This is a genomic window from Paenibacillus tianjinensis (genome assembly GCF_017086365.1).
GTDB lineage: Bacteria > Bacillota > Bacilli > Paenibacillales > Paenibacillaceae > Paenibacillus_AQ > Paenibacillus_AQ tianjinensis.
In genome coordinates this window covers 3,455,218-3,685,903 of the sequence record NZ_CP070969.1, presented here as the reverse complement: position 1 = coordinate 3,685,903, position 230,686 = coordinate 3,455,218, and the positions used below count along the sequence as shown (strand labels likewise).

208 protein-coding genes and 2 pseudogenes (2 of these 210 running past the window's edge) are annotated in these 230,686 nt (G+C 49.3%); 170 read left to right on the top strand and 40 right to left on the bottom strand.

All coding sequences use genetic code 11. The features are described from left to right. The 38 genes from flhF to dut all read left to right on the top strand — a co-directional run. Nucleotides 1-1,189, top strand: the 3' portion of a protein-coding gene (gene flhF / locus JRJ22_RS16625) for a flagellar biosynthesis GTPase FlhF (RefSeq protein WP_206100584.1). Its footprint begins 209 nt before the window's first position; only the last 1,189 of its 1,398 coding nucleotides appear in the window; its start codon lies beyond the left edge, outside the window; it ends in the stop codon at nt 1,187-1,189. Then, on the top strand, nt 1,186-2,067 hold the full coding sequence (locus JRJ22_RS16620) for a MinD/ParA family protein (RefSeq protein WP_206100583.1): 882 nt from the start codon (nt 1,186-1,188) through the stop codon (nt 2,065-2,067). The genes flhF and JRJ22_RS16620 overlap by 4 nt, the downstream gene beginning before the upstream one ends. 35 nt (nt 2,068-2,102) lie before the next feature. Then, nucleotides 2,103-3,494: a protein-glutamate methylesterase/protein-glutamine glutaminase gene (cheB, locus tag JRJ22_RS16615; RefSeq protein ID WP_206100582.1), complete on the top strand. Its 1,392-nt coding sequence runs from the start codon at nt 2,103-2,105 to the stop codon at nt 3,492-3,494. Nucleotides 3,495-3,527: 33 nt separating this feature from the next. After that, complete coding sequence (locus JRJ22_RS16610) at nt 3,528-5,600, top strand: chemotaxis protein CheA (protein WP_206100581.1); 2,073 nt, start codon at nt 3,528-3,530, stop codon at nt 5,598-5,600. Between the two features lie 27 nt (nt 5,601-5,627). Next, entirely contained in the window at nt 5,628-6,089 is a 462-nt protein-coding gene (locus JRJ22_RS16605) for a chemotaxis protein CheW (RefSeq protein ID WP_206100580.1), read from the top strand. Between the two features lie 3 nt (nt 6,090-6,092). Continuing rightward, nucleotides 6,093-6,719 carry a chemotaxis protein CheC gene (locus JRJ22_RS16600; protein ID WP_206100578.1) on the top strand — a complete coding sequence of 209 codons (627 nt, stop codon included), beginning with the start codon at nt 6,093-6,095 and terminating at the stop codon, nt 6,717-6,719. Further along, a complete protein-coding gene (locus JRJ22_RS16595) occupies nt 6,712-7,209 on the top strand; it encodes a chemotaxis protein CheD (RefSeq protein ID WP_054941060.1) in 498 nt (165 codons plus the stop codon). Before JRJ22_RS16600 ends, JRJ22_RS16595 begins: the two co-directional genes overlap by 8 nt. Nucleotides 7,210-7,211: 2 nt before the next feature. Beyond that, nucleotides 7,212-7,622 (top strand): hypothetical protein, encoded by a 411-nt coding sequence (locus JRJ22_RS16590; RefSeq protein ID WP_332461335.1) that lies wholly within the window; start codon nt 7,212-7,214, stop codon nt 7,620-7,622. A 75-nt stretch (nt 7,623-7,697) separates the two neighbouring features. Further along, nucleotides 7,698-8,486 (top strand): FliA/WhiG family RNA polymerase sigma factor, encoded by a 789-nt coding sequence (locus JRJ22_RS16585; protein WP_054941058.1) that lies wholly within the window; start codon nt 7,698-7,700, stop codon nt 8,484-8,486. Between the two features lie 28 nt (nt 8,487-8,514). Then, nucleotides 8,515-9,918 (top strand): flagellar assembly protein A, encoded by a 1,404-nt coding sequence (locus JRJ22_RS16580; RefSeq protein ID WP_206100577.1) that lies wholly within the window; start codon nt 8,515-8,517, stop codon nt 9,916-9,918. Between the two features lie 450 nt (nt 9,919-10,368). After that, entirely contained in the window at nt 10,369-11,760 is a 1,392-nt protein-coding gene (gene ltrA / locus JRJ22_RS16575) for a group II intron reverse transcriptase/maturase (protein WP_206100576.1), read from the top strand. A gap of 85 nt (nt 11,761-11,845) precedes the next feature. Then, complete coding sequence (locus JRJ22_RS16570) at nt 11,846-12,190, top strand: hypothetical protein (protein ID WP_232380866.1); 345 nt, start codon at nt 11,846-11,848, stop codon at nt 12,188-12,190. Between the two features lie 34 nt (nt 12,191-12,224). Beyond that, nucleotides 12,225-12,791 (top strand): hypothetical protein, encoded by a 567-nt coding sequence (locus JRJ22_RS16565; RefSeq protein ID WP_206100574.1) that lies wholly within the window; start codon nt 12,225-12,227, stop codon nt 12,789-12,791. Further along, on the top strand, nt 12,788-13,414 hold the full coding sequence (locus tag JRJ22_RS16560) for an endolytic transglycosylase MltG (protein WP_206100572.1): 627 nt from the start codon (nt 12,788-12,790) through the stop codon (nt 13,412-13,414). The genes JRJ22_RS16565 and JRJ22_RS16560 overlap by 4 nt, the downstream gene beginning before the upstream one ends. Nucleotides 13,415-13,614: 200 nt before the next feature. Beyond that, nucleotides 13,615-14,316, top strand: coding sequence for a 30S ribosomal protein S2 (gene rpsB, locus JRJ22_RS16555; RefSeq protein ID WP_036692565.1), 702 nt, complete (start codon nt 13,615-13,617; stop codon nt 14,314-14,316). 130 nt (nt 14,317-14,446) lie between these two features. Then, nucleotides 14,447-15,097, top strand: a complete 651-nt coding sequence (gene tsf, locus JRJ22_RS16550) for a translation elongation factor Ts (protein ID WP_054941053.1) — start codon at nt 14,447-14,449, stop codon at nt 15,095-15,097. Between the two features lie 108 nt (nt 15,098-15,205). After that, nucleotides 15,206-15,934 (top strand): UMP kinase, encoded by a 729-nt coding sequence (pyrH, locus tag JRJ22_RS16545; RefSeq protein WP_054941052.1) that lies wholly within the window; start codon nt 15,206-15,208, stop codon nt 15,932-15,934. After that, nucleotides 15,934-16,488: a ribosome recycling factor gene (gene frr, locus JRJ22_RS16540; RefSeq protein ID WP_054941051.1), complete on the top strand. Its 555-nt coding sequence runs from the start codon at nt 15,934-15,936 to the stop codon at nt 16,486-16,488. The genes pyrH and frr overlap by 1 nt, the downstream gene beginning before the upstream one ends. Before the next feature lie 79 nt (nt 16,489-16,567). Next, nucleotides 16,568-17,341 carry an undecaprenyl pyrophosphate synthase gene (locus JRJ22_RS16535; RefSeq protein WP_206100571.1) on the top strand — a complete coding sequence of 258 codons (774 nt, stop codon included), beginning with the start codon at nt 16,568-16,570 and terminating at the stop codon, nt 17,339-17,341. A gap of 21 nt (nt 17,342-17,362) precedes the next feature. After that, complete coding sequence (locus tag JRJ22_RS16530) at nt 17,363-18,166, top strand: phosphatidate cytidylyltransferase (protein WP_206100570.1); 804 nt, start codon at nt 17,363-17,365, stop codon at nt 18,164-18,166. A 22-nt stretch (nt 18,167-18,188) separates the two neighbouring features. Beyond that, the gene (locus JRJ22_RS16525) at nt 18,189-19,328 is read left to right on the top strand and encodes a 1-deoxy-D-xylulose-5-phosphate reductoisomerase (RefSeq protein WP_206100569.1); all 1,140 of its coding nucleotides are present in this window, start codon (nt 18,189-18,191) and stop codon (nt 19,326-19,328) included. Between the two features lie 149 nt (nt 19,329-19,477). Continuing rightward, nucleotides 19,478-20,752, top strand: a complete 1,275-nt coding sequence (gene rseP, locus JRJ22_RS16520) for an RIP metalloprotease RseP (RefSeq protein WP_206100568.1) — start codon at nt 19,478-19,480, stop codon at nt 20,750-20,752. Nucleotides 20,753-20,857: 105 nt separating this feature from the next. Beyond that, complete coding sequence (gene proS / locus JRJ22_RS16515; protein ID WP_206100567.1) at nt 20,858-22,306, top strand: proline--tRNA ligase; 1,449 nt, start codon at nt 20,858-20,860, stop codon at nt 22,304-22,306. 134 nt (nt 22,307-22,440) lie between these two features. Then, the gene (locus tag JRJ22_RS16510) at nt 22,441-26,775 is read left to right on the top strand and encodes a PolC-type DNA polymerase III (RefSeq protein WP_206100566.1); all 4,335 of its coding nucleotides are present in this window, start codon (nt 22,441-22,443) and stop codon (nt 26,773-26,775) included. A 164-nt stretch (nt 26,776-26,939) separates the two neighbouring features. After that, on the top strand, nt 26,940-27,407 hold the full coding sequence (gene rimP, locus JRJ22_RS16505; protein ID WP_206100565.1) for a ribosome maturation factor RimP: 468 nt from the start codon (nt 26,940-26,942) through the stop codon (nt 27,405-27,407). Between the two features lie 26 nt (nt 27,408-27,433). Further along, a complete protein-coding gene (gene nusA / locus JRJ22_RS16500) occupies nt 27,434-28,531 on the top strand; it encodes a transcription termination factor NusA (protein WP_206100564.1) in 1,098 nt (365 codons plus the stop codon). A gap of 31 nt (nt 28,532-28,562) precedes the next feature. Further along, on the top strand, nt 28,563-28,871 hold the full coding sequence (gene rnpM / locus JRJ22_RS16495) for an RNase P modulator RnpM (RefSeq protein ID WP_054941045.1): 309 nt from the start codon (nt 28,563-28,565) through the stop codon (nt 28,869-28,871). Next, nucleotides 28,864-29,187, top strand: coding sequence for a YlxQ family RNA-binding protein (locus tag JRJ22_RS16490; RefSeq protein ID WP_036724725.1), 324 nt, complete (start codon nt 28,864-28,866; stop codon nt 29,185-29,187). The genes rnpM and JRJ22_RS16490 overlap by 8 nt, the downstream gene beginning before the upstream one ends. Beyond that, the gene (gene infB, locus JRJ22_RS16485) at nt 29,180-31,855 is read left to right on the top strand and encodes a translation initiation factor IF-2 (protein ID WP_206100563.1); all 2,676 of its coding nucleotides are present in this window, start codon (nt 29,180-29,182) and stop codon (nt 31,853-31,855) included. The genes JRJ22_RS16490 and infB overlap by 8 nt, the downstream gene beginning before the upstream one ends. An 18-nt stretch (nt 31,856-31,873) precedes the next feature. After that, nucleotides 31,874-32,224, top strand: a complete 351-nt coding sequence (rbfA, locus tag JRJ22_RS16480) for a 30S ribosome-binding factor RbfA (RefSeq protein ID WP_054941043.1) — start codon at nt 31,874-31,876, stop codon at nt 32,222-32,224. 21 nt (nt 32,225-32,245) lie between these two features. After that, nucleotides 32,246-33,223, top strand: coding sequence for a DHH family phosphoesterase (locus JRJ22_RS16475; protein WP_206100562.1), 978 nt, complete (start codon nt 32,246-32,248; stop codon nt 33,221-33,223). Continuing rightward, nucleotides 33,220-34,134: a tRNA pseudouridine(55) synthase TruB gene (gene truB, locus JRJ22_RS16470; protein WP_206100561.1), complete on the top strand. Its 915-nt coding sequence runs from the start codon at nt 33,220-33,222 to the stop codon at nt 34,132-34,134. The genes JRJ22_RS16475 and truB overlap by 4 nt, the downstream gene beginning before the upstream one ends. A 39-nt stretch (nt 34,135-34,173) precedes the next feature. Then, entirely contained in the window at nt 34,174-35,121 is a 948-nt protein-coding gene (locus tag JRJ22_RS16465; RefSeq protein WP_206100560.1) for a bifunctional riboflavin kinase/FAD synthetase, read from the top strand. A gap of 149 nt (nt 35,122-35,270) precedes the next feature. Next, nucleotides 35,271-35,540, top strand: coding sequence for a 30S ribosomal protein S15 (gene rpsO / locus JRJ22_RS16460; RefSeq protein ID WP_019910460.1), 270 nt, complete (start codon nt 35,271-35,273; stop codon nt 35,538-35,540). Nucleotides 35,541-35,839: 299 nt separating this feature from the next. Next, the gene (gene pnp / locus JRJ22_RS16455; protein WP_206100559.1) at nt 35,840-37,942 is read left to right on the top strand and encodes a polyribonucleotide nucleotidyltransferase; all 2,103 of its coding nucleotides are present in this window, start codon (nt 35,840-35,842) and stop codon (nt 37,940-37,942) included. Nucleotides 37,943-38,194: 252 nt separating this feature from the next. Continuing rightward, complete coding sequence (locus tag JRJ22_RS16450) at nt 38,195-39,181, top strand: polysaccharide deacetylase family protein (protein WP_206100558.1); 987 nt, start codon at nt 38,195-38,197, stop codon at nt 39,179-39,181. An 81-nt stretch (nt 39,182-39,262) separates the two neighbouring features. Beyond that, the gene (locus JRJ22_RS16445; RefSeq protein ID WP_206100557.1) at nt 39,263-40,528 is read left to right on the top strand and encodes a M16 family metallopeptidase; all 1,266 of its coding nucleotides are present in this window, start codon (nt 39,263-39,265) and stop codon (nt 40,526-40,528) included. Next, complete coding sequence (gene dut, locus JRJ22_RS16440) at nt 40,506-40,952, top strand: dUTP diphosphatase (protein ID WP_206100556.1); 447 nt, start codon at nt 40,506-40,508, stop codon at nt 40,950-40,952. Before JRJ22_RS16445 ends, dut begins: the two co-directional genes overlap by 23 nt. A gap of 148 nt (nt 40,953-41,100) precedes the next feature. Here dut and JRJ22_RS29465 read toward each other — a convergent pair whose 3' ends face one another. After that, entirely contained in the window at nt 41,101-41,223 is a 123-nt protein-coding gene (locus JRJ22_RS29465) for a hypothetical protein (RefSeq protein ID WP_269751852.1), read from the bottom strand. Here JRJ22_RS29465 and dpsA (JRJ22_RS16435) point away from each other — a divergent pair. The 28 genes from dpsA (JRJ22_RS16435) (at nt 41,210) to JRJ22_RS16300 (ending at nt 71,238) form a co-directional block, all read left to right on the top strand. Further along, nucleotides 41,210-42,106, top strand: a complete 897-nt coding sequence (gene dpsA / locus JRJ22_RS16435; RefSeq protein ID WP_206100555.1) for a dipicolinate synthase subunit DpsA — start codon at nt 41,210-41,212, stop codon at nt 42,104-42,106. The genes JRJ22_RS29465 and dpsA (JRJ22_RS16435) overlap by 14 nt on opposite strands. Beyond that, a complete protein-coding gene (locus JRJ22_RS16430) occupies nt 42,106-42,702 on the top strand; it encodes a dipicolinate synthase subunit B (RefSeq protein ID WP_054941035.1) in 597 nt (198 codons plus the stop codon). Before dpsA (JRJ22_RS16435) ends, JRJ22_RS16430 begins: the two co-directional genes overlap by 1 nt. Nucleotides 42,703-42,829: 127 nt before the next feature. Next, a complete protein-coding gene (gene dpsA, locus JRJ22_RS16425) occupies nt 42,830-43,723 on the top strand; it encodes a dipicolinate synthase subunit DpsA (protein WP_206100554.1) in 894 nt (297 codons plus the stop codon). 134 nt (nt 43,724-43,857) lie between these two features. Continuing rightward, the gene (gene dapG, locus JRJ22_RS16420) at nt 43,858-45,078 is read left to right on the top strand and encodes an aspartate kinase (RefSeq protein ID WP_206100553.1); all 1,221 of its coding nucleotides are present in this window, start codon (nt 43,858-43,860) and stop codon (nt 45,076-45,078) included. A gap of 15 nt (nt 45,079-45,093) precedes the next feature. Continuing rightward, on the top strand, nt 45,094-45,969 hold the full coding sequence (gene dapA / locus JRJ22_RS16415; RefSeq protein WP_206100552.1) for a 4-hydroxy-tetrahydrodipicolinate synthase: 876 nt from the start codon (nt 45,094-45,096) through the stop codon (nt 45,967-45,969). Between the two features lie 622 nt (nt 45,970-46,591). Continuing rightward, a complete protein-coding gene (locus tag JRJ22_RS16410) occupies nt 46,592-48,271 on the top strand; it encodes a ribonuclease J (protein ID WP_206100551.1) in 1,680 nt (559 codons plus the stop codon). A gap of 274 nt (nt 48,272-48,545) precedes the next feature. Further along, nucleotides 48,546-49,304, top strand: coding sequence for a ClpP family protease (locus JRJ22_RS16405; protein WP_206100550.1), 759 nt, complete (start codon nt 48,546-48,548; stop codon nt 49,302-49,304). Further along, nucleotides 49,301-49,516 carry a YlzJ-like family protein gene (locus JRJ22_RS16400; RefSeq protein ID WP_206100549.1) on the top strand — a complete coding sequence of 72 codons (216 nt, stop codon included), beginning with the start codon at nt 49,301-49,303 and terminating at the stop codon, nt 49,514-49,516. Before JRJ22_RS16405 ends, JRJ22_RS16400 begins: the two co-directional genes overlap by 4 nt. A gap of 89 nt (nt 49,517-49,605) precedes the next feature. Further along, nucleotides 49,606-52,260 (top strand): FtsK/SpoIIIE family DNA translocase, encoded by a 2,655-nt coding sequence (locus JRJ22_RS16395; RefSeq protein ID WP_206100548.1) that lies wholly within the window; start codon nt 49,606-49,608, stop codon nt 52,258-52,260. Between the two features lie 179 nt (nt 52,261-52,439). Beyond that, nucleotides 52,440-53,294 (top strand): spore cortex-lytic enzyme, encoded by an 855-nt coding sequence (gene sleB / locus JRJ22_RS16390; RefSeq protein WP_206100547.1) that lies wholly within the window; start codon nt 52,440-52,442, stop codon nt 53,292-53,294. 210 nt (nt 53,295-53,504) lie between these two features. Beyond that, nucleotides 53,505-54,743: an EF-P 5-aminopentanol modification-associated protein YfmF gene (gene yfmF / locus JRJ22_RS16385; protein WP_206105170.1), complete on the top strand. Its 1,239-nt coding sequence runs from the start codon at nt 53,505-53,507 to the stop codon at nt 54,741-54,743. Nucleotides 54,744-54,745: 2 nt separating this feature from the next. Beyond that, complete coding sequence (gene yfmH / locus JRJ22_RS16380; RefSeq protein WP_206100546.1) at nt 54,746-56,026, top strand: EF-P 5-aminopentanol modification-associated protein YfmH; 1,281 nt, start codon at nt 54,746-54,748, stop codon at nt 56,024-56,026. Next, nucleotides 56,026-56,793 carry an elongation factor P 5-aminopentanone reductase gene (gene ymfI, locus JRJ22_RS16375; protein ID WP_206100545.1) on the top strand — a complete coding sequence of 256 codons (768 nt, stop codon included), beginning with the start codon at nt 56,026-56,028 and terminating at the stop codon, nt 56,791-56,793. The genes yfmH and ymfI overlap by 1 nt, the downstream gene beginning before the upstream one ends. A 142-nt stretch (nt 56,794-56,935) precedes the next feature. Then, nucleotides 56,936-57,196 carry a DUF3243 domain-containing protein gene (locus tag JRJ22_RS16370; RefSeq protein ID WP_054941027.1) on the top strand — a complete coding sequence of 87 codons (261 nt, stop codon included), beginning with the start codon at nt 56,936-56,938 and terminating at the stop codon, nt 57,194-57,196. A gap of 132 nt (nt 57,197-57,328) precedes the next feature. Then, a complete protein-coding gene (locus JRJ22_RS16365; RefSeq protein ID WP_082451853.1) occupies nt 57,329-58,096 on the top strand; it encodes a DUF3388 domain-containing protein in 768 nt (255 codons plus the stop codon). 82 nt (nt 58,097-58,178) lie between these two features. After that, entirely contained in the window at nt 58,179-59,174 is a 996-nt protein-coding gene (locus tag JRJ22_RS16360; protein WP_206100544.1) for a helix-turn-helix domain-containing protein, read from the top strand. Between the two features lie 82 nt (nt 59,175-59,256). Then, nucleotides 59,257-59,418, top strand: coding sequence for a hypothetical protein (locus JRJ22_RS16355; RefSeq protein WP_167347618.1), 162 nt, complete (start codon nt 59,257-59,259; stop codon nt 59,416-59,418). A gap of 220 nt (nt 59,419-59,638) precedes the next feature. Beyond that, nucleotides 59,639-60,130, top strand: a complete 492-nt coding sequence (locus JRJ22_RS16350; RefSeq protein ID WP_025704683.1) for a YajQ family cyclic di-GMP-binding protein — start codon at nt 59,639-59,641, stop codon at nt 60,128-60,130. A 154-nt stretch (nt 60,131-60,284) separates the two neighbouring features. Next, entirely contained in the window at nt 60,285-60,872 is a 588-nt protein-coding gene (pgsA, locus tag JRJ22_RS16345) for a CDP-diacylglycerol--glycerol-3-phosphate 3-phosphatidyltransferase (RefSeq protein WP_206100543.1), read from the top strand. A 44-nt stretch (nt 60,873-60,916) separates the two neighbouring features. After that, nucleotides 60,917-62,206, top strand: a complete 1,290-nt coding sequence (locus tag JRJ22_RS16340; protein ID WP_206100542.1) for a competence/damage-inducible protein A — start codon at nt 60,917-60,919, stop codon at nt 62,204-62,206. 299 nt (nt 62,207-62,505) lie between these two features. Then, the gene (recA, locus tag JRJ22_RS16335; RefSeq protein WP_206100541.1) at nt 62,506-63,570 is read left to right on the top strand and encodes a recombinase RecA; all 1,065 of its coding nucleotides are present in this window, start codon (nt 62,506-62,508) and stop codon (nt 63,568-63,570) included. A 111-nt stretch (nt 63,571-63,681) separates the two neighbouring features. Then, nucleotides 63,682-64,416, top strand: coding sequence for a regulatory protein RecX (locus JRJ22_RS16330; protein ID WP_206100540.1), 735 nt, complete (start codon nt 63,682-63,684; stop codon nt 64,414-64,416). A 307-nt stretch (nt 64,417-64,723) separates the two neighbouring features. Next, nucleotides 64,724-66,265: a ribonuclease Y gene (rny, locus tag JRJ22_RS16325; RefSeq protein ID WP_054941024.1), complete on the top strand. Its 1,542-nt coding sequence runs from the start codon at nt 64,724-64,726 to the stop codon at nt 66,263-66,265. A 102-nt stretch (nt 66,266-66,367) separates the two neighbouring features. Next, nucleotides 66,368-67,162: a TIGR00282 family metallophosphoesterase gene (locus tag JRJ22_RS16320; RefSeq protein ID WP_206105169.1), complete on the top strand. Its 795-nt coding sequence runs from the start codon at nt 66,368-66,370 to the stop codon at nt 67,160-67,162. 201 nt (nt 67,163-67,363) lie between these two features. Continuing rightward, on the top strand, nt 67,364-67,624 hold the full coding sequence (locus JRJ22_RS16315) for a stage V sporulation protein S (protein ID WP_019910496.1): 261 nt from the start codon (nt 67,364-67,366) through the stop codon (nt 67,622-67,624). Between the two features lie 149 nt (nt 67,625-67,773). After that, entirely contained in the window at nt 67,774-68,733 is a 960-nt protein-coding gene (locus tag JRJ22_RS16310) for a dipeptidase (RefSeq protein WP_206100539.1), read from the top strand. Between the two features lie 186 nt (nt 68,734-68,919). After that, the gene (gene pduL, locus JRJ22_RS16305) at nt 68,920-69,492 is read left to right on the top strand and encodes a phosphate propanoyltransferase (RefSeq protein WP_206100538.1); all 573 of its coding nucleotides are present in this window, start codon (nt 68,920-68,922) and stop codon (nt 69,490-69,492) included. A 231-nt stretch (nt 69,493-69,723) separates the two neighbouring features. Further along, nucleotides 69,724-71,238 (top strand): DEAD/DEAH box helicase, encoded by a 1,515-nt coding sequence (locus tag JRJ22_RS16300; RefSeq protein WP_206100537.1) that lies wholly within the window; start codon nt 69,724-69,726, stop codon nt 71,236-71,238. A 175-nt stretch (nt 71,239-71,413) separates the two neighbouring features. Here the strand turns inward: JRJ22_RS16300 and dapA (JRJ22_RS16295) are convergent, their stop codons facing one another. Further along, entirely contained in the window at nt 71,414-72,289 is an 876-nt protein-coding gene (gene dapA, locus JRJ22_RS16295; protein WP_206100536.1) for a 4-hydroxy-tetrahydrodipicolinate synthase, read from the bottom strand. Between the two features lie 133 nt (nt 72,290-72,422). On the opposite strand from dapA (JRJ22_RS16295), the gene JRJ22_RS16290 reads away from it, so the two are divergent. Beyond that, a complete protein-coding gene (locus tag JRJ22_RS16290; protein WP_206100535.1) occupies nt 72,423-73,319 on the top strand; it encodes a LysR family transcriptional regulator in 897 nt (298 codons plus the stop codon). An 18-nt stretch (nt 73,320-73,337) separates the two neighbouring features. Here JRJ22_RS16290 and JRJ22_RS16285 read toward each other — a convergent pair whose 3' ends face one another. After that, a complete protein-coding gene (locus JRJ22_RS16285; RefSeq protein ID WP_206100534.1) occupies nt 73,338-74,216 on the bottom strand; it encodes a glycosyltransferase family 2 protein in 879 nt (292 codons plus the stop codon). Between the two features lie 159 nt (nt 74,217-74,375). On the opposite strand from JRJ22_RS16285, the gene JRJ22_RS16280 reads away from it, so the two are divergent. Together JRJ22_RS16280 and htpG are read left to right on the top strand one after the other, a co-directional pair. Then, nucleotides 74,376-75,008 (top strand): DUF1796 family putative cysteine peptidase, encoded by a 633-nt coding sequence (locus JRJ22_RS16280; RefSeq protein WP_206100533.1) that lies wholly within the window; start codon nt 74,376-74,378, stop codon nt 75,006-75,008. A gap of 153 nt (nt 75,009-75,161) precedes the next feature. Further along, nucleotides 75,162-77,039 carry a molecular chaperone HtpG gene (gene htpG / locus JRJ22_RS16275; protein WP_206100532.1) on the top strand — a complete coding sequence of 626 codons (1,878 nt, stop codon included), beginning with the start codon at nt 75,162-75,164 and terminating at the stop codon, nt 77,037-77,039. Nucleotides 77,040-77,242: 203 nt separating this feature from the next. On the opposite strand, the gene JRJ22_RS16270 is transcribed toward htpG, so the two are convergent. After that, nucleotides 77,243-78,109, bottom strand: a complete 867-nt coding sequence (locus JRJ22_RS16270; RefSeq protein WP_206100531.1) for a LysR family transcriptional regulator — start codon at nt 78,107-78,109, stop codon at nt 77,243-77,245. Between the two features lie 148 nt (nt 78,110-78,257). Here JRJ22_RS16270 and JRJ22_RS16265 point away from each other — a divergent pair, with 148 nt between their 5' ends. The 5 genes from JRJ22_RS16265 (at nt 78,258) to JRJ22_RS16245 (ending at nt 83,150) form a co-directional block, all read left to right on the top strand. Further along, nucleotides 78,258-79,994, top strand: a complete 1,737-nt coding sequence (locus JRJ22_RS16265) for an ABC transporter ATP-binding protein (protein WP_206105168.1) — start codon at nt 78,258-78,260, stop codon at nt 79,992-79,994. Then, nucleotides 79,991-81,730: an ABC transporter ATP-binding protein gene (locus JRJ22_RS16260; RefSeq protein ID WP_206100530.1), complete on the top strand. Its 1,740-nt coding sequence runs from the start codon at nt 79,991-79,993 to the stop codon at nt 81,728-81,730. The genes JRJ22_RS16265 and JRJ22_RS16260 overlap by 4 nt, the downstream gene beginning before the upstream one ends. A gap of 165 nt (nt 81,731-81,895) precedes the next feature. After that, the gene (locus JRJ22_RS16255) at nt 81,896-82,429 is read left to right on the top strand and encodes a TetR/AcrR family transcriptional regulator (RefSeq protein WP_206100529.1); all 534 of its coding nucleotides are present in this window, start codon (nt 81,896-81,898) and stop codon (nt 82,427-82,429) included. 13 nt (nt 82,430-82,442) lie between these two features. Beyond that, nucleotides 82,443-82,772 carry a DMT family transporter gene (locus JRJ22_RS16250; RefSeq protein WP_269751851.1) on the top strand — a complete coding sequence of 110 codons (330 nt, stop codon included), beginning with the start codon at nt 82,443-82,445 and terminating at the stop codon, nt 82,770-82,772. A 24-nt stretch (nt 82,773-82,796) separates the two neighbouring features. Beyond that, nucleotides 82,797-83,150, top strand: a complete 354-nt coding sequence (locus tag JRJ22_RS16245; protein ID WP_206100528.1) for a DMT family transporter — start codon at nt 82,797-82,799, stop codon at nt 83,148-83,150. A gap of 4 nt (nt 83,151-83,154) precedes the next feature. On the opposite strand, the gene JRJ22_RS16240 is transcribed toward JRJ22_RS16245, so the two are convergent. Continuing rightward, nucleotides 83,155-84,033, bottom strand: a complete 879-nt coding sequence (locus tag JRJ22_RS16240; protein WP_206100527.1) for a helix-turn-helix domain-containing protein — start codon at nt 84,031-84,033, stop codon at nt 83,155-83,157. A gap of 187 nt (nt 84,034-84,220) precedes the next feature. Between JRJ22_RS16240 and JRJ22_RS16235 the strand changes: the two genes are divergently transcribed. After that, the gene (locus JRJ22_RS16235) at nt 84,221-86,293 is read left to right on the top strand and encodes a beta-galactosidase (RefSeq protein WP_206100526.1); all 2,073 of its coding nucleotides are present in this window, start codon (nt 84,221-84,223) and stop codon (nt 86,291-86,293) included. Nucleotides 86,294-86,633: 340 nt separating this feature from the next. Here the strand turns inward: JRJ22_RS16235 and JRJ22_RS16230 are convergent, their stop codons facing one another. After that, entirely contained in the window at nt 86,634-87,101 is a 468-nt protein-coding gene (locus JRJ22_RS16230; protein WP_232380865.1) for a MarR family winged helix-turn-helix transcriptional regulator, read from the bottom strand. 138 nt (nt 87,102-87,239) lie between these two features. Here JRJ22_RS16230 and JRJ22_RS16225 point away from each other — a divergent pair, with 138 nt between their 5' ends. The 6 genes from JRJ22_RS16225 (at nt 87,240) to JRJ22_RS16200 (ending at nt 92,278) form a co-directional block, all read left to right on the top strand. Beyond that, a complete protein-coding gene (locus JRJ22_RS16225; RefSeq protein WP_206100524.1) occupies nt 87,240-88,169 on the top strand; it encodes an ATP-binding cassette domain-containing protein in 930 nt (309 codons plus the stop codon). A gap of 15 nt (nt 88,170-88,184) precedes the next feature. After that, on the top strand, nt 88,185-88,973 hold the full coding sequence (locus tag JRJ22_RS16220; protein ID WP_206100523.1) for an ABC transporter permease: 789 nt from the start codon (nt 88,185-88,187) through the stop codon (nt 88,971-88,973). 98 nt (nt 88,974-89,071) lie between these two features. Further along, nucleotides 89,072-89,368 (top strand): transposase, encoded by a 297-nt coding sequence (locus JRJ22_RS16215; protein ID WP_206100522.1) that lies wholly within the window; start codon nt 89,072-89,074, stop codon nt 89,366-89,368. 8 nt (nt 89,369-89,376) lie between these two features. Continuing rightward, complete coding sequence (locus tag JRJ22_RS16210; protein WP_206100521.1) at nt 89,377-89,997, top strand: IS3 family transposase; 621 nt, start codon at nt 89,377-89,379, stop codon at nt 89,995-89,997. Between the two features lie 49 nt (nt 89,998-90,046). Next, nucleotides 90,047-91,267 carry an IS256 family transposase gene (locus tag JRJ22_RS16205; RefSeq protein ID WP_206100169.1) on the top strand — a complete coding sequence of 407 codons (1,221 nt, stop codon included), beginning with the start codon at nt 90,047-90,049 and terminating at the stop codon, nt 91,265-91,267. Between the two features lie 321 nt (nt 91,268-91,588). Continuing rightward, entirely contained in the window at nt 91,589-92,278 is a 690-nt protein-coding gene (locus tag JRJ22_RS16200) for a hypothetical protein (RefSeq protein ID WP_206100520.1), read from the top strand. 138 nt (nt 92,279-92,416) lie between these two features. Here JRJ22_RS16200 and JRJ22_RS16195 read toward each other — a convergent pair whose 3' ends face one another. Next, complete coding sequence (locus tag JRJ22_RS16195) at nt 92,417-92,821, bottom strand: 23S rRNA (pseudouridine(1915)-N(3))-methyltransferase RlmH (RefSeq protein WP_206100519.1); 405 nt, start codon at nt 92,819-92,821, stop codon at nt 92,417-92,419. A 162-nt stretch (nt 92,822-92,983) separates the two neighbouring features. Between JRJ22_RS16195 and JRJ22_RS16190 the strand changes: the two genes are divergently transcribed. The 10 genes from JRJ22_RS16190 to JRJ22_RS16145 all read left to right on the top strand — a co-directional run bounded on the left by JRJ22_RS16190 (nt 92,984) and on the right by JRJ22_RS16145 (nt 108,603). After that, a complete protein-coding gene (locus JRJ22_RS16190) occupies nt 92,984-96,238 on the top strand; it encodes a helicase-related protein (RefSeq protein ID WP_206100518.1) in 3,255 nt (1,084 codons plus the stop codon). After that, nucleotides 96,235-96,891 carry a DUF4391 domain-containing protein gene (locus JRJ22_RS16185; RefSeq protein WP_232380864.1) on the top strand — a complete coding sequence of 219 codons (657 nt, stop codon included), beginning with the start codon at nt 96,235-96,237 and terminating at the stop codon, nt 96,889-96,891. Before JRJ22_RS16190 ends, JRJ22_RS16185 begins: the two co-directional genes overlap by 4 nt. A 22-nt stretch (nt 96,892-96,913) precedes the next feature. Then, nucleotides 96,914-98,866: a site-specific DNA-methyltransferase gene (locus tag JRJ22_RS16180; protein ID WP_206100517.1), complete on the top strand. Its 1,953-nt coding sequence runs from the start codon at nt 96,914-96,916 to the stop codon at nt 98,864-98,866. 15 nt (nt 98,867-98,881) lie between these two features. Then, on the top strand, nt 98,882-101,935 hold the full coding sequence (locus JRJ22_RS16175) for a type III restriction-modification system endonuclease (RefSeq protein WP_206100516.1): 3,054 nt from the start codon (nt 98,882-98,884) through the stop codon (nt 101,933-101,935). A gap of 115 nt (nt 101,936-102,050) precedes the next feature. Beyond that, nucleotides 102,051-102,470: a hypothetical protein gene (locus JRJ22_RS16170; protein ID WP_206100515.1), complete on the top strand. Its 420-nt coding sequence runs from the start codon at nt 102,051-102,053 to the stop codon at nt 102,468-102,470. After that, nucleotides 102,467-103,702 carry a hypothetical protein gene (locus JRJ22_RS16165; protein ID WP_206100514.1) on the top strand — a complete coding sequence of 412 codons (1,236 nt, stop codon included), beginning with the start codon at nt 102,467-102,469 and terminating at the stop codon, nt 103,700-103,702. The genes JRJ22_RS16170 and JRJ22_RS16165 overlap by 4 nt, the downstream gene beginning before the upstream one ends. A gap of 184 nt (nt 103,703-103,886) precedes the next feature. Next, nucleotides 103,887-104,855 carry an AraC family transcriptional regulator gene (locus tag JRJ22_RS16160; RefSeq protein ID WP_232381196.1) on the top strand — a complete coding sequence of 323 codons (969 nt, stop codon included), beginning with the start codon at nt 103,887-103,889 and terminating at the stop codon, nt 104,853-104,855. Between the two features lie 178 nt (nt 104,856-105,033). Then, the gene (locus JRJ22_RS16155; RefSeq protein WP_206100513.1) at nt 105,034-105,993 is read left to right on the top strand and encodes an SDR family oxidoreductase; all 960 of its coding nucleotides are present in this window, start codon (nt 105,034-105,036) and stop codon (nt 105,991-105,993) included. A gap of 112 nt (nt 105,994-106,105) precedes the next feature. After that, nucleotides 106,106-106,732: a DUF2306 domain-containing protein gene (locus JRJ22_RS16150; RefSeq protein ID WP_206100512.1), complete on the top strand. Its 627-nt coding sequence runs from the start codon at nt 106,106-106,108 to the stop codon at nt 106,730-106,732. A gap of 461 nt (nt 106,733-107,193) precedes the next feature. Then, a complete protein-coding gene (locus tag JRJ22_RS16145; protein ID WP_232380862.1) occupies nt 107,194-108,603 on the top strand; it encodes a peptidase U32 family protein in 1,410 nt (469 codons plus the stop codon). A 32-nt stretch (nt 108,604-108,635) separates the two neighbouring features. Here JRJ22_RS16145 and JRJ22_RS16140 read toward each other — a convergent pair whose 3' ends face one another. Then, nucleotides 108,636-109,856 (bottom strand): IS256 family transposase, encoded by a 1,221-nt coding sequence (locus JRJ22_RS16140; protein WP_068722586.1) that lies wholly within the window; start codon nt 109,854-109,856, stop codon nt 108,636-108,638. 82 nt (nt 109,857-109,938) lie between these two features. Between JRJ22_RS16140 and JRJ22_RS16135 the strand changes: the two genes are divergently transcribed. Then, nucleotides 109,939-110,805, top strand: a complete 867-nt coding sequence (locus JRJ22_RS16135) for a U32 family peptidase (protein ID WP_232380861.1) — start codon at nt 109,939-109,941, stop codon at nt 110,803-110,805. Nucleotides 110,806-110,994: 189 nt separating this feature from the next. Here the strand turns inward: JRJ22_RS16135 and JRJ22_RS16130 are convergent, their stop codons facing one another. Continuing rightward, complete coding sequence (locus JRJ22_RS16130) at nt 110,995-111,378, bottom strand: RidA family protein (RefSeq protein WP_206100511.1); 384 nt, start codon at nt 111,376-111,378, stop codon at nt 110,995-110,997. Nucleotides 111,379-111,483: 105 nt separating this feature from the next. Here JRJ22_RS16130 and JRJ22_RS16125 point away from each other — a divergent pair, with 105 nt between their 5' ends. Beyond that, nucleotides 111,484-111,819, top strand: a complete 336-nt coding sequence (locus tag JRJ22_RS16125; RefSeq protein ID WP_206100510.1) for a winged helix-turn-helix transcriptional regulator — start codon at nt 111,484-111,486, stop codon at nt 111,817-111,819. Nucleotides 111,820-111,963: 144 nt separating this feature from the next. On the opposite strand, the gene JRJ22_RS16120 is transcribed toward JRJ22_RS16125, so the two are convergent. Both JRJ22_RS16120 and JRJ22_RS16115 read right to left on the bottom strand, forming a co-directional pair. Continuing rightward, entirely contained in the window at nt 111,964-112,503 is a 540-nt protein-coding gene (locus JRJ22_RS16120) for a PadR family transcriptional regulator (RefSeq protein WP_206100509.1), read from the bottom strand. Beyond that, nucleotides 112,500-113,342, bottom strand: a complete 843-nt coding sequence (locus tag JRJ22_RS16115; protein ID WP_206100508.1) for a sialate O-acetylesterase — start codon at nt 113,340-113,342, stop codon at nt 112,500-112,502. The genes JRJ22_RS16120 and JRJ22_RS16115 overlap by 4 nt, the downstream gene beginning before the upstream one ends. Nucleotides 113,343-113,701: 359 nt before the next feature. Between JRJ22_RS16115 and JRJ22_RS16110 the strand changes: the two genes are divergently transcribed. Next, nucleotides 113,702-114,232 (top strand): hypothetical protein, encoded by a 531-nt coding sequence (locus JRJ22_RS16110; RefSeq protein WP_206100507.1) that lies wholly within the window; start codon nt 113,702-113,704, stop codon nt 114,230-114,232. 181 nt (nt 114,233-114,413) lie between these two features. Continuing rightward, complete coding sequence (locus JRJ22_RS16105; RefSeq protein WP_206100506.1) at nt 114,414-114,881, top strand: GyrI-like domain-containing protein; 468 nt, start codon at nt 114,414-114,416, stop codon at nt 114,879-114,881. A gap of 171 nt (nt 114,882-115,052) precedes the next feature. Here the strand turns inward: JRJ22_RS16105 and JRJ22_RS16100 are convergent, their stop codons facing one another. Continuing rightward, the gene (locus tag JRJ22_RS16100; protein WP_206100505.1) at nt 115,053-115,877 is read right to left on the bottom strand and encodes an SDR family NAD(P)-dependent oxidoreductase; all 825 of its coding nucleotides are present in this window, start codon (nt 115,875-115,877) and stop codon (nt 115,053-115,055) included. Between the two features lie 115 nt (nt 115,878-115,992). On the opposite strand from JRJ22_RS16100, the gene JRJ22_RS16095 reads away from it, so the two are divergent. Next, entirely contained in the window at nt 115,993-116,661 is a 669-nt protein-coding gene (locus JRJ22_RS16095) for a TetR/AcrR family transcriptional regulator (protein WP_206100504.1), read from the top strand. A gap of 142 nt (nt 116,662-116,803) precedes the next feature. Here the strand turns inward: JRJ22_RS16095 and JRJ22_RS16090 are convergent, their stop codons facing one another. Continuing rightward, nucleotides 116,804-117,382 carry an isochorismatase family protein gene (locus JRJ22_RS16090; RefSeq protein ID WP_206100503.1) on the bottom strand — a complete coding sequence of 193 codons (579 nt, stop codon included), beginning with the start codon at nt 117,380-117,382 and terminating at the stop codon, nt 116,804-116,806. Nucleotides 117,383-117,523: 141 nt separating this feature from the next. Here JRJ22_RS16090 and JRJ22_RS16085 point away from each other — a divergent pair, with 141 nt between their 5' ends. Next, nucleotides 117,524-118,408, top strand: coding sequence for a TetR/AcrR family transcriptional regulator (locus tag JRJ22_RS16085; RefSeq protein ID WP_206100502.1), 885 nt, complete (start codon nt 117,524-117,526; stop codon nt 118,406-118,408). A 173-nt stretch (nt 118,409-118,581) separates the two neighbouring features. Then, nucleotides 118,582-118,986, top strand: coding sequence for a VOC family protein (locus JRJ22_RS16080; RefSeq protein WP_206100501.1), 405 nt, complete (start codon nt 118,582-118,584; stop codon nt 118,984-118,986). A 153-nt stretch (nt 118,987-119,139) separates the two neighbouring features. Here the strand turns inward: JRJ22_RS16080 and JRJ22_RS16075 are convergent, their stop codons facing one another. The 3 genes from JRJ22_RS16075 to JRJ22_RS16065 all read right to left on the bottom strand — a co-directional run bounded on the left by JRJ22_RS16075 (nt 119,140) and on the right by JRJ22_RS16065 (nt 121,815). Continuing rightward, nucleotides 119,140-120,834 carry an ABC1 kinase family protein gene (locus JRJ22_RS16075; protein ID WP_206100500.1) on the bottom strand — a complete coding sequence of 565 codons (1,695 nt, stop codon included), beginning with the start codon at nt 120,832-120,834 and terminating at the stop codon, nt 119,140-119,142. Nucleotides 120,835-120,851: 17 nt separating this feature from the next. Continuing rightward, nucleotides 120,852-121,199, bottom strand: a complete 348-nt coding sequence (locus JRJ22_RS16070; RefSeq protein ID WP_232380860.1) for an AbrB/MazE/SpoVT family DNA-binding domain-containing protein — start codon at nt 121,197-121,199, stop codon at nt 120,852-120,854. 82 nt (nt 121,200-121,281) lie between these two features. Beyond that, nucleotides 121,282-121,815 carry a TetR/AcrR family transcriptional regulator gene (locus tag JRJ22_RS16065; protein ID WP_206100499.1) on the bottom strand — a complete coding sequence of 178 codons (534 nt, stop codon included), beginning with the start codon at nt 121,813-121,815 and terminating at the stop codon, nt 121,282-121,284. 112 nt (nt 121,816-121,927) lie between these two features. Here JRJ22_RS16065 and JRJ22_RS16060 point away from each other — a divergent pair, with 112 nt between their 5' ends. Beyond that, a complete protein-coding gene (locus JRJ22_RS16060; RefSeq protein ID WP_206100498.1) occupies nt 121,928-122,977 on the top strand; it encodes an SDR family oxidoreductase in 1,050 nt (349 codons plus the stop codon). 222 nt (nt 122,978-123,199) lie between these two features. Next, on the top strand, nt 123,200-123,580 hold the full coding sequence (locus tag JRJ22_RS16055) for a hypothetical protein (RefSeq protein ID WP_206100497.1): 381 nt from the start codon (nt 123,200-123,202) through the stop codon (nt 123,578-123,580). Between the two features lie 231 nt (nt 123,581-123,811). On the opposite strand, the gene pyk is transcribed toward JRJ22_RS16055, so the two are convergent. Continuing rightward, a complete protein-coding gene (gene pyk, locus JRJ22_RS16050; RefSeq protein ID WP_206100496.1) occupies nt 123,812-125,242 on the bottom strand; it encodes a pyruvate kinase in 1,431 nt (476 codons plus the stop codon). Nucleotides 125,243-125,710: 468 nt separating this feature from the next. Between pyk and JRJ22_RS16045 the strand changes: the two genes are divergently transcribed. Both JRJ22_RS16045 and JRJ22_RS16040 read left to right on the top strand, forming a co-directional pair. Then, a complete protein-coding gene (locus JRJ22_RS16045; protein ID WP_206100495.1) occupies nt 125,711-126,967 on the top strand; it encodes an acyltransferase family protein in 1,257 nt (418 codons plus the stop codon). 126 nt (nt 126,968-127,093) lie between these two features. Next, nucleotides 127,094-127,480: a collagen-like protein gene (locus tag JRJ22_RS16040; protein ID WP_206100494.1), complete on the top strand. Its 387-nt coding sequence runs from the start codon at nt 127,094-127,096 to the stop codon at nt 127,478-127,480. 55 nt (nt 127,481-127,535) lie between these two features. Here the strand turns inward: JRJ22_RS16040 and JRJ22_RS16035 are convergent, their stop codons facing one another. Beyond that, complete coding sequence (locus JRJ22_RS16035; protein ID WP_206100493.1) at nt 127,536-128,387, bottom strand: alpha/beta hydrolase; 852 nt, start codon at nt 128,385-128,387, stop codon at nt 127,536-127,538. A gap of 282 nt (nt 128,388-128,669) precedes the next feature. Here JRJ22_RS16035 and JRJ22_RS16030 point away from each other — a divergent pair, with 282 nt between their 5' ends. Continuing rightward, entirely contained in the window at nt 128,670-129,047 is a 378-nt protein-coding gene (locus JRJ22_RS16030) for a hypothetical protein (RefSeq protein WP_206100492.1), read from the top strand. Nucleotides 129,048-129,129: 82 nt separating this feature from the next. Here the strand turns inward: JRJ22_RS16030 and JRJ22_RS16025 are convergent, their stop codons facing one another. Together JRJ22_RS16025 and JRJ22_RS16020 are read right to left on the bottom strand one after the other, a co-directional pair. Next, nucleotides 129,130-129,360: a hypothetical protein gene (locus JRJ22_RS16025; RefSeq protein WP_206100491.1), complete on the bottom strand. Its 231-nt coding sequence runs from the start codon at nt 129,358-129,360 to the stop codon at nt 129,130-129,132. A gap of 88 nt (nt 129,361-129,448) precedes the next feature. Beyond that, nucleotides 129,449-130,069, bottom strand: a complete 621-nt coding sequence (locus JRJ22_RS16020; protein ID WP_206100490.1) for an NUDIX hydrolase — start codon at nt 130,067-130,069, stop codon at nt 129,449-129,451. A 70-nt stretch (nt 130,070-130,139) separates the two neighbouring features. Here JRJ22_RS16020 and JRJ22_RS16015 point away from each other — a divergent pair, with 70 nt between their 5' ends. The 3 genes from JRJ22_RS16015 to JRJ22_RS16005 are packed head-to-tail and all read left to right on the top strand — an operon-like array spanning nt 130,140 to nt 131,792. Then, nucleotides 130,140-131,222: a stalk domain-containing protein gene (locus tag JRJ22_RS16015; RefSeq protein ID WP_206100489.1), complete on the top strand. Its 1,083-nt coding sequence runs from the start codon at nt 130,140-130,142 to the stop codon at nt 131,220-131,222. Nucleotides 131,223-131,274: 52 nt separating this feature from the next. Further along, a complete protein-coding gene (locus JRJ22_RS16010) occupies nt 131,275-131,454 on the top strand; it encodes a hypothetical protein (protein ID WP_206100488.1) in 180 nt (59 codons plus the stop codon). After that, nucleotides 131,433-131,792 (top strand): hypothetical protein, encoded by a 360-nt coding sequence (locus tag JRJ22_RS16005; RefSeq protein ID WP_206100487.1) that lies wholly within the window; start codon nt 131,433-131,435, stop codon nt 131,790-131,792. Before JRJ22_RS16010 ends, JRJ22_RS16005 begins: the two co-directional genes overlap by 22 nt. Nucleotides 131,793-132,019: 227 nt before the next feature. On the opposite strand, the gene kduD is transcribed toward JRJ22_RS16005, so the two are convergent. Genes kduD through kduI form a run of 3 tightly spaced genes read right to left on the bottom strand, consistent with a single transcriptional unit; the run spans nt 132,020 to nt 134,429 of the window. Further along, on the bottom strand, nt 132,020-132,775 hold the full coding sequence (gene kduD, locus JRJ22_RS16000; RefSeq protein WP_206100486.1) for a 2-dehydro-3-deoxy-D-gluconate 5-dehydrogenase KduD: 756 nt from the start codon (nt 132,773-132,775) through the stop codon (nt 132,020-132,022). A 30-nt stretch (nt 132,776-132,805) separates the two neighbouring features. Continuing rightward, complete coding sequence (locus JRJ22_RS15995) at nt 132,806-133,561, bottom strand: DeoR/GlpR family DNA-binding transcription regulator (protein WP_206100485.1); 756 nt, start codon at nt 133,559-133,561, stop codon at nt 132,806-132,808. Between the two features lie 34 nt (nt 133,562-133,595). Next, nucleotides 133,596-134,429: a 5-dehydro-4-deoxy-D-glucuronate isomerase gene (kduI, locus tag JRJ22_RS15990; RefSeq protein WP_206100484.1), complete on the bottom strand. Its 834-nt coding sequence runs from the start codon at nt 134,427-134,429 to the stop codon at nt 133,596-133,598. A gap of 197 nt (nt 134,430-134,626) precedes the next feature. On the opposite strand from kduI, the gene JRJ22_RS15985 reads away from it, so the two are divergent. The 3 genes from JRJ22_RS15985 (at nt 134,627) to JRJ22_RS15975 (ending at nt 137,408) form a co-directional block, all read left to right on the top strand. Then, complete coding sequence (locus tag JRJ22_RS15985; protein ID WP_206100483.1) at nt 134,627-134,893, top strand: hypothetical protein; 267 nt, start codon at nt 134,627-134,629, stop codon at nt 134,891-134,893. 175 nt (nt 134,894-135,068) lie between these two features. After that, nucleotides 135,069-135,551 carry an SRPBCC family protein gene (locus JRJ22_RS15980; protein ID WP_206100482.1) on the top strand — a complete coding sequence of 161 codons (483 nt, stop codon included), beginning with the start codon at nt 135,069-135,071 and terminating at the stop codon, nt 135,549-135,551. 195 nt (nt 135,552-135,746) lie between these two features. Beyond that, nucleotides 135,747-137,408 carry a DUF6138 family protein gene (locus tag JRJ22_RS15975; RefSeq protein WP_332461334.1) on the top strand — a complete coding sequence of 554 codons (1,662 nt, stop codon included), beginning with the start codon at nt 135,747-135,749 and terminating at the stop codon, nt 137,406-137,408. Between the two features lie 67 nt (nt 137,409-137,475). Here the strand turns inward: JRJ22_RS15975 and JRJ22_RS15970 are convergent, their stop codons facing one another. Further along, nucleotides 137,476-137,931, bottom strand: a complete 456-nt coding sequence (locus JRJ22_RS15970; RefSeq protein ID WP_232380859.1) for a hypothetical protein — start codon at nt 137,929-137,931, stop codon at nt 137,476-137,478. A 203-nt stretch (nt 137,932-138,134) separates the two neighbouring features. On the opposite strand from JRJ22_RS15970, the gene JRJ22_RS15965 reads away from it, so the two are divergent. From JRJ22_RS15965 to JRJ22_RS15905, 13 genes and pseudogenes are all read left to right on the top strand, one after another. Further along, nucleotides 138,135-138,386 carry a YolD-like family protein gene (locus JRJ22_RS15965; protein ID WP_206100481.1) on the top strand — a complete coding sequence of 84 codons (252 nt, stop codon included), beginning with the start codon at nt 138,135-138,137 and terminating at the stop codon, nt 138,384-138,386. Nucleotides 138,387-138,612: 226 nt separating this feature from the next. Continuing rightward, complete coding sequence (locus tag JRJ22_RS15960; RefSeq protein WP_206100480.1) at nt 138,613-140,871, top strand: WD40/YVTN/BNR-like repeat-containing protein; 2,259 nt, start codon at nt 138,613-138,615, stop codon at nt 140,869-140,871. A 510-nt stretch (nt 140,872-141,381) separates the two neighbouring features. Next, a complete protein-coding gene (locus tag JRJ22_RS15955) occupies nt 141,382-144,381 on the top strand; it encodes a glycosyl hydrolase (RefSeq protein WP_206100479.1) in 3,000 nt (999 codons plus the stop codon). Nucleotides 144,382-144,599: 218 nt separating this feature from the next. Then, nucleotides 144,600-145,463, top strand: coding sequence for an ABC transporter permease (locus JRJ22_RS15950; RefSeq protein ID WP_408637902.1), 864 nt, complete (start codon nt 144,600-144,602; stop codon nt 145,461-145,463). Between the two features lie 31 nt (nt 145,464-145,494). Next, nucleotides 145,495-146,397 (top strand): carbohydrate ABC transporter permease, encoded by a 903-nt coding sequence (locus tag JRJ22_RS15945; RefSeq protein WP_206100477.1) that lies wholly within the window; start codon nt 145,495-145,497, stop codon nt 146,395-146,397. A gap of 69 nt (nt 146,398-146,466) precedes the next feature. After that, nucleotides 146,467-148,107 carry an extracellular solute-binding protein gene (locus JRJ22_RS15940; protein ID WP_206105161.1) on the top strand — a complete coding sequence of 547 codons (1,641 nt, stop codon included), beginning with the start codon at nt 146,467-146,469 and terminating at the stop codon, nt 148,105-148,107. A gap of 151 nt (nt 148,108-148,258) precedes the next feature. Beyond that, nucleotides 148,259-149,824, top strand: a complete 1,566-nt coding sequence (locus JRJ22_RS15935) for a response regulator (RefSeq protein WP_206100476.1) — start codon at nt 148,259-148,261, stop codon at nt 149,822-149,824. Between the two features lies 1 nt (nt 149,825). After that, on the top strand, nt 149,826-151,544 hold the full coding sequence (locus JRJ22_RS15930) for a cache domain-containing sensor histidine kinase (RefSeq protein ID WP_206100475.1): 1,719 nt from the start codon (nt 149,826-149,828) through the stop codon (nt 151,542-151,544). A 44-nt stretch (nt 151,545-151,588) separates the two neighbouring features. Next, nucleotides 151,589-153,370 carry a glycoside hydrolase family 36 protein gene (locus JRJ22_RS15925; protein ID WP_206100474.1) on the top strand — a complete coding sequence of 594 codons (1,782 nt, stop codon included), beginning with the start codon at nt 151,589-151,591 and terminating at the stop codon, nt 153,368-153,370. A 155-nt stretch (nt 153,371-153,525) separates the two neighbouring features. Then, nucleotides 153,526-153,999 (top strand): Cys-tRNA(Pro) deacylase, encoded by a 474-nt coding sequence (gene ybaK / locus JRJ22_RS15920; RefSeq protein ID WP_206100473.1) that lies wholly within the window; start codon nt 153,526-153,528, stop codon nt 153,997-153,999. Nucleotides 154,000-154,268: 269 nt separating this feature from the next. Continuing rightward, nucleotides 154,269-154,565: a transposase gene (locus JRJ22_RS15915; protein WP_206100472.1), complete on the top strand. Its 297-nt coding sequence runs from the start codon at nt 154,269-154,271 to the stop codon at nt 154,563-154,565. Further along, a pseudogene (locus JRJ22_RS15910) lies at nt 154,559-155,434 on the top strand (IS3 family transposase); the annotation flags it as partial. The gene JRJ22_RS15915 and the pseudogene JRJ22_RS15910, both read left to right, overlap by 7 nt. Before the next feature lie 231 nt (nt 155,435-155,665). Further along, on the top strand, nt 155,666-156,856 hold the full coding sequence (locus JRJ22_RS15905) for an IS256 family transposase (RefSeq protein ID WP_206100471.1): 1,191 nt from the start codon (nt 155,666-155,668) through the stop codon (nt 156,854-156,856). Between the two features lie 249 nt (nt 156,857-157,105). Here JRJ22_RS15905 and JRJ22_RS15900 read toward each other — a convergent pair whose 3' ends face one another. Next, a complete protein-coding gene (locus JRJ22_RS15900; protein ID WP_206105160.1) occupies nt 157,106-157,852 on the bottom strand; it encodes a YdcF family protein in 747 nt (248 codons plus the stop codon). Nucleotides 157,853-158,228: 376 nt separating this feature from the next. Between JRJ22_RS15900 and JRJ22_RS15895 the strand changes: the two genes are divergently transcribed. The 3 genes from JRJ22_RS15895 to JRJ22_RS15885 all read left to right on the top strand — a co-directional run bounded on the left by JRJ22_RS15895 (nt 158,229) and on the right by JRJ22_RS15885 (nt 164,820). After that, nucleotides 158,229-159,140 (top strand): PadR family transcriptional regulator, encoded by a 912-nt coding sequence (locus JRJ22_RS15895; protein ID WP_206100470.1) that lies wholly within the window; start codon nt 158,229-158,231, stop codon nt 159,138-159,140. Between the two features lie 27 nt (nt 159,141-159,167). Beyond that, nucleotides 159,168-159,707 carry a GNAT family N-acetyltransferase gene (locus JRJ22_RS15890; RefSeq protein ID WP_206100469.1) on the top strand — a complete coding sequence of 180 codons (540 nt, stop codon included), beginning with the start codon at nt 159,168-159,170 and terminating at the stop codon, nt 159,705-159,707. A gap of 337 nt (nt 159,708-160,044) precedes the next feature. Beyond that, nucleotides 160,045-164,820, top strand: coding sequence for a LamG-like jellyroll fold domain-containing protein (locus tag JRJ22_RS15885; RefSeq protein WP_206100468.1), 4,776 nt, complete (start codon nt 160,045-160,047; stop codon nt 164,818-164,820). Between the two features lie 80 nt (nt 164,821-164,900). Here the strand turns inward: JRJ22_RS15885 and JRJ22_RS15880 are convergent, their stop codons facing one another. Beyond that, nucleotides 164,901-165,215 carry a winged helix-turn-helix transcriptional regulator gene (locus JRJ22_RS15880; RefSeq protein WP_206100467.1) on the bottom strand — a complete coding sequence of 105 codons (315 nt, stop codon included), beginning with the start codon at nt 165,213-165,215 and terminating at the stop codon, nt 164,901-164,903. A gap of 199 nt (nt 165,216-165,414) precedes the next feature. Between JRJ22_RS15880 and zwf the strand changes: the two genes are divergently transcribed. The 3 genes from zwf (at nt 165,415) to JRJ22_RS15865 (ending at nt 169,531) form a co-directional block, all read left to right on the top strand. Next, a complete protein-coding gene (zwf, locus tag JRJ22_RS15875) occupies nt 165,415-166,953 on the top strand; it encodes a glucose-6-phosphate dehydrogenase (RefSeq protein WP_206100466.1) in 1,539 nt (512 codons plus the stop codon). Between the two features lie 59 nt (nt 166,954-167,012). After that, nucleotides 167,013-167,906 (top strand): phosphogluconate dehydrogenase (NAD(+)-dependent, decarboxylating), encoded by an 894-nt coding sequence (gene gnd / locus JRJ22_RS15870; protein ID WP_206100465.1) that lies wholly within the window; start codon nt 167,013-167,015, stop codon nt 167,904-167,906. Between the two features lie 344 nt (nt 167,907-168,250). After that, nucleotides 168,251-169,531 carry an L-cysteine desulfidase family protein gene (locus tag JRJ22_RS15865; RefSeq protein ID WP_206100464.1) on the top strand — a complete coding sequence of 427 codons (1,281 nt, stop codon included), beginning with the start codon at nt 168,251-168,253 and terminating at the stop codon, nt 169,529-169,531. Nucleotides 169,532-169,613: 82 nt separating this feature from the next. Here the strand turns inward: JRJ22_RS15865 and JRJ22_RS15860 are convergent, their stop codons facing one another. Continuing rightward, nucleotides 169,614-170,369: a DeoR/GlpR family DNA-binding transcription regulator gene (locus JRJ22_RS15860; protein ID WP_206105159.1), complete on the bottom strand. Its 756-nt coding sequence runs from the start codon at nt 170,367-170,369 to the stop codon at nt 169,614-169,616. A 366-nt stretch (nt 170,370-170,735) separates the two neighbouring features. On the opposite strand from JRJ22_RS15860, the gene JRJ22_RS15855 reads away from it, so the two are divergent. The 6 genes from JRJ22_RS15855 to JRJ22_RS15830 all read left to right on the top strand — a co-directional run bounded on the left by JRJ22_RS15855 (nt 170,736) and on the right by JRJ22_RS15830 (nt 178,679). After that, a complete protein-coding gene (locus JRJ22_RS15855; RefSeq protein ID WP_206100463.1) occupies nt 170,736-171,887 on the top strand; it encodes an iron-containing alcohol dehydrogenase in 1,152 nt (383 codons plus the stop codon). A 33-nt stretch (nt 171,888-171,920) separates the two neighbouring features. After that, the gene (rhaB, locus tag JRJ22_RS15850; protein ID WP_206100462.1) at nt 171,921-173,393 is read left to right on the top strand and encodes a rhamnulokinase; all 1,473 of its coding nucleotides are present in this window, start codon (nt 171,921-171,923) and stop codon (nt 173,391-173,393) included. A gap of 328 nt (nt 173,394-173,721) precedes the next feature. After that, nucleotides 173,722-174,978: an L-rhamnose isomerase gene (rhaA, locus tag JRJ22_RS15845; protein ID WP_206100461.1), complete on the top strand. Its 1,257-nt coding sequence runs from the start codon at nt 173,722-173,724 to the stop codon at nt 174,976-174,978. A gap of 235 nt (nt 174,979-175,213) precedes the next feature. After that, entirely contained in the window at nt 175,214-176,059 is an 846-nt protein-coding gene (rhaD, locus tag JRJ22_RS15840) for a rhamnulose-1-phosphate aldolase (protein ID WP_206100460.1), read from the top strand. A gap of 184 nt (nt 176,060-176,243) precedes the next feature. Beyond that, a complete protein-coding gene (locus tag JRJ22_RS15835) occupies nt 176,244-177,338 on the top strand; it encodes an NADH:flavin oxidoreductase (RefSeq protein ID WP_206100459.1) in 1,095 nt (364 codons plus the stop codon). A 150-nt stretch (nt 177,339-177,488) separates the two neighbouring features. Then, nucleotides 177,489-178,679: a beta-ketoacyl synthase N-terminal-like domain-containing protein gene (locus tag JRJ22_RS15830; protein WP_206100458.1), complete on the top strand. Its 1,191-nt coding sequence runs from the start codon at nt 177,489-177,491 to the stop codon at nt 178,677-178,679. A gap of 15 nt (nt 178,680-178,694) precedes the next feature. On the opposite strand, the gene JRJ22_RS15825 is transcribed toward JRJ22_RS15830, so the two are convergent. Further along, complete coding sequence (locus JRJ22_RS15825) at nt 178,695-180,281, bottom strand: alpha/beta hydrolase (protein WP_206100457.1); 1,587 nt, start codon at nt 180,279-180,281, stop codon at nt 178,695-178,697. Between the two features lie 454 nt (nt 180,282-180,735). Between JRJ22_RS15825 and miaB the strand changes: the two genes are divergently transcribed. From miaB to JRJ22_RS15765, 12 genes are all read left to right on the top strand, one after another. After that, entirely contained in the window at nt 180,736-182,346 is a 1,611-nt protein-coding gene (miaB, locus tag JRJ22_RS15820) for a tRNA (N6-isopentenyl adenosine(37)-C2)-methylthiotransferase MiaB (RefSeq protein ID WP_206100456.1), read from the top strand. A gap of 61 nt (nt 182,347-182,407) precedes the next feature. After that, on the top strand, nt 182,408-182,824 hold the full coding sequence (locus tag JRJ22_RS15815) for a YlbF/YmcA family competence regulator (protein WP_408637901.1): 417 nt from the start codon (nt 182,408-182,410) through the stop codon (nt 182,822-182,824). 140 nt (nt 182,825-182,964) lie between these two features. Continuing rightward, complete coding sequence (locus JRJ22_RS15810) at nt 182,965-183,735, top strand: NUDIX domain-containing protein (protein ID WP_206100454.1); 771 nt, start codon at nt 182,965-182,967, stop codon at nt 183,733-183,735. 55 nt (nt 183,736-183,790) lie between these two features. After that, complete coding sequence (locus JRJ22_RS15805) at nt 183,791-184,333, top strand: cysteine hydrolase family protein (protein ID WP_206100453.1); 543 nt, start codon at nt 183,791-183,793, stop codon at nt 184,331-184,333. Nucleotides 184,334-184,355: 22 nt separating this feature from the next. Continuing rightward, nucleotides 184,356-185,807, top strand: a complete 1,452-nt coding sequence (locus JRJ22_RS15800; RefSeq protein ID WP_206100452.1) for a nicotinate phosphoribosyltransferase — start codon at nt 184,356-184,358, stop codon at nt 185,805-185,807. Between the two features lie 352 nt (nt 185,808-186,159). Continuing rightward, complete coding sequence (locus tag JRJ22_RS15795) at nt 186,160-187,389, top strand: family 8 glycosyl hydrolase (RefSeq protein ID WP_206100451.1); 1,230 nt, start codon at nt 186,160-186,162, stop codon at nt 187,387-187,389. Nucleotides 187,390-187,831: 442 nt separating this feature from the next. Next, on the top strand, nt 187,832-188,842 hold the full coding sequence (locus tag JRJ22_RS15790; RefSeq protein WP_206100450.1) for a 2-oxoacid:acceptor oxidoreductase family protein: 1,011 nt from the start codon (nt 187,832-187,834) through the stop codon (nt 188,840-188,842). A gap of 25 nt (nt 188,843-188,867) precedes the next feature. Continuing rightward, complete coding sequence (locus tag JRJ22_RS15785; RefSeq protein ID WP_206100449.1) at nt 188,868-191,174, top strand: thiamine pyrophosphate-dependent enzyme; 2,307 nt, start codon at nt 188,868-188,870, stop codon at nt 191,172-191,174. A gap of 148 nt (nt 191,175-191,322) precedes the next feature. After that, nucleotides 191,323-192,351, top strand: a complete 1,029-nt coding sequence (locus JRJ22_RS15780; RefSeq protein ID WP_206100448.1) for an ROK family transcriptional regulator — start codon at nt 191,323-191,325, stop codon at nt 192,349-192,351. Nucleotides 192,352-192,364: 13 nt separating this feature from the next. Beyond that, a complete protein-coding gene (locus tag JRJ22_RS15775; RefSeq protein WP_206100447.1) occupies nt 192,365-193,552 on the top strand; it encodes an MFS transporter in 1,188 nt (395 codons plus the stop codon). Between the two features lie 57 nt (nt 193,553-193,609). Continuing rightward, nucleotides 193,610-194,212: a DUF1349 domain-containing protein gene (locus tag JRJ22_RS15770; RefSeq protein ID WP_206100446.1), complete on the top strand. Its 603-nt coding sequence runs from the start codon at nt 193,610-193,612 to the stop codon at nt 194,210-194,212. Between the two features lie 125 nt (nt 194,213-194,337). Further along, a complete protein-coding gene (locus JRJ22_RS15765; protein WP_206100445.1) occupies nt 194,338-194,556 on the top strand; it encodes a hypothetical protein in 219 nt (72 codons plus the stop codon). Here the strand turns inward: JRJ22_RS15765 and JRJ22_RS15760 are convergent. Further along, the gene (locus JRJ22_RS15760) at nt 194,553-195,068 is read right to left on the bottom strand and encodes a MogA/MoaB family molybdenum cofactor biosynthesis protein (RefSeq protein ID WP_206100444.1); all 516 of its coding nucleotides are present in this window, start codon (nt 195,066-195,068) and stop codon (nt 194,553-194,555) included. The genes JRJ22_RS15765 and JRJ22_RS15760 overlap by 4 nt on opposite strands. A gap of 171 nt (nt 195,069-195,239) precedes the next feature. On the opposite strand from JRJ22_RS15760, the gene JRJ22_RS15755 reads away from it, so the two are divergent. The 5 genes from JRJ22_RS15755 (at nt 195,240) to JRJ22_RS15735 (ending at nt 199,161) form a co-directional block, all read left to right on the top strand. Further along, nucleotides 195,240-196,274: a CobW family GTP-binding protein gene (locus JRJ22_RS15755; RefSeq protein WP_206100443.1), complete on the top strand. Its 1,035-nt coding sequence runs from the start codon at nt 195,240-195,242 to the stop codon at nt 196,272-196,274. A gap of 173 nt (nt 196,275-196,447) precedes the next feature. Beyond that, nucleotides 196,448-196,795 (top strand): four-helix bundle copper-binding protein, encoded by a 348-nt coding sequence (locus JRJ22_RS15750; protein ID WP_206100442.1) that lies wholly within the window; start codon nt 196,448-196,450, stop codon nt 196,793-196,795. A 226-nt stretch (nt 196,796-197,021) separates the two neighbouring features. Beyond that, entirely contained in the window at nt 197,022-197,948 is a 927-nt protein-coding gene (locus JRJ22_RS15745) for an ATP-binding cassette domain-containing protein (protein ID WP_206100441.1), read from the top strand. Further along, the gene (locus tag JRJ22_RS15740; protein WP_206100440.1) at nt 197,945-198,658 is read left to right on the top strand and encodes a hypothetical protein; all 714 of its coding nucleotides are present in this window, start codon (nt 197,945-197,947) and stop codon (nt 198,656-198,658) included. Before JRJ22_RS15745 ends, JRJ22_RS15740 begins: the two co-directional genes overlap by 4 nt. A gap of 35 nt (nt 198,659-198,693) precedes the next feature. Then, a complete protein-coding gene (locus tag JRJ22_RS15735) occupies nt 198,694-199,161 on the top strand; it encodes a hypothetical protein (protein WP_206100439.1) in 468 nt (155 codons plus the stop codon). A 551-nt stretch (nt 199,162-199,712) separates the two neighbouring features. Here JRJ22_RS15735 and JRJ22_RS15730 read toward each other — a convergent pair. Continuing rightward, the gene (locus JRJ22_RS15730; protein ID WP_206100438.1) at nt 199,713-200,828 is read right to left on the bottom strand and encodes an IS110 family RNA-guided transposase; all 1,116 of its coding nucleotides are present in this window, start codon (nt 200,826-200,828) and stop codon (nt 199,713-199,715) included. 333 nt (nt 200,829-201,161) lie between these two features. Here JRJ22_RS15730 and JRJ22_RS15725 point away from each other — a divergent pair. After that, nucleotides 201,162-201,314, top strand: a pseudogene (locus tag JRJ22_RS15725) (transposase); the annotation flags it as partial. Between the two features lie 138 nt (nt 201,315-201,452). Here the strand turns inward: JRJ22_RS15725 and JRJ22_RS15720 are convergent. The 3 genes from JRJ22_RS15720 to JRJ22_RS15710 form a co-directional block, all read right to left on the bottom strand. Next, the gene (locus tag JRJ22_RS15720; RefSeq protein WP_206100437.1) at nt 201,453-202,730 is read right to left on the bottom strand and encodes a winged helix-turn-helix domain-containing protein; all 1,278 of its coding nucleotides are present in this window, start codon (nt 202,728-202,730) and stop codon (nt 201,453-201,455) included. A 191-nt stretch (nt 202,731-202,921) separates the two neighbouring features. Then, the gene (locus tag JRJ22_RS15715; protein ID WP_206100436.1) at nt 202,922-205,012 is read right to left on the bottom strand and encodes an ABC transporter ATP-binding protein; all 2,091 of its coding nucleotides are present in this window, start codon (nt 205,010-205,012) and stop codon (nt 202,922-202,924) included. Between the two features lie 32 nt (nt 205,013-205,044). Further along, complete coding sequence (locus JRJ22_RS15710; protein ID WP_206100435.1) at nt 205,045-206,787, bottom strand: ABC transporter ATP-binding protein; 1,743 nt, start codon at nt 206,785-206,787, stop codon at nt 205,045-205,047. A 523-nt stretch (nt 206,788-207,310) separates the two neighbouring features. On the opposite strand from JRJ22_RS15710, the gene JRJ22_RS15705 reads away from it, so the two are divergent. Then, entirely contained in the window at nt 207,311-207,631 is a 321-nt protein-coding gene (locus tag JRJ22_RS15705; protein ID WP_054940927.1) for a HesB/YadR/YfhF family protein, read from the top strand. A gap of 101 nt (nt 207,632-207,732) precedes the next feature. On the opposite strand, the gene JRJ22_RS15700 is transcribed toward JRJ22_RS15705, so the two are convergent. Further along, the gene (locus JRJ22_RS15700) at nt 207,733-208,248 is read right to left on the bottom strand and encodes an ADP-heptose synthase (protein ID WP_206105158.1); all 516 of its coding nucleotides are present in this window, start codon (nt 208,246-208,248) and stop codon (nt 207,733-207,735) included. A gap of 124 nt (nt 208,249-208,372) precedes the next feature. On the opposite strand from JRJ22_RS15700, the gene JRJ22_RS15695 reads away from it, so the two are divergent. The 3 genes from JRJ22_RS15695 (at nt 208,373) to JRJ22_RS15685 (ending at nt 211,254) form a co-directional block, all read left to right on the top strand. After that, entirely contained in the window at nt 208,373-210,121 is a 1,749-nt protein-coding gene (locus JRJ22_RS15695; RefSeq protein WP_269751850.1) for an ABC transporter ATP-binding protein, read from the top strand. A gap of 169 nt (nt 210,122-210,290) precedes the next feature. Continuing rightward, on the top strand, nt 210,291-210,704 hold the full coding sequence (locus tag JRJ22_RS15690; RefSeq protein ID WP_206100433.1) for a MerR family transcriptional regulator: 414 nt from the start codon (nt 210,291-210,293) through the stop codon (nt 210,702-210,704). Between the two features lies 1 nt (nt 210,705). Beyond that, nucleotides 210,706-211,254, top strand: a complete 549-nt coding sequence (locus tag JRJ22_RS15685) for a hypothetical protein (protein ID WP_206100432.1) — start codon at nt 210,706-210,708, stop codon at nt 211,252-211,254. 92 nt (nt 211,255-211,346) lie between these two features. Here the strand turns inward: JRJ22_RS15685 and JRJ22_RS15680 are convergent, their stop codons facing one another. Further along, entirely contained in the window at nt 211,347-211,790 is a 444-nt protein-coding gene (locus tag JRJ22_RS15680) for a DUF441 domain-containing protein (protein WP_054940923.1), read from the bottom strand. A 20-nt stretch (nt 211,791-211,810) separates the two neighbouring features. Continuing rightward, a complete protein-coding gene (locus JRJ22_RS15675) occupies nt 211,811-212,794 on the bottom strand; it encodes a YpdA family putative bacillithiol disulfide reductase (protein ID WP_206100431.1) in 984 nt (327 codons plus the stop codon). A 192-nt stretch (nt 212,795-212,986) separates the two neighbouring features. On the opposite strand from JRJ22_RS15675, the gene JRJ22_RS15670 reads away from it, so the two are divergent. From JRJ22_RS15670 to rsgA, 4 genes are all read left to right on the top strand, one after another. Next, complete coding sequence (locus JRJ22_RS15670; protein WP_054940921.1) at nt 212,987-213,586, top strand: DUF2087 domain-containing protein; 600 nt, start codon at nt 212,987-212,989, stop codon at nt 213,584-213,586. A gap of 154 nt (nt 213,587-213,740) precedes the next feature. Continuing rightward, nucleotides 213,741-214,196, top strand: a complete 456-nt coding sequence (locus JRJ22_RS15665; protein WP_206100430.1) for a DUF3939 domain-containing protein — start codon at nt 213,741-213,743, stop codon at nt 214,194-214,196. A gap of 132 nt (nt 214,197-214,328) precedes the next feature. After that, nucleotides 214,329-215,000, top strand: a complete 672-nt coding sequence (locus tag JRJ22_RS15660; RefSeq protein ID WP_206100429.1) for an HAD family hydrolase — start codon at nt 214,329-214,331, stop codon at nt 214,998-215,000. Nucleotides 215,001-215,466: 466 nt separating this feature from the next. Further along, entirely contained in the window at nt 215,467-216,555 is a 1,089-nt protein-coding gene (gene rsgA, locus JRJ22_RS15655; RefSeq protein ID WP_206100428.1) for a ribosome small subunit-dependent GTPase A, read from the top strand. 264 nt (nt 216,556-216,819) lie between these two features. Here rsgA and JRJ22_RS15650 read toward each other — a convergent pair whose 3' ends face one another. Then, the gene (locus tag JRJ22_RS15650) at nt 216,820-217,446 is read right to left on the bottom strand and encodes an FMN-dependent NADH-azoreductase (protein WP_054940917.1); all 627 of its coding nucleotides are present in this window, start codon (nt 217,444-217,446) and stop codon (nt 216,820-216,822) included. A gap of 327 nt (nt 217,447-217,773) precedes the next feature. Between JRJ22_RS15650 and JRJ22_RS15645 the strand changes: the two genes are divergently transcribed. Further along, complete coding sequence (locus JRJ22_RS15645; protein ID WP_167347616.1) at nt 217,774-217,911, top strand: hypothetical protein; 138 nt, start codon at nt 217,774-217,776, stop codon at nt 217,909-217,911. Nucleotides 217,912-218,017: 106 nt separating this feature from the next. Here JRJ22_RS15645 and JRJ22_RS15640 read toward each other — a convergent pair whose 3' ends face one another. Further along, nucleotides 218,018-218,257, bottom strand: coding sequence for a hypothetical protein (locus JRJ22_RS15640; RefSeq protein ID WP_036687997.1), 240 nt, complete (start codon nt 218,255-218,257; stop codon nt 218,018-218,020). Nucleotides 218,258-218,426: 169 nt separating this feature from the next. On the opposite strand from JRJ22_RS15640, the gene JRJ22_RS15635 reads away from it, so the two are divergent. Further along, the gene (locus JRJ22_RS15635) at nt 218,427-219,095 is read left to right on the top strand and encodes a hypothetical protein (protein ID WP_206100427.1); all 669 of its coding nucleotides are present in this window, start codon (nt 218,427-218,429) and stop codon (nt 219,093-219,095) included. On the opposite strand, the gene JRJ22_RS15630 is transcribed toward JRJ22_RS15635, so the two are convergent. Further along, nucleotides 219,082-220,809 carry an alpha-amylase family glycosyl hydrolase gene (locus tag JRJ22_RS15630; RefSeq protein ID WP_206100426.1) on the bottom strand — a complete coding sequence of 576 codons (1,728 nt, stop codon included), beginning with the start codon at nt 220,807-220,809 and terminating at the stop codon, nt 219,082-219,084. The genes JRJ22_RS15635 and JRJ22_RS15630 overlap by 14 nt on opposite strands. Before the next feature lie 381 nt (nt 220,810-221,190). On the opposite strand from JRJ22_RS15630, the gene JRJ22_RS15625 reads away from it, so the two are divergent. The 7 genes from JRJ22_RS15625 (at nt 221,191) to JRJ22_RS15595 (ending at nt 229,063) form a co-directional block, all read left to right on the top strand. After that, entirely contained in the window at nt 221,191-222,204 is a 1,014-nt protein-coding gene (locus tag JRJ22_RS15625) for an ABC transporter substrate-binding protein (protein WP_206100425.1), read from the top strand. A 173-nt stretch (nt 222,205-222,377) separates the two neighbouring features. Further along, nucleotides 222,378-223,157 carry an ABC transporter ATP-binding protein gene (locus JRJ22_RS15620; protein WP_206100424.1) on the top strand — a complete coding sequence of 260 codons (780 nt, stop codon included), beginning with the start codon at nt 222,378-222,380 and terminating at the stop codon, nt 223,155-223,157. A gap of 11 nt (nt 223,158-223,168) precedes the next feature. Continuing rightward, a complete protein-coding gene (locus JRJ22_RS15615; protein ID WP_206105157.1) occupies nt 223,169-223,990 on the top strand; it encodes an ABC transporter permease in 822 nt (273 codons plus the stop codon). Between the two features lie 95 nt (nt 223,991-224,085). Further along, complete coding sequence (locus JRJ22_RS15610) at nt 224,086-225,075, top strand: aromatic acid exporter family protein (protein WP_206100423.1); 990 nt, start codon at nt 224,086-224,088, stop codon at nt 225,073-225,075. 209 nt (nt 225,076-225,284) lie between these two features. Further along, on the top strand, nt 225,285-226,319 hold the full coding sequence (locus tag JRJ22_RS15605) for an HD-GYP domain-containing protein (protein ID WP_232380858.1): 1,035 nt from the start codon (nt 225,285-225,287) through the stop codon (nt 226,317-226,319). Nucleotides 226,320-226,696: 377 nt separating this feature from the next. Next, nucleotides 226,697-227,254 carry an outer spore coat protein CotE gene (locus tag JRJ22_RS15600; protein ID WP_054940911.1) on the top strand — a complete coding sequence of 186 codons (558 nt, stop codon included), beginning with the start codon at nt 226,697-226,699 and terminating at the stop codon, nt 227,252-227,254. Between the two features lie 384 nt (nt 227,255-227,638). After that, on the top strand, nt 227,639-229,063 hold the full coding sequence (locus JRJ22_RS15595) for a putative amidoligase domain-containing protein (RefSeq protein ID WP_206100422.1): 1,425 nt from the start codon (nt 227,639-227,641) through the stop codon (nt 229,061-229,063). A gap of 104 nt (nt 229,064-229,167) precedes the next feature. Here JRJ22_RS15595 and JRJ22_RS15590 read toward each other — a convergent pair whose 3' ends face one another. Next, on the bottom strand, nt 229,168-229,977 hold the full coding sequence (locus JRJ22_RS15590) for a GNAT family N-acetyltransferase (RefSeq protein WP_206100421.1): 810 nt from the start codon (nt 229,975-229,977) through the stop codon (nt 229,168-229,170). A 198-nt stretch (nt 229,978-230,175) separates the two neighbouring features. On the opposite strand from JRJ22_RS15590, the gene mutS reads away from it, so the two are divergent. Then, on the top strand, nt 230,176-230,686 hold the beginning of the coding sequence (gene mutS / locus JRJ22_RS15585) for a DNA mismatch repair protein MutS (RefSeq protein ID WP_206100420.1). Its footprint extends 2,327 nt past the window's final position; 511 of the gene's 2,838 nt are visible here — the first part of the coding sequence; it begins with the start codon at nt 230,176-230,178; its stop codon lies beyond the right edge, outside the window.

Sequence of the window (230,686 nt, the reverse complement as noted above, 5' to 3'; positions counted from 1 at the left end):
ACCGGTAAATATTCCTAGGAGCGCAGTACCGCAGGCTTATCAAAAAGCAGCCTCTGCGTCACAGATGCCGCTTAAAGAACGGGCTGCCGAGTCCTTTGCAGAGATTGCTGCTGCATTAACTGAAGCGCAGGAGGGCAGGGGGGCTGTAGCTGTTCTTCCGCCTCTTGATCAGGATGAGGAGCCAACCGGGCTAACAGAGATCAAGCCGGCTGATACCCGGCCGGCTGCACCTCTAAAGGAAGAAAGCGCCTCACTATCGGCCCTCTACGATAAACTTAATACGGATCTGGAACAGCCGGTTCCCGGAATGCTGGAAAGCGATGTGCTGCGGGAGATCAGGGATATGAAGCATTGGATGGAGCGGATTGCCCGCTTCTCCTCAAGCGGAGTTGAATTGCCTGAGATTCTCGATGAGTTTAAGCGCAGGTTAATCGAACAGGACACGGATGCTGTGCTCATTGATGAATGGATCGGTAATGTTTTTGACCGCTGGAATGACGAAGGACGGACTTGGACGTCGGAACACTTTGATGAAATGTTAAAAGAACAGGTGAACGGATTCCTTGCCGGAAGGATTTCTACCGGAATTGCACCGGATACGCGAATTGTTTACATCGCTGGCCCTACCGGCGTTGGTAAGACGACCACAATCGCCAAACTGGCCGCAGAGCAATTGTTCAAGCAAGGCAGGAAGGTGGGGTTAATCACCTCTGACACCTATCGGATCTCAGCGGTTGAGCAGCTTCGGACCTATGCCGCCATTTTGAATATTCCTCTCGAGGTTGTACAGTCGCCTGGAGATTTACAGAGAGCGCTATTTCGCTTAGAAAGCTGCGATCTGGTGTTAATGGATACGGCAGGCCGCAATTACCGTAATGAAATGCTGGTCGCCGAACTGCAAAGTCTGCTGGCTAAAGAGCTGAAAAGTGAGACCTTCCTGGTATTAAGCATGACTTCAAAAAGCCGTGATATGAAAATGATTGTAGAGCATTTTGGACGTTATCAGCTCGACAAAGTTATTTTCACCAAGCTGGATGAAACCGGAAGCTACGGCCCATTGTTTAATGTTTTAAATGATTTTCCGCTTAAGCTGTCATATATGACTAATGGACAAAATGTTCCCGATGATCTGCTAATGGCTACCAAAGAACAGCTCAGTGGAGTGCTGCTGGGAACAGGAGGGTCTTGATGGATCAGGCGCAATCTTTGAGACAGCTGGTATCAAGCCAGGACTCCAAACGCGTGTCCGGTGGCGGAGCCTCCGCCCGGATCATTACCGTCTGCAGCGGGAAAGGCGGTGTCGGAAAATCGAATTTCACGCTTAACTTTGCTTTAGCTCTAAAAGCGATGGGTAAGCGGGTGCTATTGTTCGATGCCGATATCGGGATGGCCAACATCGACGTGCTTATGGGAGTATCTGCTAAATACAATCTGTACCATCTGTTAAAAAGAGAAGCGGATATCGGACAGATTATCCAGCTTGGACCTGGCGATCTGCCGTTTATTGCAGGCGGTTCGGGTATGGATGAGCTTTTTTCCCTCTCTGAAACCGACCTGAATTACTTCACAACCCAAATTGCACAAATCGCCGACACGATGGATTTCATCCTGTTCGATACGGGGGCGGGGCTTTCCAAGGAGACGCTAAAATTTATAACCTCAGCAGATGATTGTCTGGTGGTGACGACACCGGAGCCAACCGCAATAACGGATGCATACGCACTGATGAAGGTTGTGCACAATTCTTATCCTAATGTCTCCTTCAAGCTGATCGTTAATCAGGCGGGGGATGAGAGGGAAGCAAGAGGCACCAGCGATAAAATACGCATGGCGGCCAGCCGCTTTTTGCAATTGGACATTCCTTTCTTAGGATTTATCAGCAGTGATGCGCATGTGGTTCAGGCAGTCAAAAAACAAGTTCCATTCTCAGTGGCTTTTCCGAACAGTGCAGCAGCCAAAGACGTGCAACGGCTTGCCCTCAATTACCTGGCCGCCGATTCGGCGGATACAACGAAGGTGCAGGGCATCAAGGGATTTATCAACAAGTGGTTGAAGCGAAAACAGTAATTGTTCAGAATTAGATGGACAGAGGTGGAAATGCTATGAGGCCATATAAAGTATTGGTTGTAGATGATTCTGCATTTATGCGTAAGATCATTTCCGATTTAATTGAAAACGAACCTAACTTCCAAGTAACCGCGACTGCTGCCAACGGGCGGGAAGCGGTTGAGAAAGTAAATGAGTTTCATCCGGATCTGGTGACCATGGATGTGGAGATGCCGGAGATGAACGGCCTGGAGGCACTAAAAGTAATCATGGCCGAGCATCCATTGCCGGTAATTATGCTGTCAGGCATTAATGAAGAAGGCATGAGGGAAACCATCATTGCACTTGAATCGGGTGCTTTCGATTTTATCCGTAAGCCATCGATTTCAAATTCACAGGATATTACAGCAGTTGGGATAGCACTAAGAGAGCAGATGAAGGGAGCTATGCTGGCCCGTGAGCAGCGTGAAGCGAGAATTTCTTCCCTCAACGCTGATGTTATGGTGTCAGACACCGCCTCACCGCCGGCCGCAAGCCCATCAGTTGTTCCAGAGCCTACTGTACGTAAGCCTGTTCAGCCAAAGAAAGCTACAGAAGCTCCTGTTAAGCCTGCTGTAGACCAAGCGAAACCGGCTGAGAGGCAGATTAACAAAATACCTGACAAGACTTCTGCCGGCAACGGGACAACCCGGAATTTGTCCCAGCCTTTGGCTGTCCCTCCAAAGCCTGCTGCTCCCGAGAAACTGCAGACCCGGGGTAAGAAAGAATCCGCTCCCGCTTTGCCGGAAATCCGTTCGATACCTGAATCGCCTTCCGTTTCTCTTAATGAGCCGCCAGTTTCAGGTAATGACCGCAAACTGGTAACAAAAGGGCTGCGTAAGCTGGTTGCAGTAGGCTGCTCCACAGGCGGCCCTAGGGCACTCAAAACATTTTTGGAGAATATTCCGGCAGATTTCCCGGCGCCGATTGTTATCGTGCAGCATATGCCGCCCAATTTCACTAAATCGCTGGCACAGCGGCTGAACACCTTTAGTCCGCTTGAGGTATCGGAAGCTGAACATGGCATGATTTTGCGTCCTGGAGCGGCATATATCGCCCCTGGCGGGTTTCACCTCAAGGTGGTTCCGGCATCTGGAGGACAATATGCTATCGAGCTTACGAATGAAGAATCACGCAACGGCCACCGTCCTTCCGTAGATACATTGTTCGAATCACTGCTGCCGCTGACAGCGCTGGAGCGCCATGCGGTTATCATGACAGGGATGGGCAGCGATGGAGCAAAAATGATGAAGGCCCTTTACGATAAAGGGGTCACCTCAACGTTTGCCGAGAGTGAAGAGACCTGCGTTGTTTACGGAATGCCGCGTTCGGCAGTGGAATTAAAGTGTGTTAAATATGTCCTGCCGTTGCAAGAAATCGCACCACGGCTGGTACAAAATGTAAAATAAAGGAAAAGCGAATCGAAGGGGAGGTGCTCGTTAGTGGACATGAACCAATATTTATCCATGTTTATTGATGAGTCAAATGATCATCTGCAGTCATTGAATGAGAGCATGATGGGGCTGGAAGCAAATCCTGAAGATATTAGTATTGTGCAGGTGATTTTCCGTTCGGCGCACACCCTAAAGGGTATGGCGGCTACAATGGGGTTTGAGGATTTGGCTTCCCTAACCCACCAGATGGAAAATGTACTTGATCTGGTTCGCAATAATAAACTGCGGATGCAGGATTTCATTTTTGACACATTGTTCAAAAGCTTGGATGCCCTGGAATCCATGGTAGAGGATATTACGGGCGGAGGAGAAGGTAAAGCTGATGTTTCAGCTATCGTATCTTCGCTTCAGGCTATTGTTCGGGGTGAAGTTCCAGCTGCGGCCGGTGCTGCTGCTGAAGTAACAGCTGCGGCTGCAACCACTGGCGATGCCCAAATATCTCTGGATGAGTTCCAGTACTCCGTTCTGGAACAATCGCTGCAGGAAGGACATCAGGTGCTGTATGTCGACGTGGCAATCCGTAAGGACTGTCAGTTGAAGGCGGTGCGGGCTTATATGGTTTTTGATCTCCTGGAGCGTTCAGGAGAAGTGGTCAAATCCTTCCCTTCGGTTCAGGACATAGAGCAGGAGAAATTCGACTATGGATTCTCTCTCTATTACATAACCCAAAAGGACGCTAGTGAGATTCAAAGAATGATTTTGAACTTGTCCGAGATCGACAAGGTTACTGCAGTGGCACTTGATCAAGAGTCCTTATCACAGATGGCTCAGGAGATGTCTGCTGCTACAGCTGAAGCTTCTCCTGCTGCCCCTGTACAAGAATCTCCGGCATCAGCTCCAGCAGCTCCAGCAGCTTCTGCAGCGAAAGAGGAGAACGGCAAATCAGCGCCGGTACGGACTGGCGGAGCACCTTCAAGAACGATCCGTGTAGATATCGAACGATTGGATGTGCTGATGAATCTGTTCAGCGAGCTGCTGATCGACCGTGTCCGCCTGGAACAGCTTGCTTCTGAAGTGCAGAACGGTGACCTTACTGAGACTGTTGAGCATATGGGACGGGTCAGTGGCGATTTGCAGAACATTGTTATGAAATTGCGGATGGTACCAGTAGATACCGTATTTAACAGGTTCCCCCGCATGGTTCGGGACCTTGCCAAATCCCTGGACAAAAAAATTGATCTTGTGGTTACAGGTGCGGAAACGGAACTGGACCGCACGGTCATTGATGAAATCGGAGATCCGCTGGTGCATTTGCTGCGCAACGCTGTTGACCATGGTGTAGAGTCGATTCAAGACCGGCTTGCCTCAGGAAAGTCGGATACCGGCACAGTTAATCTGCGGGCTTTCCATAGCGGCAATCACGTATTTATTGAGATTGAGGACGATGGTGCCGGAATCAAGCCGCAGAAGATCCTGCAGTCTGCAATCAAAAAAGGAATTATTACTCAAGAACAAGCAGCCGCCTATTCAGATGACGAGGCGATTCAACTTCTCTTTGCACCGGGCTTCAGCACGGCGGAAGTCATCTCCGATGTCTCAGGACGCGGCGTAGGCTTGGACGTTGTAAAATCCAAGATCACTTCGCTTGGCGGAAATGTGGTTGTCTATTCGACCCCGGGCAAGGGCACCAACTTCTCTGTTCAACTGCCACTGACCCTGTCTATCATTGCTGCCATGCTAGTAAAGATTGGTTCTGAAAAATATGCAATTCCGCTTTCATCCATTGTAGAGACCGGAATTGTGAAGAATACCCAGATCCGCACAATCCATGGTAACAGAATGATCGAGTTCCGCAACAGCCATATTCCGCTGCTTTCGCTAAGCAAATTCTATGCAGTACCTGATTTTGATGAAAGCACAGAAGAAGAAACAGAAATCGTCGTCGTCCGCAAGGGCGAACGTCTAGTTGCACTGGCTGTGCAGGACTTCATCGGACAAAACGATATTGTAATTAAGAATCTGGGTAAATATTTGCCTGAGGTTCAAGGCATTTCCGGTGCGACCATTCTTGGTGACGGGCAGGTTGCACTTATTATTGATCCGAATGCATTCATAAAATAATTAGGATAGAACAGGGAGGTTCATTCCATGGCTGAAGATATCAAAGTAATAGTATTCAAGCTTGGCTCTGAAGAATACGGTATTGAAGTGGAAAAAGTCCAAACCATTGAACGTATGATGCCGATTACCCGTGTGCCGAAGACCTACTCCTTTATTAAAGGAGTCATTAATTTACGAGGTGTAGTCATTCCGGTAATTGATCTGCGCGGCCGTTTCGGAATTCAAGAAGCAGAACATACGGATCAGACCCGAATTATTATCGTTAATGTGAATGAGATGGAAGTAGGATTTATTGTGGATTCTGCTAATGATGTTATTGATTTAAACCGAGATTCCATCGATACACCACCGGATGTAGTGGGCGGTATCAAAGCGAAATATCTGGATGGGGTGGCCAAAATCGGGGAAGATCGGCTGCTGATTATGCTCAACTTAACTGAAGTGCTGAATAAGAGTGAAATCGTGCAATTGGAAAGCCTAGAGGGCTAGGTTATGGAGCTGTTCAAAAACTTCAAGGACTTCAAAATGGATGTTTTAAAGGAAGTCGGTAATATTGGAGCAGGTAACGCTGCCACCGCTTTATCCCAGCTCCTGAATAAGCCGATTGATATGGCTGTACCTAAAGTGCAGCTTCTGAGCTTTGAAGAAATTACTGACAAGGTCGGCGGAGCCGAAGAACTGGTTTACGCAGTGTTTCTGCGGGTTGAAGGTGAGGCCCCCGGCAATCTCTTTTTCATTCTAACACCGGAAGCGGCCATGAACCTTCTTAACCGCGTTGCGGGTATTGAAATTTCTCCTGATGAGGAACTGGGTGAAATGGAGCTTTCAGCTTTGAGTGAAATCGGCAATATTCTGGCAGGCTCTTACCTTTCATCTCTTGCAGACTTCACGTCACTATCCATGTATCCGACTGTGCCAGCTCTCGCGATGGATATGGCCGGGGCGATCCTGGGCTATGGACTCTTACAGTTCGGCCAAATGGGGGATGACGCACTGCTCATCGATACGACGTTCCTGGAAGGCCAGAATGAAATAGAAGGACAATTTTTCCTTATTCCTGATCCCGAATCATTCCCGAAAATTTTCAAATCATTAGGAGTACCGTTTGATAATGATTGAAGAACAAAGCATTATTAAGGTTGGAATGGCAGATCTTAATGTAGGCAGCCAAGAGAGTCTTATCCGCACCACTGGGCTTGGCTCCTGCGTTGGTCTTACAATGTTTGATCCCGGGAAGAAGCTGGCGGGGATGGCGCATGTGATGCTGCCTTCGTCGGAGATCGCCCGCGAGGGTCAAATGAACATCGCCAAGTTTGCGGATACCGCAGTGCCGGAGCTGTTGTCCCGCTTACTGGCGCTTGGAGCGGTTCGCAGCCGGATCGTAGCCAAGATGGCCGGTGGCTCTCAAATGTTTGCCTTTGCCGGGGGGAATGACACCATGAGGATCGGGCCTCGTAACGTGGAATCCTGCAAGCTTGCTCTTGAGGCTTTGAACATCCCTTTAATTGCCGAAGACACAGGCGGAAATTTTGGGCGTACGATAGAAATTGCCTGCAGCACAGGAGTGCTTTACATCCGCAGTGTGCAAAAAGGCGCTAAGGAAATATAACAATGGGAAAAATATTACTAAGCATTTTATCCGGAGTGATTGGTTTTTTATTTACCTTTCTTACGAATTACGGGCATAATTTACTTGGGACGAGTCTAATTCGGGGGATTTATGGATTTATTATCTGGTTTGTGCTTGCATTCCTCCTGAGATGGGTATTGGGTTTTATTGTTAAACAGTCCCAGGTGCCAGATATGACCGGAGACAATGCCGCGGAAGATGATATGCTTGGTACTAAGCTTGATCTCAGTACTCCGGATGGGGATGAGGAATTAATCAACCTTCTCAAACCAAAGCCGGCAGAAGGGAGCGGAGGCAGTGAAGGCTTTACACCGCTGCAGCCGCCCAAGCTGGTCTCCATGAAAGATCCTGAAGAATTGGCCAAGGCCGTTCGTCACCTGAAAGAAGAATAAGCGAGTGCTTGCGGCCAAACGACTATCATTCCCGCATAATGCCCGCTGACTAAACTTTGGGAAGGGTGAAAGCCATTGAACGAGCATAAAGCTTCTCTATCGGTAACAGACGTGCTTTGGGAACGGTGGAAAGAACACGGTGATCCTGAAGCCAAAAAAAAGCTGATTGAGAATTACCTCCATATTGTAGATTACGTGTCCAGCCGGTTGGCTGTCGGACTGCCCAAAAATGTATCAAAAGACGATTTAGCCAGTAATGGTGTAATGGGTCTTATTGATGCAATTGAGAAATTCGACTACAAACGCGGATTGCAATTTCAAACCTATGCCTCTTGGCGTGTACGCGGTGCTATTCTGGATTCGTTACGCCAAAGTGATTGGGTTCCCAGATCTGTTCGTGAAAAAGCCAAGAAAATCGAGGATGCCTACCAGCAGCTGGAGCAGAAATATTTAAGATCAGTCAGTGACGAGGAAATGAGCCAATATCTAAATATTTCTGAGCCTGAGTTTCAAAACATGCTGCAGGATGTTGCGGTCATGTCGCTCTGCTCATTGGAAGACCCTATTCGTGAAGAAGAGTCGGAGACACGGATGTCCATCCTGGTGGACGATAAAGCTAAGAATCCAGACCGTAAAGTGAATGAATTTTACTTGCGCGATACACTCACCAAAGGCATCGAAAAATTAACGGTGAAAGAACGGACCGTAGTGTCCCTTTTATATTATGAGGATTTATCTTTGAGCGAGATCGCAGAGGTGATGTCGTTATCTCCTTCTCGAATTTCGCAGCTTCATTCAAAGGCGATTTTGCGCCTGAGGGGAACGCTTGAGAAAAATCGCGACCTTCTCATGCAGAATGATTAACCGGAGACGGTGACAAGGGGGAGCAATATTGATCGGTCATTATGCTTTGGATCAATACGTAAGTATTACGTTTTCTGAGGATAAAGGGATTGCCTACCTACAGTTCTCCAAGAAGGATGAGAATTTCACCTGTTCCTTCGAAGATTTGGAGAGCTTCCTGCACAGTCATGAGGTTCGTTACGGTATACAGCGGGATATTGTGAAGCGGATTAGCAGCAACCCTGAAGAGTATTTTTTCAGCAGAGTACCCATTGCAATTGGTGATGAGCCGGTGCATGGCGTTGACGGAAAGGTTGTTCTTACCGTAGATCTTGAAGAAGACCGCAAACCGCTGGAAAAGGAAGACGGTAAGGTCGACTACAAAGATTTGGTACGTCTGCATAATGTTTTGAAGGGACAAATCATCGGGAGAACAATTCCGCCGGTACCCGGACAGAAGGGGAAAACAGTCACCGGAGAGGAGATTCCTTTCAGAGCAGGGAAAGAAGCTCACTTCAAAGTTGGTAAGAACGTACTGGTCGACCAGAGTGAGACTGCGATGTACGCGGCCATTGACGGCTTAGTTACACTTACAGACAAAGGGAAAATCAATGTATTTCCTGTATACGAAGTCAATGGCGATGTGGACTACAGCACGGGCAATATTGATTTTGTAGGCACAGTAGTTATCCGCGGTAACGTGTTGACCGGGTTTACTGTGAAATCTGCTGGGGACATTCGTGTTGTCGGAGGCGTGGAAGGCGCGGAGTTGATTTCCGGAGGTTCGATAGAAATTACCGGGGGAATTATTGGCTACAATAAAGGCCTGGTCAGTGCCGGCAAAAATGTTAAGGTATCCTTTATTCAGGATGGGAATGTAGTTGCTGGAGAAGATGTGATTGTATCCCAGAGTATAATGCATTCAAATATACGCGCAGGGCGTGATGTTTTGTGCAACGGAGCAAAAGGCCTCATCGTAGGCGGAATTGTGCAGGCTGGGGAAAAAGTTGTAGCCCGGACAATCGGGAATACGATGTCAACCGCCACGGCTATCGAAGTGGGAGTAGTTCCAGAGCTGCGTAATGAGATTAATGAGCTTCGTCAGGAACTCAAACAGCTGATGGAAAATGAGGACAAAACCAATAAGGCGCTTTATCTGTTAAACCAGCTTGCGAACAACGGCCAGCTGTCACCTGATAAAGTAGCGCTTCGTGTGAAATTGAACGCTACCAAACAGTCCCACATGCGTGATGAAAAGCGGATTAAAGAACGTGTGCTGGAAATTGAGAAAATGCTAGAAGATACGACTAGAGCTAAAGTGGAAGTGATCAAAACGATCTATGGCGGTTCTAAAATTGTAATCGGCAGATATACCAGATTCGTCAAAGATCCGACGGAACGGGTTGTATTTCGTTATACGGAAGGCGATATTTCGTTGACCCCGTATATTTAACAAGGCGGGCAGCGTAAGGCAGCCGGCCATTGTTTTATGGTACGCCCAGCATGGGCGTCATCTCTAGGGTGAAAGTCCCGAGCGGGGGCTGGCAAGCGCCTACCGTTAGCCAAGGGCAAGGGTGTCCACCGTGAGGCGGAATCTGAAGGAAGCCGGAGGCAAAAGCACGACCTGAGGTACACGAATCCAATTTGAGGCGGTTGCAGCCGGATGAGTCACCCATACATGACAAAATCCAAAGCTGCCAAGGGCTGCAGCCGTAAACTTGGGCAGGTGCGGGCGGAAAGATGACGTTCTTATCTGGGGAGGCCTGCCGGAGGGGCAAGGAAAAAAAAACTTGTAACCGTAGCCGAGAGGCTGCGCTGAACCGGCAGGAGTCAGCAGAGGCCATAGTACGTAAACTGCTGCAGCGTTTACGGAAGGGCTGAACCGAAAGGAGAGAGGAAACCGATGCGTTCGCATGAAGTGCAAAGACAGCAGAATATCTCGCAAGAGAGCTTACGGCAAAGAGAAGCGGTGAAGCCGCCAGGGTATGCCGGAGCGCCGAGTTCTTCGTCGGCACAAATCGCCCCTTCCTCTCGCGAAGCAGAGAGCAACTTGCTGGAGCGAATGCTCGAAGGAGACAACCTTCGGCTCGCGTATAAACGAGTGGTACAAAACGGAAGAGCGCCCGGTGTGGACAATGTAACGGTAGCGAATCTACAAGCTTATTTGAAAACACATTGGGAATCGGTGAAAGCCGAACTTCTAGCGGGGGCTTACAGACCTGCGTCAGTCAAACGGGTGGAAATCCCCAAACCCGGAGGCGGTGTAAGGCTACTAGGCATCCCAACCGTTATGGACCGTTTTCTCCAGCAGGCGCTTCTACAAGTCATGAACCCGATCTTTGACGCAGAGTTCTCCTGGTATAGCTATGGCTTTCGACCGGGGAAAAGTGCACATGACGCCGTGAAACAAGCGCAAAGATATATCCAAAGTGGCCTCCGGTGGGTCATAGACCTCGATCTGGAGAAATTCTTTGACCGGATAAACCACGACATGCTGATGGCAAGAGTGGCGCGGAAAGTGACAGACAAAAGAGTACTGATCCTGATTCGTGCGTATCTGAACGCCGGAGTTATGGTGAACGGAAAGCTGGAACGTAGCCGGGAAGGAACGCCCCAAGGCGGTCCGCTCAGTCCGCTTTTGGCAAACATTCTACTGGACGATCTGGATAAGGAATTGGCCGGACGCGGGCTGCGTTTTGTACGCTATGCGGACGACTGTAATATCTTTGTGGCGAGTAAACGAGCGGGCGAACGGGTCATGGAATCGGTTAGCCGATTTGTAGAAGGAAAGCTGAAACTGAAAGTGAACCGGGATAAAAGTGCGGTAGCAAGACCGTGGCACCGAAAGTTCTTAGGTTTCAGTTTCCTGAGTCAGAAGCAGGCAACGATTCGATTAGCTCCGAAAACAATCTCGCGATTCAAGGAAAGAATCCGTGAACTAACGAATCGAACGTGGTCTATTTCCATGGAAGAGCGAATTCGCCAAGTGAACCGGTATGTGATGGGATGGCTTGGCTATTTCCATCTGGCGTCGGCGAAGAAACACCTCCAAACGCTGGACCAGTGGATTCGGAGAAGGCTGCGAATGTGCCTGTGGAAACAATGGAAACGAGTGCGCACACGGATCCGCGAACTCCGGGCGCTTGGGGTGCCTGAGTGGGCCTGTTTCACGATGGCAAACTCACGGCGAGGCGCATGGGAAATGTCCCGGAACACAAATAATGCCCTTCCCACTTCCTACTGGGAAGGGAAAGGGCTGAAAAGTTTGCTTTCACGTTATTTGGAGCTTTGTTAACCTTTTGGAACCGCCGTATGCGGACCCGCATGTACGGTGGTGTGAGAGGACGGGGGCTCGCCGCCCCCTCCTACTCGATTTATGAATGAACAACTTGTCTTTCGGGAAGGGGATTACCATGAGCCTGAAACCGGTTGAATTACAAATTGCCTTGCCTCGGACAACGGATGCAGGGAAGGTTCAGAATGAGCACCTTCATCGTCCTGTACTTAATCAGCAGCAGCTGGCTGCACAGAATGTGAAGCACAGCGCTGAGCTTGCTCAGCGGGCAACAGAGGTTGATGAATCAGCGGAGGCGAAGCTTCGTAATGACAGCAGCCGGGGGAATGGCCGGGGTAATCAGTCATCTGACCAAAGGGAACGCAAGCAGGACGCCGTACATGATGCAGAACATCCCTATAAAGGCCGCCGCATTGATCTCAGTCTCTGAGAGGCTCAAATGATATAAAAAGGAGATAAAGCATTTGCAACCATGGGTATACATCGTGCTGGTAGGTGCTGTTGCTATTGTCTATGCTCTTAGGCTTCCGGCGCGCGGACCATCAGACCCAGCCGAGAAGCAAAGCCTGAAGGATACGGAAGCAGCACTTGAACTCTATATGGCCGACATCGAGCGTGAGAATAATGAAATGATACAGCTCGTCGGCAGCATTAAGCAGCAGTCCCAGAACACCAAAGCGGCTCTGCAGGAAGAGATTGGCGGACTCCGGGAGCAGGTCGCCGAATTGCAAAAAAATATGCTGTTGCTTGATTCCAGGCTAACGGCAGAAGAAAAGGGATTACTTCAGCTGACGGCTGTTGTTAAAAACAATGGAGGTAAGATTACTGCAGAGGCTCCTCCGGGAAGTGCCGAGACTGTGACTTCTGAGCCAAAGGCAAAGCCTATTAGTTCAATCAAGCTCCGTTATCCGCGGTTGTTTGAATTGCATGAGCAGGGCAAGTCTATTGACTCCATTGCTAAAACAGCCGGACTTCAGCGCGGTGAAGTCCAGCTCATTCTGCAGCTGGCGAAGCAGGAGGAGTCGGTATGATCAAGAACCGCTCGTTTATGTTCGGTCTGGGAACAGGGCTGATATCAGGCGCTCTTCTCCTTCAGCTGATGATCTCCGGCGGGGCAGCTCCTTCGTTAACAAAGGAGGAGCTTGTCCAGCAGGCAGCTAAACTGAATCTGATTGTAACAGATCCTGCGGCTGATCCCCAAGCGAGTCCGGAGCCAGCGGCGCAAGTTACTGAACCTGCCGGTCAGACGGATAATAAGGACAAACCGGAGGCAAGTGATGCCACCAGCACTTCATCTCCAATCCCATCCGCAGCAGCGTCACCGGAAGCTGCTGTGCAGCCTAGTGCTGCTGCTGCGCCTACAGAGCCGGCAGTCCCTTCCAAGCCCGTACAAAGCGCAGGAACAGCCCCAGAGGCACCGGCAACTCCACAGGCCGCAGTAAGCGGAGTTGTTGCTGTCCGCATTCCGCCTGGCAGCACACTTACAGAAACTGCTCAGCTTTTGGCAAAGGCCGGAGTCATTAAGGAGCAGAGCGAGTTTCTTAAAACTGCCATGAGCCGCAAAATTAATGCAAAAATTCAATATGGCAGCTACAATTTCACCAAAGGGGAAAGTGTAAACTCCATAATTGAGAAGCTGATTACAGTGAAATGAAGTTACATTAAGGCAGAAAATCATAAAACATTTCATGAATCGTTGCATACATTATTTTATTATGGTATAGTAATTGACGGTGTTAAAACACACGCCGGTTGATTTCGACAAGGGGTGCTTTCTTCAGAAGAAAGTCTTGTAGAAAAATGACGCGCGGCGGAGGAGACACACAATAAACCAAAATTAGGAGGTGTGTGAAGATGGCAGTAATCTCCATGAAACAGCTTCTCGAAGCTGGGGTACACTTCGGTCACCAGACTCGTCGTTGGAACCCAAAGATGGATCGTTATATCTTCACTGAAAGAAACGGAATTTACATTATTGACCTGCAAAAAACGGTTAAAAAGGTAGAGGAAGCTTACAACTTTGTAAAAAGCGTCGCTGGCGACAACGGCACAATCCTGTTCGTAGGAACAAAGAAACAAGCTCAAGATTCCGTGAAAGAAGAAGCTGAGCGTTCGGGAATGTTCTTCATCAACCAACGTTGGCTGGGCGGTACCCTGACTAACTTCCAGACTATTCAGAAACGTATTGACCGTCTGAAGAAATTGGAAGCTTGGGAAGAAGACGGTACCTTCGCAGTTCTGCCTAAGAAAGAAGTTATCCTTCTCCGCAAAGAGAAAGATCGTCTTGAAAAATTCCTGGGCGGTATCAAGAACATGAAAGGTCTGCCAAGCGCGCTGTTCATCATTGACCCGCGTAAAGAGCGTATCGCTGTTGCGGAAGCTCGCAAATTGGGTATTCCTATCGTAGCTATTGTTGATACTAACTGTGATCCGGACGAAATCGACTACGTAATCCCAGGTAACGATGACGCTATCCGCGCCGTTAAATTGTTGACTGGTAAAATGGCAGACGCTGTTGTTGAAGCTCACCAGGGCGAAGACACAACTACTGCTTAAGTAGCAGCCGGAACTTAAACTAGAACTTAAATGAAAAGGGTGGTTGGCAGGTGGATAACCTCTCACTGCCCTTTTTTTAGGATAATGGCCTTAAATGGAATTAAACGACAATTATCTGGAGGGAATAACAATGGCAGTAGACGCAAAATCCGTAAAAGAACTTCGTGAAAGAACAGGCGCAGGTATGCTTGACTGTAAGAAAGCACTTGAAGAAGCAAACGGCGATATCACTAAAGCCGCTGAACTGCTCCGCGAAAAAGGTCTTTCCGCAGCAGCAAACAAAGCAGGACGTATCGCTACTGAAGGTACGGTTGAATCCTACATCCACGCTGGCGGACGTATCGGCGTACTGGTGGAAATCAACTGCGAAACTGACTTCGTAGGTAAAACGGATTCCTTCAGAGAATTCGCGCGCGATATCGCAATGCAGATCGCTGCAGCTAGCCCGCAGTATGTTCGTCGTGAAGAAGTTCCTGCTGAAGCTGTAGAGAAAGAAAAAGAAATTCTGAAAGCCCAGGCACTGAACGAAGGCAAGCCTGAGAAAATCGTTGAAAAAATGGTTGAAGGCCGCATCAGCAAGTTCTACGAAGAATACTGCCTGCTTGAACAGCCTTTCGTTAAAGACCCTGACAAAACGATCTCCCAATTGCTGAACGAAAAAATCAGCACGATCGGTGAAAACATCTCGATCCGTCGTTTTGTTCGTTATGAGCTTGGCGAAGGTCTGGAAAAGAAAGTTGACAATTTTGTTGAAGAAGTAATGGCACAAGTTAATCAATAATAGATAAACTTAATTACAGCTTCATTGAACTGAATAATGGCAAGCATCAAAAGAGCGGAACACATACACGTAGTGTTCCGTCTTTTGTAAGAAAGAGAGGGTATACATTTGGAACAGCCAGTATTTAAGAGAGTCGTCCTTAAGGTAAGTGGGGAATCACTGTCAGGACAAAACGGATATGGTATTGATGCTGAGACGATTATTTCCATCGCGGAGCAAGTGAAAGAAGTGGTCGAACTTGGCGTTCAGGTTGCCATTGTATGCGGTGGCGGAAATATCTGGCGCGGGATCGCCGGCAGTGCAAGCGGCATTGACCGTGCAACAGCCGATTACATGGGGATGCTCGCCACAGTTATGAACTCGCTTGCTCTGCAAGATGCATTGGAGCAAATTGATGTTCCAACGCGGGTGCAGACCTCCATTTCCATGCAACAGATTGCCGAACCGTACATCCGCCGCCGGGCGATCCGTCACTTGGAGAAGGGACGCGTGGTTATTTTTGCCGCAGGTACAGGAAACCCGTTCTTCTCAACGGATACAACCGCAGCGCTTAGAGCAGCTGAGATTGAAGCAGAAGTCATTCTAATGGCGAAGAACAAAGTAGACGGTGTCTACTCTGCGGATCCTTTTAAGGACCCTACAGCCGAGAAGTTTGAGCAACTGACCTACATGGAAGTCCTGAACAAAAACCTTGGAGTTATGGATTCTACCGCTTCCTCGCTGTGCATGGATAATAATATACCGCTCATTGTGTTTGCTATTACAGAGCAAGGCAATATTAAACGTGTCGTTCTCGGTGAGAAAATCGGGACGATTGTTAAAGGGAGTGTAGATTAATGCCACAGGCAGTTAAGAAAAATGCCGAGGAGCGTATGGAAAAAGCGATTTCTTCCCTAAAACGCGATTTGGCTACTTTGCGGGCAGGACGCGCATCGACAGCGCTGCTGGACCGCATTCAAGTTGATTATTACGGCGCGCCTACGCCGGTTAACCAGCTGGCCAATATCAGTACACCGGATTCCCGGACACTGCTTATCCAGCCTTGGGACCGATCGTCGGTAGCCGACATCGAACGGGCGATTATGAAGTCTGATCTTGGACTAACACCTGCCAATGACGGTACGATCATCCGCCTATCCATTCCACCGCTGACTGAGGAACGCCGTACTGAACTAGTGAAATTCACCAAGAAGTTCGGTGAAGAGGCGAAGGTAGCCATCCGCAATATCCGCCGCGATGCTAACGATGACATCAAGAAGATGGAGAAGAACGGCATTTCGGAAGATGAGTCGCGCGGACATCAGGAAGATATTCAGAAATCAACGGATAAGTTCATAGCTGAAGTCGATAAGGTGCTCTTGTCCAAAGAAAAAGAGATTATGGAAGTATAATGATAATCAAGAGACCTCAAGGCCCCTCCTTATATGGTGGGGTTTGTCTCTTTCTGATATGAGCTTGGAGGAAACGGAAATGATCAAACGGGTTCAAGCATGGCTTAGCCGTAAAGACAGGCAGGAAGAACAGCCAGTCGAGATTTCACCGGACAACATTCCCCGGCACGTGGCGGTAATCATGGACGGTAATGGTCGCTGGGCTAAACGCCGCGGCCTTCCGCGCATTGTCGGTCATCAAAACGGGATGAAAGCAGTAAAACGTGCAACCATAGCCGCAAATGATCTGGGAGTAGAATTCCTCACGATGTACGCTTTTTCTACGGAAAATTGGAAGCGGCCTAAAGATGAAGTGGATTTCCTGATGCGTCTGCCTGTGGAATTTCTTGCGCTTGAACTGGATGAACTGATAGAGAAAAATGTACAGGTACGCGTAATGGGTGATAGTAATGCGCTGCCTAATCATACCCGTAAGGCTATGGAAGAGGCAGTTGAACGGACGAAGCACAATACTGGACTAATCTTAAATTTTGCGCTGAACTACGGCAGCCGTAAAGAGATAGAAGATTGTATGCGCGAACTGGGTAATGACATAAAAGCAGGACGGCTCTCTCCAGAGGAGATTACATCTGAACTGATTGACAGCAGATTATTGTCCGGAGGTCTGCCTGACCCTGATCTGCTGATCCGCACCAGCGGAGAAATGCGGCTGAGCAATTTCATGCTCTGGCAGATCGCATACAGTGAGCTGTGGTTTACGGATGTGTACTGGCCTGAGTTTGACAAAACGCACTTATTGCAGGCAGTTGCCGAGTATCAGCGCCGTACACGCCGCTATGGCGGATTGAAGTAGCCTGATGGGAGATGGAAACCTTTGAAGCAACGATTGATTACCGGAATTGTTGCCGGAGCAGTTTTTTTGGGGCTGTGTGCTTTAGGGGGCTGGTCCTATCAGCTCCTGCTGACTGGCATGGCGCTCATCGGGATGTTTGAATTTGTGAAAATGACGGGTCTCTCTCCATTCAGTAGCACTTCCCTGCTTGGATATGCCTCGATCGTTTGTTTCATGATCCCCTGGGGATTGCTTGGTGTCTCGCCTTGGCTGTCCTGGGAACAGGGCTTATGGCTGATGCTGTTATTGTTCCTGCTCGTGACAGTATTCACTAAAAATAAACAGGATATTAAGATCACTGCACTTCTGTTTACCGGGATTGTTTACATAGGAATGGGTTTCTCCTATATGGGTACGGCCCGTGCTGCGGGTGATGAACATGGCCTTTTCTGGACCCTGCTGCTGCTGTGTTGCATTTGGGGCAGCGATGCAGGCGCATATTTCGTTGGCAGAAGCTTCGGGAAGAATAAGCTTTGGCCGGCGATCAGTCCCAATAAGACGGTTGAAGGCGCCCTTGGCGGGGTTCTCATTTCCGTTGTGATTTCGGTTATTTTTGCTCTATTTGTTCCTGATCTGCTGACTATCGGACGAGCACTGCTAATCGGTATTTCGTGTGCTGTTCTCGGTCAGCTTGGAGATCTTGTACAGTCTGCCTACAAACGGGTGTACGGTATTAAGGATTCAGGCTCTCTGCTGCCTGGTCATGGTGGCATACTTGACCGCTGCGACAGCTGGATTATCGTATTTCCTTTCGTACATATCGTAATGCTGATGCCTTACTATTAAACGACGGGGAGAAGGTACAACGGTGAAAAAAATTAGTATTCTCGGCTCGACCGGATCCATTGGCACGCAGACACTGGATGTCGTTGCGATGCATCCGGAAGCCTTTGAAGTAGATGGGCTGGCTGCTGGCAGCAATACCGCCCTATTGTTAGAACAGGTGCGACGGTTCCAGCCGCGGCGTGTGTCTGTATCCACCAAGCAGCTTGCGGATGACATCAGATCAAGCCTGCCGTCCGGTGTTGAACTCTTCTACGGCAACGAGGGATTGGTTGAAATCGCTGCCGGAGGAGCTGCGGATACGGTTGTGACAGCTGTGGTAGGTAGTGTGGGACTGAAGTCAACGCTTGCTGCTATCGAAGCCGGGCGGCATATCGGACTAGCCAATAAAGAAACCCTTGTAACAGCAGGACATCTGGTAACAGAGCTGGCTGAACGAAAAGGGGTTAAACTGCTGCCGGTAGACAGTGAGCACTCGGCAATATTTCAATGTCTGAACGGTGAAAACCGCGCCGATGTTGCGAGTATTACTGTTACCGCCTCAGGCGGCTCTTTCCGCGATTATACCCGCGATCAGCTCAAGGATGTTACCGTGGAGGACGCGCTGCGTCATCCGAACTGGAGTATGGGTGCTAAAATTACCATAGACTCGGCGACAATGGTTAATAAGGGACTTGAGGTGATTGAAGCCCACCATTTGTTTGGCCTGCCCTATGAGCAGGTGAATGTGCTGCTGCACCCGGAGAGCATTATTCACTCCTACGTGGAATTCCGTGACAGCAGTATCATTGCACAGCTCGGTACTCCTGATATGCGCGTGCCGATCCAGTATGCGCTGACCTATCCGGACCGCTGGTCTTCACCAGCAGCCCGTTTGTCACTGGCTGAGATCGGACGCCTGACCTTCCGCGAAATGGATTATGTCCGTTATCCGGCCCTGCGGCTTGCGATCGAATGCGGGAAAACGGGGGGGACGGCAACCACTGCTTTTAATGCAGCCAATGAAATCGCCGTTGCCCGCTTCCTGCGTCATGAGATTTCATTCCTGCGTATTGAGGAAATTATTGAAGAAGTATTGCAGCAGCATGATAATGTTGTTAAACCCGATTTAGAGCAGATCGAACTCTGTGATGCGGCTGCCCGGGAGCTTGCATCCAAGCTGTAAATATAAGAGATTTGTGCTGCTTAAGCTGGAAAATTTGCGTTACCCTGAAAAATAGGCTGAGACTGTTGATTCTCTTGTGCCGGGCCTTGGAATAATGATAAATTAAGAGGACATACTTCGGTCTTACACCTAAAGGGGGAATGTTACGGATGGAAATGGTAAGAGTCGTCTTTTTAACGGTGCTTATGTTTTTTGTTCTGGTGACCGTCCATGAATGGGGACATTATTATTTCGCCAAACGCGCCGGTATTCTTGTACGTGAATTCGCTATCGGTTTCGGCCCGAAACTGTTTTCCTATAAACGCGGTGAAACGCAGTTCACACTCCGTCTGCTGCCTTTCGGCGGATATGCGCGGATGGCCGGGGAAGATCCCGAAATCATTGAAATCGGCCAGGGGCAGATGATCGCCGTCAGGCTGGGACAAGACAATAAAGTCAAAAATATTTATCTCGATTCGCTAGACACCCGCAGAAATGTGATCCGTGGCGAGGCGCAGTATACCGATCTGGAGAATGAATTGATAATCCGGCTTGATGTCGATGGTGAAGTCACTACCTATGATGTACATCCGCAGGCGATGATGATCAAAGGCGGCCAGCAGACGCAGATTGCTCCGAAAGACCGTCAATTTGGCAGCAAAACCGTCGGACAGCGTGCTTTAGCCATTGTTGCCGGACCGGTAATGAACTTTATTCTTGCTTTTGTCCTGTTTGCGATTCATTTGCAGATGGCAGGAATCCCGGTGGAGAATCCTACCATTGTGAAGGTTGGGGACATCAGCGAGGGAATGCCGGCGCAAGAGGCTGGGCTCCAGAAGGGTGATATAGTAGTCTCTGTTAATGGAGAGAAGATTGGCGGGGATTATCTGAAGATGATTGAGCTAACCTCTGAATCCAAGGGCAAAGAGATGAACTGGGTCCTTCAGCGTGGCGATCAAACCTATGAGGTGACTATGATCCCCCGCAGTATGGAAGGTGAAGAAGGCGGCAAGGTAGGGATCACTCCTGACCTTCAGACACGCCGAGCCGGTTTTGGGGAGACGATTACCAAGTCGAGTACGGCCATGGTAGATACAACTAAACTGATCTTTACCGGGTTCAAACAATTGATCAACAATTTCAATATGGATGATATCTCAGGACCGGTAGGAACGGCGAAGATGACCGGCCAGATTGCCCAGCAGGGGATTCAGTATCTGACGTATTGGGCTGCCATTCTTAGCCTGTACTTGGGGATATTCAATCTGCTGCCGGTACCGGCATTAGACGGAAGCCGTCTTGTATTCCTCGGTGTAGAAGCGCTGCGCGGCAAACCTGTAGATCCGGGCCGCGAGGGCATGGTTCATTTTGTCGGATTTGCCTTGCTGTTCCTGGTGATGATCGCTGTAACCTATAATGATATACTGCGCCTGATCACAGGCTGATTTTCTATTCAAGCAATCAGATTTATGGCGGACCCCGCAAAAGACAGACCCAATGGCGCGTAGCCGGGCTACATTTTGCAGGGCAATTTAGGAGGATTTCATTACATGGCTAAAGATAAGCAGTTCGTAACGGAAATTACGCCTCAGAGCGAGGATTTCTCGCGCTGGTATATCGATGTAATCAAAAAGGCGGATCTGATGGATTATTCACCGGTCCGCGGCTGTATCGTCTTCAAACCGGAAGGCTACGAAATCTGGGAGCACATCCAGGAGGAAATGAACCGCCGCCTTAAGGCTACCGGCCACCGTAATGCCTATTTCCCGGTGTTCATTCCAGAGAGCTTTTTCCAGAAAGAAAAGGATCATATCGAGGGCTTTAATCCTGAGCTTCCTTGGGTAACCGAGGCAGGGGGCGATGTGCTGGAAGAACGTCTGGCAATCCGTCCGACTTCGGAGACCATGTTCGGCCATATGTACTCCAAATGGATTCAATCCTACCGCGACCTTCCGGTGCTGATCAACCAATGGGCCAATGTGGTCCGCTGGGAAAAACGCACATTGCCGTTTATCCGGACGACGGAATTCCTCTGGCAGGAAGGCCACACGGCGCATGAGACCGAAACTGAGGCCCGTGAAGAGACTATGCGAATGCTGGAGAACTATCGTGATTTTGTTGAGAGCTATTTGGCGATTCCGGTTGTTACCGGCCAGAAGACACCTTCTGAGCGTTTTGCCGGAGCTGTTGATACTTACTCTATTGAAGCAATGATGAAGGATGGACGGGCTGTACAAGCAGCGACCTCTCATTATTTGGGAACGAAGTTTGCGACCGCTTTTGACATTCAATATTTGAGCCGTGAGAACTCCCTGGAGTATGTGCATACGACTTCCTGGGGATCTACGACACGCCTGATTGGTTCACTGATTATGGTTCACGGGGATGACCGCGGATTGGCGCTGCCGCCTAAGGTTGCTCCGACACAGGTTATTATGATTCCAATCGGACCGCCTAAGACCCGTGAAGCGGTAATTGGCCGGACGGACGAGCTGTTCAAGCAACTGAAGGATGCTGGAGTGCGTGTGCGTGTAGACGACCGTGCTGATCTGACCCCGGGCTGGAAGTTCAATGAATACGAAATGCGTGGTGTGCCCGTACGTCTGGAGCTGGGCCCGCGTGATATGGAGAACGGCGTCTGCGTACTCGTTTCCCGTATTACCGGTGAGAAGAAGGTCATCCAGCAGGACAACCTGGTGGAAGAAGTGCAGGCCATGCTGGAGCAGGTGCATAACGAGATGTTTGAGCGTGCGCTGAAGTTCCGCGAAGATCACTTCTATTCCGTGGATACCCTGGAAGAGATGAAGGCCTCGATGGAGGAGAAGCGCGGCTTTGCCCTGGCAGGCTGGTGCGGAACCGAAGAGTGCGAAGATAAAGTCAAAGAAGAGACGGGAGCGGGCAGCCGCAATATTCCGTTTAATCCGGCTGAGCAGAAGACGACCTGTATCTGCTGCGGCAAGCCTGCCCAGCATACGGTTGTTTTTGCCAAGGCGTACTAAGCCGGGACCTATTATAATAGTGAGTATGTGAATGCAGCTTCTGGCGAGAGGAGTCGGCGGGCCGAAAGAACCCAATGCTTTTTCGACCCGGAAGCTTTTTACAATTTATCTTTGTGTAAGTGGGTGGGGGAAGCATGGAACAGAACACGGAGAGAAGAAGAAGGTTCGAGCTTCTGATGAAACAGGGCGAGATACCGCCTGCGCTGATTGATTCTTATTTTATGGACGGACAGATTGAGCGGGTAGAGATCAGCCGGGGCAACAAGGACTGGCATATTGTCATCGCAAAGGAAAGTCTTGTGCCGGCACAGGCGTACCGGACATTTTGTTTGAGAATGCGTGAGAAGCTGCAGCATATTGCCAAGGTCAGCTTCCTGTTCTTATATGATGAACAAACCGTCGGCAGGCAGGAGCTTGTACAGGAATATTGGGGATTGTTTCTGGAATGGGCACAGCGGGAGATTCCTTCCGTAAACGGTTGGCTTACACGCTCTACCCAAGAGCTTCAGGACAATACACTTGTGCTTAGCCTGAATGACACGATGTCCCTGGAACTGGCCCGCAAAAAAGGTATCGAAGGCGCCATTATTAAATTTTATGATAAATATTTTGGGCTTTCACTGAAGGTCAAACTGCAGATTGCTCAGGACGAGAGCACCAAAGCAGATGCCTTTGAAGAGTTCCAGCAAAAACTGCAGCAGGAGCAGCGTGAGCTCGTGGAAATGATGATGATGGCCAGCAGTGAACCGGAGGAGCCGGAGGAGGAAACCGATCCGAGTGAAGTGATCAAGCTTCAGGTTGGCTATGAAATCAAGGAGCAGGCTACACCGATTCTGCAGATACAGGATGAAGAGAAGAAAATTACGATTCAGGGTACGATTTTTGGATTGGAGAGCAAGGAGCTGCGCAACGGTAATACGCTGTTCAACTTCTTCATAACAGATTTTACAGATTCACTGCAGATGAAGATGTTCGCCAAGACCAAAGAAGATCTGAAAATTATGAGCCAGCTGGCCAACGGCAAGTGGGTTAGAGCACGCGGTAAGGTCGAGTACGACCGTTTCATGCAGATTCCTGAGCTTGTAATGATTCCTTCGGACCTGACCGAGGTAAACGCGCCGCCGGCACGCAAAGATAATGCCAAGCAAAAACGGGTTGAATTCCACCTGCACACGACCATGAGCACGATGGATGCCGTTACGCCGATTGGTGAATACATTAAAACTGCCGCCAAATGGGGCCATCCGGCCATTGCAGTAACCGATCACGGTAACGTGCAGAGTTTTCCGGAAGCCAACCATGCTGTCCATAAGCATAAAATTAAAATGCTCTACGGTGTGGAAGCCAATGTTGTCAACGATGCGGTTAATATAGTGGAAAATCCACAGCCGATGGATCTCAAAACAGCTACCTATGTCGTATTCGATATCGAGACCACTGGTCTGTCCATCACACGCAATAATATTACCGAGCTTGCTGCCATCAAAATGTGTGAAGGCAAGGAGATCGGCCGTTATACTACATTCGTTAATCCGCACGAAAAAATTCCGTACCATATCCAGCAGCTGACTAACATTACTGACGAAATGGTTAAGGATGCCCCGGATTTGGAACCGGTACTGAAGGAATTTGTCGAGTTCATAGGCGATGCTGTTCTGGTTGCCCATAATGCGCGGTTTGATATGGGCTTCATTCAGGCCTCTCTGCAGAAGCTGGGCCAGCCGGAGCTGCCGAATCCGTCACTGGATACGCTGGAGCTAGCGCGGCTGCTGTTTCCAAGCATGAAGAACCACCGTTTGAACACACTTGCGGATAAATATAAAGTGCTGCTGGAAAGCCATCACCGGGCGGTTGATGATACCATTGCGCTCGGCGGCATTTTGACCGGCCTTCTGAACGATGCCGAGAAGCTGAAGAATCTGACCCGGCTGGAGCGGCTGAACGACTATGTAGGTAATGATCTGTCCAATGTACGGCCATTCCACTGCGGAATCTATGCTCTTAATCCTACCGGCAAAAAGAACCTGTATAAGCTGATTTCCTTGAGCCATACGGAGTACTTCAAGCGTGTGCCGTGCATCCCGAAATCGAAGCTTGAGCAGTACCGCGACGGGCTGATCGTGATTTCCGGCTGTGAACGCGGGGAATTTTTTGAGACCGTGCTCAACAAGACGGTTGAGGAAGCGATGGAGGTTGCCCAGTTCTATGATGTTCTGGAAATTCAGCCGCTGACGATGTATATGCATCTTGTAGATAAAGGGTTTGTGGCAACGGCTGAGGATTTAAGGGATGTTGTGCGCAAAATCTGCGAAATCGGCGAACAGATGAACAAGCCGGTCATTGCCACGGGCAATGTTCATTATCTGGAGCCGCGCCAAAAGCTGTTCCGTGACATCACAATCCACGGAATTACCGGGTTCAGTCCGCTGAAGGATCAGGTCAAGCCGGATGCACATTTCCGGACAACGGATGAAATGCTGGCGGAGTTCGAATTCCTGGGCGCCGAAAAAGCGATGGAGGTTGTTGTCACCAACACCGTAGCGCTTGCCGAGCGGTTCGAGGAATATGATCTGTTCCCGAGCGAACTCTTTACACCGAATATTGAGGGGGCGGACGAAGAAATCCGCAGCACCTGCTATAACACGGCCAAGTCCATCTACGGTGAGGATCTCCCGGAAGTCGTGGTGGCCCGCCTGGAAAAAGAGCTTGCGCCGATTATCAAATACGGCTTCTCAGCCAACTATTTGATTTCTGAGCGGCTTGTTAAAAAGTCGAATCAGGACGGATACCTCGTAGGTTCCCGCGGCTCAGTCGGCTCGTCTGTAGTTGCAACGTTCCTCGGCATCTCTGAGGTTAACCCGCTGCCGGCGCATTACATTTGCCTGAATCCCGAATGCAAGCACAGCGAATGGTTCCTGGACGGCAGCGTGCCGAGCGGTTTTGACCTTCCGGATAAAGCCTGCCCGGACTGCGGCGGCAGGCTGAAGGGAGAGGGGCAGGATATTCCGTTTGAGACCTTCCTTGGCTTCAAAGGGGACAAGGTTCCCGATATCGACCTTAACTTCTCCGGGGAGTACCAGCCCAATGCCCATAACTTTACCAAAACGATGTTCGGCCCGGATAACGTATTCCGTGCAGGAACGATTGGTACGGTTGCGGAGAAGACAGCCTTCGGTTTCACCAAGAAATATGAGGAGCATCACCAGAAGCGCTGGCGGGGGGCCGAGCTTAACCGTCTGGCTGCCGGCTGTACAGGCGTTAAGCGCAGTACCGGCCAGCATCCCGGCGGTATTGTAGTTCTGCCGGATTATATGGAGATTGAGGATATTACACCGGTCCAGTTCCCTGCGGATGATGTATCGGCCGAATGGAAGACAACCCACTTCGACTATCACGCCTTTGATGCCAACCTGCTCAAGCTCGATATTCTGGGCCATGATGATCCGACCATGATGCGTATGCTGCAGGATCTGACCGGCGTCGATCCGACGACCATTCCGATGAATGACCCGAAGGTTATGAGCATGTTTAACTCCACAGAGGCGTTAGGTGTGCGGCCCGAACAGATCCGTACCCCTGTGGCCACTTACGGTGTACCGGAAATGGGGACCAAATTCGTCCGGCAGATGCTGATCGAATCGAAGCCGTCCAGCTTTGCCGACTTATTGCAGATATCAGGACTGTCACACGGTACCGGCGTATGGCTGGGCAATGCACAGGAACTGATCAAAAACAACACCTGCAATATTAAGACCGTAATCGGCTGTCGTGACGATATCATGCTCTATCTGATTTATAAGGCAGGTATGGATGCCAGTCTGGCCTTTAAAATTACGGAAAGCGTGCGTAAAGGAAAAGGGCTGCCGCCCGAATGGATCGAAGAGATGAAGAAATGCAAGGTACCGCAATGGTACATTGATTCCTGTCTGAAGATCCAGTACATGTTCCCTAAGGCGCATGCTGCTGCGTATGTAATCTCTGCAGTGCGGACCGCCTACTTCAAGCTGTATCATCCGATTGAATATTATGCGACCTACTTCTCGGTACGTGCTGCTGACTTTGACATCGAGCTCTGCTGCCAGGGCTATGAAGCAATCAACCGCCAGATCGGCGAGATCGAAGCCAAGGGCTTCCAGGCGCTGCCTAAGGAAAAAGCAATGCTGCCTGTGCTCGAGATGGCACTGGAGATGACGGCGCGCGGGTTCACCTTCAAGAACATCGATCTGTACCGTTCCGATGCGAACCGCTTTACGGTTGACGGCACCAGCCTGATTCCGCCGTTCTCCGCGCTTGCGGGAATCGGTGAGAATGCGGCCATCAATATTGCTGCCGCCAAGGATGCGGGAGAGTTCCTGTCGATTGAGGATTTCCAGCAGAAATCCAAAGCGAGTAAGACTGTGATTGAGCTGCTGACCGGCATGGGCTGCTTCCGGGGACTTCCGGAGAGCAACCAGCTGTCCCTGTTTTAACAGGCTCCAAATAGGGAGTCAAGGGCCAGCACTTGTCAGTGCAGATGCACTATGGTATAATTTTTTTGGTAATAATGAGATAAGTCCGTTGTGTAAAGAGTGGGGAAACCCACTCTTTATCTTTGGTATATAGCAAAAGACAAGTTCGTGGAGGTAATTTTCTTTTGAGCACACCCAAATCCAAAATTAAACAAACGGTAGAGCAGATGCTCGGGTCCTATCTCGAGGACAATGGTTTCGAACTGGTGGACGTTGAATACGTGAAGGAAGGCTCCAACTGGTTTTTGCGCATATTCGTAGACAAAGAAGGCGGCATTGATATTGATGACTGTGGTGCCATTAGCGAATATTTCAGTTCAAAACTGGATGAGAATGATCCTATCTCTGAAGCCTATTTCCTGGAGGTTTCTTCTCCTGGCGCAGAACGCCCGCTCAAGAAAGCTGCAGATGTCGCCAAAGCGGTAGGCAAGGACGTATATGTAACGGTTTATGAGCCGATTCAAGGCCTCAAAGAATTCGAAGGCCGTTTGCTCTCGTTCGAGAACGAGGAACTGCTCATCTCCGCGGGCAAAAAAGAACATGTAGTGCCGTATGCCAAAGTCGCCAGCGCGAGATTGGCCATTATTTTTTAACGTCTTGAAAGGGGGACCGGAATTTCATGAGTATGGATTTTATCGAAGCTATGAATGAACTGGAAAGGGAGAAAGGCATCAGCAAGGATGTGCTGTTTGAAGCCATCGAAGCTGCGCTGATTTCCAGCTATAAACGCAACTTCAATGCGGCGCAGAACGTGCGTGTGGACATGAACCGCAACACAGGCGTAATCAAAGTATTCGCCCGTAAGCTGGTTGTCGAGGAGGTTCTGGATACCCGGACCGAAATTTCCCTGCCGGCAGCCAGAGAGATCAACCCTCATTTCCAGCTGGAGGATGTTGCAGAGCTTGAAGTAACACCGCGCGATTTCGGCCGGATTGCGGCGCAAACCGCCAAGCAGGTTGTAACTCAGCGTATTCGTGAAGCGGAGCGCGGACTTATCTATAACGCTTTTATTGACAAGGAAGATGATATTGTTACCGGCCTTGTACAGCGTCAGGATATGCGGAATATTTATGTCGATCTTGGCAAAATCGAAGCGGTTCTGCCGCTGAGCGAGCTGATGCCGGGTGAGAAGTTCAAGCAGAGCGAGCGGATCAAGGCCTATATCACCAAAGTGGAGAATACGACCAAAGGACCGCAAATTATGCTGTCCCGCAGTCATCCGGGTCTGCTGAAGCGTCTGTTCGAGCTGGAGGTTCCTGAGATTTTTGACGGCGTTGTTGAGATTCGTTCTGTGGCCCGTGAAGCAGGCTTCCGTTCTAAGATCGCTGTATTCTCGCGTAATGAAGAGGTGGATCCGGTCGGCTCCTGCGTTGGCCCAAGAGGGACACGCGTGCAGACCATCGTTACAGAGCTTCGCGGCGAGAAGATTGATATTGTGCGTTATTCAGATGCGGTGCAGGAATATGTGGCTAATGCACTCAGCCCGTCCAAAGTGCTTGAGGTTCAAGTCTTTGAAGCTGAGAAAATGGCCCGTGTCATCGTTCCTGACTATCAATTGTCGCTGGCTATCGGCATCAAAGGGCAAAATGCCCGCCTTGCGGCCAAACTGACCGGCTGGAAAATTGATATCAAGAGCGAAACTCAAGCGGAGCAGGAATACGGCAGACCGAAAACAATTAGCGATGAAATGCATCAGGATTCCGTCTCCATTGATTAATTAAGCTGCTGACTGACGGGAGGCGATTAGAATGAAGCAAAAAAAGGTACCGCTGCGCAAATGTGTTGCCAGCCAGGAGATGATGCCCAAAAAAGAGCTGATTCGCGTGGTTCGCACACCTGAGGGCGAAGTGCTGATCGATCTGACAGGCAAGAAGTCAGGCCGGGGGGCTTACATCTGCGGTAAACTGGAATGCTTTAAACTGGCACAAAAGAACAAAGCACTTGACCGTGCGTTAAAATGTCAAGTGAGTCCTGAAATCTATGCTCAGCTAGCCAGGGATTTTGCATCCGTGGAAGAAGAGTTTTTAGCAGCAAAGGATAGTGAGGACAATGAGTAAGACACTTTCTTATTTAGGGCTTGCCATGAGAGCAGGCAAGATTGTCACCGGCGACGAGGCTGTACTTAAGGCAGTACGGTCATCGGAGGCGAAGCTGGTCGTCCTAGCAGGTGACGCTTCAGATAATACCCAAAAAAAGTTCCGTGATAAATGCGGGACCTACGATATTCCACTAGTAATCGCATTTCACCGGGATGAACTCGGTGCAAGTATTGGTAAAGACCAGCGCGTAGTGCTGGCCGTTACGGATAAAGGATTCGCGGAAATGATCTCCAGAACGCTTGGAGATACTGTCGGAGGTGGAGTTATTGACTAAAGAAGACAATAAGGATAAACTGCGCGTGTATGAATACGCGAAATCTCTGAACATGAGCAGTAAAGAAATTATTACAATTCTGAAGCGTTTGAATGTTCCTGTGAATAATCATATGAGTGTGATGGAGAATAGCTCGGTAACAAAAGTGGAGCAATTCTTTAAGGATATTAAATCAAACGCTGCAGCCAAGCGTGACACCGGCACCAGCAGCCGTCCGGCAACTACCGGAACGGTAACAGCCGAACCGCAGAGTGCTCAGAATGCCAACAAAAATCAACCGGAAAAGCAGGTAGGTATGAACAGTAACCAAAACAACAACCAATCGACGACGTCCCCAAGGCCCCAAAGCGGACAAGATTCCCGCAGAAGTACATCAGGATCAACACAGAATTCCCGCCCGCAAGGCAGCTCCACCAGCGGCAACCGTCCGCAAGGAAGCTCCACCAGCGGCAACCGCCCGCAGGGCAGCTCCACCGGCGGCAACCGCCCGCAAGGTAGCTCCACCAGCGGCAATCGTCCGCAGGGCAGCTCCACCGGCAGCAACCGTCCACAGGGCAGTTCCACCGGCGGCAACCGCCCGCAGGGTAGCTCCACCGGCGGCAGCCGTCCGCAAGGCAGCTCCACCGGCGGCAACCGTTCGCAAGGTCAAGGCAGTGCACCACGTACTGGTGACCGTCCGCAGAGCAGCGCTCCGCGCACAGACAGCCGTCCGCAAGGACAAGGCGGCGGTGATTTCTCCCGCGGCGGAGACAGAGGTCCAAAGAAGAACACTTCCGGCGGCAGACCGAACAACAACGGCAGCCAGAAGCGCTTTGAAGACGGTAAAGGCGGCGGCAATTTCCGCAACAACCGCGGCGGCAAGAATAGCCGCGGCGGCAGAAACCAGCCGGTCGTACACCGTGAGAAGATTGACAATACACCGAAGAAGATTATTGTCCGCGGTAATATGACGGTCGGTGAAACAGCCAAGCTGCTGCATAAGGATGCTTCTGAAGTGATCAAGAAGCTGATTCTGATGGGCGTTATGGCGACCATTAACCAGGAGCTTGATATCGACACCATCCTGCTTCTGTCGGGTGAATTCGGCGTAGAAGTAGAAGTGAAGATCCCTGTGGACGAAGACAGCTTCGAAACCGTGGAAGAGAACGATTCCGAAGAGGATCTGCAGACCCGTCCTCCGGTTGTTACGATCATGGGTCATGTTGACCATGGTAAAACAACATTGCTGGATGCGATCCGTTCAACGAACGTAACCGGCGGCGAAGCCGGCGGGATTACGCAGCACATCGGTGCGTACCAGGTCGAAATCAACCACAAGAAAATTACGTTCCTGGATACTCCGGGTCACGAAGCGTTTACCGCCATGCGTGCCCGCGGTGCACAGGTCACGGATATGACCATTATCGTTGTAGCTGCTGATGACGGTGTTATGCCGCAGACGGTAGAAGCGATTAACCACGCCAAGGCTGCTGGACTTCCGATCATTGTTGCAGTTAACAAGATCGACAAGCCGGGTGCTGATCCGGACCGTGTTAAGCAGGAGCTTACCAATTATGAGCTGGTACCGGAAGAGTGGGGCGGAGACACCATCTTCGTCAACCTGTCCGCCAAACAGCGCATTAACCTGGAAGAGCTGCTGGAAATGATCTTGCTCGTAGCGGAAGTTAACGAGTACAAAGCGAACCCGGACAAACGGGCACGCGGTACAGTAATAGAAGCCGAGCTTGATAAGAACCGCGGACCGGTTGCCCGTATTCTCGTTCAGAACGGTACACTGAAGGTCGGAGACGCTTTTGTAGCGGGTAACTGCTTCGGCCGTGTCCGCGCCATGGTGAATGACAAGGGACGCAAAATCAAGGAAGCGGGCCCTTCCACTCCGGTGGAAATTACCGGTCTGACTGAAGTGCCGCAGGCGGGCGATCCGTTCATGGCCTTCGAAGACGAGCGCAAAGCCCGTGCAATCGCCGACAGACGCTCCACAACCCAGCGCCAGTCCGAGCTGAACACCAATACCCGTGTTACACTGGATGACCTGTTCAAGCACATCAAGGATGGCGAGATCAAAGACCTGAACGTAATCATCAAAGGTGACGTACAAGGTTCGGTAGAGGCGCTCAAGAGCTCCCTGGCGAAGATCGAGGTTGAAGGCGTTCGCGTGAAGATTATTCACAGCGGTGCAGGTGCGATTACGGAATCCGATATTACACTCGCGGCAGCATCAAATGCGATCGTAATCGGCTTTAACGTTCGTCCGGACGCTCAGACCAAAGCTGCTGCAGAGCAGGAGAAGGTTGATGTGCGTCTGCACAACATCATTTACAACGTAATTGAAGAAATCGAAAGTGCCATGAAGGGCATGCTCGATCCGGTCTTCAAAGAAAATATCATCGGTCATGCCGAAGTGCGCAACGTCTTCAAAATCAGCAAAGTGGGCAGTGTTGCAGGTTGTATGGTTACAGACGGCAAAATTACCCGCAATGCCGAGCTGCGCCTGATCCGCAGCGGAATCGTTGTCTTCGAAGGCAAGATCGATACCTTGAAGCGCTTCAAGGATGATGCAAAAGAAGTGGCGCAGGGTTATGAATGCGGCATAACTTTGGAACGCTATAATGACCTCCAAGAGGGGGACATTATCGAAGCGTTCATCATGGAAAAGGTAGAGCGCTAAGCGAAGAGGTGAATACAGATGTCTAAAATCAGAGCCGGACGGGTTGGCGAGCAGATCAAGAAAGAGCTGAGCCAGCTCATCCAGAGCGGATTGAAAGACCCGCGCATTGGTTTCGTTACCGTAACCGGGGTAGACGTAACGAACGATCTATCTCAGGCCAAAGTATACCTGAGCGTGTTCGGGGATGCGGAGCAGCAGTCAGGGTCACTCAAAGCGATTGAGAAAGCCAACGGCTTTCTCCGTTCTGAGCTTGGCAAGGCGATCCGCCTGCGTCATACGCCTGAGCTGATCTTCAAAATTGATGAATCCGTTGCATACGGAAGTCATATTGAGAAGCTGCTGGGCGAGATCAAGCACGAAGAAAGCTAGGAAACATAAAGGAGACGGCGAATGCAGAGCTATGAACAAAGTCTCCAGCAGACCCGTAAGTTTCTGCTGGAACACGACGATTATCTTGTAGTGTCGCATGTTCAGCCGGACGGAGATGCAGTCAGCTCCACCCTCGCGGTGGGCTGGCTTCTCTCATGTCTGGGCAAAAAATATACTATGCTGAATGAAGGTCCAATTCCGCAGCGGATGGAATACTTATGGCATGCCGGTGAAATTATCAATTTGGCGGAACGTGAGCTGCAGCGCCAATACAGCAATGTAATTTGCGTCGATTGTGCTGATTTTCAGCGTGTGGGGCTAACCCAGCGATATTTTGCCAGTGATGCGCTCATCGTGAATATTGACCATCATCCTACCAATAACGGTTATGGTTTCGTGACGCTCATTAAGCCGGATGCTGCTGCGACTGCGGAAATTTTGTTCGACCTGCTGAAGACGTTTCAGGTGGAATGGAGCCTCGATATTGCCACGGCGCTTTATACGGGACTGCTGACGGATACCGGCGGATTCCGCTATTCCAATACCTCACCCAAAGTGATGGCGGCGGTCTCTGAACTGCTGGCAATGGGCGTTAACGGTCCGGAACTGGCGGAGAACCTGCTGGAGGAAATGACCCTGCCTCAGGTGAAAGTGCTGAACCGTGCATTGAATACACTACAGCTGTCCCCCGAAGGTGACATTGCCTGGGTGCATGTAACGCCGCAGGATATGCTTGACTGTGGCGCAGCCAATGAAGATTTGGAAGGTATAGTGAATTATCCCCGCAATATCCGCGGGGTTGAGGTTGGTCTTCTTTTCAAGGTGATCAATGAGCATGCTGTGAAAGTAAGCTTACGCTCAGCCGGCAAAGTTGATGTCGCAGCACTTGCGCAAGTATTCGGTGGCGGGGGTCATACCCGTGCTGCTGGTGCCCGTCTTGAGGCAACACTGGAACAGGCTATTCCGCTGGTGCTTGAGGAGGTCAGACGTCATTTATGAGTGAACTCACAGGTGTTTTGGCGGTCTATAAGCCTGCAGGATACACTTCACATGACGTTGTAGCCAAAGCCCGGAGAATTCTCGGTATGAAACGGATTGGTCATACGGGTACACTTGATCCTCAGGTGACCGGAGTGCTTCCGCTTTGTCTTGGACGGGCTACCCGGGTGGTGGAATATATCCAGGAGCTGCCCAAGGAATATGTTGCGACCCTCAGACTCGGCTTATCCAGTGATACAGAAGATATGACTGGTACGATTACGGAGACGGTGGATGAAGTTCATGTTACCGAAGCCGAAGTGCTTGAGGTGCTGAACTCGTTCAAAGGAGTGATCTCCCAGGTTCCACCAATGTATTCGGCGGTCAAGGTTGACGGTAAGCGTCTTTATGAGCTGGCCCGAGAAGGCAAAACAGTCGAACGCAAAAGCCGTGAAGTGGAGATCTATGAAATTGAAATGACGGATATGGTCTGGAACGGCAATCATCCTGATATTACTTTCCGTGTATTGTGTTCGAAGGGCACTTATATCCGTACACTATGTGTGGATATTGGCCGTGCGCTTGGACTTCCCGGTGTAATGGTCGAGCTTACGCGTACGATGTCTGCCGGGATTTCTGCCAGCCATTGCCTGACCCTCGAGCAGATTGCTGAACATAAGGAAGCAGGCACACTTGAGCAGCATTTGATTGCGGCAGACGAGGCCATATCCCATTTGCCGCGGCACTCCGTGATCGATGAGAAGAAGAAGGCTGCCATGCAGGGTCAACGTCTTTCGATCCGGTATGTGGCACCCGAAGTGAAGCAGGGCGGTGACTTCCGGCTTTACGATCTTCAGGGAGAATTCCTGGGTATTTACAAGCTGGAAGATACGGGGGCTATTGCACCTGTTAAAGTCTTCGCACAAGGTTAATTTATTTATTTCATTTGTGAATTGTAGGTGAGAAACAGCGTGAGAACCGTAACCTTAAGCTATCCAATGCCGCCGGAGACAGCAGCCGAGTGGGCACAGCCCCAAGTAGCTGCACTGGGCCAGTTTGACGGACTGCACCGCGGACATGCCAGCGTCATTACATCCGCTGTAGCTCTGGCCCGGAGACAAGGTGTACCGGCTGCAGTGATGACCTTTCATCCTCATCCCAAGGATGTCATGGGCAAAGGCGACTATGATGGATATTTGACCCCGCCGAAGGATAAGCAGGAGCTTCTGTCTGGTATGGGTGTCGATATTTTGTATATAATTGATTTTAATGAGCAGCTTTCCCGGGTCAGCCCGCAGGATTTTGTCTCCATTATGCTGCTGCCCCTGCAGATTATAACTGCAGTAGTCGGGTTTGATTTCCGCTTCGGTTACCTGGGCGAAGGCGATTCGGACATGCTCCGTGAGCTGGGGCTTGGGGCAATGAGTGTGGAGACGGTTCCTCCGTTCCTTCTTGATGGAGAGAAGGTAAGCAGCTCCGGAATCCGTAAGAGCTTGCAAAGCGGTGATCTGGCCCTTGCGAATAGCTGGTTTGGACGCTGTTATCATCTGCGCGGAATCGTCGGACATGGTGAGAAGCGCGGGCGCACCATCGGGTTCCCCACCGCCAATCTTCAACTGGAAGACCGGTATGTCATCCCGGCCAAGGGAGTCTATGCAGTGAAGGTCTTCTTTAAGGAAGAAGTTTTGTATGGGGTAATGAACGTTGGGGTTAAGCCCACATTCCATGATGGGATGGTGGCACCGAGTTTTGAAGTGCACCTGTTTGATTTTGCCGCAGATATCTATGGACAGGAGCTTAAAGTAGAACTTGAGGGCTTTATCCGTCCTGAACGGAAATTCGAGTCCATTGATGCCCTGATCTCGCAAATCTCCAAGGATGCTGAGACAGCCAAAGCGCTGCTGGGATATCCTTCATAATCTTCTTTGGACATGCGTTTACTTTTGTCTTCGAAGATGCTATACTGATTAACGTTGCTGGAATGACAGCATCATAACCTTAGCTTGGTTGCACGTTCTCACCGACGGCGACGAGGCTACTGGCGATTATAATGAAGGAGGTGAACAGGATGGCATTGACTCAAGAACGTAAACACCAATTGATCGACGAGCACAAAACTCATGAATCCGATACCGGATCCCCTGAGGTGCAAGTTGCTATCCTTACGGAGAACATCGTTAATTTGACTGACCACTTGCGTACGCACAAGAAAGATCATCATTCCCGTCGCGGACTGCTCAAGATGGTTGGACAACGTCGTAAACTGCTGGCGTATTTGAAGAACAAAGACATCAGACGTTACAGCGCCCTGATCGAGAAACTGGGATTGCGTCGTTAATTTCCCATAAGAGTAACCTTAAAGCAGCCTGGTTGTATACCGTATGTCCTTCTTACGATCGACAGCGGGACAGCCGGGTTGCTTTTTGAAAATTTAGGGAAAACTTTTACAGAGGCAAATGGATATGATTCGCACAAACGGCTATTTCACCTCTTTTGAGAGGACAAGCCGTTTTTGCTTGTAGAACATACAGAACCGGACCGTGATCTGATAACCTCGGGCAGGCTTTCGGTTCATGAAGAGCTACGCTACAGCCTGCGGTTCGATAGCGGGCTTACTACTATTCAAGGAGGGGTTTTATGGAACAACGTGTAGAAATGCAGCTTGGCGGAAGACGCCTGGTGCTGGAGACCGGCCGCCTTGCCAAACAGGCAAATGCCGCTGTTATGGTACGCTACGGAGATACTGCAGTATTGTGTACGGTTACAGCTTCCAGTGAACCTAAAGATCTGGATTTTTTCCCGCTTACGGTTAACTATGAAGAAAGATTATATGCAGTAGGTAAAATCCCTGGCGGATTTATCAAGCGGGAAGGCAGACCGAGTGAGAAAGCAATTCTGTCCAGCCGCCTGACCGACCGTCCAATTCGTCCATTGTTTCCGGAAGGCTTCCGTAACGATGTTCAGGTACTGAACATGGTCATGAGTGTGGACCAGGATTGTGCCCCGGATATCGCGGCTATGATTGGTACGTCTGCTGCCCTGAGCATCTCCGATGTGCCGTTTGACGGGCCGATCGGCGGAGTGGCGGTTGGACGAGTCAACGGCGAATTCGTCATCAATCCGGACGTTGCCCAGCAGGAAGCCAGCGACATTTATGTCGTGGTTGCCGGAACGAAAGATGCCATCATGATGGTTGAAGCGGAAGCGAACGAAGTGCCGGAGGACGTGATGCTGGAAGCAATCATGTTCGGACACGAAGAAATCCGCAAGATCGTAGCAGTGATTGAAGAGCTGGTAGCCGTTGCCGGTAAAGAAAAAATGGCTGTAAAGCTGCACGCGGTAAATGCTGACGTGAACACAGAGGTTCGTGCTTATGCGCAGAGTCGTCTGGTAGAAGCTGTCAAGATTGCCGAGAAGCATGCACGCCAGGATGCTATCGATCTGATCAACAGTGAAACGGTGGAGTATTTCGTTGAGAAATACATAGAGACACCAGAGCTTCTGAAAGACGTGAAGGAAGTACTGCATGACATCGTTAAGGATGAAGTGCGCCGCCTGATTACGCATGACAAGGTGCGTCCGGATGGCCGTAAGCTGGATGAAATCCGTCCGATTGAATGTGATACCGCACTCCTGCCGCGTACGCACGGCTCCGGACTATTTACCCGCGGGCAAACACAAATTCTCAGCGTTTGTACACTTGGTGCGCTTGGTGATGTGCAAATTCTGGACGGTATCGATCCGACTGAAACCAAACGTTTCATGCATCATTACAACTTTCCGCCGTTCAGCGTAGGGGAAGCCCGCCCGCTTAGAGCACCGGGACGCCGCGAAATCGGCCACGGGGCACTGGGTGAACGCGCTCTTTCCAAAGTTATTCCTAGTGAAACTGAATTCCCGTACACGATCCGTCTGGTCTCGGAAGCGATTGAATCTAACGGTTCGACTTCCCAGGCAAGTATCTGCGCCAGTATCCTGGCAATGATGGATGCAGGGGTACCTATCAAGGCACCTGTAGCCGGCGTAGCTATGGGTCTGATCAAAGACGGAGAGCATGTCTCCATTCTGACAGACATCCAGGGTATGGAAGATCATCTGGGTGATATGGACTTTAAGGTAGCGGGAACTGCAGAAGGTGTAACCGCAATTCAGATGGATATCAAGATTGCCGGGATTGACCGCAAGATTCTGAAGGAAGCGTTGGAGCAAGCCAGAGAAGGACGTTTGTTCATCCTCGGCAAAATGATGGAAGCTATCTCTGAGCCAAGACCTAGCCTGTCCCAATATGCGCCTAAGATCATTATTATCAACATCAATCCGGACAAAATCCGTGATGTTATTGGTGCCGGCGGTAAGATCATCAACAAGATCATTGAGGAAACCGGCGTAAAGATCGACATCGAGCAGGATGGACGCGTATTTATCGGCTCTTCCGACGAAGCCATGATCCAAAAAGCCCGTGGCATCATCGAAGGCATTGTGAAGGAAGTCCAAGTTGGTGAAATCTATGTAGGTACGGTTCGCCGCATCGAGAAGTTCGGTGCTTTCGTTGAACTGATTCCCGGCAAAGACGGGCTGGTACACATCTCCCAGCTGTCCACAGAGCGCGTAGCGAAAGTAGAAGATGTTGTGGCCATCGGCGATACGATTACTGTAAAAGTAACCGAAATTGACCAGCAGGGCCGCGTCAACTTGTCGCGCAAAGCGGTATTGACTTCGGAAGCCGGAGCGAAAGCGTAAGTTACGCATTGCTTTTTGCAGCAGGCTTTGTGGATATTTTTAAGAAGAGACAGAAGCAATTGCGTCTGGCTCTTTTTTTAAATAGGTTATATTCTCAGATTATTTGCAGAAACGGATTTTCTTCCCGGTCAGGGCGGTAATTCCGTTTCTTTTTGGCGTGCTTAAGCCGGGTAAGAAGCATATTTTACTCCTGTCATTCATAGTCTGGGACAAAGAGTCCTGTACGAACTGTGCGCGGGGAGGAAAATCGTCATGAAGACGGACAAAGCGGCACTTGTACTGGCCTGTATTGCTGTTGTAATCGGTATTGGCAGTACATACAGACCCGTGAAGGAAATGCTGGCCCAGCTTAAGCCTGAGGATGGACTGGCAGTAATGGCTAATCATCCCAAGGAACAAAATGAGGAGCTGCGTTTACTGGTTCAGAGCGAGGCAGCCAAGTTGAATGCAGCCCCTGTAGATGCCACTGTAGACCGTATTTGGAAGGCCATTCCGGGTTATAACGGGCTCGAGGTAGATGAAGAAGCAACGTATCGAAATGCACTGCTGACAGGTCCTGGTGACGGCCTTAAGCTGGTTTACCGCCAAATCCGGCCTAAGGTCTCCTTAAATGATCTCGGGGCGTATCCGATCTACCGGGGCAATCCGGCCAAACCCATGGTCTCGCTGATGATTAATGTGGCCTGGGGCAATCAGTATATTGAACCGATGCTGGACATTCTGGATGAGGAGAAGGTGAAGGTGACCTTTTTTCTCGATGGAAGCTGGCTCAGTAAAAATAAAGAACTGGCTGCAGAGATGCTGAAGCGTGGTCATGAAATGGAGAATCATGCGTACACTCATCCGAATATGAGTACATTAAGCCGGGCGCGGGCGACTGCGGAAATCCAGAAGACTCAAATCCTCCTCAAGGAGAGCCTGGGAGTGACGAATCAGTGGTTCGCTCCCCCTTCAGGCGATTTTGATCAGGAAACGGTGGACATAGCTGCATCCTTGGGGCTGAAAACAGTGCTGTGGACGCTGGATACAGTCGATTGGAGGAATCCTTCCCCGGAATCTGTAATTGCTAAGATAAGTGCCAAGACTGAGCCAGGAACGCTGATACTGATGCATCCGACGGCATCTTCCTCCAAGGCACTGAAGGGCATGATACGGGCGATCAGAGCAAAAGATCTGCAGCTTGGAACAGTCAGCCAGACGTTGTCGGCGGAGCGGCTGATGCCCACCGAAGTTGAGTGAGTCGTTAATTTCTGGTAGGATTAGAGTCGCGCTTAATAAATCTACAGGACAGAAACAAGGCTGTGCCAGGAGGACTTAGAATTGGAAAAAATCGTATTATCAAACGGCCTGCGAGTGGTGACAGAGAAAATTCCCACCGGCCGATCCGTCTCCTTTGGAATCTGGGTCAAAACGGGCTCCCGCAATGAGAACCCCTTGAATAACGGGATTTCTCATTTTATTGAACATATGCTGTTTAAGGGCACTGACCGCTTCAGCGCCAAGGATATTGCCGAGCAGTTTGATGCGATTGGCGGCAACGTCAATGCATTCACCTCGAAGGAATATACATGCTATTACGCAAAAGTGCTCGATGAGCATCTCCCGATTGCAGTGGATGTGCTCTCCGATATGTTCTTCCGTTCACGCATGGACGCCGAAGAATTGGCGAAGGAGAAGAATGTTATCCTCGAGGAGATCTCCATGTGCGAGGATACGCCGGATGATCTGGTCCATGACCTGATGTGCGCAGCCGCTTACGGGGAACACCCGCTGGCTTATTCGATTCTTGGCCTTAAGGAACGCCTGCTGGCAATGACCCCTGATGATCTGCGTGCCTATATGAAGGCTCAGTATACTATTGAAAATACGGTGATCAGCGTAGCGGGCAACATTGATGATAATCTTACCGGACTATTGGAGCGCCATTTTGGTTCTTTTGACAATCACGGTGAGGCTGCTGCGCTGACAGCACCTGAATTCCATGGCGAGCTGCTGTTCCACCGTAAAAAAACGGAGCAGAACCACATCTGCATTTCCCTGCCAGGTGTTCAGAGCGGCGGACCGCTGCAATATCCGATGGTGCTCTTAAACAACGCTATTGGCGGTGGCATGAGCTCACGCCTGTTCCAGGAGATCCGGGAGAAGCGCGGACTGGCCTACTCCGTGTATTCTTATCATAGCTCCCAGGTGGACAGCGGCCTGTTCACCGTATATGCGGGGACAGCGCCGAAGCAGACCAAAGAGGTTACGGTGCTGATTAAGGAAATGATGCATGAGCTTGCTGTAAAGGGCATCAGTGAAGATGAGCTGAGAAAAGGCAAGGAGCAGCTCAAAGGCAGTCTGATCCTAAGCCTGGAGAGTACCAGCAGCCGGATGAACCGGATCGGTAAAAACGAGCTGATGCTGGGAAGACATGATACACTGGATGACATGATTGATAAAATCGGGCGTGTAACGATGGATGATGTGAACCAGCTGCTGGACCAAATGTTTGCTGAACCTCTCGCACTGGCGATGGTCGGCTCCACAGATAAAGCGATTGCCAATGTTAGGAGAGATGATCTTGTCTTATTACGTTCAAATTAACAAGCTTCCGGGAAATGAGGATGTGCTGCTGCCGCGCAAAATGTCGGAGCAGGCCTCCGGATACGATTTGTATGCCTCTGTAGCCGAGCAGGTGGTGCTTGCTCCGGGTGAGCGTGCGCTGATCCCTACAGGAATCGCCCTGGCGATGCCGGACGGGCTGGAGGCGCAAATCCGCCCGCGCAGCGGCCTGGCCTTTAAGCATGGCATTACCTGCCTGAACACACCAGGCACCATTGATGCTGATTACCGCGGTGAAATCAAGGTGCTGCTGATTAACCTGGGTCAGGAGCCCTTTGCGATTGCCCGCAATGAGCGGATTGCCCAGATGGTCTTCCAGGCTGTTCCCGCTGTGACACTGGTCGAAGTTGAAGAGCTGTCTGAAACCGAACGCGGTGCCGGCGGCTTTGGTCATACAGGGAAGTAAAGTATTCTAAATTTCTATACTAAAAGCTTGCGGATAATCCGCCCCTTGCCGGGCGCAATCCGCAAGCTTTTTTTATTTTCGGACGGTGGTTTTTTCATATACATCTGCCCCGGCACTCCGCCGCTTCAAGGGTTTGCCCTCCCGCACGTTACCCGAGATATTCGCCCAGGAATTCTTCTCCGCTCATCACCCATCCGGCGGCCCCGGCATAAGATGCTCTATAGTCGATAGTGTATGTGGAAAGGAGCGTCATCCCTATGCTTACTGGCATCAGGATCGTGTTCCTGGGCGGGGACGCGAGACAGCTTGAAGTGATTCGAAAATGCGTGGAAATGGATGCGACGGTAAGCGCCGCCGGGTTCGAAAAATGGGAAGCCCCTAGCCCGGGGGTGAACCTGGCACAACTGTCGCCGGAGCTGCTCGGCAGTGCGGATGTACTGGTGCTGCCTACGGTAGGATGTGACGAGGAAGGGAATATCAACGCGTTGTTCTCCACCGGACGCCTGCAGCTGCTGGATGAGCATGCTGCAGCACTCCCGCAAGGCGCAACCGTATATACCGGTATGGCCAAAAGTTATTTGCGCAGTCTGTGCGCTAAGTATTCCTTGAAGCTCGTAGAGCTGCTGAACAGGGATGATGTAGCGATTTATAATTCCATTCCGACAGCGGAAGGCGCACTTGTCATGGCCATTCAGAATACCGATTTTACGATCCACGGTTCCGTCTCGATGGTGCTGGGCATGGGCCGGACCGGTTTTACGATGGCAAGGGCATTGCAGGGATTAGGCTCTACTGTAAAAGTGGGTGTCCGGAAGCAGGACCACTATGCCCGTGCGGAAGAGATGGGCTGGAAGCCCTTTATGACCGGTGAGCTGCTGCAGCAGGTGACAGATACCGACCTGATCTTTAATACTATACCGAGCATGATTATCACGGCGCAGGTGCTCTCCAGAATACCTAGGCATTGCGTCATTATCGATTTGGCCTCAGCTCCGGGCGGCTGTGATTTCCGTTATGCGGAGAAGCGGGGAATCAAGGCTATGCTTGCACCCGGATTGCCAGGGATTGTAGCCCCGAAAAGTGCCGGGATGATTATGGGAAGTGCGCTGGTACAGTCGATCTCGGAGGAGACTTTAAACAAGGGGGACCAATAATGGATTGGCATGGAAAAACAGTAGGTTATGCCATCACTGGCTCACATTGCACGTTTGCTGAGGTGATGCCGCAGATTCAACGGTTTATGGACGGAGGGGCCAATGTGGTGCCGATTGTTTCGGCATCTGTGCTGAACACGGACACACGCTTCGGCACATCGGAAAATTGGCTAAAACAGTTGAAAGATATAACGGGGAATGATATCATTTCTACAATTGTTGAAGCGGAACCGCTGGGACCATCCAAGCTGCTCGATGTGCTCACCATTGCTCCTTGCACAGGGAATACAACGAGCAAACTGGCAAACGCGATGACTGACAGCCCTGTACTGATGGCAGCCAAATCGCAGATGCGTAATGGCCGTCCGCTTGTGCTGGCGATCTCCACTAATGATGGTCTAGGCCTGAACGCAGCGAATATTGCGAAGCTACTGGTAGCCAAACATATTTATTTTGTACCGTTCGGCCAGGATAACCCTGAAGGCAAGCCTAATTCGCTTGTAGCGCGCATGGAACTCATTCCCGAGGCCTGCTACGCGGCCCTGCAGGGCAAACAGCTGCAGCCGATGATTATCGAACGGTTTCATTCAGCATAGCATGAAAGTCTGCCGGAGCAGACCTGATCATAGGCTTCAAATCTGCCGTCCTCATTCTGAGGGCGGTTCAACACTTTTTTCAGCAATCCCGGAATTGGAATTGTAATTTGAGAGGAGCGTCATCCCTATGCTGACTGGCATCAGGACCGTGTTCCTGGGCGGGGACGCAAGACAGCTGGAAGTGATCCGCAAATGTGTCGAAATGGATGCTACCGTCTATGCAGCCGGGTTTGAAAAGTGGGAAACCCCTATTCCAGATGTGAAGCTGGAGCCGCTCTCTTCGGAACTGCTGGGCTGCGCGGATGTACTCGTGCTGCCGGCGGCGGGCTGTGACGAAGAGGGAAACCTGGCCGCGGCGTATTCTTCCGGACCCATGCGGCTGCTGGAGGAACATTTTGCAGCGCTGCCAACAGGCTGTACGGTGTATACTGGTATAGCCAAAAACTATTTGCGAAGCCTGTGCGCCAGCCATTCGCTTAGACTGGTTGAGTTGATGAGCCGGGATGATGTGGCTATCTACAATTCTATTCCGACTGCAGAAGGCGCGCTGGTTGTGGCCATTCAGAATACCGATTTTACCATTCATGGTTCGTGCTCGGTGGTGCTTGGAATGGGCAGAATCGGGTTTACGATGGCCAGATCGCTGCAAGGTCTGGGTGCCCGTGTCAAGATGGGTGTCAGGAAGCTGGAGCATTACGCGCGCGCAGAGGAGATGGGCTGGAAGCCCTTTATAACTGATTCACTGATGGAGCAGGTGAAGGAAGCCGATCTCATCTTTAATACCATACCGAGCATGATCCTTACAGCTGAGGTGCTATCGAGAATCCCCAAACATTGCGTCATTATTGATTTGGCCTCTGCCCCCGGGGGATGTGATTTCCGGTATGCGGAGCAGCATGGGATCAAGGCCATTCCTGCACTGGGACTTCCGGGTATTGTTGCTCCGAGAACAGCGGGAATGATTATAGGGAGTGCTCTGGTACAGTCAATATCGGACGAGGCTTTGCATAACCGGCTGTAAATAGTAAGGATGGCAGTTTATTCTGTGTATCAAAGTATAGACCTGGCGTAATAAGAGCCGTTTCTTTGGATTTCGACAGTTCTTCTGCGCATCATCAGTGTGCTTGCTTAGAGAAGTAATGGAGGAATTATATAATGGGTATTTTAGTGCAAAAATTCGGCGGTACCTCACTTTCCACTCCGATGGCCAGAGAGCATGTTATCCGCCATGTCAAACGGGAACTTGCCAGCGGATTCAGCCTTGTTGTTGTAGTGTCAGCCATGGGGCGCAAAGGCGAGCCCTATGCTACGGACACCTTGCTGGACTGGGCCGTGCAGAACGGCAATTCGCTGCCGGACCGCGAGAAGGACCTTTTGATGTGCTGCGGAGAGATCATCTCTGCAACTACGCTATGCGGATTGCTGGAGCAGGAAGGCATCCGTTCCACCGTGCTGACAGGGGCTCAGGCGGGCTTTTTGACTGACAGCAGCTACGGCAATGCAAGAATTCTGGATGTGCGTACAGAACGGATTCTACGGGAACTGCGTGAGCATAAAGTAGTAATAGTAACCGGGTTTCAGGGTCAGACCGAAGCCGGGGATTTCACAACTCTGGGAAGAGGCGGCAGCGATACCTCAGCCACGGCGCTGGGAGCTGCACTTCGTGCGGATATGGTCGATATATATACCGATGTGGATGGAATTCTTACTGCTGATCCGCGGATTGTGGAAGATGCGAAGCCGCTGACCTATGTTAGTTATACAGAAATCTGTAATATGGCATACCAGGGGGCTAAGGTCATTCATCCGCGTGCCGTGGAGATTGCTATGCAGGCCCAAATTCCGGTGCGTGTGCGTTCTACGTTCTCTGAAGCAGAAGGAACATTGGTCACCCATCCTGAAGGGTTCAGTGACGTTTCCCACGGCATTGTAGACCGTTTTGTGACGGGTATCGCGTATGTAAGCAATATTACGCAAATATCCGTGGAGTGTCCTGACGGGAACGGCACGGGAGTGCAGCTGCAGATATTCAAGAGTATGGCCGACAGCGGCATCAGTGTAGATTTTATCAATGTAACACCGTCGGAAGCACTTTATACTGTGAATGACGACAAATCAGAGCAGGCGATCGCTGCGCTCCAGGAGCTTGGACTCCGGCCCAAAAGCCTGTCCGGCTGCGCCAAAGTATCGGTCATCGGCGGCGGTATTAACGGTGTGCCTGGAATCATGGCCCGGATCGTTGAAGCACTGAGCTCGCAAAATATCCAGATTCTGCAGTCGGCAGATTCGAATACCACTATTTGGGTTCTTGTGAAGAAAGAAGATATGGTGCAGTCGCTGCGTGCGCTGCATGCCAAATTTGAATTGCACCGCTGACAGGAGGAATTCAAAGTGGATTTCGGTAGATTAATCACTGCGATGGTAACACCCTTTGACGGGGATGGAGAAATCAACTGGGAAGCAACTTCCCGGTTAGTGGATTATTTGATTGAAGAGCAGAAATCCGAAGCACTGGTGGTTTGCGGAACGACCGGGGAATCCCCCACCTTAACCGACGAGGAGAAGCTGCAGTTGTTCTCTTATGTTCTGAAAAAAGCAGACGGACGCTGTAAGATCATCGCCGGAACAGGCAGCAATAGCACCAGACATTCCATACATCTTACGAAGGAAGCAGAGAAACTCGGCGTAGACGGGGTGCTTCTTGTCGTTCCTTACTACAACAAACCGAATCAGGAGGGGCTGTATCAGCACTTCTCGGCAATTGCTGCGGATACTTCGCTGCCCTGTATTCTTTATAATGTTCCCAGCCGTACAACTGTTAGCATGAGCGCTGCCACAACGCTCCGGCTGGCAGAGATACCGAATATCGTTGCCACGAAGGAATGTGTATCCGTGGATCAGATTACACTGATCGCAACGTCTTGTCCTGATGATTTTCATGTGTATTCCGGTGATGATTCTGCAGGTCTGGCTACACTTGCCGTCGGCGGGCATGGTATTATCAGCGTGGCCAGCCATGTGATCGGTGCGCAAATGTCTGAGATGATTAATGCTTTTCTCTCCGGTGATGTGCAGCGCGCAGGCGCGAAGCACCGTCAGCTGTTTCCGGTGTTCAAGGGGCTTTTTGAATGTCCTCAGCCGCTGCCCAACCCTGCTGCTGTTAAATACGCCCTCGGACTGCGCGGAATTGATGTAGGCTCTGTGCGGCTACCCCTGGTGGGGCCGAATGAAGCAGAGGCCGCATTTATTCAGGCCCTGCTGAAATAGGCTTCATGCGTATAGCAAGAACTTCTGTATTAAACCGGCATCCGGTAGGGATTGCCGGTTTTTTGTATGAATAATTTATTTTAGTCTCCTTTTCACATATTACATTTCTGAAAATCTGTGTTCCTAGAGGGCAGTCCCAAAATGCTTTCAAAGCCTCTTTTTCTTCGTTCCCCGATCAAACTTTTCCTCAAATAATGCTTGTATTTTAAGGAAAGAATAACGTTACGAAGCCGATGACTTGTCTTTTGCCAAAAAAATCATGTATAATGTTCTTAAGTGACTGGGTGCGGTTAATTAAATATGCGGTAATCTTCCGTCAATGTTTTTTTACATTGTGAGACAGGATAGGTCCTTGTATAAGTCTGTGCTATTGCTGCCGATTTTTCGCGCGAGGGGCGCGGCAGTGAAGGTTGACGGGTGATATCCGTTTCAAGAAGCTACTCACTGTTCGGGTTTCGGGATTTTTCGCATTGCGCAATTTTTCAGACTTAGGCGGAATATCTCTGTGGATTTGGAAGCTATCGGCAATTTGAACGATGTGTTCAGCGCCGCTGAAATATGGAGCTTAATTATTTGTGAAATAAAAGTATGACGTCCAACATCATAGGAGGGTTAGATTCATTTGTCCAAAAAAAATAACAACGATAAATTGATGATTTTCGCTTTAGGCGGAGTCGGAGAAATCGGGAAAAACATGTATGTAGTTCAATACGGAAACGACATTGTGGTCGTGGATGCGGGATTGAAGTTCCCGGAAGAGGACATGCTCGGTATTGATATTGTTATCCCCGATATCTCGTACTTGACGGAGAACCGAGACAAAGTAAGAGGTATTGTACTCACTCATGGACACGAAGATCACATTGGCGGTCTGTCGTATGTGCTGAAGAATTTGAATGTTCCGGTGTACGGGACAAGACTTACATTGGGCCTTGTTGAGAACAAGCTCAAGGAAGCCAATCTGCTTGGCGAAACCAAGCGGATTCTGATCAATGAAGATTCTGAGATTGAACTGGGGACTTCCCTGCGGGTGACGTTCTTCAGAACCAACCACAGTATTCCTGACTCAGTCGGCGTATGCATCGAGACTCCGGAAGGCAATGTCGTTCATACAGGTGACTTCAAATTTGACCATACACCAGTCAACGGTCAATTTGCTAACCTGCACCGGATGGCTGAAATTGGGCAAAAAGGTGTACTTGCACTCATGTCCGACAGTACCAATGCCGAGAAACCGGGCTTCACACCATCAGAGAAAAATGTCGGCATCGTACTGGAGGATATTTTCCGCAAAGCCGATCAGCGCGTTGTAGTTGCTACTTTTGCATCGAACGTACACCGTATTCAGCAGGTGGTGAACGCCGCTGAATCCACCGGACGCAAGATTACGGTTATCGGACGCAGTATGGTGAATGTTGTCGCAATTGCTTCCGAGCTGGGATATTTGCACGTGCCGGACGGCATGCTGATTGAACCGGAAGAAATGAACAGAATGGCTGGCAACCGCGTGGTGGTGCTTTGCACAGGCAGCCAGGGCGAACCGATGTCGGCTCTTACCCGCATGGCACGCTCCAGTCACCGCAAGGTGGACATTCTGCCGGGCGATACTGTTATCATTGCGGCAACTCCGGTTCCGGGCAATGAGAAATATGTCGGCCGTACAATTGACGAACTGTTCCGCCTAGGCGCCAACGTCATTTATAGCGGATCCAATTCCGGTGTTCACGTATCCGGACACGGTAGCCAGGAAGAGCTCAAGCTGATGCTCAACCTGATGAAGCCGAAATACTTCATTCCGATCCACGGTGAATACCGGATGCAGCGCAGACATGCACTGCTGGCAGAATCCGTAGGGGTGGAATCGAGCAATATTTTCATAACAGAAATTGGTGAAATTGTTGAAATTCAGGGCGGAGCAGCGCGCAGAGCCGGTAAGGTTACAGCAGGCAACGTGCTGATCGACGGTCTGGGTGTAGGCGATGTAGGTAATATCGTACTGCGTGACCGTAAGCTGCTGTCTCAGGACGGTATCCTCGTGGTTGTTGTAACGCTGAGCAAGCAGAACGGAGCCATTGTCTCCGGACCGGATATCATCTCCCGCGGCTTTGTATATGTCCGTGAGTCCGAAGGGCTCCTGGATGAAGCTAACCGGATTGTTTCCGGCACGCTTCAGCGCCTGATGAGCGAGAAGGTCAATGAATGGGCTTCGCTCAAAACAAGCGTAAAAGATTCGCTCGGCCGTTTCCTGTATGAACAGACACGCCGCAGACCGATGATTTTGCCAATTATCATGGAAGTGTAAGAAGCTTGCTTCTTCTCAAAACATAAATAAGCAGGGCCTAAAAGCCCCTCTCCCCGGAAATATTGGACGGTTTCCTGGGGTGGAGGGGCTTTTTAGTATATTGCTGAAATCTGGTAATTCAAGACGGCGTTCAGGCGGACATTTTATTGGGGGTGTCTGCATAAGGGGGTCCCTCAGAATGTCATACTAAGAAAAGTTAGTATGGCTGGCTGCAGCGGCTAGAAGCTGCAAGCGGAAAGGGTGAGCTGCATTGGAATACACGTATGGATCAAATATGAGCAATAACGAGGGAATTCAGCCGGAGGAGGTAAAACCTGCCTCTCAAGAACCAATTCTTCCCGGAACGGTCGGGGTACTGAAAGAATTGGGGCAGACGGTGGTCCCGAGCGGGGAACCGGATATTTTCTGCATGACAATTATCGGCCAGATCGAAGGGCATTTCGTGCTGCCGCCACATAATAAGACAACCAAATATGAGCACATCATTCCTCAGCTCGTTGCGGCGGAGCAGAACAAGAATATCAAAGGCCTTCTGATCATTCTCAATACCGTCGGGGGCGATGTGGAGGCAGGGCTGGCAATTGCCGAGATGATAGCTTCTTTATCCAAGCCAACTGTTACTGTGGTCATCGGCGGCGGTCATAGCATCGGTGTGCCTATCGCTGTAGCCTCAAGCTATTCAATCATTGCGGAAAGCGCGACGATGACAATTCATCCGATCCGCATGAACGGGCTGGTGATCGGTGTACCGCAGACGTTTGAATATATGGAGCGCATGCAGGAGCGGATGGTCCGGTTTGTCACCTCTCATTCCCGGATCAGTGAACAGCAATTTAAGGATCTGATGTTCAAAACAGGTGAGCTTAACCGCGATATCGGTACAGCAGTTGGAGGTTATGATGCCGTTAAATATGGCCTAATGGATGAGGTAGGCGGGATAGGGGCTGCCCTGGCCCATCTTAATACTATGATTGCCGGCATGTCTGCTTCGAATGTATCCGGTGATCCGATGCAGGGAGGGCTGACTCAATGACCTTTTATACAGTGCTGCCGCTGGAGCAGATTTTCGAGGGGGCTATCAGCACTGCTCAGCCGACGATGGAAGTGAACATTCAGGGAATGTTAATGCAAGTTGAGCAGCTTGAGAGCGGACAGGCACGGATTGTAAGACTGCTTGGGTGTCCCTTGGACAAGTATCTTGATCCGGCTTTTGCTCCTGGAACAGTCATAGATTTTAGTAAATAACGGATAACCAAAAAGATGTATTTTTTGACAAAAGAGAACATAGGTACGCCACGCCATTATATGGTATAATGTTGCCGGGGGTGGCTGGCGTGGCTAAACGAAAGAAGAAAAAGAAAAAAGCGCTGCTTGGCAGCGTTTTAAAATATGAGATTTACGGTATTATGCTTATTACGATTTCCGTAATTGCCTTATCCGGCGAAGCGGCTGTAGGGCGTTCTCTGTCCAGTATGGCAGGATATCTGCTGGGCAGATTTTATTTTGTGCTGCCGCTGTTTGGCATTATTTATGGTCTGATGGTTATGATCCACCGAAAATGGCCGTCCGGCTGGAACAGCCGCTATACTGGGGCAGTGCTGCTTGTGCTGTCGTTATGCCTTATGAGCTCGATTTCAGCCATGCAGCAGAAGCTTGGACCCATATCGATGCTGCATCCCGGCAATGTACTGTCGCAAATACATAATGATCTTTCCGGGGCACTGAAGCCCGGATCCAGCGACAGCGGCGTTTATATGCTGGGCAAGGATATTAGCGGGGGCTACATCGGGGCACTGGAGTTCGCGGCGCTGCTGTGGCTCTTCGGGACATTGGGTGCCAAGCTGATTATGATCGTGATGCTGGCAATCAGCTTCATGCTTGTAACGAATCTTTCCTATGTCGAGCTGTTTGCGTTACTGCGGATCCGTTCGGTGAAGCTGGTGGAAGGCATAAGGCTAAAGGCCGCTAACCGTCCGGCTGCGGTTCCGATTCCGCCCCGTTCTTCCAGAACCGGCAGAGCACCGGTACCGCCGCCTGCGGCGGATGATGACGAGGATGAAGAGGACGAGCCGTCATTGCCAAGAAGGAGCCAGCCGCTGTTCTTCCGGAGAATCGGAGGCTGGCTTAGCGGGACTTCCCAGGCGGACAATCGCGGGGAAGAGGATCAGGAGGACGAGTCATCCGGAATTCTTTTGTCCGGTTCAGGTTCACCTGGTCTTCCAATTATTACAGGAATGGAAGCGGACAGAAGACAAGCTCATTCCGATGATCTCGGGCCCGAATTTCCGGAGGATGATTTGGAGCCGGTTACCCCTATTATCCGTGACTTCTTCGAACATATCCGTTCAGAAGGCTTAAGCGAAGAGGAACGGGATGAGTGGGGCGAATTCTCTCCGGCCGCCCGCAGCGGCAGCCGGAGTCCCGGGATGCAGGGAAGTCCGGCAACAGCTCAGCCTGCTTCCGGTGAGGTTCCGGAGGAGGATGTAACTGTTGAGCTTGACGGGCTTCTTGCAACGGCTGAGAGTGGCGAACCGGTTCCGGCACCGCCGCTTCCGCCGCCGCCCAAGCCCTATAAGCTTCCGCCTTTCCGGCTGCTTGCCAAACCGAACAGCGGAGGTAAAGCGGGTGACCAGAACGATTATATGCAGACTGCCCGCAAGCTTGAAGCCACACTGGAAAGTTTCGGTGTCCGGGCCAAGGTGCTTGAAGTGGTGCGCGGACCGGCTGTTACGCGGTACGAGATTCAGCCTGACATTGGTGTGAAGGTCAGCAGGATCGTCAACCTGACCGATGATATTGCTCTTGCGCTTGCTGCCAAGGATATCCGTATGGAAGCGCCGATTCCCGGCAAGTCGGCGATCGGCATCGAGGTGCCTAACCCTGAAGTCTCCATTGTCACGATGCGTGAGGTGATGGAGACCCAAATTTTCCAAGATGCCGAATCACGCTTGTCGATTGCCTTCGGTCGTGATATTTCCGGCCAGACGATCGTCGGCAATCTTGCTAAGATGCCTCACCTTCTGGTTGCGGGTGCGACAGGATCCGGTAAATCCGTCTGTATTAACGGAATTATCACCAGTATTTTGTATAAAGCCAAACCTGACGAGGTTAAGTTCCTCATGGTTGACCCGAAGATGGTTGAGCTTAATGTCTATAACGGTATTCCGCATCTGCTGGCCCCGGTTGTCACGGATCCCAAGCGGGCAAGTCTGGCCTTGAAGAAGATTGTAGTGGAGATGGAGAAACGTTATGAGCTCTTCTCCAAATCGGGGACGCGTAATGTCGAAGGCTATAACAATCTGATGAAGGACAACCCGGCTGCCATTCTTCCATATATCGTCGTTATTGTGGACGAGCTTGCCGATTTAATGATGGTTGCAGCGAACGATGTAGAGGATGCCATCTGCCGGCTGGCGCAGATGGCGCGCGCCGCAGGGATTCATCTGATCATTGCTACTCAGCGGCCGTCAGTTGATGTTATCACAGGTCTGATCAAAGCCAACATTCCATCGCGGATTGCCTTCGGGGTATCTTCGAACGTCGATTCACGGACAATTCTTGATATGCCGGGTGCCGAGAAGCTGCTGGGACGCGGCGATATGCTCTTCCTGCCGATGGGCGCTTCCAAGCCGGTCCGGGTACAGGGTGCCTTCATGAGCGATCAGGAAGTTGAAGCGATTGTGCAATTCGTCAGTAGCCAGGGAGAAGCCGAATACGATGAATCCCTTGTTCCGGAGGTGGATGAAATGATCTCCGAAGATCAGGAGCCGCAGGATGAACTGTATGAACAGGCGGTTCAGATCGTACTGGAAGCGAAGCAAGCCTCTGTATCATTGCTTCAGCGCCGTATGCGTGTAGGCTACACCCGTGCTGCCCGTCTTATTGATGCCATGGAAGCCCGGTCGGTTATCGGTCCTTACGAGGGAAGCAAGCCTCGTGAAGTGCTGATGTCACTTGAACAGTATCAGCATAACCGGATCAGCTCATAACAGTTTTTTAGACTAAGCATCCTTTCTTTGCGGAAAGGGTGCTTTTTTGCTGCGAGTCGAGGATTGTTCACCCGCAAAATTACTGTTCCGGCCAGTTCATGCATAGGATGTCCTCCCGGTCCTCATAATAACTTTAGCCATCCATGTTGAACTTACAAGAGAAAGGTAGAGCGACCCCAATGAGAAAACATAATCAGTGGATTTTTGTCTTACTGACCCTGGCACTGGCAGCCGCACCGTTTGCGGGGTTATTCTTTAAGGATCACGGCGTATATGCCAATCCCCGGCAAGCTGCATCTGTTATGACTGTTTCTGAGGAAGAGGTGCTGCCAGCCTTTGGAACTACCCCGCTGAAGGTAGGCTCATCAGGCCAAGATGTTTATGAACTGCAAGGAAGACTGAAGCACCTGGGATATTACGCAGGCAAGATAGACAGCCAGTTTGGTACAAAAACGAAAAATGCGGTTACCTGGTTCCAGTGGAAATTTGGAATTAAAGCTGATGGTGTAGTAGGGGCAAAAACAAAGCTGAAGCTGTACAATGCCACCAAAGCCTGGAAGCCGACAGAGCCTTCAACCACTACTGCTAAAAAGAATACTGCCAACAGTAACACTGCTACAGCCGATTCCGGTAAAAAGAATACTACAGCAGAGCTGTCTTCAGGCAATACGATGGGCTTATCCGAAAATGACCTGAAGATTATGGCTAATGCTGTATATGGTGAATCACGGGGTGAGCCGTTTGAAGGCCAGGTGGCGGTTGCTGCGGTTATTCTGAACCGTGTGAAATCTCCTAGCTTTCCGAATACGCCTTCCGGCGTAATCTTCCAGCCTGGAGCCTTTACGGCCGTAGCTGACGGTCAAATTTATCTGGAGCCAAATGAGCAGGCCCGTAAAGCAGTTCAGCAGGCGCTTAACGGCTGGGACCCTTCTGGCGGATGCCTGTATTATTTTAATCCTAAAACGGCTACCTCCAAATGGATATGGTCCCGTCCGCAGGTCAAAACAATCGGAGAGCATATTTTCTGCATGTAAGAACTGGAGCAGATACAGGCACACCCTTAGCTGTTCACAATGCATAAACCGACCAAGAGCAACCGGTACGCTTTCTTCCGGTTGCTTCCTTACTTTGGAATGGTTTAGAATGGATAATACTTCATAAACTTGTTGTAAAGCATCTATCCACGCCGTAAAGGAGTTTTGGACTTGACAAATAATGGATTTCAACATGGCAACGCTGCCGGTATGCGTATCCACGTATTACCGACAAAGGCGTTTAAAACATTCGCCATCTCTCTCTATGCCGGTGTACCGCTTGATGAAAGCACGGTGACATCAACGGCACTCGCGCCTTTTGTCCTTCGCAGAGGTACGGCTACATATCCGGAAACGACACAATTCCGTGAGCGGCTGGAGGAGCTGTATGGGGCCGGATTTGGTTTCGACATCTACAAACGGGGGGACTATCAGATTGTCCAGTTCCGGATGGATACGATCAATGATTCGTTTGTGCAGAGCAAGGAGAGTCTGCTTGGCGAGTCGTTTGCTTTTCTCGGCGAGGTGCTGACCCGCCCGCTCCTGGAGAATGGAAGCTTCCGTGCCTCCTATGTTGCAACAGAGCGGGAAACGGTACGCAAGAAGCTGGAAGCGATCGTAAACGACAAAATACGTTATGCCGCCGAGCGCTGCATTGAGGAAATGTGCCGCCAGGAGCCTTACCGTCTGCATCCGCTTGGACAGAGAGCCGATCTTGACGGAATCACCCCTGAGAACCTGTATGAGTCATATACTGCATGGTTAAACGGTGCGATTCTTGATTTATATGTGGTCGGGGACACGACACCGGAAGAAGTCGAGAAACTGGTCATCTGCCATTTCGGCCGTGCACACAAGCAGAGTGAATCCTATACCTCCAACTTCAAACCGGTTACTGTACAGGAAGTTCGTACGGTGGAAGAGAAGCTGGACGTTAATCAAGGCAAGCTGAACATGGGACTTCGCACCTCAATTACCTACAAAGACGACAGATATGCTTCTGCACTGATGTACAACGGGATCCTGGGCGGTTATCCGCACTCCAAACTCTTCGTCAATGTGCGTGAGAAAGAGAGTCTGGCCTATTACGCTTCGTCCCGGTATGACGGGCATAAGGGCATTGGTACCATCCAGTCGGGTATTGAAACCCAAAACTACGGCAAGGCCGTTGATATTATCCGCAAGCAGCTCGATGAGCTGAAATCCGGAAATATCAGTGACCTTGAGCTGAGTCAGACCAAGGCGATGATCCGTAATCTGCTGTCTGAAATTCAAGACTCGGCTTTTGAACTGATTTCGTTCGATTTCAACCGCCAGTTGTCCGGAAAAGACCGTTCTGCCCAGGAGCTGCTTGCAGAGGTGGACGGCATCGGCGCGGAGGAAGTGAAGGCGGCTGCCGACACCTTCCAGCTTGATACGATTTATTTCCTGACAGGGAAGGGGGAATAGCAGTGAAACAGATCCATTACGACAAACTGCAAGAAACGCTTTATCACGAGGTTATGGATAACGGTCTGCAGGTCTATGTGCTTCCGAAGCCAGCCTTCAAAAAAACCTACGCCACCTTTGCAACGAAATATGGCTCGGTAGACAATCATTTCAAGGTGGCTGGCGGGGAAGAGACAACAGTTCCTGACGGTATAGCCCACTTCCTGGAGCATAAGATGTTTGAGGAGCCGGAAGGCGACATTTTTGCCACATTTGCTTCTAACGGTGCATCGGCAAATGCTTTTACCAGCTTTGATCAGACCGTATACCTATTCTCGGCTACCGAAAATATTGAAACCAATCTTACTACGCTGGTTGATTTCGTGCAGCGCCCTTATTTCACGGATGAAAATGTAGAGAAGGAAAAGGGGATCATTGGGCAGGAAATCAATATGTATGCAGATAATCCGGACTGGCGCGTATACTTCGGTCTGATCGAAGCGATGTATGCTAAACATCCGGTCCATATTGATATTGCAGGTACAATCGATTCTATAGCTACAATCACCAAAGAAACGCTGTATACATGCTACAACTCCTTCTATCATCCCAGCAATATGCTGCTCTTCGTTGTTGGCGGTGTAGATCCTGAGCAGGTGTTTGAGCTGATCCGCAATAACCAGGCAGCCAAGTCTTACGATAAGCAGGGCGAAATCACCCGTATATTCGAAGAAGAACCCGTCCAGGTTGCGGAGAAGCATCAAGAAAGCCGACTGGCCGTGTCTATGCCGAAATGCCTGTTCGGATTTAAGGAAAAGGTGGAAGGCCTGACCGGGGAAGCGGCAGTACGGCGTGACCTGATAACCAAATTGATGCTCGATCTGCTGCTTGGAAGCAGCACAGCGCTATATCAGAGGCTATACGATGAAGAACTGATCTCTGACAGCTTCGGGCATGAATTTAACAGTTCCCCGCAGTATGCTTTCTCAGCGATTGGCGGAGATACCAAAGACCCGGGTATGCTCCTAGAGCGGATCAAAGAAGAAATCAATGCGGTTCTTGAATCAGGGTTTGCGGAGAAGGACTTTGAACGGGCACGCAAAAAGAAAATCGGCGGATATCTGCGGATGCTGAATTCACCGGAGAGTATTGCCCACGAATTCACACGTTACCAGTTCCGCGGCGGAGACCTGTTCGAAGTGCTTCCAATTTATGAATCAATTACACTGGATGAGGTCAATACCCGCCTGCATGAACATGTGGACTGGGAACAGCTTGCGGTGTCGCTTGTGGTGAGTCCTTAATGGCCTTACCGGGAGAGAGCAGTAAACCAATAGGGGAAATGACAGTGCTCATTACAGGGGGCAGCGGGGGGATTGGCGGAGCCATCGCTGAACGCTTTGCTTCTGTCGGGATGAACATTGTCATTCATTATATGCATTCGCATGAAGCGGCAAATGATGTAGCCCGGCGCTGCCTGGCGCTGGGAGCCAAGGTAATGACAGTGGCTGCGGACATGAAAGACCGCAGCCAGCTTTTACGTATGGCTGAAAGGCTGGAAAGCAGCGGTATGCTTCCTGATATTCTGGTCAACAATGCCGGAAAGGCGCATTATGGCATGCTTGCTGATGTGACGGAGGAAGAATGGGATGAGGTTATGGCGGTCAATTTAAAGGGGACTTTTTTGTGCAGCCAGATCTTCATGCCCTACATGATCTCCCAGCGGTACGGCCGGATCATTAATGTATCCTCCGTCTGGGGGATTTCCGGCGCTTCCTGTGAGGTGGCTTATTCCGCCAGCAAGGGCGGTGTGAATGCTTTTACAAAGGCGCTGGCCAAGGAGCTGGCTCCTTCAGGAGTAACGGTGAATGCTGTGGCTCCCGGAGCAGTCAACACAGCCATGCTGAACAATCTGCAGGAAGATGAGCTGCGGATGCTGGAGGACGAAATCCCTGCGGGCCGTCTGGCTACACCGGAGGAAGTGGCTTCGCTTGTTTATTTTCTTGCCCTTCCGGAATCCGGCTATATCACGGGTCAGGTAATCAGTCCGAACGGCGGCTGGATTACATAATACCCGGCCCGGTTTGGAGAAATGCTCCAGCATAAGAAGAATACGTACGAGACATATTAATACTGTTGCTTTTAAATCATCACGTAAGGCGGCTGTCACCTGAATCAGGCGGGCGGACCGTAAACATGAAGGAGGATTTAAGATGTCAACAGAAACCGTAGTGAAGAACTTTGATACATGGAAGAGCTTTTTGGGTGAACGGGTCATTCAGGCTGAAAAAATGGGGATGAGCGATGAAACCATCACCAAGCTGGCTTTTGAAATCGGGGAATTCCTCGACAAAAAAGTCGATCCGGGCAACTACTCTAACCGTGCGATCAAAGAGCTGTGGGATGTCGGTACGGACGATGAGAAGCACACCATTGCTGGGCTCATGGTCAAGCTGGCGAAGAAAAACGCATAGGCATGCGGAACAAGCTCCCCTCGCGGGAGCTTTTCTGCAATTATTACAGCAGTGACCTTGCCTTTCATTTTCATTTTATATATCATTAACATGACCCGTGACGGGAAAAGGAATCAATGAGGTGCAAAATCAGTGGAATATAAACAGTGGTATATGGAGTACAAGATACATAAGAACAGACCCGGTCTGCTTGGAGATATCGCTTCGATGCTCGGAATGCTGGAAGTCAATATCCTGACCATTAACGGTGTGGAAGGCAAAACCCGCGGAATGCTGCTTGAAACAAGCGATGACGAAAAGATTATGCTGATGGGTGAAATGCTCAAAAAAGTGGATAATATTACGGTTACGGCACTGCGTTCTCCACGTCTTGTGGATAAGCTGGCCGTCCGTCATGGACGATATATTGACCGGGATTCGGATGACCGCAAGACATTCCGCTTTACCCGGGATGAGCTGGGGCTGCTCGTGGACTTCCTCGGTGAATTGTTTAAAAGGGAAGGCAATCAGGTTATAGGACTAAGGGGCATGCCGCGTGTAGGCAAAACGGAATCTATTATCGCCGGCAGTGTCTGCGCTCAGAAGCGCTGGACGTTTGTATCATCAACACTTTTGCGGCAAACCGTGCGCAGCCAGCTGGCTGAGGATGAAATGAACCCGCATAATGTCTTCATTATTGACGGAATTGTAAGCACAATCCGCTCTAACGAGAAGCATTATAATCTGCTGCAGCAAGTTATGGGTATGCCGAGCACGAAGGTGATTGAGCATCCGGATATTTTTGTACGGGAATCCGAGTATACCTTTGACGACTTCGATATTATTATCGAGCTGCGCAATAACCCTGCAGAAGAGATATTGTACGACTCGTTTACGACGAGCTACAGTGATGATCTATAACTTCAAAAACTAAGCATGTGCTTCCCGAAAGAGTCTTGAACGAAGCTCATCAAGGAAGAACAAACATTCAGGAGGTGATGGTATGTCGGAACTGGGTCGGCATTTGAAGGAGGCACGTCTGCAAAAAGGGATGAGTCTTGACGATGTCCAGGAAGTAACGAAAATCCGTAAGAAATATTTAGAAGCCATCGAAGCGGGGGATTACAAGGTGCTCCCGGGAAGTTTTTATGTCCGGGCCTTTATCAAAACCTATGCAGAAGCGGTCGGAGTTAATCCGGACGAGCTGATGGAGGAGCACGGCAATGTGCCTGCGGCTCCCGTGGATACAACGCTGGAGACAGTTATTCAGAAACGCAGCCGCAGACCTGAAACCGAACGGAACGCGAAGTGGCTGCCGACAGTCCTGATGTGGACTTTCCCCGTGTTGATTATCGTAGTGATTTATTTGTACGCCTCATCGAACATGGACAAGGCTGATCCTGAGAAGGTGGATTCGGCCAATCTGACGAATGAGCAGCAGGATCCCTCCAAGATTCAGCCGTCGCCAACGGCGGTGGGCGGCGGAATTGTCGGGGGCGAACCTACAGCTTCAGAGGGTGCCGGGGCGGGTGAAGCGACAGCCACAGCTACTGTAGCTCCTACAGCTACACCAATTCCTTCACCGTCTGATATGCCGGTTACGGTTACGGAGGACCGTAAATCGGGTAAAACGACGATTTTTAAAGTGACTGCTCCTACAGGCAGTGCTGTACAGGTAGAGATTGCTGCTACCGGTGTAAGCTGGCTTGAAGTATACAAAGGCGAAAATTCCAAAGGTGAGAAACTCAGCTTCGGGAATACCGCTGCAGGCGACACAAAGAGCTTTACACTTGGTGCCGAAGGAATGTATATCAAATCAGGATATTCTCCTGCGACAACTATTACGGTGAATGGACAGGCAATTACAGACGGCAAGACCTCATCACGGCTGCTGCTAGAACTGGATGACGGCACCTCCGCTCCTACTAATAATGCAGAGACTACAAACGCAGGTACCGATGGCGCTACTGAAGGTGACAGTAGCAATTCAGGTGAATAAGGCAGCAGAGTATAGATTTTGGTAATCTGGAGAACCTAAGAGTGAATTACAGTTCTTACGCCAAAGTGAGGTGTATTCACTAATGACCGTTAGCTGGATCGTAACAGGGCTGGGCATTATCGTCAGTCTCCTCGGGTATTATCTGACACCGAGCGCCTGGGGCTATGGAATTCTGGGCTTTGGACTGGCGCATATTGTGCTGGGGATTCTGGATATGTTCCGGGCTCCCGCACGCAGCAGATAAAAGTGCCTGTTCAGCGTCTCCCGGAAGAGAGTTCGCCGGGGGACGTGTTTGTGCCTGCGGAGCCTTGAACAAACAGTTATTTTTCACAGAAACGGGTGCTCTCTTTATAAGAGAAGCACAGCCGTTTCTTCTTGCGTGCCGGGCAGCTTCCATAAATAGACTTCATCTGCCCTTTCTCATATAATAGGAAAAGAATAATTGTAGCAAAGGACGTGGAATAATGAGTTCGGAAAGTTCATTTGACATTGTATCCAAGATGGATATGCAGGAATTAACGAATGCTGTTCACCAGACTGAGAAGGAGATCGATAACCGGTTTGACTTCAAGAACAGCAAGAGTAGTCTTAAGCTGGAGAAGGACGCGCTTATTATTGCCTCTGAGGATGAATATAAGCTGAATGCTGTCATTGATATTTTACAATCCAAGATGGTTAAACGCGGGATTACACTCAAAAATTTGGATTTCGGCAAAGTGGAGCCGGCTTCACTAGGAACGGTCCGTCAGCGTCTGGGTCTTAAACAGGGAATTGATCAGGAAAATGCCAAAAAGATCAATATCCTCATCAGGGATTCTAAGCTGAAGGTGAAAAGCCAGATTCAAGGAGATCAAATCCGCGTAACCGGCAAAAGCCGGGATGATCTGCAGCAGATTATCCAAATTCTACGAAAAGCCGATTTGCCGCTTGATTTGCAGTTTAACAATTTAAAGTAAGCTGATGAGGTACCCCGCAGTGCTTACGCACTTATCCTTGCGGGGTGCTTTCAGTTTTTTTGACACCTACATATGGCTATAATATACTAGCCTAAGCAGTTTTGAAGAAATTTGTGGAATCTCGTAATTTGTAAGGATCAGGGGAGGAACTTCAGTGAATTTGCCCAACCGCATTACGCTCGCACGTATTTGTCTTATCCCGATTATGATGTTTTTTTTGCTGGTGAATTTTAAGTTTTATCCGGAGCCCATCCATTGGGGGTCATTTCAGCTGTCGGTTAATCATCTGATTGCAGCTGTGATCTTCCTTCTTGCCGCCAGCACGGACGGTATAGACGGCTACATTGCCCGCAAATATAACATGGTCACCAATCTTGGCAAGCTGCTCGATCCGCTCGCGGACAAGCTGCTGGTCTCCGCAGTACTGATTTCGCTTGTGGAGCTGGGAAGATGCGATTCATGGATTGCGATCGTAATCATCAGCCGCGAGTTTGCGGTTACCGGTCTGCGCCAGGTGGCACTGCTTGAAGGCAAGGTAGTAGCTGCCAGCAAATGGGGCAAGATTAAGACGGTAACACAGATTGTCGCTATTTCACTACTACTGCTCAACAACTTCCCGTTTCAGTTCGTCAGCATCCCTCTGGATGATATCGCCATTTGGGCTGCAGCTATCATCACGATCTACTCCGGGGTTGATTACTTCGTGAAAAACAAGGAATTGCTGGAGCTGCATAACGCTTAGATTAAAATACTCATCCACCCTATAGCCAGGAGGAGAAACCAGCTATGAAAGCAGAAATTATTGCCGTGGGCACAGAGCTATTACTTGGACAAATCGTAAACAGCAACGGGCAGTTTTTATCGGTAGAGCTGGCCGCGATGGGAATAGACGTCTATTTTCAAACGGTGGTTGGGGACAACAGCAGCCGTATCCAGCAAGCGATAGAAATTGCCAAGAGCCGAGCGGATATTATCCTGTTCACCGGCGGAATCGGCCCGACCGAAGATGATCTTACCAAGGAAGCGCTGGCGGCAGCATTGGGCCGTACGGTTCATATCGACCAGCTTGCGATGGACCATGTGCAGAGGTTTTTCGATGACCGCAAAATTGTAATGACGGAGAACAACCGCAAGCAGGCACTCATTATCGAAGGAGCAACACCGCTGCCGAATGAAATCGGTCTGGCAGTGGGTCTTGCTTTTGCTCATGAGGATAAATACTACATCGTGCTTCCCGGCCCGCCGCGGGAGATGAAGCCGATGTTCATTGACAAGGCCAAGCCATGGCTGCTGCAGCATGCGCTCACGAATGAAATGCCGATTTACTCCAAGATGCTTAAATTTGCCGGTATCGGTGAATCACTGCTTGAGGACAAGCTGATTGATCTGATTCGGGGTCAGAGTGATCCGACGATAGCCCCTTATGCCAAGGAAGGCGAAGTGACGGTACGGATATCAACTAAAGCGCCTTCTGAACGTGAAGCAATGGAAAAGCTGGATGTACTGGAGCAGACAATCAAAGAGATTCTTCCTGAGCATATGTATGCCAATATTGATGTTCCGCTGGAACAGCTTCTGGTGGATTGGATGGCAGACGCCGGATTGACACTTAGTGCGGCGGAGAGTTGTACCGGCGGTTTATTGATGGAGAGTATTACGAACATACCAGGAAGCGCGTCTATGTTTAAAGGAGGCGTTGTCTGTTACTCCAATGAGCTGAAGAAGAAGCTGCTGAATGTACCTGCCTCTTATTTGGAAGGTGCTGATGCAGTCGGTGCTGTAAGCCGTGAGGTGGCAGAGGTGCTTGCCGATCAGGTAAGGATGCTGGCTGACAGCGACTTCGGCTTATCCGTTACCGGGGTAGCGGGACCGGGATATTCGGAACGCAAGCCTGTTGGACTTGTATTCGTTGGTTTGGCGGAACGTGGACAGAAGACCGAGGTCTTTGAGCTTAATCTTAAAGGCACACGTGAGAATATCCGCCTGCGTTCTGTCAAAGCGCTGCTGTACCGTCTCTGGCGCAGGCTGGAGGAACGCAAGGTGGAGACGCCTTTAGAAGGTTCGGCCTTGCAATAACAGGTATTAACGTTATATAATTCTCTATACGGAAGAACCGTGGCATTGTGAACCATTTGCTGCGGTTTTTTGTTTTTATAACTGCGGCGTTTTCCTGCCGGCAGCTCCTTTGTGTGTGAGTCTTGTTCTCCGGCTGGTTAATGATTGTGTAGAAAGCATCAAACCGGAAGGAGGCTTACAATAAAAGGGAGTATCCCTGAGGGAAACAAAAAAAACGAATGTATGTTCGAAAAAAAGCTTGGCAAGACCTCCAAAACACGTTATTATATTACTATAAACAAGTGAAGGAAGTGGTCTGATTGTCAGATCGTCGTGCAGCGCTTGATATGGCGCTTCGTCAAATAGAAAAACAATTCGGTAAAGGTTCGATCATGAAACTGGGTGAATCCACTCATATGAAAGTGGAAGTTGTCCCTAGTGGAGCCTTAGCACTTGATATTGCACTGGGTATTGGCGGACTTCCCAAAGGCCGCATCATTGAAGTATACGGACCGGAATCTTCCGGTAAGACAACGGTTGCTCTTCATGCCATCGCAGAAGTACAGAAGCTTGGAGGACAAGCTGCTTTCATCGATGCTGAGCATGCGCTCGATCCTAAATATGCCAATGCCCTTGGCGTAAACATTGATGAGCTTCTGCTGTCTCAGCCGGATACAGGTGAACAGGCGCTGGAAATCGCTGAGGCCCTGGTTCGCAGCGGTGCCGTAGACATTATCGTTGTGGACTCTGTAGCAGCGCTGGTACCGAAGGCGGAAATCGAAGGCGATATGGGGGATTCCCACGTCGGCTTGCAGGCTCGTTTGATGTCCCAGGCTTTGCGTAAGCTGTCAGGTGCAATCAACAAGTCGAATACAATCGCTATCTTCATCAATCAGCTTCGTGAGAAGATTGGTGTGATGTTCGGTAACCCGGAAACAACCCCTGGCGGCCGGGCCTTGAAATTCTACTCTTCGGTACGGCTTGATGTACGCCGTGTAGAGAGCATCAAGATGGGCAATGATGTAGTGGGTAACCGTACGAAGATCAAGGTCGTTAAGAACAAAGTAGCACCTCCATTTAAACAGGCAGATGTTGATATTATGTACGGTGAAGGCATCTCCAAGGAAGGAAGCCTTGTAGATATCGGAACGGAAATGGATATCGTCAACAAGAGCGGTGCCTGGTATTCCTATGAAGGTGAACGTCTGGGTCAAGGACGCGAGAACGCCAAGCAATTCCTGAAGGAACATCAGGACATTGCCTTGCTGATTGAGAATAAGATCCGTGAAGCAAGCAATTTAACTACGATTGTAGCTGCGCCATCAGAGTCAGAGATTGCGGCAGAACAAGAGGAAGAAGAAAACTTGCTGCTCGAAATCGAATAGTATATTTAGCTAAGGGCGCCCTGTGAATATTGTAGCAGGGCGTTTTTCTGTAAAAAATAATCTTTAGGTTCAATCTATATATAAGAAAATAGCATGAGGTGATAGGGCACGATGGTAATTCAACTGAATCCTGAACCTGAAGAACAGGAAGCACAGGCACTGTCCGATTTTCCGGAAGGTGAACTGCTTGTTATAACGAAAGTAGAGCGGCAAAAGAAATCGGATCACCGCTATATCATACATTTTGGCGAGTACAACATGACAGTGCATGAGGATGTCATGATTAAATACCGGATGATTTCCGGCAGTTCGTTCATGAAGGATGATTTAGAGGAGATCGTGGTGGCCGACGAACGCCAGCGGGCGTACGTTGAGGGACTGCGATATTTGGAACGCAAACCGCGGACGGCGCAGGAAATGGCCCGCCGTTTAAGGGAGAAAGAAATAGGGGAGACTATTATTGCCGAAGTGCTGCAGCGCTTGCAGCAGGAGCGTCTCATTGATGATCCATTATATGCTAAGCAATGGGCAGAACAGCGCATTATGAATCAGCGTAAGGGCAAACTGTGGATTCGCCAGGAACTGCGTGAGAAAGGGATCGATAAATCGCTGATCTCGGAAGCGCTTGAGAATATTTCGCCCGAAGAGGAGCTTGAGAGCGCTCTGCAGACGGGAAGGAAGAAATGGAATATGATCCGCGGGGATGTTAACGACAAACGCAGAAAGACAGGAGCTTTCCTGATGCGGCGCGGCTTTTCCGGTGATTTGGTCCGGCAGGTTATGAATATTTTACGTGAGGAAGAGGATTTTGCAGGTGAAGATGAAGAGTTTTACGATCCTGACTGATTCTCTTGACTTTAATGGCGTTATCGACTCTCTTGACAATGTCTTTTTATAAATAATAAAATATAACATGAATCGGCATAAACTAAGAATCCTTTTTCCTTCCCAAAAAGCTGACTCTTAGGAACCGGTTCGCGTACAACTCATATGAAATGTAATCGCCGGATAAGGCGGGCAGTGTGCATGTGCAGCATGTGCAGTATGGCAATCGGTGTATTACCGGTTTTTTGTATGGTGATGAACGGATAGTTTAACAACTGCACAATTCCCAAGGCTTGTTCCTTGGAGGAACCAACGAGGAGGTGAACAGATGCATCCTGCAATCTGGGTCATAATCGTTCTCGTTGTAGCTGCAATATTCTTTGGATTCGGTTATTTTATTCGTAAATCCCTTGCAGAAGCTAAGATTTCAAGTGCTGAGAAAGAAGCCGTCGTCATCGTGGAGAACGCGAAGAAAGAGGCTGAGGCGCTGAAGAAGGAAACGGTACTCGAAGCTAAGGACGAAGTCCACAGAATCCGTACTGAGGCTGAGAAAGAAACTCGTGAACGTCGGAATGAAATCCAACGGCAAGAGAGACGTTTGCTGCAAAAGGAAGAATCTCTGGATAAAAAAATGGAATCGCTTGAACGAAAAGAAGAACAAGTAGCTAACAAAGAGAAACGAATTGACGAAACGCAACAGCAAATTGATGTTATTTACAAGAATCAGGTTACCGAGTTGGAGCGCATCTCCAATTTGAGCATCGATGATGCCAGAAGTATCATTCTAAGCAATGTAGAGCAGGAAGTTCGCCACGAGACTGCGCAGATGATCAAAGAAATTGAACAGCAGGCCAAGGAAGAAGCGGACAAGAAGGCCCGCGAAATTATTACCCTGGCTATCCAGCGCTGTGCAGCTGATCATGTTGCCGAAACAACCGTGTCTGTGGTCACACTGCCGAATGAAGAGATGAAAGGCCGGATTATCGGCCGTGAAGGCCGTAATATTCGTGCACTGGAAACTCTTACTGGTATTGATCTCATTATCGATGATACGCCGGAAGCCGTTATTTTGTCGGGATTTGATCCGATTCGCCGCGAAGTGGCCCGTACGGCACTTGAGAAGCTGGTTGCTGATGGACGTATCCATCCGGCGCGGATTGAAGAAATGGTGGAGAAATCCCGCAAAGAAGTGGATGAGCGGATTCGCGAATACGGTGAACAAGCAACCTTCGAGGTTGGCGTTCACGGTCTGCACCCGGATCTGATCAAAATTCTCGGCCGTCTGAAATTCCGCACGAGCTACGGTCAAAATGTACTCAAGCACTCCATGGAGGTTGCTTATTTGACTGGACTTATGGCCGGTGAGCTTGGGGAAGACATCGTGCTTGCTAAACGTGCCGGGCTGCTCCATGATATCGGTAAAGCGCTGGATCATGAAGTGGAAGGTTCACACGTTGAGATTGGCGTTGAACTGGCGAAGAAATACAAGGAACATCCGGTTGTTATCAACAGTATTGCGTCCCACCATGGAGACTGCGAAGCTACTTCGGTTATTGCGATGCTGGTTGGAGCGGCTGACGCCTTGTCAGCAGCACGCCCTGGCGCACGCCGTGAGACACTGGAAACCTACATCAAGCGTCTGGAGAAGCTCGAAGAGATTTCCGAAAGCTTCGAAGGCGTCGAGAAGTCTTATGCTATCCAAGCGGGCCGCGAGGTTCGCGTGATGGTACAGCCTGAGAAGATCGATGATGCAGAAAGCTTCCGTCTGGCACGCGACATTACGAAGATGATCGAAAGTGAGCTGGATTATCCGGGTCACATTAAGGTTACCGTTATCCGCGAGACTCGCGCTGTTGAATACGCTAAATAAGCAAGGAAATCGGCCCCCGTGCGGGGCCTTTTTTCTTTCACACAGATCAGGTAAATGTAAGCGAAGTATAGCTTTACAGACCGCTTTTAGGAGGAGAACGATATTAAAGTTTTATTTATAGGTGACATTGTAGGCAATACCGGCAGAAAAGCATTGCGTGAAATGCTGCCTTCACTGAAGAGTAAATATCAGCCGCATATCATTATCGTCAACGGCGAGAATGCTGCAGCCGGCAGAGGGATTACATCTGCGATTGCTAATGAGTTTTTTAACTGGGGGGTTCACGGCATTACGCTGGGCAACCATACCTGGGACAACAAGGATATATTTGAATTTATCGACGACGAGCCGCGGATGATCCGTCCGGCTAATTTTCCGCCGGGAACCCCAGGCAGAGGGTACACGGTCGTTAAGGGCAACGGTAAACAGCTGGCGATTGTGAATTTGCAGGGCCGCACCTTTTTACCGGCAATCGATGATCCGTTTCGCATAGGTGAAGAGATTGTGGAGGAGCTTCGCCGGAATCACAAATGCATCCTCGTTGATTTTCATGCTGAAGCAACTTCCGAAAAGATCGCCATGGGTTATTTTATGGATGGACTGGCTTCGATCGTAGTTGGTACCCATACCCATGTGCAGAGTAATGATGATGTGATCCTGCCTGGCGGTACCGCCTACTTAACTGATGCCGGGATGGTTGGTTCAAGAGAAGGAATTCTGGGTATGGAAAAGGATGCGGTCCTTTATAAATTCACTACCCAGCTTCCGGCCCGGTTTGTGGTGGATGAAGGCAAATGGCAGTTACACGGGTTATTCGCGGAGATTGACGAGGCTACGGGAAAAGCCACACGTCTGGAGAAAATTCGCTTGCGTGAAGATGAATGGGTCATGAGCTAAATCTGGACATCAGGGTGTAGGTAATTCGGGAAAAATCGCTGATTTCGGGTAAAGTGTGATATTTTTTATATCGAAAAAGAGTATCTTTTGTACTATTTTCTCCAGAGTAGTCCGCAAAAAGAAGGAATTATTTCTTCTCCCGCGAATAACATCTACAGTAGTGGAAGAACACCATCATTTTTCCCAGGGGAGGTACTTACTATGGATGTATTAAAAGTATCAGCTAAATCCAATCCAAATTCCGTTGCCGGCGCATTAGCGGGTGTTCTTCGTGAACGTGGATCGGCCGAGCTGCAAGCTATTGGAGCAGGAGCGCTGAACCAAGCAGTCAAAGCTGTTGCCATCGCCCGGGGATTTGTCGCGCCAAGCGGTGTCGACTTGATCTGCATTCCAGCCTTCACTGACATCGTGATTGATGGAGAGGATCGGACGGCGATTAAACTGATTGTTGAACCCAGATAATTAATAGACTTATTCTGATGGGCCTGTTTACTTCGAGTAAACAGGTTTTTTGCTGTACAGGAAAAAGCGGATCATAATAGGCATAGACTATGATTATAATGTGGCCAGAGGCAGAATTTCAGCAAACGATGTTGAAAGCGGGGGGACAGATGAAGGCAGCGGGTGGGTTTAAAGTAGCGGATTTTCATTGTGACGTACTGAGTAAGCTGCAGGCAAGTCAGGAGATCAGCTTTAAAAATGACGGCCGGCTGGATGTTACTATGGAGCGGCTTGCTGCGGGAAATGTAGGACTGCAGGTTTTCGCGATTTACTTGTCTGAGGCTAGAGGAAGACCAAGCTTTGAAAGTGTGCTCGGCCAGCTCGATCTGTTCCGGGAGAAGATCATTGGCTCAGAGCAATTGCAGTGGCTGCGCTGGAAGGAGGAGACAATAGAAGTTACTGCGGCGGCAACGGCCGGGGGGGTGCTCTCTCTGGAGGGGGTTGACGGCCTGGAGGGCAATTTGTTCTATGCGCAGCTGTGTTTTGAGCTGGGAGTGCGATTGTTCGGAATAACGTGGAATTATGCCAACTGGGCGGCTGACGGCGTGCTGGAATCAAGAAATAGCGGGTTTACGGAAAAAGGCCGGCAGCTGATCGAATGGTGTAATAAAAGCGGAATGCTCCTGGATGTGTCGCATTTGGCGCCAGCAGGATTTTGGGAGCTGACCGAGCGCAGTAAACGTCCGTTTATAGCCTCGCATTCCAATGCAGTGGCCATTTGCGGCCATCCCCGCAACCTGAGCGACGACCAGATCAAGGCGCTGATCGCAATGGACGGGCGGATGGGCCTCACCTTTGTCCCCTGGTTTGTCCGTGATGGAGGCGGAGCGAACCGTGATGATGTGCGGAGACATATTGAACATGTCTGCAGCTTGGGGGGGACAAGACAGCTGATGTTCGGCTCTGATTTTGACGGAATTGATGCGTGGGTAGAGGGGTTAGAGCATCCGGGGAAATATGCGGAGTTTGCCGAACTGCTGGTAAAATATTACCCTGAGGAAGAGGTGCGGGGCTGGTTGTATGACAATGCATTGCGCTTTTTGAGCGAGCATTTACCACCAAGGCCTTAAAGTCATATCATTTCTGAACAAGGTAGATTAAATGGCGAAACCGTGACACATTAAGGTTCAAATGCGGTGGAATACCGAAAAAAAGACGCTCATTGTGAAGAGGGCCTTTTTATTTTTGGGTAAGAAGAGGTATAATGTTCAGTGGCTTGTACAGATACTAGAGAAAATACAAGGAGTGACTTTACAATGAGCAAGACTGTACCCGTAGGTGTGTCGGCCCGACATATTCACCTTACGCAGGAGCATGTGGAAGCGTTGTTTGGCCCAGGCTATCAATTGACTGAGTTCAAACCGCTCTCCCAACCAGGACAATTCGCAGCAAACGAGCAAGTAGCGGTAATCGGCAGCAAAGGCAAGTTCGACAAAGTAAGAATTCTCGGACCTGTCCGTCCGGCATCGCAACTCGAAATTTCCCGCACCGATTCTTTCAGCCTCGGCGTGAAAGCCCCTGTCCGTGAATCCGGACATATTGAGGGCACACCAGGCATTACTCTTAAAGGACCAGCCGGTGAAGTTGAACTGGAAACAGGCGTTATTATTGCAGCCCGTCACATTCACTTCCATACTTCCGAAGCAGAAGCTTGGGGCATTGCCGACAAGCAAATGCTCAAAGTCCGCCTTGGCGGTGAACGCGGTCTGGTGCTTGAAAACGTGCTTGCACGTGTATCCGACAGCTTTAAACTCGATATGCATATCGACACCGACGAAGCCAATGCTGCAGGTGCCAACAACGGCGACACAGCTGAAATTGTAGATTAGTCTTATTTTTATAAAGCAAGGAGTGGGGGATTAGTCCTCCGCTCCTTTTTTTGTGGCGTTTTCTGAGTCCGATACCGGGATTCTATTTTACGGGGTTATTTTATATCCGGATCTGTGGTATCATTATTTGTTATGACTTAGCTCTGCGCTATGTGGAAACGCAGGAATAAACGTAATCCCGCAAAGCCGGGTGATCTGAAAATATATGTATTAGAAACTAAGGAGACATACATGACTTTTAATGAGCTCGATTTAAACCCAGCGATTCTCAAGGCGTTAAGCCTGGAAAACTATACATCCCCAACACCGATTCAGGAAGAAGCGATACCTGCAGCTCTGGCCGGTAGAGACGTACTGGGCTGCGCACAGACCGGAACAGGCAAAACCGCTGCTTTTTCTTTGCCCATCATCCAGCTGTTAAGCAAGCAGCCGGCTATTACCAGCGGGAAACGCCGCATTCGTTCGCTGATTCTTACCCCTACCCGGGAGCTGGCGCTGCAAATCTATGAAAATATCCAGGCCTACAGCAAATTCACCGGTATCCGTTCTACAGCCATTGTCGGCGGTGTATCGCAAAAGGCGCAGGAGCGGGCGTTAAGCCAGGGAGCGGACATACTAATCGCTACACCGGGCCGGCTGATTGATCTGATTGCCCAGAAGCATGTGGACCTGCAATATGTGCAGATTCTGGTGCTGGATGAAGCCGACCGGATGCTGGATATGGGCTTTATTCATGACGTTAAACGGATTATTGCCAAAATGCCAAGCAAAAAGCAAACCTTGTTCTTCTCCGCGACGATGCCGTCGGAGATTTCACAGCTGATCAAGACGCTGCTCGTGAATCCGGTGAAAATTGAGATTACCCCGGTATCTTCCACGGTAGACCGTATCGAACAGTCTGTGTATTTGCTGCAAAACGGCAATAAGCAGAATCAGCTGAACCGACTGCTGCAGGACAAATCGATTGTGTCGGCACTGGTCTTTACCCGCACTAAACGCGGCGCTGACCGGGTAACCCGTGATTTGGCCAAAATCAATATTACAGCACAAGCGATTCATGGGAACAAGTCGCAGAATGACCGCCAGAATGCGCTGCGCAATTTCAAGAGCGGTGCAACCCGCGTGCTCGTGGCAACTGACATCGCTGCCCGGGGGATTGATATTGATGAGCTGTCCCATGTCATCAACTTCAACCTGCCGAACATTCCGGAAACCTATGTCCACCGTATTGGCCGTACCGGCCGTGCAGGAATGAGCGGAGTTGCCATTTCATTATGTGAAGAGGAAGAGATTCCTTACCTGAAGGATATCCAGAAGCTGATCGGCAAGACGATTCCGGAAGTCAAGGAACATGACTATCCGATGTCCAAAAGCACACCGGCCCTGCTGAATGACCGTCCGGCTAAAGCACCGGCTAAACCGGCTGCAAAATCCAAAGCGAATCCGCCGCGCAAGCCGAAATCGGAATGGTTCACGCAAGGGAACAAGCCGAAGAGTGGAACTAACGGTCAAGCCAGTCCGGACTCGGGCAGCAGAAGTGGCGGCCGGGTTAGCGGAAGCGCAAACGACAGACCAGCCGGAGCAAGAAGCGCAGGAGCAGGCAAAGCCGGCGCGGGTGCTAAAGGTTCTCAAGGGAACAGATCTGGCGGATATGCCAAAGGATCGCAGGGTAATAGACCGGGCAGCCAGTCAAGCCCGAACCGCAACGGTAATAAAGCTCCGGTAAATGCCGGCAGAACGCAATAATCAGCTACTGTATCAATGAAGCAGCGTCCTTTCCTTTTAGGGGAGGACGCTGTTTTTTTGTGTACATATAATGTAATTTGGCAGACCAATGAATACAAAAAAACCGTATTGCACGCTCTCTAAAGAGTGAACAATACGGCTTATTGCGTCTAAGATCATCATTTAGACGAGGGACTTAACCGGCGAGATAAGCACCCAGTTCTTCACGCAGCGCTTCGCTGATCGAGGTCATCGGGAGGCGAAGGGTATCTGAAGCAATCTCACCCTGTACGCTGAGCAGCCATTTGATCGGGGCGGGGTTGGATTCCTTGAAGAGCAGCTTCATGAGCGGCACCAGCCGGTCGTATTCAGCTCTAGCAGCATCAACCTGGCCGGTTTTGTATTGTTCGAAGATGCTCAGGAACTTCGCAGTATGCACGTTGGCGGAAGCCAGCATGCCTCCGGCGGCTCCGCAGCCCAGCATGTCGAAGAAACTTAGGTCGTCTCCGCAGAGGACTGGCTTAGAGCCGAGGCGGGACAACTCAGAGACGAGCAGCGGCGAACCGGAGCAGTCTTTCAGGCCGACAACGTTGTCCATTTCCAGGATGGTGCGGGCGGTATCGACGGTCATGCCGACTCCGGCGCGGCCGGGAATGTCATAGGCGATGATCGGAATGCCGACTTCAGCTGCCTTGCGGAAATGGGCAATGATTCCCGCTTGAGAAGGACGGCTGTAGTAAGGCACGACAACGAGCGCAGCATCGGCTCCCAGGCTCGCAGCAAGCTCTGTACGGGCAACGGTAGACATTGTATCATTGGTACCTGTACCGATGACCAGCGGAATATCGCTGCCTTGCAGCAGCTGCTGTGAGGCAGTAATCAGTGTCTGTAATTCTTGTATGTTGACTGTCGGCGATTCTCCAGTGGTTCCATTTACGACCAGACCATGAATTTTGTTCTTGATGATGTTGTTCACATAACGCTGATACGAAGGTAGATCAATCTCGCCGGCGGCATTGAACGGTGTTACCACGGGAACATAGATTCCATAAATCTGTTCTTCTGTTAACATGAATATCGTCCTCCAAATATTTAAATCCTTTTATACTACTTTAGCATGGAACATTCCATCGGCGTTAGCTATAATAAATGATATGGGTCATCAATATTATTGATGTTATATTACGGTCAAGAGGGTGAGAGGAATGGATTTAACCTATATGCGGACCTTCCGCGAGGTGGCGAAGCGACAGAGCTTCACGCGTGCAGCAGAGGAACTGGGGTACGCCCAGTCCAGTGTAACCATGCAGATACAGAAGATTGAAAAAGAATACGGGGTCACGCTAATGGAACGTCATGGACGTATCCTGCGTCTGACCCCGCCTGGAGAAGAGCTGCTTAAGCTATTCGTGGAAATTCTTGATCTATATGACCGCTCCAAAGAAACCATTGCCCAGCAGATCGGCGGGACGCTGACTATCGGAACAATTGATTCATTGGCCGCTTTTTACCTCCCGCCTTTTCTGCAGCAGCTGCGGACGACATTTCCCGGACTGAATATTCATCTGCAAACAGAGCAGGAAGCGAATCTGGTGTCCAAGATCAGGGAAGGAGAGGTGGATATTGGCCTGATGCTGGACCGGAGTACGACCGATTCGCTGCTGGAGCGGACGATTATCCGGGATGAGCCGCTGGTCCTGGTGGCACCCGCCGATCATCCGCTGGCGAAGCTTACAAATATTACCCTGCAGGATCTGAACAACTGTGAGCTAATTGTCTCCGAAGAGAGCTGTATCTACCGCAGCCTGTTTGAGAATCTGCTCCGTGAGCACGGAATCGTGTTCCGGATCGGTTTTGAGCTGTCCAACCTGGAAGCCATCAAACGCTGTGTGCGGAACGGTCTGGGTATTGCTCTTCTGCCAAGAATTGTGGCTGAGGAAGAGATTGAACGCGGGAATCTGGCCGAGCTGCCTTTTACCCATCCGGAGATTCATTTTGATCTGCAGCTGCTCATTCATCCGAAGAAGTGGAAGTCACTGCCGCTGCAATCCCTGATTCAGATGCTGCAGGCGGATGCTGAGGCGAAGTCAGTGGCGCTTTAAAGTTGAAATAAGAAGTCCCTAATATCTGGATAAACTGAAGCATTGCGATAATACCAAGTTTAAGGTCTGGTGATCATATACTTGCTGCCGTAAATTACCCTCCAGGATTTTGTGGGCCCATGCCAAGCACCGATTATAAGGTTCGGGTTCACCTGTCCGTATTCTAAAGTGGCAAAAATCCAAGTGGGTCTGATACTCCTCAGCAGTGGGATCGATACCGAGCAGACGCAGCTGATCTCTGCGGATACATTCAGATTGGACCTCTTGTATTCCTTGGTGGATACTAGAGATCTGATTTGGATGTTGTCTGTACATAAGCAGTACCTCAGGCAGATTAACCATTTGGGTAACTGCGCTTAACCGGTTCCATATTTCATAATCCTCCGCATGCGTGTAGTAGAGATATCTGATGCCATGCTGCTCCAGTACGGATTTGCGGATCATAACCGTTGGGTGCACGATGGTGCAATGGAATAACTGCCAGCATCTGATTGCATCATGACTCATAGGTTTCGTGGTGACGCCGCCTTTACCGAGCAAATAAACCTGAGAACCGCAAACGCCGCAGTGCTGGTGGGCATCCATGAAGTTCACTTGACGTTCAAACCGGTTGGGCAGAGCAATATCATCACCATCCATCCGCGCAATATACTCCCCCGTACATAAATCAATGCCTTGATTTAAGGTCTCAATTAATCCCAAGTTCACTGTATGCGCTATAGCTCTAATTCGCTTGTCATCAAATTTTTTAATAATGTCTAAGGTTCCGTCTGTGGATCCGTCATCTATAATCAGCAATTCGAAATCTGAATAGGTTTGCGTTAATATACTGCAGATCGCTTCTTCAATATACGGAGCCATATTATAAACCGGCATGAGCACTGATATTTTTACCAATATATTCACCATCCTATACTTTTCTGAATTTATAGTACGCAAGAATCAGGGAGGCTGACCTGCATACTAGACCAGATGGCCGGATATCGTCCGGATAGTCCAAACCCTTTATCTATGGAATTAATTAAATATAGATAAATGGATGAGGGGGAATGCGATATGGATTTCAATGGGATCAAAGGAACTTACGATGTCATTTTCAGCTTGGGACAAAATTGTCTGGTTGCAGACCAACTGTCGCGTCATATGCTCAGAAAAATCGGAGGCGTCCTTGACTGGGTGGCGTCACCTGCTTTGCCGGGGGTCAGCCAGCTTTTGCGGAATCAGTTCAAGAATTTTATGGAGTTCCCTAATCTGGCGATTACCGGCATTAATGAACATGCAGGCTGCTATATTGTGAGGGATGCCGCCTACCATATCTTCTCCCACCACGACTTTCCGCTTCATGAGAATACTCCAACCCAGCTGCTGAGCTACCCGGAGCTTAGGGAGAAAATCACCCGGCGTGTCCCGCGGTTTCTGGAAACGCTCAGAAGCTCTAACCGGATTCTGTTTATCCGCACCGAAGGGACAATCCATGAAACGGCGGAGCTGCTGGACGTGCTAAACACGCTGGTGGCCGGTGAATTCAATTTACTCGTGATTAATCATGCGCCGGTAAGCGGAATTGTGGAAACCCCGTGGCCATTTCATAATGTATGTGCCCTGCAAATCCCCTTGGTGCCCGATGAGTTTCACGATAATGATTATTTGTGGAAAACTCTTCTGGAAGGATTCCATGTACGTTACTGATCATCCGGCAAAAATGAATCTCTATGCAGCAAGATATTGACATCAAAAACGTGAATATGGTATATAAAAGGAAGTGTTAGCACTCATCATTGTGGAGTGCTAATCATCCGGAAGTAATCCGAAGGATATTTTTGAAAGGAGATTACTATATTCATGTCTAAAAAAGAGTTCAAAGCCGAATCCAAAAGACTGCTGGAGATGATGATTAACTCCATCTATACACAGCGGGAGATTTTCCTGCGGGAGCTGATCTCGAATGCAAGCGATGCCATCGACAAAATCTATTACAAAGCACTGGCCGATGAGGGTCTGGTGTTCAATAAAGAGGATTATTACATTAAAGTAACTGCTGATAAAGCTAGCCGGACATTGACGATTTCAGATACCGGGATCGGGATGACGCAGGAAGAGCTGGAGAACAACCTGGGGATTATTGCGAACAGCGGCTCTTTTGCGTTCAAGAAGGATAATGAAGCCAAGGACGGCCACAACATCATCGGACAGTTCGGGGTGGGCTTCTACTCCGCCTTTATGGTTGCTGAAGATGTTACCGTGATCAGTAAGGCACTGGGCAGTGACCAGGCGTACAAATGGGAATCGCAAGGTGCGGACGGTTATACGATTGAGCCTGCTGAGAAGGAGACTGTCGGTACCGACATTATTTTGAAGATCAAAGAGAGCACCGAAGAAGACAACTATGACGAGTTTCTGGAAGAATACCGCCTGAAATCAATCATTAAGAAATATTCCGACTTCATCCGTTTCCCGATCAAGATGGATATCACCGGAAGTAAGCCGAAGGAAGGCAGTGAAGGAGAGTTCGAGGAAACCAGGGAAGAGCAAACCGTCAACAGCATGGTGCCGATCTGGCGCAAGAATAAGAATGAGCTGACCGACGAGGACTACAATAACTTTTACTCGGAGAAACGTTATGGCTTCGACAAGCCGCTTAAGCATATCCATATCAGTGCCGATGGTGCTGTGGTCTATAACGCGATCCTGTTCATTCCGGAGAATACGCCGTTTGATTATTACACCAAAGAGTATGAAAAAGGCCTGGAGTTGTACTCCAATGGCGTGCTGATCATGAACAAATGCGGCGACCTGCTGCCGGACTACTTCAGTTTTGTTAAAGGGATGGTGGATTCCGAGGACCTCTCGCTTAACATCTCCCGCGAGCTGCTGCAGCATGACCGCCAGCTGACGCTGATCGCCAAGAACATCAAGAGCAAGATCAAGAGCCAGCTTCTGAGCCTGCTGAAGGACGAGCGTGAGAAATACGAGACATTCTATAAATCTTTTGGCAGACAGCTGAAGTTCGGCGTATACAATGACTACGGCATGGAAAAAGAAACCCTCCAGGACCTGCTGATGTTCTACTCCTCCAAGGAGAAGAAACAGGTTACGCTGGCTGAATACATCGAGAGAATGCCGGAAGACCAGAAGTATATCTATTACGCTTCCGGAGAATCGGTGGAACGGATCGAGAAGCTGCCGCAGACGGAAATGGTTTCGGATAAAGGCTATGAAATCCTCTATTTCACTGACGATATCGATGAATTTGCGATCAAGATGATCATGTCCTACAAGGAAAAAGAATTCAAAAACGTTTCCAGCGGGGACCTTGGGATCGAGGATGCAGCGGACAAACCGTCGGAAGAGGAAGAAAATGAGAACAAGGGCTTGTTCGAAGCGATGCAAGGCATCCTGTCAGGTAAAGTGAAGGCAGTCAAAGCCTCCAAGCGGCTGAAATCCCATCCGGTCTGCCTGTCCACTGAAGGTGAGCTGACGATCGAGATGGAGAAAATCCTCAAAGCAATGCCGAACGGCCAAGAGGTGCAGGCGGACAAGGTGCTCGAAATTAACGTGAATCATGACGTCTTCAAATCCTTGAAGGCTGCTGCCGAAGGGGACAAAGAGAAGCTGAGCCTATACACGAATCTGCTGTACAACCAGGCGCTGCTGATCGAAGGCTTGCAGATCAATGATCCGGTGGAGTTCACGAACGATATTTGCAAAATCATGGTGTAAGCTGCACGTTATTCCTGTAACGGAGCGCAGCTGAAATAACCCGCTTCCGGCGCTGGCCGGGGCGGGTTTTGTTTGATTAGGAAATTAACAGTCCCTGTATGAAATTCAAACTTATGGACATGCGGATCAGTAAAATAAATCAACTGCTTATCTTTGGCGTCTCACTTCCAACACCTCCAAATATTTAGTTTCTAATATTGTTGTTATTTCTGAAAGTTTTCAATAAACTTCGCGGCCAGGGAGGAGAGGTATTTGTCTTTCATCCAGACAGCAGCTACCCGTGTGTTCAATGAATCACTGCGGATTTCCTTACGGACCAGGTTGCTGTTGTCGGCAAGCGAAAAGGCGGATCTCGGGATAATTCCGACACCAAGCCCGGCATTGGCCCAGAGAAGGGTCGTTCGGGCATCGTCGTTCATGCAGAACACATCAGGATTGAAGCCATGCTCCAGGCAGGTTTCGCGGATCAGCTGCTCAAAGCGGCGGTAAATGATCAGCGGCCTGTTTTTCAGTTCGCCGATGTCGATGGAGCCTTCTCCGCCGGTCCAGTCATAATCAGCGGTCATCACGGCAATCATAGGTTCAGCTGCTGTATACACGCATTCTAGGCTGGTGCTGTTGAACGGGGTGCGGACAATACCTACTTCAATGATTCCTTTATTCAGCAGGTCAATAATCGTATACGTATTGCCTTCATGGATCTCGAATTTGACTCCGGAATAAATTTTGTGGAATTCAAAGAGCCGGTCCTGCAGCAGGGTGGCGGCAGAAGAGGAGACGGTTCCAACCGAGAGCGTTCCCTGCAGCCCATTCACGAAATCATTGATTTCCCGGGTGGTCGAGTCTGCCAGCTCCAGGATCTGCTGTGCCCGGCCGCGCAGGATCACCCCGGCATCAGTGAGCTGTACACTGCGCGGACCGCGCTCGACGAGCTTCACGCCGAGCTCTTCCTCCAGCAGCCTCAGCTGCTGGCTGAGCGGCGGCTGGGCCATTTGCAGCTTCCTTGCCGCCGAAGTGATTTGTCCTTCTTCGGCAATAGTCAAAAAGTATTTGAGCTGTCTGATATCCATATGAAAACCTCCGGGTTTGATATATGCAATTCATATCGCATTGATACGAAACCAATATTATTAATATGCAAACGGATATGACATAATCATAACGGGTCTTTTCACGATTTCATAGGGGTTACATATTGTATAGGCTGGTGAGGTAATGATGTTTAAAATGGCTGTTTTTCTAAAACCGTACAAAAAAGAGGTTATTCTCGGGCCGATCTTCAAGCTGCTTGAGGCGATACTGGAGCTGCTGCTGCCGACGATTGTCGCGCTGATCGTTAATAACGGGATCGGTAAGAATGACAGTACCTATGTGTACAAGATGGGCGGACTGATGCTGTTAATGACGCTGCTTGGCTTCGGTTGTTCGATGGTGTGCCAATATTATGCGGCCCGCGCATCCCAGGGCTTCGGCACATCACTCCGCAACAAGATGTTCAAGCATATCTCGTCGTTGTCTTATGCAGAGCTGGACCTCTTCGGTACACCTTCGCTGATCAACCGGATCACGAATGATGTGAACCAGCTGCAGCTGGCAGTAGCCATGCTGATCAGACTGGTTGTCCGGGCGCCGTTTATCTGTATCGGAGCGATCATTATGTCGATGATTCTGGATTTCCGGCTGTCGCTTATTCTGCTAGCGGCAACGCCGGTGTTTGGAGTGATCCTGTATTTCATCATCACCCGTAGCTCCCCGCTATACCGCAAATATCAGCAGAAGCTGGATCATCTGGCGCTGGTGCTCAGCGAGAACCTGTCCGGCATCCGTGTCATCCGCGCTTTTGCCGAGTCACGCCGGGAGAAGCAGCGTTTTGATGCTGCATCGGATGATCTGACCGCGACCGCGATCCGGGTCGGACGGATCTCCGCCTGGCTCGGTCCGATGACGACTCTGGTCGTGAACGCGGCCATTATCGCCATCCTCTGGTCAGGCGGCAGACATATCGATGCCGGACGGCTATCTCAGGGTGAGATTATCGCTTTTATCAACTATGTGACCCAGATTCTGCTGGCGCTGATTGTTGTCTCGAATCTGGTTATCCTGTTCACCAAGGCTTCCTCTTCAGCGAACCGGGTAAGTGAAGTTCTGGCGTCAGCCACTTCGGTTTCGGATGAAGGGAATACCGCTGCTGTATCAGGAGAATATGATGCCCCGGCGATCTCCTTCGAGCATGTTTCCTTCGGCTATAACAGCACTGGAGAGCTTGCACTCCAGGATGTGTCGGTCTCCATCAAGCGCGGTCAGACGGTCGGTCTGATCGGCAGCACAGGCTCGGGAAAATCGACCTTTGTCAATCTGATTCCACGTTTTTATGATGCGGTAGAGGGTGAGATCAAAGTCGGGGGAGTGAATGTCAAAGACTACCCGCTGGAGCAGCTGCGGAGCCGGATCGGCATCGTACCGCAGAAGGCGCTGCTGTTCACAGGCACGATCGCCGAGAATATCCGCTGGGGCAAGCAGGAGGCTTCACGGGAGGAGCTTATGCAGGCTGCTGCCGTAGCCCAGGCGGATGAATTTATCCGCAAACTGCCGGAAGGGCTGGATACACCGGTGGCCCGCGGCGGTTTGAATCTATCAGGAGGGCAGAAGCAGCGTCTGACGATCGCCCGTGCGGTTGTCGGCCGGCCGCCGATCCTGATTCTCGATGATTCCTCCAGTGCGCTCGACTTCGCCACTGACGCCGCCTTACGTAAGGCGCTTAAGATTCACAGCCGGGAAATGACGGTGCTGCTGGTATCCCAGCGGGTCAGCACCGTGCAGCAGGCGGATATGATCATCGTCTTCGATGAAGGCCGGATTGCCGGAACTGGCACTCACCGGGAGCTGCTGGCGAACTGCGGCGTCTACCGGGAAATCTGTGAATCGCAGCTGTCCAGCAGGGAGGTGGCACAATGAACACTACGGATACGTGGAAGAGACTGTTGAATTATACGAGACATTACCGGGGAATCGCCATTTCCGCAGGATTCTGCGCCATTTTGAGTGTGATTGCCAGCCTGATCGGTCCGCTCCTGATCGGCCGGGCGGTCGATCAGATGATCGGACCGGACCATGTGGATTTTCCGGCCATCCTCCGCCTGCTGCTGCTATTGGCCGCGGTTTATATTGCCGGCAGCTTCTTCGGCTGGCTGCTCACCTATTACACAAACAAAATAGCGTATAAAACGGTTTATGATTTGCGCCGCGACTTATTCGATAAGCTGGATACTCTCCCGCTGAAATTCCATGACAATCATCCGCAGGGGGACAGCATCAGCCGTTTTGTTAATGATATGGATGCCGTTTCTGATGGCCTGCTGCAGGGCTTCTCCACGCTGCTGACGGGCATTGTCACCATCGCCGGAGCAATTGGGCTAATGCTTTATATCAGTCCGGTCATGACGGTGGTGGTGCTGCTGTCAGCACCCGCGACTTATTTTGTCGCCCGCTTCATCACTACACGCTCTCAGCGTCTGTTCCGTGAGCAGGCCAAAATCCTCGGCGGGCTGAACGGCTACGTTGAGGAAATCATCGGCGGGCAAAAAGTGGTGCAAGCTTACCATTATGAGGACCGCTCGTTCGCGCGGTTCTCGGAACGCAACAACGAACTGTACCAGACCGGTGTGAAATCCCAGTTCTATGGTTCGCTGGCCAACCCGACAACCCGGCTGGTCAATAATATTACTTTTTCAGTCATTGCCATGATCGGCAGTGCGCTGGTTATCGGCGGGCATTTTACAGTGGGGGATCTGTCGAGCTTTCTGATCTACTCGAGCCTGTTCGCGAAGCCGTTCAATGAGATTACCGGCGTGATTACCCAGCTGCAGTCGGCTACGGCCTCAGCACAGCGGATCTTCAGGATTCTGGACCTGGCGCCGGAAACTCCGGATGCTGCAGACGCTCATGTCCTTGGCATCAGCCAAGGGACGATCACCTTCGATAAGGTCAGCTTTGCGTATATACCGGAACGCCCGCTGATCCGCAGCTTCAGCCTCGAAGTGAAGCCGGGAACGCGGGTGGCGATCGTCGGGCAGACGGGGGCAGGGAAGACAACGCTCGTCAACCTGCTGATGCGCTTCTATGATGTGGATAGCGGAAGCATCCGGATTGACGGCGTAGATATCCGAACGATCACCCGCGACAGCCTGCGGCAGAACTTCGGGATGGTGCTGCAGGATACATGGCTGTTCGGCGGTTCGATCCGTGATAATATCGCTTACGGCAAGCCGGAGGCGACAGAGGACGAAGTGATCGCTGCCGCCAAGGCAGCGAATGCGCACAGCTTCATTAAGCGTCTGCCTGACGGCTACGATACGAAGATCAGCGGCTCCGGCGACAATCTGTCGCAGGGGCAGAAGCAGCTGCTCACCATCGCCCGCGTCATGCTGGTTGACCCGCCGATGCTGATTCTGGATGAAGCGACCAGCAGCATTGATACGCTGACCGAAATCCGCATCCAGAAGGCTTTTCTTAAGATGATCTCCGGCCGGACCAGCTTCGTAATTGCCCACCGGCTGTCCACGATCCGCGAGTCGGATATTATCCTTTATATGAAGGATGGGGACATTGTCGAGAGTGGAACGCATGAAGGGCTGCTCGCCAGCGGCGGACACTACGCCAAGCTGTACAACAGCCAGTTTGCGGCGGTGTAGCACGTTAAGAAGCCGTAGCATGATATACCAATATAAGTCGGCTGTCCGCCGGACCTTGGAAGCTTAAGGCCCGGAAGGCAGCCGACTTTTTTTCATGTACTCAGCAGTGATTTATTTTGACTTCAAAACCGTCCGGACGGTATACTAAATACAGAGGTGATGCAGATGAACAGCAATTCGAAACGGTCTGTTATTTTGACAGCCGCTTCATCCGTCATTAGGAGCCAGGGGGTAGAGAAGCTTACCCTCGAAGCGGTGGCTAAGGAAGCGGGCGTGAGCAAAGGCGGACTGCTTCATCATTTTCCGAATAAAAATGCTTTAATTCAAGGGTTAGTCGAAGAACTGACGGATTGTTTTGTCGCCGATGTTCAGGATCGAGCCGCAAATGCTTTTGAAGATAAGGGAAAGTGGAGCAGGGCGTACACGGAATCGGTAGCTTTTGATATTCAGGAGGAGAGCGGGATCAGCACCGCGCTTACCGCGTCACTTTTCAGCAAGCCGGAGCTGCTCGGAAAACTGCAGGAACAGTATGCGCTGTGGCAAAAAGATATCGAGAATGACGGGATCGACCCTGTGCGGTCCACCATTGTAAGATTGGCTGCTGACGGCCTCTGGTTCTCCGAAATGTTCTCCTTGGGGAATCTGGACGCAGAGCTGCGCGAAAAAGTCATTCAGGAGCTGCTGAAAATGACGAATTAGGAGGAAAAGGATTGTGAACCCTTTTGTATGGTTGGCTATTGCCATTGTCTCTGAGGTCTGCGGCAGTTCGCTGCTCAAATTATCCAACGGATTCAAAAGGCTGTTTCCCTCCCTGGGTGTACTGGCGGGTCTGGGGTCAGCCTTCTATTTCTTATCCCTGGCACTCCAGTCGATTTCTCTCGGCACCGCCTATGCCATCTGGTCCGGGGTCGGTACGGCGTTAACGGCAATGGTGGGGGTATTCGTCTACAAAGAGCGGATGAATATCAAAAAAATACTCGGATTGCTGCTGATTATCGGCGGTGTGATTACTTTGAAGCTTGCTTCCGGCGGCACTCATTAACGGCAGGGGAGGGGGAAGTACCGTATGAAAAGTTATATCTACCTGGCGCTGGCCATTTGCTGCGAAATATTCGGTACAACGATGCTTAAATTATCGGATGGCTTTACCAATCTGCTGCCTGGCATAGGCGTGATTATGGGGATGGGTTTATCTTTTTATTTCTTATCGATGAGTCTAAAAGTCATTCCGTTAAGCTTCGCATATGCGGTATGGTCAGGCGTTGGCACCGCAGTCACTGCACTGATCGGGGTGCTCATCTGGGGCGATCCTTTTACGGTCGTATCCTTTATCGGGATTGCCGCAATTATCGGCGGTGTGGTGCTGCTGAATGCGTCTAAACACCCTGATAAAGCCAGTGGCGATACATTAATTTCCTGATAAACTACGTTAAAGGAATATCCCGCTCACCACTAAGCCTGCTGCGCATGACACCCGGTGTACAACCGTAAGTCTTACGGAAAACACGGATAAAATAATTGGTCTCCATGCCGACGTTCAGTGCGAGATCCTGTACCGGCCGCTGCGGGCTTTCGGTAATCATCTGCAGCGCGCGCTGCAGCCGCAGGTTCTGCAGATATTTATGCGGAGTGACACCGTATTCCTGCAGGAACAGGCGCTGGAAATGCTGCACGGAATACCCTACGGCGGCAGCAAGATTGGCAATCAGCAGCGGTTCGGTAAAATGCTCGTTGATCAGGCGGACGGCCTTTTGCAGTGCCTCGTTACGGACCGTTTCGGCCTCCGGACGGTTAGCATGATTGTCGCCCGGCTCACTGCGCCGCAGCATCAGCACTAGCCTGTACAGCGTGACAGACAGCTCCTGCATGGTCTGCTCATCCAGACGTGCGGCATTATGCTTGTCCACGGTATGCCAGATTTCCGCGATGGCCTCCCAGCATTCTTCGAAACGTCCGGTAAGAAAGGGCTCGGAGGGCAGCAGGCGCAGCCCCTCAAGCACAGATCCCGACTGGCTGCCCAGTAAGCCGATAAACCCGACAATCCAAGGCTCGTGGGACAGAGGATAATATTCATGCCCCCGGTCTGGCGGATAGGCAAAGACCATGCCGGGGGTCAGCAGTGTCTCGGTGCCGTCAGTAAGGTCGCGGAACAGCCCGCTGCCGCTGCGGATCAGGAAAATCTGATGCACAGGGAACCCGGAAGGACGGACGTGATGGTACTGGATGTGGCGGCCGACCGAGTAGGGATAGAGCGGGAATTCATCAGAATTGCGGGGCAGCTCCACCAGGGAGAAGGGCAGCATAATATTCACCTCATATTCATTTTGTACTATGTAATCGCGAGATTATTCCTACAGCTAGGAAACCTTTATCCTATATTATAAATAGTATAAATGAATATCCGTGAAATGGACAGGACCTCTGAATGATATCTATCAGAGAAAATTCCCATCCTAACATGGAAGATAATGAGAGGATGAATAACCAATTATGAGTCTCAAATCCCCTGCATTCAGCAGCAAGGTTCCCGTGATGCTGCACGGAGCCGACTATAATCCTGAGCAATGGCTAAGATACCCGGAAGTTCTCCGCGAGGACATCCGGCTAATGAAGCTGGCAGGCTGTAATGTGATGTCTGTTGGTATTTTCTCCTGGGTGTCACTGGAGCCCGAAGAAGGCGTGTTCACGTTCGAGTGGCTGGATAATGTACTGAATTCCTTTGCAGAGAACGGCATCTATGCCTTCCTGGCGACTCCAAGCGGTGCACGTCCGGCCTGGATGTCGGAGAAATATCCTGAGGTACTGCGTGTCGAACGGAACCGTGTCCGCAATCTGCATGGCTTCCGTCATAACCACTGCTACACTTCACCGGTCTACCGGGAAAAGACAGCGTTGATCAACGCCAAGCTGGCCGAGCGTTATGCGAATCATCCGGCGGTCATCGGCTGGCATATTTCCAATGAGTTCGGCGGCGAATGCCACTGTGATCTCTGCCAGAATGCGTTCAGGGAATGGCTGAAGGTCAAATATAAAGGCAGCCTCGATGAGCTTAACCATGCCTGGTGGGCAACCTTCTGGAGCCATACGTACACTTCATGGGAGCAGATTGATTCCCCGGCTCCGCACGGTGAGACTCAGGTACACGGCCTGAACCTTGACTGGCGCCGGTTTGTCAGCGAGCGGACGATTGATTTCTGCCGGCATGAAATTGACTCCGTACGGGACTACAACCCGGATCTGCCGGTTACAACCAATATGCACATGATCGACGGAATTGATTACCGTGAACTGGCCAAAATTCTGGATGTGGTCTCCTGGGATGCCTATCCGGACTGGGGCTACACCGAGGACGGCGACGATGCCCGCCTGGCCGCCTGGACAGCGATGCATCATGATCTGTTCCGCAGCTTCAAACATAAGCCGTTCCTGCTCATGGAGAGCACGCCATCACTGACGAACTGGCAGTCGGTGAGCAAGCTGAAGCGGCCGGGTATGCACAAGCTGTCATCCCTGCAGGCGGTTGCGCATGGTTCAGATTCCGTGCAGTACTTCCAGTGGCGCAAAAGCCGCGGCTCCAGTGAGAAGTTCCACGGTGCCGTACTCGATCACAGCGGTCATGGCGAGACCCGGGTGTTCAAGGATGTGGCCGAAGTGGGTCAGATTCTGGCCGGTTTAACTGAAGTAGTCGGTACTTCGACACCTGCCGAGACGGCCATCCTGTATGACTGGGATAACCGCTGGGCGGTCAAGGATGCCCAGGGTATCCGCAATTCGGGCCTGAAATATGAAGAGACTGTACTGCAGCATTATCGTGCGCTGTGGGAGCAGGGTATTGCGGTCGATTTGATCGGCTCGGGGGATGATCTATCCCGCTATAAGCTGGTAATCGCACCGATGCTCTATCTGATCAGTGAAGAGAACGGGCAGCGGATTGAACAATATGTAGAGCAGGGCGGTACATTCCTGGCTACCTACTGGTCAGGAGTTGTCGGTGAGACCGATCTTTGTCATCTCGGAGGCTTCCCAGGCCCGCTGCGCAAGACACTGGGGATCTGGGCTGAAGAGACCGAAGGGCTGCATAGCCGCGATCTCAATGGTCTGGTGCTGGAAAGCGGGAATGTTCTGAATCTGTCCGGTGACTACGATGCACATGAAATTGCGGAGCTGATTCATCTGGAAGGTGCAGAGGCGCTAGGCCATTACCGCAGCGACTTCTATGCCGGTCGTCCGGCGCTCACGGTGAACAAGCTTGGCGCAGGTGAGGCGTATCATCTGGCTACGCGCGTAAAGGATCTGTCGTTCTACGTGGAGCTATATGCAGCGATTACAGCAAAAGCGGGTATTACCCGTACCCTGGAGTCTGATCTGCCTGTGGGAGTAACTGCACAGCTGCGCACAGACGGCGAGCATGAGTATATTTTCGTGCAGAATTTCAGCGGTGATGTACAGACAGTCCAGCTGGACGGACGCGGTTATACCGATCTGGAATCCGGCGCAGAGGCACCCGCTGAGCTGGAACTGCCGGTCAATGGCCTGGCCATGCTGAAACGCAAAGCGAAGTAAGATATGAGGGACCCGAGAAGCCGGTGGCTGATCGGGTTCTTTTTTTGTGGGAGACTAGAGAGAGATATCAGATGTTGGAGTTACTGGTGAAACGGACTTTTTCGCAGTGGAGATTGATTGCGGTGAACCGTATCATTAGTAGGGCGAAATTCACTCGCTGCAATACGTTGGATTGTCCCAAAAAAAATTAATAGCAAGCGAAAAGTGAGGTAAACAGTAAAGGGAGCCGTCCCCAAATCATCGACTTAGGGACGGCTCCCCTTTGATTTTCGCAACCTACCTTCTCCGGAAATTCAGGCGTGCAGCTAGTAACCACCTTCGGCATCTATAGATGACGCCCCTATTGCTTGCTTCGAAATTTCGCGACTTCGGGTTCAATTTCGGATACAAGTTTTTCGAGAATTCGATTAAATTGTTGTTTTTCATCCATCGTTAGAACATTTAAAAATACAGGCTGAAAATCTCCGGTTTGATTTAAAACTACTTTGCCGGCTTTAGTTAGCGTAATCATCATCACGCGTTGATCCTCTTCAGATTTATAACGCTCGATAAATCCCTTTTTCTCTAGCTTTTTAATCATTTCAGAAGCAGATTGCGGGCGCATATCCAATTGATTGACTAATTCCTTTTGGGAAATACTTGGTGTCTGCTGAAGGATACTCAATATTTTCCCTTGCCCTCGATTTAAAGAGGTAAACATGCTGCCGCCTTTAAGTATATTTTCTTTTAAGAACGCCGTAAGTAAATCATTATATTTCATAAAATTCGTGGTTATATCGACGTTTAATTGTTTTTCGTCCACAATCATTTCCCCTTATTTGTTCTCTGTACCCTTCTATTTTATCAGGTCACCGAAGTAATTCAAATCATGCTGTTGACAATTTAATCAGGGTACCTTATATTATTAATCAGGTAACCTTACTAAATGTGCAAAGGGGAAAACAAAATGACAGATCTGGCCGTTTCAACTAAAGAGATCGTTAAAGAATTTCCTAACAAGCGAGCAGTCGATGGTATTTCTTTGGATATTAAGAAAGGAGAGATCTTCGGTATTCTGGGTCCGAATGGTGCAGGAAAAACAACTTTCTTACGAATGCTTGCAACGATTACTAAAGTGTCAAAAGGCAAAGGAATGATTTTTGGCAAAGACGTCACCAAAGATGCTCGAAAGGTTCGAAGCTTGATTGGCTTGACGGGCCAATATGCAACTGTTGATGAGGAATTGACCGCGATGGAAAACTTGAAGCTCTTTGGGCAATTGAATGGTTTATCAGCGAGTCAATCCAAAGCGAGGGCTCTTGAACTTCTCAACCAGTTTTCATTAACCGAGGCAAAGGATCGACCGATTCGTGAATTTTCGGGCGGGATGCGTAGACGGTTGGATTTATCGGTGAGTTTAATCGTGAAGCCCCCACTCATTTTTCTTGATGAACCGACAACGGGCTTAGACCCACGCACACGAGGAGAGATGTGGGAGGTGATCCGCAACTTGGCAAGCGATGGGGCAACAATCTTGCTGACAACTCAGTATTTGGAGGAAGCGGATCAACTAGCAGATCGACTAGCGATAATTAATCATGGAAGAATCATTTCTCAGGGAACGCCGAATGAATTGAAGTCTTTGTTAAGCGATACCCATTTTGAAATTATTCTGGAGCATATGAGGGATGCCGAAAGAGCCAAAGGACTAATCAAGGCTGAAATCGCTCAGGAGGCCATGATTTCACCCGAAGGAACCAAATTGACCGTTAAGCTGGCAGACACGAAAGTGATGACGAGGTTACTATTAGATTTAACTCAGCAAGATATAGAAATCAAAGAGTTTTCAGTTAGAAAACCGACGCTTGATGAGGTGTTTTTGGAACTAACTAAATAATTAGGGGGGATAACCATGGAATCCATGGTAAGTAAACAAAACAACTTAAAGAGCGCTCTGTATGATATTGTTGTAATGGCAAAAAGAAATATCCTGAAAATCAAACATAATCCCGATAAATTGATCGATGTAACTGTAATACCTATTTTCTTCATGATCGTCTTTTCTTATCTGTTCGGAGGTGCGATTGCTGGAGGTGTACAAGGATACTTGCCAATCATCGTGCCGGGAATTCTAATTCAAACACTGGTCATGTCGTCAGCGGCAACGGGCACGCAATTAAGGGAAGATTTGGATACTGGCGTTTTTGATCGGTTTAAATCATTACCCGTTGTCCGGATTGCTCCACTGGCTGGTTTAGTTGCATCAGATATTTTACGATATGTCGCGGCGGCTTTTTTCTCGATCGGTACGGGCTTCATTCTTGGATGGCGTCCGGAAGCCGGGTTTGGGTGGTTGATCGTCGCTTCGCTTTTGGCCATATTCGGCGCATGCGCAATCAGTTGGGTGTTTGCATTGATTGGTCTGCTATCCAAATCCGCAGCAACGATCTCTAGTATTTCGACAATGGTCACCATGATGATGTCGTTCCTATCCAACGCCTTCGTGCCTATTGATACGTTGCCCCATTTTTTGCAGAGCGTAGCTGAACATAATCCTATTACTTATTTGGTCACGGCCTTTAAAGATTTAGCTAATCATGGAGAGTTCACTTCAAGCGCATCAATGACCATCTTTATCGGCATACTCCTTATTATGATTGTCGCTCCAATTACAGTTAGAATATATAATAGAAAAATTTAGTTAAAGTAAAGAAGGACAGGGCGATCTGATATGATCCCCTTATAGTAGACAGAAAAAAGCAAGCCGATTAATCTGTCTACTATGGAGGGGATTTTTTTATGGGCGAAATGAGAAAAACATACGATGAGAAGTTTAAGAAAAAAACAGTTGACCTTTATCTCAAAAAGGGCCTTGGATATAAAAATGTAGCACGAGAAATGGGAATAAACGAGTCCTTAGTTCGGCGATGGGTGAGGCATTTTGAGGCGGAGGGATTGAAGGGACTTGAAGAAAAACGGGGTAAAGCGAAAGGACTAGGCATGGGCAGACCCCGAACACGTCCCGAAGACCCAGAGGTCAAGCTTAAGCGCCTTGAAGCGGAAAATGAAATGCTAAAAAAGCTCTTACAGATGTGAAAGGAGGAATGGAGGCAGTACCGAGCAGCAAAAAATTCGAGGTGATTAAGGAGCTGCTGCAGAAGAAATATAGCCTCATCCTATTATGTAAGTTAGCTGGGGTATCTAGAAGTGGATTTTACAAATGGATGAACCGGCAAACATTTGTTTCACCAAAGCAACGCGAAGATGAAGCCATGAAACTTAAAATAGTCGAATGTTATGAGAAACTCAAAGGCATTTACGGATACCGCAGAGTGAAGATTTGGCTGAAGCGGAGCTATGCCATCCACATGAACCACAAGCGTGTGCAGCGGCTTATGGGTGAGCTGGGGATTCAGGCAGTCATTCGGAGGAAAAGACCTTACTACGGCAAGAAAGAGGCTTACGTCATCTCTGAGAATCACTTGAACAGAGAGTTTAACGCAGACCTGCCGAACCAAAAGTGGGTCACGGATATTACCTATCTGATCTTTAAGGGGCAAAGACTCTACCTCTCAGCGATTAAAGATCTCTTTAATAATGAAATTGTAGCGTACCAAATTAGCCCTAAGAACGATTTAAAGCTGGTGTTAGATACGGTCAAAAAGGCGAGGAGACGGCGGGAAACCCAAGACGTTCTATTGGAGTCTGTAAAATATATTGTGTAAACTCTCAAACCCATTAAAATGGAAGTAAGAGAAAGGTTGGGGAGAACACATGGGACTTTGGACAAAACAACAGTTACGGGAATTTATTAAGGAAAACAACTTGGTAAGCGCACAGGATGCGCAGAATGCTCTAAAAGAGCTATTTGCGGAGACGATTCAGGAGATGCTGGAAGCCGAAATGGACACTCATTTAGGCTACGGAAAGCATGAAGTGAAGGCGAAGCTCACGCCAAACAGCCGTAACGGAAAGAGCCGTAAAACGGTTGTCAGTGAGTACGGGGAACAGGAAATCGCTATCCCTCGTGACCGTCTGGGTGAGTTTGAGCCACTTGTCGTCAAGAAGCATCAGTCGAACGTAACCGGCATCGAAGAGCAAATCATCGCTCTGTACGCCAAAGGGATTAGTACCCGAGAAATTCAGGATCACCTGGGGCAGATGTATGGCATTGAGGTGTCGCCTACGCTCATTTCCAATGTCACAAATAAGATTGTTCCTCTCATTAAAGAATGGCAGAATCGGCCTCTGCAAGGCGTTTACGCTGTTGTCTATCTGGATGCGATCCACTTCAAAGTCAAGCAAGACGGGGCCATTATCAACAAGGCTGCCTACATGGTCATTGGCATTGATCTGGACGGAAACAAAGACGTGCTGGGCATGTGGATTGGTGAGAACGAGTCCTCCAAGTTCTGGCTCAGCGTGCTGAATGAACTCAAGAATCGTGGAGTGGGGGACATTCTCATTATCTGCGTGGATAACCTGTCCGGGTTCTCTCAAGCGATTGCGGCCTGCTATCCCCAAACTGAAATCCAGAAGTGTATTATTCACCAAATCCGCAGCTCTACACGGTACGTGTCTTACAAGGATATTAAGAAGGTGACCGCCGACTTAAAGCCTATATACAAGGCAGCTACCGAGGAAGGTGCCTTGCTTGAACTCGACCGTTTTGAGGAAGTCTGGGGGGCGAAATATCCCCTCATTATCCGTTCGTGGCGGACGAATTGGGACGAACTTGCTACTTTTTTCAAGTACCCGCCTGAGATACGTAAACTGATTTACACCACCAATATGATTGAGAGTTACCACCGTCAGCTTCGTAAAGTAACCAAAGGAAAGAGCATCTTTCCTACCGATGAAGCTCTGCTAAAAATGCTCTATCTGGCCACCGTCGATGTCACTCGAAAATGGACTGGACGTGTCCAAAACTGGGGCCAAATGCTGCTCCAGCTTTCGGTATTTTTCCCAGACCGGGTCGGTCAACACTTGCGTTAGATTCGCGACTTCCCCCTCGGGGGAATCTGTGCTTAAAAGAGTTTACACAAAATTATTGACAGACCCCCAAAATCTTAAGCTTGTAGAGGGAATTCAGACTTTTTGCCAATGCTACGTAACAAATGATTTATTTTGACGATATATAGAATATTGATCTACCGTCAATAAAGCCTATTATTGATTGAAAGCGTGGGTAACAGGATACTTTATCAAGAATTATTCCTTGTTGGACGGTAGAGAGTTGAAGGTTATCGTTTTACTGCTTCAACGCCCAATGAATTTTATAACAGGAAATACAGATAGCTTGTTAGGAGGGTACCGATGCACAGTGAGATTGTACCAGAGCATGTATTAACGCACCTGAATCAAGATCAAACTTTGAAACGAATCATTCAAACAAGTTATGATGTGCTATTAGGTCAGGTTGGAAAAGGGAGAATTGTTATTGAAAATGAGGCATCATTCCAACTTCACTTTGCGTACATTCTAAAAACTATTGGCGAACTCATGCAGTTTTCTCCCGAAGACACATTTGCAATCAAGCTGGAAACACCGTATTTGTCGGTTGTAACACTCAATAAAAGTGGTTCAAAAAAGGCCAAAATTGATATCGTGCTGGAAATGAAAAATCTTTCTACTACTACCCGGTGTGCGATTGAGCTGAAGTTCTTTCAGAAAGTCAATATGCGTGAGCCTAACAATCGCTATGATGTCTACAGGGACTTGCAGAACCTTGAGGACTATGTGTATTCAAAGCAGTATAATTTTGGATTGTTATTTATAGCTACTGATCACATTCATTACGTTAGTAAGGAACAGTACTCCATGGATACTGCAGATTTCGACTTTCGGCATGGTGCTATGTACAAAACAGGTCACTTGTTGGAATATCGTACGACAAAGCCATACGGTGATCCAATTGCTTTGCTAAATGATTATAATTTCGCATGGGAAAATGCAGGCGGTGCGTACTTCTTGAAACACCTCGTGGAGCTAAATGATAAGCCTTGAAGTCAAATTAGCAGATCGTCCAGCAGAGGTAATGCTTACTAAGTTCATGTCTTCACCTTAAATATCAATCATTATCATGGGGGCAGACTGGTGTAAACCGCTGCTCTCTTTTTTAAAGCAAAAATAATTACGCTGTTTTTATTTATGGTAAGGATGGTTGTTTATGATGCGAAATGCCCGATAGAGCTGCTCGAATAGAATCGTAGTTTTAAGCCCTGAGTCCATATCCATTGGACTCAGTGTCAGAGTACTATCGCATGGAGCAGTTACTGATCCTATAATAATAGAGATATCTGATATTCCAGACACCCCCAAGCCATTGATTTTTGACGCAAGTTCCTCGGATGATATAGAATGCTCGGTGTTATTTATTAAATGTAGTCTGTAACTGTTGTTGTTTAATTTCTTTTCAAGCTGATCTTCTCTTTTAAGATGAACCAGCTTGACTGTGCAGTATCGACTCAGCCTCTTTTCATACTCCTTTATGGCTTCAAGGTAGAATTTATCTATCTTCTCGCTGATAGTGTATATTGTAAATTTCATAATAAGCTCCTCTTTTCAAGGATAGATGATTGCGGTAGATTTTCTGCTGAAATCAAGACACTTTCATTATAAATTAGGTTAATAGACCCACTCCCACAGGAATTTAGGAGTATAATGTTAAATTAATATAGGTGTAGTAGCTGCAAGGAAGAGAGGTTGATTATGGAGGTAATAAATAATATCGATAAACTCCTTGGAGACGATCTCAAACACTCCATTAAAAAAGGATCAAAGCTGTCCATAGCAGCATTATGTTTTTCAATATATGCATACGAAGCCTTAATGAAAGAATTGAATCAAGTTGATGAAGTACGCTTCATCTTCACTTCTCCTGCATTTGTTGCTGATAGCTTTAATAAGGAAAAACGCGAGTTCTACATACCTAAGCGGAGCCGCGAGAAGAGTTTATACGGAACAGAGTTTGAACTACGGCTCAGGAACGAAATGACATTGAAATCAATTGCAAAAGAATGCGGCGACTGGATACGTCAGAAGGTTACTTTCAAGTCTAACTGCACTTCTGGTGCCATGCAAGGAATGTTGAACTTGAAAGCATCCGATAGTACAACCACGTACATGCCGATGGATGGCTTTACGACTGTTGATCTTGGTTATGAGAAAGGCAATGCTCTGTCCAAGATGGTCAACAAATTTACGGAAGCTCCATTCACCAAAATGTATTTCGACTTGTTCAATCAGTTATGGAACGACAAAAGTAAGCTTGAAGATGTGACGGATCAAGTAGCTGAACACATCTCATCTGTCTATAAAGAAAACTCCCCTGAGTTTATATACTACGTCATTCTTTACAACATCTTTATTGAATTCTTGTCAGATATCACTGAAGATATACTGCCAAACGAAGCAACTGGATTTAAAGATACAGAAATTTGGAAACGTCTTTACCACTTCCAAAAGGATGCCGTACTAGGTGCCATTAATAAGCTTGAAAAATATAATGGCTGTATTCTTGCAGATAGTGTCGGTCTCGGTAAAACATTTTCTGCCCTCGGGATAATCAAATACTACGAACTTCGCAACAAGTCGGTCTTGTTGCTATGTCCCAAGAAGCTTGGCGATAACTGGCTCACATACAAACAGAACGTGACCAACAACATCTTGTACGCCGACCGCCTGCGATACGACGTGCTCTACCATACGGACATTTCTCGTGAGAGAGGTAAGTCTAATGATATTCCGCTCGACAGATTGAACTGGGGCAACTATGACCTGCTCGTCATCGACGAATCACACAACTTCCGCAATAACGAAGCGAAGAAGGACAAAGAGACCCGATATCAGAAGCTGATGCGGAAAGTGCTAAAGAGCGGCGTCAAGACGAAGGTACTGATGCTGTCGGCAACCCCGGTGAACAACAAGTTTATGGATCTTCGCAACCAGCTTGCTCTGGCTTACGAAGGAAATCCTGAAGAAATCAACAACAAGCTGGGTACTGACAGAGGCATCAATGATATTTTCAAACGGGCTCAGTCTGCTTTTAATCAGTGGTCTAAGCTGGATGCCGCTGATCGAACAACCGAGACGCTCCTTGGAATGCTCGACTTTGACTTTTTTGAACTCTTGGATAGCCTGACTATCGCTCGTTCACGCAAGCACATTCAGAAGTATTACAATGCGGAGGAAATTGGCGAATTTCCTAAGCGTCTTCCGCCTTTATCCAAGTTCTGTGATTTAACAGACAGAACGGATGTTATCGGGTACAATGATATATTCACGGAGTTGTCCAGAATCAACCTCGGTATCTATGCTCCTTTCAAGTACATTCAACCGAGCCGCTTGAGGTTGTATGAGGAGATGTACGATACGAGCGTAAAGGGCGGAAGCGGGAGCTTTAAGCAATTAGATCGAGAAGGCAGCTTGCAGCTCTTAATGAGGATTAACTTGCTTAAACGATTGGAGAGTTCCGTGGAATCTTTCCGGTTGACGCTCTCCAAGATTATATCCAAACTGGGTCAGACATTGGAGAGAATTGAAGCTTTTGAACAAAGCGGAAGGTCAGATACAGTTGGATACACCGAGATCGAAGATGCCAGTCTCGATGATGATGACTGGCTGGATGATGACTTTACTATTGGGAATACGATAAAAATTAACCTTTCTGATATGGACATACTGAGATGGAAAGAAGATTTAATGAACGACCACAATATTCTATCTTCCCTGCATGAGGAAATGCAGAAAGTAACACCTGGGCACGATGAGAAGCTGAACGCCTTGAAACAGGCTATCGATACCAAAATCGGGCAGCCAATTAATCCGGGCAATCGTAAAGTGATTATCTTTAGTGCATTTACGGATACCGCGGCATACTTGTATACTCATTTATCAGAATACATGAAGGCAAAATACAACATTGATACAGCTAAGGTTGTCGGCAGCGATGAGAATAAGAACACCGCTGGTCTGAGGAACGATATCAGCACATTGCTCACCTGTTTCTCACCGCGATCCAAGGAGAAGAAGCTGACTATGCCAGATGTAGATGGCCAAATTGATTTGCTCATCGCGTCCGATTGCATCTCCGAGGGGCAAAACTTGCAGGATTGCGATTTTCTCATCAATTATGATATTCACTGGAATCCGGTACGAATCATCCAGCGGTTTGGACGAGTTGATCGGATCGGCTCCCAAAACAAATCCATTCAGCTTGTGAATTTCTGGCCCAACATGACGCTGGACGAGTACATTCAATTGAAAGAACGGGTCGAGAATCGCATGGTCATCATGGATATGACAGCAACTGGCGACGACAATGTTCTGTTTAATCAGTCCAGCGATCTGGAATACCGGAAGCAGCAGCTTAATCGCTTGCAGAAGGAAGTTGTCGATCTGGATGACATGAATACCGGAGTATCCATAACGGATTTAGGTCTTAATGATTTCCGCATGGATTTGGTGAACTACGTCAAAGAGAATGGCGAACTGGATACCGTTCCTAGCGGACTGCATGCTGTTGTTTCTGCTGATGAAGATAATGGAGTACAGCCCGGCGTCATATTCGTTCTTCGCAATGTGAATGAAGAACTGAACCCGGACAAGCAGAATCGCTTGCATCCTTTCTACCTAGTTTACTTGAGTGACGATGGTGAAGTCGTCACCAATCATATGGATGTCAAGAAGACACTCGATGTTCTGCGTGCCCTGTGCAGAGGAAAATCTGAACCTGTCTTGGAAGCATGTCGCAGCTTCAATCAAGCGACGAAAGACGGTAGGAAGATGGATGCCTATTCCATGCTGCTTGAGGAAGCGATCCGCTCCATTGTTCAGGTGAAGGAAGAAGGCGATCTGGATAGCTTGTTCAGTTCGGGAGGCACAACGGCTTTAGTCGATTCCGTCAAAGGTCTTGAAGATTTTGAACTCATTACTTTTGTTGTCATCCGGCAGGTGAGTGCATGATGTTCAAGCTACCATCAAGCACACTTGTGAATCGCAAAATACCGAAGAACAAATTTTATGAGAAGCTTCACGCCAATCAACATCTAAAGGAACTGTTTACTGAGCAAGTCGAGTCGATCATCTGGAAGCACAAACTATCCAAAGAGACGATTCGTCTCGAACCGAAAGATGACATTGAGGAAGTTCAGGTGTTTGAAGTTCACTTGAAAGAGCGAACCTACTCACTTGATTTGTTGCGGAGCATCGACAAGGCGATTCCTTACCCTATTCTGCACGTCATTATTTACGAAGATCAGGTAAAGCTTGCTATCGCCTACAAGGAGCGAAATCAGACCGATGATAACCGCTCCATTGTACGTTCCTATCACGAATCGGAATGGCAGCCTGTAGAAGAATTGAAGTTGGACATCATTCAAGGACTTGATCTAAAGGCTGTCTACGAGAACATCATTCGTCAACTTCTACCGATCAATTCGAACCCGGAAATCGAGCTTACAGCCATTCTGGAGCGACAAGCTCGCATAGATAAGCTGACGCTTGAATGCCAGCGATTAGAAGCTAAAATTCGTATCGAAAAACAATTCAATCGCAAGGTTGCGTTGAATATGGACTTGCAACAGAAACGCAAAGAACTCAATCAACTTTTTAACTAAGTAACGGAGGTTCAATTGTAAAATGAATAAGCTAACAATGAGGTCTGCTGATTTGACTCAAGACAATATTGATAAAATTGCGGAATTGTTCCCAAGTGTAATTACAGAGTCAAGAGATAATCAAGGGGGAATCAGACGAGCGATCGACTTTGAATTATTGAAGCAGGAGTTGTCTCATTTCCTTGTTGAAGGAGAAAAAGAGAGGTACCAAGTAACTTGGCCAGGGAAAAAAGAGGCAATTGTTAATGCAAATAGTTCTATTGAGAAGACATTAAGACCAGTGGTACAAGATAGTATTGACTGGGAAAATACTAAAAACCTCTATATCGAAGGCGATAATCTCGAAGTACTAAAACTATTACAAGAATCATATCTGAATAAAATAAAAATGATATATATTGATCCCCCGTATAATACAGGCAAAGACTTTATATATAACGATAACTTTAGAGAACCAACCGAAGAGTATTTGGAGCAATCTGGTCAGGTTGATGAGGAAGGAAATAGACTTTTTCAGAATACAGAATCAAACGGACGATTTCATAGTGATTGGATGACTATGATTTATACAAGATTAAGAATTGCTAGGAATTTATTAAGTGATGACGGAGTTATTTTTGTTAGTATCGATGAGCATGAAGAAAATAATTTAACAGCTTTAATGAATTCAGTCTTTTATGAAGAGAACAGGATATCAAAAATTACTTGGGAAAAAGGTAGAAAGAATGATTCAACATTTTATTCTGAAAGTGTAGAGTACGTGCTGGTTTATGCAAAGGATAAAAGTTTAGCATCAAAGTTCGGAAAATGGAGAGCTAAGAAACCTGGGTATGATGAGGTAATGAACAAGTTTAACTCTCTTAGAAAAAAAAATAACGATAACAGTCAAATTGAAGAGGGTATGAAGGAATTCTATAAAAACTTACCTGATAATCATCCTGCTAAGGAAATTAGCCATTTCTTTAGAGTCGATAATAGAGGTCTTTATTTTGGGGGAGATATCTCTTCTGCGAGTACGAGCATTCCTGATTACGAGGTAATCCATCCAGTAACTCAAAAATCCGTTAAGAAGCCTTCTAGAGGTTGGGGATGTATTGAAACTGAAATGAAAAGAAGGATAGCAGAGGACCGAGTGCATTTTGGAATTGATGAGACTACAATACCGCTCAGAAAAATATACTTGCATGAAGCACAAGACTACGTATTGACACCAGTTATATATAAGGATGGAAGAGCGGCAAGCATGACTCTTAAAGAATTACTAGGTGGAAATTATTTTGAGAACCCAAAAGATGTAACGGTACTAAAGAGTTTTATTGAATATGTCGGATGTGAGAATGGGATTTTACTTGACTTTTTTTCGGGTTCAGCAAGTTTTGCACAAGCTGTCATACAATTAAATGCTGAGGATAAGGGTAATCGTAAATTTATTATGGTACAACTTCCACAAAAAACTAAAGAGGATTCTGAGGCATTTAAAGCAGGATACAAGAACATCTGTGAAATTGGAAAAGAGAGAATTCGCAGAGCATCAAAGAAGATCAAGGAGGAAACAGGAGCAGATATTGATTACGGTTTTCGTGTGTACCGAGTGGATTCAAGTAACATGAAGGACGTATACTACACACCTGACAAGCTTGGCCAGTTGAACCTGGATGATGTGGCATCAAACATTAAAGAAGATCGCAGTGGCGAGGACTTACTGATTCAAGTGATGCTGGAACTTGGGTTGGAACTGTCTTTACCAATGGAGTCAAAAGAAATAGAAGGCAAAACCGTTCATTATATTGCTGGAAACTCCTTGATCGCTTGTTTTGACAGTGAAATAACAGAGACAGTCATCAAGAAGGTTGCAGAGGATCAACCACTTCGCGTTGTATTCCGCGACAGTTCCTTCAGAGATGATTCTGCAAGAATCAATGTCGAAGAGCTGTTCAAGCTACTCTCCCCTAGTACTGATATTCAAGTGCTTTAAGGAAGGTGAGCAACGATGAAAATTAAATTCAAACACCAACAATTTCAATTGGATGCGGTGAATAGCATTGTTGACGTATTTCAAGGTCAACCTAACGAATCTTCCCATTTTACGCTCGATAAAGGTCGGCGGCAGAAAAGTGTAGAAATAGGTGATCTATTTCAACAAACGGAAGGTAGTGAGTCCGAGTATGGTTTCAAGAACAATCCTATCAAGTTGATTGATCAGGAGGTCTTGAATAACATTCAATCGACACAACGTAAAAATGGATTGAAATTGTCTGAACGACTTGAGGGCAAATATAATGTGACGGTCGAAATGGAGACCGGTACGGGTAAGACCTATACGTATATTAGGACGATGTTCGAAATATACAAAAAGTATGGTTGGAGCAAATTCATTATCGTCGTCCCTTCAATCGCTATTCGTGAAGGTGTGCTCAAGACGTTTCAGATTACCGAAGACCATTTTATGGCGGAGTATGGCTCAAAGGCTCGATACTTCGTATACAACTCGAAGCAGTTGCATCACATCGAGAAGTTCGCCAGCGATGCTGGGATCAATGTCATGATCATTAACTCTCAAGCATTCGCCGCGAGAGGGCAGGATGCAAGAAGAATTTACATGGAGTTAGATGACTTTAGCTCCCGTCGTCCAATCGATGTCATTGCCAGCACGAATCCGATTCTGATAATCGACGAGCCCCAATCTGTAGAAGGTCAGAAAACTAAGGAATCACTCAAGTTGTTCAAACCGTTGTTTACGTTGCGATACTCAGCAACTCATCGGGAGGACTACAACAAAGTATATCGCCTAGATGCTTTGGATGCGTACAACATGAAGCTGGTCAAGAAGATTAGCGTTAAAGGTATTTCGGTTAAAGGTACAAGCGGGACAAACAGTTATGTGTACCTCGAAGGCATTGATGTCAGCGACAAGCATGCTCCAGTAGCACGGCTTGAGTATGAAAAACGCACCAAAACGGGGTTAACAAAAGTATCCAGGAAGGTTTTAATAGGTGATGATCTCTATCAATTGTCTGAGAACCTAGAGCAGTATAAAGGTTGCAAAATATCCGAAATCAACGGGCAAAATAACAGCATCAGCTTTATTAATGGTGTCACTTTGTATGCTGGAGAAGTGCAAGGTGATGTCAGCGAGCTTCACTTCCGACGAATCCAGATCAGGGAAACGCTTAAGTCTCACTTCGAGAAGGAGCGGGTGTTGTTCGATAAAGGGATTAAAGTTCTCTCACTCTTTTTTATCGACGAAGTTGCCAAGTACCGGCAGTATGATAAAGAAGGCAATGGAAAAAATGGCGATTATGCAGATATCTTTGAAGAAGAATACAATGAACTCCTGAACGAGCAACTATCACTGTTTGTGGATGATCCATATGTTCAATATTTGAATGCAATCCATGTGAAGGATACTCATAAAGGGTACTTTTCCATTGATAAAAAGAGCAGCCGGTTCGTTGATTCCAAGGTGTCTGCCAAAGAAACGGACTCCGATGATGCGGATGCATACGATCTGATTATGCGGGACAAGGAACGTCTGCTCGGCCTTGAGGAACCGACACGGTTTATTTTCTCTCACTCTGCGTTGAAGGAAGGCTGGGATAACCCCAATGTATTCCAGATTTGCACGCTCAAGCACAGCGACTCCACAATCAAAAAGCGTCAAGAAGTTGGACGCGGTCTACGACTATGTGTGAATCAGAACGGCGATCGAATCGACTCCAGTATTCCAGGTATTGATGTCCATGAGATCAATGCACTGACTGTTGTCGCCAGTGAATCCTATGAGCAATTTGCGAAGCAGCTTCAAAGCGAAATCGCCGCTACGCTGTCTGATCGCCCACGCAAGGCGGACAGTGGATTTTTCTTGGAAAAAGTCCTTGTTAATGCCCGCAGCGAGCAATTGAAGATCGATGAGAGACTCGCAAACAAGCTGCAAAACGCGTTCATTCGAAATGGCTATACCGATGATGACTATATCCTGACGGATATTTACTTTGCTGCCTTAGAGGAACAAACCATCAAACTACCTGATGAGCTAAACGCACATCAAGAGCAACTTATTGAACTGGTTAAAACGATTTACGTTGAAGGCAAGTCGGATATGACGAACGATGACCGGAAGAATACAGTTCCGAATATCACGGTGAACAGCAACTTCCATAAGAAAGAATTCAAGGAGTTGTGGAGCCGAATCAATAAGAGATCGGTTTACACGGTTCAGTTCGATTCGGAAGAATTGGTGCGGAAAAGCATCATGGCGATTGATATGAGCTTGGACGTGCCTTCTATTCGTTATTCCATCAAGCATGGGGAAATGAATGAGATCGAATCCCGTGAACAATTGAAGCAGGGAGAAGCGTTCGTAATTCGAGAGACGGACGCGAATTATGTTCATCAATCTGCGGCCTCGAAGATCAAATACGATTTGATCGGCAAACTGATGGATGAAACGAAGCTCACCAGAAAAACGATTGTGGCCATCTTGAAAGGCATCAAACAAGCGAAGTTCATGCTGTTCCAGAAGAATCCTGAGGAGTTTATACTTCGGGCGTCCAGACTGATCAATGAGCAGAAGGCGACGACGATCATTGAATCCATTACGTATGATGTGATCAATGATACGTTCGATACCGATGTGTTCACGAAGAACACGTTGAAAGGACAGCTTGGACAAAACGCGATAGCGGTTGAGAAGCACATTTACGACTATGTGGTGACGGATTCCAAGATCGAGCGGGCTTTCGCAAAAGAGCTGGATACGAGCAATGAAGTACACATTTATGCCAAGTTGCCGCGGGGCTTTTACATCCCGACGCCTGTCGGCGATTACAACCCCGACTGGGCGATTGTATTCAAAGAAAGCGGCGTGAAGCACATTTACTTTATTGCAGAGACGAAAGGTTCCTTGGATTCGATGGAACTACGTGAAGTTGAGAAAGCGAAGATTGAATGTGCACGGCGGCATTTCGCTAAGTTGAACTCCGATCAACTGAAGTACGATGTGGTTAACAGCTATGAGAAGTTGATGGAGATTGTGAAGGGATAATAATCTATTATGGCCCTCATCGATTTAGTCGGTGGGGGTTTCTTTATGAAATGCGTGGATTAATATGGGAGAAAGGGTTAAAATGATTCTATTAATTAGTGCTGGAGGATTATTCGTGATTAATAGAACGGATAGACTTTTTAGTTATTTCGAATATAAACATCCAGAAGTAAATATTAATATATGTAGGAGCTCTATAGATCCTGAAGTAGGCCGAATTCTCAACCATTTCAATGCAGAAGGATCTTGCTCATTAAATTTAGATACAGGAAAAGTCGACATACAATTAAACGATGACATCTTTAGAAAGTCTGCTATTTATGAAGAGCTAGCCCATGTCCTTCAATTTCATCGTGACAGTTACGTAGAGGTAAATTCTCTTGATTACTACCAACGGGAAGTTGAAGTGGCCGAGTGTATGCTCAAAAGGGTCGCAGAAGGTCGACTAAGATTAAGTGATGAAGAAATTGCCCAAACTAATAGTAATTTGTTGGTATACCAAGAGGCAGTAGTGAATTTGGGGGGATCAGTATGAATGATAACCGAATAGTAGGTTACATTGAAACACCACTGAGATTATCCCCTGGTGAATATATTGTAACAGGAGACTGGGCAGCCTCAAAATTGAGTTATGGTAATAATTATGTAATACAGCACTTTAGAAATGAGATGCCCGTAGGTAACTGGATAATAAGTTCTGTCATCAATTTTACAACAAAAACAGGCCCTAAAATTGGTCTCAAAGTTTCGTCCGATAATAAGTTTGCGTATTTTCAAGTTGGAGATATCATAGCTGACCGGAATTACAATGTTGATTTCTACAATGTAAATATTGAGAATAGGTCAGATGACAATGAGGTAGTGGTTGGCAGTTTTCTCAATGATCAGTCAGCTAAAGCTATAATATATTCAGGTATGAGTGGACTCACAATGGCGACGATGTCTTATGGGAATATGTATCTACCTCATACCGTTCAAATTAAAACGGTGAAAGGAACAAAAGTAGCTAGAGTGATCGGCAGGCAGGGAGTAGTGGATCAAGAAAACCCGCTTGAGGTGCGGGTGGATGCGAAACCTAAAATCCTGCTAACCGAATTATTAAACACAATGAATCCACTGAGATCATTCATTGTTGGTGTTACAAAAGAATACACTAATAACTACAACACCAAAACGAAGGCGTTACCATCCATACATGAACCAGCAGTTGAACTCAAGACCGGCAGTATTAGAATATTACTAGCTCCTAATAACGAAGGTCAATTAAGCATGTATGATCAACCCTCAGGCTTACCATATGAATTGTTGTACAAAATTCTATCTTCCGCAAATAAAGAGGAAACAGATGCAGTTATTCAAATTATGAGTGGCAACTTCATAAATGCACGGAAGCATTTACACAACCTTCTTAATTTGGTGAGACCGTTCTACAAAAAGGGTTTATTAGAAGTATCGTTAAGTGGGTATGAGAAGATAAGAGCTAATGAGGCTACTTACAGAACAATAAAAACCGCTTTGAACTTAATAGCTTCGAGAGAAATTGAAGTCACTGGTCAAGTCTATGCTATAGACACAATACGTAAATGGTTTAGAGTTATTGACGTTGAAACCGAAGTAGATTGGAAGATAGTATATACTCAGAAAGACAATACGGAGTTTGACTTAAATATTTTAACAAAGGGGAAAATAAAGGTCTTTGCTACAACATTTTCACCGAGAGAAGCTAAACGAGGTATTGCTGAGTATGTAGGTCATGAGTTTATCTAGCTTAGAGGTAAGAGAGGAGCACTGTGGCCCCTCTCTTTTTCAGTTTATCTTAGTTTACCTTATCAATAGATACGGTGAACCGTACCACAAGTAATTAACTTTAATACTTAAGCTTTTTGGATGCCCCTGTGGTATCATGAACATGCCTATCATCCCGTTACATCTGAGGGGGAAGAAGTTGCTTGTGAACATGGCCAAATACCATAAATATGAGGAAGTATCTGAATTAGATGAGACCAAGTCAGCGCTAAATGGTGAAGCAGCCCGGCTGGCAAGTTTGATTTACACGCATACTTCGCAGGATGGGACCTATGCTTCACCGATCCATGGTCTGTATGTGAACCGATATTCGCAAGTAGAAGCTGCGGATGATGTTCACACCATGTTATCGCCGGTAATCTGCATTGCAGCACAAGGTAAAAAGCGAATTACCGTAGGCAAGGATGCTTATGAGTATAGTGCTTCGCGAATGTATATTGCCCCTGTTGCCTTGCCTGTTACGATGAAAATCATGCAGGCCAGCCCCCAAGTACCGTTCCTCGGGATAGGTTTATACCTCGATCCGCAAAGGATTGCTGCGTTGCTGCCGATGGTATTCCCGAATGGTTTGCCGGAGGTTCGCAATCGCAGTGCGGGCTACGTCATCGAAGCTGATTTGGCCATGATGAACGCCGCAGCAAGATTGATGGTTTGTCTGTCCTCTCCCGATGATGCTCAAATGCTGGCTCCGTTGGTGAAGGACGAAATTTATATCCGCCTCCTCCGTAGCCCAATCGGTGTTTATGTTGCCGAGACCGTTCTGGCGGAATCGGGTATGCAGCAGGTAGCTAAAGCGATTGATTGGCTGCAAAATAACTTTTCCCAGCCGTGGAAGGTAGCGGATTTGGCGGAGTTGGTCCATATGAGCGAATCGTCGTTTCGCGAGTATTTCAGATCGGCTACTGCGATGAGCCCTCTGCAATATCAAAAGGTGCTGCGCCTGCAAGAGGCGAGGCGTCTAATGTTATCCAGCTCCATTGACGCAACTACAGCGAGCCGGCTTGTGGGCTATTTGAGCGATTCCCAATTTAGCCGCGATTACAGCCGATTTTTTGGGTGCCCTCCAACTAGAGATATCACAAGGTGGCGTCAGGAACAGCAACAGTTGAAGTGAAGCGCACACGTAAACGGCTTTTCAATTTCCGCGGGCATAGCGCCTAGCGGATTTTTCCTTTTTTAAGCGGCGGAATCTGTTGAATCAGGCAAAAACTCCGACGAAAAAGGCAAAGACCGCAGTAGTCAATCCCCTATACTAAGAATAAACATACCGATAGGAAAGGGGATTTCTGAAAATGCGTGTATTGGTTACAGGGGCGACAGGCTTCATCGGAGGGGCGGTCGTTCGCGAACTGCTGGATGCCGGTCACCAAGTGATTGGTCTTGCCCGTTCTGAAAAAGCCGGCAAACGGCTTATAACATTGGGTGCCCAGGTTCAAATCGGTTCGATTGAGGATTTAGCTGGTTTGCGCAAAGGGGCTGCTGTAGTAGACGGGGTCATTCATTTGGCCTTCTTCCACAAGTTCTCGCATGCGGGCCTTCCAACCCGGCTTAGGGTTTTATTCGGCGGGAATCCTCGTCATGTGGGGATGCGATTTATGCAGGCTGCAATTGAGACCGACAGGCGAGCCATCGAGACACTTGGCACCGCCTTACCCGCCGGTGACCAGGCGCTTGTCGTCGCGCTTCCTACGATGACGCTTACTCCCGGCCGTCTCGGAACGGAGGACAGCGCTGGGGATCCTCAATCCCCAGGTGGATTACGCGTCATTTCTGAACATACTACCTTAGACTTGGCGAATCGGGGGGTACGTTCCTCGATTGTACGCCTCCCACCGATCGTACACGGTGAAGGCGATAAGACAGGCTTGTTCCCTAATCTGGTGAACATCGCTCGCAAGAAGGGGTTCTCCGCCTATACAGGCTCCGGAACCAACCGTTGGCCATCCGTGCATCTGCTGGATGCGGCACGTCTTTTTAGACTCGCTTTAGAACAAGCTCCGGCAGGGTCCCGGTTTCATGCGGTGAGCGAAGAGGGCATTCCGTTTCAAGAGATCGCCACGGCTTTGGGCCTCCATCTGAACTTGCCGGCCCAAGGCATTGGAGTTGAAGAAGCAGGTAAACATTTCGGATGGCTTGCACCCTTCACGACAACAGATAATCCGGCGTCCAGTGCGTTGACGCAGGAGCGTTTGGGATGGAATCCAGTACATCCTACCCTTTTAGATGATATTCGGAAGGGGTATTATTTCTAACTGTAAATCAAAAATGAATGGTTCGTGGAAGGGGCGATTTCGTTGTTGATTTCAAGCGGTGAATTTGTGTGTCAACAGCTTCACGGTGCATCAACAGAGGAGGATCATTCATATGGGAAATAAGATGATTCGGGCACTCGTTCTCATTCTCGCATTTTCAATTGCCGGATACGCATTTGTTCAGTATGGCGTGCTTAAAGCTAGTGATGCAGGACTTGTCTCTTTTAAATTGCAAAAGCCGAATTTTGAACTCAAACCATGGATATATATACTATACATCCATATTTTTACCGCTATATTTGCCTTGATCATAGGACCCTTTCAACTATTTATGAAGCCAACAAATGCTAGGAAACGTTGGCATCGCCTATTGGGGTATGGATATGTTCTTTCGATTACAGTTAGTGGGATCGTGAGTGTGTATTTATCCCTTTTTGCGACAGGAGGTTGGATTGCCGGGCTTGGGTTCATGTCGCTCGATGTGTTGTGGGTTGCGACGACGCTTACTGCCACGAGAAAAATTATGGCCAAAGACATCCAAGCTCATAAAGCATGGATGCTTCGCAGTTATGCCCTTACTTTTGCAGCTGTCACGCTTCGAATCTGGTTAGCGCCACTGGCTCTTTTGTTTGGCGATTTCGAGGCGGGGTTTCGGGTTGTCGCTTGGGTTTGTTGGATTCCTAATCTGCTCGTCATAGAAGCCGTGATTTTCAGAAAGAGGTTGCGGCAGCGGCAATAATTCACAACTGCCACGCCAAAACGACCCGTAAAACCGCGCATCCATGGCGCGGTTTTATTTTGCGTACAGTGGAATGTGGTTTGTGCCGCGTCTCTAATGACGCAGGTTTTTACGATGAAAAGCGAGTATGGAAGGAAAATCGTCTCGACTGAACGAGAGGAAAGGGAGAGGAGTGCTCAAACGGAGGATACGGAAGTGGACTTAGAAGGAAGTATGGCTAGCGACCAAACCTATACGATAGGGCACGTCTTGCGGATCTGCGGACTTTCCATCCAAACGCTGAATAAACTATGTTAAAACTTCATATTCAAGCGATAGAAGATCAGTTAAAATCTATAGAGAGTTTTTATTACAGGATGCTTTATTAGCGTCCTCTTTATTTTCACTGTTAGAGTATTACGGAGAACGTATCACAAGTAACTACATATTTATTATTATTTATGGGTCATCAGGAGGAGACAATGACTGAATTATTAGCTCCAGCAGGAAGTATGGAAGCTTTAAAAGCTGCCATTTCGAATGGTTGTGATGCAGTATACTTAGGAATGCAAAAATTTGGTGCACGTGCATACTCATCTAATTTTGATTTAGAGTCGTTACAAGAGGCTGTTACGTATGCGCACCTGAGGGACGTTAAAATCTATGTTGCAATGAATACCATCGTTTTCGAGAACGAAGTGGAAGAGATGAAAGAGCAGATCCGCCAATTAAATGAAATCGGTGTGGATGGTATTATTGTCCAGGACCTGGCTGCTTTCGATTATATCGTTGAAAACTTTGTTGATATGGAAGCACATTGTTCAACGCAAATGGGAATCGACGATGTAGACGGAACTTTATTATTTAAAGAGCTTGGTGCTAAAAGAGTGGTTCTGTCCCGTGAGGTTGAAATGGCAAATGTAAAAGAGATCAAAAGAATAGCGGAAATCCCTTTAGAAATTTTCGTTCACGGTGCTTTATGTGTATCTTACTCGGGAAACTGTCTAATGTCAGGATTAATGGGCAATCGAAGCGCAAACCGCGGAAGATGTGTGGGGTCATGCCGTAAGGAGTATGAACTCGTGGATAAGACAACAGGTACCTCTTTAGGGAAATACCATATTCTATCTACCAAGGACTTAAACACAATCGACTACATCGAGGATTTAAAAGAAATCGATTCTTTAAAAATCGAAGGCCGAATGAAAGATCCTACATATGTGGCTAATGTTGTATCCAAATATCGTATGGCCTTGGAGCATAAAATAACCGAAGAAGATAAAGAAAATCTAAAAAAAACCTTCAATCGAACATTTACGAAAGGATATTTATTTCGAGAGGATAAGAGAAATATTACAAACATTGTAAGACCGAATAACTTTGGTTATGAAATTGGAACCATTAGCAAGGTTATTAAAGACATGTATGAAATAACACTTACACGTCCTCTAAATCAAAACGATAACATCCGTATAAGTCACAACAAGGAAGATGTTAATTTAACGGTTGCAAAACTGTACGATAAAGATGGCGAATTAATCAACAAAGCAGATCGTGTCTGCTACATCAAAATCAAAGAAAAGTTGTCTACAGGAGATTTAGTATATAAAACGAAGGATTATTTCTATACCAAAGAATTAGAAGCATCACTGGAAAAAGAATTTAAGCGGTTTAACCTAGATATTAGAGTATATGCAAGTCCGGGTTCAAAGCTTTTCATAGATGCGGAGGGCTTAGGCTTTCATTATTTTTATGAGAGTGAAGAAATACTCGGTGAAGCCATTAATAATCCAACAACAAAAGAGCAGGTAATCAAGCAATTTTCCAGATTAAATGATACGATATTCGAGCTTAATCAGGGTCTGTCAATAATTTTGTGTAAACTCTTTTAAGCACAGATTCCCCCGAGGGGGAAGTCGCGAATCTAACGCAAGTGTTGACCGACCCTGTCTGGGAAAAAGACCGAAAGCTGGAGCAGCATTTGGCCCCAGTTTTGGACACGGCCTGTCCATTTGCGAGTGACGTCCACGGTGGCGAGATATAGCATTTTAAGCAGGGCCTCATCCGTGGGGAAAATACTTTTTCCCTTTGTCACTTTACGAAGTTGGCGGTGGTAGCTTTCAATCATATTGGTCGTGTAGATCAGTTTGCGGATCTCAGGCGGGTACTTAAAAAAGGTCGCGAGTTCGTCCCAATTTGTCCGCCAAGAACGGATAATGAGTGGGTATTTTGCTCCCCATACCTCCTCAAAACGGTCGAGCTCAAGCAAGGCACTTTCCTCGGTAGCTGCCTTGTAAATCGGCTTTAAGTCGGCGGTTACCTTCTTAATATCCTTGTACGATACGTACCGTGTGGAGCTGCGTATTTGGTGAATAATGCACTTCTGGATCTCCGTTTGGGGATAGCAGGCAGCAATCGCTTGAGAGAACCCGGAGAGGTTATCCACGCAGATAATGAGAATGTCCTGAACCCCGCGATTCTTCAGTTCATTCAGCACACTCAGCCAGAACTTGGAGGACTCATTCTCCCCAATCCACATACCCAGCACGTCTTTGTTTCCGTCCAGATCAATGCCAATGACCATGTAGGCGGCCTTGTTGATAATGGCCCCGTCCTGCTTCACTTTGAAGTGGATCGCATCCAGATAGACAACGGCGTAAACGCCTTGCAGAGGCCGATTCTGCCACTCTTTAATGAGAGGTACGATCTTGTTCGTGACATTAGAAATAAGTGTAGGAGAGACCTCAATGCCATACATTTGTCCCAGATGATCCTGGATTTCCCGGGTGCTAATTCCTTTGGCGTATAAGGCGATGATTTGCTCTTCGATGCCGGTTACATTGGATTGATGCTTCTTGACGACCAAGGGCTCAAACTCACCCAGCCGGTCCCGAGGAATGGTGATTTCCTGTTCGCCGTACTCACTGACTACCGTTTTACGGCTCTTCCCATTCCGACTGTTTGGAGTGAGCTTTGCCTTCACCTCATGTTTTCCATAGCCCAAATGGGTATCCATTTCGGCTTCCAGCATCTCCTGAATCGTCTCTGCAAACAGGTCTTTCAAGGCATTTTGTGCATCTTGTGCAGTGACAAGATTGTTCTCCTTAATGAACTCCCGAAGTTGCTGTTTTGACCAAAGTCCCATGTGTTCTCCCCAACCTTTCTCTTACTTTCATTTTAATGGGTTTGAGAGTTTACACAATATATTTTACAGACTCCTTAATCATGTGGATTACGAGGAATGCAATGCGTTTATTCCAGCTAAACTGTTAAATGCAGCTAGAAGAGATATTGTCCTGGGCTTGTATGACTTAAAGCTTAACAGCCAAGAGAATAGAACCAAGGCTGTGGACGTAAAAGAAAAAATAAGCTTTGCCCCTGTAAAACCGTACCTTACGGCCTCTGTAACAACGAAGGAACAGTATGACGCTTGCGTGAGCAGTGGAATTAAGGAAATCTATTTTGAAAACGTGGTTAGAAGAAATCAGAATCATTATAAGGACAAAGAAGGGCAGCTGCTAATCGGAGGATATGGCGGGATTTATCACTACAGAGCAACGAATCCGTTTGTTACGGACTATTCTCTGAATGTTGTTAATGCTGCTAGCTGCTATGAATTATATAAATTAGGTGCAAAACGCGTCACTTTATCTTATGAATTGAATAAGAGCCAAATGGATGATTTAATGAATGCCTATTATAATGATAATGACGGCTATCCCTCACTGGAAATGATTGTATATGGTAAGGCTCCTTTGATGTTTACCAAATATTGTCCAATGAAAAAAATCGACCAATGCAGAATTTGCAAAACGAAGAGCTATGAGTTAAAAGATGAGCACGGAACGTTCCCAATCATATCCCATAATGATTGTACAACGACGCTCCTTAATGGGAAGACGCTTAATCTTCTGGATGAGCTGCCAAACCTCAAAGGAATCGAGGCGTTCCGATTAAACTTCACCGTTGAATCCAAAGAGCAGGTTGTGAAAATCATTCATATGGCCTCGGACAAATTAAGTGGATCAATGAATCATACTGTCTTTAATCAGGAGACAGACACAAGAGGACATTTTAATAAAGAGATTGTGTAGGTAGCCAAAGGGATGGTTTCTTGCGATATGATGGCAATTTTGCATGTTGGTTAATCGTGGAAATGATATTCGTATTGCTGACCAGTACATCACTGTCTTCCTTGCTAATCGTTCAGCTTAACATAAAAGAACAAGAAAGAGCCGCCCAGTACTGGGCGGCTCTAAAACTTGCCGCTTCAGAAGAGCACCCTAATCGATATGCGCCACAGCCCGAACCTCTACCCACTGTTCCGGAAATGCCAGGTAAGTCACTCCGATCATGCTACCCGCCGGCCGATGCTCTCCGACATACTCTTTGAATAGTCCGATCGCGGTTTCCCCGTGCTCCAGCGCATTCGTCAGATACAGCTCCACGTAAGCCAGGTTATGCTTCGTCGCTCCGAACTGTTGTAACACGGCATCCAAATTTTCCAGCGTCTGCGTCATCTGTGCCCGAATATCGCCTGCTCCGACGAACTTGCCCTCCGCGTTATGGGAGAACTGTCCCGAGATATACAGTGTGTTGTCGACAAGGTACCCCTGCGAAATCCCGTGATCCCAGAGAGTATGGTTGTACGTTTGAATGATCGTCATTGCTTATGCCCCTTTACTTTAAAGTAAGACTAGTATAGACTGGGCGAAAATAAAGGGATAGTACGCACAAAGAAGTGGGCTACTATCCGAAAGGATAGTGTGAACATGGGTATTTCCGATTTGAAGGGCAAGGAAACAGTGATCCAGGACACACCGTTCGGTTATACGATGTCCGTGATCGGCGGGAAGTGGAAGATGGCGATTCTGTATCTGCTGTCCGCCAAGCAGTCGATTCGTTTCAACGAAATGCAGAGACAGCTCGGAGCGGTGACGTACAAAGTTCTGAGCGCGCAGCTTAAGGAATTGGAGGCCGACGGGCTAGTGAAGCGCGTGGAGTATCCGCAGATTCCGCCCAAAGTGGAGTATTCGCTGACACCGAGAGGGCAGACGCTGCTGCCTGTGTTGGAGCAGCTGTGCGAGTGGGGAGCACAGAATCGGTGAGGTTCACAGGACGCGGTTTAACACAATAATGATTCCTGGCTATATTTGAATGCCATTAGCAGAATACAAAAAGGCTCCCATAGCATAACCCTTTTTTTCAAAGTGTCTATTCTATGGAAGCAGTTTATTTAGCTCCTTTTTGTATTATGCAAGAGGTCCCGCTAATTCTGTTTTCAATTGTTCAAACCACTCTAAGTTAATCAAGTGATGGGAACGGGAATTTTCGTTCATGCGGCGGTAGTAATCGATTGTGCCGGGAAGTTCTTGTGTATTGGACAGATATTCATCAAGGAGTGCGATTCGGGTTTTAGTCTGGTCGATTTGCGATTGGATCAGTTCCAGCAATTTGCTTTTGTCGTATTGATCGGCAAAGAGCAGCGCACCATAAAATTGCAGGTTCACATATTCCGATTTGGTGCCGTATTTGACCATTAATTTCTCGAATTCAGCCATTCCCGATCCGGTGATTTTATAGTTCCGAATCTCGCGTCCAAGGGTTGGAGGTTTCTTCTGGATTTGTTCAATCCAACCTTTTTCTTCAAGCTGCTGCAGATTGTAATAAAACGAGCCTTTGGTGAAGTTTACAATGTATTTGTAATGGCGTTTCTCCATTAAAGCCAGTAGTTCATAGCCGTGAGCACCAGGGGTTTGGATGAGCAAGCCAAGGATGAGTAAGGGAATCACGGCTTCATCACCTTTACCATCTGTGCCTCGAATTCTGCGTACGTGATTTTACCCGAAGATAAGTCCAGGCTATGAAGAAAAATCTGTTCTGTTTTCGAATAGTCGAGATCCACTTTCAGCGACTGATCCTCTCCAGGGATTGGCTCCATGACATTACACTTTTTCGAAAAAGCCTCGAAATAGCGGTAGCCGAATTTACGTTGTGAAACCGCGTCTAAATGAATGCCATCAGGATTCGCCGTCAAATCTACGGCTGTTACAAAATAACAATTAGGCTGTTCGTTAGCGAAGTGCTGCAATTGTTCATTGACCTGTCGATACTCTGTCGCATGCTGTCCGAAACCGGTCTTCCCAAGGAAATCACCAAGTCCGCCGATGATCAACGGTACCTCATCAAGATCCAATTCGTCTCTCAGGCCCTTGATGATAAAGTTTAGTTTCTCGTAATAAGATTCATGCAGCGAACGATAACTGTCGCTCTCACCTTGATGCCACAGGATTCCGCAGATCTGACTGGACCGCAGGGCGAAGCGGGCTTCAGATAAAGCATGCTGATAAAGAATGCCTTCCGGATGCCAATCATTCAAGGAACTGCCGCCTTCCGCACAAGGAATCAAACCGATTTCTTCGTCGGGATTGGCTTTCGACCAGGCATCTGCAAAAGAGGCCGCCAGGCTTACGCCGGAAACCGGACGGTCGTAATTAATCGGTTCTGTCATCATCTGCCACTGTCCATTGCGCAGCATTTTTATTTTTTCATTAAAAATAGGATCGACATCATGCAAGAATCCACGGCCTGCCATATTAGACTGCCCCAACATTAAGAATGACTTTATCATTTAATCTTCACTCCTGTATATTACCATTATGGTCTAATTAGACTAAAACGTATTATATAGTCTAATTAGACTATAGTCAATTCACTCAAAAAAGGACAAGAAGAACCAATGCAGTCATTGAGGCAGTTAAAAGCTTAATTTATTTAAGGGTATACAATAATTAACTAACATCAAAGAAGGGCCATCCCACATGGGATGGCCTTTAACCATACTGTTCTTAGAGGTGTGGAAGTGTGGACTGATTTTTATCATTATGCTGAAACATTACTGAAGTGCCCTGCGTTTAAAATGGTGTAAGGCGTGCCACGGAAGACTAAAAGAATGCGGCAGTGCCATTATTAAAGACAAGGGAGTGCAAAATGGTGAAATTATCAAAATGGCCGGGTATGCTCTTGCTGATTGCAGCTTTGATGATTACTGGTTGTTCCAGTAAAATAGATTCCGGGCCGGTGAATACGTCTACAGACCCCAAGGCAATCAAGCCTTTAAACAAAGAGGAAGCCATCACGCTAATCTCACAAGCGATCGGGATGAGCAACAAGCTGTTCGCGAAGAAGCCGATGCTAACTACAGAAGAAATTTATGAGCACTTTGACCCGCTGTTCACCCGCAATTATGTGGATCAGATCGAGCTAAAGGGTGGCAACCTCAAGGAAACAGACGGAACGTGGGCGTATGCTTACGAGGGTGGTGAGCTGTTGGAGGGGACGTTCATCAACAGTCTTACCGAAGACAGTGTGAGCATCGAAAATACAAAGGACGGTAAGACGATCACAGTAACTAATGTGGTCGGTGATGGCCTGTATGCCCCGCACAATGAAATCATCACTTTGGTTTACACGAATGCGGGCTGGAAAATTGATAATCTGGTATGGGAAAAAGTGAAATAACGCGTAAAACCGTCAGGGTGCATGAAAGTGTCAACCTTGACGGTTTTCTTTGTTGGAATTATGATTCCGATTTAAAAGATAGGGTATGTTGGAAACTTGTGATTCATATCATTTCCTAATCCATCCAGTTCACCTAATCTCTTGGGTAAGAAACTACATTTATCCTAGGAGGTAAGTGGAATTGGAGAGAATCCGTGTAATCGATATTCCACCGTTAAAAGTTGTTAATTCGGGAAACCTATCGGCTATGGAGGATTTCGAAGCGTTCGACCAATGGTGGTCATCCATCAATGTCAAGCATTACATAACACCCCGTGACTTTATGTGGTATAACGTCAAGCAACAGTATATGGAATGGTTTTTTGCGCTGCCGGAAGGACATGAGGATACAGGTGGATACGAGGTTATTGATTTTCCTGGGGGATTGTATGCGGTTTCTGCTTCAAAGGACGCAGAGGAAGAAGCAATTGAGGAAACGAAAGCGTCTATTCGTTCATGGGTAGAGGCAAGCGGTTGCTTCGAACTATCAACAAGCGAGAATGATCCAGCAGAGCGATACGTTATGACTCATGTCACTACACCCAAGATATTCAAAGAGAGAATGGGCTATCATCTATCAGATATATTCGTACCGATTATTGCTAAGTAAGCCTCGGAAATACGAACCGTATCACAAGTAGGACAATATTCATGCTTATAACAAGGAACCTCTTCGATAAAGTCGGAGAGGTTCCTTCTTAAATTGAAAAGCCGGTTGGTTATCTGATATATACTCTGCTAAGTGATGTTGACGTCCGCTCCAGTCCATTTGCAAGGCTTATTACGTAGGATTACCTTGCGCTGCATTCGATACAGTCTCCCAGGCTTCCCAGGTAGCTAGACGGTCAGCATAGATGCCGCATGCCATAGGCAAGACTTCCGAACCGAGCGCAAATCGTAGTGGGGGTTCTGCTGCGTCCACGATCTTGAGCACGGCATCTGCAGTCGCTTGAGGATTGCCGCGTTTTTCGTTTGATAGACGCGTGAACACCTGCTTCCGCACATCGGCATAGACGTCCATTTCCGGTACTCGCTTACCTGAAGCGCCAAACTCGGTCGCATAGGCACCGGGTTCGAGCAGCGTCACCTTAATCCCAAAGTCCTTGACCTCTTGCACCAGGCTTTCGTGGAGTCCTTCGACCGCCCATTTGGAGGAGCAATAGAAGCCTATGAGCGGCCTTGCCTCGATCCCAAGGGAGCTTGAAACGCTGAGCAAATGCCCGCTGCCCTGCTTCCTCAGCAATGGCAAAGCGGCTTGGATGACTCGAAGATAACCAAAGTAGTTTGCGTCAAACAGAGCGCGAACATCGGCTTCGCTTGCCTCCTCGACCATACCGATCAAGGTATAACCGGCATTATTGAGGACAACGTCCAGCTTGCCGAAATGGGAATAAGCCTGCTGAACAACCTGGCGAACCTGCTCAGCATCCGTTACGTCGAGTGCCAAGGGAAGAACGAGATCTCCGAAGCGTTCCTTCAGATCAGAAACGTCTTCCAATTTGCGGGCGGTAGCCGCAACCTCATCTCCACGAGCGAGCGCAGCTTCTGCCCATATGCGTCCTAAACCGCGAGAGGCTCCCGTGATGAACCAGGCTTTTTTGTCCATGGTATACTCCTCCTTTAAATTCCCTGTTCTGTGTGGGATACTTAAATTAAAGCAGCACAATACGGAACTGTCAAGTTTCGGAACTATTAAGTATCAAAAAAGGGAGTTAAATTTTATGAATAAGATTAATAATGAAGAGTCGGTCAGATCCAAATTAGCTAACAAAGTAACGGAAAAACCGGCGAAAACATTAGGCCGTAAACGAGATCATACGCGGGATGCTAAAATCCTGGAAGCGACAATCGACATCCTCGCCGATGCCGGTTTTGATGGAATGACCATGGATATGGTCACAGCTAGAGCGAAGGCCGGAAAGGCAACGGTGTATCGCCGCTGGTCCTCCAAGGCAGAGCTAGTCCGGGATGCCTTGACCTGGATGAATCGAAATCATCTTGAGCTTGAGCTCTTGCCCGATACGGGAACTTTGCAGAGTGATCTGCTTGCGCTATTGAAGCCGCAATCGCTCGAAGAAGGTGAACGCAAACTTCGAGTACTCGCAGGCCTGGGCTCCTTTTTTTCGCAGAATCCGGAATCAATTAACGGAGAAATTTTCGAACCGTGGGCTGTAGTGAATCGTGAGCTCATGCACCGGGCCGTCTGCCGCGGTGAAATCTCCACCCGCGCGGACATTGAAATGGCTTGCCAGGTTATTACTTCAATGGCTTCTTATCGCGGACTCGTACAGCGCAAAACATTCGACAAGCATTTCTATACTTCACTAATTGACGGCGTTCTACTGCCTGCCCTCAAAAATCCGTTAACATCTCCAAATGAGAGGGAATAAGGAAGGCTGTCTTTTGCTGTGGAAGGAACATCCTCCACGAATGGGTCATGAGGGAACGGTCGTGATGAAGAGCAGAAAAGCTGCGCGGACGGGGAGAGAGGGCAGTGACAGGTGAGGAGCAAGTTGCCTGTCACAGCCTTTCTTAAGATTGAAGGGCGGCGCAAGCAAGAATGTCCTCGGCCCTGCGGATTCTGCCAATGCGCGGGAAGATGACCTTAATTACGTGTTCATGTTCCTCCTCGCTGAAGCCGGTCATGGCATCTGCCGCAAAAATAACCTGATACCCATGGGCGAAGGCTTCACGCGCAGTGGTATCTACGCCGATTCCAGAAGCAATGCCGCAAAGCACGATCGTCGTGATGCCCCGCCGGCGCAACTGCAGATCCAAATCTGTTCCGTAAAATGCTCCCCATTGGCGCTTTGTAATTAAATGATCGGTGTCAGTGACTCCGATCTCGGGCACAATTTCATCCCATCCAGGCACCAGATTGAAGGTAGGGGGGGCCTGATCCAGCATTGGACGAGGCATATCTTTGAAGTCTTTCGAGGATACGCGAACAAGCCCAACGAATGCTCCTGCCTCACGGAATGCTTGAACCATAGTGGCAGCGCGGGTGACGACTTGCTCTGCCGAGTGAGGGGCATACTCGGTTCCAAGCCATTTTTGCAAGTCGATTACGATTAATGCCGTCTTAGGGAAATGAAACAAAAGTTCTTCCAAGATCAATCACACTCCAACTAAGAAATCGAGTCTGTCCTCAGCGTGACCTAAAGTTTAATATTTTGAATAATGGGTCAATTGACTCTATGTTCATAATTTTGTACTATGAGTTTAATGTTGTCAAGTGGGGGATACGTGAGGATGAGTGTAACCAAACAGGATATTATTCGTTCGGCTTCTAGGATGTTTAAAGAAAAAGGTTTTTTGGCGACCTCCATTCAGGAAATTGCTCAGGATTGTTCCATTGCAAAGGGCTCGGTGTACAAATATTTTCCGTCCAAAGAGGACTTAATGTGCGCGGTTTTCGACGAGTGCCAGACGGTTTATTTTGAGCGGGCGGAGCACCTGAAACAAACCGGGACGGGCACTCCCAAGGAGCAGCTCGTCAATCAAATTGTATTTCGCTTTCAGTATTTTATTGAATACAGTCACATTATGGTTGATTTCATAGAGCTTCCTATTACGCAGTACGCAACGTTCCGTTCACTAAGGAATCATGTTCGCGCCCGTATGATGGAGTGGCATAGATACTGGCTGCTTGAAGTATATGGTGAGAGAATCGAATCGTTTCTCTGGGATCTGATTTTTATATACCGCGCGATCCTGAAGGACTATCTGCAGCGCATCATCTTCGAGGTGAAGCAGCTGTCGATAGAGGATACAGCTTGGTTCATCGTCGATAAAATGGATGCGCTAGTCGAACATATGTCTAGGTCAGGTTCGAAGGGGCTACTTGGACAAATCGCTTTCACAAAGTTTATTCATGCAGATTCAAAGGACTGGAATAACGAAAAAGAAAGAATAATCGGAGAATTGTTCGGCAGAGTGACCGCGCTGCTTGAGGCTTGGCCCAGCGGGCTCGCCCGGCGGAGGGAGCTGCAAGAGATTGTTCAATTGCTGGGGACGGAGATCTCTCAGACTCAGCCCAAGAGATCGCTCATTCAGGCGCTTTGCGCCTACTTGGAACAAGAACAGGAGCTGAGAAGTCCGGTCATTCAATTAAAGCAACTTGTCCTGGAAGAGTGAGAAAGCCTTGTGTTATATCCGTTTTACATTAGAAATCAGATTCGTGGGGAAGTTCCAAAAATTCTAAAACGCTACTGACATAACGTTGTCAGTAGCGTTTTTATATCATTGGACATGTAAATGTAAAGGAGATAAATAACCAAATCTATTATTATCAGGAAGGATGAACTCTTGTGAATTTTGCTTCTGTACGTATCATTACTGACGATGTGGATCGTCTCGTTGCGTTCTATGAGAAAATATTAGGGGTTTCCGCGGAGCGGCCTGCGCCTGTATTTGCCGAATTCGTTGTGCCATCATGCTCCCTTGCCATCGGCCACACCCAGACAGCGCAGCTATTCGGGGCCGATTCCGTGGTGGGGGCCAATAATCGTACAGTCATTATTGAGTTCCTCGTCGACGATGTGGAAGCCGAATATGTGCGCTTGAAGCCTTTTGTCGAACATTGGGTAAAGGAACCGACCACGATGCCATGGGGGAACCGTTCGATGTTGTTCCGCGATCCCGATGGAAACCTTGTTAACCTCTTCGAGCCGGTGACCGAGGATGCGATTAAACGGTTTAAAGGTAGACAATAACGGGCAGTTAAGGAGGACCTTCAAACTCGCCGTTACAGCTTGCGCGCCCGATCCTTCCTCATTCTTCATTAATTTTCAGACCCTAAGGAGAACGGCGCGCAATCATGTGTGGCTCGGACCTGGATCGGACGCTAGTTCGCTGTTATTTGACCGTTATTTATGGGAATTAAACTTCGACTTTTCAAACCGGTTATGCTCCCGCATCGCTCTCATCTGCCTTGCATGTCTTACATCACGGCGGCGTTCTCTCACTTTGAGCTGACTAAGCATAATAATCAGCCCCAAAGTACCGAGAATATAAGATACCATATGATTCACTTCATTCCACATGTTTGTAGCAGTCAGAAGGGATACCGCTCCTATTATGGTTGCAATAATCCGTCCTGTATTCCTATTTTGCGTATCTATTAATTTTTTCTCAAAGGAACTTGATAGCTTTACTCTTAAATTTCCGCTATCCATTTTATCTACTGCCGAAATGAACTTCTTGGTCGTAGGAAGGATTCCTTTTAGAAGATTCTTGCCTTCGTCCACAACGTTGGAAAAGACACTTCCCCGCAGATCGCTGCGCACAACCTCTTCAACATAAGGCTTAACGGTCCCAATCAAATCAAGCTCAGGGTCCAGTCCAGTACAAAGCCCATACACCGTACCTACGGCTTTTCCCAAAAATGTTGTATTTGCAGGTAACTGAAAGGGCTGAGAGTAGAGGAAATCCCGTAACTCTTCTGTATTATCACCTGACGTTACAAAGCTCAAGTCAAACGTATCCCCGTTGATTTGTTCAAATAATAACGTAAGATTTCTTGAGAATACCTCTAAATCCCCATTACGTCTCAAAAATTTCAAACGGGTAAGGGCATCGATGGCGCCGTGAGCATCTTTTAAATACACGGCCATTAGAAGGGCTACCATTTGCGCCTTCATATCATCGGCAATTCGTCCGACCATTCCAAAATCGATTAATGCTATGGTACCGTCAGGCTGCACGAGAACATTTCCCGGGTGCGGATCTGCGTGAAAAAAGCCTTCTAATAGAATTTGTTCTACGAAAATTTCGATCAGTGACGTCGCTAATTTCGTCCGGTCCACACCCCAAGCATCAAGCTGGGCAAAATTGTTGATTTTTACACCTTCCAGAAACTCCATGGTTAAAACCTTTGAAGTTGTATAGGACCACTGAATGGCTGGAACGACAACATCATCCCGATGGATAAACTGCAGCTGAAAATCCTCTGCATTTCGCCCCTCTTTTTGATAATCGAGCTCTTCCAGAACCGTTTCGTGAAACTCATCGTACACAGCATCAAGGTCCATGAAGTCTCTGATCTTGGTCCAGCGTTTTAATAACCGGATAGCGATTTGTATGGATTTCGAATCAATGGCGATAATATCCTCGACCCCGGGACGCATTACTTTTACAGCAACTTCTTCACCTGTCCGTAACGTCGCCCGATGTACCTGTCCTAAGGACGCCGCTGCGATAGGGGCTGTACTAAACTCAGCAAAAATCTCGCTAATGGACGCTCCGAGTTCACTCTCTACCTTTTGCTGTATCTTGGAGAAATCTACGGAATCTACGGAATCCTGCAGCTTAGACAATTCATCAATAATTTCCTTCGGCAAAATATCCACTTGCGCACTCACATGCTGCCCAAGCTTGATAATTAATCCGCCCATATCCATTGCGGTCTTCGTAAAATAGGTGGCAAGTTTTCGGTATAAGGCTTTGGTTTTCGCTTCAAAGCGCCGTCCCGAAAGAAAATGCTTTTGCCTGCCCAGCCACCAGAAATCCCAGGCGAACTTAACAATCATCCGCATGGTTCTTCTGAACCGGAGATTCTTCATCAATGTAAAGAATTCGCTCATCCTTTTTCGTCGGCCTCAGGTTTTTTTTCATCGACCTCGGGTTCATTATCCTCATCTTCAGGAATAGAAGTGTTTTTATCGAAGATCGCTTGGGCCATACTTTCAAACTTTTTCGAGGCACTCATGAAGAAATCCGCAAATTTGTTGAACATTTCTGCTTTGACCAGAATTACGGCTCCCTTACGTTTATTTCCGAAAACGATGAATTTCTCACCCGGCTTGAGTTCAAGTTCTTCCCTTGCTTCTCTAGGAATAACAATTTGTCCTCTCTCACCCATAGAAGTTGTTCCCAGCACTTTGCCATGCCCGAGTCCGTGACTATTTTCTTTTTTTTGATACATCATTAATCTCTCCTTCGATAATCAATCTGCATAAGAGTATGATATTTCATACAAATCATATTTTCAATGATTGTGTTGCCCTTTTTTATTTATGAAACAGCCGAATGAGGGACGAGATTTCTTCCAAGGTTTCTTTCTGACCATTTTTGATCCACATCACCCAAATTTCAAACACACCGGCACTCATAAAATCTATCCAATAGCTTCGTTTCGCGCCTGTCCAGTCCGGAAAGGGAATCATCTCGTCATAGAACTGAGTAATATGGTGCTTGAAGATTTGATACAGCAGCTCTTTGTAATCACTGTCAATCGCTGTTTTAAAATCACTAGAAAGTGCAAGGAAAAAATTCGTTAAATCTGTTATTTTCTGCTCGTGGCTAGTCTGAAAGGCGATTTTATTAAATATATCTGCATATTTAGGTTCGTAATACTCTACCAATACTTGTTCAAGACTTTCGTAATTTCTATAAAAGGCCATCCGGCTGACGCCAGCTTTTTTGACGACTTCTGAAATGGTTAACTTTGATAATTGTTTGGTCTGTAAAAGCTCCAGTAATGCAATAGTAATCCATTCTTTTGTGTCTTTCTTAATGTTTTGGGCGTGCTCCGTTGCTGCCATAACACTTCCTCCATTTTGTCACAGATGTTTGTTGTCCACTTGTTTTAGATTTTGTTCAGTTCTAAAATAGTGTACATCCGTTACAGTTGTAACGTCAATGGAAGGAGCATACATGATGCCGGAAAATAATCATTCCCTGGTGCTTGTGACCGGAGGTTCGGGATTTATCGCTGTTCATATTATTTTGCAATTACTAAAGAAAGAGTATCGTGTGCGGGCAACACTTCGTACCATGAGCAGACAAGATGAAGTGAAAGCCATGTTACGTTCAGTCGGGGTGACTAATTTTGCAGGATTGTCATTCATTGAGGCAGATTTATCCTCTGATATGAACTGGGACGAGGCCGTTAAAGGGGCGGAATATGTCATCCATGTGGCTTCTCCAACACCCAATAAAATTTATAAAGATGAAAATGAAATGATTCAGCCCGCCCGTGAAGGTGTTCTGAGGGTGCTCAGAGCATCGCGTGATGCTGGGGTCAAACGTGTCGTACTAACTTCTGCCTTCGGAGCGGTTGGTGTGGGGCACAAGCATCATCAAGGACCCTATACCGAAAAAGATTGGTCTAATACAGATGCAAACATCCATCCCTATCAAAAATCGAAAACACTCGCAGAAAGAGCTGCTTGGGACTTTATCCGCCAAGAAGGAAATGGATTAGAACTGGCAACTGTCAATCCTGTGGGTGTGATGGGGCCCATTCTAGGCAATGATTATTCCCATTCCAATGAGACTGTCCGTCAAATGATAGAAGGCAAGCTAAAATCTGTCCCTAAAATTTATTCAGATTATGTAGATGTCCGGGATGTTGCGGATTTGCATATTTTGGCCATGGTTCGCCCCGAAGCAAACGGAGAACGTTTCATAGCTTCCAGTGCAGAAAATCTTTCGATGCTGGATATTGCAAAGATGTTGAGGAAGCATTTAGGGGAGGAGGCTAAAAACGTACCCAACAGCGAACTTCCAAACATTGCAGTGCGTATTCTAGCGGTGTTTAATCCGAAATTAAGAATGATTGCATCACTCCTGGGAAATGAGATGTCCACGAGTAATCAAAAAGCCAAACAACTACTGGGATGGGCACCACGTTCGGCAGAAGAAGCCATTATAGCAACGGGTAGCAGTATGGTAAAAATCATTAAAGAGCAGATGATTTCATAGGGATTGACTGGCGTTTATTCTTTCTTGAAGGGACTTTCGCCAGTCTTCGATAGGTCTTTGGTATGGTCGAACAAAGCTTCTGGCTGAGACTATACGACGATTATTGCGGATATGCAGCCTGGAATGTTGTCATTGCGGGGTCGGCTGGGTAATAGAGATGATTAGAACTTTTACGAATTGGCTGGATTTGGCGTGGGAGCCAAGGAAACGGAGGGATCAATCATGTCGGTACATACACTATCAGGTATCAGCCCAGCCCAAGCCATTGCAGCTTACGGCAGCACACAAAGCGATGTCAGTTCCCTGGAGAAGCAGCGAAACCGGCTGATGATGGAGCTGGACAAGGTGAATGCGGCGCAGGGTAGCGAGATGCAGACTCCTTATCGACGGGAGCAGCTGCAGCGGAAAATCCGGCTTCTGGAGGCCCAACTGGTGCAGAAAAGCGGGAGCAGCACCCCGGTCAATTTTGTACCGGCTTCTCCGCTTCAAGACCTTCCCCCGCTCAGGCGAACTGAAGGAAAGGGAGGCCTTGTAGGCATCAGTCTAACCGATCCCCGGACGGCAACGGTGAACTCTGAGGGCCATTTCGACGCGTTAATTTAGACAAGAGAGCGAAGGTGGGGAAAGTGTCCGGTGAAGACCAGACGATTTTCCCACCTTCTTTTTTTGATTAACGGTCGTTGATCCTAGGGCAGCAGAATTCAAAGGTCAGCCAATCTGGTTGTTATAAGCCTTCTAATGTAACGTGGATCTAAGACGGCTGTGACGGTGGACGAGGGGCAAAAACAATCCGTAGCAGATGCGATAGGCTCCTGCTACGGATTGTTTTACTTTTTAGAGCGCTTCGCCTACTTTGTGAACCCGCAGCAGGTTGGTAGTACCGGTGCGCCCTGCAGGGACACCTGCGGTGATGACCACCAGATCGCCGTCTTGCAGGTAACTGGCTAACTTGGCCAGTTCAACGGCTGCTGCTACTGCTGCATCAGTACTGGAAGCAGACTCGCTGCGGAGCAGCGGGGTTACACCCCAGGTCAAGGACAGGGCATACAGTACGCTCTCCTTGGTGGATACGGCGATGACCGGTGCAGCCGGTTTGTGCTTGGCGATGGAGCGGGCGGTAAACCCGCTTTCGGTCATTGCGAGAATGGCCTTGGCGGAGAGCATGTGGGCGGTGCGGGCAACGGCTTCGCCGATAGCACCGGTTACGTCGGTGGCAGCCGCGTCACCATTGCAGCTGCAGCGGCCGTAGTCTCCCAGTACGGACTCGGCGCGGACGGCAATGCGTGCCATGGTCTCAACGGACTCCAGCGGGTACTTGCCTGCGGCGGATTCGCCGGACAGCATGACGGAATCCGTGCCGTCGAAGATGGCGTTGGCGACATCACCCGCTTCCGCGCGGGTCGGACGCGGATTCATCTGCATGGACTCCAGCATATGGGTTGCGGTAATGACCGGTTTACCGGCCAGGTTGGACTTCTTGATCATATCTTTCTGAACCAGCGGGACGTCCTCCACCGGCAGGTCAACACCCAGGTCACCTCGGGCTACCATCAGGCCGTCAGCTACGGTCAGGATGGCATCCAGATTCTCCACGCCCTCGTCATTTTCGATCTTGGCGATCACTTGGATATGGCCGGCGTTGTGCTTACTCAGGATCTGTTTAATCTCGAGAATGTCTTCAGCTTTGCGGACGAAGGATTGGGCGATGATGTCGATATTCTGCTCAATACCGAATTTGATGTGCCGGATGTCCTTCTCAGTTACGCCTGGAAGGCTGGTTTTGATGCCGGGAACGTTGACGCCCTTACGCTGCTTCAGCTTGCCGCCGTTCGTGATGAGGCAGGTGATCTCAGTACCTTCGGCCTTTACGACCTCCAAACGAACCAGACCGTCATCGATCAGGATAATGCTGCCGGGCTTCACATCTTGGGGCAGCTGCTTGTAGGTGACTTGAATGCGGTCCTTGGTGCCGAGCACTTCCTCTGTAGTCAGAACCACATCTTCACCCGGTACCAGGTCCACGTAGTCCGAGGCCATTTTGCCGATGCGGATTTCCGGCCCTTTGATGTCGAGCAGGACGGCAACATATTGGTTCAGCTCCTTGGCTGCCTCCCGGATGCGGCGAATGCGCTCCGCATGCTCATCCAGCTCTCCGTGGGCGAAGTTCAGGCGGGCGACGTTCATACCAGCTCGGATCAGCTTCCGTAGCATTTCAGGGCTTTCGCTGGAGGGACCAATAGTGCAGACAATTTTAGTTTTGCGCATGGCTTTTTCTCTCCCTTATATTTCAAGTTGAAATCTTGTGAAAGTTTTCCCTAACTCATACTATAACGTATAACGATTCATCCGAAAAATAACTTCACGAGAAAGAGAACGAGGAGAAAAGCTAACCATCTTTTCTCTATCATGGTAATACCTTCTTCGACAGAGTTATTTTACTCTTGTTGGCTTAGGAATATCCAAAATCATTTAGCATGCACCACGAAAAGGATTTTTTTCGCTGGGGTATATCTTTTACGGAATAGCAAAATCCTTGAAGGATTTTCCAATGATTTATGGAAAGATAGGAGTACCTGAAATTGATGTACAAAGCCATTGTAAGTGGGGGGAGTAGCGGGCATGCAGATAGGGTGTTCTAGCTTCGGTTATCCTGTCCGGTTCCACGGCCATTTCGTTTTCTATGCGGGCGGATCATCTGTCGGGGAAGTCAAATTCGGAAAAGAGGTATAGCTGATGTCGAAGTTTAGGTTAGGCAGTACCCAATTAACAGGAGCGGATGGCGTTCGTGCCATCGCCTGCTTGTCAGTCATCCTGCATCATGTGTCACAACGTCTGGCGATGCCCGCTCAAAAACATTGGCTCCAAGAAGCGCAGTCGGTTGTCCTGCTTGGGAACAGCGGGGTCAGCCTGTTTTTCGTGTTAAGCGGATTTTTGTTGTCGTTCCCCTTTTGGAACGCGTATTTGGATAATGAGGTGTATCCTAGTATCCGAAAATATGCAGTCCGCCGCGCTGCAAGAATTATGCCCGGCTTTTATGTTTCGTTTTTGGTTTGTCTTTTGCTTGTATGGAGGCTGGACATTCCTACGGAGTTCTTGTGGCGGCGGATTTTAACGGGTTTTACATTTACGTCGGGCTTCCACTATACCACTTTTTTTCCGTCTGACCTGAATGGGCCATTCTGGTCGATTAGCTTCGAGGTATTCTGTTACATGCTTATGCCTTTATTTATGGCTTTGTTGTTTATGCTCAGCAAGCGTCGTTCCTTCGGAAAGGCGATATTGTTCTGGGTCGCCGCCTTTGGAGTGACGCTGGCCGCCAACTCATTTGTACACCGTTGGTTTACGCCTGGCGGGAATGGGAGGGGGTGGGATTATGGCCAGCTCGGCGGTGCGAAATACTGGATGCCAAATTACAATCCTATCGGTTTCTTCGGGCACTTTACCATCGGAATTCTTGCTGCGGGCGTAACAGTCGCGATTCTGCAGCGCGGCTCTGCAATTGAGCGACTTCGCAAGCACGGGCTGTTTGACGTAGTCGGCGCAGCCGCCTTAGTGCTTGCAGGCTTGCTAATCTGGCGTATGCGCCATCAGGGCGAATTTGACTTCAGCCTCCAGCATCAACCATACTACTTTCCCGCTTATGCCATTTTGTTCGGGGTCGTGCTATTGTCAGCACCGTTCAGCTTGATCCTAGGGCGCCTACTGGATAACCGCTTTTTCCGATATACTGCGAAAGTTTCGTTCGGCCTGTATATCTGGCATTATTTGTTCATTACGCTAATCGAAAAGTACGGTATTAAGGATTATCGCTATTTCGGGATCGCTGATGTGTGGCGATGGCTGGGCATCAGTATATCCGTTGTTGCAATCTCGTATGCGGCGGCGACGATCTCTTATTATGTCATAGAGCAGCCGTTCATCAACTGGTCGAAGGGCAAACCGTTCTTTCGGCGTAAGCGGAAGGATACACACTTGGTTGAAGCTACATAAGTTATTTCTTCTCAAAAGAGGAGTTAGCAGCTCAAGAAAATTTACATTTCCATGGAATCCGCCCAAGCGCCTACTCCGCGAATACATATGATGATTATGCCTACTCAATGAAAGGAGCGATCACATATGGGATTTTTTCCAACACCGGGACCCGGCGGAGGATTTCCGGGATTTCCGGGCGGACCAGGTGGACCCGGAGGACCAGGAGGACCGGGAGGGCCAGGCGGATTTCCCGGAACTCCGGGAGGTGCACCGGGGGGCGTTCAAGCGCCGACGGCTCCGCCGCCGCAATTCGTACCGCAAATGTCAGTCACCACATATGCCGTTGACCCCGGCGGTATCAGACCCTGCCTGTTCCGCAACACCTATATTTGGCTGAACAACGGCGAGCAATTCTGGTTCTTCCCGGTATTTGTCGGGCGCAATTCTGTTGCAGGGTTCAGATGGTTTGGGTTTTTCTGGGGTTACTTTGGCATTGATTTGAACCGGATCCGCTCGTTCACCTGCTTCTAGGGCAGCGTAAGAGAACAGCCAGCAGGCTGTTCTTTTTGTTATGCACAGAAAAGCATTAAATGTCCTCGAGAATCCACTGGCGCAGTTCTTTCTCAAAGGTTTGGGGTTCCTCAAACATCGGATTATGACCACTATGCTCAAAAATAACTTTTTTCACGTGCGCATAGGTTGCATCTACGGAACTCCAAAGTGAAACAGGGCCTACCGAATAATCATACCTGCCTAACCCGACAAATACGGGTTTGTTGAAGCTGGCGAGTGATTGGATTAGATCCAATTCTCCGAAGGCTTCCCCCCACAGATGATCGATAATTGGCATATTCGTGTATACATCCTTCCACAGATAGGCTGCGTCAAATTTATAGTCATAAAAGCTCTGGGCTCCCATCCGGATACACATGTGCACGAATCGCCGTTCAGGATCGTTCTGAATGTCACTTTCTAACAGAGAAATGTCCATCTCAAACTGCCTTTTTCTCTCAGGACTTGCCGTTTCATTAAAAAAGTCAAAACTTTGATGTTGTCTTTCCTTGCTGTTTGTTGGTGCCGAATTTAATAAGACCACTTTATGGACATGGGAGGGATACTTCTTGGCATATTCCAAGGCCATGAACGCATGTCCTGAGTGCCCTAGCAGGATAAAATGGGTTAAGTTAAGCGCCTGTCTTGCTGTCTCTATATCATCTAATACTTTGTCCAATCTATAATCTTCGGGTTGCAGCATACGGGGCGGCTTCACAAATCCTCTATGATCAAGAAAAATAAACTGGAAGGTATTATATAAATTTTCCGGGAATAGTTGAGGATAATAAACACTGCTGCCTATCACCAAAACCGGCTTTCCAATTCCTTTAACACAATAATTCAGTTCAAATCCATCGCTTTTAATCGTATGGGTTGTATTCATTATCATCGTCCTCATTTCTTTTTTGTTTTACACATCACTCCTTCCCTTCACAGATTCCATTACATTCTCCATGGAACGTTCTAACATTCCGATCACCTCAAATATTGTGGCTTGTTATAAATGTTATGGTAGCATAATTTTCGGTGCGGTTCATGCATCTTATGAACGGGGAAAACGATATTTTATGTGAGGATTATCGCCGGGAAACGGCTGGGATGTTGTCATGGCGGGCATAGCCGGGTAATAGGGATTAATAGAAGTCATGGAAATGGAGGGGAGATTATGATATCACAAGCATTATCCGGAATCAGCTCGGTGCAGGCCATTGCCGCCTATGGCGGTACTCAGAGTGATGTCAGTTCCCTGGAGAAGCAACGCGACCGGCTGATGATGGAGCTGGACAAGGTGAATGCGGCGCAGAGCGATGAGGTACAGACAATTAACCGCCGGGAGCAGCTTCAGCGGCAAATCCGGCTGTTAGAGGCCCAGCTCACGAGAAAAATTGGGAGCAGCACATCAGTTGATGTGGTATCCGCTTCCCTGCAGGATCAGCCCCCAATCTGGAAGACTTTAGGTAAGGGGGGCTTTAAGGGCATCGGTCTATCCGATCCCCGGACGGCTACAGTGGACTCGGAGGGCCATTTCAACGCACTGATTTAACTTCATCCATAAAAAGGGCCATTGCTTCAGATAGCAATAGCCCTTTTTGTCATTTGGAGCGGATGATTCTCCTGAAGCCCGATTAATGAGTCTGTTCATTTCTGGAGGAACTCTCTTCGACGTTCCGCAGAGATTTAGCATATATAATCCCGACGACAACGGCCGAGCAGGTCAGGCAGGCGGCAAAGACATACAGCTTCACAATGCCGAAGGTTTCCGCCGCCCAGGCCATGCCAAGCAGCGAGATGGAGAAGAACAGATGGAGGGTTGCCGCCTGTGCGGATAATACTTTTGGCAGCTGCTTGCTGTTCACGCTGTGCTGGAAGAGCGGGACCAATGTGGCCGAGATCAGGCGTTTTGGTCATTGAAATCTCCATCATCCAGTACGTAATTTGGTATAATTAAGCAAAAGTGGCGGAAATACCTGCAATGATCTGCAAATAGTAGCTTGCCTCATGGGGGACAAAGCGGCTGATATCGGCCAGCTCGTCGATAGGGTTCCGTGTGTGCCCGTCCATCCGATAGCCGCGAATACGGATGGACGCCGCTTCGCCTCCCCAGAGCTTGCAGAAGTCTGCAAAGCTGGCGATCACGATTCCGGCTACTTCCTCTTGCTGCAGGCTGAAGGCTTCCAAAGGCAGAGTGTTCTTGTGCAAGAACACATGGGCCCGTTCACGGTCGAGGAAACCTTCCTTATCCATCGTATATGGAATGATCCCGAGCGGAATCAGCTCCAGATAAGTCACCAGAATACCCAGCTCTTCCTGTACTTCGCGTATACCGTCCTCCGGAACCTCATGGGCCAGCAAATGTCCGGCTGCGGTAATATCCAGCAGCCCCGCATAGTCCCGCTTCTGCTCACTGCGCAGCTGTAGGTAAACGGATAAGCCCTCAGGACCCTGGCCGACAAACCAGCAGTGAAAGGTCTCATGCCACAGCCCCAGACGGTGCACCTCATCGCGGGAGGCAGCACCGGTAACATTGCCATGATCATCAAAGGTAGTTAGAATTTCTTCACTCATGCTTAAACCCCCTTTATAAAAGCACATCTTTGTACCACGTCAGCTAAATATAGCATAAGGAGGAATGTATATGAACACACTGTTGAACTCCCGTCTTAGCAAACTGGTCATCGCGGTATCATTGATCATGTCAGGCCTGTTTCTGGGAAAGGGGACTCCGCTTGTTCACGCGGATTCTCCCGTTACATCAACTGCCATTTATAAGGCCTATCTGGATGTGGATATCGTAGCCGGCGCCCAGAAAAACGGGTTAAGCCGCACTGTAGCAGAGTTTTTGGCATCCCCTAACCATCCGCTGGATGAGAAAGCAGCTGTAATGAATGCTCTGTATGCCGATATTAGCTGGTCGGATAAAGAGCATGCGGAGGAATATGCGCAGCTGGTATACGGCAAATCAACCGCGGCATTAGACAAGTCTAAGCTTAGTGCGCCAGAGATATTTGTTATCGGCTACCTTAAGGTGCTGGACCATTATCTGGACCCGGATATCACCTGGATTACCGCAGCGCAGAAGGCATTGCCGGACAGCCTGACGGTTGCCTTGATCCAAGCCTTGGCGGAATCGCAGCAGAATATGGACTGCAGCTGGGTCATAACGGAGCAGGTGCTTAACGATACGAAGCTGACCAAGGATATGCGACAAGAAGCGATAGATATCATTACCGACTATATGGTCCTTTATAAGGGAAGTTCGTGCCAGAGTATCGGGCAGCCGGCCGTGAATGACTTAGTGGATGATATTCTGCAGGATGCTGTAGTACTGGAGATCGGACATTCTGTTGTGCTGGTTAAAGGCAATAAGTCTGCGATTGATCCTGCTAATTCGAGTGTGGTGCCCTACCTCAGGGAAGGTACAACGATGGTTCCCCTGAAATTTATTGCCGCAAAGTTCGGTGCTTCAATTAGCGTCAATGCCAAGAAGCTGGAAGCCACCGTGCAATATCATAATCAGAAGACCTTCATTCCGAAGGTTGAGATCCGAAATGGGCGGACCTTTGTACCGCTCAGAGCCGTGATGAATATATTCCAGAAACAAATTTACTATTATCAAGGGCTGATCATTATTACCGGCAATATTTCACTGGACCCGCTGGATCAACAGAATAAACGGGCGGCAGAGCAGATTCGAACAGTGCTGCTGTATATGGACTGATGAGCACGCATCACATTAGATTCTGTAGGTAAATGAATATAGGAGCGGTGATATGCATCGGGCCAAGATGGATTCTGTTACGTTTCAGACTTTAAGTGATGAGCGGCTGGGGTGGTACTGTATGGAACCGGCGTTTGGGCTTATCCGCGGCAAATCGCCTGAAGTCAAAGCAGAGCCGATTGCTCAGCTCAGCAAGGGGCAGAAGGCGCTTTGTACGTTCCGGGTATTCTAGATCACGCCCATAAATCCGCAGCGGAGTATTATGCCTGGATTTCCTATATGCTGGATACCCCCGGCTATTGGAGCGGAGTTCAGGAAGGGTTATTGTTCTTTGAGGATACTGGAATGATTCGGCTGCTGGAGGAGACCAGAGGGATGCTGGAACTGCGGAACGACAGGCTGGGGCTGCAGTGGAGTGAGGCTGCATTCAATGATATGGAGCAGGATCAAGAGCTGGCCGGACAGATCGGAGGGTTATACGAACGCTTCGGGCAGCTGTCCGGGCTGAGCTTAAAAGCCATCGCGGTTTATATCCGTGCTCACCCGGGTGAATTTGTGGAACTGGCGTGAAAATGCTTGAGAGCCGTGTGCTTAGAAACCGTTAATCAGGAAGATGGGCAAGAGTGCACATTGGCTGAGGAACGGTTTCTTTGTGCTGATTATATTAACTTTAGTTGTAGACTAACTTAGATTGAAACGACGCATGGCAGGTAAGCTTATGTACAAAAAAACACCCGGATACCTGAGGCGCCCGGGTGAAGTGAATTCATTTGTATTTAACGGAGGAAAAGAAAATCTTATCTAGCCAGCCATCCGCCGTCTACAGCCAGTACGTGACCATTCAGGTAATCGGAAGCCGCGGAAGCCAGGAATACAGCAGGGCCTTTAACGTCTTCGGCAGTTCCCCAGCGACCTGCAGGGATACGGTCGAGGATGGAGTCGGAGCGGCTCTGGTCAGCACGGATCGGTGCTGTATTTTCCGTTGCCATATAGCCTGGAGCAATAGCGTTAACGTTCAGGCCGTATTGTGCCCATTCATTAGCGAAGGCTTTGGTCAGACCGGCAACAGCATGTTTACTTGCTGTGTAGCCAGGAACGTTGATCCCGCCCTGGTAGGACAGCATAGAGCAGATGTTGATGATTTTACCCGTTCCTCTTTCCAGGAAGTGGCGGCCGGCGATTTGCGACAGCAGGAACACGGTGTTCTGGTTGAGGTTGATGACATCGAACCAGTCTTTTTCACTGTGGTCTTTGGCGGGAGTACGGCGGATCATACCGGCGCAGTTAACGAGAATATCAACTTGGCCGTTCAATTCCAGCGCTTGGTCAAACACTTCTTGCAGTTTGCTGTGATCACTTAGGTCAGCTTCGATGCCAAGCGCTTTTACGCCGTAAGCTTCAGCCGCTTTTACGGATTCTTCACTGCTGTTCAGGGAAATGGAGACCACGTCGGCACCTGCTTCCGCAAAGGCCAGCAGAATGCCTTGACCCAAACCTTGTCCTGCTCCGGTTACGATTGCTGTTTTGCCTGCCAAACTGAATAATGATGACATAAAAATCGCTCCTTTTAATTCCAGTAATGTTTAACCGACTTCAATGTTGATGCCTGCACTGCGGAACTGTTCTACCGTTTCGGGTATAAGACCGCTGTCTGTAAGCAGCACATCGACTTCCTGTAATGAAGCGAAGGTGCGCAGCGCGGTATGCCCGAATTTGTGGTGGTCGCAAACGGCGAACACCTTGCGGGCAGTGGTAACAAGTGCCTGCTTGAAATCAATTAAGTCTCCGGTGTAAATTGACAGTCCATGCTCGATATGCACGGCTGTAGCCGACAAAAATGCTTTTTCTATATTTAACTTTCGCACGTAGGTAACGGCTTCGGGACCGGCCAGCATATTGCGGACACGGTACCCCCCTGGAACGACCAGACGGATGTTATCTTTGGGAACCAGTTCGCTGATGATATATACATCATTAGTAACAACCGTTAGAGGCATATTATCCAGCCGCCGGGCTATTTCCAGCGTAGTGCTTCCGCCGTCCAGGGCAATGATGTCATCCTCTTCGATATGGGTGATGGCGCGCAGAGCAATCTCCGTTTTCTCGTCGGAGTATTTATCCAACGGGTTCTTTACGGGCAGAATGCCAAACTGATCGCTTTGTGCCAGCACCGCACCGCCATGCACACGCATAATAAGTCCCTGCTCCTCCAGCTTGCTTAAGTCCTCGCGGATGGTTTTACCGCTTACCTGGAGTTTCTCGCTCAGCTCGTTCACCGTTACATCTTTCTGGTTCAGCATTACTTCCATAATCATCTCGTGTCGCCGTATCGGGTTCATCCGCCTGCCTCGTCTTTCCGTAGTGGTTTTTAATCTATTTTAATTCTTTCATCCCTACGGGGTCCATATCATCATAACGTTTGTTGTCTCCGGCCATGCTCCATATGAAGGTATAGTTGTGTGTACCTACACCGCTGTGAATCGACCAGCTTGGAGAAATGACCGCCTGTTCGTTGTGCATCACGATGTGGCGGGTTTCCGTAGGCTCACCCATCAGGTGGAGCACAATGGAATCGTCCGGAAGATCGAAATAGAAGTAAGCTTCCATCCGGCGCGGGTGAGTATGGGAAGGCATTGTATTCCACATGCTGCCCGGTTTCAGCTGGGTCATCCCCATTACGAGCTGTGCGCTTTGTACGCCGTTCGTATGGATAAAGCGGTGGATGGTACGTTCGTTGGAGTTCTCCAGGCCGCCAAGTGCACCGGATTCGGATTCAGCCAGCGTTGTTTTGGTAGTAGGGTAGGACTGGTGTGCAGGAGCCGAGTTCAGGTAGAATTTTGCCGGCTTTGCGCTGTCGGCGCTTTTGAAAACGACATCTTTGGATCCCTGTCCGACATATAGACATTCTTTGAAATCTATTTCATATTCAGTTCCGTCGACAACTACCGAACCTTTGCCTCCGACATTGATAATCCCGAGTTCGCGGCGTTCCAGGAAGTAAGTTACTCCAAGCTCTTTCAGGTCAGTGGTCAGTACGACATCTTCATTCACCGGATTAGCACCGCCAACGATCATACGATCTTCATGGGTCAGGACAAGCTTCAGTTCATCCGGAGCAAAAATGACAGGAATGTGGAACTCCTTGCGCAGACGCTCGGTGTCAAACTGCTTAACTTCATTCGGGTATGATGAAAAACGTCTTTCCATTGCGGATTCAATCCCTTCGCAAACGTATTTTCGTTCGTATAGGTACAATTTAATCCATATATGTTCATTTTGCAAGTCATAATCTTTTTTAGTACGTTTATTTTAGTTTATTTCTTAGGTTCTCTGATTGCCATATGAACTGAATGTGTGCACAATATAGTAAAAAGGAAGGCGATCCGCGTCACCAGAGTCCTTATATGGAGGTTCTTTATCACAAAGGTACGGTAATATCTTTGTTTCCGGTACCCGGGGGCACGGACAGCACAGTCATCGGAGTTTTGCCGAAGGGCGAGTGGCTGGAGCAGTCGCAGGCGATGTTCGGGCATGTTGATAATGTTTATTTTGCCGTCTATTTATCCCACCAGTATGAGCTGATTGAACGGAGATGTCGGATAAAGCGCCTGTTTTTGACACGGAGATTGTACTTACGGTGGAATATATCGCCTCCGGCGGAGATCAGCTGAGGCTGGAAGTTTCAGCGGGTGAAGGAGCAGCAGCCCTGCATAATGGTAAGCGGATAAGCTTGGATGATTACACAGTGTAAGCAGATTTGCGGTTAGGGATTGAATCCGTTACTGTTAGGAATAACAGGTTCAGCAGCTTGCAGCTGCAGATTACATGACACAGGAGGAACGCCTGATGATCGCCAAACTAGAGAGTGTACCGGACGGAACTACAGCCACGTTTGAACGACATTTCAAGCATTCCGTCACCAGCGTCTGGGCTTATCTGACGGACAATGACCTGCTGCCGGAGTGGTTTTCCGAGCTTCGCGTGAAAGAGCTACGGAACGGTGGCAGTATGGTGTTTGATATGCGGGACGGCAACCTTATCGAGATGAGAATTACCGCGTGTAAGCCGGCTTCGGTGCTGGAATATAGCTGGGGCGAAGATAAGGTCCGTTTCGAGCTGGATGCGGAGCCGGAGGGCTGCCGCCTGCTGCTGATTGAAACCATAGGCACACTCACGGACCATACTCCCAAAGACCTCGCCGGCTGGCATGTGTGTCTGGATGTGATTGCAGCTTTATTGGATGGCGGGGTATTTCAGGACCGCAAAAGGGCATGGGAACAACAATACGAAACGTATGTTGCACTGGTTGAGGAATACCGCCTGAGCTGAATGCTGAGTGTGAAGAGCTGCCCTTGTGGCAGCTTTTTTAAATAAAAGAAGAAAAGCATTATCAGCGGAAGAAAGCCGCCAAGGGAATTATACGAAATAATACTTACGTCTAATTGTTCCGGCTGCACGGACAGGCTATGCTAGAGTTAGCATGAATAATTTTACTGCCGATACTGCTGTGTAAAGGAGTATGTAATGGACATGAATCATACGATGGAAACAATTCTTGATAAAATGAAAAAGGAAATAGACCAATGGATGGCCTATATCAACGATAAGGACGCAGAAAAAATTGTGAAACGCACTCCGCTCCAGGTGGGCATTCACGGCTATGCACTCCTTGAATATGCGGATGGCAGAGTGGATGTGACAGATCATGTGCTCGATCTATCACTGCCGGGTAACCGTAAACAGAATACCAGTGAGCAGCTGTCAGAGGATCAAGTGCGGGAGCTGATTCCTGAGCTGGCTGCGTATATGCAGCACCATATAAATACACTACCGCGGGCAGTGATTGACTACCGGTTTACGTTTGACGGGAAGTTCCGGGTCCGCGGCGGAGAGGTCAATGAACGTATTCTCGATTATGTAGATGAGGAGAAGAAAGAGCAGCTGCTGGAACGGATCAGCCTTTATATTTCGGGCAAGCTAGAAGCCGGGAAATACCCGACTAAGCCGTTAGAAACGTTTTTTCTTTCCCGGCATCTGCTGGATGAGGGGCTGTATGGGGAATTGGATTCCGGCAAAATCATCGCTGCGTTTGAGAGAATTCAGGAGCTGAACAAAGGGAACAAGCATCTTGCGGAGCACCGCCATACTCTAACTGCGGCGCTTAGGAATTGGGTAGAGGACCAGTGGCTGCCCCGTTATTTCGAGAACACAGGAACAGAGTGGCAGAGGGAATATAAGAAGAAAAGCGGAGCAATGCTGGACGTGACCGGGCAAAGCTCCGTCGAGCTTGTAATTTATGCCGCCATTTGTATCCTCAAATATGAGCCTTCCTTCAGCAGAAGTGTGGGGCTTACTTTTTTGAATTGTGCGATTGAACTCGGCAGTACCCGGGCTGAACAACTGATGAAGCAGGGCAGCGGAGCCTTTGCTGAAGATGATGTGAGATTGCGCGGTGAACGGGTGGAATGCAGCGCTAATGATGTGTTTGCCGAGGTGAGCGTCCATGTTAAACAGGAGTCAGGGGAGAGCTACGCCCAGGCGCTCCGGTTCCTGATTCATCTGCTTAAGCTGGGCTTTCCGAAAAGCTATCAGATAAAGCTGAAATCCGCAGTTAAGTGCTGGCTGCCGATGAAAGGACTGGCCAAGTCGGGCACGCACCGTTTTTTTGCGAACGCGCTTGAATATCCGGAGGTACACCCATTGCTGGAAGAGTACGCCAAGGCGGCAATGGAAACCTTCGAATGGTATACGGATATGGAAGGGGAGAAGAGCTGCATGCCGGGCAGCTATGCGGTCTTCGGCCTGGGTCTGACAGATCCGGTATATTTCCCGCTGGCAGGACAATACATGGAGAAGGTAGACGTTGAACATCAGTCGGTTCAGAACAGCTTCACAGCAGCTTTAGTTGAACAATACGGCTTTAACGGAGAGACTCTTCCCTTGCTGGTAACATGTATGCTATACAGCACGGAAACCTTGAAGCTGAAGATTAGGGATGAATTGCAGGAGGGGGAGCTGCTTAGACTGCTGCTCGAACAAGTCCACAGTCTCAAGTACTACCAGGTGGAACATCTTGTGTATCTGATCTGGGGCGGGACGGACAAGCTGAAGAAGCTTGCTGACAAAGCTGAAGGGGATAAGAAGCAATACCTTACCGGCCTGATTCAAGCAGCCAAACGCGGTTAAGGTGACTAATCCGGTTACTATCCGCATATGAAGTGAAATTAACTGGAATATGGAGGTGCTAAATAATTCATTTCCTTTTCTTTATCACAATAAAAGTAACAACGACGAGCATAAATAGCCCCGCAATAGACCATAGAATATTTGCCCATTCAAATGAGGCTCCGCCAGGATACTCACCTTGATAGACTGCTTTAATATACGATCCATCACTCAACTTAATCGCAATCGCCTCACTGATGTTTACGCCTTTGATATTGTAATACTTAGTCCCTTTCGGAAAGTGGTTCGAAAAATTACCTGAGTATGTGCCTTCATGATCTGAATATTTTGTAACCTTACCAATAATTGAATCAACCTGTTCGGGTTCTACTCGGTTGTCCGAAATGATATAAGCCTTTCTTTCATAAACAACAAAGCTGTACGCCCAATCCGCATGAACAGATCTTATTGCAAAAAAAGTGCCTGCAAGGCAGAGCGCTATCAGCAGAAATAATAATTTTTTCAATGTATCTCTCCATTTCATCCTTCTCACCTCGATTAACGACAGATTAAAGAATTAACTATATTTTACATGAAATTGAGTTAGAAACCTCCCTAAATTAAACAGCTGTGGATGAAAATATCTAAGTTACGCGGGTATGCAGGGGAAGTCCATGTTATAATCTATAGGAGCATTCATATGACGGCATAATCGTAATCCGAGTAATGGCTTATTGGAGGAATAGCGTGGCAAAAGCGAAAGTGGCCAAACGGCCGACAAGAGATGAATTTGTGCTGGAGGAGATTGGCAACCAGCTGACGGAAGCAATGCAAGAGGAGTCGGTCATTTTGCTGACCGTGTGGGGTAAGGAAGAAGAGTTGCGGGGGCAGATCGTCGGCATGGACCCGCGGACCGGAAAGGTGCATCTCAGCTTGAACGAGGAGATCACCAAGGTTCCTTTTATGGATATTATGGCTATCAATTATCCCAGAGATTAGATAAGTGAAGATCGAAGCCGCTGGAAGTTCAGACCCCCTGCGATGGCAGGAGACTGACGCAGCAGACTTTGGCAGATAGCAGCGATGAGACCCTTGGGCAACCAAGGGTCTTTTGGTTTAGGATTAGCAAATTCATTGCAGAGCGGCATAATCCGTTGCCGGAGGGGATGCCTCTAGGCGCAGCCTGAAGGTAGACTTAAGGTGATGAAACAGAGGAGGGACGAACGTGCTGAATCATTCACTTAAGACGGCAAAAGAATGGTCACCGGCTGCGCTTGGCGGAGGCGGCTATATTACCGGCCTGCTCCAGCACCCGGCGGAAAGCGGAGTTCTCTATGCGCGCTGTGATGTGGCGGGCGTCTTTCGCAGCCTGGACGGCGGGCTGAGCTGGGAGACGCTGAACAGCGGCTTAACCCAGAGCTATCATCATCAGGTGCAGAGCTTTGCCATCAGCAGCCATCACCCGGAGGTGATGTTCCGCTGCTCGGGTGAAGTGAGAAGCCGGAGATTTTACGGCGCGGTACACAAATCGGCCGATGGCGGCAAGAGCTGGAAAGAAGTCTGCACCGGCATGGGATTCTACGGGAATGGGCCGACCCGGATGTACGGTGAGGTCATTGCGGTCGACCCGTATCATCCGGAGATCGTGGCTGCCGGGGGGTACACCGGCGGATTGTGGATCAGCCGTGATGAGGGCGAGACCTGGCAGCAAACGCTGCTGCCGGAGGAGAGATTCGGCTGTGTGGTTTTTCATCCGGCCATACCGGATGTGCTGTTTGCAGGCACAATTAGCGATGATGACCTGAACATGGACTATGTGGAGACGGGCGAAGGCGGGGTACTGGGTCTGCTCCAGGATCTGCCCAGAGGCAAGCAAAGGCGGCTGTATACCAGCCCGGATCTGGGGGAATCCTGGCAGCTGCTGTATGAAGGCGCGAGCTTTGCCGAGCTGGGCTTTGACAGCCGAGATCCGCAGCGCCTGATGGCTGCCTGCATCTGGGGTGGTATCTGCAGCAGCAGGGACGGCGGACGGACCTGGGAATCCGCCGGAGCAGGACTCCTGCCCGGCGGACACCGGTACGGCACGGTGGTTCAGGATACCCACAACCCGCAGCGCTGGTATACAGCACCTGATGTGCGGCCGCATATGAAGGATATTCCGCCCATTCCCATATATTATTCCGGGGACGGCGGGGAAGAGTGGCAGCTTCTCCGGAAGCACCTTGATGAGGATTTGAGCGGGTTTCCGGCTTATATGGACAGTTTCAACGGGGGATCGCGCGCAGCAGCAACGGGCTGGGCAATTTCGAAGCTGATCGTGGACCGTTTGAACAAAGACCGGCTATATTTATGCAACTGGTACGGAGTTGCGTTTAGCGAGGATGGCGGGAACACCTGGCGTGCAGGTCATTTCCGCGGGCTGGAGACGACCTGCATGGAAGCGGTCGCTGCAGCTCCCGGTCAGCCCGGCAAGTTCTGTGTCACCATGGCGGACCATTCCCCCAAGGTGACCGAAGATGGCGGGGTGACCTTCCGCAATCTGCCCGGACTGGCAGGTTACTCGGGGAGTACCGCAGTTGCCGTCTCCAGGACGAATACTGAACACTATTTATACGGGCTTGTAGGCCATGGACGTACAGCCTGTATCGCCTTAAGCAGAGACGGAGGGCAGACGGCGGAGGCAGTGCTTACCCTTGGGAAAGGTCTGTTCGTGCAGTCCTTGCGGGAGGATGGCATTCGGTCCGGTACGTTCTACGCCTACATAGATGGCGAAATTTCCTCAGGGGCCGGAGTTTACCGTTCTGCAGACGGGGGGCAGACGTGGAGTCTGACTTCTTTTTGCCTGCCGGCCCATGTGTCAACCCTTCCTCACCTTAAAAACTGGATTGAAGCAGAGCTGCTGTCCGTGGTCGTCTATCAGGTCAAGAATGCCTGCGGCGCCGATCAGCTAATGGCTGCAGATCCCTTCCGGGCGGGGCATGTACTGGCGGGGGAATGGAGTGAAGGCATCTGGCATTCCGCCGATGGCGGAGACACCTGGGAATCCATCGGAGCGGGGCTCCCCTTTCAGCACAGGGGTACAGCCTCGATACTGAATGCGGTAGCCTATTCTGCCACTCGCAGCGGGACGCTGTATGCCGGGTTTATTTCGGAAGGATTATGGAGCAGCACCGATGATGGTCAGCACTGGAGTAAGTTGTTTCCGGCGGATGCGGCTGAGCAGTTCAATGTTTCGGCACTTGCAGTGGGCAAAGGCGACGGTGGGAAGGATTTGCTGATTCTTGCCAGCGAGCCGATGGTTCGTACCAAGACTGAATCCAAGGTGGTGTGCAGCCGGGACGGTGGAATCACCTGGGAGATATGGGTGGATGATTATCTTGGTGCAGTTCGCTGGAAAGGCGTCGCTCTGGATTGTGACAGCAGGCAGGTGCTCGCTGTTACGTGCGGGAACGGGGCGTACCGGACAGAAATTAGCCGTAAATAAAATACTAATGGGAAAAATTCCGTCTATATAATTTGAACTTAAAAATAAGCATTTTGGAAAGTGGCGGAAGGGAATTTTGGAACTGTAGGAGCGATAGCGTCCGCCTTTGTCTGCGGATTTCAACCGTTACAACGGTATAAATCAAGAAATCTGCAGAAGGGCAGCGGCCGGAAGTCCAAATATTCTCTGGAGTCACGGTCAATCCCAAAATATAAAAATTACTAGTTCAATTTATGTATTGGATCCTATTTCGCCTGTTTGATGGAGTAAATCCTACTACTAAACCTTGTCCCATCTTAAGCAAATATTCTCGATCTCTCCCTCGTTCTGAACGCTTCCTGCTCCTGCCCGGCAGAATTCGGATTTAGCATGAATTAGTCGTTGCTCAAACACAGTTTTCGTTGCTGGAAATCCTTGTTGATCACATTAGAAAACGCTTACATTTGATAAGCCGGACGATCGAAACGTCGTAAACCAACCGGTAGAAATTCAAATGGAGGCTTGATCCAAGTGTTTGCACGAACGGGCAAAAAATGGTTGTATGGCTGGCTGGCGGCCGCTCTGTTTGTTGCATCGATCATTGTTCCAGCGGCACCTTCCCGGGCGGCTGGGGAGAATCTGCTGAGCAATCCGGGTTTTGAATCAGGGGATACAGGATGGGAGAAGTGGGGCAGTCCGGTTGTGGTGACAACGGAGCACCATGGGGGAGAAAAAAGTCTGCAGGTGAAACGGAGTACGGGCGGAGCATCTGCGTCAGTGGCAGTACAGCCAGGCAAAACCTATCGTGTCGGATTATGGGTGAAATTCGCAGCGACAGGGGTAACCAGCGCATCGGTGGATATGGATATCTTCGGCACGCAGCAAGGCAAACAGGTATTGCAATTCTCGGGCTCCACCAGCTGGGAATACCGGCAGCTGCTCTATACGCCGGCACCGGGTGTGCAGTATATCCGCCTGTCCTTCTGGAACAGTACGAGCAAAGACTACTTCATTGATGACGCGCTTATCCGGGAGAATGTCGATATCGAACGTCCGACTACACCCGGCGCTTGGCAGACCGAGCGGGAGCCGGATTCACTGATGCTGACCTGGTCCGGGTCGAGCGATGATATGGCGGTAGATTCCTACCAGCTGTCTTACAAAAAAACAGATGACCCTGCCTGGACTGTAGTGTCCGTACCGCATCTGGCGACTGTATCTGAGTACACCTATACACTGGGCAGTCTGGATCCGTTTTCCGTCTATGCCATTATGCTGCGTGCCAGGGATACGGCGGGTAACTTCTCCGATTCACGCATGGGGCTTGAAGCAACCCCGGGACCCAATCTTGTGGCGAATGGAGACTTTGAGAGTGGGCAGATTTCCCCGTGGAAACAAAAAGGAACGGTTTCGACCGTAACTTATGACACCTATTCGGGACAATACGCGGCCCAGCTCAATCCGGAATCTTTGCTTCAGACAGCCAAAATAACCGCTGACAGCAGCGATTATCTGGTGTCGTACTGGAGCAAGTCTGCGGCCTCGCCTCCTGGCAGCCTTACGGTAAATCTTGCTGTCTATCAGGATGACGGGAAGACTCTGCTTCCGGTCACTGCCAGCGCCGCTTCAGGCTGGACGCGTACTGTGCAGCAGCTGCACACCGGAAGCAGCGCCTCGTTCATGCGTCTGATGACTGCGAATGTTACAGGTGCAAATATCCTGCTGGATCAGGTCTTTGTTGGCGCCATGCCGCAGCTTCCGGCAGATCTTTCGCCCGGTGCTCCGGCAGGCTTTGCAGCCGGTAACATCGACGGCGTATCCGCGGAACTGGAATGGGCAGCTTCTACAGGCCCTTTTGGCGTAAAATCTTACGAAATTTCGTACAAAAAAGCCGCTTCCGGCACATGGTCCAGCCTCTCTATTCCGGCTGTTAACGGGAATCCGTTATACACGTACAAACTGGAAGGCTTATCGCCTGAAACCTTGTACGATATTGCAGTTAAAGCTGTGAGTGAAGGGACTGCTGTTTCCGCGGCAAGTACGCTTCAGCTGACTACGCTGAAGATGCATCCGGTCAATCCGGGGGCTTCCGAGGCCACCTATGCGCTGCTGGACCGCTTGTATGCGACGGTAGGAAACGCTGTTTATACGGGCCAGCATAACTATTACGAGGAGCCAACGAAGTGGTATGACATCGCTGCGGAGCTGACCGGCTACTATCCGGCTCTGTGGGGCTCGGATTTTGCTTACTACACCGGCGGAGACCTTGGTGAATTGCGCCAGGCCATGATTGACGAGGCGGTCCTTAAAGGGCAGGGCGGATCGATGGTCACACTGACTTACCACGAGCCGCGGCCGATGGATCCCGCAACCGCCGGCTGGGAAAGTGTTACAGGAGATGTGACGCTGGCCGAGATGACGGACATTGTCACCCCCGGTACGGCACTGTATGACCAATGGGCGGCACAGGTAGACGAGGTAGCCGGATATCTGGAGCAGCTTAGGGATGAGAATATTCCAGTCCTGTGGCGGCCTTACCACGAGATGAATGCCGAGTTTTTCTGGTGGGGGGCACGGCCGGAGCTGTTCAAGCAGCTGTGGAACAATATGTACGACCGGTTCACCAATCTGCATGGTCTGAATAATCTGATTTGGGTCTGGAGCCCGAATGCGGAAAGCTCCTGGGCATATGATTCGGCTCCTTATTATCCCGGCCATGACAGGGTTGACGTTCTGGCCATGGATATTTACAACAATGATTACCGTGATACGTATTACAGCAAACTGGTGCAGCTCAGCGGCGGCAGACCGATTGCCATTGGCGAGAACGGGGAGCTGCCGGACATGGAAATGCTGCAGAGCAAGCAATCCCGTTATGTGTATTTCATGACGTGGTCACAGTATTTGACCGATAAAAATTCGCTTAGCAGCATCCAGTCCCTCTACAGCCATCCCCGCGCCTTGAACAATGGGGAGACGGGCAACGGGCCGTACGTTCCTCCGCCTGCGGACAGCTATCTGATCGATGATTTTGAGGGCTACGGCGGATCTAACGGGAATCTGCGTAACAAATGGCAGCGCAATGTCTCCGGCAATGCGGCAACGGTTACGCTGGATACGTACCATATGAGCGGAGGCAGCTACGGTCTGAAGCTGGATTACACCGTGGGTAATCCCGGCTATGCAGGCGTATACCGCAGCATGGGCAAGGAATGGCCAGGGATGGAGGCGATTTCGTTCTGGCTGCAGCCCGACGGATCAAACCGGCAGCTGGCCGTGCAGTTCCATGAGACGAACGGGGAAGTATGGGAGGCCAGCCTGAAGCTTCAGGGTACTGCACCGGTGTTGGTGACGCTTCCGTTTACAGTGTTTGCCCGGCCGGGCTGGTCTACCGGAGGCAACGGAGTGATTGACCTCGGATCGATTAAGGAGTTTGCTTTCTATATCGCGCAGGGCAGCGGCACAGCCGGCAGCGGAACGCTGTATATCGATGACATTAACGCTGTCAAACTCCCGGAAGAAGCAGAATAAGCAGCGGTTTTCCGGGATTTTAGGGATCATTGCTGGACCACATTTTTCGTTGGCGGCGCTACTGGTACGTCCTTCCTGCTGGGCATAAGATAAAAGTGTAAAGCAAAGACACAGGAAGGATGACAATCGTGCAAATCGAACGAAGGGTGCTTAATTCGCAGAAAGGGAGTTCTGTTTCCTGGTGGTCCAGGTGGATCAGGCAGTGGGATTTACAGCTGATGGTGGTGCCGGCGCTGATCTTCATCCTCATCTTCAGTTATCTGCCTATGTATGGGGTACTGATGGCTTTTCAGGATTATCAGCTGTTTGGCGGATTTTTTAGCAGTCCATGGGTCGGGCTTAAGCACTTTGAAGCGTTTTTTAATTCACCTGATTTCTGGACGGTTATGCGCAACACGATTGTCATCAGCCTGCTCAAGCTGCTGTTTGGTTTTCCGGCCCCGATCCTGCTGGCGCTCATGCTGAATGAGGTGCGGCAGATGATGTTCAAGCGGATCATTCAGACGGTCAGCTATCTGCCGCATTTTCTCTCCTGGGTGATCGTGGGCGGGTTCGTCGGATCGATGCTTTCGACCGATAATGGAAGCGTTAACATGTTGCTGATGAGCCTTAATTTAACCACTGAGCCGATCAGTTTTCTGTCCGTGCCGGAATACTTCTGGGGGATTCTGGTCGCTACGGGAGTATGGAAGGAGATCGGATTTGCGGCGATTGTCTATCTGGCAGCGATTGCCGGCATTGATCCGCATCTGTATGAAGCCGCTTCCATTGACGGGGCGAGCCGGTTCAAGCAGATTCAGCTGATTACGCTGCCCTGCATCCGGCCGGTGATCATCATCTTCATGATTCTGGCTGTGGGCAATATTCTGAATGCCGGATTCGAGGATATCCTGATTCTGGCAACGAACCCGATTCTGCGGGATGTGTCCGATGTAATCGACACCTATGTCTACCGGATGGGGATATTGAACAGCAGGTTTTCTTATGCGGCAGCGGCAGGATTATTCAAGGCGGTCATTAGCGTCAGCCTGCTGGCAATAGCCAACAAGGCGGCCAGAAAAATGGGCTCAAGCTTATGGTAAGTTCAGTCTATGGGGAAGCGGGGAACAGGTTATGATGAAGCTGACGCGGGGCGATAAGATGCTGCAAGTATTGATTTATATCCTGCTGCTGCTGCTCGGCTTCGTCACCCTGTACCCTTTTTGGAACTCGCTGGTTATATCCTTCAATACGGGGGCGGACACGGCCTTCGGCGGAATTACGTTCTGGCCGCGCAGTCCGACACTCGACAACTATGAAGTGGTCTTCCATGACAGCCGGATCGGCCAGGCATTTCTGGTCTCTGTGCTGCGGACGGTAGTGGGGACGGTGCTGTCCGTGTTGTTCACGGCCATTCTGGCTTACGGGCTGTCGAGGCAGGAGCTCATGGGCCGGAAATATTATATGGTATTTTGCGTCATTACGATGTATTTCAGCGGCGGGCTCATTCCAACCTTCCTGCTGCTGCGCGAATTTGGCATGATGGACACCTTCTGGGTGCTGGTGATTCCGGGGCTGATCAGTGTCTATAACATGATTATATTCCGGACTTTTTTTCTGGGGCTGCCCGCAGGGCTGGCCGAGTCGGCGCGGATTGACGGCTGCAATCATATCGGTGTGCTGCTCCGCATTGTACTGCCAATTTCAGGGCCTGTTGTTGCCACCTTAGCACTGTTCACGGCAGTCTGGCACTGGAATGACTGGTTCTCAGCCAGCATTTATATCAATGATCCGAAGCTGATTCCCATTCAGACGCTGCTGAAGCAGATCCTCAATTCCAATATAGTCACGGATCAGCTGCAGTCCATCGGCATGAATGCGGCGGCGCAGGACCGGCAGGCGATGATGAAGTCTGTCACGACCAAATCGCTGATTATGGCCACGACGATGGTGGCGACGCTGCCGATTATAATGGTTTATCCGTTTTTGCAAAAATATTTTGTTAAAGGTGTGCTGATTGGCTCACTCAAGGAATAGCCGCATTACTGTGTATAGTAAGTATAAGAGGGGGTTACTCATTTGGAGCGTAAGAAAAGCTTGCCGCTGATGTCGGCTGTATTAGGTTTCGTGCTGCTTCTGTCCGGGTGCGGGGGAGGCAATAGTAATGCCGGTGTGCAAAGTACCGTGGAGCCAACCAAAGAACCGGCGGCTGCTACAGAGACGGCTGCTCCCGCAGAGACGGCAAAAGCCACAGCTGCTGCTGCAGGAAGTACGGTGAAACCGGTCACCTTCAGTTATTACAGTAATTATGACTGGGATACGACGGAGCCGTGGGGGAAGGATTCCACCACCGCATGGATCCGGGATAATCTTAAGGTCAATATGACAGCCGTACAATCAAGCGGGGCGGCCGAAACCAAGTTCAGCACGATGATCGCCTCAGGCAGTCTGCCGGATGTCATCATGATGGACCGCGGGGCTAATGTGGAGAGATTGCGTCAGGCAGGTCTGCTGGTAGCGCTGGATGAATACCTTGATAAATACCCTAATCTGAAAAATAACGCCGGAGAAGCGACACTCGGCATGCTCCGCTCGGACGACGGCAAGCTGTACCAGTTCCCGAACTGGTATACGTCAAGCCCGAACGGGAACGGCGGCTGGATCGTTAACCAGAAAATCTATAAAGAGCTCGGCTCGCCGAAGCTGGAAACCTATGATGATCTTTATGCTTACCTGAAGCTGGTAAAAGAGAAATATAGCGATGTTATCCCGCTTGAGATTGGTGCCAAGGGACGCGGGCTCGAAACGATGTATGGCGGCTTTGCCGAGAACAAACCTTACCTGGCTAAAATAAATCCGGTAGGCAATGAGCTGAAATCGATTTTTGAGGATCCTGTGTTCATTGAGAGCATGCAGTATGCCAGCAAGCTGTTCCGCGAGAAGCTGATTACCCAGGATGCCTTCACGCAGACGGGCAATCAGGTGACTGAGAAGCTGGTGACCGGCCGGGTGGCGGTCTATGCGGACGGCGATGTGGTCAATCCGGGCCGGGATGCCAACAATGCCTTGCGTACGGTGGATCCTGAGGGCGGCTACGACATTATCTGGCCGATTCATAAGGCGGGACTCGATCCTGCGAAGATTACACCGAACAATTACAATTCCCTCGGCTGGAATGTACTCGTCATTACCAAGAAGGCTAAAGACCCGGAAGCGATTTTCTCCTATCTGGACTGGTTAACCGGTGAAGAGGGGCAACGCATCATTAACTTCGGACGCCAGGGCCTGTACTGGGATGAGACCGATGCCGACGGTGTACCGATTCTGAATGAGGTTGGGCTGAACACACCGCAGAGCGATAAGGACAAAGAAAGAATCGGCCGGTTCAACTGGGTTGGCAACACGACCTTTATTGATCAGACCAAAGCCAAGATGGATGCCCAGCTGCCCGCAGAGAAGCAGAACTGGACGACACTCGCCCAGCAGAAGGTGACCTGGAAAACCTCCAGAAATTTCACGGAGTTTGTGAATCTCGATCCGCTGCCTGATTCCGAGGAGGGTACAATTGCCTCTGCCGTGAACGATATTTTCCAAGAGGTTTATGCCAAAGCACTCTATGCAAAAAGCGATGAGGAAGTGCTTGCCCTGTTGAACAAAGCTAACGAGGATGCCAATAAAGCCGGTTATGCGAAGCTGCTGCAGTTCCAGACCGAAAGATGGCAGAACAATCTTAGCAAGATGAAATAACGCTAGAGTCTGATGGAGCCGTGGGGTATACTGAAGCCAAGTGTACCCCTTTTAACTAATAAATGTAAATTTAGTCTGAGTCTGAACAGCATAAGCATCAATGGGGCAGAATCTTTGGTTTCATCTAAACGAATTATAAGGATGGGATGAAATGTACAAGGTGCTGCTGGTGGACGATGAGCTGCTTGATCTGGAGGGACTGAGGCGTTTCATAAACTGGGAAGCGCTCGGAATGTCTGTATGCGCTACGGCAAGCAGCGGATTTGAAGCAATGGAAGTGCTGGAGAACAACGCTGTTGATATAGTTGTCACCGACATCAAAATGCCGATTATGTCAGGAATGGAGCTTGCCCGCAGAGCGCTGGAGCTGAATCCGAAGCTGAAAATCGTGTTTGTCAGCGGCTATGAGGATTTCCAGTATGCCAAACAGGCGATCTCCATGAGTGCGTCCGGTTATGTGCTAAAGCCGGTGGACGACGAAGATATGCGCAGAACGCTGGAAGAAGTCAAGCTCTCCCTGGACCGGGAGCAGGCAAATACCCATCTCCGGCAGTACATTTCCGAGTCGGAGCCGCTGCTTAAGCGTGAACTTTTCAAGCAGCTGCTGGACGGAAGGCCGGATGAAGACAAGGTGCTGCAGATGCTGCAGCGGATCGGAATATCCTGGCATGCTGCCAGCCTATATACAGCGGTGCTGGAACCGGATGATTTGAACTGGAAGCTGAACGGCTACGGGGATGCCGTGAAGACGGGTATCGAGCAGAAGCTTGACACGGCAGTTGCGCAGTTTTGCGCCGGGGAGCGGATTCAGGCCTGCAGGCTGGATCGGTTCCATTTTGCATTCATTCTGGATAAGAGTTACGACAGCAGAAGGCTGCAAGGGCTGATTCATCAGGCGGTCAGCGGCACTCTGCTTACGGTCACCATCGGAATTGGCCCGGTTGTAAACCGGCTGAGCGAGCTGCATGAGTCGTTTCAACGGGCAAAGGAAGCGCTGGGGCTGAAGCTGTTCCTGGGCAAAGGCAGGCTGATCCACCCTACGGATGCCAAGGAGCCGATTTCAGCAAATGCTCGGGATCTGGACGGCATTCTGCAGTCCCTGTTTCAGGCGATGTCCTCTTACCGGCTGGTTGATATTGACGACTGTAATGAAGAGCTGTTCGTCTGGGTGGGCAAGATGGAGACAAAGCTGGAGATCTATCAGCTGATCCTGCATATTGTCTCGCAGCTGGACGCTTATCTGCATACGATTAACGAGGATTTCTACCTGCTGCTGGGGCTGGACCGGAAGCAGCTGGGTATTCTGTATCACCTGGAGACGACTCAGGACATGAAGTCCTGGCTCCGCCGCCGGATGTTCGAGCTATCCGAACGGCTTCAGCGCAAACGCCAGGGCAAGAAACGCAAGCTTGTTGAGGAAATCGAAGCCTATATTGAAGAGCATCTGGAGCATAATGTGATGCTGCGGGATGCCGCCAATCATTTTTCCTTCTCACCCAACCATCTGGGGCAGATTTTTTTTGAGGAGACCGGCATTTATTTCTCGGATTATGTCTCCTTGAGACGTCTGGAGCGGGCCAAACAGCTGCTCGGCGATCCCAAGCTGAAGGTCTATGAGGCTGCGAATAAGGTCGGCTACAAGAACCTGTCGCATTTCAGCAAGCAATTCAAGGATCATTATGGTGTCAGTCCGGGCGATTACCGGAGACATCTGTAACATGCGGCGCATGCTGAATATGCCCTTTGGCTATAAACTGATCCTGCCTTATGTGCTGTGTCTGCTGCTCGCTGTAGGTACGGTAGGGGGGTTCGCCTATACGCATTCCGTAAACTCGCTAAAAGAGAAGACGCGGGAGAATATTCAAGGCACACTGCAGCAGATGCGCGACAATATCCGTTATCGCACGGATAATATCGAACGGATATCCAATATGCTGTATTACAATTACAGTCTGCAAAGTGCACTTCGCCGCTACGATCAAGGCTGGTACAGCTATGAGACGATGACCAAGACACTGATGCCGGCGCTTGAGAATCTTCTAAACTATACGGGCAGTAATATAGGCTTGTCCGTCTATCTGCAGAACGACAGCCTGTCTGAGGTCTTCTATTATGACAATGGCCAGAATCCGCTGCTCTCGACCAAGCGGTATGAAATTTTTCATCTAAAGCGGATTGAAGCGGAGCCCTGGTACCGGGAGCTGAGGCTTTCTGAAACGATGGCGGGGCAAAGATTCTGGCGGCAGATTCTGCACGATGAGGCGAATGGCAATATCTCGCTGCTGGAGCGGATGGATGATGTACAGCGCGGCAAGAGCATTGGCCTGATCCGGATTGCGGTGCAGATCAGCGATCTGCTGGATTCTGTGGATTACCGGAAAATTGGCGGCTACAGTACACTGCGTGTGGTTGATGGAACCGGCAGGGTAGTCATAGAATCCTCACCGGAAAATGCAGATGGAAAGAGCGGCAATATAGAGCTGAACCGGCTGCTGCTCAGTGAGCCGCTGGATGGACTGGGCTGGGAGCTGCAGGCCTATGTTCCGAACAGTCTGTTCGATGAAAGTGCGGATAAGGTGCGCAGGATGACTTTGCTTGTCTGTCTGGTCAGCGCGATTGTACTGGCAGGACTCGGGATCGGGGTGTCGAGTTATTTTTCACGGCGGATTCAGAAGATTGTGGGCTCGCTGAATGATTTCCGGGACGGGGATTTTCAGAAGCGGATCAACTATAAAGGTAACGACGAGCTGGGACAGATCGCCGCAGCCTTCAACCGGATGGGTAGCAACATCGAAGAGCTGATTCACCGCAATTATGCTGTAAGCCTCCAGAAAAAAGAAGCGGAGCTTGAATCACTGCAGGCACAGATCAACCCCCATTTCCTCTACAATACCCTCTCCTCCATCAGCCGGCTGGCCCAGTTCGGCGATGTTCAGAAGCTGCAATTGCTGGTCCAGGAGCTGGCCAAATTCTACAGGCTCTCTTTGAACCGGGGTGAGATACTCACAACGGTGGGCAAGGAAATTGAACATGCGAAAGCATATATTGCCATTCAGTGTATCAAATATGGTGACCGGATGAATGTCTATTACGATATTGATCCTGAAGTGCTGGAATATATGACCGTCAAACTGATCCTGCAGCCGATGCTGGAAAATGCGCTGGAGCATGCCTGGTTTGGAAGCACCATCGGCATCCGGCTGGTGGTGGAGCAGCGCGATTCGGATATCGTATTCAAAGTCATCGATACCGGTGTCGGTATGAAAGCCGAGACGATTCAGCAGATTCTGGACCCTGACGGTCCCCGGATCGGTTACGGCATCCGTAACGTCGATTCACGGATTAAGCTGCATGGCGGCAGCCGCTACGGCGTCGTCATTGGCAGCCGCACCGGGATCGGTACCTGTATCCAGATCACTATTCCCCGCCGGATGTAGCGGCTTCGCTGCCTACTTTCGCGCCAAAAGGAGTTTCGGGCCTATTGAAAAAGTTCATCGCTACGGACAATTATGAAATTACATTGGAAGGCGGTTCCGCAGACTTTGAATCCGTGCTTTCACTGGAACATATAGAGAGCGGCGTACAAATTGTCACGCTTAGGCTTACAGCAGCTGCTCCGGCGTTGCCACCTAAGCTGTCCTTTACTTGGAGCTGTAAGGCAATAGATGTCCAAGGTTTGTGGCATCCCGCAGCGGAGCGGAGCCGGGGGCTGATTCCGGACTGGTGGGAAGGTTTCACCTCCAGATCGGCTTCATCAGCGCCTGTCGTCTGTCTTTACGGCATCCGTGGCAACAATGTGCTGAGCTTTGCCTGCTCGGATGTCATGAACCCGCTGAAGCTGCATGCAGGGTTGAATGAAGAGACGGCCAGCTTTCACTGCTCTGTGACACTGTTCACTGAACCGGGTGCGCCGCTGGCGTTTTATGAAGCCCTTCTGCGGCTGGATTCCCGCAGCATTCCGTACTTTCAGGCGCTGGCAGGCGTAGCAGACTGGTGGGCCGGCATCCCCGGCCATGAGCCTGCCCCGGTACCGGACACAGCCCGGGAGCCGATGTATTCCACCTGGTATAGCTTCCACCAGCAGCTGACACCTGAAGCGGTGGAAGCAGAATGCAGACTGGCCGCAGAAATGGGCTGTAAGGCGGTTATTGTGGACGACGGCTGGCAGACCTCGGATGCCGCCCGCGGCTATGCCTATTGCGGAGACTGGAAGGCAAGCGCCGGCAAAATATCCGATATGAAGGCTCATGTCGCAGCAGTGCAGGAGTCGGGGCTGAAATATATGCTGTGGTATGCAGTTCCGTTCATTGGCAGGCACAGCAGAGTATGGGAGCGCTTCAAGGACAAACTGCTCTATTTCCATGAAGGCTTCGGTGCAGGGGTAGCCGATCCGCGTTATCCCGAGGTGCGGGAATATTTGACCGGTATCTATGAGCAGGCGCTGCTGGAGTGGAATCTGGACGGGTTTAAGCTGGATTTCGTTGACAGCTTCTATGCAATTGCGGAGGATGCAGGGAGGACGGACGGCGGACGTGACACGGCCTCTGTTCCGGTGGCTGTTGATTTGCTGCTGGGCGGAATTATCAACCGGCTGCGCCGCTTGAAGCCGGACATACTGATCGAATTCCGCCAGAGTTATACCGGTCCCTTGATGCGCAAATACGGCAATATGTTCCGGGCGGGAGACTGTCCGAATGATGCGGTCCAGAACCGGATCAAGACGATAGACATCCGGCTCATCTGCGGCAATACAGCGGCTCATTCCGACATGCTGATGTGGAATTTGGAGGAGTCTGCCGCGGGTGCTGCGCTGCAGATTATCAACGTCCTGTTCGCTGTGCCGCAGATTTCCGTCCGGCTGGCAGAGCTGCCACAGTCACATATAGAGATGCTGACCTTTTGGCTTGGGTTCTGGCGCGGGCACCGGGATGTGCTGCTGGAAGGCAATCTTGAGCCCTGGCATCCGGAGCTGCTGTACCCGCTGGTCATGGCCCGGAATTCCCGGAAGCTGATCGCCGCCGCCTATCTGGACATAGTAATTCCCTTATCCGGTGAGCTTCCGGAAGAAGTGCTGGTGGTGAACGGTACGCTGCTTACCCGGCTGGTCCTGGAGCTGGACAGGGACGCCGGGCAGCGGCGGGTCATGATCCGAGATTGCCAAGGAAGTACCGTTTCACAGGTTTTGGCGGCCATGGGTAAGGGGATTCATGTATTGGAGGTTCCGGCAGCCGGAATGATTGCGATTCAGGCGGTGGTGACCTGATTTCATCCCGGCTTCGGCTTAAGCTGCTCCGTGGCTGGGTGGATGAAGAGGGACGCTGCCTTTAAGGAGACTGCCCATGTTATAATACTTCTAATATATAAATATGGCAGCGGACCTTCGAGAATGGATCGTAAGGCCGGAAAGGTTGAGGAAAGATGCAAATAAGCAAAACGAATGCCCTGCGGATGCTGGACGCCAAGGGTATCAGCTATGAAATCCATCTATATGACAATGAGGATGGAGCTGTCCACGGGACAGCGGTTGCCGAGAAAATCGGCAAGGCGCCGGAGACGGTCTTCAAGACATTGGTCTCACACAGCGGGCCGAACCTTTATGTGTTTGTCATTCCTGTAGCCGAAGAGCTCGATCTCAAGAAAGCCGCCAAGGCCGCCGGGGAGAAAAAAGTCGAGATGCTGCCGCTGAAGGATCTGCTGAAGTGGACAGGTTATGTCCGGGGCGGCTGTTCTCCTGTCGGGATGAAGAAGCTGTATCCGACATTTATCGAGCACAGCGCAGAAATTCTCGACACGATGGCCGTGAGCGCGGGTAAGATCGGCATGCAGATGGAGCTGGCTCCGCAGGAGCTTGCCGGCATGACCGGAGCCGTATTTTGCGAGCTAATCAAATAACACCGGCATAGAGAAAGCAGTGGCCCGAAGATTCTCCGGGCCACTGCTTTTTTGCTGCCTACTTTGCTGTTTTGTTGGCTCAATACTAACATCAGTGCTTGACCGGCGATGGAAATAATTAAAGTAATATCCCTATTAAAGGGATTCTCCCCCTCTATTTCTATGTCCGACGCGCCATTCAGGAAATTAGTGGGAATTATGCTGTTAGTCTTAAAAGTGGACACCCGTTAAAAGCCCAGAGATAATGAGATTAACGAGGAGGTGTCCACATGAGTGGAACACGAAAAAGCTATAACGACGAGTTTAAAAAGCAGACGGTAAAGTATATCCAAGAGCAGACCAAGACGGTGGCGGAACTGGCCCAGGAGCTCGATATCCCTGCAAAAACCCTACATCAATGGCTAGGAAAATACCGGCAGTTTCAGAGTGAGCCTGTGTCCAGTCCGGAAAAGGTTAAAGAGCTCGAGCGCCAGCTGAAAGAACGAGATCGGCAACTGGCCGACTTGGCCGAGGAAATGGAAATTTTAAAAAAAGCAGTGCACATCTTCAGCAATCCAAAGAACTGAGATTTCAGTTTATCGAAGATCACCGCTCCCGGTATTCTGTGGAGAAGATGTGCAGCACCCTCGAGGTATCAAGGAGCGGGTATTACAAGTGGAGAACCGCAAAGCCAAGTCTACAAGCAGCCCGGAAAGCGCTGCTGTGCCAGCGGATTACCTATTATTTTCACGATACAAAGGGCCGCTATGGCAGTCCCAAAATCACGATTCTCCTGCAGCGTGAAGGCCATGTAGTCAGCGAGCGCACCGTAGGGAAGTACATGAGAGAGCTGGGTTTCCGGTCCTGTGTAGCAAAGAAATTCCGCGTGAATACGACCGACTCCAACCACGATTTGCCTGTTGCACCTAATTTACTGAACCAGCAATTTTTCACCGAAAAACCGAATCAGACTTGGGTCGCAGACATCACCTATATCCCCTGCCGGGAAGGGCGGATGTATCTCGCCAGCGTGCTTGACCTCTGCACCCGGGAAATCGTAGGTTGGAGGCTGGGCGACCGTATGACCACCGATCTTGTTTTAGGTGCCCTGGACGATGCTTACAAGGCTAAACGCCCCAAGAAAGACCTCATCCACCATTCGGACCGCGGATCACAATATGCCTCTGCCGACTACCGAAAACAGTTGAAGAAATACCGCATGAAGGCAAGTATGAGCCGCAAAGGCAACTGTTACGACAATGCCTGTATTGAATCTTTTCATAGCCTGTTGAAAAAAGAGTTTGTGTACTGTACTCGATTTAAAACAAAGAAACAGGCCTATGAAGAAATCTACCAGTACATTGAATTTTTCTATAACCGCAAACGAATCCACGGCGCTCTGGGCTACATATCTCCGGTCCAGTTCGCCGCGAAATTCAAGCGAAAAGCAGCTTAATTTTGTCTTTTGGTGTCCACTTTCTTGACGGAGGTCCATTATGCCCTCTAATGTTGGAGATTTCCCTTTTGGAGCGGGTAGAGTGAAGATTATAGGGACAATTTCCCTTTAATCTCAAAATAAAGGATGGCGTAAAGTAAGTTGTGTACCAAGATTTGGAGCCTAGTCAGGCAACAAAAAAGTAGGGTATTCTCGGGATTGCGAAGTCCACCAAGAAAGGAACCCTACTCGATGACTATTCTACCCGAAAACATGTTAAATAATCTATTTGAAAATCTTGTCACCCAGTTTGTAAAAGATAATCTGGAGTCCATTATGAAAGCGGAAATCCAGCAATTCATGACCAGTGATGAGGCAGGGAATCACAACAGCCGTAACGGATACTACACCCGGGATCTGCACACGAAATACGGTAATGTTGAGGATCTGGCCGTTCCTAGGGACCGTCAGGGAGCTTTCCAAACGCAGTTGTTCGAGCCCTACCAGCGGCGGGACGGATGGCTGGAGGAGGCCGTCATCCAGATGTACAAAAGTGGCATGGGAACGCGAGATGTGGCCCGGTTCATTGAAAGTATGTTCGGCAGCCACTACTCACCCACCACCGTCAGCAACATTACAGCTACGGTACTTGACGACATTCATCAGTGGCAGAAACGCCCGTTAAACAAACGCTACTCCGTGATCTACCTGGACGGCCTATATGTGAAGCTCAAGCGCAGCACCGTGAGCGGAGAAGTCGTTTATTTCGCCATGGGTATCGACGAAGAGGGTCACCGGCAGATCCTTGGCTTTTACGTAGGCGGCCAGGAGAGCGCAAACGGCTGGCGTGAGGTGCTGAAAGACCTTTACAACCGTGGTGTCCAGGAAGTCTTGCTGGGCGTATTTGATGGGCTGCCGGGACTCGATGCAGCGTTTCGTGAAACCTATCCGAAGGCGGATGTGCAGCATTGTATCGTCCACAAAGTGCGTTCGACCTTTCCGAAAATTCGAGTTCAGCACAAAACGGAAGTCATTGAAGATCTGAAGACCATCTACACGGCTGCAGACCATGATCTGGCCCGGGCTGCGTTTGACACGGTGAAGGCCAAATGGGGCAAGCTCTACCCGAAAGAAATGCGGTCCTGGGAAGAACAGTTACCGACGCTGCTGACCTTTTACAAGTATCCCGTGCTCATAAAAGAAGCCATCTACACATCCAATCCGATTGAACGAATGAACAAGGAAATTCGAAAACGCCTGAAGCCGATGAACAGCCTCACGAATATGGATGCGGCAGAGAAAATTGTCTACCTGGACGTCATCGATTACAACGAACGTTTTAGCGAACGGGTCATTCGCGGCTTCGGCGATCTGGAAGTAAAGAAGAAACTAAATGAGATGTTTGAAGAGCGATATCCAGCGCAGGCAGAGCCAGAGAAGTAACTCGAAATCCCTTGTTCTTTGGGGCGGGGTCTCCCCCGCCCCAAAGAACATCTGCACTTACCAACGAACACCCGAGAAGTTACATTCTGCTCTCTTACACAAACTTCTTGACGCTACCAAATAAAGGCGTTCCATTCGGAATTAGCAGGCATTTTTCCCTCTAAATTCTCAAAAAAGCGGTGAGCGAATAAAAGTCAAATACGGATTTCGTGGAAGAGCCGCTTTCTTTGCTATTTTCTTATAACCGATTTAAAACCGGGCCGCTAAAAGTCCCAAGTATTCTTTCAGTGCCAGTCCGGTACTTTGGAGCGCACTCCCTGAAGGGGCGAACTTCCCGGGATACAGTGCCGTACCCCGGCTGGCAGTATAGTCTGTCGGATACGCCAGCGGATCCAGTCCGGCCTCATGGAACTGTGCCATCGCCCGGGACATATGAAAGGCGGATGTCACCAGAATAGGCTGGCGGAGCCCCAGTTCCTTCATGAGTACAGCGGTATTCACGGCATTCTGTTCCGTGTTAAGCGACTGGTTCTCCGGTATAATGTCTTCTTCCGGAATCCCGAGGCCAAGCAATTGCCGTTTTGCGGTATCAGCCTCGTTGCCGCTGTCGCTGAACACCTGTCCGCCGGAGTATAGGACCGGAAGCCCGTTTAAGCGGTACAGCCGAACTCCGGTGAGCAGACGGTTAGCTGCTGAACCCAGCAGATTGCCTTCACCGTCAATATCGGGAGTGCCGGAGGTTGCGCCTCCGCCCAGCACTACAATAACATCGCCGGTAATTCGGGCTGGCTGCTCGTAATTATTCTCCAGGCTGCGGATCAGTGCGTCGCCTACCCAAGGAGTCATCGAGAGATAGAGCAGCAGCGTAACGGCTGACAACACCATGGCCTGACGTCGGCTGCTGCGCCACAGCCAAATGGCCAGTGCAGCCAACAGTACGACGAATAGCCCCGGCGGCAGAATGAAGCTGTACGCAAATTTAATAAGATAAATCAGCAGGATCAACCGCCCTTCCCTTAGATGTATTAATCTCTAGCCGTATTGTACCATGAAGTAATTAGCAGGTGCTTCTGGATCTGGCGGGGCGGGAATCCGGTACGGCTGTTTATTTACAACTTATTGAGCGGGTCTCTGCTAGTGGATTGAACTGCTTTGCGGTATTGCCGGGGAGTGACTCATGTTATTTTTTTAACGACTGTGTTAAAGGGATCCATGTCGCGGTAGCCGACAGACTCGGTAATCAGCGGGACCTTTTGTGCTGTTACAGTAAATCGCAACAGATTCCGGACTGTGCGTACGGAAATATGATTTGTAATTTCTGTATAACATATGTTACTGTTAACATATGATAAAACAATCGGAGTGAATGCAGATGTCGATTAACAATGCCATATTAGGCCTCCTGAGCAGCAGGCCGTTAAGCGGCTATGACTTGAAGAAACTTATCCAGGAATCCACGTTCATGTACTGGTCGGGCAACAATAACCAGATTTACAAAGCGCTGGTAGAGCTGTTGAACGAGGGGTATGTAACGAATGAAGTCAAGCATCAGGAGAGCTCGCCTTCTAAGAAGATCTATACAATTACCGCTGCAGGGCAGCAGGAGCTCAGACGCTGGGTGCTGTCCTCCCCGGAGCAGCCGGAAGTCCGGAAGACCTTTCTTATCCAGCTGGCCTGGTGTAACGGGCTGGAGACAGACGAAATCCTGCGGTTGCTTGACGGCTACGAGCAGGAAATCCGCTCACTGATTCAATTGGAGCAGGGGAAGGCGGCAAAGGGGGGGGTTGCACCGGACAGAAGCCCGCGGGAAGCACTGATCTGGAGGATGATCGATGCCAATATCCTCTCGACCTACACCAGCGAGCTGCAATGGATTCGCGAGGTACGTGAGGCCATTATTCATGAGGAGGAAGCGGATGTTATGAATATTCAAGTGATTACCAAAGAAGACGAGCAGTACATCGCCTTCAGGTCATCAGACCTTATGCTCAGCACGGAACAGGATATTCTGGATCTGGTTGGCGTCTGCATGGAGCACAATATTTATAAGGTGCTGCTTCATGAAGAGGTGCTGTCGGATGACTTTTACAATCTGCGGACGGGTCTGGCCGGAACGGCACTGCAAAAATTTATCAACTATCGGATCACAGCAGCTGCTATTATTAACAGGGATCAGGCGGGCAAGGGGAGGTTCAAAGAGCTGCTGGCAGAGTTGAGCCAAGGTAATACCTTCAGAGTGTTCGCGCTGGAAGCTGATGCGGAAGCATGGCTGCTGCAAGTGTGAAATCGAAATTGTTGATGGAGTGAGCCTATGGACATTCAGATCAGGGAACTGAGCCACTTGGAGCAAGCACGGAGCATAGAAATCGACAGCAGTTTTACCATTGATTCCATGCTGAACTTAACTATTAACGGTGGGCAGATTGGATATACAATTACTGAGCTGGCCGGTTACCGGAAAAGTTATGAAGAAATATCTGCCGGCGATTACGCGGAATATATCGGAAACCCAAAGAAGAAGTGTTTTTTGGCTTATGCGGGGGAAGTCATCGTAGGGCAGATTTTGTTAAAAGAGAACTGGAACAAATACGGCTTTGTAGATTGTCTGAAAGTAGACAACGAATATAGGGGATTCGGCATCGGCCGGCAGCTGATCAGGCAGGCCAGGCTCTGGGCGGAGGCGGGCGGCATGCCGGGCCTCATGTTAGAAACGCAAAACAATAACGTCAGGGCATGCCAATTCTATGAAAGCTGCGGTTTTGTGATCGGCGGATTTGATTATCTTCTCTACAAGGGTTTGCATCCCCAGACGAAGGAAGCCGCAATTTACTGGTATCTGATATTTGAATAGCAGGGTTAATAATTAGCATGGAACAGATCTCGATGATCAGTTCATGCTTTTTTTGGTTGCAATCGATTATTATCAACAAAAATATAAAAAGATTTAGTTTAATAAAAAATTCTAATTGACTAATTGCTGATTATGCCATTAAAATAAAACCGTTCAAGTTGTTCTCACGATATTTGGTTCGAATTTATATAAAATAAACCATAACTCGCTGGAGAACATTTTTTCATTTATTTCATGAAAGCGTTTTATATCTGAGCTGAAAAGGAGGTTGCTGCGTACCAGAACTACCGCTTAGTTTCTTCTTAAACAACTCTTTAGAATCGGAGGATCTTACATCTTGAACAAAACAACTGGCAAGCTAACCGCTTCGCTCCTTGCGCTGCTGCTGCTCGTACCTTCTCAGGTGATGGGGGCTTCCGGGACGGTGAACGAACCCGGCAAGACGGGACAGCTTACCCAAACCACGGTGTCTGACTATAAGGGACACTGGGCAGAGGCTGATTTTCAGTCATGGGTAGAGAACGGGCTAATCACGGGTTATGGGAAAGGCGTGTATAAACCGGATCAGAATATCACCCGCGCAGAGTGGGTTTCACTGGTCAACAGAGTGTTCAATCTGCAGTCCCTAAGCGGGAGCAGTTTTAGTGATGTTGCTGAAGGCAGTGCTTATTATACGGAGATTATGAAAGCGGTCTCTGCCGGATATGTGTCGGGATACAGCGACGGTACATTTCGTCCGGCCCAGAGCGTAAGCCGCCAGGAAGCAGCTGTAATGCTGTACCGGCTGTTTCAGTTAGATGCTTCTTCGGCTGCTGCCGCACCTAAAGATGCTGCGGAGCTTCCGGAGTGGAGCAGGGAAGCTGTGCTTTCCTTGCTTGGCGACGGCTTCCTCAGCGGTTACGAAGATGGCAGCTTTAAAGGCTTGCGTTCAGTAACCAGAGCAGAAGCACTGCGAATGATCAGTAAGCTGTCCGGACAAATCATTCTAAAAAGCGGCAGCTATAACGCTCTAAATACCTCTAACGTGGTTATCGGGGCTGCCGGAGTAGAGCTCAAGAACACCAGCATTACGGGCAATCTGTATCTCACTGAGGGTATTGCTGAAGGTGATATTACACTTGATAATGTTAAGGTTGCGGGCAAAATCGTGGTGACCGGCGGCGGGGAAAACAGCGTCGTCCTGAACAATTCAACGGCTGCTGTCTTAGTGGCAGCTAAGAAGAATGGAAAGCTGCGTATTGCGGCAAAAGGCAGCAGTGCTGTAGCAGATGTAAAGGTTCAGTCGGGTGTGAAGCTTGAAGAGGATGCTGTGGCAACCGGGGCAGGCTTCGGTAAAGTCACAGTGGAACAGACACTGCCTAAGGCTGCAGTCGTTCAACTGAGCGGCAGCTTCGACTCGGTAATCATGAACGCACTCGGCGAGCCAACATTGTACTTAAGCAAAGGCAGAATCTCTGAAATGACGCTGAACCTCAAAGCGGGGCTCCGCTTGGAAGCCGGAACAGAAATCATCAATCTGATTCCAAATGTGAGCGAAGCTGTTAATATTCAAGGCAGCGGAAAGGTGACATTTGACCAGAAGTACAGCTCCCTGATTAAGCTGGAGACACCGGCACCAACGGCAACAGCTACAGCTACAGTAAGCAGCGGCGGCGGAACTACAGCATCACCGGAACCGACATCAACAGCCACACCGACAGCTACGGCTACGCCGGTACCGACATCAACGGCCACACCGGCACCGACGGCTACGGCTACGCCGGCCCCTTCACCGGTGGCGACTGCGCCGGCGTTCAGCAACGTATCCGTGCATGACCCGTCGGTTGTAAAGAACGGCGATACCTATTATGTCTTTGGTTCACATATTGAGGCAGCCAAAACTAAGGATCTGATGAACTGGAGCACCTTCACCAACGGCTATACGACGCCGGACAACATGCTCTTCGGTGATCTGTCCGCGAATCTGGCAGAATCCTTCGCCTGGGCCGGGGAGAATGATTCGGACAGCAAAGGCGGCTTCTCCGTCTGGGCACCTGATGTGTTCTGGAATGCGGATTATGTGAACAAGGATGGAAGCAAAGGCGCTTATATGATGTATTACTGCACCTCTTCCACCTACATCCGCTCTGCTATTGGCTATGCCGTTTCGCAGACTATTGAAGGTCCTTACGTCTACGGCGGAACTGTAATATATTCCGGATTCACCGCAGGTGAAGCCTATGATGCCAACAGTAAGGTCAACAAGAAGTGGACCAATACGAACATTCAGGCGCTGATTGACAACGGGACGCTGGATGGCATGAATCCGGCCTGGTTCAATACGAACGGAACGTACAACAATAAAATGTACACCAATGCGATTGATCCAACCCTGTTCTATGACGAGGACGGCAAGCTGTGGATGACCTATGGATCTTGGTCAGGCGGGATTTTTGTGCTGGAAGTAGATCCTGCGACCGGCGAACCGAAGTATCCGGGAAAAGACGGCACGACGGCAGACGGCAGAATCATTGACCGTTATTTTGGAACGAAAATTTCCGGCGGTAATTTCAAATCAGGCGAAGGCCCGTATATAGTCTATGATAAAAATACTGACTATTACTATCTGTATGTGACTTACGGCGGACTTGCATCGGACGGCGGTTACAATATGCGGCTGTTCCGTTCCGCGAATCCGGACGGTCCATATAAGGATGCTACAGGCCAAAATGCTGTACTGGAGACCGATGAAGATCATTCAGCCATTGGCAATAAACTGCTGGGGAACTTCATGTTCAGCAATCTGAACGGAGTGGCTGATTTCCCTACGTACGGCTATGTATCCTCAGGCCATAATTCAGTCTATTATAACGAGGAAGAGGGCAAGCTCTTTAATTTCTTCCATACGAGATTCCCGCTGCGCGGCGAAACCCATGAGGTGCGGGTGCACCAGATGTTCATGAATGAAGATGCCTGGCCGGTTGTCGCACCTCACCGTTATTCCGGCGAGACGCTGTCTAAGGTTGGGCGTGCCGATGTGGTCGGTGCGTATCAGTTTGTCAATCACGGCGAGGATACCTCAGCTAAGATTAAATCCACAGTTGACGTTGAACTGCTTGAAGACGGTACCCTTGGCGGAGCGGTTAGCGGAACTTGGGAACTTACAGGTGATTATTACGCCCATCTGCTGATCAACGAAACGGACAATGGCAGCACTGTACAGAGACTTTACAAAGGTGTATTTGTGAAGCAATGGGATTCTACCCGGAAAGACAATGTTATGGTCTTTACGGCAATGTCCGACCAGGACGTAGCGGTCTGGGGCAGTGCCATAGAGCTGCTCAGCGATGAAGAACTGGTTGTTAATGTGGCGAATAGCCTAACTCTGGGCGATACAAGCAAGGTCTACCGGGATCTGAAACTGCCGGTTTCCGGTGTACATGGAGCGGTTATCACTTGGGCTTCTTCCAATGAAGCTGTAGTTGCAGCAGACGGGAAAGTAACACGCCCTGCAGCAGGCAGCGGAAAAGCATCGGTGCAGCTTACAGCCACTATCAAGCTTGGTGAAGCGGCGGTAACCAAGACCTTTACAGTGGTTGTAGTGCAGCTAAGCGGCACTCAGCTCGAAGACGGTTTGGTTGCAGCATATGATTTTGAAGGCAATCTGGCAGAGAACGGTGACCGCCTGGCTGCAGCTACTGTCACAGGCAAGCTGATTAACACCACTGATGGAAAAGTAAGCTATGTGGAGGGGGAAAACGGCCAGGCCGTTAAGCTGGATGGCAGCTCCGGTGTCCGCCTGCCGGACGGACTGATCAGCAGCAACGCGTATACAATCAGCCTATGGCTGAATCCAGAACAGCTTACAGCCTATACACCGGCATTTTTCGGTGCCCAATCTTCAAGCAACTGGATAAGCCTTCTGCCATACGGTAATGGTGCAGCCACCACGCGGATGTGGTTCGGTAGTGATACCTGGCTTGACGCGGATGCCGGTCTGCAGATTCCAGCCGGTAAGTGGTCACATATCACGTTCACTTATGATGCCGGAGCAGTCAAGCTGTATGTGAACGGAGTGCTTAAATATTCGGGCACATCCTTTACAGATGTCTTCAAAGGAACGGATGGTGTGTTTGCACTTGGCGTCAATTATTGGGATATCCCTTATAAAGGTCTGATCGATCAGTTCCGGGTATATGAGAAAGCGCTGACTCCGGAAGCCGTCGGATGGCTTGTGAACGGTGAACCTGATGCGAATGTTAAGGTGACTTCCATTTCATTTGCCGATACCGAGAAAAGTGTAGCCACAGGCAATACCTTTACTTCGCAGCCTGCGATCCTTCCGGGGAATGCCGGAAATCAAGCTCTGGCATGGACCTCAAGTGCACCTGAATTTGCAGAAGTTGATCCAGTAACAGGCGTGGTGACCGCTAAGGCAGTCGGTGAAGCGGTAATCACCGCAGCTTCCACAGATGGAAGTAATGTAACTGGCAGCTATACAGTAAAGGTAACGGACGGGCTTGTCGCCGTATTCTCTTTTGACGGGGACTTGAAGGAATCCCATCAGCTCACCGGTGAAGGCAGAGTAACGGGTTCGCTTATCGACAGTACTACTGTTGGAAGTATCACCTACGGCACTGGTATTTCGGGTCAAGCCGCATTATTGGACGGCATGTCCGGAATCCGCCTGCCTGACGGCTTGATCAACAGCAATAGCTATTCCGTTTCCATGTGGCTAAATCCCGAGCAGCTGACCAACTTTACGACAGCCTTCTTTGGGGCAAGCTCGAATAGCAGCTGGATCAGTCTTGTTCCGCAGCTCGCCGACAAAGAAACAGTGCTATGGGCGAATGCGGCCTACCGGGCAACAGCCGGAATCAAAATTGCTGAAAATCAATGGACGCATGTAGTTTTTACAGTCTATAACGGAGCGGTCAAGCTGTATATCAACGGCGAAGAAAAGTTTTCAGGCACCGACTTCCCAAATATTTTCAAGAATAATAATGGGATCTTCACGTTGGGTGTGAATTACTGGGATACTCCTTATAAAGGTTTGATCGACGAGTTGAAGATCTATAACAATGTACTAACGCCGGAAAAAGTGAAGGCGGAATATCAGCAGTATGGTAAGTAGGATGAACTGGATTTTCGATGCAGCACAATGAATGACCTAAAGCGGAGCCGCAGGCTCCGCTTTTTTTACGATTAACGTCCTCACAGCCACTTCACAGCCCAATCCTCAACATGGCAGAGCGCAGCTCCAAGCTCCTGCCCTTTTTGCGTTAGCGAATATTCTGTCCGGACCGGCCTGTCCGGGATTACTGCCCGGCTGAGCAGACCGCAGTCTTCAAGCTCCTTCAGGCGTTCATTCAGCATGCGTTTGCTTAGATCCGGGATGATGGTATGCAGCTCACTGAACCGCCTTGGCCCTTCCATTAGCACATGGATGATCAGATTTACCCATTTTTTTCCGACAATATGATAGGCATGCTCCACTTTGGCAAGTAACGGCCTAATCTCCTGCTTCACTCAGCATCAGCCCTTAGTAGTTATTATTAATAGCCAACTAACTATAACATAGTTAAAACTTCGTGAAAATAAGTACTTTTCGTAAATGTCAAAATGAGGTTGACGAATGAATTTTACAGTCGTATGATGTGTTATATTAAAGTTTGCGAGTGATTAAAAGTAACCTAATAAACATTGGATAATAACGGGAGGAATGAAAGTGGAATCATCAACATTTGTGCTTTTTGGTGCTACCGGGGATTTGGCTAAACGCAAAATTTATCCGGCTTTATATAATCTGTTCGCAGATGGCAAGCTTTCCGGTCCTCTCTCTGTGATTGGACTCGGCAGACGGGAGCTTAGCAATGAAACGTTCCAGGCGCAGGTGCTGGATTCGCTGTGTACCTTTTCCCGCCATCCGGTAAAAGATTCAGCCGAGCTGCAGAAGTTTCTGCTGGCTTTTGAATATAGTGTGCTGGACGTGGGACGTCCGGAGGATTATACGAAGCTGCTGGGTCATGTGCGCCGCCGTGAAGAAGAGCTGAACATTCCCGGTAACCGGATGTTTTATTTGTCTGTCGGCCCTGAATTCTTCGGTCCAATTGCCGGTAATATCGAGGCCAGCGGCCTTGGAGACACAAACGGCTGGAAACGCCTGATTATCGAGAAGCCCTTCGGCAGAGATTTGCAGTCTGCGCGGGAGCTGAATAACAGTCTGAATGCGGCCTTTAAGGAAGAAGAAATTTTCCGGATTGATCACTTCCTCGGTAAGCCAATGGTGCAGAACCTGGAAGTTTTGAAGTATTCGAACCCTGTGCTCCGGGCATTATGGCAAAACCGTTATATCGCGAATGTCCAGATTACGGCTGCTGAGACTGTCGGTGTGGAAGAGCGGGCAGGCTATTATGACAAGGCGGGTGCGCTGCGCGACATGTTCCAGAATCATATGCTGCAGCTCCTGATGATGATGGCCATGCAGCTTCCTAAGGGCAGCACCCCCGAGGATGTCCGCAGCAAGAAGCGGCATGTGATCCAGTCCTTACGTCCGCTGCTGAAGGAGGAGGTCACTCAGCATGTGGTGCGCGGACAATACGGCGCTGGGGAGATTAAAGGCAAAGAGGTCCCTGCCTATACTGCCGAACCGGGCATTGATGCTTCCTCGCAGAATGAGACTTACATCGCCGCCCGCCTGTGGATTGATGATCCGATGTGGAGTGAAGTGCCTTTCTATATCCGCACCGGCAAACGTATGAAGGAGAAATCGACCCGGATCGTTATAGAATTCAAGGAACCGTTTAATGACTTTCATAACAAAAACAGAGGGAATACCCAGCTTGACCCGAACCTGCTGGTGATCGAAATCGGCCCCGGCGAAGGTATCTCACTGCAGCTGAACACCAAAAACCCGCGCCAGCACGGACAGCTTGAACCGGTCAGTATCAAACATGATTCGGCCAATCCGGACCTGCCGGAAGCCTATGAGAATCTGATCTATGATGCGCTGCTCGGGGATGCTACTTTCTTCGCCCATTGGGATGAAGTGGAGTTGTCCTGGCAGTGGGTACAGCCGATTATCGAAGCTACAGAGGAAGGATCGCTTCCGCTTCACACGTATGCTTCGGGCTCTTTTGGTCCGGATGCGGCTGCTGAATTGCTTGGGGAAGATCACTGGTGGCTGGATGAGGAAGCACCTGTGGGGCTGCGTCAGCGGAATACCGTACACAGTCTTGATGGAGAAGTTATCCGGCCCGGGGCATAAACCGTTCTCTTTGTACTATTAACAGTTACCTATACAAATACTATTCGGAGGGATATGTAATGAAAGTCGGATTGATCGGATTAGGAAAAATGGGCTTCAATCTGGGCCAGAACCTGTTGGAGCATGGACATGAGGTGGTGGCGTATGACGTAAGCGCTGCTGCCGTTGAAGAGATTGGAGCGAAGGGGGCCTCAGGAGCGGCTAATCTGGCCGAACTCGTGAGCAAGCTGGATACTCCGCGGATTGCCTGGATTATGGTGCCGCATCAGTTTGTCGATTCTGTAATTACTGAGCTGACTCCGCTGCTGTCCAAAGGTGACATTATTATCGAGGCCGGGAACTCGCACTACAAGGAATCCATCCGGCGCCATGATGAACTTGAACAATCAGGGATATACTTCCTGGATGCCGGCACCTCTGGCGGGATGGAAGGGGCACGCAATGGTGCCTGCTACATGATCGGAGGAGACGAGGAAGCCTGGAAGATTGCCGAGCCGCTGTTCCGTGATACCTCTGTGGACAACGGCTATCTGTATGCCGGCAAGTCCGGCAGCGGCCACTTCCTGAAGATGGTGCATAACGGGATTGAATACGGCATGATGGCTGCAATCGGGGAAGGCTTTGAAGTGCTGGAGAAAAGCGGCTTTGACTTTAACTTCGAGCAGGTAGCCCGTGTGTGGAACAACGGCTCTGTTATCCGCTCGTGGTTAATGGAGCTAGTGGAGCGCGCCTTCTCGAAGGATGCGAAGCTGGACGAGATCAAAGGGATTATGCACTCCTCCGGAGAGGGCAGATGGACACTTGAAACGGCGTTTGATCTGCAGGCGGCTACACCGGTTATCGCAATGGCGCTGCTGATGCGCTACCGTTCGCTGGAGACCGACACCTTCACCGGTAAAGTGGTTGCCGCACTACGCAACGAGTTCGGCGGACACGCCGTTGAGACCAAATAATCTGCACATCTATATAGATATAAGAGCGGCAAATCTCAATGTCCTTACAGGACACTGGGTTTGCCGCTTCTTTGTGCTCTGCAGTATCCAGTCACGGATGTTTATATGAATCGCAGGTCTGTATATTATAATGATCACTTTAAGATAAGCTTAGACAAGGAAAAGAGGAACATTATTTACACCACACGAGATCGAAGGAAATTACTGAGAACCTCAGGGTGTTTATGAATGAAGCAGGTACAAAGTAAATCTAACCAATTACAATATACAGTTCCCCAGAACCTGCACTCTGTTGTACTATAAATGGATAAACTCCGGCAACTAGAGGAATGGTGATCTAATCTATGGTAAATCTATTGGAAGTACTCAAAAAGGAAATCGTTCCGGCAGAAGGCTGTACAGAGCCGATCGCTGTGGCCTATGCCGTCTCCTTAGCTGCGGAGCTGCTGCAGGAGGAAATTACGTCCATCCGGCTGCTTCTTAGCGGAAACATAATTAAGAATGCTATGGGAGTCGGGATTCCCGGGACTGGCCAGACTGGACTGCCGATTGCCGCCGCACTTGGCGCAGTAATCCACCGGTCACACAGGAAGCTGGAGATTCTCTCTGGACTGACTGCAGAAGAATTAGAGCAGGCTAACAGAATCATCGGGCGCAAGCTGTTGGAAGTGGAACTGAAAGATACGCCGGAGAAACTGTATATTGAAGCCCGGGTCAGTAGTGCTAACCACCAGGCAACAGCAATTATTTCCGGAGAGCATACCAATATTGTCTTACTGGAGAAGGATGGGATGCCGGTCGGGATCCAGAAGGACAAGGGGGACTGCGGGGAAGATGATCTGCTGAGTCCAGAGGCATATGCGGTTTCTTTGGAAGGAATCTTTGAATTTGTCTGCACTACGGATTATTCAGAGCTGGAGTTTCTCTTGGAAGGTGCCAGAATGAATAAGGCGATTTCGGACGAGGGATTGCGGGGAGATTATGGCCTTCAAGTCGGTAAAAAGATGAGCCAGCGCTCCGCTGTCAATCTGTTCGGCAATGATGTGGCGAATTCGGTCATCGCTGCTACGGCCGCGGCCTCTGATGCACGGATGGACGGCAGTGCAATGCCTGTGATGACCACTGCCGGAAGCGGAAATCAGGGGATAGCCTGCACACTGCCCGTGATTAAGCTGGCGGAGCTTCTGGGCAAAGATGATGAAATGCTGGCCCGGGCCATCGCCCTCAGCAATCTGGTTACCGTGCATGTCAAACATTATATCGGACGCCTCTCACCGCTGTGCGGGTCAGGCATTGCCGGCGGAGTGGGAGCTAACAGCGGCATCATCTATCTCATGGGCGGCAGTCTGGAGCAAATCAAGCATGGAATCCAGAATACGATTGCTTCCTTGTCCGGCATGATCTGCGATGGTGCGAAATCCACCTGTGCGCTCAAAATCTCCACCTCCACCAATGCCGCGATTCAGGCGGCAACGCTGGCGATGAATAATATCTCACCGTCCGACAATGACGGCGTGATTTTTGAAAAGGTCGAGGATACGATCCGCAACATGGAACGGCTGGTCCAGGAAGGGCTTGCCGCAACAGATGAGACGATTTTGAATATTATGCTGTCCAAAGGTTAACTACAGCGTTGCAGCACAAAAAAGGGCATTTCCCCAGACAGGAGTAGGGGAGATGTCCTTTTTGTATATCGCACCAACTCTATTAATAGAGAACTTCAATATTCTCCTCAGCCAGCCGCTTAAGCCACGGCTCCGGGGGTCTGCAGTCTGTAATCAGGATATCGATTCTGCCAAGCTCCACCAGCTGCGTAAAGGCGGTCTTATTAAACTTGGTATGGTCAGCGAGCAGCACGACCTTCTCGGCCTGGCGCAGCATATATTTCTTAAGCTCGCATTCCGGTTCATTAGAGTCCGTAATTCCCCGTTCCAAATCCACTCCCTTGCAGCTGATCACGGCAGTATCGACATTGTAGCGCTGAATTGTATCATGGGCGACCGGACCAACCAGTGACAGTGAGCGGTGGCGCAGGGAACCGCCGGTAGAGATGATGTTCATGCCGGAATTCGCGAACTCCTGCAAAATGTTGATTGAATTGGTGATAACCGTCAGATTATTTTTGTTACCCAGCAGCTTGAGGAACTCAAAAGAGGTTGAACTGGGGTCTACCATCAGCGTATCCCCGTCATTGATCAGATCAAGCGCCTTCAGCGCTATGTTGCGTTTAATATCCGTGTTAATCGCGTTGCGGGTTACGAACGGAAGATCCTCATTGGTATGCCTGTTCAGCATAGCCCCGCCATATGTGCGGCTGACAATACCGTCCTTCTCCAGCTTCTCCAGATCCCTGCGGATCGTTTCTTCCGTCACCTCGAACATGCGGCTCAGATCGGAGACAAGCACACGCTTGTCCTGATGGACAAGATCTATTATTTTATTGCGTCTTTCAGCAGCCAGCATCGTAATCACCTTTCTGCAGCTATTTAAATTCTGTTATATAAATATAGACCTGCATATCTGTGTTTTGCAATAAAATAACTGAAAACAACATACTTTATATTGTAATCCCTACACAACAAACATTAAACAAATAAAAACAACATAAATAATATATTATTTGTTGACAACACAGATTTACAACGCTACGATAAAGATGTTCATTTTCTCTTTGAAAGCGCATGCTTCATAAGACTAGCGCCTGAGCACGGTCCGCTGCGATGACTCCAGAGACCAGCCTGAGGTGCCGCAGCCAGGATAAACCTTGCAGAGAAGAAGATAACTTAAGGGATTATAGTTACACAAAATTGCTGGGAGGCTGGTCAATCAATGAGTACTCATGTCTATTATGTTCCTTCAATCAACATTATGGGAAAAGGTTGTCTTAAAGAAATCGCTCCCTACATTCAAGAACTGAACCTGCGGAAAGCGCTGGTAGTAACCGACAAGTTCCTGATGAAGAGCGGGATCGCCGGTAAGCTGCTGGCCGTGCTGGATGAGGCGGGGATTGAGTATGTTGTATTTGATGAAGTAAAACCAAATCCGACCTGTAAAAATGTTCACGACGGCGTGGATTTCTTGAAATCGCATCATTGTGATTATCTGATCTCCATCGGCGGCGGTTCTCCGCAGGATACAGCCAAAGCCATCGGTATCGTTGCTACTAATGGCGGACATATTGCTGAATATGAGGGAGTACACAAGTCTAAAGTTAAATCGCTGCCGATCGTTGCCGTAAATACCACTGCCGGAACCTCAAGCGAAGTTACGATTAACTATGTCATTACTGATGAAGAACGCAAGGTTAAAATGGTTATGGTCGATAAGAACAGTATCGCGACCATTTCCGTGAACGACCCCGAGCTTATGGTGGATAAGCCGGCTGCACTTACAGCGGCAACGGGAATGGATGCGCTGACCCATGCCATTGAAGCCCTCGTTACACCAGGCGCTTATCCGGTTACGGATGCTACTGCACTTGCGGCTGTTGAGCTGATTTTTGCCAATCTGGCCCGTACTGTAAAGAACGGTCATGACATCGAAGCGCGGGAACAGATGGTGTACGCGATCTTCCTTGGCGGGCTGGCGTTCAACAATGCCGGACTCGGCTATGTACATGCCATGGCGCATCAGCTTGGCGGCGTATATGATCTGCCGCACGGCGTATGCAATGCGATGCTGCTGCCTTATGTAGAAGAAGAGAATGCCAAATATGTACCTGAGAAATTCCGGGCCATCGCCAAGGCCATCGGCCTTCAGGTAGACGGCAAAACCGATAAGGAATGTGCGGACTTCGTGATTGAGTCCATCAAGGCCTTGTCGAAGGAAGTCGGCATTCCGGCTAAATTATCCGAACTGGGTGTTGAAGAGGTAGATCTTGATCTTCTCTCCGAGAACGCAATGAAGGATGCCTGCGCTCCGGGCAATCCGTTCATTCCGACGAAGGAAGAAGTCATCGCCCTGTTCCGTAAAATTCTCTAACCGCCCCATTACTCTGAAGGAAGGAGCTTCCCTATGAACTATCATATTGCCGTCGATATCGGTGCCTCCAGCGGGCGGCTTGTGCTCGGAACACTAGCGGACGGAAGTCTCTCGCTGGAGGAAATTCACCGTTTCGGCAACGGCTTTACCGAACGAGACGGCTCCTGCTACTGGGATATCGATTATTTATTCGGGGAAATTCTGCTCGGCCTGCAAAAGGCAAAAGCTGCCGGCATCACCAAATGTACACTCGGTATCGATACCTGGGCCGTAGATTATGTGCTGCTGGATGCGGAGGGAAACCGGATGCAGGAGGTGTATGCTTACCGAGACCGCCGTACGGACGGTGTAGTGGAGGAAGTGGCGAAGCTGATTTCTCCTGAAACGGTGTATGCCAAAACCGGAATCCAGCAATTAACCTTTAATACGTTATATCAGCTGTATGCCCATAGCCGTGAGGAGCTGGCTGCAGCCGACCAGATTCTGCTTGTGCCGGATTATCTCTACTATAGATTATGCGGGCGCAAAATTATCGAAGTAACCAATGCTTCTACGACACAACTGCTCAATCTGGATGAACGTGAATTTGATGCGGACCTGCTGGCTCTGCTTCATTTAAAAAGAGAACAGTTCGCAGCTCTTACCGAACCGGGTGAGGTTCTAGGCACAATTAGCGATACACTTATGGAGCAGTACGATCTGCCGGAATGTGAACTGATCTGTGCAGCAACACATGACACAGCCTCTGCAGTACTGGGTGTCCCTGTGCCAAATGGACGTTCCTCCGCCTACATCAGCAGTGGCACCTGGTCACTGCTTGGTGTAGAGCTGGAGCGGCCGATCAATACTCCGGCTGCGAAGGAAGCTAACTACACCAATGAGTGGGGCGCTTATGGAACGTACCGTTTCCTGAAGAACATTATGGGACTGTGGCTGATTCAGGAAGTCCGCAGACTGGACGGGGAGCGGTATAGCTTCGGCGAACTGGCTGAGCTTGCCGGAGCAGCAGAAGGCTTCCGCAGCCTGATTCCGTGCAATGATCCGCGGTTCCTGAACCCGGACAACATGATTGAAGAGATCCGCCAGGCATGTGCCGGGAGCGGCCAGCCTGTTCCGCAGACTCCGGGCGAGCTTGCCCGCTGTATTTTTGACAGTCTGGCGCTTTCTTACCGTAGTTATCTGGAGGAGCTGGAGCAACTGACCGGCAGACCGGTCGAGGTGCTGCAAATCGTCGGGGGTGGAGCGAACAATATCTTGTTGTGCCAGCTGACTGCTGACATCATCGGCAGAGAGGTGCTGGCCGGTCCGGTTGAATCCACTGCGCTCGGCAATCTTGCGGTGCAGATGATTCAAACAGGTTCTGTTGCAGACATTCATGAAGCCCGGGGCATTATAGGACAGTCATTCGAGATTAAGTCATACACCCCGCGCCCGCTCCCGGAACTGGATGAACTGCTCGTCCGTTGGGAAAAGCTGCACGCAGACGCTGTTAAGGGCGGTAAATAGTTTCTTATCTAATTAACTTGATAAATGAGAAGTAGGAAAGTCGTAACGGAGGGGATTTTGGAACTGGAGGTGCGGTAGCGTCCGCCTGAAAGCTTTTCGTAGGAAAGCTCACTTCGGAAGTATAAGCAGTCTACAGATTTCAACCGCTAACGGCGGTATAGATCAAGAAATCTGTAGACAACAGCGGCCGGAAGTCCAAACATTCACCGCAGTTGTGACTGGATTGGAGCAGATGCTCACAAAACGAAGCATATGCTTTCGAAGCCAGTTTTGTACGAAGTAACTCAGATGGAGCAGATGCTCACAAAACTTTTAGGAGGACCCCATCATGGATCAGAGCATCATTAACAGTTATAACGAAGCGAAGAAGCTTTATGCCGCGCACGGTATTAACGTAGACGAGGTATTGGAAAAGCTCGCGCAAATTAAGATTTCCCTACACTGCTGGCAGGGCGATGATGTCCGCGGGTTTCTGTTCAAAGACAAGGAACTGAGCGGCGGTATCGCCGTAACCGGCAGTTACCCCGGCCGCGCCGGCACGCCGGATGAGCTGCGCCAGGATTTAGAAAAGGCCTTGTCGCTGATCCCGGGCAAACACAAAGTGAACCTGCATGCAATCTATGCGGACACCGACGAGAAGGTGGATCTGGATGAGCTGGAGCCGCGTCACTTTGCACCATGGGTGGACTGGGCAAAGGGACAGGGACTGGGGCTTGATTTTAACCCGACCTGCTTCTCCCATCCCAAAGCTGCTGACGGTTTCACCTTAAGCCATGCGGACGAAGAAATCCGCAGCTTCTGGATCAAGCACTGCAAAGCTTCCCGCAAAATCGCCGAATACTTCGGCCGTGAGCTGGGACAGCCTTGTGTGACTAACTTTTGGGTACCGGACGGTTATAAGGATACGCCGGTCGACCGTCTGGCGCCGCGCGCACGCCTCAAGGATTCGCTGGATGAAGTGTTCAGCGAAGTCATTGACCCGCAGTACAATATCGATGCAGTGGAAAGCAAGCTGTTCGGCATCGGCTCTGAGAGCTATGTTGTCGGATCGCATGAATTTTATATGGGCTACGGGCTGACCCGCGGAAAAGCGATCTGTCTCGATGCCGGGCATTTCCATCCGACCGAAGTGATCTCTAACAAGCTATCTTCGATCCTGATGTTCAGCGAACAATTGCTCCTGCATGTCAGCAGACCGGTCCGCTGGGACAGCGACCATGTTGTTACGATGGATGATGAGCTGCTGGAAATCGCCCGTGAGCTGGTCCGCGGAGACCTGCTGCCGCGCACGAATATCGGACTGGACTTCTTCGACGGCAGCATCAATCATATCGCAGCCTGGGTAATCGGCACACGTAACACCATCAAGGCGCTGCTGCGTGCCATGCTGGAGCCAATTGCTGAACTTAAAGCGATTGAACTGGCCGGAGACTATACTTCACGCCTTGCACTTGTCGAGGAATTCAAATCCTATCCGTTTGGAGCGGTCTGGGATTACTATTGTGCTTCACAGAACACACCGGTACGCGAAGGCTGGCTGGCTGATGTGAAGGCTTATGAGCAGGAAGTACTGTCGGCAAGATAAGGTGTTCTTTTAACGTAATAGAAGTTGAACTAAAAATAATCATAAAGGGAAGAGTTGCAAAGGGGAATTTCGGAACTGTAGGAGCGAATGCGTCTGCCTTTAGGTTTGGATTTCTACCGCGAACAGCGGTTAAATCGGGAAATCCAAACCTAACAGCGGCCGGAAGTCCAAACATTCTCTGTAGTCACGGCTAAACCCAATATGAAAAATCATGCTTCTAAAGGAGAGAAAACATATGAGCACGTCTGTGATTGAATCCAAAGGCTATATTGCCGGTACCGAAGCCCCTTTTATTCAGGAGATGTCGGAAATTACCCACCATATGTGGTCTCTGGGCTGGGATGAGTTGAACGGCGGCAACATCAGCTATCTGCTGGACGAAGAGGAAGTTGCCAAATATATCAATATCCGCGAGTCACTGCGTACGATTCAGCTTACCTTCCCGGTTACTGAGCTGGCCGGCAAATACTTTATCGTTACTGGCTCCGGTAAATATTTCCGCAATGTGATTAAAGATCCGGAAGCGAACCTTGGGGTACTGCGTGTATCGGAGAGCGGAGAGAGCGTTGAAGTACTGTGGGGACTGCGCAACGGTGCTGTGCCGACAAGTGAGCTGGCTTCCCATTTCATGAGCCACATCGAACGTTTGAAGGTTGATCCGACGCACCGCATTGTGCTGCATACCCATGCAACCAATGTAATCGCCATGACGTTTACCCATGATCTGGATGAATTGAAATTCACCAAAACCCTTTGGGAAATGTGTACGGAATGCCTGGTTGTATTCCCTGACGGGATTGGCGTTATTCCTTGGATTGTTCCGGGAAGCAGTGAAATCGGCCGTGCCACAGCCGACAAGATGAAGGACTACCGCGTGGTTGTCTGGCCGCAGCACGGAATCTTCGTTACGGGTGCCACTATGGATGCCACCTTTGGCCTTGTAGAAACGATTGAAAAAGCGGCGATTGTCTACAATTTAATTGGCGGCAGAGAGATCAAACAGAAGATTACCGACCGTCAGCTGGCCGATCTGGCTGCTGCGTTCCGTGTAACACCAAAAGCGGGCATCCTCGATTTGTAGAATTTTTTCTTCAATTATATAGCTTTGGAATGAGAACCGGACGTCGGCAGTTCAACTGCGTTGTCCGGTTTTCGAGGTTATTGAACTGCGTTGGAACCTGCGGTACCTCCAATTTGCTTTTGTTCCTGATAAGCGTCATAATATGCTTACTTAAAGTAATTATATTATTTAATGGAGGTGCGACATGAATACAGATTTATTGTTTACTCCCTTTCAGGCAGGCTCACTTTCGCTCGCCAATAGAATTGTTATGGCCCCGATGACCCGCGTCTTTTCACCGGATGGGGTACCGGGTAGTGATGTAGCCGCTTATTACCGCAGACGTGCGGAGGGTGGGGTGGGACTGATCATCACCGAAGGGACAGCTATCAACCATCCTTCGGCAGTCAGCCATCAGAACATTCCGAATTTTCATGGTGAAGCTGCTCTTGCAGGTTGGGCGAATGTGGTGGCAGAAGTACATGCAGCCGGCGGCAAAATCATTCCGCAGCTCTGGCATGTCGGCATGGCCCGCTCCATTGGGGAGCTCCCGAACGCTGAAGCGCTGCCGATTGGCCCATCCGGGCTGAACCTGGCCGGTGAACAGGTGACAGAGCCGATGACACAGCAGGAAATTGACGGGATTGTTGCTGCGTTTGCCCAGGCTGCGGCGGATGCCAAAAGGATTGGCTTCGATGGAATTGAGCTGCATGGTGCCCATGGTTATCTAATCGACCAGTTCTTCTGGGAGAAAACCAATAAGCGTACCGATGAGTACGGCGGTGATCTGGAAGCCCGGACTACCTTTGCCGTCGAGGTCATTGACGCCTGCCGCCGAGCAGTCGGCCCCGATTTCCCGATTGTGCTGCGCTTCTCGCAGTGGAAGAGCGGAGATTATTCGGCCAAGCTGGCCCAGACTCCTGAAGAGCTGGCCCGGTTCCTTACGCCGCTCAGCAATGCCGGCGTTGATATTTTCCACTGCTCTACCCGCCGCTTCTGGCTGCCGGAATTTGAAGGCTCCGAGCTGAATCTGGCCGGCTGGACCAAGAAAATTACCGGCAAGCCAACAATTACTGTAGGGTCAGTGGGACTGAACAGTGAATTTACGGGTAGAGTGACCGAACAGAATGAGGAAGATAACATTGACCGTCTGCTAGAAAGACTGGAAAAGGCGGAATTCGATCTGGTTGCTGTGGGCAGAGCACTGATCAGCGATCCTGCCTGGCCGGCCAAAGTGCAGAGCGGACGGACAGATGAGATTATTCCGTTTACCTCAGAGGCAACCCGGACGTTGAGCTAAGTCAAATTTCATCTAAAGCTAATAACTATACTTTCTTACAAAGAGGGCTTTCACCAAGTGGTGAGTTTTGGCAAGCTGAAGCCAAAACACGCATGCAGGGGGAAGCCTCTTTGTGTCATCTAAATAATTAAAACGAAAAGGATGATAATGATGAGCAAGCGTATAGTGATTACCGGTTTCGGAGTGAAGGTTCCGAATGGCGAGAATAACGAAGAATTGCTTCATCATCTGATCAGCGGAGAGTATAAGTTTTCATTAAGAAACGAAATTACCCCAAACCGGGAGGATTTACTGATCGGCGAGATTGTAAAGGGACTTGGAGAACTGGAGGGCAGGGACTACAGGGCATTACCCAGGATCGCCAAACTGGCTATCAGTACAACCTCGGAAGCACTTGAGATGGCAGATCTGGATTTGGAGGACAACGGGACTTCAACTGGTATATTTATGGGGACAACAATGGGAGGAACCACGCCGCTGGAAGAAATGGTCCGGATTTCATCGGCAGATCATTTCAGAGATATGCCGGTCTATTGCTGCGGACTGGTGCATTATCATAGTCTCGCTGCTTCGGTCTCCAGTTTTTTTCACTTGAAGGGGATAACCAAAACGGTGACCACGGGCTGCACCGCCGGAGTGGAGGCTGTGGAGGATGCAATGATGTATTTGCAGAACGGCAAGATCAATACCGCTATAGTCGGTGCGGCGGACAGCAGCAATAACAAAGTAACCGTATTTGGATTCGGCAAGATCAGAGCTCTGCCGTTTAATCAGCAGACAGAATATGCAGGTTCTCCCTTTAGCAAAAGAAGCAAAGGCTTCCTGTTATCGGAAGGAGCGGCAAGCCTGATTCTGGAGACGGAAGAACATGCATTGGCCCGTAAGGCAACTATTTACGGATATATAGATGCCGTAGTAACGAATAATGACACTGAATCCATCAATGGGCATGATCGGACAGGCAGCAGCATGAAGCAAGCTGTGAGCAGAGTGCTGGGGCAAAGAATCCCGGATTATTATAACAGCCAGGCGATGGGGTATGCCGCCAATGACAGTATCGAAGAACTTGTCTCGCGGGATCTCTTTGGGCACGGTGTTCCCTTAACCTCAATCAAAGGACTGATCGGCCATCCGTTTAGCGCAAGCGGACTGGCGCAGATCATTGCTTCGCTGCTTGGATTTCAGCATCAGTTTGTCCCCCGTACAATCCGCACCGATCAATGGGGGTTTGAGCATCTGCCGCTAATTACGGAGAACCTGTTGAAACCCTCCGCAAAAGTGCTTATCACTTCTCATGGTTACGGAGGTAATAATGCCGCTGTATATTTAACCAAGAGTTAAAGGTGCAGCCGTGTTCTATAGCATGGTTTGTCCTTTTGCAGGCTGCAGCTGCTCGACTTTTGCGCGCCATTTTCTAGCCTCATGCTTCTGATTGTTCTGCTCACAGAGATGGGCAATCCGCTCGTAGGCATCATAATCTTCGGGATTGAACAATAATACATATTTCAGGCAGGCGATAGCGCCTGTGTAATTGCCCTGGTCCGCCAGCCTATCCGCCTGATGAAACACCAGTGTACTCAGCTGGATTTCCAGGCGCATTCTAAAATTCAAATTCCATTCCTGGTTCAGATTGCGGAACATATCTTCATGGATATGCCGGGAAATTTCCTGAATCCGCTTGTCTTTCTGTTCCGGATTTGTCTCCTCAAGCGCTTGTTTAGTGAGGTCCAGCAGCGTCAGCAAATCACAATTCACCGGAGCCTGCAGCGAGATTTGCTGGTTGCTGCTGTAAATGAGCTTCGTCTCATCATTGTTCAGCAGCTGCTTCAGATGATTCAGGCAGACCCGGAGCTGAATCCGGGCTTTGACCGTCTCCATATCTTTCCACAGGTCCTCACACAGCTGGTCCCTCGTTACGGCAGGATTCAGCAGCAGATAGATGAGCAGCTCCTTGGCGCTTCTTCTGCCCCAGCCGCTGAGGATCTCCGAATCATCCACAAACACTTGAAATGGCTTCAGCAGGACGACCTTTAAACGGGAGGCAATGACCTGCTGCTCCTGATCAGTGTCCACCATTCCCAAGAAATCCGCATGCAAATCCATTAATAAAGGGTCCAGAGGTGCCCGGTGGCTCCATTCACTGGCGAAGAACATCTTGATCTGTTTGAAGGTTTCCTCAGGCTGGTCATAAAACAACATATTAGACGAATTATAAATAGTCATAAAACGGCAATGGGGATTGGCTGAAGCAATCAGGCTGGATAGGTATGGCGGATACATGGGGTCACGTTCACCAGTCAACAGCAGGGTAGGGCCTGTGTGTTGTTTGAACATTTCCATAATATCGCTGTGCGCTCCGGCAAAGAAATCCAGCAGTTCAACATAGACATCAAAGGTTACTCTGGAAAAAGCCTCATACAGCTTGTCAATCTCCGGGCTGCCTTGACGGAAAAGGGTCACATTCGGTATCACGTGGTCGGCTAAGGTGCGCATGGACTGATGCTTCATTAGATCTTTTCGGTAATCCGCATATTTGTAGGCCGTATTGGTTGAATTAAAGAGCGGAAGGGAGATCAACACATTGCTGCGTACCATCCCAGGATATGCTTTACTGAAATAAAGCCCGATAATACACCCCGCTCCATGGGAGAGAATATGGAACTGGCCAATCTCCAGATGCTGCACAAGCGCATGCAAATGTTCGGTGTACAGGGAGGCCAGCATAGCTGGATCAATGTCTCCAGTCCCGCTTAATCCGTGTCCTCTGAAGTCATATCTGAGGATATGATAATCTTCCTTCATATAGGGGATGATCCGGTCCCAGCATCTGAGGTCAAACCCCATCCCGTGAATAAGCACAAGTGTCTCAGTTTCGGGGCCTGGCAGCTTGGCTTGAGCATACTCGTAATTAAGTTTAAACCCATTTTCCCAAAAAAACTCCATCTCTGTACTCCTCTGCACGCCTGCATAGTCTATTTATGGTTATTATAGCGAAAAAAAGTTGTTATTTTATCATAATATGCTGATTATTGTAGAAAAGTGTAACGTAAATGTAACGCTATACTGTTAAACTTGGGCTAAGTGTATTTTATGGGGGGTTGATTTCAAGAAATGAGGATGTTTTTTATCTGTGTCAAAAATTCCAAGCTGGATCTAGTCTATATGCGTATGTACTTCCGCCGTTGATAGATAAACTTGATTAATTCTAATGAGAACCTCCTTACGGATTCCTGTAGGGAGGTTTATTTGTATACGGATTCAATTCCCGGCTGGAAGTAGAGGCTCATCTAGACGGCAGATGGATTAGGCTCCATTATTTATGCTATAATTTTTAATTAGCAAGATTATTTTGCGATGATTTTATTGATCATGCTTCATTCATAAAGGACGTGAACATATGACAATGGAGAATAACCTACCTGCCTTAAAATCCGGCAAGAGCGGTTCGAAGGATTACTCGAAATATTTTGATTTTTCTGATGCCAAAGTCATCAGTGAAGAAGAAGGCAAGACCACTTATAGAATCAAAGGCCGGACGGTACAGATTAATTCCAATCCCGACTATAAAGAAGGCAAGCGCAGAGGGAAGCAGGAGATTGAGGTCATCCAATTTGATGATGCGGAAACGGTCCGGATTATGGAGCAGTTCCGTGAAATGAACAGCCATAAACAGCACTATTATTCTATTGCCACTTACGGCTGCCAGATGAATGAGCATGACACCGAGACGATGAAGGGTATGCTGGAGCAAATGGGCTATCTGCCGGTGGAAGACCGGAATGATGCGGATATTATTCTGCTGAATACCTGTGCCATCCGTGAGAATGCAGAGGATAAAGTATTCGGTGAGCTGGGCCATCTCAAAACGCTGAAGCTGGAGAAGCCGGGCCTGCTGCTGGGTGTATGCGGCTGTATGTCGCAGGAGGAAGGTGTCGTTAACCGGATCATGGCCAAACACGGTTTCGTGGATATGATCTTCGGGACACATAATATTCACCGGCTGCCGCAGATTATCAAGGAATCGCTGTTCAGTAAGGAGCTAGTGGTAGAAGTCTGGTCCAAGGAAGGCGACATCATTGAGAATCTTCCGAAAAAGCGGGAGGGAATGCGCGCCTGGGTTAATATTATGTACGGCTGTGATAAGTTCTGTACGTATTGTATCGTTCCGTTTACCAGAGGCAAGGAGCGAAGCCGCCGGCCGGAGGATGTAATTGCCGAAGTGCGGGAGCTGGCCCGTCTAGGTTTCAAGGAAGTGACCCTGCTAGGGCAAAATGTGAACGCATACGGTAAAGATTTTACTGACATAGACTATACATTCGGGGATCTGATGGATGACATGCGGCTGATTGATATTCCGCGTATCCGCTTCATGACCTCCCATCCCCGTGATTTTGACGATAGATTGATTGAAGTGCTAGGCAAAGGCGGCAATCTGACAGAGCATATTCATCTGCCGGTGCAGTCGGGAAGTACGGCGGTGCTTAAGAAAATGAGCCGTAAATATACCAGGGAAGCTTATCTGGACCTGGTCCGCAAGATCAAAACAAGTGTGCCGAATGCGGTGCTGACGACCGATATTATCGTCGGCTTCCCGGGTGAAACCGAGGAACAATTTGAAGAGACGCTGTCGCTAGTCCGCGAAGTAGGTTATGATATGGCGTATACCTTCATTTATTCTCCCCGCGAGGGAACACCGGCAGCCGCGATGGAGGATAATGTTCCGCAGGAGGTTAAGAACGGGCGTCTGAAGCGCCTGAATGACCTGATTAAGGAACAGAGCCGGGTCAGTAACGACAGGATGCTGGGTGAGCTGGTAGAGGTGCTGGTGGAAGGAGAGAGCAAGAATAACGCACACGTGCTCTCCGGCCGCTCCAGAACCAACAAGCTGGTTCATTTTGAAGGTCCGCGGGAGCTGATCGGCAGCTTTGTACAGGTCAGAATTACAGATACCAAAACTTGGTACATTAAAGGGGACTATGTGGCGGAAGCCGCCGCAGCGGTTCTCTAAATTATAGCGAAATGAGGCGATGTTAGTGAGCCAGGAAAACCCGAGTGTGAATAAATATGGCATGCAGAGCTTCAACACCCGTGATCTGATTGTGCGTGAAGATATTATGGGCAAAGCGAAGGAACTCGCTTCATTGATTTCGACCAGTGAAGAAGTGAAGCATTTTCAGCAGGCCGAGCTCAAAATCCAGAATCACGAGCGTGTGCAGGGGCTGATTGCTGTGATCAAGAAGAAGCAGAAGGAGATTGTCGCCTTTGAGAGCTTCGGCAATAAGGATATGGTAGCGAAGATTGAACAGGAAATCGAAGTCCTGCAGGATGAAATCGATGGGATTCCGGTCGTGAATGAATTCCAGCAGAGCCAGAGCGATATTAATTACCTGCTGCAGCTCGTTATTTCCGTAATCCGGGACACCGTGTCAGAGAAAATCAATGTGGAAGCCGGAACAGAAGCGCCGCCGTCCACATGCGGAGATTAAACCATTTTCGGAGGGGCGGATACATATCCGTCCCTTTATTCAAATATAAATGCGGCAGATTTGTTGATTTTAGAAGTTCAGGTTTGGTACATTAAAAGATACGAACAGCAAACAAAAGCTGCGGCAAAGGATGATCTAAAGTGAGCGAGAACGTGGAACAAAACTATAACGCCAAAAAGTACCGCACCCCGGACGGAGTTCCGGCCGACATTGTGATGTTCACTTTGACCAAGCGGGAACGGAAGACAGTCACCAAGACACTTCCCCTGCGCGAACTAAAGGTAATGCTGATCCGACGGAAGAAATGGCCATGTGCCGGGATGTGGGCCTTACCGGGCGGTTTCTGCCAGGAGGATGAATCTATATATGATGCAGCAACACGTGAGCTGAAAGAAGAAACCGGTGTCGACGGCGGGCACTTGGAATACCTTGGTGTATACAGTACGCCTGGCCGTGATCCGCGCGGGTGGATTATCAGCCATGCTTTTTTTGCGCTGGTGGAGGAATGGATGCTGGAGCAGAGACAAGCCTCTGATGACGCGGGCGAGGTCGGGCTGTTTACACTTCAGGAAGCTCTGGAGGAGCTGGAGCTGGCTTTTGACCATCATGACATCATCACTGATGCCTACCTGCGGATTCAGCAGCAGATGCTGCAGACCACGATTGCCCGGCAGTTTCTGCCCCGGCATTTCACATTAAGCGAGCTGTATCAGGTAATTCAGACGGTAGTGCCGGAATTCAAAGAGCCGAACTTTATCCGCAAAATTACTTCAACACGCAGCCGTCAGGGTATATTAAAGGAAGTACGGGATGAAGCCGGCAATCCGGTCAGCTCCAACCAGTACTCCCAGCGCCCTGCACAGCTGTATATGTTCACAGACCATGAGCCGTTATTGTCCATTTATACGTAGGAAGATGTCTGGTAGCCGGATAACCTTTTAACCCAGCCTTAAGGAGGCCAATATAATGAAGGCATTGATCGTGATAGATTTCACCAATGATTTTATTGACGGCAGTCTGCCTGTCGGGCAGTCGGGGATTGAAATTGCACCAAGAGTCAGCGAATTGACCAGGCAATTTGCAGAGAACGGCGATTACGTGGTAATGGCTGTAGATCTCCATGAAGAAGAGGATCCGTATCATCCGGAGAGCAAGCTGTTTCCGCCGCATAATCTGCGGGGCAGCCGCGGCAGGGAATTGTACGGCACTTTGAAAGACGTATATGAGGCCAACCGCTCTTCGATCTATTGGATGGACAAAACGCGCTACAGCGCCTTTAGCGGGACCGATCTGGAGCTGAAGCTGCGCGAACGCGGCATTACGGAGCTGCATCTGATCGGCGTCTGCACCGATATCTGTGTGCTGCATACAGCAGTGGATGCATACAACAAAGGGTTTGATCTCATCATTCACGAAGATGCTGTGGCCAGTTTTAATCCGGACGGGCACCAGTGGGCATTGGGGCATTTCCAGGGCAGTCTTGGAGCGAAGGTTGTTACCGCACACTAGAGAGAATTTAGGAGATGAGGATTTGAGGAGAGAGCTTGCTCTACATACAGATAAATATCAGATCAATATGATGTACGCACACTGGATGAACGGAACCCATAAACGCAAAGCGGTGTTTGAAGCCTACTTCCGCAAGCTGCCGTTCGGAAACGGCTTTGCCGTATTTGCGGGTCTGGAGCGCATTGCCCAGTACATCAGTGACCTGCGCTTTACTGAAGATGATGTCCGCTATTTGTCAGAGCAGGAAGAGAATTATGCGCCCGCGTTTCTGGAGGAGCTGCTGCAGTTTCATTTTCAGGGGACGATCCACTCCATGAAGGAAGGGGCGCTGGTCTTTCCGGATGAGCCGCTCGTACGTGTTGAGGGCACAATCATGGAGGCGCAGCTTGTCGAAACGGCGATTCTGAATTTCATGAATTATCAGACACTGATTGCTACCAAGGCCTCACGGATCAAGCAGGTGGCCCCCGGGGATATCCTGCTGGAATTCGGAACCCGCAGAGCGCAGGAGGCGGATGCGGCGGTATGGGGCGCAAGAGCGGCTTATATCGGCGGCTTTCATGCTACCTCTAATATGCTGGCAGGCAGAATGTTCGGCATTCCGACCAAAGGTACGCATGCACACTCCTGGGTACAGAGCTTTGCAAGTGAGCAGGAAGCCTTTGATGCCTATGCCAAAGTAATGCCGGACGGAGTTACCCTGCTGGTGGACACCTTCGATACATTGCGCAGCGGTGTGCCGCATGCCATCAACACTGCCAAGAAGCTGGAAGCACAGGGTAAGCGGATGAACGGTATCCGCCTCGACAGCGGAGACTTGGCCTATCTGTCTATCCAGGCTCGCAAGATGCTGGATGAGGCCGGCCTGGACTATGTTAAGATTGTCGCCTCCAATGATCTGGATGAGAATACAATTATGGACCTCAAGCTGCAGGGTGCAGCCATTGATACCTGGGGGGTGGGCACACAGCTAATTACCGCTTCCGACCAGCCTTCCCTTGGCGGCGTGTACAAGCTGGTTGAAATTGAGTCCCCTACAGGTGAAATGATTCCGACGATCAAAATTTCCTCCAACCCTGAGAAGGTCTCGACCCCCGGCAAAAAGGATGTGTTCCGCATTGTTGGAACCAACGGAAAGGCGATGGCTGATTATATCAGCTTCCCGGAAGAGGCGGCTCCGCGCAATGGTGCCCGGATTAAGCTGTTCAATCCGCTGCATCCGTATCTGCGCAAGAATGTCGACAAGTATCAGGCACTGCCGATGCTGGAGCCGATATTTGTGAACGGGTTCCAGGTGTACAAACTGCCTGCACTGGATGAAATCCGCAGTTATCATCAGGAACAGCTCGATTTATTCTGGCCGGAGTATCTGCGCAAGCTGAACCCTGAGGTGTATCGTGTGAATCTCAGTGAAAAGGTATGGACGCGCAAGCAGGAACTGATCACAGAGCATATGCAGCAGGATATAGAGTAGAAGATTTGTTGTTCAGAGACTATGTAAGAGGCTGTCCTTCCGCAATTAAGACATGCGGTGAAGGGCAGCTTCTTTATGCAATACTTTGGATGTTTTATATATTGACAGGAATAAAATGGAAGATTATATTTAGCATGTCGTCAATATTATTTTTTGCTGTTAAAGTTTAAACGCTTTAACTTTCATTCCGGTTAAGAAAAACCCCACTCCGAAAAGAGGGAGGTGTGCAAATCTGGTTTTGCCTGTTTCATTGCTTCATGAATTCGTTGGCTTAAGCATTTGCGTTGACAGCCGGGTACCATGTGCGCGAACATCGCGCGGGAGGCTGACCAAACTTAAGGAGTGAATCGTTATGAACAAGCAAAGTAAGCGTAAGCCGGGCTGGAAAAGCTTCATTATCTTATGTCTGGCGCTATTCATTCTGCCGGCGGGTTCTGCACTGGCAGCCGTCAACAAGCCGTTTCCGCAGCATACTACTTATACAAGCGGGACCATCAAACCGAATAATGTTACGCAGATTAGTATGGACAATTCGGTCAAGACGAAGTGGGGTGAATGGAAAGCGGCTTATCTGAAACCGGCAGGTACCGGAAAATACTATGTTAAATATAATTCAGACGGGGAAACCGTGTCCGAAGCCCATGGCTATGGCATGCTCTTCACAGTACTGATGGCCGGGTATGACACCAATGCACAGACATATTTTAACGGTCTCTATAATTATTACACTGCCCATCCCAGCTCCATCAATCCTTATCTGATGTCCTGGAAGCAGAATAGCAGCTTTCAGAATATCGAGGGGGAGGATTCCGCCACTGACGGGGACATGGATATTGCTTTTGCGCTTCTGCTTGCAGACCGGCAATGGGGCAGTGCAGGCACGATCAATTATCTGCAGGCTGCGAATAATATCATTGGAGCTATCATGGACAATGAGATCAATCAGACGCAGTGGACGATCCGTCTGGGAGACTGGGCCAACAGCGGCTCCTACAACACGGCAACACGGCCCTCGGACTTCATGCTGGATCATCTGAAAGCATTCAAAGCGGCAACCGGTGATGCGCGCTGGACCAGTGTAGCCGATAAGACGTACACCATTATAAACAGCCTGTACACGGGCTTTAGCGCGGGCACTGGTCTGCTGCCTGACTTTGTAGTCTATTCCGGAGGTGTCTATAAACCGGCTGCAGCCGGCTTTCTGGAGGATGCCAATGACGGGAATTACAACTATAATTCCTGTCGTACGCCATGGCGGATTACTACCGACTATCTGATTTCCGGTGACAATCGTGCGCTTGCCCAGCTTACGCAGCTTAACAGCTGGATCAAGACCAAAGTAAACAGTACGCCTGGAAATATTAAAGACGGTTATAAGCTGAACGGAACAACGTTTGGCAGCTATAACAGCGGAGCTTTCTACGCCCCCTTTGGAGTAAGTGCTATGGTCTCTTCTAGTAACCAGAGCTGGTTGAATTCACTTTGGAGCCACACGGCCGGAAGTGCAGCAGAAGGTTACTACGAGGACAGCATTAAGCTGTTTTCAATGATTGTGATGTCCGGCAACTGGTGGACATATTAGAAGGAGAAAGACCACATTAGAAGCAGAAAGACTCATTTGATCAGCCCGTCTCCGGATGGGCTGTTTATTTTTCGTGTAAGTATCAGCCGGAGCAGTGGACCGTTACTGTGATATTCATCATGATTAATGTGATAAATTTAACATCTTAATTTTTAATTTTATTGCTAAATTAAGGTTGGTCTTGTATTCACGAAACCCTTGGGAAATGACGGATTACACACAATTTTCACATTTTGCTATTTCTATGGCAGATTACTTTCTCTCTAAGTAACGTGGCACTGTCGCGTATAAAGAAACCAATCGAAATCCATAAATAATTGTGATTCCTGAGGCGTGAAAAATGCAAGATTTATCACATTCCCAACTGTCATTATCAAGTTACAATCATTGAAAAAGTCAAAAGGATGTTATTATTCTTGACACTCAGAAAGGGGTTATGTCGGTGGTACAATTACCAAAAGTTAATGATCTCGGATTTTTTGAGATCCGGCTGGAGTCCATTGGAGGACTCGGCGCTAACCTGGCAGGCAAGATGCTCGCGGAAGCAGGAGTCGTCGGAGCCGGATTGAACGGCGTCAGCTTCTCATCTTACGGATCGGAGAAAAAAGGCTCTCCTGTTAAGGCCCACATCCGGTTCTGTGATTTGAATACGCATATCCGTGATACTTCGCCGGTAGAACGTCCCCATGTGGTCGGTGTATTCCATGAAGCGCTTGCCAAGACCGTCAATGTGACCAGCGGAATCAATGAAGACAGTACTGTTCTTGTGAACTCGGCCAAGACGCCGGAAGAACTCAAAGAGCTGCTGAAGCTGAAGGCTGGAACTATTGCCGTGATCGATGCGACAAGCATTGCGCTGAAAGAGAAGAACCGTGTTAATATGGCGATGCTCGGCGCGCTGTTCCGGCTCTGCCCGTTCCTCGATACCGAAACAATGAAAGGTGTTATCGAGAAGTCGCTCGGCAAAAAATATCCGCAGGCCGTGCAATCGGCGATTACGACCTTCGACCGCGGCTATAATGAAGTGAAGTTTATGCACTTCGAACTTGCGCCTGGAGACAGCATGCCTGAATATGTACGTTCCGACATTTCGGCGCTTGGTTATGAAACCCAGCCGATGGGCGGTACGATTATCAATCCGGGCAGCAGCTTCCTGAAGAACCTGAGCATTTCCCGTTCCGGCATGATTCCGGCTTATGAGAACGAGTCCTGCATCAACTGTGCACAGTGTGATACCGTCTGTCCGGACCAGTGTTTTGTCTGGGAAGAACGGCTTGACCGTAAGGGACGTTCACAAATGTACCTGCTGGGTATCGATTATCAATATTGTAAAGGCTGCCTGAAATGCGTTGGCGCCTGCCCGACCTCGGCACTGTCCAGTATCCGTGAGAAGGAAGGCTATGCTGACAGCCACACTGTGCATCACACATTTGATCTGGTCACGCAATTATAATCTGGTAAGAAAGGCGGAATGAACAATGGCTATTGATTATGAAAAAGAAGTAGGCTCTGCCAAAGTAGAGCAGAAATTCCTATATGAATCAGGGAATGAGATGGCAGCCTACGCTGCGCATCAGATTAACTATCATGTCATGGGGTATTTCCCGATCTCGCCATCGACGGAGGTTGCCCAGTTCCTCGATACGATGAAAGCCAGCGGCCAGCATGATATTATGCTCGTGCCATCCGACGGTGAGCACAGCTCAGCAGGGATTTGTTACGGCGCCTCTACTGCAGGTGGACGCGTATTTAACGCAACCAGCGCACAAGGATATATGTTCATGCTTGAACAGCTGCCTGTACAAGCCGGTACGCGCATGCCTATGGTCATGAACCTGATCTGCCGTTCGATTTCGGGACCCTTGAACATTCACGGTGACCACTCCGATTTGTATTTTGCACTCAATACCGGCTGGCCGATTCTGATGTGTCGTGATCCGCAGTCGGTCTACGACATGAATCTGATGGCACTGAAGCTGGCAGAACATGCGAAAGTCCGTCTTCCGGTTATGGTAGCTTCCGATGGCTACTTTACATCCCACCAGAAGCGCCGTGTGCAGGCTTTTGCCCATCGTGAAGATGTTCACAAGTTCGTAGGCGAACAGCCGCCGGTAGGCTTTACAGATACGCTTGACCGTAACAATCCGGTAACTGTCGGCCCTTATATGAATGAACCGGATTATATTAATAACCGCTATCAGCAGTCCGTGGCGATGTACAACGCTGGTGAGGTGTTCGAAGAGATTGCACAAGAATTTGCCGAACTGACCGGACGCCATTATCCTATGGTTGAGCAGTACCGGATGGAGGATGCCGAAGTGGCGGTCTTCCTGATGAACTCTGCGTCAGAGATCATTAAGGATGTTGTCGATCAGCTTCGTCTGCAGGGGATCAAAGCCGGAGCGATTTCACCGAATATGATCCGCCCGTTCCCGCAGAAGCAGATTGCAGAAGCATTGAAGAATGTTAAAGCCATCACTGTCGGTGACCGTGCGGATTCCGTCGGCGGACACGGCGGTAATATGGTTAACGAAATCAAGGCGGCACTGTTCACTTACGGAAACACCACTACCAAAGTAATCAGCCGGATTTATGGTCTGGGCGGCAAGGATTTCTACGCCGAGGACGGCCATCATTTCTTCCAACTCGCGATGGATGCCGTTGCCGCTGACCGTGTTGATGTACCATTTGATTACTACGGCCATAATCCGGGTGAACCGGACAAAGCACCGCAGCGCCTGCTGAAGCCGATGAATTTCGACTTGCTGAAGACAGGGCTGATTACTGTCACTAAGAATGAAGAAACTGGCAAGCTGGCTGTGAAGGTTCCTCCGGTCCGCAGCCTGATGAAGAAACCGAGACGGCTGTCTCCGGGTCACGGCGCATGCCCGGGCTGCGGGATTTTCTCGGGTCTTGAATTATTCTTCAAGGGAATTGAAGGAGATATCGTTGCGCTCTACCATACAGGCTGCGCAATGGTAACCACTACCGGTTATCCTTATTCATCGCATAAATCGACGTTTATCCATAACCTCTTCCAGAATGGTGCAGCTACGCTGTCCGGTGTGGTCGAAATGTTCTGGGAACGCAAACGCCGCGGCGAGCTGGATGGACTGGGCCTGAAAGATGACTTTACCTTCGTTATGGTAACCGGTGACGGCGGTATGGATATCGGGATGGGGCCGGCTATCGGCGCAGCACTGCGCGGCCACAAAATGATTATCGTAGAGTACGATAATGAAGGTTATATGAACACAGGTGCACAGCAGTCGTATTCGACACCACTAGGTCATCGGACTTCTACTTCAAGCATCGGCAAGACCCAACAGGGTAAATTGACCCAGCATAAGGATACCGCGCAGATCATGGCGGCTACCAATATTCCTTATGTGTTCACCGGCTGCGAAGCGTATCCGCAGGATCTGCTGAAGAAGGCTGCAAAAGCTCAGTGGTATGCGCAGAATGAAGGCCTGGTCTACGGCAAAATTCTGATCGCCTGCCCGCTGAACTGGATGTCCGAGGACAAGGATGGCACGGATATTGTATCCTTGGCTGTTGAATCCTGTTTCTTCCCGCTGTATGAGGTGGAGCACGGCACAACGAACATTACGTATAATCCGGAAGACAAGGACAAACGTGTTGAAGTCTCCGCCTGGCTGAAGACGATGGGCAAAACCCGCCATCTGCTGAAGCCGGAGAACGAACCGGCACTTCGCAGCTTCGAGAGTGAAGTTCAGCGCCGCTGGAGCCGGCTCAAAGCGAAACATGAGCATCCGGATCTGTAAGCTGGAAACCAATTAGACTAGCAACTCTATAATATTGAACTCAGCCCGGCAGATATTTGCCGGGCTTTAAAATGTACTAGATAATAATGCAAATCGCCTATTTATTAAAATACTTTTATAAAGTATTATATAAAGCGGGGTGAACAGGATGAAGAATATTGGCGGCAATGCGCTGGTCATCAGAGAAGTGAATATTAATCTCGTACGCAAAGCATTAAAAGAACAGGGGCAGGCGACAAAGCGGCAAATTGCCGAGAGTACCGGCCTTAGTATTGTCACAGTGGGCACAGTCCTGCAATATTTGGTGGAGCAGCAGGAAGTAAGGGAGGGGGACTTGATTTCCTCCAGCGGGGGCAGGCCGGCTCAGGAATACATATATAACGACGAACATTCACTGTCCCTGATTCTATTTCCTTATGAAGAGGATAGCGGGATTCATATCCGCAGAACGGTCGTCACCTTGTCGGGCCGGCGCCTGGATGATGTAAGCATACCGGTAACCCGGATTGATCTCAGTAGCTTTGAAACGCTGATTGACGAGGCTATGCTGCAGTATCCCGCCATACAGGCGATTGGCTTCGGTCTGCCGGGAGCGGAGATCGACGGGAAAATGCTGGTCTCTGACTATATCGATCTGCGCGACATTTCTGTAACACAGCACTTCAGGAACCGTTACGGCAAACCGGTTGTTCTGGAGAACGATGTTAATGCGGCAGTCATCGGGTACTGCAACAGATTGCACGAAACCAGGGAATCTTCGGTAGTGTATATGTATTTTCCGGACCGTTTTGGACCCGGGGCAGGAATATACATTAATGGCAGGCTGCATAAAGGCAAGCGGGGCTTCGCCGGTGAGGTAGCTAATATTCCGCTGGGTATTCCGTGGGGCGATCCATCGCTGATTACCTCATTTGAGCGGATTACCGAAGCAATTGCCAAACTGACAGCTGCGGTCAACAGTGTGCTGAATCCTGATCTTGTGGTGCTATACGGAAGCTTTTTAACGGATCATCATCTGCGCTCGGTAGTTGATCAGTGCAGCTTATTTTTACCGGGGAGTACCGTTCCGGACATCCGGCTAACCGAAGATTTTACAGCAGACTATTTACAGGGCATGATCGTGCAGACACTGCGGACATTGGAACCGGGCCTGAAATTAACCAAATCTGAAACGTAGGTGGGAAAACAAGATGGCAACATTCTTTCTAATCATAATTTATTTGGCCTTTATCAGCTTAGGACTTCCGGATTCCATGCTTGGCGCAGCTTGGCCGATTATGCGACTGGATTACGGGGCACCTGTAGAGACTGCCGGGCTGCTATCGATGGTGGTGGTCGGGGGAACGATTATCTCCAGTTTAGCCAGCAGCGCTGTGCTGCAGCGTCTGGGCACAGGCAAGGTTACTTTTATCAGTGTCGCTGTAACAGCCTTTGCGTTATTGGGATTCTCATATTCCTCTTCTGTTATCTGGCTGGCTGTGCTGGCTTTGCCGCTGGGACTTGGAGCCGGCTCCATTGATACCGGTTTGAACAATTATGTGGCGACTTATTATAAAGCGCATCATATGAGCTGGCTGCACTGCTTCTGGGGAATCGGTGCCATGCTCGGTCCAATCCTTATGTCGGGCTATATCTCGAATGGAGACTCCTGGAGAAAAGGCTTTTTAACAGTCAGCCTGATTCAGTTTGCATTAGTGATCCTGCTGTTTGTCACCTTGCCTCTATGGAAAAGAACAGAGAACATCGGCCAGGAAGCGGCACTGTCTGTAGAGGCCGAACCCGCGAGTACGGACCGTAATGTTTTGAAGATCAAAGGGGTAAAGCTGGCAATGATCACCTTCTTGTTTTATAGCGGCGTCGAAGCAACGCTTGGATTATGGGGGAGCAGTTTTTTGGTCAATGCCAAGGGTCTGTCTGCAGCAACTGCCGCCGGATGGGTCTCACTCTATTACGGGGGGATCACTGCCGGGCGGCTGATTACCGGATTCATTACTTTTAAATACAGTAACCGTGTTTTGATTCGCGCTGGCCTGGTGATTTCACTGTTAGGTGGAGTGGTGCTGGCGTTGCCGCTTCCAGTGGTATTTTCGCTATTTGGCTTTATTCTGGTTGGCCTGGGGTCGGCACCGATTTTTCCTTGTATGCTGCATGAGACTCCAGCCCGGTTCGGCAAAGAGAATTCCCAGAAAATCATGGGTTATCAGATGGCGCTGGCTTATACCGGCGGGGCCTTCCTGCCGCCACTGCTGGGTTGGATTGCTGCCCGGAGTACCTTCATGATTCTGCCGGGCGCCATGATCGGCTTTATCGTAATTATGCTTATGAGCTCAGAGCAGATCAATACGCTAATGAAAAAGAAATTGCAGCATTTTAGATAATAAAAGGTTAAACTGGAGTCGATTTCTGATGAATCTGATACGAAGGGGTGCAGTAAGATGAAGAAGCCGGTGAATTGGCAGGATGGGGTATGGAGCAATCAACCGCAATCCATAATGGAGCAGTCCGGAAGCTTGGTGGTTGAAGCAGTAGAAGGCAGTGATTATTGGCAAAAAACAATGTATCAATTCCAGCATGACAACGGTCACGCACTGCTTGCTGCCTGGGACGATCAGAGTGCGGTTGAAGTCAGTTTTGCAAGCGGAAGTCTTACAGCGTTGTATGATCAGGCGGGGATTATGCTGTGGCACAGCCCGACGGAATGGATTAAGGCTGGAATTGAGCTGAATGACGGAGTCCCGCATGTCGGAGCTGTTGTGACTGATGAATACTCGGACTGGTCATTGTCCCCTGTTCCAGAATGGACAGGAGAGAACATCACCATCCGTGCTTCCCGCCTAGAAGATGCTGTTATCCTCAGAGCCAGAACGGATATACATCCTTGGCGTACGATCCGTGTTGCCCGTTTTCCTTATAAGACGGATGTACAGGCTGGGCCGCTTCTCTGTGCTCCGACAAGGGCTGGGCTCACAGTTGAATTTACTCGCTGGGTGACTACCCTGCCTGATACGGATGTTCATGAAGAACCGCCAAGGGATTAACTTTTTGTAAAAGTAAAGCTGTCTGCCGGAAGCTAAGCCAAGTCAGAGGTTTGCATACTTTAGTTATCGCTCAGCCATCCTGTAATAACAGGTTTTAACATTTTCAGGCTGAGAGGTCAATACTTATGAAAAATAAATTGGCACTAATGCTCACTGCCGTATTAACTTCTGGAATTATGTTTACCGGCAGCGGCCAGCATGTGCACATTACAGGAGTGCACATGCTCTCCTCCAGCAGCCACTCTACTTTACTCCAGACCTCTATGAAAAAGGAGAAGGGCAAGTACACCAGGAAAGCTAAAGAGCTGTTTGGCGGGCTGCTGGATCACCTGGAGAGACATTAGCCCTGTTTATAAATCTCGCGCATGACATGGCGCAGTTCAGGAAGGATCAGCCGGCTCATGGCCAGCTTGACCGCTCCGGTGGAGCCGGGCATCGAGAAAACAGCCGTGCTGCCGATAGTGCCGGCAATGGCCCGGCTTAGTATGGCGGCGGAGCCGATGTCTTCTGTGAAGCTGAGCAGGCGGAATATTTCCCCGAAGCCCGGAAGCGATTTGTCCAGCAGGGAGGCAACAGCCTCATAGGTGGTGTCGCGGGGAGATATTCCCGTACCGCCGGTCAGCAGCACCGCTTCGATTCCGGAATGGACGGAGCTTTTGTAGACCAGTTCGCGGATCTCTTCATAGTCATCTTTAACGATCTTGCGGCCCACAACCTGATAGCCGGCCTCTTCCAGCATGGAAGCGATTAACGCTCCTCCGGTATCAGTTTCCATCGTTCTTGTGTCCGAGACCGTAATAATATAACAGGATACCGTTTGTGGTGCTTCGCGGCGGTGTTCATCAACGGATGACATGGGACCACTCCTTATTAGTCATTTTACCCTCATAATAGGTGAAGAAGAGAGCAAAGACAAGCCGGGGGCATCAGGGGGCGGGGGCGGGTCCTCTGCAGCAGCTCCTTGCTTGTGTATACATATTTGTAGTAAACTCGCTACCATAACGGTATTTTTGGGGAGCGATGAAACATGGAACAGGCATTGCCGGTTTATATATTGTCAGGATTTTTGGGCAGCGGCAAAACCACTTTACTGCAGCGGCTTCTGGACCACTGGAAAGCCCAGGGTCTCCGCCCGGCAGTGGTGATGAATGAATTAGGGGAAGTTAATCTGGACGGGCTTCTGGTAGAGCAATCGGTTCCGATGGCAGAGATGCTCGGCGGCTGCATCTGCTGCACCAGCCGCGGCGACCTCAGCACAGAGCTGACAACCCTGGTGAAGAAAGAATCACCGGATGTTGTGGTCATTGAAGCCACTGGTGCTGCGAATCCGCTGGAAATCGTCGATGCGGTTACCGAGACCTCACTCTATCAGCTGGTGGAGCTGAAAGGTCTGATTACTGTCGTCGATGCTGCGCATCTGCTTGAGCTGTACCGCTCTCAGCAGGGTTCAACCTACCGGTTGATGCAGGAGCAGATCCGCTGCGCATCCGTGCTTATTTTGAATAAAATGGACCGGGTCACAGCTGAGGAAGCTGCAGAGATATCGGATGTGCTGCGTAAATGGAACGCTTACGCGGAGATTCTGCCGGCAGTGCGCTGCGGTCTGGAACCGGAAATCCTGCTGGGAAGCCTTGGCGGGGTACATCTGGAAGGCCGGGACGATGAGGAAGCAGAGGAAGGGACTATGGCGGGAGGAGAGTCTGTCCAAGGGACTGCGGACCACGCGGTTCATGCCCACCCTACCCATGATCATGTTATGGCCTATACCCATTATTTTAAGCGGGCCGTAAACAGTGAGGAATTCGAGCAGTTCGTTAGAGAGCTTCCGCGAGATGTATACAGAGCCAAAGGGATTGTTACGTTTAGCGACACCTCGAGCCGGTTTTTGTTCCAATATGCTTATAGAGAAGCCGATTTTATGAAAATCACCCCTCAGGGTGAGGTGCCTGATGTTGCGGTATTTATAGGGGAACACTTCTCATCCGGTGAGCTGCGCACTCAGCTTCTGCAACTGGAGAAGCGCACACTGAGCCGTCCGGGCACTGTCCGGAGAAGCCTGTAATACAGGCTTTCTCTGTCCAGGATAAGGACAATATCTCTAAGGCTCATGCAGACCCGGCAACTATCCTTAGTACGGTCAGCACAACCGGTCCTTCCTGATTCGCTTGGTTCGTTCTTTACCTTGCAGGTTAATACATAGGCATAACCTATAACGATTGCAGGAGGTATAAGGCTATGACCCGAATTCAATATCAGGAATGCATTGACGCATGTATCAAATCTATGAATGCCTGTAACTATAGCTATGTCTCAAGCCTGAAAGAATATGATCTTGCAACTCTACGCGAGAGCATCCGTCTTGACCGGGAATGTGCGGATATTTGTTCTTTTGCCATCCAGGCAATGACCCGTCAAAGTCCGTTCGTGGTTGAAATCCTGCGCCTGTGCGCGGAAATCTGCGAACGCTGTGCCGAAGAGAGCAGCAGACATAAGCAAACACACTGTCAGGAATGCATTGATGCCTGCCGCAGTGCTGCAATGGCTTGCCGCCTGATAAGCGGTGCTGTAGAGGTATACGCTTAATACAGTGAACTGACAAAGGCCATACAAAGCCAGAGCCGCCTTCGGTAAAGTGACTGAAGGGATTCTGGCTTTTTTGTATGGATTCGTCAGTCAAACTCTCAGCTCCAAGAGGAAAGCAGGGGTAGTCCGGCGAATAATTTAAGAAGTAAGTGCTGGGGCTTCTGATACGGCTTCTATCGTAATGAAATTTGCAGGGCAAGCTTATCTCTGAGGGGGAGTCAGCGGAATGACACTTCAACAGCAGCACTTGTTACACTTATCCGGGGCAACCAAGCTATATAATGGTCACCCGGTTCTAAATGATATATCCATGACCATAGATCCCGGAACAGCCACAGCTCTAATCGGGCGCAACGGCTCAGGCAAAAGCACGCTGCTAGCGATCCTAGCCGGGCTTCTCAAACTTTCTTCCGGGAGCCTGCTCCCGGCGAAACCAAAGCTAAGAATCAGTTATGCGCCTGAGGCGTTTCCCGGGCTCAAGATGTCAGCGGAAGAGTATTTATATAGCATGGGCCGGATTAGCGGGATGTCAGCGGAGCTGCTTCGGAATAAGATTGTTCAGCTGCTTGAGGCTTTTCAGCTTACGCCGTTTCGTAAACAGACTATGACAGGATACTCCAAGGGCATGCTGCAAAAGGTGAATCTGATTCAGAGCCTGCTTGGTGAACCGGAGCTGCTGCTGCTGGACGAGCCATTATCCGGACTTGATCTTCCGGCACAGCATACGCTTATTGAACTCTTGAAGGAATTGAAGCGCAGCGGTACCGCCCTTGTCTTCTCCGTCCATGAACCCTTATGTGTAGAAGCTCTGGATGCCGGAGTACATGTGCTTCAGGCGGGTAGGACACTGATGATAACAGATGCAGGGAAGCTTCGGGACAAGCCTTCATCATACATAGTAAGCACGGCTCTTTCGCAACAGGCACATACAGCAATGACAGAACGAACTGGCTATATTACCTCCAGGTACGTTCATCATCGCTACACTGGAGAAGAGTGTTTGGAATGGGAAGTAGAAATGGCCTGGACGGATCAATTTTTGCGCCATATCCTGGACTTGGGCGGTTCGGTCCAATCACTGGAACAACGCAGCGGCCAGAGCGGACTTGAACAGTGGATGGATCCTAAACAGAGCTGGGAGGCGACCGCATGATGAGACCGCTTATCACCTATATGCTGAAGAGTTATACGTCATCGCAGCGGTATTTTGCACCAGTAGCCTCCATTGTAATCTCCGTGCTCTTTCTCTATACCTATAAGCCTAATCCGGTAATGAGCAGCTATGCGGCTACCGCCATCATTCTGTTTATAGGATGTGCCTGGATGGGACTCAGCTTTCTTAACCATGAACAGGCGGTGCAGCGGCAGGTGATCCTTGTTCATTTACAGAGTACCGTGAAATATGGTCTGGGAGGGATACTGACGCTTGCTTTGTTTACACTGGTGCTGGCACTGCTGGTGGTTGTATATCCGGTTGTGACCGGGAGCTTTGTTGAACCTGCCGGGCTTTACCACATGACGCTTGCTTTTGCCGGACATATGCTGCTTGGCATGCTCGGTATATCCATTGCCCTCTATTTACAGACTTCCTGGGTGCCGAAGAGCAGCTATGCTATTGGAATCCTCCTGATTATTCTAATTGTGTCCGTCGGCGGCAAGAAGCTCGAAGAGCTCATTCCGGGTCCGGCGGTGTGTGTGCTCTTACCTCCGGCAGCACCAATGATGAATGCGCTGATGAATGCGGACGAGCTGTCCTTTATGAGTCTGCTTGGCTCCTTTGCCCATGTTCTGGTGTACATCTTACTGTTGTGCGGGTTTTATTTGTACCGCTCGGGCCGCATGGATTACGCCAAGAATTTATGAACAATAAAATATACAGATAAAGAAGGGGAGGAAAGATGAAGGATACACAACTACCGGAGAGTGAACAATCCAAAGAGCTATTTGCTTATTTCGGACTGGCAGTCTATTATTGTCAGGCTCTGGAACAGCAGCTGACCAACCTGCTGCTGCTCACGAAGCTGTCTCAGGGGAAAACGCCTACAGAAGCGGATCTCGCTGATTTGTATCAGCGCAAACTCAGCAATTCACTCGGCCAGCTCATCAAAGAAATCCAGCATCATTTTCCATTCTCAGAAGAAGAGACGAACCAGCTGCAGGCCGTTTGGAAGCAGCGCAATCACATCGTTCATGATTATTTCAAGGAGCGAATCCAGGAGACCTTTACGCCGGGGGGAAGGGCGCATATGATCCGCGAGCTGAAAAGATTTAAGAACAAGGCCAGCAGACTGGAAATTAAATTGCAGGGGTATTGCACAGAGATGTATACGAAGCTGGGGTTGGAAGAGGAGCGGTTTATTGAATGATAGGAATATTAGCGGATTCTACTTTACAGGCAGCAGAAGTATAGCTAGAATAGCCATCTAGGTATATGGATATACATAACGTCCATAGGGTGTCCCATAAGCCATCAGAAATGGCTGGGACACTCCTTCTTTTTTTGGAGTTGGATAGACGATTGTGCTTGGTGAGGACGCTCCGCGAACGAAACGTTGTTCCAATCGCTGATATGAACGAGACTGTCAAACGCAATAGTAACTCCTTCGTTTTTTTCTCATTCCCCTTTATGACAAAATGGGGTGAACAAGCTGAACTAGAAGGCAAAAGGTATCGACGGTGAGCAGTCTGATATTCGCGGATTTGGTATACCGCATGTTTTCCCTCCGTCTGCAGAAAGTACACCACGAACTGTTGACGTGCATCTTCACCTCTAAGGCTAGGCACATAGCGATTACGTGGATTCTCTCTTACGGCTTTTCTCTTTGCCTTCTAACTCAGCTTTTCAAACCTTTTATCTATTGGGGCTTGGGGATTTTTTTAACTCACAAACATTTTCCTCCGGCAGTTGTTTTTTGTCTTATCCCTGTCTTCTGGTTTCTTCGATTTCTCGAGCAACAGACCAAATAAACCCACTTAACTCCCTTGCTACAGCTACAATTGCTTTTCCACTAGGTTTCCCCTTGGATAGCATCGTCGTGTATTTTCGATGTAGTCGATGTTGTGCCTTCCAAGAAATCGACTGAATTTCAGGATCTTGGCCTTGCTGGCGCTTTTTTATCTCTCCCTGCAGTGCTGGTCTATAGCGATAGCTCCAAGCGGCTTCTACCAACAAGCGGCGAAGGTGAGTGTTCCCGGATTTTGTGATCTTTCCCTGCCATCGAGTCTGACCACTTGAATACTCTCGTGGAACTAAACCCGTGTAGCCCATAAATGCCTTCGCATTTCCAAATCGAGTGAATGAACATACCTCAGCTACGATACCTGTGGCTGTCGTTTCCGCAACTCCACGCAAGGTCTGAAGGGCTTGGATTAATGGAGCTTGGTAACCACTCGTAGCTTCTTTATGAATGGCTGCCTCAATCCGTTTGAGTCGTTCTTCATTTTCATCCATCTGAGATAACATTTCCTGCAGGACCAGACGCTGAGCGGCAAACTTTAGTTGAATACGCCCCAGCCATAGTCGATACTTCCTTGTCCAGCGCCGAATTGATTCCTCTGGTGAAAGATTGTGCCGAAGAAGAAACTTCCCGATTCGCTGCCGGATACGCGTTCGATCTTCCTTGATGTCTTCACGCATCCGAACCAAATCACGGAGAGCCTCTTCTTCCGGTGTAGGCACATGTACGCTTGTTAACTCACCTGCCCGAAGTAACTGAGCTAACCGCAAGGCATCTCGGCGATCTGTCTTCACCCGTTCTCCAGGGCGGCTTGGCATAAGGGATGGCGCAATGACAATGCAGTGGTATCCATGCGCGCTTAACAAGCGTACTAGCGGATATCCCGTTGGACCAGCTTCATAACAGATACTTAGTTCTTCAGGTTGGCCCAATTTTTTAAGTACCTTTAGAATCTGATATTCATTGTGAGGAACCATCCCCCAATATCGGGCACTTTCTCTGCCTTCGTCAGCAACGGCTACAGCAATTTTTTCTTTTGATACGTCTAATCCTACGTATTTCATGGCATCCTGCATAATACAGACTCTCCTTTGCAGTTTAGCTCTGCTTTTGGTTTTGGTTTAGCTCTACTACACCATTATTGCCAAAAGTAACCTAAGAAGTTGCAATTACGGGGAGTCTGTCTCGTTCATAATAACTGTTGTACCCAGATTTTTTTCATTCTCCTTAGCGGTGAAAATCCCGACACAAGGCGAACGCTATCGCTTTTCCACAATCGTTCCGTTCTCTCCGCTGTTTAAGCGGGAATGGGCTACAATATTAATAAAAACGCAAAAAAAGAGACCGCTCTTTTGGTAATATGCAACCATTTCAATGGAGAGGTTTCTTTTGTACAACTGGACATATGACGAATGACGGAACCAGAAAGTGTATTTGGACAATGGAAGAACAACCGGGGATTCCGGCGATTTCTGCTTCGAGGGATGGAAAAAGTGATCCTCGAAGTCGGGTGGCTTTCCCTTGCCCATAATCTGCTAAAGCAAGCAGCAAATGACCATTAAACGCAGAGCAGCGATCCTCCAATAACGGGAGAATCGCTGCTCTGCTTACTTTTTTGTGATTTTAGAAGACAGTCTCCGGAGCATAGAAAATCCGCTTATGGGACAGCCCCTGTTTGTTTATAGAAGAGTTACTAAATTCTATGCTTGGGCATTGCACAGGTCATTTACCGCATCCGACAATTCCAGAAGACCGCAGCCCTGGATGACCTCAGGTGAAAAGGATACACTGACCGCTCTGTTACAGCGGGCCAGCGATGAGATAGCATCAGCGATCACCGGGATCATCTCGGCGGTGAGGGTTTCGCCAGGCTCCCACCACCAGCTGTTGATTGACAGAACACCGTTTTTCCGGTTCATTACCGGCTCAAATCTGGCTGCAAAACGGTCGCCGCAGAGCAGCGGCAGCACATAATAGCCGAATTCCCGTTCTGCTGCAGGTTTGTATACCTCCCAGCGGTAATGGAACCCGAACAGCTGCCGGATCAGCTCTCTGTCCCACAGCAGATTGTCGAGCGGAGCCAGCGCAGCCGCGAATCTCCCTCCATTCTTGTCTCCAGCCGGATCGGCTCCTGCAGCTTCCCGCAGCAGCACTGCTTCAAGCTCCGGTGCATCTAGACTCCGCATATATAGCGGAAGCTTAAGACCCTCAACATGCACCTCACGTATACTGTCATTCAGCAGCAGGCGCTGTACAGCCGCAGTCCGCTCTTTGCTCTTCAGCCCGGAAATGCCGAGCCAGCCGTCACCGGATTTGTTCCACAGAAGCCCGATACTGCCTATCCGCCTCAGCACATACCAGTCATTATATTGCTCTTGTGTGGGATTAGGCTCATCGGCATTTAGTATACGTTCCGGCAGCAGATTGGCTGTAAAATCGTAATAACGGCGGGTATGTACACGGTGGTGTACGGAAACTTCGCCCCGGAAATACATCGTTTCCAGTGCAGCACGCGTAATTCTGGCCGGAGCCCAGGCCCAGTTCATTTTCTCTTTCCCTTCCAGGTCCAGAGAAGACAGCGGCCCGCGCTCGATCAGCGCTTCCCGTACTTGCATTATCGTCTTCAGCAGAACTTCATTTCCTTGCTGCCGAGCTAACGCCTGATCTCTTAACCGTTGAAAATAGGGCCAGTCCTCTGTGCAGTAGATCGACATATTCTTATCCCAGCCATCGTACAGTACTCTATCTGTGTACAGCAATTCATTCGCCAGCCCGGGGTCAAAACCCGGAACACGTGCCTGAAGCACAAGCTCATGATTATGTCCGGCAATGCTGAGCGGATCATATTGAATACAGCCAACATGACGGACATACTCCACAATACTTTGCTTACTGCCACCAAGAGCACCAGGTACCAGACGCTGGTGATGAAGTAAAAACATCCGGGCCTGCTGCTTGCTCAGTCTGTAGGTAATCACATTAGATTCCTCCGTTCATTTATGTATTGTTTACCATTATATAGAACAAATGTTCCATCTTCAATGTAATTCTTCTGCTGGCACCCGGCCGGGGATGATTAGGTTCGGTTCTCTCTAAAAAGACAGTAAAAAAGACAGTCCTCATAACTAAGGACTGTCTCATTTGGATTCCAGGCTATAGGCAGTGTGGCTTACCCTTGCTTAAGCGAAGGCTGAAGTAGCGCAGCTGCGGAAGGCTCTGCAAACTCTACTGGAGTTTCTGCTGTGCCCGCAGCGCCTGCACCGAGCTGAAGCTGGTACATCCGGAAGTAACGGCCGCCCAGCGCCATCAGCTCATCATGGCTGCCGCGCTCAACGATCTCTCCGTGGTGCAGCACCAGAATCTGGTCTGCGCTGCGGATGGTCGACAGGCGGTGGGCGATGATAAAGGTGGTGCGGCCTTTCTTAAGCACCTCCAGCGCTTCCTGAATAATACTCTCCGTTTCGGTATCGATATTGGAGGTAGCCTCATCCAGAATAAGGATTGCCGGATCGAACGAAAGTGCCCGGGCGAAGGAGATGAGCTGGCGCTGGCCGGCTGATAGTGTACTGCCTTTCTCTACAACCGGTTCATCGAATCCGAGCGGGAGATGGGACAGCAGTTTATCCGCACCGACTTCACGCAGTGCCCGTTCTACCCGCTCCCGGCTGATGCGTTCATCCCCGAGACTGACATTGGAAGCAATGGTGCCGGTGAAAAGATACGGGTCTTGAAGCACGATTCCCATGTGGCTGCGCAGCCACTGCTTAGGAATAGAAGTCACCTCCTGGCCGTCAATCGTGATTGTTCCACGCTGCGGATCATAGAAGCGGAACAGCAGATTGATGATCGAGCTTTTTCCTGAACCGGTGTGGCCGACCAAAGCTACCGTTTCACCCGGACGTGCTTCAAAGGATATATCACGCAGGACGAAATCTTTTTTGTAAGCAAAGGAGACGTTATTGAAAACCACATTTCCCTTGTAACGCGGCATCGTACCGTCAGTAACCGGCTCACCCGGCTCATCCATCAGTGTAAATACGCGGCCTGCGGAGACCATGGAGCTATCCAGGTTCGCGAGCTGGTTAACCATACCGGTAATCGGCTGGAACATGCGCCCGAGCACGTCGACAAAAGCATAGAGGACACCTAGCGATACGAAGGTGGACCCGCTTAGACTGCCGAATCCGAAATACCACAGCACCAGCACAAAGGAGAGATTACGCAGTGAGTTCACGAGATTGTGGGAGGTGAGGGCATTCAGATTAAGCATTTTGTTCTGATATTTCATATAATCATCGTTGAGATGCTCGAATTCTTCGCGGCTCTGCTTCTGGCGGCGGAAAATCCGGATGATCGACATCCCTTGGATGGATTCATTGATAATGGCATTAATTTCACTCAGCCGTGAGCGGATGATCGTATTGTATTTAGTGGCAACTTTGCGGTACAGCACGATCCACAGGACAATAATCGGCACAATGAACAAGCTGATCAGGCCAAGCCGTACATCGAGCAGGAACAGGGCAACATACACGCCAATGATATTAATAATGCCTGTGCTGAAATTGGATAGTACTGCAATAAACAGGTCTTTCACTGCTTCCGTGTCATTGGTGACCCGGGAGACAACCTTTCCTGCAGGCAGATTGTCAAAAAAGTATACCGGAAGCCGCTGGATATGAGCGTATACGTCGGTCCGCAGCTTGCGGATGACCTGATTGGCTGACGATTGCAGCCAGTAGGTTTTGCCGAATTCGGCGAGAATTGAAATGACCAGGAAGATGGCATACAGCCCCACCAGCTCATAAATCCCCGGAAATTCAGGCTTATAAAAAGCAAATAATTCATCTGCGGACAGCTTTACAGCAGGATAGACGGAGATTTGATCCCCGTACTTGATCTGCAGCTCCCCATCCTTGAAGGAACGGTCCCCGTCGGATTGGCTGACTGCCTCGTTGATGAAATAGAAGCTCTTGCCTACCTGCAGCAGGCGGATCTCCTTGCCTTTGGCTTCACCCCCGGCAAAACGGTCGCCGCGTTTATAGAAGTTATTCTTATATTCAGCCGCATCTTCGGAAGAGGAGGTCTGAAAGTATGGCTTCTCAATCCCGAGGAGATGGTTGTCAATCATGTTCTTGGCTATAAAAGGACCCGCCAGCTCAGCCGCTACGCCGATGGTGAGCAGCAGAAGCGCTGCGATGAAGGTTTTTTTGGCAGTCAGTGCGTACTGCAGCAGACGTTTGCCTGTACTCTGTGTCAACGGTGACACCTCCCTAATATGGTATTCATGAATTAGTCTAAATTATTCTCCACCTGCTGGCGGTCAAATTGTTCACGGTACCATCCGTTCATGGCCAGCAACTCCTGATGTGTTCCGCGTTCAATAATATGCCCGTTATCCAGCACGACGATCAGATCGGCATGCTCAACAGCAGAGAGGCGGTGGGTGGAGATCAGTGTAGTTTTGCCGGCGCGTTCCTCGCGGATATTACCGATAATCCGGGCTTCGGTACGCGCGTCAACGGCGGACAGCGCATCATCCAGAATCAGAATGTCGGGATTCGCGATGAACGCTCTGGAGATCGAAACTCGCTGCTTCTGTCCTCCGGAGAGGGAGACGCCACGTTCGCCGACCAGTGTATCCAGACCGTCAGACAAGGTACCCAGGTCATTCTGGAAGGCGGCTGCCGTGATCGCTTGCATAATCAGCTCATCACTGGCGTTATGGTGGCCGAACTGGATGTTCTCACGCACAGACTTGGAGAATAAGATCTGCTCCTGCGGGACATAGCCCATCCAGCTGTGCAGGCGGTCCAGTGCGATGTTCTGAATAGGAACATCAGAGATTCTGATTTCACCTTGGCCGGCCGGATATTCATGCAGCAGCTGCTTCAGCAGCGTAGATTTACCGCTGCCGGTACGGCCAACTACACCCAGCGTCTGCCCCTGGGACAGGGAGAAGCTCACTCCGCTGAGATTATCGACAGTTGAAGTCGGGTAGCGGAAGGTTACATCCTTTAGTTCAATACTTGTTGGCTGGACCACTGGAACCGGGTGGGCGACATCCTCCACATCCGGACGGGTGTTTGTGGTTTCATCGATCCGCTCAAGTGAGGCGCCGCCGCGCTGCATAATATTGATCAGCTCACCGATGGCGAACATCGGCCAGACGATCATCCCAAGATACATATTGAAGGAAACAAGGTCACCAAGTGTAATTTGATTACGGAAGACAAGATAGATTCCATAAGTGAGGGCAATTATGTAGCTAAGTCCTACGCAGAAGCGGATAGTCGGCTCAAAGAAGGCATCGACCTTTGCCACTGCCATGTTTTTGCGGTATACATCATCCGTAATGTCGGCAAAACGTTTCTGATCAAGTCTTTCCTGCACATAAGCACGGATTACGCGCACACCGGATACCGATTCCAGCACCTGGTCGTTCATGTCACCGAAGGCGTCCTGTGCCAGGCTGTAGCGGTCGTGGATCGCCTTGCCGTAGAAAACCATAGCCACCGCGATCAGCGGAAGCGGCAGAACTGCCGCAAGCGTCAGCTTCCAGCTGACCAGAAATCCCATCGCTAGCAGCACTACGGACAGATAGACTGTTGAGTCCACCAGCGTCAGCATCCCGAAGCCGACGGTTGTTGCTACGGCGCGGATGTCATTGGTTGCCCGGGCCATAAGGTCACCGGTGCGGTTTTTTTCGAAGAAGGAGGGAGTCATCGTCATCAGATGGTTCATGAACCGGGAGCGCAGCAGTCGTTCTACCAGGTTGGAGCCCCCGAACAGCTTGTGCATCCAGATGTAAGTGATCCAATAAATAATGAGCATCATTAGAACAATCAGTCCGATGTATTTCATCAAGGAACCTGAGGTGATCGAACCGCGTACGATTTCATCGATGGCATTGCCAAGCAGACGAGGAGGCAGCAGTTCCAATACACCAACTACAATTAATAGAATAAGGCCAACAGAATAGCGCCTTTTTTCCCGGCGGAAAAACCAGCCGAGATCGCGGAGTACGGAGAACAAGGGGAATCCCTTCCTTTCGTGTTAAGGTGTTTTGTCGGGTTCATTGCGTACTTTCAGAATCTGGTTAATAGTGGACAGCTCTTTAACAGCATACAAAAAGGCATATCCTCCGCTAAACGGATGATATGCCTGTAAGATACAGCGATTATCATGTCCACGGTGCTATAATGCAGCACATAAGACATGGAAGAGATTAGCCTGACTGAAATCAAGTACGGCCGTGCGCATGATTCAGTGGGTTTCCACTACTTGGGCTGCTTCGGTATGCTGTTGTGTGTAGTTGCCGACAATGTTATTAAAATCAACTGGTACAATGGTCAACACCGCGCTCACCCTTTCATTGTTTTTTGGTAATAACTTGAAGACGCTTCGTTATGTTCCGAGTTTATCACCAGTATCTAACGGATGTCAAACATAATTTTGAACAAATTCTGAATAAGCAGTATGATAAAATAGAACGGATGATTTGGAATATGGTCATCTTTTAAGTATGATAAGAAGAAACGGAGGTGCATCAAGAGGAATGGATATGGTAATTAGTCCGGAAGCCGCTGCCTGGTTCAAGAAGGAGCTTACGCTGCAGACAGGCGATTATATCCGTTTATTTCCGCGTTATAGCTCAGGCGGAGGGCTGCATCCCGGTTTCTCGCTGGGAATCGCTACTGAAGCGCCTGCGCGTCCTGCCACACAGGCCGAGCAGGAAGGCATTGTTTTCTATATGGAAGAGCAGGATCTCTGGTACATGGAAGGTTATAGCTTATCGATCATCTATGTAGAGGCTGAAGATGATATTGAGTATAAGTATATTCCTCTGCCCGTGGCCGGTAATGTCTCACAATTATGAGGCCGTATTCCTATTTTGACACAAAAAGCCCTTGCCAAGAGGCAGGGGCTTTTTGTGCAGGAATAACAACCGGTAAGGCTCTTGCCCATTCGGGGGTAGCCTCATTGTGAACGGTGAAAGGTCTCTTCCTCCATGGCAAAATCAAAATCGTCAATGTCATATACCTGCACAGGGATCCCGCCTTCAATGATGCGCTGGATCAGCTCGAACTGGTCCGTCAGAACCGGTACCTTCTCCCGCTGTGAAGTTAGCAGCAGTTCGGTCTCGATAGGGTCGAACAGCTCTCCGTATGCCGCATTGTCGATGCTGTTGATGATGGTAATCTGCGCTTGCCCGCCGAGCAGAATGCCCGAGCTCTTCGCCCAAGGAACGGACAGGCAGCGGTTAATCTTCTTGGAATTGAGCGGCTCCTCAAAATAAGCGATCAATTCACGGATCTTGAGTTTGACGTGCAAATCATCGTCTGCCCGGTTCATGAGCGGTTCCTCGCTGTCCCGCAGTTCGTATAATTCCATTACGGTCGTATAGGGCACAATATATTCCACAGGGCTTTGCGGTACGAGAAGCTGGCCGTAGATCGCCATCATGACGGCTTCCGTCACAAATTGTCTAGACATCATTATCCTCCTGAAGTTCGGGTACTGCAATCGTACTTATGGACTTAAAAATATAAAAACACTGTAGAGCGGAAATGTCAACAGTATCCAAGCGTGCTTGGGAAAAGAAAGGGCGTAACCTTTTGTGAAGCAATGGAAATCTTATTATACTTTTGTCCGGCCTTATATGAAATGGATAGTGCTGACGCTGATTATCGGCATGATCAAATTCAGTATTCCGCTGACCTTGCCGATGATTCTAAAATATGTGGTTGATGATTTGCTGACGAATTCAGCATTAACTGTCCCGGAGCGGGTGTCGAAGCTGATGATTGTACTCAGCGGCGCATTTGTGCTGTTTGTCCTTGTCAGAGGGCCGGTAGAATATTACCGCCAATATTTTGCCCAGCTGATCACCAGCAGAGTGCTGTTCGACATGCGCAATAAGCTGTACAGTCATTTGCAGCGCCTGTCATTGCGGTATTATCAGAATACGAAAGTCGGCGAAGCGATCTCCCGGTTCATTAATGACGTGGAGCAGTCCAAAAACCTTGTCGAAGTCGGAATGATGAATGTGTGGCTGGATATGTTTACGCTAGTCATCGCGCTGGCATTCATGTTCTACCTCAATCCGGTTTTGGCTCTCGTATCCATTGCGGTTCTGCCGCTTTACGGCATTGCTGTAAACACCTTATACAAACGCCTGAAAGTGCTGACCAAGGACCGGTCACAGGCACTGGCAGCCATTCAGGGATATCTGCATGAACGGATTCAGGGCATTGCCATTATCCGCAGCTTTACGATGGAACGTGTGGATCAGAAGCAGTTCGAGGGCATCAACGGTAAATTTCTGGAAAAAGCAATGGCCCAGACCCGCTGGAACGCGGTAACCTTCGCTATTATCAATACGCTGACAGACTTGGCCCCGCTGCTGGTCATCGGATACGGCGGTTACCAGGTCATCCACGGAAATCTGACTCTTGGCACCTTTGTCGCTTTCTTTGGCTACCTCGACCGGATGTATGCGCCGCTGCGGCGGCTGATCAACTCGTCAACGGTCCTGACTCAGGCTTCAGCTTCGCTGGAGCGGGTTATGGAGCTGCTGGAGGAGCCCTATGATATTGTTGATCAACCGGGGGCGAAGCCGCTTAAGAATGCGGCAGGAGCAATTGATTTTGACCAGGTATGGTTCAAATACAACGATGAGCACGATTGGGTGCTGAAGGGGATCGACCTAAGTATCCGTCCGGGACAGACGGTTGCTTTTGTCGGTATGAGCGGTGGAGGCAAGTCTTCGCTGATCAGCCTGATTCCCCGTTTTTATGACATCACTGAGGGACGCCTGCTGATGGACGGGCAGGATATCAGAGGGTTGACCCAGGAGAGCCTGCGGCGGACAGTGGGGATGGTGCTGCAGGATAATTTCCTGTTTAGCGGTTCCGTACGCGATAATATTCTGTTCGGGAATCCTGACGCGAGTGAAGCAGAGATCATCTCTGCAGCACAGGCGGCTAATGCCCATGATTTCATTATGCAGCTGCCTGACGGTTATGACACAGAGGTCGGGGAGCGGGGAGTGAAGCTCTCGGGGGGGCAAAAGCAGCGTGTGGCAATCGCCAGAGTCTTCCTAAAAGACCCGAAGGTGCTGATCCTGGACGAAGCAACCTCGGCGCTGGATCTGGAATCAGAGCATCTGATACAGCAGTCGCTGCAGTCGCTTTCCTCGGAACGTACAACGCTGATCGTTGCTCACAGGCTGTCGACCATCACTCACGCGGATCAGATCGTTGTTCTGGAGAACGGGGAAATCACTGAACGCGGAACGCATGAAGGGCTGATGGCTCTGGAGGGCAGCTATGCCCGGTTATTCAATGTCCAGCGGCTGGATGGCTGACAGCAAAGTTGACAACTATAGACAGCCTTAAAGAATAGAGCAAATGGTAATAATAAGCGGTTCCTCAAGAGTCCTTGGGGAGCCGTTTTTGGTTGCATTTATACTTTGGTTACAGTAAAGTGTAACTATAACATTTGACTGTAACTTAAGCAGAGAGGAGCTGGGAGGAATGAATACCTATACCGGCAAACAGCTGGCGGAACTGCTGCAGCAGGAAGAACCGGCTATGAACCTGAGAACCGTGCGGTACTACACACAGATCGGACTGCTGCCTGCGCTGGAGCTTGCCGGAAATAAGCGTGTATATACAGACCGTCATCTGATGCATCTGCGGGCTATTCTAACCTTGTCCAAGAGCGGGGAGAGTCTGGCAGAGATTCAATCCAAGCTGGCGGAGTTGTCAGAGGAAGAGGTAGCGAAGATTGGCGGACGTCTGAGGTTTTTTCAGCCTGAGCAGATTCTGTCGGGTGAGACGCTGGTGGTCAGTGAAGATGTGATGCTGACAGTAAGTCCGCGTATCACACCGGAGCTCAGGTTAGAGCTTAAGGAAACGATCGCCAGAATGCTAAAGGAGGGCCAATAGGATGATTAAAGCGCGTTTTGCCAAATCAGCTATCGAGAATGAAGAGGGTCTGAATCACTTGTGGATTCAAATCGGTCCGCTGGAGGCAGTGGAGCATGCTGAGGTCAGGCTGCAGCTTCCGGCCGGTGTCTACCAAGGGCAAGCCTGTGGTGGCTCTCTGAAAGAAAACTCTGAGGGATTTACTCTACTTGAGCCAGCCCGGGTGAATGAATGGCTCGTGGAGATATATACGCGGCACCCGATAGACTGCGGATGGGTAAGTCTCGGGATCACTGTCACTTATACAAATCAGCATAGCTGTGAGCTGAGCGAGGGGCTTATGGTCCCGCTAAGCATCGTTGAAGCAGAAAGTGCAGAGGCGGAGGAGATTCATCTTGACGAAGAAGTCGTCTGTAAAGTAAAGGAGGCTGTGTGGTCTCCGACGGATTTGGTGACGCCATCAGGCAATCCCGGTTTTCTCGACTGTACTCCGTCCAAGCAAATTGTATATGACCCGAACTACCGTTCTGAGCTGGAGAAACAGTACCGGGTAGAAGGCGGGGATTACTGATACAGAGTTATTAAAAGTGAACTGCGAAAAGGCTGCCCCTGCTCGTCTAGAGCGAATAAGGCAGCCATTGCAGTGATGTGAAGCAAGGAGTCTTACCCCCTGCCGATAATCAGCGAGAGGATGCCGGCCGCTATCAGCGGACCGACGGGAACTCCCTTGAATAAAGCTACGCCGAGAACGGTTCCAATCAGCAGGCCGGCAACAACTGTCGGCTGGCTGCCCATCAGCACAGCGCCGCGCCCGCCGAGGTAAGCAACAAGCATCCCGATAGCGATGGCCGCCAGTGATTTCCAGTGAAAAAAGGAGTGCCAGATACTCTGAAGCGAGATTTTTCCGCTGGCCAGGGGGGTCATCACACCGATCGTGAGGATGATGATCCCAAGCGTTAAGCCGTACTTTTCCAGCCAGGGAAAGGTCTGCTGCAGCCCAAGCACTCTCAGCAATAGCAGTACGACCATGGCAATTGTGATAGGTGAATTACTGCTGATAACGCCGAGCGCCGCCAGGCCAAGCAGCAGCAGAGAGGTGATATCCATCTACAAGAGGACTCCTTATCTTAAGTAAGCTGTTTTGTAACGATATGATCCGCGATCAGCTTGCCGTGCCCCCGACCGGTTTCGATAAAGACCTCGTTGGCATTGCGGCCGGAAGCAATAACTCCCGCGACATAGAGACCGGGGATGTTGCTCTCCATGGTGGCAGGATTGAATGCCGGTTTATCCAAATCATCGTTCATATGCACCCCTGCGGAAGATAATAGCGTCCGGCTGGGGCGGAACCCGGTCATGGCCAGCACAAAATCATTTTCGAGCTCGGTGCTTTCACCGCTGTGTCTGGTAACGGTAACTGAAGCCGGCGTAATTTCTGTAACCCGGGACTCCAGGTGGAGTGTGATTTTCTTTTTGGTAACCATGCTTTCAAAAATCGGCCGGACCCAAGGTTTAATGTTCTCCGAAATGCTGGCTCCGCGATAGACCATATCCACGGATGCACCGACACGCATAAGCTCCAGCGCTGCATCTACAGCAGAATTGCTGCCGCCGATGACTGTCACTTTCATTCCGGTGTAAGGATGGGCTTCACCAAAATAATGTGTAACTTTCGGGAGCTCCTCCCCGGGGATTCCAATTAAATTGGGCTGGTCGAAATATCCGGTAGAGATAACCACATTGGCAGCTTGACGGCTCTGGTGAACGCCCCGTTTGTTAACCGTATGTACAGTAAAGCTGCCGTCCTCCTTGCGTTCAACACTCAGTGCTTCTTCATAAGCAGCGATTTCCAGACCGTGCTGCTCAGCGGCTCGGCGGTAATAGACCAGCGCTTCATGGCGGAAGGGCTTGTCATTAGGCGAGGTGAACGGCACATCCCCGATTTCTAACAATGCCGTTGTGCTGAAAAATTGCATGCTGGTCGGATACAGAAAAATGGAATGAACGATGAAATTTTTCTCGATAATTAGACTGGATAGCCCTTGGCGCTGACACTCTATAGCTGCTGAGAGCCCGCAAGGACCTGCTCCGATAATAATGACGTCTTTCATAATAAACTGCGACCTCCTGAAAGATAATTTCTATCCTAAATGGTACCTTAAATTTAAATTTTACACCATCTATGCGGAAAGATCACGAATCGCAGTTGCCGGGCCTTCATTCTTAAGATATAATTAGATATATATCTAAATAAATTTCATCTATATTTGTAAGCTTATGAACTCTACAGGAGCGTGACCCCAGTGCAGCTTGATAAAATTGTGAACTACCATAAAGCGTTATCCGATCCGACCAGACTCCGCATTCTGCTGTTGTTATCCAAAGGGGATGAGATCCACGGACAGGCGCTGGCAGAGCGCTTAAATCTGTCACAGCCGACCGTGACCCATCATGCAGCTAAACTGCGGGAAGCCTCGATGATCATGGAGCGCAGAGACAAGAATACCGTGTATTTTAAGATGAATCCCGAGTTTATTAAGGCCGGCTCCAATGCTTCACTGAACTTTATTTTTTCCAAAGGAACAGAGGAGATGGAGCAGCAGTCACCGGAAAACAGCCTAAAGGAATCAGTGCTGCGCAACTTTTTTGCCAAAGACGGACGGCTACGCCAGATTCCCGCACAATACAAAAAAAAGCTGATTGCCTTGCAGTATATTGTCGAGAAGCTGGAACCGGGAACCGTGTATACCGAGAAGTCGATCAACGAGTTCATCCAGCAGTTCCATGAGGACTTCGCTACGATCCGCCGCGAGTTTATTATGCATCAATTCATGTACCGGGAGAACGACAAATACGAACTTAACCCACCCGAGATGTGGACGCATTGGGAAAATGTGAAATAACGGAAAGGCTGCTTGTTTAAAAATGTCACTTAATGATCTTATAGATGGGGAGAATTTGTGACAGTTGAATGGTCTGCTGATTAAATATCCGAAAAACGAATAAACTGGAATTGTAAGCGTTATCTGACATATACTACGAGAGGAGACTTTCAGTATGATATTCAAACGCGCTAAAAAAAATACAATCCCTGATTCGATCACAGTGACCTTGCCGCAGATTAAGCAGGCTGTCAGGCAATTTGAAGAAGATATGCCTGCGCCGATTAACCGTACCGCACTGATTCTGGAGGATAAAAGCATTGATCTTTCGCGGCTGAAACGATATTTAGGCGGAGTACCGCAGCAGAAGTTCTATATGTCACGTGAGACCTTTGAAATTTTCGAGGAAGCTGACAAGCTGGTACCTTATTACCTGGACATGGTTCAATCTGCAGTAGATAATTACATTAGCGATACCGGTAAGCTGCCGCTTATTGAGGATGCCTGGCTGCCTGAAGTACACTACCGTCTCTTGCACACTGAACGATATCTGAAGGAAACACCACCGTTCCCGCTTTATATCACTGAGGAAGAAATGATGCTGACGCACCGGCCGGAGCATTTTGAATAGATATAGCGTAATGAAAGACTGCTTCGCAGCATGAAGTCCCGGACTTCTTATCTGCAGGGCAGTCTTTTCTTTGCTTGGGGGGACATAGTACAATGAATCTCAAGAATTGCAGTAGAGAAGGAGATTTATAGGATGAAGGAAAAGCAGGCCTTGCTGTTTGATTTGGACAACACACTTATGGATCGCGATCATACTTTCCGCAGCTTCAGTACGCAGTTTGTAAAGGATCTGCTGGGGCATTTGTCTGCAGAGGAAGCTCAGCGTGTTGTGGAGGATATAATTGAACGGGATGCAGACGGCTACCGGGATAAAGACGGATTTTTTGCAGAGCTTAGTGAAGTGCTCCCTTGGAAAACGCAGGTAGCAGCTGCGGATATCCGCGCATATTACGACGAGACTTACACCAGCCACGGGGCACTCATGAAGTATGCGGTGGAGACATTGGATTATTGCCGCGACCGCGGCTATATCTTGGGCCTGGTTACGAACGGAAAGACGCATCTGCAGAACGGTAAAATCGACCTGCTCGGATTACGCGGCTATTTCAAGGCCATCGTGATCTCAGGTGAAGCCGGGATCAGCAAACCTGATCCGGGTATTTACCGGCTGGCACTGGAACGTCTCGGGACTACTGCGGAACATACGCTGTTTATCGGAGATCATCCGGTTAATGACATCTGGGGGGCTGGCAAGGCTGGGATGGAGACGGTCTGGCTCAAACGTAATCATACTTGGGATAATAACCTGGATGCGCATCCATGGAAAACGATCGACGAACTGGATGAGCTGAAAAATCTGATCTAGGGTAAATCCTGTGTATAGAAAATTTTTACTGCTTACAGTTGACAATTTACGGCAGGAGCGTTTATAGTTACAGCATATTAGTTCGGAAGGAGACGATGTTATATGACAGTTTATACAGTACGTTCGTTATCGGTAATAACTGTTGTAGATACGTGTCTTCCGGGAACAGCGGCTGCAGTGTAATGTTGACGCAGCTTAGCGGGTAAGCTCTAGTGATGCCTTTTAGAGCCGTCTTGGAACCGTATTGAGTTCCGGCGGCTTTTTTGCGTGGTTTGGCATGTCCGATACAATTCCTGTATTCGATATGCCTATATCACATGATTTCATTTCTTTGGATCTGAAATCCGCCGCCGGAACCATTTGTTCCGGCGGCTTTTTGTGTTCCCGGAAAACTGATGGAAGAAAAACTGAACGACGTAAAACAGCATCAAATCACTCACAACTATTCAGGAGGAACCAACCTACAATGACTATTGAACAATACGGATGGAATGAAAGCTGGCAAAACAAGTGGAGCGAGAAGCATCAGGAACAGGAAGGCAACAAACGTATTCCCGGCAGAATTACCGGTGATTTCGGAAGCAAATACCGGGTCATGACGGAGACGGGGGAAACCTGGGGGGAACTGGCCGGACGGCTCCGGCATACCCTCACGGACTCGGGAGAATTCCCGGCCATCGGTGACTGGGTCACCCTGGCAATACAGGATGGCGGAGAATATGCCGTTATTCATGGTGTACTTCCCCGACACAGCGTTATCTCGCGTAAAGTGGCAGGAAATACGCAAGTAGAGCAGATTGTAGCTGCCAATGTGGACACCTTATTTCTTGTTAGTGCACTAAATGATGACTTTAATGTGCGGCGGATGGAGCGGTATCTAATCATGGCCTGGAACAGCGGAGCAAATCCGGTAATCCTGCTGACCAAAGCCGATCTGTGCCAGGATGCTGATCAGAAAATTGCGGAGATGGAGCGGGCCGCGCCCGGTGTACCTGTTCATGCGGTCAGCGCTTTGCTCGGTGACGGACGTGATGAGCTGCTGCCGTATATCCGCAGCGGGCAGACCGTGGCGCTGACCGGGTCCTCCGGCTGCGGCAAGTCAACGATGGTCAACTGGTTAAGCGGTCAGAACCTGCAGCTGACGCAGGATGTCCGAGAAGGGGACAGCCGGGGGAGGCACACAACAACCCACCGTGAACTGTTCGTCCTGCCGGATGGAGCGATTATTATCGATACCCCCGGAATGCGGGAACTGCAGCTGTGGGAGGATGATGGCGGACTTGACCTTGCCTTTGGAGATATCAGCAGTCTGGCGGCAGAATGCCGCTTCAGTGACTGCAAGCATGAGCGGGAGGAAGGCTGTGCGGTGCTTGAAGCCATAGCGAGCGGTGTCTTGGAGGAGAAGCGGCTGCTTAACTACCGCAAAACCCAAAAGGAGCTGCGTTACCAAAACAGCAAAGAGGTAAAGCAAAAACGGAAGACGGCTGCTGCAGCAGTAAAAGCAGCTCCACGGACACGTAATTCCGGATGGCAGAGGGTGCTAGATGAGTATTGATTAGGCATGTTGCCGACGGTCGAAAAAAGGAAACACGAGCAGACAGGATTTCATTGACCACTAGCGCATGAAATAGAAGAAGGCCATCAAAAACCCTGCAGCTGACTGCTCAGGTTTCTGATGGCCTTCTTATGTGCAAAGGCACGCCCCACGGGAGCTGTGTCTTTGCTATATATAAATAAAAGTCCGGTTTCTATAACACATATGCCTGATGAAAAAGCTAATTTCTAAACTGCATACCGGACCTTTAACGCTGGTGCTGTATTAGAACGATACTGCAGCAGATTTGGCAGCTTCCAGACCTTTGGCAATGATCTCAGCGGATTGCTGCGGGTTCTGGTTGTGTCCTTCGATGATCACCTTGGTGATATCTTGAACGCCCCAGAAGTTGAGGAGGCCACTAACGAAGTTGACAGCCATTTCTGCACTTGCAGCAGGACCTTCGGAGTAGATACCGCCTCTGGCGTTCAGAACAGCTGCTTTTTTGTCGGTGAGGAGACCCACTGGACCTTCAGCAGTATATTTGAATGTTGTACCTGCCTGGCTCAAGTAGTCGATGTATGTGTGCAGTACAGCAGGAACAGTCATGTTCCAGAGCGGGAATCCGAATACAACTTTGTCAGCTGCAACGAACTGGTCCAGATATTTCTTAACAAGTGCAGCACCGGCAGCTTCTTCAGGGGTTGCTTCGTATCCTTGGGCTGCTTTGTAGATACCAGTGATCAGGGTATTGTCGTAGTAAGGAAGTTGTTCAGCGAACAGATCAAGCTCAGTGATTTGATCCTCCGGGTGGGACTCTTTGTAGCTGGCGAGGAAAGCGTTGTAAAGTTGAACACTCACAGCTTGTTCAGCAGGACGGTTATTTGCTTTGATAAAAAGTACATTAGACATTATGATTTCTCCTTAAATATATATTTATTATTAACTATCGATAATATAGCATTTAATATTTAGTTTGTAAATATCCGTCGAAACAAAAATTTTTTTTAGCGACACCAATCCCCTTTTCTTTGCGGGACTACCATATCTTCAGCTGCATGGAATCAATATGAAACAGAACATCAATATGTAGTGAAGATGAGCCGACCCCGGCTAAATTTGCCTTTTTGGGCTGAGTTTAAGGTTCCCGGGTCCCGGTTATATAGGTGTTACAAGGGGGAAGGGAATAATTTTCTAACCGCTTTTCAGGTAAAAGAATCTGGAAAAGGAGCGAATGACATGTCCATCGACCGCTTTATCATTAAGAAATTGGACAACTGTCACGAAGAGCAGACACGGCTGAATTTGGTGAAGTTGTTCAAACTGCGGATTCAGAAGGCTGAAAAGGAAGAAAACAAAAACCACCGGATAAGCTGATGCCTGCCGCTGACGTACAGCAACTCGGCCAACATATAGAGCGGAGCACCTTCTTTCTGAGTAAGGAGAGATCGTGCTTTTTTTTGCGCAAAAAAAAAACCCTCTATTAATAGAGGGATAACGCGAGTGAATCATTTTCACTGTAACTGTGCAATATAGCTTCAGAGCCTTTAATTTCGATACTGATTAGTGAATTCAAACATTTCTGCAGAGCGCTTTTACCCTTCTGGATCTTGAGTTCAAGTGTACTGTTCAGGAGCCGGAGCACCTTTTGTGTAGGTTGTTTGTTTTCTGTAGTGAAGTAAACCGGTACCAGCTTGTTCTGAAATGTGATGAGCATTCTCATTTTGAAATCACCTCGCTACAAGTATTTCATGCTATGATCATACCCTTCATTTCTTAATTTTACCTTAAAATTAGCTTATGATAACATAAAGATTACGAGTTTAGTAGGTTGGAGCTTTTTATTGCTGGAGATTCCTGTACTCCTGGGAATCCGGGAAGGAAATAAGGCTGTGAATAAAAAAGAGAAGGCATATTTAGGGCGTTTTCTGTTCCCTGAAGCTACGGAGGGGAAGGAAGTATCGGAGTTACTGCAAAAGGCTGCATCTGCAGAACGAATATGTCGGTTGAAATTCAGTGAGGAAGACTATACCCATGATCTTTGCCTGCAAGTACATAAAGAACGGACGTATATTTACAGCATTCACGATCCGGACTCCTTCGGCTATGAGCTTACAGAGCCCGGAAAAGTGAAGCGGGCATGCTATTACTTATTTAATTGTTTTGATTATACGGAATCAGTACCCACGAATGTACCTGCTCTGCAAATGTCCAAACGGAGATTCGAGGAGCTGAAGGCGAAGGCCGATTCATACACCTTGTATTTTTTAGCAGAATGCCTGATTGCAGAGACAGGCGATCTGGAAAGTTCCGTACAGCTCGCCAGAGTATTAAAAAGCCGGACTGCGGACGGAGAATTAAAGCTTTGTTCCCGCAGCAAGAGCGGCTGGACCTTACAGCATGCCTGTTATATTGAAGACGCCGGCGGCGGCTGGCTGCTCCGGATGAGCAGTGTGTCCACTGAAGATTGGATGATTGCGATGCCTGCCACCAGAGCAGAATTATGCTCCGCATTATGCCAGTGGATGTTATGTTCTTCGCATGCAGTTACTCCAGAATGACTGTTGTATACGGTGGAAGTGTGAGCGTATCTCCTGTTAGTTTCGCTTCCCCCGGAAGGGCTTTTAAGACCTTGGAATAGGAGTAGCCCTTTTCACCGTTCTGAAGGGAAAGTGTTTGGGACTTGCCTGTCAAATTGAGGACCACAAGCACCTGCTGTCCGGCTGTAATACGTTCAAAGGCCATAATCCCCTCATTTCCAGAAACGAAATCACGTATTCCTCCATTCTGGAGCGCCGGTACACTGCTCCGGAGTGCAATAAGCTGGCGGTACCAGTCCAGTAGTGAGTTACTGCCATGCAGCTGGCTTTCCACATCACCTCCCGGATTGCCGCTATTATTGCTGCTCTGCTCCCACGTTGTCTGACCCTTGCTTTTCCCGTCCGCAGACCATTGCATCGGCTCACGAATCCCCTCATCCGGTTTCTGGCCCAGCATGCCTATCTCTTCCCCGTAATAAATAAATGGATTACCAGGCAGTGTAAGCAGCATTGCTGCAGCCATTTTGGCATGGTCCGGATTGTTCCCGAGCTGGCTCATCACCCTGTTCTGATCATGATTGGTCAGAAAGGTAGCATCTGTAAAGCTGCCCCCGGAAATCTGTGAATACAGCATATAGGTACGCTCCAGGGTAAAAACAACCCCGCTGTCTTTTTCTGTCTTGGCGGAATTGACCAGCGTCTCGGCCAGGCCAAAATTGAAGCCTGAATCAAAGGCGTGATCCAAATAGGCACCAACAGAAACCGCAGAGTTCTCCCATACTTCTCCTACGATATAGGCTTTCGGATTGACCTCGTTCATCGCTTTGCGGAATTCCTGCCACCAGGCAACGTTCTTTGCTGTTGTAGCAGCGCTTTTGTCAGATAAAAGGTCTTCATAAATATGCTTGGCCGCATCCAGACGGAAGCCGTCGACGCCTTGTGTCAGCCAGAACTTCCCGATATCCTCCATTTCGCTCCGAACCTCCGGATTGTCGAAATTGAGATCCGGCATTCCATCCCAGAAAGTGCCCATGTAATGGCTGCCCAGCAGGGAGTGCCATGGATTTCCGCTGCCGGCAGCACTGGTTCCGCTAACCTGACGGTTCTGATCTTCTGCCCAGACATAGAAGTCGCGGAATTTGCTGTCTTTTTTCTTAGCGGATTCCACAAACCATGGATGTTCCTTAGAAGTATGATTGACAACTAGATCCATGATGACTTTAATTCCCCGTTTATGAGCCTCCTTCACAAGCTGCTGCATATCCTGCAGTGTCCCATAGTCCGGGTTAATGCTCCGGTAATCGGTGACGTCATAACCATGATAGCTGGGGGACGGGTTAACCGGCATCAGCCAGATCCCGCCGATACCCAGATCGTCTGTAGTATCAGGATTTCCGTCATTCAAATAATCGAGCTTGTCGGTAAGCCCGCGCAGATCGCCGATACCGTCTCCGTCAGAATCACTGAAGGAACGGACGAAAACCTCATAAAAAACGGTGGAGGGCTGTTCATCCACAGCAGTGCCGGATGCTGCAGCTGTCTGCGGTGATTGCCCGGCTGAAGCGGAGCTAGGGGATGGTGAAACCTGCGGGCTGGATACAGCGGTTTGGCTGCTGTTATTTAAGTTGTCCTGACCGTCATTTGAGCAGCCGGCCAAGACAACGGCAGCAAGCCCGGTCACAGCCAAAGAATACCAAATACAGCGTCCCGGGAGCCGGGTAAGTTCAAGATTCATTTGCAATAACCCCTTTTAATAAATTTCTTCAATAATAAATATGTATCTTGGTAAGCGTTTTAATAACTATAGTAGTGGAATAATCGCTTTAGGTAAAACGTTTGCACACCCTTAAAAGTAACAAATATAGATAAATAAGTCCAAAATCATATATTAATCTGAGTAATTCGTCTATATACATTGTTTTACTTCCATATAATCCAATTATGACTACGTAAGTCTTTGTTCAAGCCTGCTGTCCTTTGGAAATTGGTTAACCAAGCCCTGATTATAGCTGTAATTATGCGCAAACGATATTATTTAACAGCTTTAACCATTCCATAGGCATGTGCATATGCTTTAGATAAGGGCAAGAGACCCGGGAAGAAAGGAGAATGAAGGATGAAAAACAAGATACTGGCGCTCATGATCATCATCTTGTGTTTCTCAGTGCTCGCGGGCTGCGGCGGAGAGTCAGCTGCGGTAAAGGTGAAGGTCGGCGAAGTTACCCGTTCTGTCTTTTATGCGCCTGAGTACGTGGCTTTATCGCAGAACTTCTTCAAGGATGAGGGGCTGGATGTCGAGCTGCAGACCATTCCGGGCGGTGACAAAACAATGACTGCCTTGCTCTCCGGAGCCATTGATGTGGCACTGGTTGGATCGGAAACATCAATCTATGTGTACCAGCAGGGGGCTGATGATCCGGTAATCAATTTCGCACAGCTGACCCAGCGGGATGGCACATTCCTGTTCGCCCGCAAGGCAGAAGGTGAATTCAGCTGGGACCAGTTGAAGGGGGCAACCTTCCTTGGACAAAGAAAAGGCGGGATGCCACAGATGGCCGGTGCGTTTACCCTGCTGAACAAAGGCATTGATGCCGGGAAGGATCTCACACTAATCCAAAATATTGATTTTGCCAATATCGCCGGTGCGTTTGCCTCAGGTACAGGTGATTACGTGCAGCTGTTCGAGCCGCAGGCATCGATTTTTGAAAGTGAAGGGCGCGGTTCAGTAGTCGCCTCGTTTGGTGTAGAAAGCGGATATCTGCCGTACACAGTCTTTATGTCGAAGAAAAGCTACATTAATAAAAATAGCGACACCGTACAAAAATTCACAAACGCGATCCAGCGGGCGCAGCTGTGGGTGAAGGAGCATAGTCCTGAAGAGATTGCTGATGCAGTGCTGCCGTATTTTGATAAGACGGACCGGAATATCGTCATCTCTGCGATTAAGCGCTACAAGGAACAGGACACTTATGCAGTAAATCCGGTTATAGATGACAAGGAATGGAACAATCTGCTCGATGTGATCGAGAATGCCGGAGAACTGCAGGAACGGGTTCCGGCTGGCAAAATCGTCGATAACAGCTTTGCTGAGAAGGCTGAAGCGGGCATTAAATCAGGAGCAGCCAAGTGATCCGGAAGGATGCTGCAGCTAACAAAACGAAGCGTTTGCTTCCGAAGCGAGTTTTGTACGAAGCAATTCGAAGAAGCAGATGCTCACAAAACTAAGTGTATGCTTCCGAAGCGAGTTTTGTACGAAGCTATTCGAAGAAGCAGATGCTCACAAAACTTTTAGGAGGGGCTGATATGCTTCCAGTTGTGCAATTGAAGGGAGTAACGCACGCCTATCTGGGTGACCGCGAGGCTTCTCTTGCCATCGAGGACTTAAATCTGGATGTGGAAAAGGGCGAATTTGTCAGCCTCGTTGGGCCGAGCGGCTGTGGGAAAACGACGCTGCTGTCCATCATCGCCGGGCTGCTGCAGCCTTCACGGGGGGAAGTCTCGGTCTGCGGACAGTTGATCCAGGGACCCTCTCCCGAGGTAGGGTATATGCTCCAGCAGGATTATCTGTTCCCGTGGCGGACCATCCTGGATAACGCATTGCTTGGACTGGAGCTGACCGGAAACCTGAATGCTGCTTCCCGCTCAAAAACCTTGGAGCTTCTGGCGGACATGGGCCTTGCAGGCAAAGAGCAGGCCTACCCGGCCCAGCTGTCCGGAGGCATGCGCCAGCGGGTAGCACTGGTGCGCACACTGGCGACGGATCCGGGTCTGCTGCTGCTGGATGAGCCTTTCTCGGCACTCGATTACCAGATCAAGCTGCAATTAGAGGATCTGGTATCGGAAACCCTGCGCCGGCGCGGCACGACAGCAGTTCTAGTGACCCATGATCTGTCCGAAGCGATCGCTGTCAGCAGCAGAGTAATCCTGCTGCAGCGCAATCCGGGGCGGATCCGCAGAATTTTTGAGGTGCCTACAGACATCCGCAGCACACCTCCTCTATATGCGAGGGATTTGCCCGGGTTCGCAGAGCTTTTTCATGAGGTATGGAAGGAAATGGAGCTGGCTGGGAGGGAAAGCCCGTGAAATCGGACGAAATGTATGAGCATCCGGCTCCCCGGGAGCTGTGGCTGCAGCAGAAGCATCAGGATTATAAGAAGAATAAACGGCAGTGGCGCAGCAGGGTTATGGCCGTGCGTGGCAGTCTGCTAGTCCTTTTCTTCCTTGTGTGGGAAGCAGGAGCCAGGCTGGGCTGGATCGATGAGCTGCTGTTCAGCTATCCGACTAAGGTCTTCCGGCAAATCTGGGAGGATATGGTCAGCGGAAGCCTGTGGCCGCACTTAGGGATGACCGTAGGAGAAACGGTAGTCGGTTTCGTGCTGGGAACCCTGCTCGGCACAATGCTTGCCGTCATCATCTGGTGGTCCCCCTTTTTATCGGCAGTGCTTGACCCGTATATGGTTGTGTTCAACAGTATGCCGAAAGTGGCCCTCGGGCCGATCTTCATCGTGATGTTCGGAGCTGGCTTTACTGCGATAGTGGTCACCACTTTATCCATTACGGTAATCATTACTACGCTGGTGGTTTATAACAGCTTTTGCAGTGTTGATCCCAATCTGGTTAAGGTCGTGCGTTCGTTCGGGGCATCGCGTGTGCAGGAATTTTTCAAAGTGATCCTTCCGGCATCTTTTCCTACAGTTGTCTCTACATTGAAGGTGAATGTGGGCATGTCCTGGGTAGGAGTGATTGTCGGCGAGTTTCTGGTGGCCAAATCGGGACTCGGCTATCTGATCATTTACGGCTTTCAGGTGTTCAATTTTACGCTCGTGATGTCGAGCCTGCTGATTATTGCAGCAGTTGCTACAGCAATGTATCAGCTGGTCGTGTACGTGGAGAAGCTGCTATTGTCGAGGATTTGAAACTTATGTCATATTGTGTCTCCCTGCAAAATCTTGTACCATGTCTATATCTTACCCTGCAAAATGAAGCAAACCATTCAAGGAGAGGTATTTTCATGGGATTTCGGATTATCAAAACAGCGGCTGCCACGCTGCTGTCCATTCTGCTGGCAGCCGCCGCGGGTATACCTAATGCGCAAAGTGCCGGCCTGCTCGCGATTCTCGGGGTAGAAACAACGCGTAAAAGGAGTGTTCGAACGATCACGGCGCGTTTTTCCGCCTCGTTAGTGGGACTCTTAATAGGTTGTATTCTTTTTTATGTGCTGGGTTTTCACTACTGGGTGCTGGGGCTTTACGTGCTCTTCGGCTTTCCGATGATCGTCAAGTCGGGCTTCAAGGAAGGGATTGTAACAAGCTCTGTTATCGTGTTCCGCGTGTTTGGACAAGCTGAGCTTTCGATGCATGTCCTGCTCCAGCAGATCGAACTGCTGGCAATCGGACTCGGATCGGCCGGTCTTGTGAATCTGATTTATATGCCGGAGACTGGGGGTGTGATATCCGGTATCCGTAAAGAGGTAGACGGGTACTTTTCAGTGATTTTCAAACAGATGGCTACAACGCTGCGTGATCCTTCCTATTTGTGGGACGGCAAGGAGCTGATCGGTGCGAATGAGGCAGTGCAGCGGGGACTGACAGCGGCCTCACGAGAAATGGAGAATCATGTGATCCATCCGGACGAAGCATGGAATGTGTACTTCTATATGCGCAAGGAACAGCTGGAATCGATCCAGAATATGATGCAGCTGCTCTCCCAGGTCTACAGGCAGCTTCCGCATGGGGACATGGTGGCCGAGCTGTTCGACCAATTGAGCGGGGACGTGCTGGCTGAGGAATACACAGGCCGGACAGAACGGCTGCTGGAGGGAGTCGAGCAGGAGTTCCAGCAGATGGAGCTTCCGGATACACGGGAGGAGTTCGAGGTCCGTTCTGCGATTTTGCAGGTATGCCGTGAGCTGGCGCTGTACTTAAAAATTGCCAAACGCCATAAAGTTCCGGTTGAAGTGAAGCCGGTGAATCGGCTGTCCTCCTTCAAGGGCAATTGGTAATACATACATAGTAGGAATTCAGAGACAGGTATTCACATTACTGTGTAAAATAACGATAAGATATATAGCAACAAAAAGTGAGCTTGAATCATTCCCCGTTCAGTTTTTGTTCCGTTAAATCGATTAATTGTTATTGTTATTAGAAGCATTAGGGCTGAAGAAGTTCAATTCTGCAGATCGTTCGCTCACGTGAATTTCTGCTCTGGCAGGTGAGAACAATTAACAACATCAATAATGAACAATATGTCGGCAAGCAGCTCGTAGACAATCTTTTCAATTATAAGGGTGTATTTGTACTGCCCGCGAAGACACTATTAACCGGTGACCATATCCGTCTGATCAGCCAGCATAGAATTATGCTTCAGCCTCAGGATGTCATTCAGGTGGATAGTGCGACCTTTTACCAGATTGCTGTAGATGATTGTACTGCTGCAATGGAGAGTATTTTTGAACAGCTGCGCTATAACAAAAGCAAACGTCTACCGATGATTGAGCTTAGAAATGAAGTTATTCCTTTTATCCAGCAGGTCAGCGAGAAGAACGATTTCTTTGGAATACTGGCTGCATTGCAGCCAAAAGACGATTATACATATAGACATAATGTTGCTGTCGGGATTCTGTCTACACTCCTCGGTAAATGGCTTAAGCTTAAGCCGGAAGAGCTGGGTATGCTGACCATCGCGGCAACCTTGCATGACATCGGGAAGATTATGATTCCATCGGAAATACTGACTAAAGCCGGACCGCTGGATGAGGAAGAAATGGCGCTGATGCGGAAGCACACTACGTTCGGATATGAACTGATCAGAGATACCGTAGGTACGAACCATCAACAGGCACTTGTGGCCCTGCAGCATCATGAACGGATGGATGGCAGCGGCTATCCCTTCGGCGTACTTGGACACCGGATTACCGATTTTAGCAAAATTGTTGCGGTAACTGATATTTTCCATGCCATGACCTCCGAACGGTTCTACCGACCTGCAGCGCCGTTATATGAGGTTTTGAGGCAGATGGAGGATAATACATTCGGTAAGCTTGACCCGTATATTTGCAGTGTCTTTATTAATAAGCTGATGCAATCCATGTTAGGGAATGATGTAGAGCTGACAGACGGCCGTGTCGGTAAAATCATCCTGATTCTCGCCCATGACCCGCTGCGTCCGCTCGTTAACATTGAGGAGGATTTCATTGATCTGAGCAGACACCGGGATCTGGGGATTGTTCGGGTCATTCCGCAGTAATACATTGAGGCAGCATAATTGAAGGTTAAATAGACATCAGCGCTCCCTGGAATGGGGGTGCTGATGTTTTTTTATATAAATATAAGGATTTATAAGTAATACATTTACCCTCTATATAAGTATTATCTGAAGTTCATCTTATATAGTTCTGGCAGAAACGGGCTCCATCTCAAAAAGGCCTGCAAAGCGGTTTCCTCTTGGTAAAACCATTTAAGCTATGTATCATAACTGCGTGATTTCAGCAATAAAATGAACTATGAATCTTATAACGGGGCGGATGGAGGGCTTACCCAAATTTATTTCTACTCTAACAATCAACAAATGCCCAGAACGTGCATACACTTGATAGTGAATGATTGTATGGAGGAGGTTCAAAGATGTCATTAAGCCATAAACGTCAAACAAGGGAGATCATTACGAAGGCAATTTGCGGCAAAGGTCGTAAGTTCTCTACCGCAACCCATACCGTGACTCCGCCACATCATCCGACTAGTATTCTGGGGGCTTGGATCATTAACCACCAGTACGAAGCGGTTGCCGCCGGGAACGGAATCGAAGTAATTGGTACTTACGATGTAAACATCTGGTACTCGTATGACAAAAACAAGCAAACCGAGGTAGCCAAAGAAACGGTTTCCTACGTGGAGCTTATTCCGCTGTCATACCTGGATCCGAGACACCGCGCTTCCACGGTTGAGGTCTCTGCGGAGGCAACGCAGGAACCAAACTGTGTGGAAGCGGGAGTATCGCCAGGCGGCGGCAGTGTGACGCTCCGTGTGGAACGGGAATTTGAGGCGGAACTGGTGGCTGAGACCAAGGTCCGCGTGTATGTCAGTGATCAGGCCGACGATCTGGAAGACAAAGATTATGATTTCGATGGTGAGAGCTTCGATTATGATGATCTGGACCCTGACGCCCTGGATGATGAGCTGTAAGGAAGGAAGGCGCCGCCGCCGGCTGAATACTGATGGGTTATGGTCCATTATATGTAAAGAGGGCGGCGGCGAAGAGGGCGAATGCCCTCCTTTTTTAATTTTATTTCTGTGCAGGTAATATCTGAAGGGAAGGGGGACAGGTGGATGTGCCCTGTTACCTTGAGGCTGGCAAGGGGCGGTGGCCACTGGAATAAGGAAAAGTAATGGAAACCATGAGGATGCGCTGGGTTAGAGTTGGTGAATGAAGGGTGCTGCTGAGGGAAGGAGTCGGAGGTGGAATGATTGGGTGATGGCGGGAAGGGGTTAGAGGATAGTGATTGGAGCGAGGCCGAGAAGGATTCAGCGGATGAACGATTAAGAGCCATCACGGGAAGGAGTTAGGCGATGAATGAAGGGCTTAACGTGTTCGTCGGGTTAACACCGGGTCAACGGGAAGCCAGACTGCTGCGCTGCGGGCTCCATGCGGCAATGACTTCTGCGGGAGAGGGAAAGCCGAGGCAAGCGAAGGCTGGCAACTCTAATAAAAAGGCAGTAAATACATATGGTTCTGAACCAGAGAGCATTTCGCATAAACAGCGTTACCGGGTTAGTGTGTTCAATCTTGAGGTAATTCAGTTCCAGGCACTTGGTACAGGACAGGCTATGAGGAAGGACCTGCATAGCGGAGGTCTTCGAACTGCTGCTGAGCGGGAGACAGTCAATTCGGGATTTACAGGCGGAAACGGGCTTGGGAATGCAGGAAACGGCTTTGGCGCTTGGGATGGCCAGCAGGAGGGTAACAGTCTTCCGGTCATGCGGCGTGGAACAGCCGGATTGCTGCGGGGAACGGCGATACGTGCGCTTTACAGCTTGGGATTGGATAGTGGTGTGGTGTGGTTAACCGCTATGGGCGAGCGGCATTATGCAGTAGAGGATGTTATTCCGCTGCTTAACACACCTGGCCAGCCGCTGCCGGCGCCATTCCAGGCTGCTTCACAGGCGCTGGCCTTGGCACTGGCCGGGGAGCAGCCCGGCCGCCCCGGTCTGCTGATGGGCATGGACCCGGAGTTCCTCCTGCTCCGGGGGAGCTCCGGCCGCGTCGTGCCCGCGTCGCGGTTCCTGCCCCTGGATGGCGTCGCGGGCTGCGACGCCGGGCCCCCGGGAACACAGGGCATGTTCCCGGTCGCCGAGCTGCGCCCTGCACCGCGCGGGGAACCGCGCGCGCTGCTGGCTCAGCTGATGTCCGCCGCCAGGGCAGCGGACCGGCTTGTCGCCGACCGCTCGCTGAGCTGGCGTGCGGGAGGGATGCCGCTGAGAGGCTGGGCCCTCGGCGGCCATCTGCACTTCAGCGGCGTGACGCTGACGGCGCCGCTGCTGCGCGCGCTCGACAACTACCTCGCGCTGCCGCTGATGCTGCTCGAGGACGCCAGGGCGACTGCCCGGCGTCCGCGTTACGGCGTGCTCGGCGATTTCCGGATTCAGCCGCATGGCGGCTTCGAATACCGGACCCTGCCGAGCTTCCTGGTGTCCCCGGTCATCGCCAAAGGCGCGGTCTTCCTGGCTCACCTGATTGTGAGCCGCTACGAAGACCTTGCGCTGCGCCCGCTCGACCGGGAAGATCTGCATGCCGCTTATTACAGCGGCAACAAAACCCCGCTGCGCGCAGCTTTTATCCCGCTGCAGGCGCAGCTGAGGTCCCTTCGCGGCTATGCCCAGGCCGCCCGGTATGTTGAACCGCTGCTGGAGTACATCGCAGCAGAACGGACATGGGATGAGTCACGCGATATCCGCATGTTGTGGCAGGGTTGCTCACAGAGCACGCCGGTGTGAAGATCAAAGGTATTTATCCCTCTGATTTGCCGGCAAACCGCGCCGGTGCCCGAATCAATGGTCCTCAGCGCTTATCTTGTTAATTAGTTCCCGTAATAAACAAATTATAACGGCGGATTTAAATACATCATTGTCCATGAGCCGATGTCGCGGAAGCCCAACTTTTTGTAGATCAGGCCGGCTTGAGGATTATTGTAGAAAAGGCACAGGGATTTGCCTTCTGCAAGCATATCCGCGCACAGCTTAGCCATTAAGTGAGACGCTAGCCCTTGATTCCTGTATTGTGGATGAGTAGCCACAGCAACGATCATCGCCGACAGTGAATTCTCTGCAGAGGTGGATGCTGTGGCAATAATCTTCCCGTCCTGCTCTACGAAATAGGTTCGGCCCGTGCCGCTTTCCAGCGTTTTGTGCAGACTTTTCCGCGAATCATCAGGTCTGCTGAGAAATTCCTCAATCTGATCTGTCAGTGTACAGATGGCATCGACATGTTGAATCGTCGCCTTTTGGATGGCAAGTGAAGCAGCTGTAGCGGGGCGTGGGACTTCTCCCAATTCCTTCAGCTCCGCGAAGTACATTTGCTTTTCATCCCGGATATTCATCCGTTCTCTAAAAGCCTGCACAACATCTGTAGCCCCGGATATCATTTCAGCCTCTTTATTCAAGCGCACCAGCCCGGCAAAACCGTCCACGTCAAACGGGCCTTCGGCATAAGGCAGATAACTGTTATAGTAACGGACCAGTATTGCTTTTAGCGGACCATCCGGAGAATTACATTCACCCCACAGCTCCAAAAACTCCTGATCAAAGCCAAAGTTCTCCACGTCCCCGATAATATACAGGTTGATTGCCGGATTGCGGCCAACGAGCTCCATCAGCCGTGTCCGGTCAGCTTCATGCAATTTTCGTATCATCCCAAATCCGCTCCTTGTCTGCGTTAGAAATTGTTGTCTGCCCATAATCTTACATTATAATATTGGACTGGTCATTTGTCTGTCGTCTTTTGCTCACCGGACTACTGGTAATAATGATTAATGATTTGGCAGAGTAACTTTGCTATGCGAGTTTCTGGTATAATAGAGAATACAGAAGAATTGGCATGGAGGTTAACAATGGCAAAATATACGCCGATGATCGAGCAATATTTAAAGGTAAAGGAAGGGGCGCAGGACGCATTCCTTTTTTTCCGGCTGGGCGATTTCTATGAAATGTTCTTTGATGATGCGCTTCTTGCCTCGAAGGAGCTTGAGATAACGTTAACCGGCCGGGAGGGCGGCGGTGATGAGAAGATTCCGATGTGTGGGGTGCCTTATCATGCAGCCGAAGGTTACATACAGCGTTTGATTGAAAAAGGCTACAAAGTCGCGATCTGTGAGCAGCTGGATGATCCGGCTGTAACCAAAGGTATGGTGCGGCGTGATATCGTTCGTGTGGTGACACCGGGGACCGTTATGGACGGGAAGATTATTACGGATAAAAGCAATAATTATCTCGTGTGTGTCACTGAAGATGACGGAATGATGGCACTGGCCGCCTGCGATCTGACGACAGGAGAGCTGTACGTGACGTCTGTTCTGTCAGGAGCCGAGTGGCTGCGTGACGAGATTGGCATTTATGAACCAG

Bases quoted from the DNA above. Each gene is read 5' to 3' on its own strand.
- cheB (WP_206100582.1), top strand. From the start codon at position 2,103: ATGAGGCCATATAAAGTATTGGTTGTAGATGATTCTGCATTTATGCGT.
- JRJ22_RS16605 (WP_206100580.1), top strand. From the start codon at position 5,628: ATGGCTGAAGATATCAAAGTAATAGTATTCAAGCTTGGCTCTGAAGAA.
- JRJ22_RS16600 (WP_206100578.1), top strand. From the start codon at position 6,093: ATGGAGCTGTTCAAAAACTTCAAGGACTTCAAAATGGATGTTTTAAAG.
- JRJ22_RS16595 (WP_054941060.1), top strand. From the start codon at position 6,712: ATGATTGAAGAACAAAGCATTATTAAGGTTGGAATGGCAGATCTTAAT.
- JRJ22_RS16590 (WP_332461335.1), top strand. From the start codon at position 7,212: ATGGGAAAAATATTACTAAGCATTTTATCCGGAGTGATTGGTTTTTTA.
- ltrA (WP_206100576.1), top strand. From the start codon at position 10,369: ATGCGTTCGCATGAAGTGCAAAGACAGCAGAATATCTCGCAAGAGAGC.
- JRJ22_RS16570 (WP_232380866.1), top strand. From the start codon at position 11,846: ATGAACAACTTGTCTTTCGGGAAGGGGATTACCATGAGCCTGAAACCG.
- JRJ22_RS16560 (WP_206100572.1), top strand. From the start codon at position 12,788: ATGATCAAGAACCGCTCGTTTATGTTCGGTCTGGGAACAGGGCTGATA.
- rpsB (WP_036692565.1), top strand. From the start codon at position 13,615: ATGGCAGTAATCTCCATGAAACAGCTTCTCGAAGCTGGGGTACACTTC.
- tsf (WP_054941053.1), top strand. From the start codon at position 14,447: ATGGCAGTAGACGCAAAATCCGTAAAAGAACTTCGTGAAAGAACAGGC.
- frr (WP_054941051.1), top strand. From the start codon at position 15,934: ATGCCACAGGCAGTTAAGAAAAATGCCGAGGAGCGTATGGAAAAAGCG.
- JRJ22_RS16535 (WP_206100571.1), top strand. From the start codon at position 16,568: ATGATCAAACGGGTTCAAGCATGGCTTAGCCGTAAAGACAGGCAGGAA.
- rseP (WP_206100568.1), top strand. From the start codon at position 19,478: ATGGAAATGGTAAGAGTCGTCTTTTTAACGGTGCTTATGTTTTTTGTT.
- proS (WP_206100567.1), top strand. From the start codon at position 20,858: ATGGCTAAAGATAAGCAGTTCGTAACGGAAATTACGCCTCAGAGCGAG.
- JRJ22_RS16510 (WP_206100566.1), top strand. From the start codon at position 22,441: ATGGAACAGAACACGGAGAGAAGAAGAAGGTTCGAGCTTCTGATGAAA.
- nusA (WP_206100564.1), top strand. From the start codon at position 27,434: ATGAGTATGGATTTTATCGAAGCTATGAATGAACTGGAAAGGGAGAAA.
- rnpM (WP_054941045.1), top strand. From the start codon at position 28,563: ATGAAGCAAAAAAAGGTACCGCTGCGCAAATGTGTTGCCAGCCAGGAG.
- JRJ22_RS16490 (WP_036724725.1), top strand. From the start codon at position 28,864: ATGAGTAAGACACTTTCTTATTTAGGGCTTGCCATGAGAGCAGGCAAG.
- rbfA (WP_054941043.1), top strand. From the start codon at position 31,874: ATGTCTAAAATCAGAGCCGGACGGGTTGGCGAGCAGATCAAGAAAGAG.
- JRJ22_RS16475 (WP_206100562.1), top strand. From the start codon at position 32,246: ATGCAGAGCTATGAACAAAGTCTCCAGCAGACCCGTAAGTTTCTGCTG.
- truB (WP_206100561.1), top strand. From the start codon at position 33,220: ATGAGTGAACTCACAGGTGTTTTGGCGGTCTATAAGCCTGCAGGATAC.
- rpsO (WP_019910460.1), top strand. From the start codon at position 35,271: ATGGCATTGACTCAAGAACGTAAACACCAATTGATCGACGAGCACAAA.
- pnp (WP_206100559.1), top strand. From the start codon at position 35,840: ATGGAACAACGTGTAGAAATGCAGCTTGGCGGAAGACGCCTGGTGCTG.
- JRJ22_RS16450 (WP_206100558.1), top strand. From the start codon at position 38,195: ATGAAGACGGACAAAGCGGCACTTGTACTGGCCTGTATTGCTGTTGTA.
- dpsA (WP_206100555.1), top strand. From the start codon at position 41,210: ATGCTTACTGGCATCAGGATCGTGTTCCTGGGCGGGGACGCGAGACAG.
- JRJ22_RS29465 (WP_269751852.1), bottom strand. From the start codon at position 41,223: ATGCCAGTAAGCATAGGGATGACGCTCCTTTCCACATACACTATCGAC.
- JRJ22_RS16430 (WP_054941035.1), top strand. From the start codon at position 42,106: ATGGATTGGCATGGAAAAACAGTAGGTTATGCCATCACTGGCTCACAT.
- dpsA (WP_206100554.1), top strand. From the start codon at position 42,830: ATGCTGACTGGCATCAGGACCGTGTTCCTGGGCGGGGACGCAAGACAG.
- dapG (WP_206100553.1), top strand. From the start codon at position 43,858: ATGGGTATTTTAGTGCAAAAATTCGGCGGTACCTCACTTTCCACTCCG.
- JRJ22_RS16405 (WP_206100550.1), top strand. From the start codon at position 48,546: ATGAGCAATAACGAGGGAATTCAGCCGGAGGAGGTAAAACCTGCCTCT.
- JRJ22_RS16400 (WP_206100549.1), top strand. From the start codon at position 49,301: ATGACCTTTTATACAGTGCTGCCGCTGGAGCAGATTTTCGAGGGGGCT.
- sleB (WP_206100547.1), top strand. From the start codon at position 52,440: ATGAGAAAACATAATCAGTGGATTTTTGTCTTACTGACCCTGGCACTG.
- yfmF (WP_206105170.1), top strand. From the start codon at position 53,505: ATGCGTATCCACGTATTACCGACAAAGGCGTTTAAAACATTCGCCATC.
- ymfI (WP_206100545.1), top strand. From the start codon at position 56,026: ATGGCCTTACCGGGAGAGAGCAGTAAACCAATAGGGGAAATGACAGTG.
- JRJ22_RS16370 (WP_054941027.1), top strand. From the start codon at position 56,936: ATGTCAACAGAAACCGTAGTGAAGAACTTTGATACATGGAAGAGCTTT.
- JRJ22_RS16360 (WP_206100544.1), top strand. From the start codon at position 58,179: ATGTCGGAACTGGGTCGGCATTTGAAGGAGGCACGTCTGCAAAAAGGG.
- JRJ22_RS16355 (WP_167347618.1), top strand. From the start codon at position 59,257: ATGACCGTTAGCTGGATCGTAACAGGGCTGGGCATTATCGTCAGTCTC.
- JRJ22_RS16350 (WP_025704683.1), top strand. From the start codon at position 59,639: ATGAGTTCGGAAAGTTCATTTGACATTGTATCCAAGATGGATATGCAG.
- JRJ22_RS16340 (WP_206100542.1), top strand. From the start codon at position 60,917: ATGAAAGCAGAAATTATTGCCGTGGGCACAGAGCTATTACTTGGACAA.
- JRJ22_RS16330 (WP_206100540.1), top strand. From the start codon at position 63,682: ATGGTAATTCAACTGAATCCTGAACCTGAAGAACAGGAAGCACAGGCA.
- rny (WP_054941024.1), top strand. From the start codon at position 64,724: ATGCATCCTGCAATCTGGGTCATAATCGTTCTCGTTGTAGCTGCAATA.
- JRJ22_RS16315 (WP_019910496.1), top strand. From the start codon at position 67,364: ATGGATGTATTAAAAGTATCAGCTAAATCCAATCCAAATTCCGTTGCC.
- JRJ22_RS16310 (WP_206100539.1), top strand. From the start codon at position 67,774: ATGAAGGCAGCGGGTGGGTTTAAAGTAGCGGATTTTCATTGTGACGTA.
- pduL (WP_206100538.1), top strand. From the start codon at position 68,920: ATGAGCAAGACTGTACCCGTAGGTGTGTCGGCCCGACATATTCACCTT.
- JRJ22_RS16300 (WP_206100537.1), top strand. From the start codon at position 69,724: ATGACTTTTAATGAGCTCGATTTAAACCCAGCGATTCTCAAGGCGTTA.
- dapA (WP_206100536.1), bottom strand. From the start codon at position 72,289: ATGTTAACAGAAGAACAGATTTATGGAATCTATGTTCCCGTGGTAACA.
- JRJ22_RS16290 (WP_206100535.1), top strand. From the start codon at position 72,423: ATGGATTTAACCTATATGCGGACCTTCCGCGAGGTGGCGAAGCGACAG.
- JRJ22_RS16280 (WP_206100533.1), top strand. From the start codon at position 74,376: ATGGATTTCAATGGGATCAAAGGAACTTACGATGTCATTTTCAGCTTG.
- htpG (WP_206100532.1), top strand. From the start codon at position 75,162: ATGTCTAAAAAAGAGTTCAAAGCCGAATCCAAAAGACTGCTGGAGATG.
- JRJ22_RS16270 (WP_206100531.1), bottom strand. From the start codon at position 78,109: ATGGATATCAGACAGCTCAAATACTTTTTGACTATTGCCGAAGAAGGA.
- JRJ22_RS16265 (WP_206105168.1), top strand. From the start codon at position 78,258: ATGTTTAAAATGGCTGTTTTTCTAAAACCGTACAAAAAAGAGGTTATT.
- JRJ22_RS16260 (WP_206100530.1), top strand. From the start codon at position 79,991: ATGAACACTACGGATACGTGGAAGAGACTGTTGAATTATACGAGACAT.
- JRJ22_RS16255 (WP_206100529.1), top strand. From the start codon at position 81,896: ATGAACAGCAATTCGAAACGGTCTGTTATTTTGACAGCCGCTTCATCC.
- JRJ22_RS16245 (WP_206100528.1), top strand. From the start codon at position 82,797: ATGAAAAGTTATATCTACCTGGCGCTGGCCATTTGCTGCGAAATATTC.
- JRJ22_RS16240 (WP_206100527.1), bottom strand. From the start codon at position 84,033: ATGCTGCCCTTCTCCCTGGTGGAGCTGCCCCGCAATTCTGATGAATTC.
- JRJ22_RS16235 (WP_206100526.1), top strand. From the start codon at position 84,221: ATGAGTCTCAAATCCCCTGCATTCAGCAGCAAGGTTCCCGTGATGCTG.
- JRJ22_RS16230 (WP_232380865.1), bottom strand. From the start codon at position 87,101: ATGATTGTGGACGAAAAACAATTAAACGTCGATATAACCACGAATTTT.
- JRJ22_RS16225 (WP_206100524.1), top strand. From the start codon at position 87,240: ATGACAGATCTGGCCGTTTCAACTAAAGAGATCGTTAAAGAATTTCCT.
- JRJ22_RS16220 (WP_206100523.1), top strand. From the start codon at position 88,185: ATGGAATCCATGGTAAGTAAACAAAACAACTTAAAGAGCGCTCTGTAT.
- JRJ22_RS16215 (WP_206100522.1), top strand. From the start codon at position 89,072: ATGGGCGAAATGAGAAAAACATACGATGAGAAGTTTAAGAAAAAAACA.
- JRJ22_RS16210 (WP_206100521.1), top strand. From the start codon at position 89,377: ATGGAGGCAGTACCGAGCAGCAAAAAATTCGAGGTGATTAAGGAGCTG.
- JRJ22_RS16205 (WP_206100169.1), top strand. From the start codon at position 90,047: ATGGGACTTTGGACAAAACAACAGTTACGGGAATTTATTAAGGAAAAC.
- JRJ22_RS16200 (WP_206100520.1), top strand. From the start codon at position 91,589: ATGCACAGTGAGATTGTACCAGAGCATGTATTAACGCACCTGAATCAA.
- JRJ22_RS16195 (WP_206100519.1), bottom strand. From the start codon at position 92,821: ATGAAATTTACAATATACACTATCAGCGAGAAGATAGATAAATTCTAC.
- JRJ22_RS16190 (WP_206100518.1), top strand. From the start codon at position 92,984: ATGGAGGTAATAAATAATATCGATAAACTCCTTGGAGACGATCTCAAA.
- JRJ22_RS16185 (WP_232380864.1), top strand. From the start codon at position 96,235: ATGATGTTCAAGCTACCATCAAGCACACTTGTGAATCGCAAAATACCG.
- JRJ22_RS16180 (WP_206100517.1), top strand. From the start codon at position 96,914: ATGAATAAGCTAACAATGAGGTCTGCTGATTTGACTCAAGACAATATT.
- JRJ22_RS16175 (WP_206100516.1), top strand. From the start codon at position 98,882: ATGAAAATTAAATTCAAACACCAACAATTTCAATTGGATGCGGTGAAT.
- JRJ22_RS16165 (WP_206100514.1), top strand. From the start codon at position 102,467: ATGAATGATAACCGAATAGTAGGTTACATTGAAACACCACTGAGATTA.
- JRJ22_RS16155 (WP_206100513.1), top strand. From the start codon at position 105,034: ATGCGTGTATTGGTTACAGGGGCGACAGGCTTCATCGGAGGGGCGGTC.
- JRJ22_RS16150 (WP_206100512.1), top strand. From the start codon at position 106,106: ATGGGAAATAAGATGATTCGGGCACTCGTTCTCATTCTCGCATTTTCA.
- JRJ22_RS16145 (WP_232380862.1), top strand. From the start codon at position 107,194: ATGACTGAATTATTAGCTCCAGCAGGAAGTATGGAAGCTTTAAAAGCT.
- JRJ22_RS16140 (WP_068722586.1), bottom strand. From the start codon at position 109,856: ATGGGACTTTGGTCAAAACAGCAACTTCGGGAGTTCATTAAGGAGAAC.
- JRJ22_RS16130 (WP_206100511.1), bottom strand. From the start codon at position 111,378: ATGACGATCATTCAAACGTACAACCATACTCTCTGGGATCACGGGATT.
- JRJ22_RS16125 (WP_206100510.1), top strand. From the start codon at position 111,484: ATGGGTATTTCCGATTTGAAGGGCAAGGAAACAGTGATCCAGGACACA.
- JRJ22_RS16115 (WP_206100508.1), bottom strand. From the start codon at position 113,342: ATGATAAAGTCATTCTTAATGTTGGGGCAGTCTAATATGGCAGGCCGT.
- JRJ22_RS16110 (WP_206100507.1), top strand. From the start codon at position 113,702: ATGGTGAAATTATCAAAATGGCCGGGTATGCTCTTGCTGATTGCAGCT.
- JRJ22_RS16100 (WP_206100505.1), bottom strand. From the start codon at position 115,877: ATGGACAAAAAAGCCTGGTTCATCACGGGAGCCTCTCGCGGTTTAGGA.
- JRJ22_RS16095 (WP_206100504.1), top strand. From the start codon at position 115,993: ATGAATAAGATTAATAATGAAGAGTCGGTCAGATCCAAATTAGCTAAC.
- JRJ22_RS16085 (WP_206100502.1), top strand. From the start codon at position 117,524: ATGAGTGTAACCAAACAGGATATTATTCGTTCGGCTTCTAGGATGTTT.
- JRJ22_RS16075 (WP_206100500.1), bottom strand. From the start codon at position 120,834: ATGAAGAATCTCCGGTTCAGAAGAACCATGCGGATGATTGTTAAGTTC.
- JRJ22_RS16070 (WP_232380860.1), bottom strand. From the start codon at position 121,199: ATGATGTATCAAAAAAAAGAAAATAGTCACGGACTCGGGCATGGCAAA.
- JRJ22_RS16065 (WP_206100499.1), bottom strand. From the start codon at position 121,815: ATGGCAGCAACGGAGCACGCCCAAAACATTAAGAAAGACACAAAAGAA.
- JRJ22_RS16060 (WP_206100498.1), top strand. From the start codon at position 121,928: ATGATGCCGGAAAATAATCATTCCCTGGTGCTTGTGACCGGAGGTTCG.
- JRJ22_RS16055 (WP_206100497.1), top strand. From the start codon at position 123,200: ATGTCGGTACATACACTATCAGGTATCAGCCCAGCCCAAGCCATTGCA.
- pyk (WP_206100496.1), bottom strand. From the start codon at position 125,242: ATGCGCAAAACTAAAATTGTCTGCACTATTGGTCCCTCCAGCGAAAGC.
- JRJ22_RS16045 (WP_206100495.1), top strand. From the start codon at position 125,711: ATGTCGAAGTTTAGGTTAGGCAGTACCCAATTAACAGGAGCGGATGGC.
- JRJ22_RS16040 (WP_206100494.1), top strand. From the start codon at position 127,094: ATGGGATTTTTTCCAACACCGGGACCCGGCGGAGGATTTCCGGGATTT.
- JRJ22_RS16035 (WP_206100493.1), bottom strand. From the start codon at position 128,387: ATGAATACAACCCATACGATTAAAAGCGATGGATTTGAACTGAATTAT.
- JRJ22_RS16030 (WP_206100492.1), top strand. From the start codon at position 128,670: ATGATATCACAAGCATTATCCGGAATCAGCTCGGTGCAGGCCATTGCC.
- JRJ22_RS16020 (WP_206100490.1), bottom strand. From the start codon at position 130,069: ATGAGTGAAGAAATTCTAACTACCTTTGATGATCATGGCAATGTTACC.
- JRJ22_RS16015 (WP_206100489.1), top strand. From the start codon at position 130,140: ATGAACACACTGTTGAACTCCCGTCTTAGCAAACTGGTCATCGCGGTA.
- JRJ22_RS16010 (WP_206100488.1), top strand. From the start codon at position 131,275: ATGCATCGGGCCAAGATGGATTCTGTTACGTTTCAGACTTTAAGTGAT.
- kduD (WP_206100486.1), bottom strand. From the start codon at position 132,775: ATGTCATCATTATTCAGTTTGGCAGGCAAAACAGCAATCGTAACCGGA.
- JRJ22_RS15995 (WP_206100485.1), bottom strand. From the start codon at position 133,561: ATGAACCCGATACGGCGACACGAGATGATTATGGAAGTAATGCTGAAC.
- kduI (WP_206100484.1), bottom strand. From the start codon at position 134,429: ATGGAAAGACGTTTTTCATCATACCCGAATGAAGTTAAGCAGTTTGAC.
- JRJ22_RS15985 (WP_206100483.1), top strand. From the start codon at position 134,627: ATGGAGGTTCTTTATCACAAAGGTACGGTAATATCTTTGTTTCCGGTA.
- JRJ22_RS15980 (WP_206100482.1), top strand. From the start codon at position 135,069: ATGATCGCCAAACTAGAGAGTGTACCGGACGGAACTACAGCCACGTTT.
- JRJ22_RS15975 (WP_332461334.1), top strand. From the start codon at position 135,747: ATGGACATGAATCATACGATGGAAACAATTCTTGATAAAATGAAAAAG.
- JRJ22_RS15970 (WP_232380859.1), bottom strand. From the start codon at position 137,931: ATGAAATGGAGAGATACATTGAAAAAATTATTATTTCTGCTGATAGCG.
- JRJ22_RS15950 (WP_408637902.1), top strand. From the start codon at position 144,600: ATGGTGGTGCCGGCGCTGATCTTCATCCTCATCTTCAGTTATCTGCCT.
- JRJ22_RS15945 (WP_206100477.1), top strand. From the start codon at position 145,495: ATGATGAAGCTGACGCGGGGCGATAAGATGCTGCAAGTATTGATTTAT.
- JRJ22_RS15940 (WP_206105161.1), top strand. From the start codon at position 146,467: ATGTCGGCTGTATTAGGTTTCGTGCTGCTTCTGTCCGGGTGCGGGGGA.
- JRJ22_RS15935 (WP_206100476.1), top strand. From the start codon at position 148,259: ATGTACAAGGTGCTGCTGGTGGACGATGAGCTGCTTGATCTGGAGGGA.
- JRJ22_RS15930 (WP_206100475.1), top strand. From the start codon at position 149,826: ATGCGGCGCATGCTGAATATGCCCTTTGGCTATAAACTGATCCTGCCT.
- ybaK (WP_206100473.1), top strand. From the start codon at position 153,526: ATGCAAATAAGCAAAACGAATGCCCTGCGGATGCTGGACGCCAAGGGT.
- JRJ22_RS15915 (WP_206100472.1), top strand. From the start codon at position 154,269: ATGAGTGGAACACGAAAAAGCTATAACGACGAGTTTAAAAAGCAGACG.
- JRJ22_RS15905 (WP_206100471.1), top strand. From the start codon at position 155,666: ATGACTATTCTACCCGAAAACATGTTAAATAATCTATTTGAAAATCTT.
- JRJ22_RS15895 (WP_206100470.1), top strand. From the start codon at position 158,229: ATGTCGATTAACAATGCCATATTAGGCCTCCTGAGCAGCAGGCCGTTA.
- JRJ22_RS15890 (WP_206100469.1), top strand. From the start codon at position 159,168: ATGGACATTCAGATCAGGGAACTGAGCCACTTGGAGCAAGCACGGAGC.
- gnd (WP_206100465.1), top strand. From the start codon at position 167,013: ATGAAAGTCGGATTGATCGGATTAGGAAAAATGGGCTTCAATCTGGGC.
- JRJ22_RS15865 (WP_206100464.1), top strand. From the start codon at position 168,251: ATGGTAAATCTATTGGAAGTACTCAAAAAGGAAATCGTTCCGGCAGAA.
- JRJ22_RS15860 (WP_206105159.1), bottom strand. From the start codon at position 170,369: ATGCTGGCTGCTGAAAGACGCAATAAAATAATAGATCTTGTCCATCAG.
- JRJ22_RS15855 (WP_206100463.1), top strand. From the start codon at position 170,736: ATGAGTACTCATGTCTATTATGTTCCTTCAATCAACATTATGGGAAAA.
- rhaB (WP_206100462.1), top strand. From the start codon at position 171,921: ATGAACTATCATATTGCCGTCGATATCGGTGCCTCCAGCGGGCGGCTT.
- rhaA (WP_206100461.1), top strand. From the start codon at position 173,722: ATGGATCAGAGCATCATTAACAGTTATAACGAAGCGAAGAAGCTTTAT.
- rhaD (WP_206100460.1), top strand. From the start codon at position 175,214: ATGAGCACGTCTGTGATTGAATCCAAAGGCTATATTGCCGGTACCGAA.
- JRJ22_RS15835 (WP_206100459.1), top strand. From the start codon at position 176,244: ATGAATACAGATTTATTGTTTACTCCCTTTCAGGCAGGCTCACTTTCG.
- JRJ22_RS15830 (WP_206100458.1), top strand. From the start codon at position 177,489: ATGAGCAAGCGTATAGTGATTACCGGTTTCGGAGTGAAGGTTCCGAAT.
- JRJ22_RS15825 (WP_206100457.1), bottom strand. From the start codon at position 180,281: ATGGAGTTTTTTTGGGAAAATGGGTTTAAACTTAATTACGAGTATGCT.
- miaB (WP_206100456.1), top strand. From the start codon at position 180,736: ATGACAATGGAGAATAACCTACCTGCCTTAAAATCCGGCAAGAGCGGT.
- JRJ22_RS15815 (WP_408637901.1), top strand. From the start codon at position 182,408: ATGCAGAGCTTCAACACCCGTGATCTGATTGTGCGTGAAGATATTATG.
- JRJ22_RS15805 (WP_206100453.1), top strand. From the start codon at position 183,791: ATGAAGGCATTGATCGTGATAGATTTCACCAATGATTTTATTGACGGC.
- JRJ22_RS15795 (WP_206100451.1), top strand. From the start codon at position 186,160: ATGAACAAGCAAAGTAAGCGTAAGCCGGGCTGGAAAAGCTTCATTATC.
- JRJ22_RS15785 (WP_206100449.1), top strand. From the start codon at position 188,868: ATGGCTATTGATTATGAAAAAGAAGTAGGCTCTGCCAAAGTAGAGCAG.
- JRJ22_RS15780 (WP_206100448.1), top strand. From the start codon at position 191,323: ATGAAGAATATTGGCGGCAATGCGCTGGTCATCAGAGAAGTGAATATT.
- JRJ22_RS15775 (WP_206100447.1), top strand. From the start codon at position 192,365: ATGGCAACATTCTTTCTAATCATAATTTATTTGGCCTTTATCAGCTTA.
- JRJ22_RS15770 (WP_206100446.1), top strand. From the start codon at position 193,610: ATGAAGAAGCCGGTGAATTGGCAGGATGGGGTATGGAGCAATCAACCG.
- JRJ22_RS15765 (WP_206100445.1), top strand. From the start codon at position 194,338: ATGAAAAATAAATTGGCACTAATGCTCACTGCCGTATTAACTTCTGGA.
- JRJ22_RS15760 (WP_206100444.1), bottom strand. From the start codon at position 195,068: ATGTCATCCGTTGATGAACACCGCCGCGAAGCACCACAAACGGTATCC.
- JRJ22_RS15755 (WP_206100443.1), top strand. From the start codon at position 195,240: ATGGAACAGGCATTGCCGGTTTATATATTGTCAGGATTTTTGGGCAGC.
- JRJ22_RS15750 (WP_206100442.1), top strand. From the start codon at position 196,448: ATGACCCGAATTCAATATCAGGAATGCATTGACGCATGTATCAAATCT.
- JRJ22_RS15745 (WP_206100441.1), top strand. From the start codon at position 197,022: ATGACACTTCAACAGCAGCACTTGTTACACTTATCCGGGGCAACCAAG.
- JRJ22_RS15740 (WP_206100440.1), top strand. From the start codon at position 197,945: ATGATGAGACCGCTTATCACCTATATGCTGAAGAGTTATACGTCATCG.
- JRJ22_RS15735 (WP_206100439.1), top strand. From the start codon at position 198,694: ATGAAGGATACACAACTACCGGAGAGTGAACAATCCAAAGAGCTATTT.
- JRJ22_RS15730 (WP_206100438.1), bottom strand. From the start codon at position 200,828: ATGCAGGATGCCATGAAATACGTAGGATTAGACGTATCAAAAGAAAAA.
- JRJ22_RS15705 (WP_054940927.1), top strand. From the start codon at position 207,311: ATGGATATGGTAATTAGTCCGGAAGCCGCTGCCTGGTTCAAGAAGGAG.
- JRJ22_RS15700 (WP_206105158.1), bottom strand. From the start codon at position 208,248: ATGTCTAGACAATTTGTGACGGAAGCCGTCATGATGGCGATCTACGGC.
- JRJ22_RS15690 (WP_206100433.1), top strand. From the start codon at position 210,291: ATGAATACCTATACCGGCAAACAGCTGGCGGAACTGCTGCAGCAGGAA.
- JRJ22_RS15685 (WP_206100432.1), top strand. From the start codon at position 210,706: ATGATTAAAGCGCGTTTTGCCAAATCAGCTATCGAGAATGAAGAGGGT.
- JRJ22_RS15680 (WP_054940923.1), bottom strand. From the start codon at position 211,790: ATGGATATCACCTCTCTGCTGCTGCTTGGCCTGGCGGCGCTCGGCGTT.
- JRJ22_RS15675 (WP_206100431.1), bottom strand. From the start codon at position 212,794: ATGAAAGACGTCATTATTATCGGAGCAGGTCCTTGCGGGCTCTCAGCA.
- JRJ22_RS15665 (WP_206100430.1), top strand. From the start codon at position 213,741: ATGATATTCAAACGCGCTAAAAAAAATACAATCCCTGATTCGATCACA.
- JRJ22_RS15660 (WP_206100429.1), top strand. From the start codon at position 214,329: ATGAAGGAAAAGCAGGCCTTGCTGTTTGATTTGGACAACACACTTATG.
- rsgA (WP_206100428.1), top strand. From the start codon at position 215,467: ATGACTATTGAACAATACGGATGGAATGAAAGCTGGCAAAACAAGTGG.
- JRJ22_RS15650 (WP_054940917.1), bottom strand. From the start codon at position 217,446: ATGTCTAATGTACTTTTTATCAAAGCAAATAACCGTCCTGCTGAACAA.
- JRJ22_RS15645 (WP_167347616.1), top strand. From the start codon at position 217,774: ATGTCCATCGACCGCTTTATCATTAAGAAATTGGACAACTGTCACGAA.
- JRJ22_RS15640 (WP_036687997.1), bottom strand. From the start codon at position 218,257: ATGAGAATGCTCATCACATTTCAGAACAAGCTGGTACCGGTTTACTTC.
- JRJ22_RS15630 (WP_206100426.1), bottom strand. From the start codon at position 220,809: ATGAATCTTGAACTTACCCGGCTCCCGGGACGCTGTATTTGGTATTCT.
- JRJ22_RS15625 (WP_206100425.1), top strand. From the start codon at position 221,191: ATGAAAAACAAGATACTGGCGCTCATGATCATCATCTTGTGTTTCTCA.
- JRJ22_RS15620 (WP_206100424.1), top strand. From the start codon at position 222,378: ATGCTTCCAGTTGTGCAATTGAAGGGAGTAACGCACGCCTATCTGGGT.
- JRJ22_RS15615 (WP_206105157.1), top strand. From the start codon at position 223,169: ATGTATGAGCATCCGGCTCCCCGGGAGCTGTGGCTGCAGCAGAAGCAT.
- JRJ22_RS15610 (WP_206100423.1), top strand. From the start codon at position 224,086: ATGGGATTTCGGATTATCAAAACAGCGGCTGCCACGCTGCTGTCCATT.
- JRJ22_RS15600 (WP_054940911.1), top strand. From the start codon at position 226,697: ATGTCATTAAGCCATAAACGTCAAACAAGGGAGATCATTACGAAGGCA.
- JRJ22_RS15595 (WP_206100422.1), top strand. From the start codon at position 227,639: ATGAATGAAGGGCTTAACGTGTTCGTCGGGTTAACACCGGGTCAACGG.
- JRJ22_RS15590 (WP_206100421.1), bottom strand. From the start codon at position 229,977: ATGATACGAAAATTGCATGAAGCTGACCGGACACGGCTGATGGAGCTC.